The sequence below is a fragment of the Nocardia ninae NBRC 108245 genome, assembly GCF_007990755.1.
GTDB classification, from domain to species: Bacteria; Actinomycetota; Actinomycetes; order Mycobacteriales; family Mycobacteriaceae; genus Nocardia; species Nocardia ninae.
In genome coordinates, this window is the sequence record NZ_BJXA01000007.1 from 1 (window position 1) to 175,243 (window position 175,243).

General features: G+C 67.9%; 166 protein-coding genes, 1 tRNA gene, 1 pseudogene and 1 riboswitch. Of the genes and pseudogenes, 74 read left to right on the forward strand and 94 right to left on the reverse strand.

The window, feature by feature from the left end; genetic code table 11:
* The coding region (locus NN4_RS07495; protein ID WP_147129241.1) for a hypothetical protein at positions 1 to 239 on the reverse strand (239 nt) is incomplete at its 3' end.
* A 115-nt stretch (positions 240 to 354) separates the two neighbouring features.
* Here NN4_RS07495 and NN4_RS07500 point away from each other — a divergent pair.
* Both NN4_RS07500 and NN4_RS07505 read left to right on the forward strand, forming a co-directional pair.
* On the forward strand, positions 355 to 717 hold the full coding sequence (locus tag NN4_RS07500) for a hypothetical protein (protein ID WP_135235032.1): 363 nt from the start codon (positions 355 to 357) through the stop codon (positions 715 to 717).
* 80 nt (positions 718 to 797) lie between these two features.
* Complete coding sequence (locus NN4_RS07505) at positions 798 to 1,496, forward strand: HNH endonuclease family protein (protein WP_147129242.1); 699 nt, start codon at positions 798 to 800, stop codon at positions 1,494 to 1,496.
* Between the two features lie 2 nt (positions 1,497 to 1,498).
* Here NN4_RS07505 and NN4_RS07510 read toward each other — a convergent pair whose 3' ends face one another.
* The gene (locus NN4_RS07510; RefSeq protein ID WP_147129243.1) at positions 1,499 to 2,317 is read right to left on the reverse strand and encodes a sulfurtransferase; all 819 of its coding nucleotides are present in this window, start codon (positions 2,315 to 2,317) and stop codon (positions 1,499 to 1,501) included.
* A gap of 261 nt (positions 2,318 to 2,578) precedes the next feature.
* Between NN4_RS07510 and NN4_RS07515 the strand changes: the two genes are divergently transcribed.
* The gene (locus tag NN4_RS07515; RefSeq protein ID WP_147129244.1) at positions 2,579 to 3,802 is read left to right on the forward strand and encodes a benzoate/H(+) symporter BenE family transporter; all 1,224 of its coding nucleotides are present in this window, start codon (positions 2,579 to 2,581) and stop codon (positions 3,800 to 3,802) included.
* 247 nt (positions 3,803 to 4,049) lie between these two features.
* On the opposite strand, the gene NN4_RS07520 is transcribed toward NN4_RS07515, so the two are convergent.
* The 3 genes from NN4_RS07520 to NN4_RS07530 form a co-directional block, all read right to left on the reverse strand.
* Positions 4,050 to 5,489, reverse strand: coding sequence for a uracil-xanthine permease family protein (locus NN4_RS07520; RefSeq protein WP_147129245.1), 1,440 nt, complete (start codon positions 5,487 to 5,489; stop codon positions 4,050 to 4,052).
* Between the two features lie 83 nt (positions 5,490 to 5,572).
* Positions 5,573 to 6,379: an SDR family oxidoreductase gene (locus tag NN4_RS07525; protein ID WP_147129246.1), complete on the reverse strand. Its 807-nt coding sequence runs from the start codon at positions 6,377 to 6,379 to the stop codon at positions 5,573 to 5,575.
* Positions 6,380 to 6,418: 39 nt separating this feature from the next.
* Positions 6,419 to 6,910 (reverse strand): Lrp/AsnC family transcriptional regulator, encoded by a 492-nt coding sequence (locus NN4_RS07530; RefSeq protein ID WP_107660062.1) that lies wholly within the window; start codon positions 6,908 to 6,910, stop codon positions 6,419 to 6,421.
* A 134-nt stretch (positions 6,911 to 7,044) separates the two neighbouring features.
* On the opposite strand from NN4_RS07530, the gene pdhA reads away from it, so the two are divergent.
* The 4 genes from pdhA to NN4_RS07550 all read left to right on the forward strand — a co-directional run bounded on the left by pdhA (position 7,045) and on the right by NN4_RS07550 (position 11,845).
* Entirely contained in the window at positions 7,045 to 8,157 is a 1,113-nt protein-coding gene (gene pdhA, locus NN4_RS07535) for a pyruvate dehydrogenase (acetyl-transferring) E1 component subunit alpha (RefSeq protein ID WP_147129247.1), read from the forward strand.
* On the forward strand, positions 8,154 to 9,137 hold the full coding sequence (locus NN4_RS07540) for an alpha-ketoacid dehydrogenase subunit beta (protein ID WP_147129248.1): 984 nt from the start codon (positions 8,154 to 8,156) through the stop codon (positions 9,135 to 9,137). Before pdhA ends, NN4_RS07540 begins: the two co-directional genes overlap by 4 nt.
* Positions 9,138 to 9,153: 16 nt before the next feature.
* Positions 9,154 to 10,674, forward strand: a complete 1,521-nt coding sequence (locus NN4_RS07545) for a dihydrolipoamide acetyltransferase family protein (protein ID WP_186818316.1) — start codon at positions 9,154 to 9,156, stop codon at positions 10,672 to 10,674.
* 169 nt (positions 10,675 to 10,843) lie between these two features.
* A complete protein-coding gene (locus NN4_RS07550; protein ID WP_246180762.1) occupies positions 10,844 to 11,845 on the forward strand; it encodes a hypothetical protein in 1,002 nt (333 codons plus the stop codon).
* Positions 11,846 to 11,909: 64 nt separating this feature from the next.
* Here the strand turns inward: NN4_RS07550 and NN4_RS07555 are convergent, their stop codons facing one another.
* Positions 11,910 to 12,305, reverse strand: coding sequence for an acyl-CoA thioesterase (locus NN4_RS07555; RefSeq protein WP_147129371.1), 396 nt, complete (start codon positions 12,303 to 12,305; stop codon positions 11,910 to 11,912).
* A gap of 26 nt (positions 12,306 to 12,331) precedes the next feature.
* Complete coding sequence (locus tag NN4_RS07560) at positions 12,332 to 13,285, reverse strand: AraC family transcriptional regulator (RefSeq protein WP_135235023.1); 954 nt, start codon at positions 13,283 to 13,285, stop codon at positions 12,332 to 12,334.
* Between the two features lie 81 nt (positions 13,286 to 13,366).
* On the opposite strand from NN4_RS07560, the gene NN4_RS07565 reads away from it, so the two are divergent.
* Together NN4_RS07565 and NN4_RS07570 are read left to right on the forward strand one after the other, a co-directional pair.
* On the forward strand, positions 13,367 to 14,212 hold the full coding sequence (locus NN4_RS07565) for an SDR family oxidoreductase (protein WP_147129251.1): 846 nt from the start codon (positions 13,367 to 13,369) through the stop codon (positions 14,210 to 14,212).
* Between the two features lie 185 nt (positions 14,213 to 14,397).
* On the forward strand, positions 14,398 to 15,777 hold the full coding sequence (locus NN4_RS07570; RefSeq protein ID WP_246180763.1) for an MFS transporter: 1,380 nt from the start codon (positions 14,398 to 14,400) through the stop codon (positions 15,775 to 15,777).
* Here NN4_RS07570 and NN4_RS44855 read toward each other — a convergent pair.
* The 6 genes from NN4_RS44855 to NN4_RS07605 all read right to left on the reverse strand — a co-directional run bounded on the left by NN4_RS44855 (position 15,766) and on the right by NN4_RS07605 (position 21,467).
* The gene (locus NN4_RS44855) at positions 15,766 to 16,536 is read right to left on the reverse strand and encodes an LppU/SCO3897 family protein (RefSeq protein WP_186818317.1); all 771 of its coding nucleotides are present in this window, start codon (positions 16,534 to 16,536) and stop codon (positions 15,766 to 15,768) included. The genes NN4_RS07570 and NN4_RS44855 overlap by 12 nt on opposite strands.
* Positions 16,537 to 16,648: 112 nt before the next feature.
* Positions 16,649 to 17,776: a DUF5925 domain-containing protein gene (locus NN4_RS07585; protein ID WP_147129254.1), complete on the reverse strand. Its 1,128-nt coding sequence runs from the start codon at positions 17,774 to 17,776 to the stop codon at positions 16,649 to 16,651.
* Positions 17,777 to 17,866: 90 nt separating this feature from the next.
* Positions 17,867 to 18,457 carry an LppU/SCO3897 family protein gene (locus tag NN4_RS07590; RefSeq protein WP_147129255.1) on the reverse strand — a complete coding sequence of 197 codons (591 nt, stop codon included), beginning with the start codon at positions 18,455 to 18,457 and terminating at the stop codon, positions 17,867 to 17,869.
* Positions 18,458 to 18,601: 144 nt separating this feature from the next.
* Positions 18,602 to 20,017 carry an NAD(P)(+) transhydrogenase (Re/Si-specific) subunit beta gene (locus NN4_RS07595; protein ID WP_147129372.1) on the reverse strand — a complete coding sequence of 472 codons (1,416 nt, stop codon included), beginning with the start codon at positions 20,015 to 20,017 and terminating at the stop codon, positions 18,602 to 18,604.
* 17 nt (positions 20,018 to 20,034) lie between these two features.
* The gene (locus NN4_RS07600) at positions 20,035 to 20,349 is read right to left on the reverse strand and encodes an NAD(P) transhydrogenase subunit alpha part 2 (RefSeq protein WP_107654393.1); all 315 of its coding nucleotides are present in this window, start codon (positions 20,347 to 20,349) and stop codon (positions 20,035 to 20,037) included.
* Positions 20,349 to 21,467 carry a Re/Si-specific NAD(P)(+) transhydrogenase subunit alpha gene (locus NN4_RS07605; protein WP_147129256.1) on the reverse strand — a complete coding sequence of 373 codons (1,119 nt, stop codon included), beginning with the start codon at positions 21,465 to 21,467 and terminating at the stop codon, positions 20,349 to 20,351. The genes NN4_RS07600 and NN4_RS07605 overlap by 1 nt, the downstream gene beginning before the upstream one ends.
* 407 nt (positions 21,468 to 21,874) lie before the next feature.
* Between NN4_RS07605 and NN4_RS07610 the strand changes: the two genes are divergently transcribed.
* The 3 genes from NN4_RS07610 to NN4_RS07620 are packed head-to-tail and all read left to right on the forward strand — an operon-like array spanning position 21,875 to position 23,857.
* Entirely contained in the window at positions 21,875 to 22,366 is a 492-nt protein-coding gene (locus NN4_RS07610) for an HIT family protein (RefSeq protein WP_107654391.1), read from the forward strand.
* Positions 22,363 to 23,202: a maleylpyruvate isomerase family mycothiol-dependent enzyme gene (locus NN4_RS07615; protein WP_147129257.1), complete on the forward strand. Its 840-nt coding sequence runs from the start codon at positions 22,363 to 22,365 to the stop codon at positions 23,200 to 23,202. Before NN4_RS07610 ends, NN4_RS07615 begins: the two co-directional genes overlap by 4 nt.
* A 1-nt stretch (position 23,203) precedes the next feature.
* On the forward strand, positions 23,204 to 23,857 hold the full coding sequence (locus NN4_RS07620) for a Type 1 glutamine amidotransferase-like domain-containing protein (protein ID WP_147129258.1): 654 nt from the start codon (positions 23,204 to 23,206) through the stop codon (positions 23,855 to 23,857).
* Here NN4_RS07620 and NN4_RS07625 read toward each other — a convergent pair.
* The gene (locus tag NN4_RS07625; RefSeq protein ID WP_147129259.1) at positions 23,838 to 24,632 is read right to left on the reverse strand and encodes a MerR family transcriptional regulator; all 795 of its coding nucleotides are present in this window, start codon (positions 24,630 to 24,632) and stop codon (positions 23,838 to 23,840) included. The two genes, NN4_RS07620 and NN4_RS07625, sit on opposite strands and share 20 nt — an antisense overlap.
* A gap of 18 nt (positions 24,633 to 24,650) precedes the next feature.
* The gene (locus NN4_RS07630; protein WP_147129260.1) at positions 24,651 to 25,262 is read right to left on the reverse strand and encodes a GtrA family protein; all 612 of its coding nucleotides are present in this window, start codon (positions 25,260 to 25,262) and stop codon (positions 24,651 to 24,653) included.
* On the opposite strand from NN4_RS07630, the gene NN4_RS07635 reads away from it, so the two are divergent.
* Together NN4_RS07635 and NN4_RS07640 are read left to right on the forward strand one after the other, a co-directional pair.
* Complete coding sequence (locus NN4_RS07635) at positions 25,251 to 26,609, forward strand: FAD-binding oxidoreductase (RefSeq protein WP_147129261.1); 1,359 nt, start codon at positions 25,251 to 25,253, stop codon at positions 26,607 to 26,609. The genes NN4_RS07630 and NN4_RS07635 overlap by 12 nt on opposite strands.
* Before the next feature lie 41 nt (positions 26,610 to 26,650).
* A complete protein-coding gene (locus tag NN4_RS07640) occupies positions 26,651 to 26,935 on the forward strand; it encodes a GNAT family N-acetyltransferase (RefSeq protein WP_147129262.1) in 285 nt (94 codons plus the stop codon).
* 62 nt (positions 26,936 to 26,997) lie between these two features.
* Here NN4_RS07640 and NN4_RS07645 read toward each other — a convergent pair whose 3' ends face one another.
* The 4 genes from NN4_RS07645 to NN4_RS07660 all read right to left on the reverse strand — a co-directional run bounded on the left by NN4_RS07645 (position 26,998) and on the right by NN4_RS07660 (position 30,795).
* Positions 26,998 to 28,155, reverse strand: coding sequence for an acyl-CoA dehydrogenase (locus tag NN4_RS07645; protein ID WP_135235011.1), 1,158 nt, complete (start codon positions 28,153 to 28,155; stop codon positions 26,998 to 27,000).
* Between the two features lie 131 nt (positions 28,156 to 28,286).
* Positions 28,287 to 28,967 carry a TetR family transcriptional regulator gene (locus tag NN4_RS07650; RefSeq protein ID WP_135235010.1) on the reverse strand — a complete coding sequence of 227 codons (681 nt, stop codon included), beginning with the start codon at positions 28,965 to 28,967 and terminating at the stop codon, positions 28,287 to 28,289.
* 55 nt (positions 28,968 to 29,022) lie between these two features.
* Entirely contained in the window at positions 29,023 to 29,523 is a 501-nt protein-coding gene (gene purE, locus NN4_RS07655) for a 5-(carboxyamino)imidazole ribonucleotide mutase (protein WP_135235009.1), read from the reverse strand.
* 48 nt (positions 29,524 to 29,571) lie between these two features.
* Positions 29,572 to 30,795 (reverse strand): 5-(carboxyamino)imidazole ribonucleotide synthase, encoded by a 1,224-nt coding sequence (locus tag NN4_RS07660; RefSeq protein ID WP_147129263.1) that lies wholly within the window; start codon positions 30,793 to 30,795, stop codon positions 29,572 to 29,574.
* A gap of 109 nt (positions 30,796 to 30,904) precedes the next feature.
* On the opposite strand from NN4_RS07660, the pseudogene NN4_RS07665 reads away from it, so the two are divergent.
* Positions 30,905 to 31,429 (forward strand): annotated as a pseudogene (locus NN4_RS07665) (GtrA family protein); the annotation flags it as partial.
* 24 nt (positions 31,430 to 31,453) lie between these two features.
* Here NN4_RS07665 and NN4_RS07670 read toward each other — a convergent pair.
* From NN4_RS07670 to NN4_RS07680, 3 genes are read right to left on the reverse strand one after another with little or no spacing between them, the layout of a single operon-like run.
* Positions 31,454 to 32,761 (reverse strand): sensor histidine kinase, encoded by a 1,308-nt coding sequence (locus NN4_RS07670; protein ID WP_147129265.1) that lies wholly within the window; start codon positions 32,759 to 32,761, stop codon positions 31,454 to 31,456.
* A gap of 1 nt (position 32,762) precedes the next feature.
* Positions 32,763 to 33,440, reverse strand: coding sequence for a response regulator transcription factor (locus tag NN4_RS07675; protein ID WP_135235006.1), 678 nt, complete (start codon positions 33,438 to 33,440; stop codon positions 32,763 to 32,765).
* A 9-nt stretch (positions 33,441 to 33,449) separates the two neighbouring features.
* On the reverse strand, positions 33,450 to 33,995 hold the full coding sequence (locus tag NN4_RS07680; RefSeq protein WP_147129266.1) for a PH domain-containing protein: 546 nt from the start codon (positions 33,993 to 33,995) through the stop codon (positions 33,450 to 33,452).
* Between the two features lie 219 nt (positions 33,996 to 34,214).
* On the opposite strand from NN4_RS07680, the gene NN4_RS07685 reads away from it, so the two are divergent.
* Positions 34,215 to 35,168: an acyl-ACP desaturase gene (locus NN4_RS07685; protein ID WP_135235004.1), complete on the forward strand. Its 954-nt coding sequence runs from the start codon at positions 34,215 to 34,217 to the stop codon at positions 35,166 to 35,168.
* Positions 35,169 to 35,259: 91 nt separating this feature from the next.
* On the opposite strand, the gene NN4_RS07690 is transcribed toward NN4_RS07685, so the two are convergent.
* Positions 35,260 to 36,060, reverse strand: a complete 801-nt coding sequence (locus NN4_RS07690; RefSeq protein ID WP_246180764.1) for a biotin--[acetyl-CoA-carboxylase] ligase — start codon at positions 36,058 to 36,060, stop codon at positions 35,260 to 35,262.
* A 51-nt stretch (positions 36,061 to 36,111) separates the two neighbouring features.
* Entirely contained in the window at positions 36,112 to 36,297 is a 186-nt protein-coding gene (locus tag NN4_RS07695; protein WP_147129267.1) for a hypothetical protein, read from the reverse strand.
* Positions 36,298 to 36,505: 208 nt separating this feature from the next.
* Here NN4_RS07695 and NN4_RS07700 point away from each other — a divergent pair, with 208 nt between their 5' ends.
* The 3 genes from NN4_RS07700 to NN4_RS07710 all read left to right on the forward strand — a co-directional run bounded on the left by NN4_RS07700 (position 36,506) and on the right by NN4_RS07710 (position 39,275).
* Positions 36,506 to 38,146, forward strand: coding sequence for an acyl-CoA carboxylase subunit beta (locus NN4_RS07700; protein WP_147129268.1), 1,641 nt, complete (start codon positions 36,506 to 36,508; stop codon positions 38,144 to 38,146).
* Between the two features lie 161 nt (positions 38,147 to 38,307).
* Positions 38,308 to 38,646: an acyl-CoA carboxylase subunit epsilon gene (locus NN4_RS07705; RefSeq protein WP_147129269.1), complete on the forward strand. Its 339-nt coding sequence runs from the start codon at positions 38,308 to 38,310 to the stop codon at positions 38,644 to 38,646.
* Entirely contained in the window at positions 38,643 to 39,275 is a 633-nt protein-coding gene (locus NN4_RS07710; RefSeq protein ID WP_147129270.1) for a Maf family protein, read from the forward strand. The genes NN4_RS07705 and NN4_RS07710 overlap by 4 nt, the downstream gene beginning before the upstream one ends.
* Here NN4_RS07710 and NN4_RS07715 read toward each other — a convergent pair.
* Complete coding sequence (locus NN4_RS07715) at positions 39,201 to 40,061, reverse strand: helix-turn-helix transcriptional regulator (protein ID WP_107654372.1); 861 nt, start codon at positions 40,059 to 40,061, stop codon at positions 39,201 to 39,203. The genes NN4_RS07710 and NN4_RS07715 overlap by 75 nt on opposite strands.
* A gap of 166 nt (positions 40,062 to 40,227) precedes the next feature.
* On the opposite strand from NN4_RS07715, the gene NN4_RS07720 reads away from it, so the two are divergent.
* The 3 genes from NN4_RS07720 to NN4_RS07730 all read left to right on the forward strand — a co-directional run bounded on the left by NN4_RS07720 (position 40,228) and on the right by NN4_RS07730 (position 44,226).
* Complete coding sequence (locus NN4_RS07720) at positions 40,228 to 41,193, forward strand: sulfurtransferase (protein ID WP_147129271.1); 966 nt, start codon at positions 40,228 to 40,230, stop codon at positions 41,191 to 41,193.
* Positions 41,194 to 41,353: 160 nt separating this feature from the next.
* Positions 41,354 to 43,159, forward strand: a complete 1,806-nt coding sequence (locus NN4_RS07725) for an acetyl/propionyl/methylcrotonyl-CoA carboxylase subunit alpha (RefSeq protein WP_147129272.1) — start codon at positions 41,354 to 41,356, stop codon at positions 43,157 to 43,159.
* 128 nt (positions 43,160 to 43,287) lie between these two features.
* Positions 43,288 to 44,226 (forward strand): patatin-like phospholipase family protein, encoded by a 939-nt coding sequence (locus NN4_RS07730; protein WP_246180765.1) that lies wholly within the window; start codon positions 43,288 to 43,290, stop codon positions 44,224 to 44,226.
* Between the two features lie 269 nt (positions 44,227 to 44,495).
* On the opposite strand, the gene NN4_RS07735 is transcribed toward NN4_RS07730, so the two are convergent.
* Positions 44,496 to 46,517 carry a serine/threonine-protein kinase gene (locus NN4_RS07735; protein ID WP_147129274.1) on the reverse strand — a complete coding sequence of 674 codons (2,022 nt, stop codon included), beginning with the start codon at positions 46,515 to 46,517 and terminating at the stop codon, positions 44,496 to 44,498.
* A 284-nt stretch (positions 46,518 to 46,801) separates the two neighbouring features.
* Positions 46,802 to 48,445, reverse strand: a complete 1,644-nt coding sequence (locus tag NN4_RS07740; protein WP_147129275.1) for a serine/threonine-protein kinase — start codon at positions 48,443 to 48,445, stop codon at positions 46,802 to 46,804.
* Between the two features lie 30 nt (positions 48,446 to 48,475).
* Between NN4_RS07740 and NN4_RS07745 the strand changes: the two genes are divergently transcribed.
* Together NN4_RS07745 and NN4_RS07750 are read left to right on the forward strand one after the other, a co-directional pair.
* The gene (locus NN4_RS07745; RefSeq protein ID WP_147129276.1) at positions 48,476 to 48,895 is read left to right on the forward strand and encodes a DUF1707 SHOCT-like domain-containing protein; all 420 of its coding nucleotides are present in this window, start codon (positions 48,476 to 48,478) and stop codon (positions 48,893 to 48,895) included.
* Positions 48,895 to 49,239: a hypothetical protein gene (locus tag NN4_RS07750; protein WP_147129277.1), complete on the forward strand. Its 345-nt coding sequence runs from the start codon at positions 48,895 to 48,897 to the stop codon at positions 49,237 to 49,239. Before NN4_RS07745 ends, NN4_RS07750 begins: the two co-directional genes overlap by 1 nt.
* 82 nt (positions 49,240 to 49,321) lie before the next feature.
* Here NN4_RS07750 and lat read toward each other — a convergent pair whose 3' ends face one another.
* Entirely contained in the window at positions 49,322 to 50,656 is a 1,335-nt protein-coding gene (gene lat, locus NN4_RS07755) for an L-lysine 6-transaminase (protein WP_147129278.1), read from the reverse strand.
* Positions 50,657 to 50,719: 63 nt separating this feature from the next.
* Positions 50,720 to 51,172, reverse strand: a complete 453-nt coding sequence (locus tag NN4_RS07760; protein ID WP_040732134.1) for an Lrp/AsnC family transcriptional regulator — start codon at positions 51,170 to 51,172, stop codon at positions 50,720 to 50,722.
* A gap of 112 nt (positions 51,173 to 51,284) precedes the next feature.
* Here NN4_RS07760 and amaB point away from each other — a divergent pair, with 112 nt between their 5' ends.
* Positions 51,285 to 52,814 carry an L-piperidine-6-carboxylate dehydrogenase gene (gene amaB / locus NN4_RS07765; RefSeq protein WP_147129279.1) on the forward strand — a complete coding sequence of 510 codons (1,530 nt, stop codon included), beginning with the start codon at positions 51,285 to 51,287 and terminating at the stop codon, positions 52,812 to 52,814.
* Between the two features lie 51 nt (positions 52,815 to 52,865).
* Here amaB and NN4_RS07770 read toward each other — a convergent pair whose 3' ends face one another.
* From NN4_RS07770 to NN4_RS07785, 4 genes are all read right to left on the reverse strand, one after another.
* A complete protein-coding gene (locus tag NN4_RS07770) occupies positions 52,866 to 54,119 on the reverse strand; it encodes a cytochrome P450 family protein (protein ID WP_147129280.1) in 1,254 nt (417 codons plus the stop codon).
* A complete protein-coding gene (locus tag NN4_RS07775) occupies positions 54,116 to 55,504 on the reverse strand; it encodes a hypothetical protein (RefSeq protein ID WP_147129281.1) in 1,389 nt (462 codons plus the stop codon). The genes NN4_RS07770 and NN4_RS07775 overlap by 4 nt, the downstream gene beginning before the upstream one ends.
* Complete coding sequence (locus tag NN4_RS07780; protein ID WP_147129282.1) at positions 55,504 to 56,328, reverse strand: acyl-CoA thioesterase; 825 nt, start codon at positions 56,326 to 56,328, stop codon at positions 55,504 to 55,506. Before NN4_RS07780 ends, NN4_RS07775 begins: the two co-directional genes overlap by 1 nt.
* Before the next feature lie 432 nt (positions 56,329 to 56,760).
* Positions 56,761 to 58,464, reverse strand: a complete 1,704-nt coding sequence (locus NN4_RS07785; RefSeq protein WP_147129283.1) for an MDR family MFS transporter — start codon at positions 58,462 to 58,464, stop codon at positions 56,761 to 56,763.
* Between the two features lie 301 nt (positions 58,465 to 58,765).
* Here NN4_RS07785 and NN4_RS07790 point away from each other — a divergent pair.
* Positions 58,766 to 58,839 (forward strand) — tRNA-Met (locus NN4_RS07790).
* An 84-nt stretch (positions 58,840 to 58,923) separates the two neighbouring features.
* On the opposite strand, the gene NN4_RS07795 is transcribed toward NN4_RS07790, so the two are convergent.
* The 10 genes from NN4_RS07795 to NN4_RS07840 form a co-directional block, all read right to left on the reverse strand.
* Positions 58,924 to 59,310 carry a DUF2511 domain-containing protein gene (locus NN4_RS07795; protein ID WP_186818319.1) on the reverse strand — a complete coding sequence of 129 codons (387 nt, stop codon included), beginning with the start codon at positions 59,308 to 59,310 and terminating at the stop codon, positions 58,924 to 58,926.
* 81 nt (positions 59,311 to 59,391) lie between these two features.
* On the reverse strand, positions 59,392 to 60,273 hold the full coding sequence (locus tag NN4_RS07800) for an ATP-binding cassette domain-containing protein (protein ID WP_147129284.1): 882 nt from the start codon (positions 60,271 to 60,273) through the stop codon (positions 59,392 to 59,394).
* Complete coding sequence (locus NN4_RS07805; protein ID WP_147129285.1) at positions 60,270 to 61,058, reverse strand: hypothetical protein; 789 nt, start codon at positions 61,056 to 61,058, stop codon at positions 60,270 to 60,272. The genes NN4_RS07800 and NN4_RS07805 overlap by 4 nt, the downstream gene beginning before the upstream one ends.
* Positions 61,055 to 61,579, reverse strand: coding sequence for a hypothetical protein (locus NN4_RS07810; RefSeq protein WP_147129286.1), 525 nt, complete (start codon positions 61,577 to 61,579; stop codon positions 61,055 to 61,057). The genes NN4_RS07805 and NN4_RS07810 overlap by 4 nt, the downstream gene beginning before the upstream one ends.
* Positions 61,580 to 61,674: 95 nt before the next feature.
* Complete coding sequence (locus NN4_RS07815; RefSeq protein WP_147129287.1) at positions 61,675 to 62,565, reverse strand: hypothetical protein; 891 nt, start codon at positions 62,563 to 62,565, stop codon at positions 61,675 to 61,677.
* A complete protein-coding gene (locus NN4_RS07820) occupies positions 62,562 to 63,131 on the reverse strand; it encodes an RNA polymerase sigma factor (protein ID WP_147129288.1) in 570 nt (189 codons plus the stop codon). Before NN4_RS07820 ends, NN4_RS07815 begins: the two co-directional genes overlap by 4 nt.
* 50 nt (positions 63,132 to 63,181) lie before the next feature.
* Positions 63,182 to 63,892 (reverse strand): ABC transporter ATP-binding protein, encoded by a 711-nt coding sequence (locus NN4_RS07825; protein ID WP_147129289.1) that lies wholly within the window; start codon positions 63,890 to 63,892, stop codon positions 63,182 to 63,184.
* A gap of 2 nt (positions 63,893 to 63,894) precedes the next feature.
* Positions 63,895 to 64,611 (reverse strand): lantibiotic immunity ABC transporter MutE/EpiE family permease subunit, encoded by a 717-nt coding sequence (locus NN4_RS07830; RefSeq protein ID WP_246180766.1) that lies wholly within the window; start codon positions 64,609 to 64,611, stop codon positions 63,895 to 63,897.
* 180 nt (positions 64,612 to 64,791) lie between these two features.
* A complete protein-coding gene (locus tag NN4_RS07835) occupies positions 64,792 to 65,547 on the reverse strand; it encodes a helix-turn-helix transcriptional regulator (protein WP_147129291.1) in 756 nt (251 codons plus the stop codon).
* A gap of 377 nt (positions 65,548 to 65,924) precedes the next feature.
* Complete coding sequence (locus tag NN4_RS07840; protein WP_147129292.1) at positions 65,925 to 69,398, reverse strand: indolepyruvate ferredoxin oxidoreductase family protein; 3,474 nt, start codon at positions 69,396 to 69,398, stop codon at positions 65,925 to 65,927.
* A 675-nt stretch (positions 69,399 to 70,073) separates the two neighbouring features.
* On the opposite strand from NN4_RS07840, the gene NN4_RS07845 reads away from it, so the two are divergent.
* From NN4_RS07845 to NN4_RS07855, 3 genes are all read left to right on the forward strand, one after another.
* Positions 70,074 to 71,240, forward strand: a complete 1,167-nt coding sequence (locus NN4_RS07845) for a lipase family protein (protein WP_415842797.1) — start codon at positions 70,074 to 70,076, stop codon at positions 71,238 to 71,240.
* Between the two features lie 411 nt (positions 71,241 to 71,651).
* Complete coding sequence (locus tag NN4_RS07850; RefSeq protein WP_186818320.1) at positions 71,652 to 73,616, forward strand: hypothetical protein; 1,965 nt, start codon at positions 71,652 to 71,654, stop codon at positions 73,614 to 73,616.
* A gap of 72 nt (positions 73,617 to 73,688) precedes the next feature.
* Complete coding sequence (locus NN4_RS07855; RefSeq protein ID WP_147129295.1) at positions 73,689 to 74,507, forward strand: hypothetical protein; 819 nt, start codon at positions 73,689 to 73,691, stop codon at positions 74,505 to 74,507.
* A gap of 62 nt (positions 74,508 to 74,569) precedes the next feature.
* On the opposite strand, the gene NN4_RS07860 is transcribed toward NN4_RS07855, so the two are convergent.
* Positions 74,570 to 75,406, reverse strand: a complete 837-nt coding sequence (locus NN4_RS07860; RefSeq protein ID WP_147129296.1) for an SDR family oxidoreductase — start codon at positions 75,404 to 75,406, stop codon at positions 74,570 to 74,572.
* Positions 75,403 to 76,350, reverse strand: a complete 948-nt coding sequence (locus tag NN4_RS07865; RefSeq protein WP_147129297.1) for a patatin-like phospholipase family protein — start codon at positions 76,348 to 76,350, stop codon at positions 75,403 to 75,405. Before NN4_RS07865 ends, NN4_RS07860 begins: the two co-directional genes overlap by 4 nt.
* A 68-nt stretch (positions 76,351 to 76,418) precedes the next feature.
* Between NN4_RS07865 and NN4_RS07870 the strand changes: the two genes are divergently transcribed.
* Positions 76,419 to 77,045: a TetR/AcrR family transcriptional regulator gene (locus NN4_RS07870; RefSeq protein WP_147129298.1), complete on the forward strand. Its 627-nt coding sequence runs from the start codon at positions 76,419 to 76,421 to the stop codon at positions 77,043 to 77,045.
* On the opposite strand, the gene NN4_RS07875 is transcribed toward NN4_RS07870, so the two are convergent.
* On the reverse strand, positions 77,035 to 77,580 hold the full coding sequence (locus NN4_RS07875) for a histidine phosphatase family protein (RefSeq protein WP_135234975.1): 546 nt from the start codon (positions 77,578 to 77,580) through the stop codon (positions 77,035 to 77,037). The two genes, NN4_RS07870 and NN4_RS07875, sit on opposite strands and share 11 nt — an antisense overlap.
* Before the next feature lie 210 nt (positions 77,581 to 77,790).
* On the opposite strand from NN4_RS07875, the gene NN4_RS07880 reads away from it, so the two are divergent.
* The 8 genes from NN4_RS07880 to NN4_RS07915 all read left to right on the forward strand — a co-directional run bounded on the left by NN4_RS07880 (position 77,791) and on the right by NN4_RS07915 (position 88,042).
* Positions 77,791 to 82,425, forward strand: a complete 4,635-nt coding sequence (locus tag NN4_RS07880; RefSeq protein ID WP_147129299.1) for an ATP-dependent helicase — start codon at positions 77,791 to 77,793, stop codon at positions 82,423 to 82,425.
* Between the two features lie 18 nt (positions 82,426 to 82,443).
* Entirely contained in the window at positions 82,444 to 83,226 is a 783-nt protein-coding gene (locus NN4_RS07885; RefSeq protein WP_147129300.1) for a DNA-formamidopyrimidine glycosylase family protein, read from the forward strand.
* Between the two features lie 200 nt (positions 83,227 to 83,426).
* The gene (locus NN4_RS07890) at positions 83,427 to 83,609 is read left to right on the forward strand and encodes a hypothetical protein (RefSeq protein ID WP_147129301.1); all 183 of its coding nucleotides are present in this window, start codon (positions 83,427 to 83,429) and stop codon (positions 83,607 to 83,609) included.
* Between the two features lie 54 nt (positions 83,610 to 83,663).
* Complete coding sequence (gene hpnE / locus NN4_RS07895; protein WP_147129302.1) at positions 83,664 to 85,025, forward strand: hydroxysqualene dehydroxylase HpnE; 1,362 nt, start codon at positions 83,664 to 83,666, stop codon at positions 85,023 to 85,025.
* 98 nt (positions 85,026 to 85,123) lie between these two features.
* Complete coding sequence (locus NN4_RS07900; RefSeq protein ID WP_135237836.1) at positions 85,124 to 85,693, forward strand: TetR/AcrR family transcriptional regulator; 570 nt, start codon at positions 85,124 to 85,126, stop codon at positions 85,691 to 85,693.
* Between the two features lie 93 nt (positions 85,694 to 85,786).
* Positions 85,787 to 86,008, forward strand: coding sequence for a hypothetical protein (locus NN4_RS07905; RefSeq protein WP_147129303.1), 222 nt, complete (start codon positions 85,787 to 85,789; stop codon positions 86,006 to 86,008).
* Between the two features lie 64 nt (positions 86,009 to 86,072).
* Positions 86,073 to 86,747: a winged helix-turn-helix domain-containing protein gene (locus tag NN4_RS07910; protein ID WP_147129304.1), complete on the forward strand. Its 675-nt coding sequence runs from the start codon at positions 86,073 to 86,075 to the stop codon at positions 86,745 to 86,747.
* A 32-nt stretch (positions 86,748 to 86,779) separates the two neighbouring features.
* Positions 86,780 to 88,042: a sensor histidine kinase gene (locus NN4_RS07915; protein WP_147129305.1), complete on the forward strand. Its 1,263-nt coding sequence runs from the start codon at positions 86,780 to 86,782 to the stop codon at positions 88,040 to 88,042.
* A gap of 7 nt (positions 88,043 to 88,049) precedes the next feature.
* Here the strand turns inward: NN4_RS07915 and glpD are convergent, their stop codons facing one another.
* Complete coding sequence (glpD, locus tag NN4_RS07920) at positions 88,050 to 89,813, reverse strand: glycerol-3-phosphate dehydrogenase (protein ID WP_147129306.1); 1,764 nt, start codon at positions 89,811 to 89,813, stop codon at positions 88,050 to 88,052.
* Between the two features lie 336 nt (positions 89,814 to 90,149).
* Between glpD and glpK the strand changes: the two genes are divergently transcribed.
* Complete coding sequence (glpK, locus tag NN4_RS07925) at positions 90,150 to 91,649, forward strand: glycerol kinase GlpK (protein ID WP_147129307.1); 1,500 nt, start codon at positions 90,150 to 90,152, stop codon at positions 91,647 to 91,649.
* Positions 91,650 to 91,653: 4 nt separating this feature from the next.
* Here glpK and NN4_RS07930 read toward each other — a convergent pair whose 3' ends face one another.
* From NN4_RS07930 to NN4_RS07945, 4 genes are all read right to left on the reverse strand, one after another.
* Complete coding sequence (locus tag NN4_RS07930) at positions 91,654 to 92,829, reverse strand: aminotransferase-like domain-containing protein (protein WP_147129308.1); 1,176 nt, start codon at positions 92,827 to 92,829, stop codon at positions 91,654 to 91,656.
* 113 nt (positions 92,830 to 92,942) lie between these two features.
* Positions 92,943 to 93,971, reverse strand: coding sequence for a DUF8176 domain-containing protein (locus tag NN4_RS07935; protein ID WP_147129309.1), 1,029 nt, complete (start codon positions 93,969 to 93,971; stop codon positions 92,943 to 92,945).
* A gap of 78 nt (positions 93,972 to 94,049) precedes the next feature.
* On the reverse strand, positions 94,050 to 95,132 hold the full coding sequence (locus NN4_RS07940) for a hypothetical protein (RefSeq protein ID WP_246180767.1): 1,083 nt from the start codon (positions 95,130 to 95,132) through the stop codon (positions 94,050 to 94,052).
* A 250-nt stretch (positions 95,133 to 95,382) separates the two neighbouring features.
* Positions 95,383 to 96,786: an NAD(P)H-quinone dehydrogenase gene (locus NN4_RS07945; protein WP_147129310.1), complete on the reverse strand. Its 1,404-nt coding sequence runs from the start codon at positions 96,784 to 96,786 to the stop codon at positions 95,383 to 95,385.
* 160 nt (positions 96,787 to 96,946) lie between these two features.
* Between NN4_RS07945 and NN4_RS07950 the strand changes: the two genes are divergently transcribed.
* Positions 96,947 to 97,420 carry a gamma-glutamylcyclotransferase family protein gene (locus NN4_RS07950; RefSeq protein WP_014981915.1) on the forward strand — a complete coding sequence of 158 codons (474 nt, stop codon included), beginning with the start codon at positions 96,947 to 96,949 and terminating at the stop codon, positions 97,418 to 97,420.
* A 54-nt stretch (positions 97,421 to 97,474) separates the two neighbouring features.
* On the opposite strand, the gene NN4_RS07955 is transcribed toward NN4_RS07950, so the two are convergent.
* The 3 genes from NN4_RS07955 to NN4_RS07965 form a co-directional block, all read right to left on the reverse strand.
* A complete protein-coding gene (locus tag NN4_RS07955) occupies positions 97,475 to 98,626 on the reverse strand; it encodes a M20 family metallopeptidase (protein ID WP_147129376.1) in 1,152 nt (383 codons plus the stop codon).
* 107 nt (positions 98,627 to 98,733) lie between these two features.
* Entirely contained in the window at positions 98,734 to 99,906 is a 1,173-nt protein-coding gene (locus NN4_RS07960) for a M20 family metallopeptidase (RefSeq protein WP_147129377.1), read from the reverse strand.
* Positions 99,907 to 100,120: 214 nt separating this feature from the next.
* Positions 100,121 to 100,825 carry an enoyl-CoA hydratase-related protein gene (locus NN4_RS07965; RefSeq protein WP_147129311.1) on the reverse strand — a complete coding sequence of 235 codons (705 nt, stop codon included), beginning with the start codon at positions 100,823 to 100,825 and terminating at the stop codon, positions 100,121 to 100,123.
* Between the two features lie 130 nt (positions 100,826 to 100,955).
* Here NN4_RS07965 and NN4_RS07970 point away from each other — a divergent pair, with 130 nt between their 5' ends.
* The 3 genes from NN4_RS07970 to NN4_RS07980 are packed head-to-tail and all read left to right on the forward strand — an operon-like array spanning position 100,956 to position 103,478.
* A complete protein-coding gene (locus NN4_RS07970; RefSeq protein ID WP_147129312.1) occupies positions 100,956 to 101,735 on the forward strand; it encodes a purine-nucleoside phosphorylase in 780 nt (259 codons plus the stop codon).
* Positions 101,736 to 103,232: a phospho-sugar mutase gene (locus tag NN4_RS07975; protein WP_147129313.1), complete on the forward strand. Its 1,497-nt coding sequence runs from the start codon at positions 101,736 to 101,738 to the stop codon at positions 103,230 to 103,232.
* A 21-nt stretch (positions 103,233 to 103,253) separates the two neighbouring features.
* Positions 103,254 to 103,478: a hypothetical protein gene (locus NN4_RS07980; protein ID WP_107660048.1), complete on the forward strand. Its 225-nt coding sequence runs from the start codon at positions 103,254 to 103,256 to the stop codon at positions 103,476 to 103,478.
* 50 nt (positions 103,479 to 103,528) lie between these two features.
* Here the strand turns inward: NN4_RS07980 and upp are convergent, their stop codons facing one another.
* Positions 103,529 to 104,152: a uracil phosphoribosyltransferase gene (gene upp / locus NN4_RS07985; protein WP_147129314.1), complete on the reverse strand. Its 624-nt coding sequence runs from the start codon at positions 104,150 to 104,152 to the stop codon at positions 103,529 to 103,531.
* Positions 104,153 to 104,299: 147 nt separating this feature from the next.
* Between upp and NN4_RS07990 the strand changes: the two genes are divergently transcribed.
* The 5 genes from NN4_RS07990 (at position 104,300) to NN4_RS08010 (ending at position 107,788) form a co-directional block, all read left to right on the forward strand.
* Positions 104,300 to 104,623, forward strand: a complete 324-nt coding sequence (locus NN4_RS07990; protein ID WP_135234957.1) for a type VII secretion target — start codon at positions 104,300 to 104,302, stop codon at positions 104,621 to 104,623.
* A 4-nt stretch (positions 104,624 to 104,627) separates the two neighbouring features.
* Positions 104,628 to 105,749 carry an NlpC/P60 family protein gene (locus tag NN4_RS07995; protein ID WP_147129315.1) on the forward strand — a complete coding sequence of 374 codons (1,122 nt, stop codon included), beginning with the start codon at positions 104,628 to 104,630 and terminating at the stop codon, positions 105,747 to 105,749.
* Positions 105,746 to 106,087 carry a hypothetical protein gene (locus NN4_RS08000; RefSeq protein ID WP_147129316.1) on the forward strand — a complete coding sequence of 114 codons (342 nt, stop codon included), beginning with the start codon at positions 105,746 to 105,748 and terminating at the stop codon, positions 106,085 to 106,087. Before NN4_RS07995 ends, NN4_RS08000 begins: the two co-directional genes overlap by 4 nt.
* Before the next feature lie 76 nt (positions 106,088 to 106,163).
* Entirely contained in the window at positions 106,164 to 106,511 is a 348-nt protein-coding gene (locus tag NN4_RS08005; protein WP_147129317.1) for a YbaB/EbfC family nucleoid-associated protein, read from the forward strand.
* A 26-nt stretch (positions 106,512 to 106,537) separates the two neighbouring features.
* The gene (locus tag NN4_RS08010) at positions 106,538 to 107,788 is read left to right on the forward strand and encodes a SatS C-terminal domain-containing protein (protein ID WP_147129318.1); all 1,251 of its coding nucleotides are present in this window, start codon (positions 106,538 to 106,540) and stop codon (positions 107,786 to 107,788) included.
* 195 nt (positions 107,789 to 107,983) lie between these two features.
* On the opposite strand, the gene NN4_RS08015 is transcribed toward NN4_RS08010, so the two are convergent.
* From NN4_RS08015 to NN4_RS08025, 3 genes are all read right to left on the reverse strand, one after another.
* Complete coding sequence (locus tag NN4_RS08015; RefSeq protein ID WP_147129319.1) at positions 107,984 to 108,640, reverse strand: hypothetical protein; 657 nt, start codon at positions 108,638 to 108,640, stop codon at positions 107,984 to 107,986.
* A gap of 365 nt (positions 108,641 to 109,005) precedes the next feature.
* The gene (locus tag NN4_RS08020) at positions 109,006 to 110,103 is read right to left on the reverse strand and encodes an adenosine deaminase (RefSeq protein WP_147129320.1); all 1,098 of its coding nucleotides are present in this window, start codon (positions 110,101 to 110,103) and stop codon (positions 109,006 to 109,008) included.
* A gap of 392 nt (positions 110,104 to 110,495) precedes the next feature.
* Complete coding sequence (locus NN4_RS08025; protein WP_147129321.1) at positions 110,496 to 111,785, reverse strand: thymidine phosphorylase; 1,290 nt, start codon at positions 111,783 to 111,785, stop codon at positions 110,496 to 110,498.
* A gap of 99 nt (positions 111,786 to 111,884) precedes the next feature.
* Between NN4_RS08025 and NN4_RS08030 the strand changes: the two genes are divergently transcribed.
* A complete protein-coding gene (locus tag NN4_RS08030) occupies positions 111,885 to 112,118 on the forward strand; it encodes a hypothetical protein (protein ID WP_147129322.1) in 234 nt (77 codons plus the stop codon).
* A 41-nt stretch (positions 112,119 to 112,159) separates the two neighbouring features.
* Complete coding sequence (locus NN4_RS08035) at positions 112,160 to 112,396, forward strand: hypothetical protein (RefSeq protein WP_147129323.1); 237 nt, start codon at positions 112,160 to 112,162, stop codon at positions 112,394 to 112,396.
* Positions 112,397 to 112,408: 12 nt separating this feature from the next.
* Here NN4_RS08035 and NN4_RS08040 read toward each other — a convergent pair whose 3' ends face one another.
* Positions 112,409 to 112,810 (reverse strand): cytidine deaminase, encoded by a 402-nt coding sequence (locus NN4_RS08040; RefSeq protein ID WP_147129324.1) that lies wholly within the window; start codon positions 112,808 to 112,810, stop codon positions 112,409 to 112,411.
* Between the two features lie 277 nt (positions 112,811 to 113,087).
* On the opposite strand from NN4_RS08040, the gene sdhC reads away from it, so the two are divergent.
* The 5 genes from sdhC to NN4_RS08065 all read left to right on the forward strand — a co-directional run bounded on the left by sdhC (position 113,088) and on the right by NN4_RS08065 (position 118,266).
* On the forward strand, positions 113,088 to 113,486 hold the full coding sequence (sdhC, locus tag NN4_RS08045; RefSeq protein WP_147129325.1) for a succinate dehydrogenase, cytochrome b556 subunit: 399 nt from the start codon (positions 113,088 to 113,090) through the stop codon (positions 113,484 to 113,486).
* 82 nt (positions 113,487 to 113,568) lie between these two features.
* Positions 113,569 to 114,000 carry a succinate dehydrogenase hydrophobic membrane anchor subunit gene (locus tag NN4_RS08050; RefSeq protein WP_107654318.1) on the forward strand — a complete coding sequence of 144 codons (432 nt, stop codon included), beginning with the start codon at positions 113,569 to 113,571 and terminating at the stop codon, positions 113,998 to 114,000.
* Between the two features lie 30 nt (positions 114,001 to 114,030).
* Entirely contained in the window at positions 114,031 to 115,782 is a 1,752-nt protein-coding gene (gene sdhA, locus NN4_RS08055) for a succinate dehydrogenase flavoprotein subunit (RefSeq protein WP_186818323.1), read from the forward strand.
* The gene (locus tag NN4_RS08060) at positions 115,782 to 116,555 is read left to right on the forward strand and encodes a succinate dehydrogenase iron-sulfur subunit (RefSeq protein WP_135234946.1); all 774 of its coding nucleotides are present in this window, start codon (positions 115,782 to 115,784) and stop codon (positions 116,553 to 116,555) included. Before sdhA ends, NN4_RS08060 begins: the two co-directional genes overlap by 1 nt.
* Before the next feature lie 271 nt (positions 116,556 to 116,826).
* Entirely contained in the window at positions 116,827 to 118,266 is a 1,440-nt protein-coding gene (locus NN4_RS08065) for an alpha/beta hydrolase (RefSeq protein ID WP_246180768.1), read from the forward strand.
* A 17-nt stretch (positions 118,267 to 118,283) separates the two neighbouring features.
* On the opposite strand, the gene NN4_RS08070 is transcribed toward NN4_RS08065, so the two are convergent.
* Entirely contained in the window at positions 118,284 to 120,110 is a 1,827-nt protein-coding gene (locus tag NN4_RS08070) for a hypothetical protein (protein ID WP_147129327.1), read from the reverse strand.
* 99 nt (positions 120,111 to 120,209) lie between these two features.
* The gene (locus tag NN4_RS08075) at positions 120,210 to 120,605 is read right to left on the reverse strand and encodes a PPOX class F420-dependent oxidoreductase (protein ID WP_135234943.1); all 396 of its coding nucleotides are present in this window, start codon (positions 120,603 to 120,605) and stop codon (positions 120,210 to 120,212) included.
* Between the two features lie 173 nt (positions 120,606 to 120,778).
* Between NN4_RS08075 and NN4_RS08080 the strand changes: the two genes are divergently transcribed.
* On the forward strand, positions 120,779 to 121,732 hold the full coding sequence (locus NN4_RS08080) for a hypothetical protein (protein WP_147129328.1): 954 nt from the start codon (positions 120,779 to 120,781) through the stop codon (positions 121,730 to 121,732).
* A 131-nt stretch (positions 121,733 to 121,863) separates the two neighbouring features.
* Here NN4_RS08080 and NN4_RS08085 read toward each other — a convergent pair whose 3' ends face one another.
* Positions 121,864 to 122,670, reverse strand: coding sequence for an LLM class flavin-dependent oxidoreductase (locus tag NN4_RS08085; RefSeq protein ID WP_147129329.1), 807 nt, complete (start codon positions 122,668 to 122,670; stop codon positions 121,864 to 121,866).
* A gap of 155 nt (positions 122,671 to 122,825) precedes the next feature.
* On the opposite strand from NN4_RS08085, the gene NN4_RS08090 reads away from it, so the two are divergent.
* Positions 122,826 to 124,478 carry an alkaline phosphatase D family protein gene (locus tag NN4_RS08090; RefSeq protein ID WP_147129330.1) on the forward strand — a complete coding sequence of 551 codons (1,653 nt, stop codon included), beginning with the start codon at positions 122,826 to 122,828 and terminating at the stop codon, positions 124,476 to 124,478.
* A 57-nt stretch (positions 124,479 to 124,535) separates the two neighbouring features.
* Here the strand turns inward: NN4_RS08090 and NN4_RS08095 are convergent, their stop codons facing one another.
* A complete protein-coding gene (locus tag NN4_RS08095; protein WP_147129331.1) occupies positions 124,536 to 125,240 on the reverse strand; it encodes a DUF4386 domain-containing protein in 705 nt (234 codons plus the stop codon).
* A gap of 96 nt (positions 125,241 to 125,336) precedes the next feature.
* Here NN4_RS08095 and NN4_RS08100 point away from each other — a divergent pair, with 96 nt between their 5' ends.
* Complete coding sequence (locus tag NN4_RS08100) at positions 125,337 to 126,026, forward strand: TetR/AcrR family transcriptional regulator (protein ID WP_147129332.1); 690 nt, start codon at positions 125,337 to 125,339, stop codon at positions 126,024 to 126,026.
* A gap of 20 nt (positions 126,027 to 126,046) precedes the next feature.
* Here the strand turns inward: NN4_RS08100 and NN4_RS08105 are convergent, their stop codons facing one another.
* The gene (locus NN4_RS08105) at positions 126,047 to 126,745 is read right to left on the reverse strand and encodes a JAB domain-containing protein (protein WP_147129333.1); all 699 of its coding nucleotides are present in this window, start codon (positions 126,743 to 126,745) and stop codon (positions 126,047 to 126,049) included.
* A 161-nt stretch (positions 126,746 to 126,906) separates the two neighbouring features.
* On the opposite strand from NN4_RS08105, the gene NN4_RS08110 reads away from it, so the two are divergent.
* Positions 126,907 to 128,442, forward strand: a complete 1,536-nt coding sequence (locus tag NN4_RS08110) for an alpha/beta hydrolase (RefSeq protein WP_147129334.1) — start codon at positions 126,907 to 126,909, stop codon at positions 128,440 to 128,442.
* Here NN4_RS08110 and NN4_RS08115 read toward each other — a convergent pair whose 3' ends face one another.
* A complete protein-coding gene (locus NN4_RS08115) occupies positions 128,443 to 128,646 on the reverse strand; it encodes a type II toxin-antitoxin system VapB family antitoxin (RefSeq protein WP_107654306.1) in 204 nt (67 codons plus the stop codon).
* A 346-nt stretch (positions 128,647 to 128,992) separates the two neighbouring features.
* On the opposite strand from NN4_RS08115, the gene NN4_RS08120 reads away from it, so the two are divergent.
* Positions 128,993 to 129,892, forward strand: coding sequence for a phenylalanine 4-monooxygenase (locus NN4_RS08120; RefSeq protein WP_147129335.1), 900 nt, complete (start codon positions 128,993 to 128,995; stop codon positions 129,890 to 129,892).
* Positions 129,893 to 129,991: 99 nt separating this feature from the next.
* Here NN4_RS08120 and NN4_RS08125 read toward each other — a convergent pair whose 3' ends face one another.
* Together NN4_RS08125 and NN4_RS08130 are read right to left on the reverse strand one after the other, a co-directional pair.
* Positions 129,992 to 130,609, reverse strand: coding sequence for an acyl-CoA-like ligand-binding transcription factor (locus tag NN4_RS08125; protein WP_147129336.1), 618 nt, complete (start codon positions 130,607 to 130,609; stop codon positions 129,992 to 129,994).
* Positions 130,599 to 132,170: a DHA2 family efflux MFS transporter permease subunit gene (locus tag NN4_RS08130; protein ID WP_147129337.1), complete on the reverse strand. Its 1,572-nt coding sequence runs from the start codon at positions 132,168 to 132,170 to the stop codon at positions 130,599 to 130,601. The genes NN4_RS08125 and NN4_RS08130 overlap by 11 nt, the downstream gene beginning before the upstream one ends.
* Positions 132,171 to 132,293: 123 nt before the next feature.
* Between NN4_RS08130 and NN4_RS08135 the strand changes: the two genes are divergently transcribed.
* Complete coding sequence (locus tag NN4_RS08135; protein ID WP_147129338.1) at positions 132,294 to 133,580, forward strand: serine hydrolase; 1,287 nt, start codon at positions 132,294 to 132,296, stop codon at positions 133,578 to 133,580.
* Between the two features lie 18 nt (positions 133,581 to 133,598).
* On the opposite strand, the gene yhjD is transcribed toward NN4_RS08135, so the two are convergent.
* Genes yhjD through NN4_RS08150 form a run of 3 tightly spaced genes read right to left on the reverse strand, consistent with a single transcriptional unit; the run spans position 133,599 to position 136,704 of the window.
* Positions 133,599 to 134,627, reverse strand: a complete 1,029-nt coding sequence (gene yhjD / locus NN4_RS08140; protein ID WP_147129339.1) for an inner membrane protein YhjD — start codon at positions 134,625 to 134,627, stop codon at positions 133,599 to 133,601.
* A gap of 41 nt (positions 134,628 to 134,668) precedes the next feature.
* A complete protein-coding gene (gene trpS / locus NN4_RS08145) occupies positions 134,669 to 135,700 on the reverse strand; it encodes a tryptophan--tRNA ligase (RefSeq protein ID WP_147129340.1) in 1,032 nt (343 codons plus the stop codon).
* A 47-nt stretch (positions 135,701 to 135,747) separates the two neighbouring features.
* On the reverse strand, positions 135,748 to 136,704 hold the full coding sequence (locus NN4_RS08150) for an oxygenase MpaB family protein (protein WP_147129341.1): 957 nt from the start codon (positions 136,702 to 136,704) through the stop codon (positions 135,748 to 135,750).
* 456 nt (positions 136,705 to 137,160) lie between these two features.
* On the opposite strand from NN4_RS08150, the gene NN4_RS08155 reads away from it, so the two are divergent.
* Entirely contained in the window at positions 137,161 to 137,769 is a 609-nt protein-coding gene (locus NN4_RS08155) for a TetR/AcrR family transcriptional regulator (protein ID WP_246180769.1), read from the forward strand.
* Positions 137,770 to 137,782: 13 nt separating this feature from the next.
* Here NN4_RS08155 and NN4_RS08160 read toward each other — a convergent pair whose 3' ends face one another.
* Genes NN4_RS08160 through NN4_RS08170 form a run of 3 tightly spaced genes read right to left on the reverse strand, consistent with a single transcriptional unit; the run spans position 137,783 to position 139,460 of the window.
* Positions 137,783 to 138,268, reverse strand: a complete 486-nt coding sequence (locus NN4_RS08160; protein ID WP_147129343.1) for a barstar family protein — start codon at positions 138,266 to 138,268, stop codon at positions 137,783 to 137,785.
* Positions 138,268 to 138,744 carry a guanyl-specific ribonuclease gene (locus tag NN4_RS08165; RefSeq protein WP_147129344.1) on the reverse strand — a complete coding sequence of 159 codons (477 nt, stop codon included), beginning with the start codon at positions 138,742 to 138,744 and terminating at the stop codon, positions 138,268 to 138,270. Before NN4_RS08165 ends, NN4_RS08160 begins: the two co-directional genes overlap by 1 nt.
* Complete coding sequence (locus tag NN4_RS08170; protein WP_246180774.1) at positions 138,741 to 139,460, reverse strand: exodeoxyribonuclease III; 720 nt, start codon at positions 139,458 to 139,460, stop codon at positions 138,741 to 138,743. Before NN4_RS08170 ends, NN4_RS08165 begins: the two co-directional genes overlap by 4 nt.
* 127 nt (positions 139,461 to 139,587) lie before the next feature.
* On the opposite strand from NN4_RS08170, the gene ephH reads away from it, so the two are divergent.
* Together ephH and NN4_RS08180 are read left to right on the forward strand one after the other, a co-directional pair.
* Positions 139,588 to 140,502 carry an epoxide hydrolase EphH gene (gene ephH / locus NN4_RS08175; protein ID WP_147129346.1) on the forward strand — a complete coding sequence of 305 codons (915 nt, stop codon included), beginning with the start codon at positions 139,588 to 139,590 and terminating at the stop codon, positions 140,500 to 140,502.
* An 87-nt stretch (positions 140,503 to 140,589) separates the two neighbouring features.
* Positions 140,590 to 141,552 (forward strand): hypothetical protein, encoded by a 963-nt coding sequence (locus NN4_RS08180; RefSeq protein WP_147129347.1) that lies wholly within the window; start codon positions 140,590 to 140,592, stop codon positions 141,550 to 141,552.
* Positions 141,553 to 141,725: 173 nt separating this feature from the next.
* Here the strand turns inward: NN4_RS08180 and NN4_RS08185 are convergent, their stop codons facing one another.
* From NN4_RS08185 to NN4_RS08210, 6 genes are all read right to left on the reverse strand, one after another.
* Positions 141,726 to 142,583 carry an alpha/beta fold hydrolase gene (locus NN4_RS08185; RefSeq protein WP_147129348.1) on the reverse strand — a complete coding sequence of 286 codons (858 nt, stop codon included), beginning with the start codon at positions 142,581 to 142,583 and terminating at the stop codon, positions 141,726 to 141,728.
* A gap of 119 nt (positions 142,584 to 142,702) precedes the next feature.
* Positions 142,703 to 143,965 (reverse strand): acyl-CoA dehydrogenase family protein, encoded by a 1,263-nt coding sequence (locus NN4_RS08190; RefSeq protein WP_147129349.1) that lies wholly within the window; start codon positions 143,963 to 143,965, stop codon positions 142,703 to 142,705.
* Positions 143,966 to 143,992: 27 nt separating this feature from the next.
* Positions 143,993 to 144,871, reverse strand: coding sequence for an SDR family oxidoreductase (locus NN4_RS08195; protein ID WP_147129350.1), 879 nt, complete (start codon positions 144,869 to 144,871; stop codon positions 143,993 to 143,995).
* 60 nt (positions 144,872 to 144,931) lie between these two features.
* The gene (locus NN4_RS08200; protein ID WP_147129351.1) at positions 144,932 to 145,810 is read right to left on the reverse strand and encodes a MaoC/PaaZ C-terminal domain-containing protein; all 879 of its coding nucleotides are present in this window, start codon (positions 145,808 to 145,810) and stop codon (positions 144,932 to 144,934) included.
* Positions 145,807 to 146,244, reverse strand: coding sequence for a type II toxin-antitoxin system Rv0910 family toxin (locus tag NN4_RS08205; protein WP_107654289.1), 438 nt, complete (start codon positions 146,242 to 146,244; stop codon positions 145,807 to 145,809). The genes NN4_RS08200 and NN4_RS08205 overlap by 4 nt, the downstream gene beginning before the upstream one ends.
* 55 nt (positions 146,245 to 146,299) lie before the next feature.
* Positions 146,300 to 147,505: a lipid-transfer protein gene (locus NN4_RS08210; RefSeq protein WP_147129352.1), complete on the reverse strand. Its 1,206-nt coding sequence runs from the start codon at positions 147,503 to 147,505 to the stop codon at positions 146,300 to 146,302.
* A gap of 391 nt (positions 147,506 to 147,896) precedes the next feature.
* Between NN4_RS08210 and NN4_RS08215 the strand changes: the two genes are divergently transcribed.
* The gene (locus NN4_RS08215) at positions 147,897 to 149,549 is read left to right on the forward strand and encodes a purine-cytosine permease family protein (protein ID WP_147129353.1); all 1,653 of its coding nucleotides are present in this window, start codon (positions 147,897 to 147,899) and stop codon (positions 149,547 to 149,549) included.
* 139 nt (positions 149,550 to 149,688) lie between these two features.
* Positions 149,689 to 150,864 carry a serine hydrolase domain-containing protein gene (locus NN4_RS08220; protein ID WP_147129354.1) on the forward strand — a complete coding sequence of 392 codons (1,176 nt, stop codon included), beginning with the start codon at positions 149,689 to 149,691 and terminating at the stop codon, positions 150,862 to 150,864.
* A gap of 2 nt (positions 150,865 to 150,866) precedes the next feature.
* On the opposite strand, the gene NN4_RS08225 is transcribed toward NN4_RS08220, so the two are convergent.
* The 3 genes from NN4_RS08225 to NN4_RS08235 all read right to left on the reverse strand — a co-directional run bounded on the left by NN4_RS08225 (position 150,867) and on the right by NN4_RS08235 (position 154,039).
* Positions 150,867 to 151,511 carry a TetR/AcrR family transcriptional regulator gene (locus tag NN4_RS08225; protein WP_107654285.1) on the reverse strand — a complete coding sequence of 215 codons (645 nt, stop codon included), beginning with the start codon at positions 151,509 to 151,511 and terminating at the stop codon, positions 150,867 to 150,869.
* 52 nt (positions 151,512 to 151,563) lie between these two features.
* Positions 151,564 to 152,730, reverse strand: a complete 1,167-nt coding sequence (locus tag NN4_RS08230; RefSeq protein WP_107654284.1) for an MFS transporter — start codon at positions 152,728 to 152,730, stop codon at positions 151,564 to 151,566.
* Between the two features lie 310 nt (positions 152,731 to 153,040).
* Positions 153,041 to 154,039: a helix-turn-helix domain-containing protein gene (locus NN4_RS08235; protein ID WP_147129355.1), complete on the reverse strand. Its 999-nt coding sequence runs from the start codon at positions 154,037 to 154,039 to the stop codon at positions 153,041 to 153,043.
* A 129-nt stretch (positions 154,040 to 154,168) separates the two neighbouring features.
* Between NN4_RS08235 and NN4_RS08240 the strand changes: the two genes are divergently transcribed.
* Positions 154,169 to 155,056 carry an NAD(P)-dependent oxidoreductase gene (locus NN4_RS08240; RefSeq protein WP_147129356.1) on the forward strand — a complete coding sequence of 296 codons (888 nt, stop codon included), beginning with the start codon at positions 154,169 to 154,171 and terminating at the stop codon, positions 155,054 to 155,056.
* Between the two features lie 137 nt (positions 155,057 to 155,193).
* Here NN4_RS08240 and NN4_RS08245 read toward each other — a convergent pair whose 3' ends face one another.
* Complete coding sequence (locus NN4_RS08245; protein WP_107654281.1) at positions 155,194 to 156,411, reverse strand: NADP-dependent isocitrate dehydrogenase; 1,218 nt, start codon at positions 156,409 to 156,411, stop codon at positions 155,194 to 155,196.
* Between the two features lie 412 nt (positions 156,412 to 156,823).
* Positions 156,824 to 156,934: riboswitch (SAM riboswitch) on the forward strand.
* A gap of 92 nt (positions 156,935 to 157,026) precedes the next feature.
* On the opposite strand from NN4_RS08245, the gene NN4_RS08250 reads away from it, so the two are divergent.
* Positions 157,027 to 158,364 carry a bifunctional o-acetylhomoserine/o-acetylserine sulfhydrylase gene (locus NN4_RS08250; protein ID WP_147129357.1) on the forward strand — a complete coding sequence of 446 codons (1,338 nt, stop codon included), beginning with the start codon at positions 157,027 to 157,029 and terminating at the stop codon, positions 158,362 to 158,364.
* Between the two features lie 38 nt (positions 158,365 to 158,402).
* The gene (gene metX / locus NN4_RS08255) at positions 158,403 to 159,521 is read left to right on the forward strand and encodes a homoserine O-acetyltransferase MetX (RefSeq protein ID WP_147129378.1); all 1,119 of its coding nucleotides are present in this window, start codon (positions 158,403 to 158,405) and stop codon (positions 159,519 to 159,521) included.
* A 155-nt stretch (positions 159,522 to 159,676) separates the two neighbouring features.
* Here the strand turns inward: metX and NN4_RS08260 are convergent, their stop codons facing one another.
* Entirely contained in the window at positions 159,677 to 160,342 is a 666-nt protein-coding gene (locus tag NN4_RS08260) for a TetR/AcrR family transcriptional regulator (RefSeq protein WP_147129358.1), read from the reverse strand.
* Between the two features lie 164 nt (positions 160,343 to 160,506).
* Here NN4_RS08260 and NN4_RS08265 point away from each other — a divergent pair, with 164 nt between their 5' ends.
* On the forward strand, positions 160,507 to 161,454 hold the full coding sequence (locus tag NN4_RS08265) for an oxygenase MpaB family protein (RefSeq protein WP_147129359.1): 948 nt from the start codon (positions 160,507 to 160,509) through the stop codon (positions 161,452 to 161,454).
* Positions 161,455 to 161,611: 157 nt separating this feature from the next.
* Here the strand turns inward: NN4_RS08265 and NN4_RS08270 are convergent, their stop codons facing one another.
* Both NN4_RS08270 and NN4_RS08275 read right to left on the reverse strand, forming a co-directional pair.
* Positions 161,612 to 161,857: a DUF3017 domain-containing protein gene (locus NN4_RS08270; protein ID WP_228541161.1), complete on the reverse strand. Its 246-nt coding sequence runs from the start codon at positions 161,855 to 161,857 to the stop codon at positions 161,612 to 161,614.
* Between the two features lie 121 nt (positions 161,858 to 161,978).
* Positions 161,979 to 162,383, reverse strand: coding sequence for a RidA family protein (locus tag NN4_RS08275; protein WP_147129360.1), 405 nt, complete (start codon positions 162,381 to 162,383; stop codon positions 161,979 to 161,981).
* 131 nt (positions 162,384 to 162,514) lie between these two features.
* Here NN4_RS08275 and NN4_RS08280 point away from each other — a divergent pair, with 131 nt between their 5' ends.
* The gene (locus NN4_RS08280) at positions 162,515 to 163,423 is read left to right on the forward strand and encodes an SMP-30/gluconolactonase/LRE family protein (protein ID WP_147129361.1); all 909 of its coding nucleotides are present in this window, start codon (positions 162,515 to 162,517) and stop codon (positions 163,421 to 163,423) included.
* A gap of 113 nt (positions 163,424 to 163,536) precedes the next feature.
* Positions 163,537 to 164,001, forward strand: a complete 465-nt coding sequence (locus tag NN4_RS08285; protein WP_147129362.1) for a tRNA (cytidine(34)-2'-O)-methyltransferase — start codon at positions 163,537 to 163,539, stop codon at positions 163,999 to 164,001.
* A gap of 106 nt (positions 164,002 to 164,107) precedes the next feature.
* On the opposite strand, the gene NN4_RS08290 is transcribed toward NN4_RS08285, so the two are convergent.
* The 5 genes from NN4_RS08290 to NN4_RS08310 all read right to left on the reverse strand — a co-directional run bounded on the left by NN4_RS08290 (position 164,108) and on the right by NN4_RS08310 (position 170,283).
* Positions 164,108 to 164,338 (reverse strand): DUF167 domain-containing protein, encoded by a 231-nt coding sequence (locus tag NN4_RS08290; RefSeq protein WP_147129363.1) that lies wholly within the window; start codon positions 164,336 to 164,338, stop codon positions 164,108 to 164,110.
* Positions 164,295 to 165,332: a DUF4349 domain-containing protein gene (locus tag NN4_RS08295; protein ID WP_147129364.1), complete on the reverse strand. Its 1,038-nt coding sequence runs from the start codon at positions 165,330 to 165,332 to the stop codon at positions 164,295 to 164,297. Before NN4_RS08295 ends, NN4_RS08290 begins: the two co-directional genes overlap by 44 nt.
* A 95-nt stretch (positions 165,333 to 165,427) precedes the next feature.
* Complete coding sequence (locus NN4_RS08300; RefSeq protein WP_147129365.1) at positions 165,428 to 166,360, reverse strand: M48 family metalloprotease; 933 nt, start codon at positions 166,358 to 166,360, stop codon at positions 165,428 to 165,430.
* A 92-nt stretch (positions 166,361 to 166,452) separates the two neighbouring features.
* Positions 166,453 to 169,806: an error-prone DNA polymerase gene (locus tag NN4_RS08305; protein WP_147129366.1), complete on the reverse strand. Its 3,354-nt coding sequence runs from the start codon at positions 169,804 to 169,806 to the stop codon at positions 166,453 to 166,455.
* Between the two features lie 21 nt (positions 169,807 to 169,827).
* Positions 169,828 to 170,283: a hypothetical protein gene (locus NN4_RS08310; RefSeq protein WP_147129367.1), complete on the reverse strand. Its 456-nt coding sequence runs from the start codon at positions 170,281 to 170,283 to the stop codon at positions 169,828 to 169,830.
* 155 nt (positions 170,284 to 170,438) lie between these two features.
* Between NN4_RS08310 and NN4_RS08315 the strand changes: the two genes are divergently transcribed.
* Positions 170,439 to 171,419, forward strand: coding sequence for an SDR family NAD(P)-dependent oxidoreductase (locus NN4_RS08315; RefSeq protein WP_147129368.1), 981 nt, complete (start codon positions 170,439 to 170,441; stop codon positions 171,417 to 171,419).
* Between the two features lie 28 nt (positions 171,420 to 171,447).
* Here the strand turns inward: NN4_RS08315 and NN4_RS08320 are convergent, their stop codons facing one another.
* Positions 171,448 to 172,317 carry a ferredoxin family protein gene (locus NN4_RS08320; protein ID WP_147129379.1) on the reverse strand — a complete coding sequence of 290 codons (870 nt, stop codon included), beginning with the start codon at positions 172,315 to 172,317 and terminating at the stop codon, positions 171,448 to 171,450.
* 17 nt (positions 172,318 to 172,334) lie between these two features.
* Positions 172,335 to 173,117: an alpha/beta fold hydrolase gene (locus NN4_RS08325; RefSeq protein ID WP_246180771.1), complete on the reverse strand. Its 783-nt coding sequence runs from the start codon at positions 173,115 to 173,117 to the stop codon at positions 172,335 to 172,337.
* Between the two features lie 175 nt (positions 173,118 to 173,292).
* Between NN4_RS08325 and NN4_RS08330 the strand changes: the two genes are divergently transcribed.
* Complete coding sequence (locus NN4_RS08330; RefSeq protein WP_147129369.1) at positions 173,293 to 174,000, forward strand: class I SAM-dependent DNA methyltransferase; 708 nt, start codon at positions 173,293 to 173,295, stop codon at positions 173,998 to 174,000.
* On the opposite strand, the gene NN4_RS08335 is transcribed toward NN4_RS08330, so the two are convergent.
* On the reverse strand, positions 173,991 to 175,243 hold a 1,253-nt coding region (locus tag NN4_RS08335), incomplete at its 5' end, for a DNA polymerase Y family protein (RefSeq protein WP_147129370.1). The two genes, NN4_RS08330 and NN4_RS08335, sit on opposite strands and share 10 nt — an antisense overlap.

Below are 175,243 nucleotides of genomic sequence, written 5' to 3' on the forward strand. Positions count from 1 at the left end.
CCCGCCACCGCCTCGGCCGGAAGTCGCTGCCGCAACGCCGCCGCCGCGGCCGCGGGCGCCATCGCGTGCGCGCGGACCTGCTCGGTCGCCGTGCCGTCCGGCCCGATGACCAGCACGTCTGCCCGGTGCCGGAATTTCGACGCGCTCAATACGCTGCCCAACGGGTCGGGCAGCGCGGCGAGGGGGGCGTCGTGCCAGAGCAGCAACCCGGAGCCCGGCGACCACAGACCGTGCAGCATCAGCCCATCCAAGCAGGTGGGTCCGACACCGGCGCACCCACCGCGATCGCGCCGGTCTGGCTTTCTGCGGCGCGGCGGAACATACTTGGATATCCGCTGGTCAACGGAGGCAATCATGACGATTCTGCTCCAGGTTCTCGAGCAGAGCTTCACGCCGACGACGCCGTGGGAGCGGCGCAAATTCACCTTCATCAACGCCGAGAAGATGGTCGGCATGCGGCTCGACGGTCAGTCCGGCGTGTGGCTGGACCTGTCCCGCCCCGGTGAATCACAGCGCCTGGCCCGAACCCTCGACCCGCACGAGGCCATCACCTTCCTGCTCGCCACCTTCGCCAAGCTCGCCGAGTGCGAGGAGCGCGGCGGCTCGTGGCTGATCGGGCACGACGGTGCCAACGCCGAGTCGATTTCGGCCACCCGGTTCCCACCGCGGGCAAGCGAGGTCGCCGACGACGACCTGCTCGCCCGCGCCTGGTTGTGAGGGTTGTTCTGCGCCGTTCCTGACAACTGCTCTCGCTACGGGTTCTACGAATGTCGGTCCATCCGTGTACAGCTGGCGCCATGGACCTTCGGCGTTGGCTGCTCGGCGCGCTCGTCGTGCTGTTCACCGTCGGCTGCGACCAGCTCGGCGTGGCGCCGGTGGCACCCGCGCCCGGCAGTCCGCCGCGGGTGGAGTTGGAGCAGCTGCTCGCCGCCGTGCGGGTAGTGCCGGACCGGCCGCATCCCGGCGGCTACGACCGTGGCTGCAAGCCGGGACAGGGCTGCGTATTCGGGCCCGCCTGGACCGATGACAACGACGCCCCCGGCGGGCACGACGGCTGCGACACCCGCAACAACGTGCTCGCGGTGCAGCTCACCGAGGTGCGTTTCCGGCCGGGCACCCGCGACTGCGTGGTCGTCGGCGGCCTCTTGCACGACCCGTACACCGGCAAGCAGATCCGCTTCGACAAGGCCGACGCCAACGACGTGCAGATCGACCACGTGTACTCGCTGGCCGCCGCCTGGGATCTCGGTGCCGCCCACTGGCCGCTCGAGCGCCGCGTCCGCTTCGCCAACGACGTCGAGGTCAACCTGCTCGCCACCGAGGGGCGCACCAACCAGGCCAAGGGCGACAAGACGCCCGCCGAGTGGCTGCCGCCGGCGCGCGCCAATCACTGCTTCTACGCGGGCAAGTACCTCGCCGCGGCCGCGCGCTACGACCTACCGTTGACCGCGGCCGACAACATCGCGTTGCAGGGTGTCGCGCGGACCTGTCCCTGAGCTCAGCTGCCGGTCGCGACGGGCCGCTTCGGGTCGTTCGACCATTGCGACCAGGAACCCGGGTACAGCGCCGCGTCGATGCCGATCACGGCCAGCGCCGCCACCTGGTGAGCCGCGGTGACGCCGGAGCCGCAGTACACCGCGACCGGTTCGGCGGTGAATCCGGCGAAGCGGTCACGTAATTCGGCCGGGTCGCGGAAATGTCCGTTGGCATCCAGGTTTTCGGCAGTGGGGGCGCTGATGGCGCCGGGGATGTGGCCCGCGCGCGGATCGATCGGCTCGACCTCGCCGCGGTAGCGCTCGCCCGCGCGGGCGTCGAGCAGGACGCCGCGCCAGCGGGCGGCCGCGTCGGCATCGATGACCTTCAGGTGACCCGGGCTGAGCTCGACATCGCCGGGTTCGGGGTCGGGTTCGGTGCCGGTGGCGAGTTCGCCGCCGACGTTGGTCCAGCCGGGCAGTCCGCCGTCGAGGATGCGCACGTCGGCGATGCCCGCCCAGCGCAGCAGCCACCAGGCGCGGGCGGCCGCCATGCCGCCGGTCGCGTCGTAGACGACCACCGGATCGTCCTGGCAAATGCCCCAGCTGCGCGCACACTTCTGCAGCTGCCCGATATCCGGCAGCGGGTGCCTGCCGCGGGTCGGCGACGGCGGCGCGGCCAGCTCGGTTTCCATGTCGACGAACACCGCGCCGGGGATGTGGCCGTTCAGATAATGTTGCGGGCCGTCCGGGTCGCCCAGCGCCCATCGGACATCCAGCAGGCGAACCCGCTTGTCCGACAACACTTCCCGAAGCTCTTTCGGCGAGATCAGTACCGCGCTCAACCCAGCTCCTAGTCCAGTAATCGCACCCTCGCGCACCGAATACCCCTCAGACTACGCATCTGAACTGGGCAATGTGGCTGCACCCCAGCGCTACTCGCCGGTAGGACGGGACGATTACGGCGTGTCGTCGTAGGCCCTGTGCCGGAGTCCGGCCGGATGGGACTCCGACACAGGGCCCGGTGGCGACCGTTCGGCAATTCGGTCCAGTTTCGGCCGACTGGCCCGTGACGGAGCAGTCCAGTTACCGGCAGGATCGCCACAATGTCGAACCTTTCCCCGACCACCGAGGCACCCGCCGAGCTGGACAAAGAGCCTCTGGCCCCGAAGGTGGGTCTCGCCCAGCCGCTGGGTGCCGGCGCGGTCACCGCACTGGTGGGTTTCACCAGCGCGTTCGCCGTGGTGCTAAGCGGACTGACCGCGGTAGGTGCGAATGCGGCACAGGCGGCGTCGGGGCTGTTCGCGGTCTGCGTGACGCAGGCGATCGGCATGATGCTGTTGAGCTACCGGTATCGGATGCCGATCACGCTGGCCTGGTCCACGCCCGGCGCCGCGCTACTGGCGAGCACGGGTGCGGTCGTCGGCGGCTGGCCCGCCGCAGTCGGCGCGTTCGTGATCGCTGGGGTGTTGATCGTGATCACCGGCCTGTGGCAGCGACTGGGGAATCTGGTCGCCGCGATCCCGGTGGAGATCGCGCAGGCCATGCTGGCCGGAGTGCTGCTGCCGCTGTGCCTGGCACCGGTGCAAGCGATACGGACCAGTCCGTCGGTGGTGGTTCCGGTGATCCTGGTGTGGCTGGTGCTGCAACGGGTGGCCAAGCGGTGGGCGGTGATCGCGGCGTTCGCCACGGCGGCGATCGGGTCGGGCATCAGTATCGCGGCGCAGCACAAGCATCTCGACTTCGCCGCGATGGTGCCCTCAGTGGAACTGACACTGCCGCACTGGAATTGGCAGGCGATGATCGGTGTGGCGATCCCGCTGTACATCGTCACCATGGCGTCGCAGAACATTCCGGGGACCGCGGTCATGAAGTCCTTCGATTACCAGGTCCCGTGGCGGGCGGCCATGACCGTTACCGGTATCGGCACCATCGTCGGCGCGCCCGCGGGTGGTCACGCCATCAACCTGGCCGCGATCAGCGCCGCACTCTCGGCTGCGCCCTCGGCCCATCCCGATCCGAAGAAGCGGTGGACCGCCGCCTTCACCGCGGGCGCTCTCTATCTGGTGCTCGCGCTGGGCTCGGCAGCCCTGGTCACCTTCATCGCCACCGCGCCGAAAGGCGTTCTGGAAACCGTTGCGGGCCTTGCCTTGCTGGCCACACTCGCCGCCGCGTTGACCGGCGCGCTCGCCTCCGAGAAACACCGCGAAGCAGGCATCGTCACCTTCCTGATCGCCGCGTCCGGTGTCGGGTTCCTCGGGGTCGGCGCCGCTTTCTGGGCTCTAATCGCAGGCTTGGTAGTTCGTAAGGTCCTCAGTCACCGCGCCTGACAGTCCGGCACCGCGCCGCCGCGAACCCGGTCCAACCCCGGCCAACCCGCACAGGGCATGACGAATCCCGGCGCGGGTGCCGATCCCACCGGGGTGTGAACAGCCGAGTGGCGTGTGCGAAGCCGACTGCGGCCAGGGTGCGCCCGAGGCGTAGCCGCCTACCGGGCACGGACCCTCGGCGAGTGGCACGTGGTGGCGGCAAATGTCGAGAAGGTTCCCCGTGGTGTGCCACTCACGGCGGTCGTCGTCAGGCGGGAGCCGGGGAGGGCAAGTCGTGGCGTGGTTCGGCGATGGCCGGAGGTTCGGCGACGGCCGAGGGGTCGGTGCTGGCCGGGAGTTCAGTGCTGGCATGAGGGGTGGCGGCTGCGGTTTTCCCTCGGGCAAAGACGCCGAGCCGAGTGTGGTTGAAGAGCACGTTGAGAGTGAATGATGTTGCCGCGCCCAGGGTTATGCCGCTGGTGAGCAGAATCTGGGCAGCAGAAGGAAAGTGGACGAACATGTCCTTCGCCATGACCGGCAGCAAGCCGACGCCGATTGCGGTGGCGACGATGGTGGCGTTGACCCGGTCGGCGAGATCCGCTTTACGCAGCGTGTCGATGCCGACGATCGCGATGGTCGCGAACAGCACCAGTCCGACCCCGCCGACCACGGGCTCGGGGATCGCAGCAACGATCGCGCCGAAGCGCGGCATCAGCCCGAGTACCACCAGAATCGCCCCGCTGGTGGCGGTGACGTAGCGGCTGAAGACCCGGGTTGCCGCGACAGCCCCGACATTCTGGTTGAAGATCGTGTCCACGAACGAGGTGAACACCCCGCCGAGCACGCCGGACAGCCCGTCGCCGACCAGCCCGCGCGCCAAATCGCCCTTACCGATCGGCTTTCCGGTGATCTCACTGATCGCCAGCATGCTCGCCGTCGACTCCGCGAACACCACCGCCATCACCACGCTCATCGCGACCACGCCGGTGATCGGGAACTCCGGCGCGCCGAAGTGGAACGGCTTCGGCGGCCCCACCCAGTCGGCCCCCGCGATGCCGTCGGTGTCGACCAGGCCCATCGGGATGGCGATGACAATGCCGACCGCCAAGCCGATCAGCACCCCGAGCTGAGCGACCATGCCGCGCCCCAGACACAGGAACCCGACGGCGATCAGGAAGACGACAGCGGCGAGACCGATATGCGATGGCGCGGCGAACGTGGCCGCCTTCGGATCGTTGCCGATGATCAGCCCACCGGCCACCCCGATCAGCGAGACGCCGACCACGGTGAGCACGGTCCCGGTGACCAGCGGCGGAAAGAACCGCACCAGACGAGCGAACGGCACCGCCAGCGCCACGCCGACCACACCGCCGATCATCATCGACCCGTACACCGCCTGGAGCCCGTACTCCTTGGCGATCAGAATCATCGGATCGAGGCCGATGAAGGTGGCACCGCAGATGATGGGCAGCCGCGCACCCGCGAGCTTGCCGACCCCGAGGCTCTGCACCAGCGTGATCACCCCCGCGATCAGCAGATCCGCGCTGATCAGCAGGCCGATAGTCGCCCGGTCGAGCCCGGCGGCCGCCCCGAACACCAGCGGCACCGTGATGCAGCCGGTGTACATGATCAGCACGTGCTGGATGCCGAAGGTGAGCTGCCGCCCGAACGGCAACCTGCTATCGACGGGATGAGTTCCCTCTGCCATACCTATAGAACTAGCCGGTCTTCTTTACGTCGAGCGCCCCCAATGTTTCCCCCGCGTGACATCACACCTGGACGCTCGCCGACTCAACCTTGCAGGGCGGCTTGGAAGCGGCGCATGCCGTCGAGCCAGCGGTCGTAGTCGGTGCCCTTGTGGCGGTACATCTTCAGTACCTCGGGGTGCGGCAAGATCAGGAAGTGCTCGGCCGCGACGCCGGCGACGATGATTTCGGCGACCTGGTCCGGGGAGAGCACCGCCCCAGCGGTTTTCACGGCCTTAACGGCGAGTTCGGCATCGGCGGCGTGCTCCCCGGGGACGAAGCCGGTGTGCAGGAGTTGGGTGTCCACGCCCATCGGGCAGACGCAGCTCACCCGAATGCCCTTGTCGCCGTAGGTGACCGAGAGCCACTCGGCGAATCCGACGGCGGCGTGCTTGGACACCGAGTAGGGCGCGGAGCCGAGCTGGGTGAGCAATCCCGCCGCCGACGCGGTGGACACGAAGTAACCGGTCCCGCGCGCCAGCCAGCCCGGCACCAGCAGTCGCGCGGCGCGGACATGGGCGAGCACATTGACCTCTAGCGCCGCCGACCACTGTGCGTCGGTGCTGTCCAGCCCCGCACCACCGGCGATGCCCGCATTCGCGAAATAGAGGTCTACCGGGCCGAATTCGGCCTCGGCGCGATCGATCAGCCCGCGGATCACCTGGTCGTCGGCGACGTCCCCGCCGACCGCGACCGCGGCGGCACCGAGGGACTCGGCGACCTGGGTCGCCGCGTCGGCATCGAGGTCGGCGAGCACCACCCGCGCTCCGTCGGCAACCAACCTGCGCGCCAAGGCCGCACCGATTCCCGCACCGGCCCCCGTGACGATCGCAACCTTGCCCGAAATCTCCATTCCCGCACCCTAGCGGGGGTCACACCGGCCCGCGTGCGGTTAGTTACCGCGCGATAGTCGATGCAGCAGCGGCGCGGTGCGCGGGCCGACCAGCTCACGCATCACCAACGCCATATTGGTGCGCTCCACGCCGGGAATCTTCAATATCTGCCCGGCGATTCGGTACAGGTCATCGGCGTCCCTGGCGACCACCCGCACCGTCAGATCGGTGAGCCCGGTCATGCCGCACACCTCGGTCACCTCGGGCACCTCGGCGAGTTCGTCTACGACGGAGTCCAATTGGTGCTGATCGACGACCACCGCGACGAACGCGGCCAGCGGATAGCCCAGTGCGCGCGGCTGCACCCGGCGCTCGAAACTGCCGAGCACACCGCCCGCCTCCCAGCGCGACAACCGGGCCTGCACGGTGTTGCGCGACAGTCCGAGTCGCGCGGCCAGTTCGACGCCGGTGGCTCTCGGGTTGGCGACCAGTTCCAGCAAGAGTCTGGCGTCGGTGGCGTCCAAGGTCACGTCGACGTTTTCTCTGGTCATACGACGCAGTATGACATCGGCGCGCCGGTAAGAATTGAGCATTATGCGTATTCGCGTGTCGATCACTTGCGCACATCGCATTATCGTGGATGCTGTGAGGTAGAGCACACCTGCCTGATGAGGAGGCGGTCACGATGCCAGACAAGATCGAGTACCCGGTTCAATTGGTCCAGCCCGACGGTCGCCGTGTGCTCGATCGAGAGCACGCCGCATTGGTCGCCGACGTCGGGCCCGAACAGCTACGTGCGCTCTATCTGGACATGGTGGTCACCCGCCGCATCGACACCGAGGCGACCGCTTTGCAGCGGCAGGGGCAGCTCGGCCTGTGGGCCCCGCTACTGGGCCAAGAGGCCACTCAGGTCGGATCCGCGCACGCCCTGCACCCGGACGACTATGCGTTCTGTAGTTACCGCGAGGCCGCCGTCGCCTACTGCTGCGGCGTGCACCCCACCGAGATCACCCGGATGTGGCGCGGCGTCGCGCATTCGTGCTGGGATCCGAACGCGGTCAACATGACCAACCCGAACATCATCGTCGGCTCGCAGGGCCTGCACGCCACCGGCTATGCCTACGCCGCGCACCTGGACGGCGCCGAGATCGCGACCATCGCCTACTTCGGCGACGGCGCGAGCAGCCAGGGCGACATCGCCGAGGCGCTCGGTTTCGCCGCGAGCTGGAGCGCGCCGGTGGTGTTCCTGTGCCAGAACAACCACTGGGCGATCAGCGAGCCGGTCCGGGTGCAGAGTCAGACGCCGATCGTGCGGCGGTCCTACGGCTACGGCATCCCCGGCGTCCAGGTCGACGGCAATGACGTGCTCGCGGTGCTCGCCGTGACGCGGCAGGCGGTGGCGCGCGCCCGCTCCGGTGGCGGGCCGTCGTTCATCGAGGCGCTCACCTACCGCATGGGCCCGCACACCACCGCCGACGATCCCACCCGCTACCGCTCGTCCGCGGAGACCGAGGAGTGGGCCCGCCGCGATCCGATCGACCGGCTCCGCAGGCTGCTGGAGCGTGAGTCGCTGTTCGACTACCCGTTCCAGCGCGAGGTCGCCGAACGGGCCGACGAGGTCGCCCGGCAGGTGCGCACCTCCACCATCGAGATGCCGAACCCCGGTCCGATGGACCTGTTCGAGCATGTCTATGCCACCCCGCATGCGCTCATCACCGAGGAGCGACGGGAGTACGCGCAGTACTTGGCTGGCGATCCCAGCGAGGCTGCCGCGAGACCGGAAGGAGTCCCTTCGTGATCACTACTTTCGCAGGCGCGCTGAACACCGGACTGCGCCGCGCACTGGAGGACGACCCCAAGGTCGTGCTCATGGGCGAGGACATCGGCCGCCTCGGCGGCGTCTTCCGGGTGACCGACGCCTTACAGAAGGACTTCGGCCACAACCGGGTCATCGACACCCCGCTGGCCGAATCCGGCATCGTGGGAACGGCTTTCGGGATGGCGCTGCGCGGCTACCGGCCGGTGTGTGAAATCCAGTTCGACGGATTCGTCTACCCCGCCTTCGACCAGATCGTCTCGCACGTGGCCAAGATCCACTACCGGACGCAGGGAAAGGTGAACGCGCCCATCACGATTCGCATTCCGTTCGGCGGCGGCATCGGTTCGGTGGAGCATCATTCGGAATCTCCGGAAGCCTATTTCGCGCACACCGCGGGGCTGCGGGTGATGACGCCGAGCAACCCCGCCGACGCGTATCTGATGATCCGCCAAGCGATCGCGCTGGACGACCCGGTGATCTTCTTCGAACCCAAGCGGCGCTACTGGGACAAGGCCGACGTCGACTTCCTCGCGCTCGACCGCGACGGCGAGCTGCCTGCCGATCGCGCCAGGGTGTGCAGCACCGGCACCGACGCGACCGTCGTCGCCTACGGCGGCACCGTGGCCACCGCGCTGTCCGCCGCGAAAATCGCTGCCGAGGAGGGGCATTCGCTGGAGGTGATCGATCTGCGCAGTCTCTCGCCGATCGATTTCGACACCATCGAGGAGTCGGTGACCAAGACCGGCAGGCTGGTCATCACCCACGAAGCACCTGTTTTCGCCGGTCTCGGCGCGGAGATCGCCGCGCGGATCACCGAACGCTGCTTCTATCACTTGGAGGCGCCGGTGTTACGCGTCGGCGGATTCGACATCCCGTATCCCCCAGCCAAGCTCGAAAAGTTCCACCTGCCCGACCCGGACCGCATCCTCGCCGCGGTCGATCGAACCCTCGCCGCCTGACGCCGGTCCACCCTTTATGAGAGGTGTCCACGTGGAAGATCGCGCCAAGCAGCCGGGCAATGTCCTGGAATTCCGGCTACCCGACCTCGGCGAAGGACTGGCCGACGCCGAATTGGTGTCCTGGTCGGTCGCTGTCGGCGACGCGGTGGAGCTGAATCAGACCATCGCCGAGGTGGAGACGGCGAAGGCGGTGGTCGCGCTGCCGTCGCCGTTCGCCGGGCAGGTGGTGGAGTTGCTCGCGCAGCCGGGAGAGACGGTGCTCGTCGGGGCGCCGTTGATCCGCGTGCAGAACGACGAGGCGGACGCCGCGCCGGAGCAGGCAGGTGGGGCGAACGGTGCCGAGGTGTCGAGCGACGCACCCGGTGCGGGCCGGACCGCCGTGCTGGTGGGTTATGGGCCCGAGGGTGAAGCCGTGTCGCGGCGCCGTCGGCCCGTTGCCGCTGTCACAGAAGCGGATTCGCAGCAAGCCCCGAACGGTACGCCGGCGGAGAATCGACAGGACGTTGCGCCACAGGGCGAATCCGTTGACGCGCCGGCAGATTCGACCGAATCGGTTGCCGCGCGATCGCGAGACACGACCGGCGACTCCGAAGATGATGTCGCAGAGTCCGTGTCGGACGGCACCAGGCCGCAACTGACTACCACGAGGGCCGCTGCCACGCCTGCCGCCCGCAAGCTGGCGCGCGAATTGGGTATCGATCTGTGGTTCGTCGCGGGTTCGGGGCCCGGCGGTGCCGTCACCGTGGAGGACGTACGCGGGGCGGTCCCGGTATCGCAACCGCGCACATCGGCGAGTCGACCGGAGACTGCTGCCGCCGCCGATACCAGCGAGCCGGCCCGTGAGGTTCGCACACCGATCAGCGGCGTCCGCAAGCGCACGGCGGCGGCCATGGTGGCGAGTGCCCGCACCATCCCGCAGGCGAGCACCTTCGTCACCCTCGACTGCACCGCCTCGATGGAGCTGATCGACCACCTGCGCAGCACCAAAGCCTTTGCCGGGCTGGCGCTTACCCCGCTCGCGCTGGTCGCCAAGTCGGCGCTGGCGGCCTTGCGGGAGTTCCCCGGCATCAACACCTACTGGGACGAGGCGAATCAGGAGATCGTCACCAAGCACTACGTGAACCTCGGGTTGGCGGTGGCCACCGAGCGCGGCCTGCTGGTGCCCAACATCAAGGACGCGCACTCGTTGAGCCTGCGCGACCTCACCCGGGAGATCGGCTGGCTGGCCGAGACCGCGCGATCGGGCGGCGCCAGCCCGGCCGACCTGCGCGGCGGCACCTTCACCATCACCAATGTGGGAGTGTTCGGCGTCGACACCGGCGTGCCGCTGGTCAATCCCGGCGAGGCGGCCATCCTGTGCCTGGGCTCGATCCGCAAGCGGCCGTGGGTGTTCCGCGACGAACTCGCGATCCGCTCGGTCACCACCCTGGGCATCAGCTTCGATCACCGCATGATCGACGGCGAACTCGCCTCCCGCTTCCTCGCCACCGTCGCGAGCCTGCTCGAGGACCCGCTCACCCTACTGAGCCGGATCTAGCCGCACACTTTTTGATTTCCCGCACACGAAATCGCATGCGATTTCGTGTGCGGGAAATCAAAAAGTGTGCGCGAGGATTGGTGGATGCGAGTTATGCACAGGGGTGAGTTGTGCACAGGTGGGCGGTGGGGGGTAGGGCTGTGGGCGTGGGGAGGTGAGGATGTTCGCTATGGACGAGATACAGCTCCGCCGGAACGTGCTGAGCCGGGGGTATACCGACCACGACATTCGCCAGCTTTACCGCGGGCGGGAGTGGCGTCGCCTCGGTCATGGCTGTTACATCGAGGAAGCTGACTTCAGCAGTCGTGACAGTGCCGGTCAACACCGCATTCTGATCGAGTCGACGCTACCTGCGTTAGCCTCAGACACCATCGTCAGCCATCAGTCCGCCGCCGTACTGTACAAATTGCCTTTGTGGGCAACAGCTTTGGAGCTGGTCCACGTAACGCGAAACCGGCGCAACGGTGGACGGGTACGTCGTGCACTGAAAGTCCACTGCGCTCCTATCGCGGACGGGGTGGTGGAGATCGACGGTTGGTGGACCACCTCGCCCGCACGAACAATGGTCGACTTGGCCCGAACCCTGCCCTTCGAGCAAGCTGTAGTCGCGGGTGACGCAGCTTTGCGGATGCTCGGCGTTACGGGGTCGGAGTTGGCGCTCGAACTCGAATTCGCCCATCGCCGCAGTGGGATCTCACAGGCACGAAGGACGATCGATTTCCTCGATGCCCGCAGCGAGAGCGTCGGTGAATCGCGGAGCCGGGTGATGTTCTGGCGGTATGGGTTGCCGATACCGTCCCAACAAGGCGAAGTGCGTTCCGCAACAGGGGAATTCCTGGGACGCGTGGACTTCTACGACCCGGAGACAGGCGTTGTCGGCGAATTCGACGGCCAGGTCAAGTACGGCCGATTGCTGAAGCCTGGACAAGAACCCGGCGATGTGGTCTTCAAGGAAAAGCTTCGTGAGGATGCGCTCCGCGACGCCGGTCTGCGAATGGTCCGGTGGACCTGGCAAGACCTCACCGGCGAATCGGCGGTTCGCCGGCGGCAACGCGCCATAGACCAGGCCCGCCACTCCCCCCACCCACACGTCACCATCACCCCCGCGCCCCTCCCCTGTCCCCCGCGGCCGCAGCTCCAGCCGCTACCAACACAGGCGCACACTTTCTGATTTCCCGCACACGGAATCGCATGCGATTCCGTGTGCGGGAAATCAGAAAGTGTGCGGCTCGGGGTTAGGCGTCGGTGACGAGGGCGGTGGCGGCGGTGCGGATTACGGCGGGGATCTCTACGGGTTTGCGGGTTTCGGCGTCTACGTAGACGTGGACGAAGGTGCCGGTGGCGGCTAGTTCGAGGTCGTTGTCGGCCTCGCGGAAGATGGCCAGGTCGTAGGTGATGCTGGAGCGGCCGAGGCGGGAGATGCGCAGGCCGACCTGCAGCTGGTCCGGGAAGCTCAGGGAGCCGACGTATTGGCAGGAGGTCTGCGCGACCACGCCGAGCGCGGGGAGTTCGCGGATGTCGGTGCCGGTGGCGTGCATCAGCCACGCGTTGACCGCGGTGTCGAAGTACGAGTAATACGTCACGTTGTTCACGTGCCCGTAGTGGTCGTTGTCCGCCCAGCGGGTCGGCATCGGCCAGAGGACCGGATACTGCTGCGTCACCCGGCCGACGATAGCTCAGCCGGGGCGGCGCCCTGCCGGTGGTCGCGCGGGCTGACCCCGAACTGGCGTTTGAAGGCGGTACTCAGGGCAAAGGCGCTGCCGTATCCGACCTGGCGGGCAATGGCTTCGATGGTGGCGTCGGATTCGGCGAGCAGGTCGGCGGCCAGCGCCAGCCGCCATTCGGTGAGGAAGGACATCGGCGGCTCGCCGACCAGGTCGGTGAAGCGGCGGGCCAGCGCGGCCCTGGACACCCCGACCGCCTCGGCCAGGCCGGCCACGGTCCAGCCGTGCGCCGGATTGTGTTGCAGGAGGCGCAGCGCCTTGCCGACCAGCGGGTCGCTGTAGGCGTGGTACCAGGCGGGCGCGTCGTTGCGGGCGAACCAGGCGCGCAGCGCGGCGATCAGCACCATGTCCAGCAGCCGGTCGAGCACTGCGCCCTGGGCGGGCTCGTCCTTGACGGCCTCGTCGACCAGGATATCGAGCAGCCGGGTATCGAAGTCGCCGCGCTGCAGCACGATGAGCGGCGGCAGCGCGCGCAGCAGGCGCTGGCTGGCCGCGCCCGCCGACTCGTAGGTTCCGGTCACGATCATGGTCGCGCCGTCGGCGTCGGTACCCCACTGGCGCACGCCGAGACTCAATGTCTCGCAAAGGATTTCACCGTCGGGCGTTTTTGTCACATTGCCCGGATGGATGATCACCTGCGGCTCGGTCGCCGGGTCGTCGGCGACGGTGTAGTGGTCGGGCCCGCGGAAGATCGCGACATCGCCTTCGCTCAACTGCCGCGGCTTGTGCTTGCCCAGCATCACCCAGGCATCGCCGCGCACCATCGACACCACGGCGAGCGGGGCCTCGTCCTGAATGCGCAGCGACCACGGCGGTTTCAGCAACGAGCACATCAGGAACGCACCTCGGGCGCGTGGGCCTTCGAGCAGACTGGCGAGCGCATCCACGCCCCCAAGAGTAGACGATGACGCATGGTTGTGAGCCGCTGAACTATGTTTCGTCTCGGCTGTGGACGGTGTACTTCAACCATGACAAACAGCACCACAGACCAGCACCGCATCCTCGTCACCGGCGGCACCGGCAAGACCGGCAGCCGGGTCGCGACTCGACTCACCCAGGCGGGCCACCCGATCCGGATCGGCTCACGCTCGGCAGACACTCCGTTCAGCTGGGAGGACCGCGGGACCTGGCCCGCTGCGCTGGCCGGCGTGCACACCGTCTACGTCGCCTACCAGCCGGACCTCGCGGTGCCCGGCGCCCCCGACGCGATCCGCGCGTTCACCGCGGCGGCGGTGCAGAGCGGGGTGCGCCGGCTCGTGCTGCTGTCCGGCCGCGGCGAGCCGGAGGCGGTGGAGTGCGAGGAGATCGTGCAGGAATCCGGCCTCGAATGGACTATCGTGCGGTGCAGCTTCTTCGCACAGAACTTCAGCGAGGGCGCGTTCACCGACTACATCCTGGCCGGGGAAGTCGCAATGCCCAACGGCGATGTGCCGGAACCGTTCGTACACGCCGACGACATCGCCGATGTCGCGGTGCGCGCGCTCACCGAGGACGGGCATCAGGGCGAGGTCTACGACCTGACCGGTCCGCGCGCACTGACCTTCGCCGAAGCCGTCGCGGAGATCGCCGCGGCGACCGGGCGAGAGATCGCGTTCATCCCGGTCTCCCGCACGGATTTCGTTGCGGCACTGACCGAATACCAGGTGCCCGCCGATGCGGTGAGCCTGCTCGACTACCTGTTCGGCACGATCCTGGACGGCCGGAACTCGAAGACCGCGGACGGCGTGCGCCGCGCTTTGGGCCGGGAGGCCAAGGATTTCACCGAGTACGCCCGGGAGACAGCCGCGACGGGAATCTGGAACATCCAGGGCTAGTGGATGGTTGGAAGAGGTAGAGGCTGTGCAGACAACCCCGTGGAACCGGATCGCAGCGTCGCGATCCGGTTTCCGGACCGGCGGGCCGACGATGTCTCGCCCCGGATGCCGCACGGTGGGGCCGGCCTCTTGTCGACACCGAGGGGGTGGGGAAACACCGCACTGTGATCGGTACCGTCGGAACTGTGCTGACTCCGACGGCCGATCGACCGACCCGCGTGGCCCGCGTCGCCGTGTTCACGGTGTTCGGCTTGAACGGGTTCCTGCTGGCCATGTGGGTCGTGCACATTCCACTGATCACCGATCGGACCGGTGTCGCGAAATCGACGCTGGGGATGTTCATCCTCCTGATGGCCGGTGCGGGCATCGTGGGCATGCGCATCACGGGCCCGCTCGCGGACCGGTTCGGTAGCCGGACACTGGTTGCCGCCGCCGCGATCATCATGTCGGCGGCGGTGATCGGACCCGGGCTTGCCACCGGTCCGATCAGCCTGGCGATCGCGTTGGCCTGCTTCGGATTCGGCAACGGCGCGCTGGACGTGTCGATGAATACCCAAGCGGTGCACGTGGAACGGGCGTACGGGCGCCCGATCATGGGCGCGTTCCACGCGCTGTTCTCCGGTGGCGGGTTGCTCGGTTCGCTGCTCGGCGCGGCGACCCTGCGGGCAGGTTGGGACATGCGGATAACGTTGGGGTTGGCGGCGATCGGCGGCGTGGCACTGACCCTGTTCGTGCTGCCACGATTGCTTCGCGACACCGACACGGCGCGGGCAGCCGAACGTGCTGCTGATGCGCGAATCCTTACGGAGGCCGTTGACGACTACGCGCCGCGCACAGCCACGCACGGCTCATCCGTCATGAAGGACGCCGAGCCAGACGCGCCCCTCGCGAAGCACTCCGAGCCTGGCCCACCCGTCGTGAAAGACGCCGAGCCACGCCTGCCCTTTGCGGAGGACTCCCCGGCAGACACGTCGGCCGCGAAAATCACCGATCAGCGAGAGCACAACCGAAAAGTGCTGGCCCTGGCCCTAATCGCATTCTCAGTGCTGCTCGCCGAGGGCGTGGCCGGCGACTGGAGCACGCTGCAACTACGCGAACACCTCGGCGCCGACGCGGCCACCGCGGCCTTGGCCTTCGGCGCGTTCTCGGTCACGATGACCGCAGGCCGACTGGCCGCCGATCGGGTGAGCGGCGTCTTCGGCAGGGTCGCCGTGGTCCGCTACGGCATGCTGCTCTCCGCGCTCGGCCTCGCCTTGATCATGGCGTCCCCGTGGATCCCGCTGACCCTGTCCGGCTGGGCGCTGATGGGTCTCGGCCTGTCCGGCAGCGTCCCGCAGATCTTCACCGCGGCAGGCAATCTCGGCTCCGACAAGGCCGCGACCGACATGTCCCGCGTTTTCAGTCTCGGCTACCTGGGCCTGCTCGCGGGGCCCGCGGTGATCGGCTGGCTCACCGCGGTGATCCCGCTGACCACCGCGATGGCCGTGCCGCTGATCGCGGTGCTGGTGTGCTGCCGCTACGCCGGCGTCGTCGCGCCGGAGCCGACCGACCGGCTACGTCGGTGACACCAGGCACAGCGTGAGCGGGTCCGGTTTCGGATAGACGATGGCATTGTCGTCGGTGTCACACGCAGATTTGTCCGTGCTGCCGCGGATGATGCGCCCGATTTTGAAGTCGGCCGTGCTCGTGCAGGCGACCTTGGTGCTGGCGGAGAGGACGCCGCTCTCGATGCAGTCGCCTTCCTTCACATTGAGGCGAAGGCAGAGCGTGTACCCATTTCGGCCGGTCTGGTAGTAGCTGGCGTAATCCTTGGTGGGGCAGTCTTTATTGACGCCGTCGATGCGCTGTGCCACCACATAATTCGCTTCGGCGTCCGAGCAATTCTTGGTGGCGAACTCGGCCTTGTACGTCGATCCCGACAGTTTCGCGCACTCGCCTACGTCGACCTTGTCGCCATCAGCGGCAAGCACGGTACGAATTCCGAAGACGACGAGTCCGGCCACCACGAACACCGTGATGAAGGAGATCACCTTGCTGAGACCGCTACGGCCGCGCGGACGCTGCGGCGGTGGGCCGGGCGGGAAGCCGGGCTGACCGGGCGGTGGAAAACCCGGCGGTGGAAAACCATTGCCGGGCGGCGGAAAACCCTGCGGGGGCGCAAACCCATTGTTGGGCGGCGGAAACCCCTGCGGCGGCGGATAGGCCGGACCGTAGCCCGGCTGCGGCGGCGGATAACCCGGTGCGCCGCCCGGCGCTCCCGGATAACCCGGCGGGCCGCCGTAACCCTGTCCTGGATTTTGATAGTTGGGCGGTGGCGTGGTCATGGATTTCCCCTCCCCAGGGTTCAAGCAATTTCACCGTGTGACGGCGAACGAACTCCCAGAATCTAGCGGATAACGCGAGATTCGGTGCGCCCGGTAACCAGCGCCTAACGCATCACAGATACAGACCGGAATTCATGGGATCTTCCCGGACCGATTGAATCCGGGTGTCCCCGTCGCGCAACGCCACCAGTTCCGCCAAGGTCGCACCGTCCGGGCAGGCGGCATCGGCCGGGGTATCGGGATGCCTTTCCTTGGCGAGCCAGGCCGCCGATTCGGCGGGCGACAGCCGGCCGACTTCGAGCTGCGCCAGACAACGGCCCGGCCGGGTGACGGCGGGGTGCAGCCGGGACAGATCCTCGTTGGTGGTGATCGCGACCAGCACATCCCTGCCCTGGCCGAGCATCCCGTCGGTCAGGTTGAGCAGTCGCGAAAGACCCTGACCCGCCGTCTCTTTCGCCTCGCCCCGGATCAGCTCGTCGCAGTCCTCCAGCACCAGCATGCGCCAGCGCTTGGTCTCGTCGTCGCCGTCGACGCCCGCCGCCACGTCCATCAGGTAGCCCGGCTTGCCGAACATCACCTCGGGATCGAGCACGCAGTCGAACTGGCACCACGGCGCCCACGCCCGCGCGAGCGCCCGCAGCGCGGTGGTCTTTCCGGTCCCCGGCGGTCCGTGCAGCAGCACCAGGCGGCCGCGCACATCGGCTGCGGTCAGTGCCATCAGGCGATCCAGCGCCCCCGCGACGTCCCCGGGGTAGTTGCCGCGGATCGCGGACCACGCCGGTGCCGAGATGCTGTGCCCTCGACGTTGCGGCCCATGGCCACTCATGTGCCAGAACCCCATCTCGATGGTCTCGCCCACCTCGGGCTGCGCGGCGGCGCCTTTGATCGACTCGGCCAGCACCGCGGCGGCCAGTTCGTCGGTCTCGGCGGTGACCTCGACCATCGCCGACCCACCCGACCAGCGGATGGCGCGCAACGACCAGCCCGCGCCGACCACCAGGGCCGCGCTGCTGTCGTCGTCCTGCACCGAGCGCACCACCCGGCCGTGCGCGGGGCGCAGCAGCGCCTCGGGATTGATCCGCTCGAACCGCGCAATGTGCGCGAAAGGCTGGTCACCGCGCAGGAACGGACTCACCGCGAGGGCATCGATCGTATCGCGGGTGGAGTAGGCGGAGTCGACGGTGACGGCCCACGGCAGCCGCTCGGCGGGATCGACCGAGGGCTCACTCGGGTCGATCAACCGAAGAGGCTCATTACGTGCGGACACTCCGAGCATGATCGTGGTTACGGACCCGCCGTGTCCAGCAAATTAAATCGTGGACGATCACTGTCACAGCTTCCGCATGCAGATCGTCATCCGTTCCGGCGTCGGGTAGACCAGGGCCCACTCCGCGGTGGTGTCCGTTCCGCACGTCATCCGATCCGTCGTTCCCCGAACGATTTTGCCCACCCGATATTTACCGAGGTCGCAGGTCGTCTTCCGGCTGATCGAGCCGGGCAGGTCCTCGAAGCACTCGCCTTCGGCGGCGTTCAGGGTAAGGCACAGCCGGTAACCGTCCAGCCCGGCGCGCTTGTAGTACGCGTAATCGCCGCTCGGGCAGGCCTCGGTGCCGTTGTCCACCCGCACCGCCACCCGGTAATTGGCCTGCGGGTCAACGCAATCGACCTTCTCCAGGTCGGCGTCGCTGGTGGTGCCCCATACCTTCGCGCAATCGCCCGCGGCGATCGTGTCGTCGTCGGGCGCCGATGGCATGCTGACCCAGAAGCCGATGACCAGACATACCGCGACGCCGACGACGAGCGCGGCGGCGATGCCGATCCGGACCGCGCGCCCCGGCTTCTTGCTCGGCGGCGCAGGCGGGATACCGAGAGCCGTTGCGCCGTAGCCGGATTCGGTAGGCAGCCAATAGCCCTGCGACATTGTGTGGGTTCTCCTCGAATCGTCTCGGCAGAATCTATCCCAGTACCGACGAACGACCCTCCGCCGGGCTCGGCGGAGGGTCGTTCGGGTGAAACCTTGTGTGCGCGCGGTGAACCGCACGCGTATGCGGTGAAACCGCCGGTCTTACAGCGCTTTCAGCTCCTCGGTGACCGCACCGACGGACTTCTTCGCGTCGCCGAACAGCATGGAGGTGTGGTCGGCGTAGAAGAGCGGATTGTCGATGCCCGCGAAGCCGGAGTTCATCGAGCGCTTGAGCACGATGACGCTCTTGGCCTGGTCGACGTTGAGCACCGGCATGCCGTAGATGGGGCTGCTGGCGTCCTCGCGGGCGGCCGGGTTGGTGACGTCGTTGGCGCCGATGACCAGGGCGACGTCGGTGCGGGAGAACTCACCGTTGATGTCGTCCATCTCCTTGAGCGCGTCGTAGGAGACCTCGGCCTCGGCCAGGAGCACGTTCATGTGGCCGGGCATGCGACCCGCGACCGGGTGGATGGCGTATTTGACCTCGACGCCCTTGGCTTCGAGCAGCGCCGCCATTTCCTTGACCGCGTGCTGGGCCTGCGCGACGGCCATGCCGTAGCCCGGCACCACGATGACCTGGTTGGCGTAGGCCATCTGGATCGCGGCGTCCGCGGCCGAGGTGGCCTTGGCCTGCTTGGCCTCGCCGTCGCCGCCGGCACCGGGAGCTGTTCCGCCGCCACCGAATCCGCCCGCCACGATGGCCGGGATGGACCGGTTCATCGCCTTGGCCATCAGGTTGGTGAGGATGGTGCCGGACGCGCCGACGATCATGCCCGCCACGATCATCGCGGTGTTGTTCAGCGCCAAACCCGCTGCGGCGGCCGACAATCCGGTGAGCGCGTTGAGCAGCGAGATGACCACGGGCATGTCCGCTCCGCCGATCGGCAGCACGACCGCGAGGCCGAGCACACCGGCCAGCACGAGCACCGCGATCATCCACAGTTGGGAGACACCATCATTGGTGGCGCCGATGCCGATCACCACGGCGGCCGCGACGGCGCCGATGAGCAGCAGCAGGTTCAGCGGCTGCTGCAGCTTGCCGAGTCCGATCGGGCGACCGGGCAGGATCTCCTGCAGCTTGCCGAACGCGATCAGCGAGCCCCAGAACGAGATCGAGCCGATGATCGCGGCGAACAGTGAGCCGACCACGATGTGCACGGTGGGCTCTTCGTCGAAGTGCGAAAACCCTTGGCTGTTGATGAATTCCGACCACGCGATGAGCGCGACCGTGCCACCGCCGACGCCGTTGAACGCGGCGACCAGCTGCGGCATGGCGGTCATCTTGGTGAACTTGGCAGGCGGCACGCCGAGGGCGATACCGACCACCAGACCGGCGATGATCAGAATCCAGTTGCTGGTGTGCCGCACCGAGATCAGGGTCGCGACGACGGCGATGAACATGCCGACCGCGGCGATCAGGTTGCCGCGCACCGCGGTCTTCGGCCCGGTCAGGCCCATCAGGCCGTAGATGAACATGCCGAAGGCGATGATGTAGAGCCCGTTGACCAGGTAGGTCACATTGTCGAAGGTATGCATCACTTCTCCGCCTTCACCGGGGCTGCTTTTTTGCCCTTGAACATCCCGAGCATGCGGTCGGTCACCACGAAACCACCGATGACGTTCAGGGTTCCGAAGACGACGGCGACGAACAGGATGATCTGGGTCAGGATCGACGGATCCTGCACGTTACCGAGGGTGACCAGCGCGCCGAGCACGACGATGCCGTGAATGGCGTTGGTACCCGACATGAGTGGAGTGTGCAGGGTGTTCGGAACCTTGGAGATAACGGCGAAACCGACGAACCCGGAAAGCACCAGGATCGCGATGTTCGCAAGCAATTCGGTGTACATCAGGCTTCCACCTCACGTGTGACGCAGGAATCCGCGAGGACCTGATCACTGAAGTCGGGCGCGAGCTTCCCGTCGACCAGCATCAGTTCCAGCAGTGCCGAAATGTTCTTCGAGTACAGCTCGGAGGCGTGCTCGGGCATGGTGGCGGGCAGGTTCAACGGCGAGGCGATGGTGACCTCGTGCTTGACCACGACCTCGCCGGGTTCGGTGAGCTCGCAGTTGCCGCCGGTCTCCCCCGCCAGGTCGACGATCACGCTGCCGGGCTTCATGCCCTCGACCGCGGCGGCGGTGACCAGTCGCGGCGCGGGACGCCCCGGCACCAACGCGGTGGTGATCACCACGTCGAAGCCCTTGATCGCGTCTTCCAACGCCTGCTGCTGCTTGGCCTTCTCCTCGTCGGTGAGCTCGCGGGCGTACCCGCCCTCACCGGCGGCGTCGATGCCGAGGTCGAGCCACTGCGCACCGACCGAACGCACCTGATCGGCGACCTCGGGGCGCACGTCGTAACCGGTGGTGCGGCCGCCAAGACGTTTGGCGGTGGCCAGCGCCTGCAGACCGGCCACACCGACGCCCAGCACCAGCACTGTCGCCGGCTTCACGGTGCCCGCCGCGGTGGTGAGCATCGGGAAGAAGCGGGTCGACTCCGACGCCGCGAGCAGTACGGCCTTGTAGCCCGCGACGTTGGCCTGGGACGACAGCGCGTCCATCACCTGGGCGCGCGAGATGCGCGGGATCGCCTCCACCGCGAAGGCTTGCACGCCGGCGGTTTTCAGCTTGCCGATCTGGTTCTCCGCGTTGCGCGGGGCCAGGAAGCCGATCAGGGTCTGGCCGTCGGACAGCTTGGCCACCTCGGCGTCGCTGGGCGGGGCGACCTTGACGACCACCTCGGCCGACCACGGATCGCCGATCGTCGCGCCTGCCGCTTCGTAGGCGCTGTCGGGAATGAGCGCGCCGAGCCCGGCACCGGACTCGACCACCACCTGCACACCCTGCTTCAGCAGGGACGGAATGATCTTCGGCACCAATGCGACACGTCGTTCGCCCGCGTTGGACTCGCGAACGACTCCGACACGCGCGCCGCGTGGCGACTCGGCGCCTACGCTCTGCGTTGTCTCCACTATGTCAGTTCCTTCTCGTGCTGAGCTTCAGGCATCAGATGGACGGCCGGACGATGTTACTTCAGAGTAAGGTCGCCCAAATCCTCGCAACTGTACCCGGCGCTTTGTGCAACCCGCTGAGACGCCCGTCACAAGATCATGCCGGATTCTGCCGGTTTGCCGGATTGTCGAATGTGCTGCGGACAAACGTGGTCACCTCCCGCGCGTTCGGCTGATCGGATGAGCGCCGGTTCTGATGGTTGTCGCTTCAGGTGATCGCGACAAGAGCGAACCCGCAGGTCCATTACTTACCCGGGGGTTCGGCAGCAGGTCAGGGCGTGGTCGCGGGCGCGCAGAGTGACGCGCGTCATGGGCGATTCGCGCGCTGGGGTGTTCCACACCGCTCGTACGCCGTAAGGTCCAGCGTTGTGAACGACTGCGTCTTCTGCCGCATCGTGGCAGGCGAGGCTCCGGCAACGAAGGTGTACGAAGACGACACCCTCTGCGCCTTCCTCGATATCCGGCCCATTGCCCGCGGCCACATGCTGGTGGTGCCGAAGCAGCACGCCGCCGAGCTGGAGGATCTCGACGCCGAGCTGGGCGCCTACGTGTTCCGCGCCGGGCACCGGCTCGCGCTGGCCGTGCGGCGAAGCACCCTCGCCGCCGACGGCGCGAACCTGCTGCTCAACGACGGTACCGCCGCTTTTCAGACCGTCGCGCACGTGCATCTGCACGTGATCCCGCGCAAGCACGGCGACAAGTTCCGCTTCGCCGCCGGGGTGGTGCTGCGGCGCCCGCACGATGCGGAGTCCACCGCGGCCGCCATCCAGGCGGGGATCGCGGCGCTGGAGCGCGACGAAAAGCCGGGCCGCAATGGAAAACTGGGGATGGAACGCCCGGAAGAAGGAGCGCAGGAATGACCGACCCGACCCTGGACCGGACCGAGCTGACCGCCCGGCTGTCCGAACAGTGGGACGCTATCGCCGCGCTGGTCACCGACCTCGACGAAACCCAATGGCGCACACCGACATCGCTGCCGGGTTGGAGCGTGTTCGATGTGGTCGCCCATGTGGTCGGCACCGAGTCGTGGCTGCTCGGCGAGCGGCCGCCGCCGCACGACCCGACCACGGTGAAGACCGATGTGCGCACGCTGCCGCACATCCGCAACGAGACCGGCGTGCTCAACGAGATCTGGGTGGACCGGCTACGACCGCTGTCCGGCAGTCGGCTGCTGGCCGAGTTCCGCGAGGTCGCCGACCGCAGGCGCAAGGCCCTGGCCGCCATGGGCGAGCAGGAGTGGCAGGCGCAGACCCAGTCGCCGATCGGGCAGGTCAGCTACGGCCGGTTCATGCGGGTGCGGCTGTTCGACTGCTGGATGCACGAACTCGATATCGCCGACGCGCTCGGCGTGCGGGTCGACGAGGGCGGGCGACGCGGCGAGCCGGCGTTCACCGAGTTCCTCGGCAGTGTGCCGCGCGTCGTGGTGAAAAAGGGTGGCGCGCCGGAGGGTTCGCGGATCACGTTCACGCTGACCGGATCGCTGGCCCGAACGCTGCACATCCAGGTGGCGGGTCGTGCGGGCTACGTGGACGCGTTCGATGAGCCCGCCACGGTCGAGATCGCGCTGCCCTCCGAGGTTTTCGTCCGGCTCGGCGGCGGGCGCACCAGCGCGGACGAGCACCTCGACGCGATCACCGTCACCGGCGACACGGAGCTCGGACAGCGGCTGGTGCACAACCTCGCCTTCACCATCTGAGATGCGACTCTTCCTGTCCAGCTATCGGTTCGGGGCGCACTACGATCGGCTCGCCGCGCTGGTCGGCGAGCCGGGGCGAGTCGCGTTGATTCCCAACGCCTGTGACGCCTGGCCGGACGCGTGGGAGGCGGCGGTGACCAGTGATGCGGTGCCGCTGCGCAAGCTGGGCTACCAGCCCGAGACCGTCGACCTGCGTGACTTCGTCGGCCGCCCCGAGGAATTGGAGCGGACGCTGGCCGCGTTCCCGATGATCTGGGTGCGCGGCGGCAACACCTTCGTGCTGCGTGCCCAATTCGCCCGCAGCGGCGCCGATCTCGTGCTGCCCCGGCTGCTCGCAGCGGACGCGCTGGTGTATGCGGGGTACAGCGCGGGTGCCTGCGTGATGACCCCTGATCTGCACGGGCTGGAGTCCGCGGACGATCCCGCCGAGGTGATATCGACGTGCGGCATCGAACCGCTCTGGGACGGACTGGGTTTGGTCGGACGCCGGATCGTGCCGCACATCGACTCCCCTACCGACCCGGACGGCCAGTGCGACCTGCTCGCGGAGTTCTATCGCGCGGAAGGCATCCCGCACTGGGCGCTCACCGACGATGACGCGATCGTCGTCGACGGCGAGCGCACCGACGTGCTGATCAGTCGAGCGGGGTCATGAACGACCACAGCCGCTGCTCGAGGTCGCGCGCGCTGTAGTCGCGGTAGCCGTAGAACTGATCGGTGGGCTCGTAGAGGATTTCGGCGCCCGCGGCCTTGGCGTGCCGGAAATGCGCGTCCACGTCCTCGACCACGATCGACATGCCCTCGGTGCACGCGCCGACGGTGAGCGGCGACTGCAGATTGAACTGCTCGGAGACCGCGTGCAACCAGATCACGCCGTCGCCCGCGGTGACCTCCGCGTGGTGCACGGTGCCGTCCTCGCCCCGGCTGAGCCGGCCGGGTTCCATGCCGAACACGGTGGTCAGGTACTCGTGCGCGGCGGCGATATCGCGGTAGACGAGCGTCGGGATGCGGCGCTGAATCTTGGTGTCGAGCATGGCCATGTCCTCCAATGTCTCCAGCAGCTCCCGTGTTTCGAGGCTGCGGTGGTCGGTGAGCGTGGCGACCATGGTGGTGAGGCGCTGACGCAGCCGATGCCCGACGGCGAGCCTGCGGTCCAGCTCGGCGACGTGGCGCAGCATCACCCCCGCCAGATCCCAGGCGGGATCGTCGAGGGCGGCGGCCACCTCGTCCAAGCGCAGGCCGAGATTGCGCAGCAGGCCGATCCGGTACAGCCGCTGCACGTCGTCGTTCGAGTACAGCCGGTGCCCGGCACCGCTGCGCCCGGACGGCGAGAGCAGCCCGATCTCGTCGTAGTAGTGCAGGGTGCGCACGGTCAGTCCGGTGACCGTGGCCAGCTCGCCGACCTTGACGTATCCGTTGGTGTTCGCCACACCTACGACGCTAGGACCTCACGTGGCGTGAGGTGCAAGGTCGGCTTTCGGGTCGCGGCGGAACACGACCCAGCGCATCGCGCTGTACATGTAGACGGCCTCGCACCCCCCGGCCAGCAGTCTGGCCAGGTGATATTCCAGACCAAGCGCGGTGAGGCCGCTGCCGACACCGAGGATGAAGGCGACGTAGTTGATCGCGACGACCACGCCGTACACGGCGGCCTGCCTGCCGACCGGCGCGTGCGAATGGAAGTTGAAGGTGCGGTTGAGCACGAAGCTGAGCCCGAACGCGCACACGTAGGCGATAGTGACCGACAGCCACACCGGCAGGCCCCACCAGCCGTGAAAGATGGTGAGCAGCACCAGGTCGACGGCGAAGGTGAAGCTGTTGATCAGCGCGAAACCGAGGAAAGTGGCGGGGACAAGACTGTTCAGACCCCACGGCAAACGCGCGACCACCGCTTCACACCATCGGGTGAACCGGTCCGCGAGGGTGTCGGTGGTTCTCGCCAGCTCGTGCACGCGGCCAGCCTGCCAGCGGCAGATGTCCGTCAGATGATCAAACGGCAAACCCGCCAGGTGCTCGGTCCGGCCGCCCGCGCCCGCTAGCGTGGTGCTGTGGACCTGCATGACCTGATCGACGCGCTTCCCGACGGTGCCGTAGTCACCGATCCAGACCTGCTCGGCAGTTACCGGCAGGACTGGGCCCGCGATCCCGACGCGGGCACGCCGCTCGCCGTGGTGCGCGCTACCAGCACCGACGATGTCGCCGCGACGCTGCGCTGGGCGCATGCGCACAAGGTGCCGGTGGTGCCGCGTGGCGCGGGCTCCGGCCTGTCCGGCGGCGCCACGGCGGTCGACGGCGGCCTCGTGCTGAGTACCGAGCGGATGCGGACGATCACCGTCGACCCGGTTACCCGGACCGCGGTGGTGCAGCCCGGACTGTTGAACGCCGAGGTGAAGCGCGCGGTCGCCGAGCACGGGCTCTGGTATCCACCCGACCCCTCGTCGTTCGAGATCTGCTCGATCGGCGGCAACGCCGCGACCAACGCGGGCGGGCTGTGCTGCGTGAAGTACGGCGTGACAACCGATTACGTGCTCGGCATGGAGGTCGTGCTCGCCGACGGCACCGTCGTGCGGCTCGGCGGGCCGCGGCTGAAGGATTCGGCCGGGCTGTCGCTGACCAAGCTGTTCGTCGGCAGCGAAGGCACTCTCGGCGTCATCACCGAACTGACGCTGCGGCTGCTGCCCGCGCAGCCACCGCAGACCACCGTGGTCGCGACCTTCGCGACCTTGACCGCCGCCATCGACGCGATCCTCGCGATCACCGCCGAATTACGGCCCGCCATGCTGGAATTCATGGATTCGGTCTCCATCAACGCGGTCGAGGACGAGCTGCGGATGGGGTTGGATCGCAGCGCCGCGGGCCTGCTGGTCGCCCGCTCGGACGCGCCGGGCGAGTTCGCGAAGCGGGAAGCCGAGCTCATGGTCACCGCGTGCGAAAAAGCTGGTGCGGCCGAGGTCTTCCACACCGAAGATCCTGAGGAAGGCGAAGCCTTCACCGCGGCACGGCGTTTCGCCATCCCGGCGGTGGAGAAGCTGGGCACGCTGCTGCTCGAGGATGTCGGAGTGCCGCTGCCCCGGCTCGGCGACCTGGTGACCGGTGTCGCCGAGATCGCCGCGCGCAACGACGTGATGGTGTCGGTGATCGCGCATGCCGGGGACGGCAACACCCACCCGCTGATCGTGCACGATCCGGCCGACGCCGCCATGACCGAGCGCGCGCATCGCGCGTTCGGCGAGATCATGGATCTGGCGATCGCGCTCGGCGGCACCATTACCGGCGAGCACGGCGTCGGGCGGCTGAAAAAGGCGTGGCTGCCCGACCAGCTCGGCGCGGACGTGATGGCCCTGACCCACCGCATCAAGGACGCGCTCGACCCGCACGGCATTCTCAATCCAGGCGCAATTCTCTAGTCCATGGAACATTTCCGGCCGCGAAGGAGTTCGACAAGATCATGACCACCAGGCTCGAGCACAATGTCGCCGATACTCGTTTCGAGATCTATCTCGACGACACCCTGGCCGGCTACGCCGACTACGCCCAGCGTGACGACCCGAAGGTCCGCGATTTCCACCACACGATGACCTTCCCCGAATTCCGCGGTCGCGGTGTCGCCGCTCAAGTGGTCGAATACGCGCTGAAAGATTCGCGCGACAACGGCTATTCCGTCATCCCCACCTGCTGGTACGTCGAGAAATACATCGCCGACCACCGCGAATACGCGGACCTGATCGCCTGATCACGCGAAACGGGTGACCCGAGGCAAAACCTCGGACCACCCGTTCACGGAGCTTTTGTAGGTCAGCGCAGCAACGCGCGCGACATGACCAGACGCTGAATCTGGTTGGTGCCCTCGTAGATCTGCGTAATCTTCGCATCGCGCATCATCCGCTCCACCGGGAAATCGGTGGTGTAGCCCGCGCCACCGAACAGCTGCACGGCGTTGGTGGTCACCTCCATTGCGACATCGGAGGCGAAACACTTCGCGGCGGCGGAGATGAAACCGAGGTTCTTCTCGCCACGCTCGGCGCGCGCCGCCGAGGTGTAGACCATGAGGCGGGCGGCCTCGATCTTCATCGCCATGTCGGCGAGCATGAACTGGGTGTTCTGGAAGTCGGCGATCGCCTTGCCGAACTGCTTGCGGTCCTTGGTGTAGGCGATGGCCGCGTCGAGCGCGCCCTGCGCGAGGCCGACGGCCTGCGCGCCGATGGTCGGGCGGGTGTGGTCGAGGGTCTGCAGCGCGGTCTTGAAACCGGTGCCCGGCTCGCCGACGATGCGGTCACCCGGCACTCGGCAGTTCTCGAAATACAGTTCCGCCGTAGGCGATCCCTTGATGCCGAGCTTGTGCTCGAGCGGGCCGACCACGAAACCCTCGTCGTCCTTGTGCACCAGGAACGCCGAAATACCGTTGGCGCCCTTGTCCGCATCGGTCACCGCCATGACGGTGTACCAGGAAGACTTGCCGCCGTTGGTGATCCAGCACTTGGAGCCGTTGAGGATCCAGTCGTCGCCCTCTTGCTTCGCGCGGGTGCGCATGCCCGCGGCGTCGGAACCGGCCTCGCGCTCGGACAGCGCGTAGGAGGCCATCTCGCCGTTGACGATGTCCGGCAACACCTTTTGCTTGAGTTCTTCGGAGCCGTTGAGGATCAGGCCCATGGTGCCGAGCTTGTTCACCGCGGGGATGAGCGAGGAGGAGCCGCAGACGCGGGCGACCTCTTCGATCACGATGCAGGTGGCCACCGAGTCGGCGCCCTGGCCGCCGTAGGCCTCCGGCACGTGCACCGCGTTGAAGCCCGCCGCGTTGAGCGCGGTCAGTGCCTCCTCGGGGAAGCGGGAGTTACCGTCGACGTCCTTGGCGTGCGGAGCGATCTCCTTCTCCGCCAGCCCGCGGATGGCCGCACGCAGTTCGTCGTGGAAGTCCTCGAGCTTGAACAGGTCGAAATCGGGGTTTCCCGCCATGGGGCTCACTCCTGGTCGTCGGTACACGTCGGCACTCAGTGCCACACCATTCTGGAGTATACGCCCAGGAACGGCCGCAACGTGCGGATACTTCCTGGCACTCAGTGTCAGATTGGTCGCACTGACCTAGATCAGAGACTACCGAGTTTGCGGGCGACGAGATCGGCGACCTGCCGGGGTGGGGTATCGCGGGGAAACACCGCGACCACCAGCTCATCGGCGGCGGGTCGCCGTGCGCCCCGAGGAATCGCGGCCAGTTCGACGCGCAGATCTGCCGCGCCGGCGTCCGACTCGCCGCGCACCATGCGCCGCAGCAGATAGTTGTGCGTGGCGGTCACCGCGGCGGTGTACTGCACCCGCGCCAGATCAGGCTCCTCGGGCAGCCGATCGCGCAGGTAGTCGGTGAACAGCCGCTCGTAGCGGAACACGGTCACGATCTCGCGTTCGCGCAGCGCGGGCACCCGCCGCACCACCTGATACCGCCGCGCCGCGATCTCCCGCCACTGGGTGAACCGCTCGAAGACCTGCACCACCGCCTCGCACACGGTCTCCCACGGATCGCCCCCGTTCGCGGCGAGAAACTGCGCCGCCTGCGCCAGCTGCGACTCGTGATCGGCGAAGATCACGTCCTCTTTCGAGCGGAACTGCCGGAAGAACGTCCGCCGGGAAATCCCCGCCGCCTCCGCGATCTCCTCGACCGTCGTCGCCTCGTACCCCTGCTCCGCGAACAACCGCAACGCCTGATCAACCACGGTCAACCGGAACCGCGTGTTGTCGTCCCCGCTGCGCGGGCGGATGTCACCAGTAGTCACCCGCTCACCGTAGCGAGCCGAGCACGCGGAATTACGTACCCGAGGTGTTTCCGGGTCAGCCCAGGAGTTTGGTGCGCAGCGCCTGGTCTTTTTCGAGGACCATCTTTTCCAGCCCTGCTTGGAACTGCACCATGCGGGCGCGCAGGTCCGGGTCGTGGGCGGCGAGGATGCGGACCGCGAGCAGGCCTGCGTTGCGGGCGCCGCCGATGGAGACGGTGGCCACCGGGACGCCTGCGGGCATCTGGACGATGGAGAGCAGGGAGTCCATGCCGTCGAGGTACTTGAGCGGGACGGGCACACCGATGACGGGCAGCGGGGTGGCGGAGGCGACCATGCCGGGGAGGTGGGCGGCGCCACCCGCGCCCGCGATGATGACCTGCAGACCGCGGTCGGCGGCCTCGCGGGCGTAGTCGAGCATGCGCTGCGGCGTGCGGTGCGCCGAGACGACGCCGACCTCGAAGCGAATGCCGAACTCCGCCAACGCTTCCGCGGCGGCTTCCATGGTCGGCCAGTCCGAATCGCTGCCCATGATCAGGCCGACCTGCGGGTTACTCATGCGTGCGCCTCACTTCGCTTGTCTGCCAGATTGATTCGCGCGTCACGCTCACTCGTGCGGATCCCATCCGTCGGTCCATACCGCGTGCGACATCCAATGTGCCGCGCGCTCAGCCCTTTCCCGCACCGCGGCGACGTCGTCACCGAGGATGTTGATGTGCCCGATCTTGCGGTCGGGGCGTTCGCCCTTGCCGTACATGTGCACCTTGGCGTCGGGCATCCGCGCGAACAGATGGTGCAGGCGCTCGTCCATCGACATGGCAGGCGCCTCGGCCGCGCCGAGGATATTGGCCATCACCGTGACGGGGGCCAGCGGGCTGGTGTCGCCGAGCGGGTAATCCAGGACCGCGCGCAGGTGCTGCTCGAACTGACCGGTGCGGGCGCCGTCCATGCCCCAGTGCCCGGAGTTGTGCGGGCGCATCGCCAGCTCGTTCACCAGCAGCTTGCCGTCGTGGGTTTCGAACAGCTCCACCGCCATCGCGCCGACGACGCCGAGCTCCCTGGCCAGGTTCAGCGCCAGCGTCTCCGCGGCGGCGGCCAGGTCGTCGTCGAGGTCGGGCGCGGGCGCGATCACCACGGCGCACTGTCCGTTGCGCTGCACGGTCTGCACCACCGGCCAGGTCGCGGCCTGCCCGAACGGCGAACGCGCCACCATCGCCGAGAGTTCGCGCTTGAGATCCACTTTCGCCTCAGCGAGCAGTTGCACACCGTGCGCGAGCTGCTCGGCCACGATCGCCGCGGCCTCGTCGGCCGACTCCGGCATCCACACGCCGCGGCCGTCGTACCCGCCGCGCACCGCCTTGAGCACGATCCGCCAGCCCTGCTCGTCGCCGAACCGCACCGCCTCCTCGACGGTCGTCACCGGCGCGAACGCGGGCACCGGCAGACCGAGCTCGGACAGCTTGACCCGCATGGCCAGCTTGTCCTGCGCGAAGACCAGGGCCCGCGGCGGCGGCTGCACGTTCACGCCCTCGGCGACCAGCGCCTCGAGATGCTCGGTCGGCACGCCCTCGTGGTCGAAGGTCAGCGCGTGCGACCCGACGGCCGCCTTGCGCAGCGCGGCCAGATCGGTGTGACTGCCGAACACGATCTCGGGGCTGACCTGGGCGGCCGGGTCGTCCGGATGTTCGGCGAGCACCCGTAGCCGCTGGCCGAGCGCGATGGCCGCCTGATGCGTCATGCGCGCCAACTGGCCACCGCCGATCATTGTGACGGTGGGCATAGCAGAGGGATCAAAGGACCGGCCGGTACTCACGTCGGACAATATTGTCATAACCGGCGGAAATGCCCTCGCGCGGGAGCCGCGCAACGGTGTCCGGCGGTAGTCCCCAGCGGTTGGACGACCCGAAGCGGGACCACCGGCTAGCGGTACACTCGGCCCCGTGTCATTCGTCGACGACGTGGTGAGCGTCCTTCCCAGGCCTGTCGCAAGGATCGCGCTCCGGCATCGGGAACTGATCAAGTTCGCCATCGTCGGTGCGACAACCTTTGTGATCGATAGCGGCATCTTCTATGCCCTGAAATGGACCGTGCTTTCCGAGAAGCCGGTCACCGCGAAGATTATCTCCGGTGTCATCGCGGTTATCGCGTCCTACATCCTGAATCGCGAATGGTCGTTCCGGAACCGGGGCGGTCGCGAACGGCACCACGAGGCCTTGCTGTTCTTCGGAGTCAGCGGCGTCGGCGTGGTTCTCGCGTTCATTCCGCTGTGGATCTCGAGTTACGTCTTCGATCTGCGCCAGCCCGATGTCAGCTTCACCGTCGAGAACATCGCGGACTTCATCAGCGCCTTCGTCATCGGCAACCTGCTGCAGATGGCATTCCGATTCTGGGCAATGCGCCGCTGGGTATTCCCCGACGAGATGAACGAGATCGCCGCCGAATTCGAAGACCTGGTCGAAGAAGAATTCGGCCGCAACTGAGCGGTCCGCTCAGCGCGGCTCGGTAACCACGGCGTTCTGCGTGCGATACGCCGACGAACCGAGGAACACCGCGAACAACGCGGGCCTGCGCCGCTGCAACTCGAGCCGCCCGCCGTCCGCCTCTACCAGCGCCCGCGCCAGCGCCAGCCCCACACCGGTCGAGCCACCCGCCGAGAAGCCCCGGTCGAAGATGTGCGGCGCGAGTTCGTCGCGCACCCCGTCACCCTCGTCGGCGACCTCCACACACACCAGCGGATCTCGATCGACCCCGGGACGCACGGTCCGTACCGACACCGTGCAGGTTCCGCCGCCGTGCATCAACGCATTGTCCACCAGCACCGCGACCGCCTCGCGCAGTCGCGAACCGGTGATCGGCGCCAGCAACGACTCGTCCCCGGTGAGGGTCAACGCCCGGCCCTTCTCGGCGAACGGATGCGTCCACTCGGCGACGACGCCGCGCAGCTCCGCCATCACCGGCACCGGGTCGAGATCGGCGGCGTCCTCGTCGCGCGAGGCACGGACCAGATCGTCGATGGCCTCGGTGAGCCGATCGACCTGCGCCATCGCCTCCTCCGCCTCGTGCACCACCTCGGGATCGGCGTGGGTGGACAGCTCGTCCAGCCGCAACCGCACCGCGGTGAGCCGGCTGCGCAGCTGATGCGAGACGTCGGCCACCAGGGCATGCTCGCGCTGCAGCCGCCCGGCGATCTCGACGGTGGCCGAGTCGAGCACGTCGGAGACCCGGTCGAGTTCGGATATGCCGTGCCTGCGCGGGTCCGGCCGGAAATCGCCCATCGCCAGCCGGGCCGCCCTGGCCGCGACATCGCGCAGCGGATCGGCGACCCGGCGCGCGGTGATCACCGCGACCGAGACCGCCGCGCCGAGCGAGGCCAGCACCGCCAGCGCCACCACCCCGACGGCCTGGCGCTGCCGTGCGTGCATCGGCGCCGAGGGCACCTCCAGGCGCAGCGAGCCCTTGGTGCCCATCGACAGAGATTCGACCAGGGGGTCGGTCACCTGGTCCACGCCGATGTCCGCGCGCGAGGCATTGTCGTGCGGCGCCGGATAGATGATGGTGAGTTTGCCGTCCTGCGGTAGCAGCGGCTCCACGGCGCGGGTATCGAGCTCGCCGAGCACCATGCCGTCGCCGTGTTCCTGGACGATGATCGCCGCGGCGATCCGCTCCAGTTTGCCCTGCAGGTCGTCGCGGGTGATGTCCTCCACCCACAGCCAGGCCGTGTAGATCAGCGGCACCCCGAGCACCACCGTGGTGAGCGTCAGCACGGTGAGCATGGACCGCAGGATTCTGCGCCGCACGTCAGTCGGTATTCAGCCGGAACCCGACACCGCGCACCGTGACGATGCGCCGCTCGGCCATCGGCCCCTCGTCGCCGATCTTGCGGCGCAGCCAGGACATGTGCATATCCAGCGTCTTGGAGCCGCGCAGCTCGGCGTCGCCCCAGACCTCGCGCAGGATCGTCTCGCGCGGCACCACCTGGCCCGCCCGGTCGATCAGCACCTTCAGCAACTCGTATTCCTTGTTCGCCAGGCCGATCTCGATGCCGTTCACCAGCACCCGGCGCGCGGCGGGCTCCAACCGGATGCCACCGACCTCCACCGTGTCGTCGCCGATGCCGCTGCGCCGCAACAACGCCCGCACCCGGGCGAGCAGCTCGGCGAGCCGGAACGGCTTGCCGACGTAATCGTCGGCGCCCGCGTCCAACCCGACCACGAAATCGACCTCATCGGTGCGCGCGGTGAGCATGAGCACCGCCAGGTCGGCGCCGCGGGCCCGCACCTGGCGGCAGACCTCGAGCCCGTCCATGCCGGGCAGGCCGAGGTCGAGGATGAGCAGATCGTGATGGCCCTCCAGGGCCCGCTCCAGCACGGCGGGGCCGAAGCGCTCGACGGTGACCGAGTACCCCTCGCGCCCCAGTGCGCGCGACAACGGCGCGGCGATCGCCTCGTCGTCTTCTGCTAGCAGTACGGCCGTCATTTGACCAGGTTAACGGTAGTCGCCGCGCTCGTCCCAGCGCGCGCCGCGCCCGTTGTCGCTCTGTTCGACATCGAAGACCTGGTGGTACAGCAGCGCGTGCACCTTCTGCACCGCCGGGATGTCGTCGAACTCGAGCGGTTCGGAGGAGGACGACTCGATGATCAGCGTGCCGGTGCCGAGCATCCGGTCGAACAGCCCGTGCCGGAACTGCACGCTCGAGATGCGGCTCATCGGAATGTCGATGCCGGTGTGCGTGAGCACGCCCTGGCGCACCAGCACCCGCCGTTCGGTGATGATGAAATGCGTCGTCTTCCAACTGAGAACCGGTACGACACAACGCCATACGATGATGATCAGCCAGATGACGAGCACCGCGATCAGCAGCGCCGTCCGCGCGGTCCCCTCGGCTTTACGCGAGGCGATCCCCCCGGCGAAACCGGCGAGCGCGGTGGCGACGATCAAAGTCACGATCGGCCAGAACAGCATCTTCCAATGCGGATGACGATGCAGGATCAGCTGCTCTTCCGGCGCGAGTACGTCCTCCGGATACCCCATGGCCGGAACACTACCGCGTGAAGATGCCGAAATGCCTGACACCGGACCGGGTCGTGCTGCACAATCGTCTGCCTGCGTGTGTCGCACCCGCGCGGCCGCGAGCGTTCGCTCGCGTCAATGCTCTCAGCTGTGGAGTTCTCCGCTCGATCTGGCTCGTAGCTCTGTCCGTAACCAGCTCTGCTCGAACAACGTCGACGAACAACGACCTCGGAGGCATGTGTGACCAAGGACCTGACTCAGCTGGAGATCCTGACGGAACTCCAGCCGGTGGCCGAACAGAATCTGAATCGGCACCTTTCGCTGGCGCGGGAATGGCACCCGCACGACTACATCCCGTGGGACGAGGGCCGTAACTTCGCCGCGCTGGGTGGGCAGGACTGGGCACCGGAGCAGTCGAAGCTGAGCGAGGTCGCCAAGGTCGCGATGATCACCAACCTGCTCACCGAGGACAACCTGCCCTCCTATCACCGCGAGATCGCCGAGAACTTCTCCCAGGACGGCGCGTGGGGCACCTGGGTGGGCCGCTGGACCGCCGAGGAGAACCGGCACGGCATCGCCATCCGCGACTACCTGGTGGTCACCCGCGGCGTCGATCCGGTGGCCCTGGAGCAGGCCAGGATGATCCACATGACCAATGGCGTTTCGGCGCCGGACAACTGGGGCGGATTCCTGGAGAGCGTTACCTACGTGACGTTCCAGGAGCTGGCCACCCGGGTCAGTCACCGCAACACCGGCAAGGTCTGTGACGACCCGATCGCCGATCGCATGCTGCAGCGCATCGCGGCCGACGAGAACCTGCACATGATCTTCTACCGCAACATGTGCGGCGCGGGCATCGACCTGGCGCCCGATCAGGCGATGATGGCGATCACGAAGATCCTGACCCACTTCATCATGCCCGGCGCGGGGATGCCCAACTTCCGCCGCAACGGCGTGCTGATGGCCAAGCACGGCATCTACGACCTGCGCCAGCATCTCGAGGACGTGGTGGCGCCGGTGCTCAAGCACTGGAACATCTTCGAACGCAACGACTTCGGGCCGCGCGGCGAGCAGGCGCGCGAGGAACTCGGGGTGTTCATCGAGAAGCTGGAGCAGGACGTGCTGAAGTTCGAGGAGCAGCGCGACCGCATGTTCGCCAGGGAAGCGGCGAAGGCCGCGTTGCAGCCTGCCTGACCACTCGAACAGCCGCACAGCTTCCGGCTTTCCGCACCGCGATACGCATGCGGGAGGCCAGAACTTGTGCGGCTGTTCGGTTTTCGATGCGTCAGTAGCCGGCGCGCAGGTGGGTGACGTCGCCCGCGGAGACCGGCTGGTCGCCGATCAACAGTCGGCCCGCGTCGTCGATGTCGGTGGCGATGCCGGTCAATGTCTGGCCACCGGGAAGTTCGGCGCGCACCTCGGCACCCAGCGTCGCGCATCGCTCGCGGTAGGCGGCGGCGAGGTCGGCCGTCTGCCAACCGGCGTCGTGCCACGCGGTGAAGCGGCGGGCGAATTCGGTCAGCATCGACTGCACGATCAGCGTCCGGTCGGTCACCTCGGCCCCGGCAACGGTGAGCGAAATGGCATGCGGCACCGGCAGTTCGGCCTCGGTGAGGCTGACGTTCAGCCCCACGCCGACGACCACCGCCGGTACCTCGTTGCCCGACGCGACCTCAGCCAGGATGCCCGCCACTTTGCGGCCATCGATCAGCACATCGTTGGGCCACTTGAGGTTCGCGGCGACACCGGCCGTCGCGCGCAGTGCGTCCACCACGGCGACGCCGGTGAGCAACGGCAGCCAGCCGAGCACCGCGGGCTCGATGCCGGGCAGCCGCACCAGCAGCGACATCGAGATCTGGGCTCGCGGTGGGCTGACCCACGTGCGTGCGTGTCGGCCACGCCCTTGCTCCTGCGCCTCTGCAAGGAGTACCGCGCGATCGGCGTCCGGTTCGCCTGCTCGCGCGATCAGGTCCGCGTTGGTGGACCCGGTCGACTCCACCACCTCGATGTGGCGGAAGAACGACAGCTCGGGCGATTCGATGAGACTGCGTCGCAACTGCTCTGCAGCCAAAGGGGACCTGGTCACAGGGGCAGGCTACTTGGTGCGGGGTAGTCCGCCCGACGAGGTCGTATGCGACTAACCGACGAGCAGGTAGTCGATACTCGGTGCGCGGGCCGCACCGTCGACGCCCTCTGCATCGCTGGGCGCCGTCTCGGTCCGGAAATCCGGGTCGACTACCGTCGGCTCGGTCTCGAACTCGTGCCAGCTCGTCCATGACGCCGCGGCCGCGTGTTCCGCGACGGTCTTGCTCCATTCCCACATATCTGGGCTCCTCCCCCTGAGCACGAAAACTGGACTCCTCCAGGCTAACTGGACACCCATGGCGGCCGATACCGATTTTCTACCGGCGCAAACGCGCCAAAACACCTGGAATCGCGCTACCACATGGCGATCTAGCTGCGCTTTTTTACCCACCGGTAGCCCCTACTGGGTTAGTGGGAAGCACTGCTACTGGTTACACTCCGGAGCCATGACGAGTGTCCAGCAGCAGTCCGCGCAAGATCCGGCGGGCGCCCCCGACATCCACACCACCGCCGGGAAGCTGGCTGACCTGCGGAATCGGCTGGAAGAGGCGCAGCACCCGATGGGTGAGGCCGCGGTCGACAAGGTGCACGCCAAGGGCAAGATGACTGCCCGCGAGCGGATCCTGGCCCTGCTGGACGAGGGTTCCTTCGTCGAACTCGACGCACTCGCGCGGCACCGCAGCGTGAACTTCGGTCTGGACCAGAACCGGCCGCTCGGCGACGGCGTGGTGACCGGCTACGGCACCATCGACGGCCGCGATATCTGCATCTTCAGCCAGGACGTCACCGTGTTCGGCGGCAGCCTCGGCGAGGTCTACGGCGAGAAGATCGTCAAGGTGATGGATCTCGCGCTCAAGACCGGCCGTCCGCTGGTCGGCATCAACGAGGGCGCGGGCGCGCGCATCCAGGAGGGTGTCGTCTCGCTCGGCCTCTACGGCGAGATCTTCCACCGCAACATCCAGGCCTCCGGCGTGATCCCGCAGATCTCGCTGATCATGGGTCCGGCCGCGGGCGGGCACGTGTACTCCCCCGCGCTCACCGACTTCGTGGTGATGGTCGACGGGACCAGCCAGATGTTCGTCACCGGCCCCGACGTCATCAAGACGGTCACCGGCGAGGACGTCACCATGGAGGACCTCGGCGGCGCGCACACGCACATGGTGAAATCCGGTGTCGCGCACTACGTCGCGTCCGGTGAACAGGACGCGCTCGACTACGTCAAGGACCTGCTGTCCTACCTGCCGAGCAACAACCGCGCCGAGGCGCCGCGCTTCCCGGCCACCGACCCGATCGAAGGCGCGATCGAGGACTCGCTCACCGACGAGGACCGCGAGCTGGACTCGATCATCCCGGACTCGCCGAACCAGCCCTACGACATGCACGAGGTGATCCGTCGCCTGCTCGACGACGACGAGTTCCTCGAGGTGCAGGCCGAGCGCGCGATGAACATCATCGTCGGCTTCGGCCGGATCGACGGCCGCAGCGTCGGCATCGTGGCCAACCAGCCCACCCAGTTCGCCGGCTGCCTCGACATCGACGCCTCGGAGAAGGCCGCGCGGTTCGTGCGCACCTGCGACGCGTTCAACATTCCGATCCTCACCCTGGTCGACGTGCCCGGCTTCCTGCCCGGCACTGGCCAGGAGTACAACGGCATCATCCGGCGCGGCGCGAAGCTGCTCTACGCCTACGGCGAGGCGACTGTGGGAAAGATCACGGTCATCACCCGCAAGGCCTACGGCGGCGCCTACGACGTGATGGGTTCCAAGCACATGGGTGCCGATGTGAACCTGGCTTGGCCGACCGCGCAGATCGCCGTGATGGGTGCCTCGGGCGCCGTCGGTTTCGTCTACCGCAAGCAGCTGCAAGAGGCCGCGACCGGCGGCGAAGACGTCGATGCGCTGCGGCTGCAGCTGCAGAACGAGTACGAGGACACCTTGGTGAACCCGTACGTCGCGGCCGAGCGCGGTTACGTGGACGCGGTCATCCCGCCCTCGCACACCCGCGGCCAGATCGTCTCGGCGCTGCGGTTGCTGGAGCGCAAGATGGTAACTCTGCCCCCGAAGAAGCACGGCAACATTCCGCTGTGATTCAGACCGCAACACCCGGTTGGGGTACAGCGATACCCTCGGTATGCCGCGCACACTGGTTACAGAGAAGCAATGAGTGGATCCGAGGGTGATCGCATCACCCGTCCGCTGGTTTCACATCAGGGAACACGCCTGATCAGGCAAAGAGAGGATCTGGCACTGTGACGACCGTGGCAGAAGAAGATGTTTTGACCGCCGCCGAACTGGACCTGACCGTCGGCTCGCTCGACGACGAGGTCGAGGCGGCGCACAACGTCGACGGGTCAGCGGCGACCGAGTCCGCGGCCGAGGCGGCCAAGCCGTTCTTCACCGTCGTGAAGGGCAACCCGAGCGACGAGGAGATCGCGGCGCTGGTCTGCGTGCTGACCGCGGCCGCGAACGACAGCGCGGCCGGTCCGTCCGGCCCGCCGGACATGTGGGGCCGCCCCACCTTCATGCACCGGGGCACCTCCCCGTTCTCCCCCTACGCCTTCCCACAGCTGTCGCACCTGCGCGGGTGAAGTTCGTCCTCGCCTCCGCATCCCCGGCCCGCCGGGAGGTGCTGCGCTCGGCGGGCATCGACCCGATCGTCCGGGTGTCCGACGTGGACGAGGACGCGATCGCGGCCGCGCTGCCCGAGGGCACCGCACCCGACGTTGTCGTCGTCGAACTGGCCAGGGCGAAAGCCGCGGCGGTCGCCGCCACAATTCCCGAACTCGCCGCCGATTGTGTTGTCGTCGGCTGTGATTCGATGCTGCTGGTGGACGGCGAGCTACAGGGCAAGCCGCACACCGCCGAGGTGGCCAGGGCCCGCTGGGGCGAAATGGCCGGGCGCAGCGCCGATCTGGTGACCGGGCACTGCGTCCTTCGCCTCCAAGACGGCCGCATCATCGCCGAAGCGATCGACTGCAGTTCCACCACAGTGCATTTCGCCAAACCGGAGCCCGACGAGCTGGACGCCTACATCGCCACCGGCGAACCGCTGCAGGTGGCGGGCGCGTTCACCCTCGACGGGCTCGGCGGCTGGTTCGTCGACCGCATCGACGGCGATCCGTCGAGCGTGATCGGGATCGGGCTACCACTGCTGCGCCGACTGCTTGGCGACGTTGGGGTCGCCGTTACGCAGTTGTGGGGCCACCCGGCCGGCTGACGGCGGCGCGATCAGCGGCTCCGAGCCGCCGGTGTCCCCTACCGCGGGCACCGTGGCGACCTCGCGGTTGTCCGGCTCGCGCCGCAGCTCCGTTTCCCGGCGCAGTTCGGTGTCGCGACGCAGTTCCGTCTCCCGGCGCGTGTCCTGCTCGCGCCGCGCCAGCATCTCCAGCCGGACCACACACAGTTCCGGCTCGACGAACGGGTGCAGGCGCACATTCACGTCGCCGCGCGCGCCGTTGCGGTCCAAGACCTCTTTGATCAGACCCAGGTGCACACCGCACACCACCTCGGAGTGGGTGCGCGCGAGCTCCCGCAGCGGGCAGGCGGTCAACCGGATCAGCGCCTGCTCGGCGGTCTCGTTCGGATCGCGTTCCGGCGCGAAGCCCAGCTCCGAAAGCAGCGTCATGGTGACGTCTTTGGCGTCCTCCAGCGACTCGACCCGATGGTCACCGGCGTCCAGTTTCGCGCCCCAGGCCCGGCCTGCCGCGATGGCCGCCTCGGACCGCCGACGCGGATCGGGGCCGAGTTGATCGGCGAGCACCTGCGCGAGTTCCTGATAACCGACCGATCGCTGCACCGCGCTGTAACCGATGCGCGGACGTCCGCGACCGCGGGGCGGTTGCTGAAATTGCCGCACCAGGGATTCCCGGGTGAGCACGTCCAGATGAAACCGAACCGTGGTGACGTGTTGTCCGGTGATTCTGGCCAGTTCCTGGGCGTCGAGAGGCTCGCTGGCGCCACGTAGGATCGCGAGCAGTCGCCGCCGCGGCCAAGAATCGGACATAGCTCACCCCTCCTCCCGGGAGACTTTATCGGATGCAGGTGCGATTTATTCGCTCATTCAGCCGATTTGTGATCTGAAACGAGAGTCACTAACGCCTCACACATACCATCGCTGTGAGACCCGAACCGTAGAAACTACCGTCTACCACGCGTGAAGGACCCACATCGTGCCCGCTGCTCCGGACCCACATCCCTCATTCGGTTCTTACGCACATCCTCACCGACTAGTAACCACAGAGTGGCTGTCGGCAAACATCGGCACGTCGGGACTCAAGATCGTCGAGTCCAACGAGGACATATTGCTCTATGACATCGGGCATGTTCCCGGCGCGATCAAGATCGATTGGCGGGGCGATCTGAACGATCCGGTCACTCGTGACTACATCGACGGTGCCCGATTCACCGAGTTGATGCGCGCCAAGGGAATCGAGCGAGACGATACCGTGGTCATCTACGGGGACCGGGGCAACGCGCAGGCGGCGCACACATTGTGGGTTTTCACTTTGTTCGGACACCAGGATGTGCGGTTGCTGGACGGCGGTCGCGGCGCCTGGATTTCCGAGGAACGCGACACCACCTTCGACACCCCGCACCTCACCCCCAGCGACTATCCGGCCGTCACCCGCGACGACAGCACCGTGCGGGCGTTCCGCGAGGACGTCCTCGCCCACCTCGGCAAGCCGCTGATCGACGTGCGTTCGCCCGAGGAATACTCCGGCGAGCTCATCCACCCGTCGCCCGACCACCGCCCCCCATCGAATCGCTACGCAATGCTGGCCCTCGAGCCGATCAACCCCGAGGACACGGCGTTGCGCGGCGGGCACATCCCCACCGCCGCGAACATTCCGTGGACCGAGGCGTTCCACAACGACGGCCGCTTCCGCCCCCGCGCCGAGTTGGACGCGATCTACGGCACGCTGGGCGCCGCGGACGATCTGATCGTCTACAGCCGTGTCGGCGAACGTTCCAGCCACACCTGGTTCGTGCTGACCTATCTGCTCGGGTTCGACACCGTCCGTAATTACGACGGCTCGTGGACCGAGTGGGGCAACTCGGTGCGCATGCCGATCGCCAAGGGGACTGAACCCGGTGCGGCACCGGCCGGTACCGGCCGCCGTGGCCGCGGCAGGTAGCGCACGCACGCCTTTCCGCATGACAGGCCGAGTGTGATCCACGACCTACTGATCAGTAGGACTGGCCGAGTGCGCCGTCTGTTGGCAGACTGCCTACACTCGCCCGAGACGTAGTTTCGTCGACCACGGGGCGACCAAAAGATTGCACACAGGAGGCTCAGTGCCCAGCCATGCCAGCGCACGGATCACGAAGGTACTCGTAGCTAACCGAGGCGAGATCGCCGTGCGCGTTATCCGGGCTGCCAAGGACGCGGGCCTCGGCAGCGTCGCGGTATACGCGGAGCCCGATGCCGATGCCCCCTTCGTGAAGCTCGCCGACGAGGCGTTCGCCCTCGGCGGCCAGACCTCGGCCGAGTCGTACCTTGTCTTCGACAAGATCCTCGATGCCGCGTCGCGCTCCGGCGCCGACGCCATCCACCCCGGCTACGGATTCCTCTCCGAGAACGCCGACTTCGCCCAGGCCGTCATCGACGCGGGGCTGATCTGGATCGGCCCCTCGCCGCAGTCCATCCGCGACCTCGGCGACAAGGTCACCGCCCGGCACATCGCCGAGCGCGCCAAGGCCCCGATGGCCGCGGGCACCAAGGACCCGGTGAAGAACGCCGACGAGGTCGTCGCCTTCGCCAAGGAATACGGCGTGCCGGTCGCGATCAAGGCCGCCTTCGGTGGCGGTGGCCGCGGCATGAAGGTCGCGCACACCATCGAGGAGATCCCCGAGCTGTTCGACTCGGCCACCCGCGAGGCGGTCGCCGCGTTCGGTCGCGGTGAGTGCTTCGTCGAGCAGTACCTGGACAAGGCTCGCCACGTCGAGGCGCAGGTCATCGCCGACAAGCACGGCAACGTGGTGGTCGCCGGTACCCGCGACTGCTCGCTGCAGCGCCGTTTCCAGAAGCTCGTCGAGGAGGCGCCCGCGCCGTTCCTGTCCGACGAGGTGCGCGCGAAGATCCACGCCTCCGCGAAGGCGATCTGCCGGGAAGCCGGCTACTACGGCGCGGGCACGGTCGAGTACCTGGTGCAGGGCGAGACGGTGTCGTTCCTCGAGGTGAACACCCGGCTGCAGGTCGAGCACCCGGTCACCGAAGAGACCGCGGGTATCGACCTGGTGCGCCAGCAGTTCCGCATCGCCAACGGCGACGAACTGACCATCACCGAGGACCCGACCCCGCGCGGTCACTCGTTCGAATTCCGGATCAACGGTGAGGACGCCGGTCGCGGCTTCCTGCCCGCGCCCGGCCCGGTCTCGGTGTACCGCGAGCCCAGCGGCCCCGGCGTGCGCGTGGACTCCGGCGTGGTGGAAGGCAGCGTGATCGGCGGGCAGTTCGACTCGATGCTGGCCAAGCTGATCGTCACCGGCGAGAACCGCACTCAGGCGCTCGAGCGGGCCCGGCGCGCGCTGGCCGAGTTCGAGGTCGACGGGCTGGCCACGGTCATCCCGTTCCACCGGGCGATCGTCGAGGACCCCGCGTTCATCGGTGACGGCAGCAAGTTCGACGTCTACACCAAGTGGATCGAGAACGAGTGGACCAACACCGTCGAGCCGTTCACCGGCGGTGCACCGGCCGACGAGGACGACGAGGACCTGCCCCGGCAGAAGGTGGTCGTCGAGGTCGGCGGCCGTCGCGTCGAGGTCTCGCTGCCCGGCCAGTTCAGCCTCGGTGGTGGCGCTGTCGCCGCCGCGGGCAACGGCGCCGGGGTGATCCGCAAGAAGCCCAAGCCGCGCAAGCGGGGCGGCGCGGCCGGCGGTGCCGCCTCCGGTGACGCCGTCACCGCGCCCATGCAGGGCACCGTCGTGAAGGTGGCCGTCGAAGAGGGCCAGTCCGTCGAAGCGGGCGACCTGATCGTGGTGCTCGAGGCCATGAAGATGGAGAACCCGGTCAACGCGCACAAGGCGGGTGTGGTCACCGGCCTGGCCGTCGAGGCGGGCGCCGCGATCACCCAGGGCACGGTGCTCGCCGAAATCAAGTGAGGTCGAGTCGGTTCGGCGCGCGCCGGGCCGATACGACCAGGTAGTGCTCGCGTAAACGCAGGGCGAATACCGCTTCGGGCGGGCGCTGGACCATGACGTCCGCGCCCGCTCTGTCGTATCGTGGTCCGGTGACCAGTACGTCGAGCGTCTCCGCCGTCGCGGAGATTATCCGCGCCCGCCGTGCGGCGGGGAGTCGCGCCGACGGACATCGGCTGGTACTCGTCGTCGAAGGTGGCGGTAGTCGCGGGGTCTACTCGAGCGGGATGGTCTCGGCCATCGAGGAACTCGGACTCGGCACGGTTTTCGACGCCGTCTACGGCACCTCGGCCGGAGCGATCAACGGCGCCTGGCTGCTGGGTGGACGCGCCGTCGCGGGCATGCGTTCCTGGACCGATCCGGCGATCATGCGCCGCGCCATCGACCCGACCCGGCTGCTGCGCGGACGGCCCGCCTTCGACCTGCGATACCTGGTGCATCAGGTCTACGACGGGATCGAGCCGATGGATTTCCCGGCGATCCTGGCCAACCCCACCACCTTTCACCCCATCGCCACCGACATCCGCACCGGACGCGCGGTGGACCTGCACCCGTACATCGTGGACAAGCGCACCCTCATGCGCGCGCTGCGGGCCTCCGCGGGGCTGCCCATCCTCGCCGGACCGCCGGTCCCGCTCGGCGGTTCGCACTACTTCGACGGTGGCCTCACCGAAACCGTCCCCATCCGCACCGCCGTTCGCTGCGGTGCCACGCATGCACTCGTCCTGCGCACCCGTCGCATCGACGAACAACGCCCGCCCGCGTCTCTGCTGCACCGTGTCGTCGGCGGCGGATATCTGCGCGCCACCGCGCCCGGCGCCTACCGCGCCTGGATACAACGCCCGCACCAGCAGGCCATCGAGGACCGCGCCCTCGCCGAACTCGGTGACGCCGTCCTGCAGATCCATCCGCCCCTCGGCTCCCCCGACATCGACAGCGCCGCACGCGACACCACCCTGCTCGCCGAGGCGCTCGCTATCGGCCGCAACGCGGTCCACACCGCGCTGTCCGACAACGCCCGCGTTGCCTGACCTTTCGCGCGCCGCCTGCCCCTTCGCGCGGCGCCGGACCGCCGCCCGCGTCGCCTGACCGGATCCCGCGCCGCCAGACCGATCCACCGATCCCGCGCGCACCTACCGACCGCGCACACCTTGCCGCGCAGCCGTTTCCCGGCCGCATGCCCCGGTTCCTCCACCCGCCACAATGTGATCTCGCGACCATCCCGGCAACAGACAGCGACGAGCATCTGCGGCCTACGAAAGGGTGAAGCTCGTCAAGACCGTCCGGGTCGAGCGACAGGCTAATCCAGCCGGACGGCGACGCCGTTGGAGAGGACGAAGTCGTGTAGCTCGAGGTGGGTCGGGGTCGCTTCGGCGGGTACGTCGAAAACCAGTTGGGTGGTTGCCGATTGGCCCGGTGCCAGTTCGAACGAGTAGCCGTAGCCGTGCTGGGCAGATTGCCACATGGTGGCGGTGGCGTTGTGGTCGAACGGGGTGCCCTGGGTGTCGAACAGGCGCTGCCCGAAGGGCAGGAACCGCTTCGGCTCGGCGGAGATGTTGCGGATCTCGAGCGTGACGATCACGAACGAACCCGACGCCGTCTGTAGTCCCACCCGACGGATATCGGTATCGACATCACGCACCACGAACTCGAACTTGCCGTCCCGCACCGGAGTACCCGCGGCCGCCAGCCCCACCGACTCGGGCTGTTCGGGCGGTGGCGCCGGGTTCTCCTCCGCCATCGCCGTCGGCGGCGGTGCACCCGACCCGCCCGAGTCCCCGACCCGGCCGGCCGACGCCAGCAACGCGACACAGCCCGCCGCCAGCATGAACGGCGTCAGAAAGACGACGACCAACGCGCCGATCACTTTCGACAACACACCGCCACGCTTGCGCCGCGGCCGCCGCACCGGAGCAGCCGACGGCCGTCGGCGAGTACCCGAATATCGCTGCGACTTGGGTGGTTTCGCCGGAGCCGGGAAGACTCGCCGCCCATGCCCGACCGGGTACCGCTGCTGCGGGACCATCGGACGGGACTGCGCCCCGGGACGAACAAGGTCCACTGGACCTGCGGCGCGCTGCTCGGACGAACGCGGCATTACCAGGGCACGCAGACCCCGTGCCGCCGCACCGAGCTGCCGCGCGGCCGAAACCGGCGGCTGTGCCCGAGGATCCGACGCTTGGCCGACGGGTGCAGAGCCCCGCTGCGGCACTCCGGAATACACATTCTGATGGGTGGACACCGGGCCCCGAAGGACAGGGCGCGCCGAATATGGCTGTGGTGGCGCATAACTCGGAGGCAACGTCTCGAGCCGAGTCGCTACCCGAGTAGGCGCGGGGCCCGGAGTAGGGAGCACTTTGGTCGACGCAGGCGAGTTCGGCCGACGGGCAGGTGCGGGGCGCTTGGCGTCGATGGCAGCACGCTCAGCGGCGGCTGACCGAGTGGGCGCGAGGTCCGGCACCGGCAGCACTTTTGTCAACGCAGGCGACTTCGGCGGACGGGGAGCAGACAGCCGGGTGCCGACCGCGGCATGCGCGGCGGCGGCGAAATCGCCTGCGGTGGCATAGCGATCGGCGGGATTCTTGGCCATGCCGCGGCTGATGACAGCATCCAGGGTGGCGGGGACGGCGGCGTTGCGGGATGCGGCGCGGGGTGGGTCGGTCATCAGATGGGCGTGCATCTGCTGGGCGGGATCGGTGTCGCCGTAGGGGCGGCAGCCGGTGAGGCATTCGTAGAGGACGCAGGCCAGCGAGTACACATCGGAACGCGCGTCCGCCTTCCCGGTGAACCGCTCCGGCGCCATGTAGGCCAGGGTGCCGATCGCCAATCCGGTGGTGGTGACCGCGGTCTGGCCGATGCCGTGCGCGATGCCGAAGTCGATGAGATAGGCGAAACCGCTGGTGTGCACGACGATGTTGGACGGCTTGACATCACGGTGTACCAGCCCGGCCCGGTGCGCCACGTCGAGCGCGGCCGCCACCTGGCCGACGATGCCGACGGCTGCGACGGGCGCCAATGCCCCCGCGGCGATCGTGCTGGCCAGATCGCGGCCCTCGACGAACTCCATGTCGATGAACAGCCGGCCGTCGATCTCGCCGAACCGATGGATCCGTGGAATACGCGGATCCCGCAGTTCGGCCACCACCTCGGCCTCGCGCTCGAATCGCCTGCGGTACCCCGCATCCGCGGCAAGCTCGGTCGGCAAGAGCTTCAACGCCACCCAGCGTGCATTCGCATCGTCGTAGGCCAGCCAGACCTGCCCCATCCCGCCTTTGCCGAGCAGACGCTCCAGCCGATATCCCCCGAATCGCACCTCCCCCATCGCGAACCTCCAGTCACCGTCGACTTGTCCAGGCCCGGCCCGCCGGCCTCCGATCAACCCGAGGCTTCGCTGAAAACCACCAGCTCACACCGCGAACACCGCAGAACCCAACCTCCTTCGGAGCCTAACCCCACCCCGCCGACCCGGCCAGTGTGTCTTCAACAACACCCCGGCGTATGTGGCGCAACCAGCAGCCCGCCAATGGCGGCTCGACACGGCCAGCACCGAGGACACGCTCACCTAGTGTCCCGTTCGGCGAACGCGCCCGTCCTTTCGGGCGACCCCTACCGGTCGTTGCCAGGCTTGCCACGCCCGTTGCCGTTGCCGGAGTTTCCACTGGACTCGTCGCCGTGGCCGGGCTTAGCCTTGTCCTGCTTCGGCTTCGGCGTGTCCTGCTTCGGCTGCTCGGCCGCCGGTATCGCGGGCATCCAGTTCGCGGCGCGGTCGGCGGTGCCGACGCAGTGCAGGAGCGTGCCGTCCTTGGCGAGCCCACGCACATCGATGGTGGGATCGCACGGCTGCCAAGCGACCGGAATGGTGACGGACGGCGCGGGAGCCGGCGCCGGGGAATTCGATGCGACCGGGGGCAGAGTCTGCGCGGACGCGGCGTGCGGCGTCGCCGTGGACGACGGCCCGGCGGCTGCGGTCGGCACGGATGTCGGTGCGGCTGAGTCTTTTCCGGGCCCACCAGGCCGCCCCAGCCACAGCGCCATCCCCACCGCCACGAGAAGTACCACCAAGGCACCCGCCGCGACGCGCGATCTCGTCGTCTGCCGCGAATCGTCCTCCTGCGAACCGTGTCCCTGCCCGGCCGAACCGGCGCTACGCCCTGACGTGTCTCCACGCAACGATTCAGCAGCCGCCCCTCGCCGCGAAACACCCTCGCCCGAACCAACGCCCGCCCGCATATCGCCGTCGCCTGCTGTACCGCCGAACCGCTTCGGCCACGTAACCCCTTGCGCCGCAGCTCCCGCACCCACCTCCGCTCGAGCTGGGTCACGCTGACTTGAAGCTCGACTCAGCGGCAGTGTCGCAGGCACATCAGCCGCTCGGAACGACTGCGGCAGAGCAGATGTCGTAAACGCCGCAGCGGAGGTCTGCACCGTCGGCACATCGAGCCCGGTGATCGCGGCATACGCGGCCGACGCCAATTCCCCTGCGCTGGCGCACCGTTGCTCCGGCACCTTGGCCATGCCGCGAGCGATGACGGCATCCAATCCGGCGGGCACCGCGTGATTGAAGTCGGCGGCGAGCGGCGGGTCCGTCATCAGGTGCGCCATCAGCGACTGTGCGGCGTCGGCATTGCCGAAAGGCCTTCGTGCGGTGAGACATTCATAGAGCACGCAGGCCAGCGAGTACTGGTCGGAGCGGGCGTCGCCCGCACCGGAGAAGCGTTCCGGCGCCATATAGGCCAGCGTGCCGACCACATTGCTGCTCGTGGTGATCGCCGGCTGGTCGACCCGATACGCCGTACCGAAGTCGATCAGATGCGCGACCCCGGCGGAATCGAGCATGATGTTGGACGGTTTGACGTCGCGATGCACCAGCCCGACCCGGTGCGCGGCGTCCAGGGCCTCCGCGATCTGCACCACGATCCGCACCGCCCGCGCGGGTGCCATCGGCCCTTCGCGCCGGAGCACGGTGGCGAGGTCGGTGCCCTCGATGTACTCCATGTCGAGATAGAGCTGACCGTCGAGCTCGCCGAAGGAGTGAATCGCCGCGAGATGCGGCCCGCGCACCTGGGCCGCCAGCCGCGCCTCCCTGGTGAACCGCTGCCGGTACTTCGGGTCGGCCGCCACCGAGGCAGACAACACCTTCAATGCGACCACACGATCGGCGCTGCTGTCGTGCGCGAGCCACACCTGTCCGGTGCCACCGCTGCCGAGCAATCGATCGAGGCGATAGTGGCCGAACCACGTCTCACCCATGGTGTTGAACCTCCCGCTAGCCTTCTCCTCATGGAGGAGCTACCCGAAATCCGTATCGGCACCGCGGAGCGTGAAGACGCTATGCGGCGTTTGTCCGATCATTTCGCAGCCGGGCGGCTCAGCGTCGCGGAATTCGACGAGCGCAGCGCGGTGATAGCGGCCGCCGTCACCCGCGGTGACATCACACCGGTCTTCGCGGATCTGCCGGATCCGCTCGTCAAAGCCGCTGCGGTGCCTGCCGAGTCGAAGTCCGGTTTCCTCGCCGGCTGGCCGGAACGGGCGATGGCGGTCGTCCCGATCCTGGCGGTCATCCTGTTCTTCACCACCGGCAGTTGGCTGTGGTTCCTGGCGATTCCGCTGATGGGGGCCGTGCTGTTCGGCAGCGGGCACGGTGGCCACGGCTGGCACGGTGGCCACGGCCGTGGTCGCGACCGTCGGCGGGAATCCTGATGGAGCCGATCGAAATCAACGCGGGAACTTGGTATCTGCGCGCGCTACGCGCCGACGACCGGATCGACGATCGCCCGGCCCTGGCCGCGGGCGGCATCACCGACCCCGGCTATGTCGCGCTGCGCACCGCCGGATGGGCCGAGGAGTGCCACTTCTCCTGGGCGGTCTGCGAACCGACCACCGCGGAGATGGTCGCCGAGGTCGACGCCAGACCCACCGGCGACGGCACCGCGGAAGTGACCGGCTGGGCGCGCGAAGGATACGAACCGGCTCTCGAAGCCGGATTGACCACCGTCCGCCGATTCGTCGAGGGTGCCCTGGGCCTGCGACCAACCACCGACTGAGCAACTACGGGTACCGACAGCAATGCGCGGGCAGCCGGAAAACCCCAGCTGCCCGCGCATAGTCGCAGTAAGCGGCGTTGCCCTACTCGAAGCCGGCGATCACCCGATCGAGCGCGTCGACCGCGGCATCCAGCTCGGCAACGCTGACGGTCAGCGGCGGCCGGAAGCGGATTCCCCGCTCACCCGTGCCGAGGATCAGCACGTGCTCGCGCTCCCGCAACGCGGTGACCACCTCGTCGCGCAACTGCGCCGAGGCCACCGTCACCGCGCACATCAGCCCACGGCCCCGCGGTTCGGTGATGCTCGGGTGCTGCGCGGCCAAGATCTGCAGTCGATCGAGCAGATGCGCGCCGAGGGCCCGCGACCGTTCGATGAGCGAGTCCTGCTCGAGCACCTCGAGGATGCGCCGGACGCGCACCATGTCGGTGAGGTTGCCACCCCAGGTCGAGTTGATCCGGGAGTTGACCACGAACACGTTGTCGGGCACCTCGTCGACGCGCCCGCCCGCCATCACGCCGCACACCTGGGTCTTCTTGCCGAACGCGATGACGTCGGGCTGCACGCCGAGTTGCTGGTAGGCCCAGGTGGTTCCGGTCATGCCGACGCCGGTCTGCACCTCGTCCAGCACGAACAGCGCGTCGTTCTCGTGACACAGCTGCTGCATCGCCTGCAGGAACTCCGGCCGCAGGTGCCGGTCGCCGCCCTCGCCCTGGATCGGCTCGGCGATGAAACACGCGATGTCGTGCGGGTTTTCGGCGAACGCGCGCCGGGCCTGGTCCAGCGCACGGGCCTCGGCCGCGTCGATGTCGTGGTCCTCGCTCAGGAACGGCGCGTCGATGCGCGGCCAATCGAACTTGGGGAACCTGGCGGTCTTCACCGGGTCGGTGTTGGTGAGCGACATGGTGTAGCCGGTGCGGCCGTGGAAGGCGCCGGTCAGGTGCAGCACCTTGGTGCCCAGTTCCGGTGCGCGGCCGTTGCTTTCGTTGTGCCTGCTCTTCCAGTCGAACGCGATCTTCAGCGCGTTCTCCACGGCGAGCCCGCCACCGTCGATGAAGAACAGATGCGGTAGCCGCGGATCGCCGAGCACCCGCACGAACGTCTCCACGAAGCGGGCCATCTCGACGGTGTAGATGTCGGAGTTGCTCGGCTTGTTGAGCGCGGCGGTCACCAGCTGTTCGCGGAACTCGTCGTCCTCGGCCAGCGCGGGGTGGTTCATCCCCAGTGCGTTGGACGCGAAGAAACCGAACATGTCCAGATAGGAGCTGCCGTCACGTTCGTCGACGAGCTTGCAGCCGCGGGACTGTTGTAGGTCCAGCACCAAGTCGAAGCCATCGGCGAGGATGCTGGCCGACAAGATCTCGTGCACCCGGGCGGCGGGGGTGACCGCCGGGCGGGTGCGTTCCAGTTCGATGGTCACGCCACCGAGGATACGAAAATTTACGGTTTCTGTACAGGAAAGCGGATTAATTACACGTAACAGCTACCTGTCATAGAATGTCTGCAAGATGATGGTGCTTCGGGTCCTGACGTTGGCGGTCGCTCTGATCTCCTGCAGCAGCTGCTCGAGGTGCCGTGGTGAGGCCACCCGCACCAGCAGGACATAGCTCTCGTCACCGGCCACCGAATGGCACGCCTCGATCCCGGGGATGTGCTGCAATACGGCCGGGGCGTCATCGGGCTGCGACGGGTCGAGAGGAGTGATCGCGACGAATGCCGACAACAGCTGGCCGAGTGCCTCCGGGTCGACGTGCGCCGTGTAGCCGCGGATCACCCCGCGCGCTTCCAGCCTGCGCACCCGCGATTGCACGGCGGACACCGACAGGCTCGCCTTCTCGGCCAGATTCGACAGCGTGGCGCGTCCATCGGCCATCAGTTCCCGAATCAGCAGGCGATCGATGTCGTCGAGTGCAGGTCGTGCAGGTGTATCCGCCATCAGCGGAGACTAACCCAGGCGACCCCGCTCGTGGCAGGAACCTCACCCCGATCCTCCCAAGACATGGGACAGATATGCCGCAATGCGGCCGAAAGGTACGGCGGAGCAACAGATGACAGATGTACTCGGCGATCAGACCACTCGGGAACTCGCGGAGCGCGCGGCAGCGGTGCTGCGCGGACTCGGCGTAACGCCCCCGGAATCCGGCGATCTGCCCGCCCGCAGCCCGATCACCGGCGGACAGCTGATGACCCTGCAATCGAGCTCGATGGACGAGGTGGATGCCGCGATCGCGCGGGCGGCCACGGCATTCGGCGCGTGGCGGACCGTGCCCGCGCCGGTCCGCGCCGGGGTGGTGCGCAGGCTGGCCGAGCTGCTGACCACGCACAAGAGCGAACTCGCCGAACTGGTCACGCTGGAGGCGGGCAAGATCGGCGCCGAGGCCGCGGGCGAGGTGCAGGAGATGATCGACGTCTGCGAATTCGCGATCGGTCTGTCGCGCCAGCTCTACGGGCAGACGATGCCCTCGGAGCGGCCCGGCCACCGGTTGATGGAGACGTGGCATCCGCTGGGCGTCGTCGGGGTCATCTCGGCGTTCAACTTCCCGGTGGCCGTGTGGGCGTGGAACACCGCGATCGCGCTGGTCTGCGGTGACACCGTGGTGTGGAAGCCGTCGGAGACGACGCCGCTGACCGCGCTCGCCTGCCACACCCTGCTGCGCCGCGCCGCGACCGACGTCGGTGCGGATCCCGAAGTGCACCAACTGGTTCAGGGTGCGGCGGACGTCGGCGCCCGCTTGGTGGACGACGAGCGGGTGGCGCTGGTCAGCGCGACCGGCTCGGTCCGGATGGGCCGGATCGTGGCGCCGCGGGTGGCCGAGCGGTTCGGCCGCTGCCTGCTGGAACTGGGCGGCAACAACGGCGCGATCGTCACGCCCTCAGCGGATTTGGAGCTCGCGGCGCGCGGCATCGTGTTCGCTGCGGCGGGCACGGCGGGCCAGCGGTGTACCACCCTGCGCCGGCTGATCGCGCACGCCGATGTGGTCGGGCCGCTGGTGGAGCGGATCGAGAGCGCGTATCAGCAACTGCGCGTCGGCAATCCGCTGGAAGACGGGGTGCTGGTCGGTCCGCTGATCGATGGCCGGGCCTACGCGGGCATGCGGGCCGCGCTGGACAAGGCGCTCGCCGACGGCGGCGAATTGATCTGCGGCGGTGAACGAGTCGACGGCTTCGGCGACGACGCGTACTACGTGCGGCCGGCCATCGTGCGGATGCCCGCCCAGACCGCGGTGGTGCGCGAGGAGACCTTCGCGCCGATCCTGTACGTGCTGACCTACCACGACTTCGACAGTGCGATCGCCATGCACAACGAAGTGCCGCAGGGACTCTCGTCGGCCGTCTTCACCAGCGACCAGCGCGAGGCCGAGCGCTTCCTGGCCGCCGACGGCTCCGACTGCGGCATCGCCAACGTCAATATCGGTACGTCCGGGGCCGAGATCGGCGGCGCGTTCGGTGGCGAGAAGCAGACCGGCGGCGGCCGCGAATCCGGTTCGGATTCGTGGAAGGCGTACATGCGCCGGGCCACCAACACCATCAACTACTCCGCCGAACTGCCACTGGCGCAAGGCATCAAGTTCGGCTGATCCATAGCAGACACGAGGCCCGGCTCAGCAGAGCCGGGCCTTCGTCGTTGCTCAGTCGATGACGGTCGGCAGCGTTTGCAGGCCGCGCAGGAAGGTGCTCGGCCGCCACTGCACCTCGTCGGCCATCTTCATGTTCGGATAGCGGGCCAGGATCTTCTCGAACGCGACCTTCGCCTCCAACCGCGCCAGCGGGGCGCCGACGCAGTAGTGGATGCCGTGCCCGAAGGCCAGGTGGCCGCCCTTGTTCAGGCCGGTCTTACCGATCTCGATGGCGTGCGGGTCCGCGAACTGGCTCGGGTCGTGATCGGCCGCGGCGAGCGACACCGACACCAGTTCCTCGGCCGGAATGTCGATGCCCGCCAACGTGACCGGCTCGGCGGTGTACCGCAGGGTGGCCAGGTGGACGGGTCCCTCGTGGCGGAGGAACTCCTCGATGGCGGCGGGGATCCGATCCGGCGCGTGCGTGAGTTCCTCGTACAGCACGCGGTCGCGCAGCATCGCGTAGAGGCCGTTGCCGATCAGGTTGACCGTCGTTTCGTGACCGGCCACCAGGATCAGGAACAGCATGGCGATCAGTTCCCGATCACTGAGCTTGTCGCCTTCGTGGTTGGCCATGATCAGCTGGGACAACAGGTCCTCGCCCAAATCCTTCGATCGCTCGGCGACCAGCCCGATCAGGTACGTGGCCAGCTCGATACTCGCGGCCCCGCGCTCGGCCGCCGTGGCATAGAACGGCGAGTTCGCCACGGCCTGTTGGTCTTCGGCGTTCTCGGCCGAGGACGCCGTCATTGTGGTGGACAACTCCCGGAACCGCGCCCGATCCGCCTCCGGCACGCCGAACAGTTCGCAGATCACCGTCATCGGAATCGGCAGCGCGTAGCCGTCGATCAAGTCGACTTCGGACTTGCCCGCCATCTCCTCGAGCAGCTGATCGGTGAGCGCATCGATGCGCGGGTGCAGCTGCTCCACGGTGCGCGGGGTGAACCCCTTGGTCACCAGCCTGCGCAGGCGAGTGTGGTCCGGCGGGTCGGAGCTGAGCATGTGCTCCCACAGGTCCGTGCTGATCGTGGTGTACGTATCGCCAGGTCGCAGCCGCGTCGTGATCGGGGCCAGTGCGGCCGCGCCTTTCTTGATCCGATCGTCGGCGAGTACCGCACGGGCGAGCTGATAGTCGACCACCAGCCACGAGGTCAGCCCGTTCGGCAGCAGCACGTGGTGGATCGGCCCTTGCTTGCGCAGTTCGTCGTAGACCGGGTGCGGGTTGTAGACGAACTCGGTGCCCAGTTTGATCAACGGCTTGGTCATGAGAACTCCCTGGCTGTCTTGCTGGTACTGCCACCACCGCTGCTGACGTGCAGCGGATCCAATCCCCAGGACTCGGCGACCAGCCGCGCCAAGAAGCCCAATTCCTCGTCGGTGTGCGCCATTTCGGGTTTGATGCTCTCCAGCACCCACTGGATCTTCCCGTCGAACTCCGAGAGCCAGGTGGCCAGCGCAATCGGCTGCCGACCGGCCTGCTCGGTGTCGATGCCCTGGAAGACGCCGCGCATCACGAACATCGTCGGCGCCGCGCCGTGGCGCACCACCGTCGGCACGAACGGGTCCAATACGCCCATGTTCGAACACATTCCGACGGTGATCGGCGGGGTGTCGACGAGCCGCTCGACCACGCCCTCCGGGAGCACGTCGACCAGTTCGGGCGGCATGTTCCGCGGGCGCGAGATCCCGCCGGCCCCGACCCCGTGCACCGACCCGAAACCGGCCTTGCTGGCCGCACGAAGCGGCGCCAGGTCGAACTGATCCAGCCACTCCCGCTGCACCACGATCGGCACGCGGGCAAAGGAATTCGAGTCGATCTGGTCCTGCTCGCGCAGAATCCGCACCGCGGTCATCAACACCAGCGGACCTGTCTCGCCGACCAGCCCGCAGTGCCGCAGCAGATCGGCGACCAGTGCCAGATACAGCGTGTTGGAGGTGCCGCCGCGCTGGGCCGCGAGGTCCTTCCACCGCGCCGCGTCGAACGTGGCGATCACCGAGCCTTCATGCCAGCCGAGCGGCGCGGACGGCTGCGTCGAACAGCGGCCGGACAGGGCCTTGCGGATCGCCTTGCGATGGGACGGATCCCGGCGCGCTCGGCGCGCTTCCGAAACCACTTCGCGCGCAATGGTTATCCCGCGACGTGCGCCGTCCTTCAGGTCGTCACGGAAGGTGACGGCGTCGGTGAGGCCCTCCGTGGTGGCGAGCTCGGGCTGGACCAAGCCGATGGCCGCCATCAGCCCCGCGTGACCGTCGGCGATGGCGTGCGAGGCGATGCAGGACAGGACCATGCCGCCGGACCGCGTCGGCACCGCCGACAGCCGCCACCCGTAGCCCCGTTCCGGGTCGAGCGGATACTGCGCCTCGTCGCTCGCCCAGGCCAGCGCGTCGGCGTCGTCGATCGCGGCATGCTCCAGATGCAACGGCAAGGCGGTGTCCGCCAATACCCAGCGCCAGCGGGCGAAGGGCACCCGCGGCCGACGCACCCGCCGCATGAACGGGCCGGAGCGCAGCTGGGCGTACATCTCGCCCAGCTCGTCCTCGGTGAGCCGGTTGGCCAGCACCGTCACCGTCTGGCTGATGACCGGTGCGCCGTAGCCGTGGTGCAGTCGCAGGAACGCCTTGTCGGTGAGACCGACGTACACCGGGGCCATCAGGAGGCCGCCCGATCGACAAGGCTGTGACCGAAGCCGGGTTCGGCCAGCCGCAGCATCCGCTCCTGGGCGACCATGGCCACCAATTCACCGGTGCGGCTGAAGATCCGGCCCTGGGTGAACGCGCGGCCGGCGCCTGCCGACGGCGATATCTCGTCGTACAGCAACCAGTCATCGACGCGGTACGGCCGCATGAACCAGATCGAATAGTCCAGCGCCGCCGTCTGAATGGCGATGCCGGGGTGCAGCGCGACGGCCGCACCCAGCAGCGTCATGTCACTGGCGTAGGTCAGCGCGCAACTGTGCGTCACCGGGCAGTCGGGCAGCTCGCCGGTGTAGCGCAACCAAACCTGTTGGCGCGCAGCACCGATTGTGGAGTCGGGCACCGGCCGGATGTCCCAGCCCTCCCATTCGTTGCCCGCGTCGCCCACGCCGATCCGGGCCAGCTGTTCCGGGCCCGGCGTCTCGGGGCACGCATCAGCATGCCGCACACCACGGTCGCCGACATGGAACGAGGCGACCATCAAGAAGGTCTCCCGGCCGTGCTGCACCGCCCGGATGCGGCGCACCGCGAACGACCGGCCGTGCTTGACGGTGTCGACCAGATAGTCGATCGGAATCTCCGACGCGGTCGACCGCACGAAGTATCCGTGTATCGAATGAACCTTGAATCCGGCGGGCATCCCCGCCGATCCCGCCGCCAGCGCTCGTGCTGCCACTTCGCCGCCGAATGTCCGAACCAGCGCGGTGCGGTGCTGCAGCTTGCCACGAAAGAAGTTCGTGTCGATCTGCTCCACCGCCATCGCGTCGAGTAACTCAACCATGGGCAAAACCTTCGCTTCAGAGATCCCAAACAGTGCTGGCGATGCACCCGTGCAGATGGAGCTCGGATAAATCATCGTGAGACACCTCGTACCAGACACAGTGAACCTCTGGTTAACCTAATTCAAGGGGGGTGTAATCCATTTCACAGACAATGGATTCGTCTTTACGGAATACCGTCGATCGGCAATCACCCAAAACACCCATACCGGCGCCTCGATCATCCTTGAACAGGCATTATCTGGATATCGAGACCGGATTTCCAGCCACGGACACGAGTTGTCGCAGCTGCGTCGAATTGCGCGATTCGAGTATCGGGAGCGATTTACCATTCGTTTACGAATGGTCGATCAGCACACCGCTTTCTGAGAATTGCCATCATTTAATGGACAGTTAACAATCGCGGAGGGATTGTCCGATTCCTGCCCGTTTTCCTACTTCGGCGAGCCGACGTCGGCCCCGGATGACTCGACCCCACCGGATTCCCGCAGCGGGATCTCCTTCCAGAACAGCACCATCACCAACGCCACCAGCGCGAGCACGGCGGCCGCCAGGTACACCGTCGACATGGCTTCGGCGAAGCCGGTCTGCAACGGACCCGCGAGCGTCGGGTTCAGCTGCTGAATGACCGAGCTGTCATCGAGCACCTTCTGCACCGCCGCCGGGTCGTGATGAACCAGCCCTTGCGCGAAGGCCACATCGGCAGGATTGCTGCTGTGCAAGCCAGCCAACACGGCCTGCTGGTACGCCGGCCGGGTGGACGCCGCTTCGATCGCGGCGGTCACCTTGGTCGGCAGCAGGCCGAACAGCGTCGACAGCAACGCCGCGACGCCGAGCGTGCCGCCGACTTGACGGAAGAAGGTGGCGGCCGCACTCGATACGCCCATATCCTTGGGTGCGGCGGCGTTCTGGATGGCCAAGGTGATGGGCTGCAACAGATTTCCCAGTCCGAACCCGGTGATCGCCATGAAGATCATGGTTCGCCACAGCGGCGTTTCCGGCGTCAGATAGTGGAACAGGAACAGGCCGACCGCGACCGTCGCCGTACCGATGATCGGGAACGCCCGGTACCGGCCGGTCCGCGTGATGAGCCGGTTGGACACGATCGAACCCACCATCAGGCCACCGACCATCGGCAACAACTGCAGACCCGCGGCTATCGGGCTGGCCCCGCGCACGACCTGCAGATACTGCGGGACCAGGATGATGCCACCGAACAGCGACGCACCGACCACCAGCGCGATCGCGACGCCGAGCGCGAAGGTCCGATTCCGGAAGAGCCGCAACGGAATCAAGGCCGCCTCCCCCATCTTCGCCTCGATACCGATGAACGCAATCAGCCCGACCGCGCCGATCAGATAGCAGGCCACCGCGCCCACACTGGTCCATCCCCAACTGCGGCCTTGCTCCGCGACGATCAGCAATGGCGTGATCCCGGTGGCGAAGGCCGCGGTGCCGAGCCAATCGACCCGGCCATTGACTGGACTGCTCCTCGGCATCCGGACCACGCGGTACACCACCACCAGCGCGACCAGCCCGACCGGAACGTTGATCAAGAACACCCAGCGCCAGCCGGTGATCCCGAGAATCGCGTGCTGACTGGCGAAGAGACCGCCGAGTACCGGGCCGATCACACTCGCCGTCGCCCAGGTGGCCAGGAAATGCCCCTGATACTTGGCTCTTTCGCGCGGACTCACGATGTCACCGAGGATGGCCGAGGCCAGCGACATCAGCCCGCCCGCACCCACGCCCTGCACAGCCCGGAACACCGCGAGCTGATACATCGACTGCGCCACCGTGCACAGCAGCGATCCGCCGACAAATATCACGATGGCGGCGAGCAGAAATGGCCTGCGGCCGTACATATCCGACAATTTGCCGTACAACGGCGTCGTCAATGTCGCGGTGATCAGGTACGCGGTGGTGACCCACGCCTGCAACGAATAGCCGGACAGGTCATCGGCGATGGTCCGCACGGCGGTCGCGGTGATCGTCTGATCCAGCGCCGCCATGAACATGCCGAGGACCAGGCCACTGAGGATGACCAGCACCTGCCGATGGGTAAATCCTGCCGGACTGTCCGATACCGCCGCCGCGTCTACTCGCTCGGTCCGATGTCCGCGATGGGTCAGCGCCATCAGCAACTCCTGAAATCAGAAAATCACGCATCAGTTGTCGAAACTGCGGTCATTCCCATCCCCGGACCGCGGCGACCTTGCGCCCACGAACTCAGCATCACGAACCAGCAACGATAAACCTCGGTCACGATTCGGGAAACGAGGAGTGATGTCTATCTCCATGAGCAGTTAACTGTGATCCAGGCCACAGCGGCCAAGGAACCGCCGCCGCCTGTCTCCCCCTGCGCGCCACCCCAGACGACTCGCCCCACCAGGCGTTTTCGCATCCGGACCCGCAGTGTGTAAGGTTGGAGACACCCAACGCGGGGTGGAGCAGCTCGGTAGCTCGCTGGGCTCATAACCCAGAGGTCGCAGGTTCAAATCCTGTCCCCGCTACAAACGATACGGCCCGAAACCATAAGGTTTCGGGCCGTTTTCGTTGCCGGTGAACCGACATCAACTGCTGGAAAAGTGAACCCACTATCCCGCGAACTTGCACAACTGGAGCGTTCTGCTGCGCACGGCACCGAGACTTATCTTGTCGCCACCGGAACCGTCGGCGCGCAAGGGTTCGATACCGGGCACTCCTGCTTGTTCGGCATTTTCGTTGAGCGCGTAGGGCTTGCCGTCCGGAGCCACGAACACGGCCTGGTCGCCTGCGCGGCATTCGATGGTGCCGCGCTCAACTGTGAACGGCCATAGGTAGCCCAGGTTTTCGCTCGCTACGGGCTGGCTGCTGGACGTCGGTTCCGGCAGCGGCACCGGGGTCGGCTGTGCGGGTGACTTCGGCCCGGCACCGCCGCCGCACGCGCTGATCAGCAGTGCGCCGCTGCACGCGACACCGGTCAGGAGCAATCCTCGAACCATCGAAACCATCTTTCCTCCAGCAACCTCGGTATCCGGCTACCGATTACGTTGCGGACTGCCGGTTTTCGGTTCACGCCGACGTTATTTCTCGTCGGCCGGCGCTCGCGAGGCACGCAGCAGCGCCATGTAACCGTCGTCCAATGTCGGTGGCACCGGGCGGGATTCGGGGGGCGGCGTCGGCCCGACCACCCGATACTCGACGCCCTCGATGGTGCTGGTCACGTTGACGACGGTGAAATCGCCGCGTGGTTCGACATCGGCACGCACCAGATGAGTTTGCCCCTGCGCCATGGCAACCAGCCCGGACGTGGTGCCGTGGTACGCCAGCGCGCCTGCGGTGAGTACTGCCGTGTTCTGACAGCTGTGCGCGACGTCGTCGAGGATGTGGGTCGACAGCACGACGATGCGGTCGCCGCCGAGCTGGCCGAGCAGGGTTCGGAAGCGGATCCGCTCCTCGGGGTCGAGTCCTGCCGTCGGTTCGTCGACGATGATCAGCTTCGGGTCACCGAGCAGGGTTTGCGCGATGCCGAGCCTGCGCTTCATCCCGCCGGAGTACCGCTCGATCCGTTGCCTGCCAACCGAATCCAGCCCCACCCGGTCCAGCAGGCTTTCGATCTGCGAACGCCGGGCGCGCTTGTCATCGATACCTTTGAGGAGGGCGACGTAGTCGAGGAATTCGCGTCCGGTGAGATCGGGATAGAGCGCGAGTTCCTGCGGTAGGTAGCCGAGCAGCCGCTTCACCTCGGTCCGTCCGGCGGTGGTGGCCATGTCGTGCCCGCACACCGTCACCGTGCCGGAGGTCGGTTCGAGTGTTCCGGTCAGGATCCGCAGCAGCGTGGTCTTGCCCGCGCCGTTCGTCCCGAGCAGCCCGGTCATCCCCTCGGTCACGGTCAGGTCGATTTCGCGCAGCGCGGCGGTGGGCTTGCGATAGACCTTGGTCAGCTTGCGCAGCGTGATTGTCATCCGAACTCCGTTTCCGCGCATCGCCTCCGGGCCAGCAGCACGTGGCCGACCAGAAAGGCGAGCGCCGTCGTCACGAGGGTGAGGGCAAGTGCGAGAGCGGCATAGCCGGCACCGGCCGGCGGATGCAGCCAGCCGCCGTCCTTCTGGGGCAACGCGACATTCAGCCATTGCGCCGCCTGATACCCGCCCAGCGGAGACAGCACCGTCCCGGTCACGGTCGGGATCGGCACGAGCGGTGTCAGCAGCGTCGCCCAGTACCAGTACGGCACGACCAGCACCCGGACGACCACGCTGGGCAGCAGCAGACTCGCGACATTGGCGAGCACCGTGAGCAACAATGAGCCCGGCGCCACAATGGTGACCAGCCCGATCACCGCCGCTGCCAACGGCGCAGGCCCACCCGAGCTGATCGCCGACCACAGGCCCATCACCAGCAGAATCAGCGCGCCGGGAACCGACGCGACCAGCCACGGCCCGAGCACGAGACCGACCGACCTGGTGCGCCCATCGGCCGGCGTTGCGGCGAACAGCTCGCGCAACCCCGGCTTGCGTTGCACGGCAAGCCGATCCGCGAGCGCGACCGCTACACCGATCGAGCCGAGGAAATTGAGGAGCAGGGCAGTGTCCCCGATCGCGGCTATCTCGTCGGTCCGATCGCGTCCCCGGGGAAAGCCGCCGAGCAGCATGATCAAGACGCAGAGCGGAATCAGCGATAGCCACACCACCCGGTGCCGCAGGACCAGCAGCGCTTCATAGCGGATGGTCGCACCGAGCACGCCCCTCACCCGCGTACTCCGCGCAGCTGCGCCTCGCTGTCGGTAATCCGCAGTGCCGCAAGCCATGCGCACAATGCCGCGACCGTCAGCAGTACCAATGACTCAGCGACAACGGCAAACTGATCCATTACCAGTAGTTTCGCCAGCCACGCCGCCATGACGAGCACCGAAGCGCCTGCGGTGGAACGAAACTCGACGATGGCGTAGGTCGGGAGACCGATCAACGCCGACGCGAAGACGATATTGCCCGTCAGCAGCGCGCCCGCACTGTCCTGCACCACCCCCCGTCCGAGCAGGCCGAGTACCAGCACCGCACCACACGCCGCGGCCAGGACCAGCGTGACACGACGCGCGACGGTCAACCGGTACGGCGTCCGCACCGTCAACTGCACTTCGATCATCCGCTCCCTGCCCAGTGCCGCCACGGCCGCCAGCCCAGCCCCCAAGGGAACGGTATCGACCGCCGCGACCTGTGCGGCAGGGCCGCCGCCGAGCGCGACCAACGCAACGCCGAGGACAGCAGCCAGCATCGGCGGCAGCGCAAGCGCTTCCCGACCGCAACGCCGCATTTCGTACCGCCAAATCGGATTCACTGCACGGCGGTGGCGATTCCGTACGGGCCGGTTCATCCGGCCACCGCGCTGTACCGCGGCCTGCTCATCCCGACCACCGCGACGACGAGCAGCAGCGCGGCGATCAGCAAGGTCGCCAACGAAGTGGACCACAGCGGTTCGAGCAACGCACCGATCCGCTGCACCGGACCGGTCGCCGAGGACGCCGCGGCGCCGAGCAGCCACATCACGCCGCCCGCTACCGCCCCTACCTGCGCGGAACGCCAGACAGCACACACGATCCCGACCGCCGAGGCGAACATCGCCGGGCCGAGCCAGCCCGCGACCATGGTGGGAAAGTCGGCCGCCGCACCGAACTCGCTCGCCAGCATCGAGGCGAGCAGCGCCAGCGCGGTGTCGGCGATGAGGATCACCGCAAGCCGGCACGCGAACACCACCGCGGGCGGAATCGGCAACGTGCTGAACAACTCCAGCCGCGGGTCGGCCCGGGGCAGGCAGGCCGCCAACGTACCGAGCTGGAACAACAGCGTGACCCCGAGCCCGAACACCGTTGGCGCAGTGGCACTTTGCTTGGTGAATACCGCCAAGAGCAAGCAGCACACGAACCCGAGCACGCTCAGCGGAACCAGTGCTCGCGGCAACAACTGCAGCTGGGTTCGCACCAGCGCAGCGGCGACCAGGAGCGATCCCCGCCAATCTGGTCGTGCGGCTACTTCCGCTGTGGCCCAGGGCATTCCGACGGCGTCGCCGAGCAATCTGTCGAAGGAGGGTGTGCGGATGGTTCCCTCCAGTTCCGCGGAAACCTGCCGCGCCGCAGCTGCCAGGTGCTGCCAACTCTCGGCGCGGGCACGACAGTCGGCGCAAGCACCCAGGTGCAGGCGGGTGGCATCGTCTCGCCGGCCGACCAGCTGGTCGTCCGCGAGGTGGGGCCCGAGCGGATTCATTTCTCGCCTCCGTTTCCGGTGGACAGGTCGGCGGTGGTCCCGGCCAGCGCAAGCGCGAGCCGCTTGCGCGCGTGCGACATTCGGCTCTTCACCGTGCCGACCGGAATGTCGAGGATCGCCGCGACGTCCGGGTAGGCCAGGTCATCGACGAGGATGAGCAGCAGCACATCGCGCAGATGCTCGGGTAGGTCGCGAATGGCCGCGGCCAGCTCGGCCCGGGCGGCGTTGGCGAGGACGACGTCCTCGACGGTGCCGGTCTCATCGGAGATCTCCGGGGTGTCGTCGAGATCGACCGTGGCGAGCACGGACTTTCGCAGCTGATTGTGCGCTTGGCGTTTGGCGACACCGAACAGCCAGCTGCGCGCGGACGACTCGCCGCGGAAGCTGCCCGCCGACCGCCAGACAGCCAGCCAGGTCTCCTGCAGGATCTCCTCGGCGACGCCGCTCTGCGCCGTCATCCGGCGCACCACCCGCAGCATCGCGGGCGCGTGCCGCTCGTAGAGCGCACGCAGGCCCGCCTGGTCCCCCCTGGCCACCGCGGCCAGCAGCGCTTCGTCGGTCTCCACACCCTGGTGTGTAGCGGGCAGGCACCGAACGGTTCAACCCGGATCGCATTTCAGCGGATTCGCGAGCCATCGGCATCGAGGATGCGAAAAAAGCCCTCCTCGATGTCACCGTCGCCCGCGAGCCCGTGCAGGGTGCCTTCGTAGCGTGTCTTACCTGCGACCAGCACCGCGACCCGGTCGCATACCTGGGCGATCTCCGACAGCTGGTGGCTGGAGAGCAGGATCGTGGTGCCGTCGGCGGCGAGAGAACGGATGATCCCCCGCATCTCCCGGATGCCCACGGGATCGAGGCCGTTCGTCGGTTCATCGAGCAGCAGCAACTTCGGCCGGGCCAGCAGCGCGATGGCGATGCCTAGCCGCCAGCGCATACCGAGCGAGAGCGCGCACACCTTGCGGTTGCGGACCTCGGTCAATCGCAAGGCGGCCAGGGCGTCGTCGATCCACGCCGCTGGCACACCGCGCAACTTCGCGTGAATACGCAGGTGCGCCGACGCATCCAACTGTGGCCATAACCCGGGCGTCTCGATCAACGCCCCGACAGCCACGAGCTGACTACGGTCGAAGGGTTGTCCGAAGAGCTTGATACTGCCCTTGCTCGGCCGCTGCAAGCCGAGGACGGTCTTGAGCACGGTGGATTTCCCCGCACCGTTCGGGCCGAGCAGCCCGTAGACCTCCCCCGAGCGGACCGACAGGTCGACACCGTCGAGCGCCCGATGCTTGCCGTAGTGCTTGTGCAGCCGTGCCACTTCCAGTGCGTACATGCTCAGATCTCCTTGCGCCGCAGGTGCATCGAGCCAGCCGCGAGCACCAGCGCCGCGAGCCCGATCGACAGCGCGATGGCGGGCAGTATGATGCCGCGGTCTCTGATGGGACTGCCTTCGGGCAGTGGAACACCATTGGGCCCGATCCCGGCCAACGGCAGGATGACGCGCATCGGCCAGGCGAACGGCACTGCCATCCACCAACTCTTGTCCGCGATGAGCATTCCGCTCATCATGCCGAGAACACCGACCGCGATGGTGGGACCAAGGCCCCACGTCATCGAGATAACCAGAGTCACTGCGGTACAGCCCAATCCGGCCAGCCACGGCAGGAAGCAGGCGGCAGCGATCGTGGCGTAGCCACTGCCGAGCCTGCCGTGCAATGCCGCACCGCAACACAGCAGCACCCCGAGCAGGGTCGTCGACACCGCCGACAGCACGGCCAGCGCGAAATACTTACCGAGCAGGAACCTGGTGCGCGGCACCGCGTAGGAGAACAGCAGCCGCCTGGCGTCCAGATCGGCCCGCACCGAGAGCGCCGCCAACAGGGCGGTCATCATCGGAATGAGAATCCCCCACCCCTCCAGTGCGACATCGCGGAACACCGTCCAGGTATGGCCGGCTCGTCCCTCCGGCGAGGCCAACGACATCGGATACAGCGGAACGGTGATCGCGGTGGGCCCGAGGACGACGAACCAGCCGATGAAGCCCCGGCGCATCCTGGACAGTTCGGTGGCACTGACAGTCCACAGGGATGGTTTGTCTTTCGGACATGTGTCCGACCCGTAACATGCTGCGGTGGTGGCCATATCGCTCCTCGAGTCGGCTGGTCTCGTAGAGTTCGTAGCCTCCGAGCCCGGAGCGGTTCATGGCACGGTGCCGCGTACCGAAGCCGTCGTTCAGCTGCGCAGCACGGTCATCGGTGGGCGGACGGCATCGCGGCGCTCCGCCAGTTCGGCGCGGTTGCGCACGCCGAGGGTGTTGTACAGCGCGCGAATGCGCCGGTACATCGACCGCTCCGAAAGGTAGTTGTGCCTGGCGATCTCGGCGACGGTCATCGACGTGCGCAGCATTCGCAGCAGGTGGGTATCGAATTCGTCCAGCTCGGCTCGCCGGTCGGTCGCGCTCGCCCGTGGCACGCGTCCGACGGCCGGGGTGACCGCACGCGCACGGGTGGACTCCTGCCGCGGGTTGTTCGCACCCCGGTTCGGCACGGTGCCGAACACCGGCGGGCTCGGCTTGTCGGGCGAACTCTGTTGGTCGATCAGATGCGCACGGAGGATCTCGGCTTGTCGTTCCACGGCTATCGCGATGTTGATCACGAAGTTGGCGCCGGCCCGAATCGCGAAATAGGTCGCGTGACCGGTGACATCGTTGGTGACCGCGACGATGAGGCCCATGGCATGGGCCGCCCGGATCGACCGCAGACTTTCGGCCTGATGCTCGGTGTTGACCGGCAGCACGATCGGAGCGCCGTCGACGTCCCTGCGTGCGGCGAGTTGGTCATAGTCGGCGTACTCGAGCCGGAACGACGATGCGAACAGTGTCCCGCACGGCCCGTTCTTCGGGTCCATATATTCGCGCAGACTCGGATGGACGAACGCGTTGGACCTGGTCACTTCTTCGGTGTCCCGGCGCAGTTGCACAGCGTTCATGGAAACCCCCCACTACTTCGATGGGTGCACCGCCGGCGCACCTGATCCTGGATTCCGCACCCGGTGCGGTGCGGTCTCATCGAGCCATGTCGGTCAGCCGATGAAGCTGCGGATCCCCTCCGAATCCCCGCCATGGTCTGCTACGGCCCGCTGATCCCGGGACCGCCGATCACTCCTCTCTTTCCTCGTTACCTTCCTTGGACGCGGCGAACGCCCGATCGGTTCCATTCCGAGCCAATACTTTTGCAACCCCGCACTACCTGCGCAAAAAGAAGCGGCCCGCAACCAGAGGTTGCGGGCCGCTTCCCATGTGCCCGGGAGCGTGGCCTATACGCTCGACCAGGCGCGCGGTCTACTGCCCAGACCACGCCGGTGGGCTACACCTGCGGCGGCTCGATGCCGAGGTCGCGCAGGCTGTTTCGGTAGAGCTCCACGTTCGCGAGCTTGATGTCCTCGTAGCCACGCACGGTGTCGGCAAGGGCCGCGGCCTGGACCGCGCGGTCGTAGCCCGCCTCGTCGAGCGTGTCCGCGAGGGTCGTCACCATCTCGGTGTAGTGGGCGAGCAGGGTGCGCTCGACCCGGCGGACATGGGCGTAACCGAACGGATCGAACTTGGTGCCGCGCAACCGCTTTCCCTTGGCCAGCACCTTCAGCGTGAAGTGCCCGCGCGGCCCGATGCCGATCTTCTTCTTGCGGCCCATCGCCCGCAGCACCGGCGGGTGCAGCTTGTAGGTGAGGTTCGCGCCTTCGGGCAGCTGACCCGCGACCTCGTCCAGGAAGGCCGGGTCGGTGAGGCGGCGGGCCACCTCGTACTCGTCCTTGTAGGCGGTGAACTTGTACAGCCCCTTGGCCGCCTCTTCGCTGAACTCGGTACGCCCGGTGACCCGCAGCTGTGCGTCCCAAATGTGTTGCACGGTACGCACATAGTCGCGGGCGACCCGAAGGCCCTGGAAGCCGATCAGCTCCGCGGCACGCAGTTCGACGAGCCGCTTGGTCTCGCCCGTCGCGGTGAGGCCGTCGAAAAGATCTGCCGGAACCTGGATTTCGGCCTTCTTCGGCTGGGTACGGCCGACAGCCGCAGCGAAGTCGTCCGGCTGGGCGACCGCGACCCGGCCCCAGCGGAACGCAGCGATGTTGGCGTTCACCGCGACACCGTTGATCTCGATGGCCTCCTCGATCGCCGCCGCGGGCAGCCGCAGGCCGCCGAGTTGATAGGCGGCGCCGACCATGAGGAAGTTGGCGGCGGCGGTATTGCCGAACAGCACCTCGGCGGCACCGAGCGCGTCGAAGGAGCGCACCTCGCGCGAGGCCTGCTCGAGCCGGGTCAGCAGCGCGGGGGTCTCCGGGTACTGAACGGACTTGTCGTACACCATGTCCCCGGTCGGGGTCTTGCTGGTGGACGCGACCGACAGGGTGTGCGCCTTCGAGCCGTAGGCCAGATTCTTGTTGTCGGTGGCGGTGAGCAGGTCGAAGGCGACGATGCAGTCCGCCGAACCCGGGGTGAGCCGGTTCGCGGGCTCCAGTTCGCCGGTGGCGAACCGCAGGTGCGAGACGACCGGTCCGGCCTTCTGGCTCAGGCCGATCTGGTCCAGGCTCGCCACCTCGTAGCCCGCCCGCAGCGCGGCGGTGGCCAGCACCTGGTTCACCGTGACGATGCCGGTGCCGCCGATGCCCGCCAGGAAAACGTTCTGCGTAGTCGTCGGCGCGGACACCGGCAGGTCGGGCAGCACCGGCGGTGCAGGGCGCTGCATCACCTTGCGCTTCTTGGCCTTTGCCGGATCCGGCAGCTCGACCGTGACGAAGGACGGGCAGTCACCGTCCAGGCAGCTGTAGTCGGTGTTGCAGGAGGTCTGATCGATCCGGGTCTTGCGGCCGAACTCGGTGTCCACCGGCTGCACCGACAGGCAGTTGCTCTTGACGCCGCAGTCGCCGCAGCCCTCGCACACCGCCTCGTTGATGACGACCCGGGTCGTGCGGACCGGCAGGGTGCCGCGCTTGCGCTGGCGGCGCGCGTCGGCGGCGCAATGCTGGTCGTAGATGAGCACGGTGACGCCCGGGACCTCGCGCAGCGTGCGCTGGGCCTCGTCGAGCCGATCCCGGTGCCACAGCTTGGTGCCGGGGGCCAGATCGCGCTTGCGGTACTTCTTCGGCTCGTCGGCGCAGATGATGATCTGCGCGACGCCCTCGGTGGTGAGCTTGTGCGTCAGCTTCGGCACCGCGAGCGCGCCTTCGGCGTCCTGCGCACCGGTCATCGCGACGACGTCGTTGTAGAGCAGCTTGTAGGTGATGTTCACGCCGGCGGCGACGCACGCCTGCACGGCGAGCTGCCCGGAGTGGAAATACGTTCCGTCACCGATGTTCTGGAACAGGTGCGGCACATCGGTGAACGGCGCCTGGCCGATCCACTGCGCGCCCTCGCCACCCATCTGAGTGAGGCCGGTGACCTGGCTGTCCTCCCGGCCCGACATGGTCACCATGGTGTGGCAGCCGATGCCGCCACCAGCCAGCGAACCCTCCGGCACGGCGGTGGAACGGTTGTGCGGGCACCCGCTGCAGAAATAGGCGGCGCGCTTCGCGGGCAGCACCGCCAGCGACAGTGGCTGGGGCAGCGGCCGTTTCATCTCCAGAAAGCCGTTGAGGGCCCGGCTGAGCGGCTTGGTGATCCGGCCGGTGGTGAGTTCACCGTCCTGGCTGAACAACGGGCGACCGGCGGCGTCGCGCTTGCCGATGATCTCCGGCGCGTCGGCCGTGCCGTAGAGGATCTCCCGGATCTGGGTCTCGATGAAGGCCGTCTTGTCTTCGACGACCACCAGGCGGGTGAGGCCCTTCGCGAACTGCCGGACGCGTTCGGGCGCAATGGGAAACGGCATGCCGATCCGCAGCAGCCGGACACCGGCGCGCATCAGTGTGTCATCGTCCACGCCGAGGTCGATCAGGGCCTGCCGGACGGCGTCGAAAGTCGTTCCGGTGGCCGCGATTCCGATGGTGGCGTGCGGCGGGTTCAGCTCGATGACGTCGAGGTCGTTGAGCGTGCTGTACGCCTTGACCACTTCCCAGCGCGGGCCGTACAGATCCGCCTCGGCGATCACGCTGTCCGTCGGCGCCGCCATCGGGCGCTGGAGGTAGCGGAAGAGCCTGCCCTCCCAGGTGATCTCGGGCACGATGATGTCGATGTCGCCCGCGTCGCCGTCGACCGACCAGGCGCCGTCGGCGACATCGGCCACGATCTTCAGCGCGACAAGGCAACCCGAGGCCCGCGACAGCGCGACGCCGTGCAGCCCCATCGTGATGATCTCGCGGGCGTTGCGCGGGAACAGGACCGGGATGTTCATGGCGGCCAGCGAGCGCTCGCTGACGGCGGGCACGGTCGAGGACTTCGAGGCCGGGTCGTCGCCGACCAGCAGCAGCACCCCGCCGTTGGCGTTGGCCCCGTACATGTTCGCGTGCCGCAGCGCGTCCGTCGCGCGGTCCAGGCCGGGGCCCTTGCCGTACCAGACGCCGACGACGCCGTCGTGCGTGGCGGCGCCCTTGGGCAGATCGGCCTGGCTCCCCCACACCGAGGTAGCGGCGAGTTCCTCGTTCAGGCCTGGGACGAACGAAATATCGTGCTCGGCAAGCACGTCGGGCATCCCGGCCAGCATCTTGTCCACGCCGCCGAGCGGACTGCCCTGATAGCCCGACACGAACGTGCCGACCCGGCGCCCGGCGCGCAGGTCGCGCACGTGCTGCTCCACCAATTGACGCGCGATCGCTTGGACCCCGGTGAGGACAACGGTGCCTGCGCCGACCCGGTAGCGGTCGGCAAGGTCATAAGGCGCCGGAATCAGATCGTGATCGGCGAGCTCGGTCATACATCCACCCGTCCGGTCGGCGCCGATCGGGCGCCTCCCTAGTTGAGCACTTGATGCCGATAGCCTGCCTTCGAAGCGCGAAATGAACAATAGGCGTCGATAAAGTTGAGCAGACTGCGCAATTTCACTGCTTGTGAATGGGCACACACTATGCACGATGTGAGGTTTGCTGTGACCTCCACCACCGGACGCCGAATCGGAGTGTTCCGGCGAGCGGGACATAGCGGCGGCAAACATCGAGTGGCGGCCTCGTCATGTCCCGCTCTACGGACCATGCGGTACGCGCCAAGGACGCCTAGCGAGAGCGACCTGCTATTACAGGCGGTTCAGCGCTTGCGGTCGGCAGTGAGCTTGGTCAAATGCACAGGTAGCGCGTTGTGAATTGTCCAATATGCCGGACCCGGTTACGCGCGACGGCATGCTTAGCGCTACGTTCGCTGCGGATGGTGCCGCTGACCGCGGCCGCCTGTAGTCGTTGAGCCGAAAGGTGGTGTGCCGGTCCGACCTTCGGTTCGGCTGTGGGTTATTGCTATCCGTCGGCCTGGCGAACGACGACGTTCGCCGCGCTTTCCCATGCAGTGGTGGTCCGTCCGAGTTGCCGAGGCGTTGTCGGGGTCGGCGAGTCGGTCACGGCCGAGAATTCGAAGGAAAACCGTGCACAGAGTCCCGTTCAGGATCGCGATCCTGTTGTTGAGCGTCGTCTCGGTCGGCCTGCTCGGCCTACCCGCCAGCGCCCAACCGCTCTATCCCACACCGGATCCGGATGTGTTCTATGCCCCGCCTGCCGAGCTGGCGGCGCTGCGACCGGGCGACGTCGTCCGCGTCCGCAAGATCGACACCGGCCCGTACGTGGGCACCACGGGATGGCAGGTCGCGTTCCGGTCCACCAATTCGATGAACAAGCCGGTCATGGGAGTCACCACCGTCCTGCTGCCGAACGGCGTCAAGAACCCGCCGCTCGTCTCCTACCAGGCGCTGATCAATTCCCTTGGCACCCAGTGCAACCCGTCGCGGTCGCTGTTCAACGGCGAACTCCAGGACGCCGTCGGCGCCATGCTGCCGATCGGTCGCGGCTGGGCGGTGTCGCTGCCCGACTACCTCGGCCCCACCTCCGCCTACGGGGCGGCCAGGCTCAGCGGCATGATGACGCTGGACAGCGTCCGGGCCGTGCAGAAGGTGGCCGAGCTCGGTCTCGGCGATTCGCCGGTCGCGCTGGCCGGCTACTCAGGCGGCGGCATGGCCACCGCCTGGGCCGCCGCACTACAGCCGACCTACGCCCCCGATCTGAAGCTCGCGGCCGCCGTCGCAGGCGGCATCCCCGCCGACCTCGAGGAGATGGCGCTGTCGCTCGGCTTCGCCCCGCACCCCGGCTTCGGCTTGGCTTTCGCCGCCGCCATGGGCCTCGAGCGCGAATACCCGGAGAAGCTGCCGATCTCGGACCAACTCAACGAAAACGGTCTCTGGTTCCGCGAATTCACCCATGACGCGTGCCGCAGGTTCCTGCTCTTCCACGGCGCCTTCCGCAACGCCGAACAGATGGCCGCGTCGAAGAGCCTGATGGACAGCCAGGTAGCCCGAGAAGTACTGCGCGAGAACAGCTTGCGCCACTTCGACGGTATTCCCACCGTGCCCACCTTCCTGTGGCAGGGCCGCTTCGACGAACTCACCTTCTACCCACCCGTCGCCGAGGTCGCCGACCGCTACTGCAAAGCAGGCGCCCCCGTCGATTTCCACACCTACGAGATCGCCGAACACATGACCACCGCCGTAGCCGGCTTCGCCGACGCCTGGAACTACGTGGAAGCCCGCTTCCGCGGCGACCCCGCCCCCACCAGCTGCTGACCCATTCCTAGCGATTGTGGGCCCCGCCTTCCATGAGGTGGGGCCCACAGTCGTTGTGCGCACTAATTTCTCGTCACCACCTGCGTGTTCCATCTAGTTCCGAGCCAGGGGTTGACATCGCAACAGAGTTGCGTGAAGCTTTACTCAGCGCCATAGTTGCGTCCTCTCCCGGGTTCTCCGGGAATTCCTTCACCCCAATTGATTTCGAACCACGGTCCGCCAGGTAGCTCCTGTAGCGCACCTTCGCAGCCTCGATCCCGTTCCGGGTCGGGGCTTTTCGCGTTTCGGGAAGCGTCGGCCACAGCCGATAGCGGCCCGAATCTGCCGAGTTCGATGGGGTCTCTCAATCGACCAGTACATGAGGTGGTTTGGCATGGCGATGTTCGCGTCACGTTGCAGAACAGGCGGTGCATGATGGATCTGTCCTGGGTGCGTGAACACGCTAACTGGCTCACCGCGCTGATACCTGGCCTCGATAGTGGATCGAAAACCCCCGACGAGTCCGGCCGGCTCGTCGACTTCCACGACATGACACCCGACAGCGCCGCGCGCGCCGTCGCGCGAATCTTCGACGTGCAGAGCATGATGAACGCCGTCCAGCAGCAAGTCTCGCCGAATCACGGTGTGCAGCAGGCAAAGCCGATTGTCGATCCGCAGGCGTTCACGGATCTGGATGAACACGGCAACCGTATCCCCAAACCGGGCACGGTAGCCAACCCGGAGGGGCCGCCACCGCCGAGGCCGACCATTCCGGAGGTGGCGAACCTGCCTCCTGCGATCACGTCCGTCGATCCAGCACTGACGCCGACCGATCCGCCGTATTACCAAGAGGGGCCCCGGATTCTGCCCGCCGTGCCCGAGCCGCGGCAGTACAGCTACGTCGATCCGGAGACCGGCGATGTCAAGCCGATGAACCTGCCGGTTCCCGCGAAAGACCCCCGCGTGCTGCAAACGCCCGGTGGAACCACAGCCGTCGACACCGGCGACGGCACCTCGATCGAGTCCCAGCCGGTCAATCCGAATTCGCCGGACGCCAACCTGTCTCGCCATCTCATCATCAACGGTCCCGACGGCAAACAGAACACTTACACGGCCATCTATGACAAGAACGGGAATCTCACCAGCATTCTCGACCCGGCCTCAGGTGCATACGTCAACTTTCGCTATCACAAAGGCGAGTTGGTCGTGACCGACACCGGAACGCTCGATCCGGGCCGCGCTATTGCAACCACCGACGAGGTGGAGAATTTCTTCGCTCTGGTCCTCCCTCCACTCAAGGGAGTTCGCCCGGTGATCCAGGGCGGCCGAGGTCTGTACAACCTCCTCAAGGACGAGCCCTCGGTACCGGTGGTGCCGCCGCCGGCGCCCCGCAATCCCAACACCAATCCGCCACTCACCATCAGACCGCCCTATCCCGATGTCCCCGAGATCCCCAGCCTCCCGGATAACCCTGATCTCCCCGTCATCCCAGGCGGTTCCGAGATCCCCGGCCTGCCGGACCAGCCCGAATTTCCGGAGATCCCAGGCGGTTCCGAGATCCCCAACCCGGGTGGTGACACCGGAGCACCGAGTACCGGCGCTCCCGTAATCGTGCCGATACCTTCCCCGTTGCCCGACACCAAAACACCAGGAGAGGTCCCGGTTCCGGGCGAATTCTTCCCGGTCGAGCCCGGAAAGACCGACGGGCAAGGGGAATTCCCCGGACCCTCGACACCGGAGATCCAGGGCAATGAGAATGAACAGGCGGGCCCGAGCCTGCCGCGGGCTGACGGTACGCCTGAAGACGACTGGGCAGCATACGAAGAGGAACAGCGGCGGCACGAGGAGGAACAGCGCCGCCTGATCGAGCAGGAGCAGGGCGAGGCGTGGGGTGCACGGCCCGAGACCGAGACCGCACCCACGTGGCAATCACCTCCTCGTCGCACTCCGAACAGATGGGATGACATCCCCCGAACGAAGGAGAACGGCGATGCCAATCCGGATTGGGACCGTGTTCCGCAAAGCGTCGACAGGCTCACCCAGAGCGATCTGGTGCACATCCTACGAGGCGATCCCAACAGGCCCGGCCAGGGCGGGCACGGCTTCGACAGCAAGATCGCAGGCAAAACTGTCTTTCCGAAGAGCTGGGGCGATCCAGAGGGCACGAACGATCTCAGTTTCCAGATCCCCGAGGCCGTTGAAGATATTGCACGAAATCCAGACTCCGAACCGACCTGGCAAGAGGACACGGAGACCTGGCTCGTTGAGGGAGTACGTCACGGTGTCCGAATCCACGTAATTGTCAACGAGACGGGACACATAATCACTGCTATACCCATAGATGGCCAAGACGTCATGCGTAACGACGAAAATGGTGTACCCCAACCACTTCGATAGAATTTGACAGAGATGAATATCATCTGCTGTAGGTCAGCAAAGACGGAGGACTCCACGGTGGCCCGAAAAGGGATGGAATTGCATGATCGACTCGCTGACCTGTTGGATCGGCTGTCCGATCGACGGCCCGCCCACCAGCAAAAGTGGGATCGTGAGCTTCTCATGGGAGGCGAATGGGGCCTGCTCACCGAGGGGCTCGTCGCCGGACTTGTGAAGGGCCGCATACCGATCACTCCGGAAGAGTACGCCGCAATCTGCGAGGTCCTGTCGATTTTCAACCTTCCGGTTCGGCACGGCAAGTACGTCAACAATCGCGACGAAGCGATTGCAGGACTCGTCGTCCGGGAGGCTCTGCCTGTCGGTCCTCCCTTTGCAATTATCGCGGGTGGGCTTCCCGGTTTCGAGGCTTTCAGCACGGTCAGCGACGAGACCCTGCGCGAACTGGAGTCGATCGAATATGAGCGCCCCAGCTTCCCGGCACGATCGTTCGATTGGCTGCTGCTGCCGTGGGCGAGCGGCGTCCTGGACATGGAGATCAACGCAACCCGCTCGCTGGATGCCTGGAACGCCAGGAAGATCGGCGACCTCACCTACCTGCTGGGAATCCGTGACGCAATCGAAAGCCTGCTGCCGGAGTTGAGCGACGGCATTCGTCCAGCAGTGGATAGTTGGCTCGCCGAATACGACCGCCTCTACACCTCGTTCACCGTGGACAACACTGACCGCTGGGTCGCTTGGAAAGGACGGCGCGTCAAAGACGGACTGAACTGGTGGTGGTACCGCATCCCGCCCAGCGGGCCGGTGGCCGAGGAACACCGCGCCTACATCGCGGGATTCGAAGAATGGCAACGGAAGCGGGCTACTGAGACGGCGGCGAAAGAAGGCGACTGAATCAGGGAGTATGGGTGGCCCCGGAGTTGCTCTCCGGGGCCACTTTTCGTGCGTGGTCGAACTCAGCTGATGGAGCGGACCTGCTCTTCGTATGCGGCGCGGGTCTTTTCGTCGGCGGGGTGCAGGGCGCGGTCGCCGTCGAAGAGGCGGCGGACGAGGCGGACGGCGCGTTCGGGGGCGGCGGCCAGGGCCAGGTCGATGGGGGCGAGGTAGTTGGGGACGGCTACTTCGGCCTTGCGGGTGGCAACGGTGCGCGCGATGGCGGCGGCGACGTCTTCGGGGTCGACGGTGGGCATGCCGTGGCCGAGGGTGAGGCCGGAGGAGAGGCGGGTGCGCACGGCCGACGGCATGACGCAGCTGACGCTGACGCCCTGCGGGGCGAACTCCAAACGTGTTGCGGCGGAGAGGCCTACGGCGGCGAACTTGCTCGCGTTGTAGACGGCGAGGCCCGCGACGGGGATCTTGCCCGCCAGCGAGGCCACGTTGACGATGTGGCCGTGGCCGCGCTCGATCATGCCGGGGGCGACGGCGCGCATGCCGTGGATGAGACCCCAGACATTGATGTCGATGGTGGCCTGGCCGACCACGTCCGGCTCGTCGAGGAACGGGCCGGCCGGCATGACCCCGGCATTGTTGACCAGGACGTCGACACGACCGAGGTCGGCGATCACCTTGTCCCACTGGCCGCGTGAGCGCACATCGAGCTCGTACGCCTGCGCGCCGATCGCGGCCGCGGCGGTTTCGGCGGCGACGGTGTCGACGTCGGCGATCACCACCTCGGATCCCTTGGCCGCGAACAGTTCCGCGGTGGACTGACCGATGCCGCGGCCGGCGCCGGTGATGAGGACGCGGGCGCCCTTCAGGTCGAAGTCGGGGTAACCGTGACCGAGAATTCTCATGCGAAGGCTCCTTGTTCGAGCGCACGGCGGGTGCGGCGCAGGGTGTGCTGGAAGGTGTCGATGCGGCGGCGGCCGTCCATGAAGTTGGGGCCCATCACCGCGAGATCGTCGGCGGTGGCGTCCAAGCGCAGGACCTTGGTTCCGGCGGCTTGCAGCTGGGCGATCTCGGCATCGAGTTTGGCGCTCATCCGGTTTCGCAGCTGCCGTTCGAAGAAGTGCCCGGCACTGGTCGCGGGAAGTTTCCCAGTCGAGGCCATCGGGGCGAGCACGACTACCTCGTCCAGCTGCTGCGGAATCAGCAGGTCCACCGAGGCCGTCGAACCCGCCCCACCGTCGATGAAGCGGCGTCCGGCGATGGGTACCGGCGGCAACCAGCCGGGTACCGCCCACGAAGCGCGCAACGCCGCTTCGAGCGGCGCGGTCGGTGCGTCGGGCGCCCCGAACGGAACCCGTTCTCCCGTCGCGTAATCCATGCTCACCAACCAGGTCGCCGGATGCGGTACCCAGGAACGGCCAGGGTTCAGCCGCTCGGCGAGCTGCTGCAGCCAGCTCGCGTCACCTCCGCCGACCGGCATCAGTCCGCTACCCGCGGTGAGCAGTGCTTGCCCGGAGTCGGCGCGGCGCATCGGAAGTCGCACCGAACCCAGTCGCAGGCGCGGAATCGGCGGAAACCGCCCCGGACCTGACCGCATGTGCGCCAACAGAATCGGATTCGCGGAGGTGCCCTCCTGCATGGCGACCAGCTCATCCACCGAGACGCCGCTGCCGAGCATAGTCACGTACTCCGCACCCGCGGAGGTCCCGATCAGCACATCGGCCTCGCGGGGATCCCAGTCGAGCGCGTCCCGGACCGCGGCCAGCGCCGCGACGATCCAGGCCGCGCCGAGCGTGCCACCACAGCCGATGGCCAGGCCGCGGCGTTGCGACCCGTTGTTGTTACCCATGGTTCTAGACACTAGCAGAACTCAAATACCAACGGTATCCGAAATCCGACGGTACGTAGAATCACGGCATGGCACGTCTGACCCGGTCCGAGAGCCAGGCCCGCACCCGCGCTGACCTGATCGCCACGGCACGCGACCTCTTCCTGGCCGACGGCTACGCGAGCACCAGTTTGGAGCGGGTGGCCGAGGAGGCCGGCTACTCCAAGGGCGCGGTCTACTCGAACTTCCGCACCAAGAAAGAGCTCGGCCTCGAGGTGATCGAGCTCATCCACGCGACCAAGTTCGCCGAGGTGACCGAGCTGCTCGCGGCGGGTGACAGCTTCGAGGAACAGCTCGAACGGTTTCAGGAGTGGGCCGAGCGGACCGTCGGCGATGTCGGCTGGACCATGCTCGAATTCGAGTTCGCGACCGTCTCCCGCGACGATCCCGCATTACAGGCGGCACTGGTGTCGAGCCTCGGTGTGGTGCGCGGCGCGGTGGCGGCACAGGTGCAGACGCTGGCCGACACGATGGGGATCGAACTGCCGGTGCCCGCCGAGGATGCCGCCACAGGGATTCTGAGCATGGGCATCGGCCTCGGCATGCAGCGCGCCATCGATCCGTCGATTCCAGCCAGGCTGATCACCGATGCCGTCCGACTGCTCGTCACGCTCGGCACGGGACCGCTCGCCGCCAAGAGCGGGGTCACGCCGTGAAGTGCAAGGTCCATTCGCCGCGATAGTGCAGCCGGGTGACGCTGCCCGGCGGGATGTCGATCCGCCAGAACGATTTCGGTGGTGCGTCCAGGGTCACCAGCAGGGCCGCGCGAATGACCGCGGGATGAGTGACGGCGATGGTGGACTCCCCCTCCGACGCGATCTCGGCCATCCAATACCTCGTCCGCTCGATCACATCCACCACGGATTCACCGCCGTGGCCACGGAACATCGGGTCGGTGAGCCACGCGTAGAGCTCGTCCTGGGGCACCGACATCAGCGCCCCGCCACGCCACGCCCCCGCATCGAGGTCACGTAGTCGGGTGTCCTCGTCACCGGGCAGCCCTAACAGCGCCGCCGTCTCGACCGTCCGGCGCTCGGGCCCGGTCAGCACCCGCGGCGCGGCAAGCGGAGTGCACCCGGTGATGGCCCGGCGGCCGGCTTCGGTCAGCGATTCGTCGACTGGAAAACGTGCCTTCCGCATCGCCTCGGTCATGCCATGGCTGACCAGGTCGAGTCTGAGCACCTTTTGCACGCGAGAAGCGTACGGCTATGCGCATACGGCTGTTCCGCCTCTCCGGGAATTCACGCCAGATTGAAGTTTTGTTCGGCGTTCGCAGGGCTTTCGGTCAGGTGCCCGTGCTGGCCGACCTGCGGGTATTCCGGCCGATTCAGGCGCAGCCCAGGACACCTCCCTCTCCGCGACCCTGGCTTGCTTGTCGGTGCCTCGGTGCACACTGAAGCCATGGCTCAGTTCTCCCCTGCGACCCAAGAGTGGTTCGACGGCGCGTTCCCCGCGCCGACGGCGGCTCAGCTGGGCGCGTGGGCGGCGATCGCGGCGGGCGAGCACACCCTGGTGATCGCGCCTACCGGGTCCGGCAAGACGTTGTCGGCGTTCCTGTGGGCGATAGATCAGCTGGCCACCCGCGAGAAATCGACCGAGCGGGCAGGCACCTCGGTGCTGTATGTGTCGCCGCTGAAGGCGCTTGCGGTGGATGTGGAGCGCAATCTGCGGGCGCCGCTGGTGGGTGTGACGCAAACCGCGAAGCGGCTCGGACTGGATCCGCCCGCGATCACCGTGGGCGTGCGGTCCGGGGATACCAGCACGTCCGAGCGTCGCGCGATGCAGCGCACACCGCCGGACATTCTGATCACCACGCCCGAGTCGCTGTTCCTCATGCTCACCTCCGCGGCCAAGGAGACGCTGCGGAATGTGGGCACGGTGATCGTGGACGAGGTGCACGCGATCGCCGGGTCCAAGCGTGGCTCGCATCTGGCGCTGTCGCTGGCCCGGATGGATCTGCTCACGGAGCGACCGGCGCAACGGATCGGCTTGTCGGCCACGGTGCGTCCACCGGACGAGGTAGGCCGGTTCCTGGTCGGCAACGCCCCGATCACCGTCGTCTCGCCACCCGCACCGAAAACCTTCGACCTGTCCGTCCGGGTGCCGGTGGCCGACATGACCGAACCCGGCGACTCCGATCAACCCGGCTCGATCTGGCCGCACGTGGACGAGGCCATCGTGGATCTGGTGCTGGAACACCAGTCCTCGATCGTCTTCGCGAACTCGCGCAGGCTGGCCGAGCGGCTGACCGCGCGGCTCAACGAAACGTATGCGGCACGGCTCGGCGAGCCGGTGGAGACCGAGCACAAGCCGCCTGCCCAGCTCGGGGCGTCGACCGAGGTGGTCCACGGTGCGAGCCCGCTGCTCGCCAGGGCGCACCACGGCTCGGTGAGCAAGGAGCAGCGCGCGCTCATCGAGGACGATCTGAAGAGCGGACGGCTGCGCTGCGTCGTCGCGACCAGCAGCCTGGAACTCGGGATCGATATGGGTGCGGTCGATCTGGTGGTGCAGGTGGAAGCGCCGCCCTCGGTCGCGAGCGGATTGCAGCGGATCGGGCGGGCCGGGCATCAGGTCGGCGAGATCTCGCGCGGCGTGCTGTTCCCGAAGCACCGCACCGATGTCATCCACTGCGCGGTGGCCTCGCAGCGGATGACCGCCGGGCAGATCGAGTCGATCCAGATTCCCGCGCACCCCCTGGACATCCTGGCCCAGCAGACCGTGGCCGCGTGCGCGCTGGAGCCGATCGACGTCGACGCCTGGTTCGACATCGTCCGCGGCACCGGCAGTTACGCGTCACTGCCACGCTCGGCCTACGAGTCGGTGCTGGACCTGCTGGCCGGGCGGTACCCGTCGGACGAGTTCGCCGAGCTGCGGCCGCGACTGGTGTGGGATCGGGATGCGGGCACGCTCACCGGCCGCCCCGGCGCGCAGCGGCTCGCGGTGACCTCGGGCGGTGCGATCCCGGACCGTGGCCTGTTCGCGGTCTACATGGTCGGCGAAAAGGCCTCGCGGGTGGGCGAACTCGACGAGGAGATGGTCTACGAGTCGCGGGTCGGTGACGTGTTCGCGCTGGGCGCGACGAGCTGGCGGATCGAGGAGATCACCTTCGACCGGGTACTGGTGACGCCCGCGTTCGGGCAGCCGGGGCGGCTGCCGTTCTGGCACGGCGACGGCTTGGGCCGCCCCGCCGAACTCGGCGGGGCGCTCGGTGAGTTCGTGCGCAAGGTCGGCCAGCACCCGGAGAACCTGGACAAGCTCACCGCGGCAGCTGGACTGGACGCCTTCGCGACCGCGAACCTCGGTGCCCTGCTCGACGAGCAACGCACCGCGACCGGACACCTCCCCACCGATAAAACGCTGGTGGTGGAGCGGTTCCGGGACGAGCTGGGCGATTGGCGGCTGGTGCTGCACTCGCCGTACGGGCTGCCGGTGCACGCGCCGTGGGCCTTGGCGATCGGGGCGCGGCTGCGCGAACGGTTCGGCGTGGACGCCGCGCCGAACGCCTCCGACGACGGCATCGTGGTGCGGCTGCCGGACACCACCGACGACCCACCCGGCGCCGAACTGTTCGTCTTCGAGCCCGACGAGATCGATGACATCGTCACCGAACAAGTCGGCGGCTCCTCGCTTTTCGCCTCCCGCTTCCGCGAGTGCGCGGCGCGCGCGCTGCTGCTGCCACGCCGCGATCCGGGCAAGCGGGCCCCGCTGTGGCAGCAGCGGCAACGGTCGGCGCAGCTGCTCGACGTGGCGCGCAAGTTCCCCGACTTCCCGATCCTGCTGGAGACGGTGCGCGAATGTTTGCGCGACGTCTACGATTTGCCGTCGCTGCGTGACCTGCTCAGCCGGGTAGCGCGCCGCCAACTGCGGCTGGTCGAGGTGGAGACGGCAACACCCTCGCCGTTCGCGAACGCCCTGCTGTTCGACTACATCGGCCAGTTCATGTACGACGGCGACAGCCCGCTGGCCGAACGCCGCGCCGCCGCACTGTCGCTCGACTCGAGCCTGCTCGCCGAACTGCTCGGCCGGGTGGAACTGCGCGAGCTGCTGGACGCCGCGGTGCTCGAGCAGACCGAGCGGGAACTGCAGCGGCTCACCCCGGAACGGCACGCCCGCGATGCCGAAGGGCTGGCCGACCTGCTGCGCCTGCTCGGCCCGCTCACCGCAGGCGAGGCCGCCGAACGCTGCACCGACGACCCGGCGCCATGGTTCGCCGAACTGGTGAAAGCCCGTCGCGCCCTGGAGGTTTCGTTCGCGAGCCGCAGCTGGTGGGTGGCCGTCGAGGACGCGTCCCGGCTGCGCGACGCGCTGGGTGTGCCGCTGCCGATCGGCACGCCCGCCGCTTTCATCGAGCCGGTCGCCGATCCGCTCGGTGATCTGGTGGGCCGGTTCGCCCGCACGCACGGTCCGTTCAGCACCGAGGCGGTGGCCGCGCGCTTCGGCCTCGGCACCGCCGTTGTCGCCACCGCACTGCACCGGCTGATCACCGAAAAGCGCATCGTGGAGGGCGAATTCACGCCCGGCGCGGCAGGCTCGGAATGGTGCGACGCGCAGGTGCTCCGCCGGTTGCGCCGCCGCTCCCTGGCCGCCGCCAGGCACGAGGTCGAGCCGGTATCGACGGCCACCTTCGGCCGCTTCCTCCCGTCCTGGCAGCACATCGGCACCGGCGAACTGCGCGGCGTCGACGGCGTCGCCACCGTGGTGGAACAGCTTGCGGGCGTGCCGATCCCGGCCTCGGCCTGGGAGTCGCTCGTGCTGCCCGCCCGGGTCCGCGACTACTCCCCCGCCATGCTCGACGAACTGATGGCCACCGGCGAGGTGATCTGGTCCGGCCACGGGTCGATCACCGCCAAGGACGGCTGGGTCGCACTTCACCTGACCGACCAGGCCCCGTTCACGCTGGCACCACCCGACGACATCGAACTGTCCGAGGTGCAACTCCGGTTGCTCACGGCACTCGGTGCGTCCCTCGTACCGTGGACACCGCCGGCCGAGTCGCCGGAGCCGGTACCGCTCGACCCGCCGAGTTCCGGTGCGGCTGCCATGGACGACACGGCGAGCGAACGGAAACCGGCTTCGAACCCGAAACTCGCCCCCGTGCCACAGGGCGGCGGCGCCTATTTCTTCCGGCAACTCTCCGATGCCACGGGTTTGCTCGACGACACTCAGGTGGCGTCCGCACTATGGGAATTGGTCTGGGCCGGGATGGTTTCCGGCGATACGTTCGCGCCGGTGCGCGCCATGCTGTCGGGCACCACGCGGACCAGTACCGCCCATCGGACCCCACGCCGGGCACCACGCGGGCGGGCCTATCTGCCCCGCCCGAGCATGCCGACGCGGTCGGGCCCGCCCGCGGTGGCGGGGCGCTGGTCGCTGCTGCCGGAGCGGGTGTCCGACAACACGGTCCGGGCCCATGCGACGGCGGACATGCTGCTGGAGCGGTACGGCGTGCTGACCCGCGGCTCGGTGCAGAACGAGGGCGTGCCCGGCGGTTTCGCGCTGATGTATCGGGTGCTCACCGAGTTCGAGGACCGGGGGCGGTGTCGCCGTGGGTATTTCATCGATTCACTCGGCGGCGCCCAGTTCTCCACCACGGATGTGGTGGATCGGCTGCGATCGTTCGACAACGAACGCAGTCGGCCCGGTGACACCCGACCGCAGACCGGGAAAGCACTCGCGCTGGCGGCCACCGACCCGGCCAATCCCTATGGCGCCGCGCTGACCTGGCCGAAGGGTGACGGTGACGGCGGTCATCGACCCGGTCGCAAGGCCGGTGCGCTGGTCGTTCTCGTCGACGGCGAGCTGGTGCTCTACCTCGAGCGTGGCGGCAAGACCTTGCTCACCTTCACCGAGGACCCGAACGCCCGCCAATCCGCCGCCCGAGCCCTGGCCGACCTCGTGCACACCCGCCGCGTCGACTCCCTGGTCATCGACCGGGTGGACGGGGAAACCGTGCACGGCAACACCTTCGCGGGCTTCCTCAGCGAAGCGGGCTTCTCCGCCACCCCGCGCGGCCTCCGCCTCCGGAGCCGCCCATGACGCAGCCCGGGATGCGACATGCCCGAGGGTGACACCGTCTACCTGGCCGCGGCGCGACTGCGTGCGGCGCTGGAGGGGAAGACGTTGACCGGCAGCGACTTCCGCGTGCCGCGCTATGCCACCGTCGACCTGCGGGACCAGGTGGTGGAGAGCGTCGGCAGCTACGGCAAGCACCTGTTCATCCGGACGCCGGCCGTGAGCATCCACACCCATCTCAAGATGGAGGGCACCTGGCGGATCTTCCACTGCGGGCAGCGCTGGACGAAGCCGCGGGTGACGGCGCGGCTGGTGCTGCGCACAGCGGAGGTCGAGGCCGTCGGCTTCTCCCTCGGCAAAGTGGAGGTGGTGCGGGTCGGCGACGAACACCGGATCATCGACCACCTCGGCCCCGACCTGCTCGGCCCGGAGTGGGACGTGGCCGAGGCGGTGCGGCGGCTGGAGCGCTATCCGGATCAGCCGATCGGCGTCGCGCTGCTGGACCAGCGGAACCTGGCAGGCATCGGCAATGTCTTCCGCAGCGAGATCTGTTTCCTGCGCCGCGTCCACCCGGTGACCCCGGTCGCCGACGTACCCGACCTGCTCGCACTGGTGCACGAGGCACACCGCGTGCTGACCGAGGCGGTGCGGAAACCACCGCGGCGTGAACTGATCTACGGTCGCACCCACCGCCCGTGCCAACGGTGCGGCACACCCATCGCCAGGGCACTGCTCGGCGATCCCGCGCCCGCGTCGGACCGCATCGCCTACCGCGAACGCGGCATCTACTTCTGCCCCCGCTGCCAGCCGGCCCCCGGCAGTTAGGTTCCGGCGCGGAAAGTCCGCCACCGGACCAAGCCGGTTGGTTCGCCGCACCGAATCAACTGTGCAATCCGACGATGCGCTCGGCGTGCCCACCGGCTATCACCCGCCGACCACTGTAATTTGCCACTCAGTTGCTAATGATCGGCGCGCTCGGCACGACTATCTCCGTGGCAGTCACGACACAGCACAGGAGCAGGGCCATGACGACGGTATCGAGATCGAGCAGGCGACCGCTGCTCGCGATCGCCTCGCGCCTCTTCTTCGCCGCGCTGGCGACCCTGGCCACCGCGCTGTTCAGTTACCTTCTGCTCCATCCGAGTTCACCCACCGATACGCCGCGGGCGCCGCACTCGCCGATCTCGTCGGTGTCGCCGCGCCCTTGACGAAGTGAGCGTACCCACATAACTTACAAGCTGTAAGTTAATGAGGAGTGCGGCATGAACGATCCACGGCAGTACGTGGTCATCGGCGGCGGACTGGCCGGCCTCGCGGCCGCGGTCTGGCTGGCCCAGGCGGGCAAGAACGTCACCCTGCTGGAACGGCGCGGCCGACTCGGCGGTCGCACCCACGCCATGAAGGTCGACGTGGTGGACGACCCGCCGGACAACGGCCAGCACGTGATCGCCAGCGGCTACGACCACCTGTTCCGCTATCTCACCAGCATCGGCACCCGGCAGTACGTCGCCTTCCCGGAGCGGGCCACGCTGCGCTGGCCCGACGGGCGCAGCGCCACCATGAGCACCAAGGGGCTCGGCGCGCTGCGCACCCTGTCCGGCGCGCACCCCGACGCCAGTCTGCTCGAACGGGCCCGCGCCACCGTCGCCACCCTCCGGCTCGGCTGGCAATGCCTGCACCAGCCCGCCGACCTGCCCGACCTGACCACCGAGCAGTGGTTCAACCGCATCGGCATGCCAGCGAAAGCCCGTGAGGCCCTGTGGGATTGGCTGGCGCTGGGTGTCGCCGCCGAACCGGTGCAGCAGGAATCGGCGAAGGTGCTCGCCGACGTGATGGCCACCGGCATCCGCCTCGGCATCAAACACCGACGCCCGGCCACCATCGGCTACCCGACCACCGACCTGGACACGCTGTTCATCACCGGTGCACTGAAAGTCTTTGCGCGACATGGGGTCGAGGTCAAGCATCGCGCGGTGGCCCGGCGCATCAACATCGCCGACGGCCGGGTCACCGGGGTAGCGCTGGCCGACGGCACCACCGTCCCGGCGGACGCGGTGGTGTGCGCCGTGCCCAACTCAAACATCAACGGGCTGCTCGACGACCTGCCCGAGCACGCCGAACTCTATGCTGCCGCAGACAAATTGGGCTACACGCCGATCGTCAGCACCAACCTGTATCTGGATCGCCCGCTGGGCACCACGGCCGAGTTCGAGGCGTTGATCGGCGGCACCGGCGTGATCGATGAGGTCTTCGACCGCCAGCGGATGACCGGTCGCCCCACCGATCAGGCCTGGCTCTACTGCCTGACCACCAGCGGGGCCTACGAACAGATCCACAAGACCAACGAGGAGATCGTCGCCGAGCAACTGGACCTGTTGCGCCGCTACTACCCCGCCGCCAAAGAGGCGAAAGTTGTTCAGGGACACGTGGTTCGGATGCCGAAGGCGACCTTCTCCCAGGTGGTCGGCACGCACGCGCTGCGACCCGGGCAACGCACCTCGGTGCCGACGCTGGTACTCGCCGGCGACTGGACCGCCACCGACTGGTCGGCGACCATGGAAAGCGCAGTACAGAGTGCGGCAAAGGCGGTCGATCTGCTGCTTGCGCTACCGTCAGTGCGGTGAGCACGGATCGCGCCACGCCCGACCACGTCGCCAAGCCACGGACGGGTAAGTCGACGACCGCCAAACCCGCGGTCGATCGACCGGCCCCCAAACGCCGGATGTCGGCGGCCGACCGGCGGGCTCAGCTGCTGGATGTCGCCCGCGACATCGTCGCCGCCGACGGTTTCGGCGCGGTCACCATCGATCGGGTGGCGCGCGAGTCCCAGGTCGCCCGCGCGCTGGTGTATCAGCAGTTCACCGACCTGTCCGGGCTGATGACCGCGCTGCTCGACCGCGAGTCCGAGATCGCGCTGGCCGGGGTCAGCAGCGTCGATTGGTCCGAGGCCGTCGACGTGGATCAGGTCGGCCGCGGCATCCTCGCCTATCTGCACGCGGCGCCGACCAGCTGGCGGATCATCCTCAGCCCACCGGACGGCGGCCCGCCCGATCTGCGCGACCGGCTCGAACTCGGCCGGTCTTACGCCCGCGCGATCGGCGCGCGCCACCTGTCCCGCTATGCGGGCGTCACTGTCGACCCGGAGGGGCCGACCGAGCGAATCCTGTTGGCGGCCATGGAAGAACTGGCCCGGCTGCATCTCACCGATCCGGCGAACTATCCGGACGAGATGGTGCTGCGCTACCTCCGCTCGCTCGTCGGCTGGGCGGTACGCCTGGAAGCACCCCGCTGACCTGCGGCGTCGCCAACCTCACGAAAATCTCACGGACAGCTTGGTTTTCTTTCACCAAGGCGCGGATCTCGCGCCGGGGAGAGAGGAAAACAGATGAAGTTCAGCACTTTGCTTGCGGCCGTTGCACTTTCGGCGGGCCTCGTCGCCGGAGGGTCGGCGGTGGCCGCAGCGGAGACGATCTACGTAGGCACCTACGGCACCGAAGCGGCGTGCCGGGCGGATGGCTCCGACGCACCCGCGCATCCGGACTGGACCTGGTGGGAGTGCCAGCAGACCCCCACCGGTGAATGGGATCTGTACTACTCCACCAACTGATCCCGGCCGGGCCGGTCCGGTGTGCCGGATCGGCCCGATCTGAAATGACATACTCTCTGATCTCGTGCGTGTGCTGGTGGTCGAGGACGACGAAGGTCTGGGAAACGAAGTCGCCGCCGGACTGCGCTCGGCGGGGTTCGCCGTCGACCTCGCCCACCACCTGGCCGACGCCGACCTGAAGATCTCCGTCAACACCTACGACGTCCTCATCGTCGATCGCGGCCTGCCCGACGGCGATGGACTGCACCTGGTCGCCGTCCAACGTGCCGCGGGCCAGCGGGTGCCGGTGCTGATGCTCACCGCCCGCGACGGGCTCGCCGATCGCATCGCCGGTTTCGAGCACGGCGCCGACGACTACCTGGTCAAACCGTTCGCGATGCCCGAACTGGCCGCCAGGGTGCGCGCGCTGAGTCGCCGCCGCGAACATCCGGCACCCGCGCGCCTGGTGCTCGGCGATATCGACATCGACCTGCCGCGCCGCCGGGTGCAGCGCGCGGGCATCCTGCGGTCGCTGACCCCGAAGGAGTTCGCGGTGCTCGAGCTGCTCGCCACCCGCGCGGGCAGCGTGGTCTCGCGCAGCGAGCTCATCGAATGCTGCTGGGACGAGATGGCCGAGCCCGCCTCGAATGTGGTGGACGCCGTGATCGCGCAGCTGCGCCGCAAACTCGGGCCGCCGCAGGTGATCGAGACCGTGCGCGGCACCGGCTTCATGATCGGAAGTGACTCATTCGCACGTTGATTCCCTCGGCAACGGCGTTGTCCGGTCGCTCCGTGAACGTCCTACCCGCCGTGGCCAGGCTGCGCCGCACCCGCCGGCTGCTGACCGCCCTCATCACCGTGATCACCGCGACCTGTCTGATCATCCTCGGCGTGCTCGCGGCGATCATCGACGCCCGCTCACGGCACAATGCCATCGACGACAGCCTGGACCGAGTGGTCACCGGCTTGTGGCGCAGCGTCGAGTTCAACCCCGACGACCAGGCCATCGACCTCGAATTGGTGGAGAAGGACGACCTGGCCAACGGCGAGACCGCGGTCCTGATCGTCACGAACGACGACACCGGGCACTGGCGGGAGATCTACGGGCACCTGCGGTCCTGGCTGCCACCGACCACCGGCGCGGAGGCGCTGGCCGACGATGCCGTGCGGGCGGGCGAGACCGTATTCCAGGACGGATACGACAGCGCGGGCCGCCCGGTGCGGCTCGCGGCGACGCCGGTCTTCTGGGAAGACACGAAAACGGAGGCGGTCGTCGTCGCGGGCACCAATCCGGGACTGGTGGATCGGGACCGGGCGGTGCTGCTCTGGGCGCTCGTGGTCGGCGGACTGACGCTCGTCACCCTGTCCGCCCTTGCCGCACACGCGCTTTCGGGCCGCAGCATGCGCCAGGCGTTGCTGCTCGTCGAGGAGCAGGAACGCTTCCTCGGTGACGCCGCCCACGAATTGCGCACGCCCCTCACCACTTTGGGGCTGGTCACCGCGCCGCGGCGCCGCAGTCCGCACGAGGTGGAGCGCGCACTGGCCGACGCGGGCGCGCTGGGGACCCGGATGGAGCGGATCGTCACCGGCCTGCTCGCGCGGGCCCGGATGCAGGCGGGGGTGACGACGATGGAGCGGGTGCAGTTGCTGCTCGATCAGCTCACCGAGGCGGTGGTCGAGGAGTTCCAGGCGAATGTCGTGGTGCAGAGCGAGCCGACGGTCGTCGTCGGCGACCCGAGCCTGCTGAGCCTCGCGGTGCGTAACCTGATCGAGAATGCGATTACGCACGGCGCGATCAACCCGGCCGCTCCGGTGGAGGTGCACGTCGCGCAGGGGCGGGTCAGCGTGCGCGACCACGGCGCGGGGCTGCACCCGCAGCTGTCGAGCAATCCGTTCGCTCGCGGCGTCACCGCGGGGCGGGGCAGCGGCATCGGGCTGGCGTTGGTCGCGTGGATTGCCGAATTACACGGCGGCACCGCGACAATGGAGCCTGCACCGGGCGGCGGCACCATCGCGACCATCGCGCTGCCGCCGCCCGCACTCGGCCTCTCCTGAGACGTCGCTACCGATTCGGTTGCCGCACAGCCTTGTGCACGCCGTCCACCGGCACCGGCTCCAGAATCTCGGGCCGCGGTTCGGGGGCGGCGATACGCAGCGCGTCGGCGGAGTCGTCGTCGGGCTGGGTCTGCGAACGGATCTCGGCCTCGACACGCGCCCGGTAAGTCGTTATCTCCCGCTCGATTTCGGCGTCGTCCCAGCCGAGGACCGGCGCGACGAGGCGGGCCACCTGCTCGGCGCAGTCGGCGCCGCGGTCCGGGTACTCGATGGAGATGCGGGTGCGCCGGGCCAGGATGTCGTCCAGGTGCAGCGCGCCCTCGGCGGCGGCCGCGTACACGGCCTCCACCTGCAGGTACGACGGCGCCTCGGTAATGGGCTGCAGCAGTTCGGGTTTGCCGTCCGCCAGCGCCAGCACCTCGTCGATGAGTGAGCCGTACCGATCGAGCAGGTGCTTGATCCGGTACGGGTGCACGCCGTATTCCTCGGCCAGCTGCACCGTCTGATTGACCAGCGCGAAGTAGCCGTCGGCCCCGAGCAGCGGCACCTTCTCGGTGATCGACGGCGACACCCGGGCCGGAATGTCCTGTGCCGCTTCGTCGACGGCGTCGTAGGCCATCACCCGATAGGTGGTGTACTTGCCGCCCGCGATGCTGACCAGGCCGGGCGCAACCCTGGCGACGGCGTGCTCGCGGGACAGCTTGGAGGTCTCGTCGCTCTCCCCCGCCAGCAGCGGGCGCAGGCCCGCGTAGACGCCGTCGATGTCGTCGTGGGTGAGCGGGGTGACCAGCACGTCGTTGACCCGGTCCAGCAGATAGTCGATGTCGGCCTTGGTCGCCGCGGGATGGGCGAGGTCGAGATTCCAGTCGGTATCGGTGGTGCCGATGATCCAGTGAGTACCCCACGGGATGACGAACAGCACGGAAGTCGGGGTGCGCAGGATGATCGCGGCGTCGCTGACGATGCGATCGCGCGGCACCACGATGTGCACGCCCTTGGACGCCCGGACGTGGAAACGGCCGCGCTGATGGGCCAGCGCCTGCACCTCATCGGTCCACACGCCGGTCGAGTTGATCACCACGTGCGCGCGGATGTCGGCGGTGCGACCGTCCTCGCTGTCGCGCACCTGCACGCCGACCACCCGGTCGGCCTCGCGCAGGAAGCCGACGACCTGGGTGGAGGTGCGGATCACCGCCCCGTAGTGCGCGGCGGTACGGGCCACGGTCATGGTGTGCCTGGCGTCGTCGACGACGGTGTCGTAGTAGCTGACGCCGCCGATCAGCGCGCTGCGCTTGAGGCCGGGAGCCAGCCGCAGTGCGCCCATCCGAGTGAGATGGCGCTGGCCGGGAACGGATTTGGCGCCGCCCATGGTGTCGTAGAGCATCAGCCCCGCCGCGACGTACGGCCGCTCCCACGCGCGGTGGGTGAGCGGATAGAGGAAGCGCAGTGGTTTCACCAAATGCGGGGCGAGCGCGGACAGTGCGAGCTCGCGTTCCTTCAGCGCCTCGCGGACCAGGCCGAACTCCAACTGCTCCAGATAGCGCAGGCCACCGTGGAACATCTTCGACGACCGGCTCGACGTGCCGGAGGCGAGGTCACGCGCCTCGACCAGCGCGACCTTCAGCCCGCGGGTGGCCGCGTCGAGCGCGATGCCCGCGCCGACCACGCCGCCGCCGACGACGACCACGTCGAAATGGTCCTTGCCGAACCGCTCCCAGGCCGTCCTGCGCTGCTCCGGACCGAGGAACTGGGACTCCGGTTTCTTGGTCATGCTCGACTCCTCCAGCCGCGTTGTCGACGACGTAGTGGTCTTGTTCGCGCATTTCGATCGAGCTGCTCTTGCTACAGGCTATGCCAGGTGCCACGGATCTCTTCGACCACGGCGTCGCTCGTGTCGTTGAGCGCTACTCGTCGGTAACTGCTCTCGACCCTAATCGAGCGGGGCGCGGGCGGCCATGTGATCCGCAGCCCGGTCCGTCGGCGGGCAGCTCCGGTAACCACGGAGCGACGATCCGCCCGAGCATGGCGCCGGGAAGCCGCGTGACCATCGAGGACCCGCGTGGCCGCAATCGGACACAGCGCGCTCGGTGTTTAGTAACCTGCACGAATGCGTCGCTATGTGGCCGCCATCGACCAGGGCACGACTTCGAGTCGGTGCATCGTTTTCGATCGGCAGGGGCGCGTCGTCGGCGTGGCCCAGCGGGAACACGAACAGATCTTTCCACGACGGGGCTGGGTCGAGCACGACGCCGAAACCATCTGGGAGAACACCGAATTCGTGCTGGGCGAGGTGCTGAAGCAGCAAAAGCTCAGCAAAGACGACATCGCGGCGGTCGGCGTCACCAACCAGCGCGAGACCACCGTGGTCTGGGATCGGTCCACCGGCAAGCCGATTCACCACGCCATCGTCTGGCAGGACACCCGGACCGATCGGCTGACCACCGAGCTCGGCGGCGATATCGGGCCGACCCGCTATCAGGAGCGCACCGGCCTGCCGCTGTCCACCTACTTCGCCGGGCCGAAGCTGCGCTGGATTCTCGACAATGTCGACGGTGCGCGCAAGCGAGCCGAGGCGGGCGAGCTGTGCTTCGGCACCATGGACAGCTGGGTGCTGTGGAATCTGACCGGTGAGCACATCACCGACGTGACCAACGCGTCGCGCACGATGCTGATGGATCTGAATACCCGCCAATGGGATTCGGAGATCTGCGCGGAGTTCGGCGTGCCTGAGTCGATGCTGCCGGAGATCCGCAGCTCCTCGGAGGTGTACGCGGAGATCAGCTCCGGTCCGCTGCAAGGGATTCCGGTCGCGGGCATCCTCGGCGACCAGCAGGCCGCCACCTTCGGCCAGGCCTGCCTGTCCCCCGGCGAAGCCAAGAACACCTACGGCACCGGCAATTTCATGCTGCTCAACACCGGGACCACGCCCGTGGTCAGCAAGCACGGTCTGCTCACCACCGTCTGCTATCAGCTCGGCGACGAGCCCGCCGTGTACGCGCTGGAGGGGTCGATCGCGGTCACCGGCTCACTGGTGCAATGGTTCCGGGACAACCTGGGCATCATCTCCTCGGCCGACGAGATCGAGCCGCTGGCGCGCAGCGTCGAGGACAACGGCGGCGCCTACATCGTGCCCGCGTTCTCCGGGCTGTTCGCGCCACGCTGGCGGCCCGACGCCCGTGGCGTGATCGCCGGGCTCACCCGCTACGTGAACAAGGCCCACCTGGCCCGAGCCGTGTTGGAGTCCACCGCTTTTCAAACCGGCGAGGTGGTCGACGCCATGCGCGCCGACGCCGAATCCGAGCAGCTCGACCTCGAACTGACCACCCTGAAGGTGGACGGCGGCATGGTCAGCAACGACCTGCTCATGCAGTTCCAGTCCGACATCCTCGACGTGCCCGTGGTCCGCCCGGTCGTCAACGAAACCACCGCCCTCGGCGCCGCCTACGCGGCCGGCCTCGCGGTCGACTACTGGTCCGGCACCGACGACATCCGGGAGAACTGGGCGGCCGACAAGACGTGGCAGCCGACCATGTCCGCCGAGGACCGCGACGAACACTGGAAGTCCTGGAACAAGGCCGTCGAACGCACCTACAACTGGGCGGACTGACCCGCTATTGCGCGGCGCGGGCCAGTCGGTCCACTGCCTCGGTCAACGTGGCGCTGTCGGAGGTGGTGAAGCACATGCGCATCGAGTTGCGGTAGCCGCCGTCGACGGCGAAGGCGGAGCCGGGGACGTAGGCGACGCCCGCTTCGAGGGCACGCGGTAGCAGCGCCTGGGTGTCGGTGTCGTCGGTGAAGTCGGCCCAGACGAACATGCCGCCGGTGGCGTCGGTGCAGCGCACGCGGTCGCCGAAACGGGTGCGCACCGCGTGCACCAGCGACTTGGCGCGCTCGCCGTAGACCGTGCGCACGTGGTCGACGTGCGCGGACAGCCAGGTCTCGTCGGCGAGCAGGTCGGCGGCGATCTGGTGGGTCAGCGCCGAACCGCACAAATCCGCACCTTGTTTCAGCAGCTCCACTGCACGGCACACCGGGTCCGGTGCGACCATCCAGCCGACGCGCAGCGAGGGCGCGAGGATCTTCGAGGCGCTCGACAGCCGAATCACGTTGCGGGAGTGGGTGGCCACGGAGGCGGGCGGCGGGTTGTCGAACCACAGCTCGCCGTACGGATCATCCTCGATCACCCAGAAGCCGTGTGCGTCAGCGAGTTCGGCGAGTTCGGCGCGGCGCTGCGGGCTCATCGTCACCCCGCCGGGGTTGTGGAAGTTGCTCACCGTGTGCACCAGGGCCGGGCGTTCGCCGCGGGCGAGCAGGTCTGCCAGCGCGTCGGTACGCATGCCCTCGGCATCCAGCGGCACCGCGACGATCCGCGCACCGGCGGCCCGAAACACTTGCAGCGCACCGACATACGCCGGATCCTCGACGACGACCAGCGCGCCGGGGTCGAGCAGCACCTCGGCCAGCAGCGAAAGCGCCTGCTGCGAGCCGTGGGTCACGAACACCTCGTCAATGGTCACCGACCTACCGAGCCGCAAAGACTCCCGCTCCGTGAGCACCGCGCGCAACGGCCGCCAGCCGGGCGACTCGGTGTATTGCAGGCAGCCCGCGCTGCTCAGCGCCGCGTCGGCAGCCGCGGCGATCCGCTCGCGCGGCATCAGTTCCGCATCCGGCAACCCGCCGGCCAGGCCGATGATCTCGGCGCGCGCGGTGAGCTTCAGCAGGTCACGGATCGCCGAGCTCTGCAGTCCGCCGAGCTTGGCCGCGAGCGGTGGAATGGTCGGCGACATGGGAACCTCCGAACGGAACGCCGAGTTACGCGAGATCCCACTGTCGCATACGAGTGACCAAGATATGAAACTGATTTCTCATATAATGAGACCCCGCCCATCGGCCGCAAAGCTCAGGACAGTGCCCGCTCCCTGATCGCGTAGATCTGCACCTTGCCGTCTCGCAACACCGTGGTGACCGTCTGCGGATACACCCGGGTCTTACCGTCGGGATGGTGCTCGGTCAGATCGACATCGAAAGTGTCTGTCGCAACCTCGGTGATCCGCACACAGTGCGTGGTGCCTACCGGCACCTCCTCGTTGATCCCCTTTTGGATGACATCGGCCGGCGACACATTCTCGGCGTCGGGCGCCACGAAGCTCCTCGCCCGCTCGCCGCTGCGCTCCACGTAGAAGGAGTATTGGAAGCCGAGAATCGCCTCTGGTCCGCTGGTGGCATCGCCGCTGCCGTTGCCGACGGTCACTTTGCCGTCCTTGGTGGCCGGGCAGCTCAGTGCCGCAGTGGTGGTCGCGGCGGGCGGCGCGGCGGTGTCGCCGCCGGTGTTCCGGGACACCATGATCACCGTCACCGTCAATCCGACCAGGATGACGAGTGCCAGGATGCCCGCGATCACGTTGCGGCCGGTGTGCGAACCGGATTGCCGAGGCGTCGGCGGCGCCACGACCGGCGTGGTCGGCGCCAACCGCTTCGCGATCGGATCATCGGCCCAGGACAGTCCCGGCGCGCTCAGCGGCGGTGGTTTCGGCACGCTCCCCGTGTCGGTCGGGCGGTTCCACCACGAGTCCTTGTCCGGGTCCCCGGCAGGCCGCGCAGGCTGTTCACGATCGGCGGCCGGTACCCGAGGCGGCACGGGCGGCGGTCCGGGCGGCGGCTCGGCGACCGCTGCGGAATCAGGTGCACGGTACTGCGGCGGCGGTGTCGGCCCCGCGTCGGCGGCGGGCCGCCATACCAGCTCGGGGTGGTCGGCCGTCTGCTCCGGCACCTGCCAGCGCGGACCGGTATCCCCCATCGGCGGGCCGAATTCCGAGACGGGCGGTCCGAATTCTGAGACAGGCGGGCCGAATTCACCCACCGGAGGTCCGAAATCCGACGCGGACTGGTCGTCGGATTCGTTCTCCCTCGGATCACCGTCGGAGGTCACACCCAATCCTTTCCCCAAGACACACGTGTGGGGCGGTCGCGAACGACCGCCCCACCCGTCGAATCAACCCCAGTCGTCTCAGTACTGGAGTGAACCACCCCACTGGGTGGTCACGCCACCCACTTCGACCGTTTGCGGAGCCAGATCGCCCGGCTGCAGCGGAAGCTTAACTTGCGCGGCCGCTTCGAGTGCCGCGGCGCCGCCCGGCTGTTCCTTGATCCAGTTCTCGACGGCCGCCTTGGCCAGGTTGGCCTGGGTGGTGTCGAAGACGGAGACCGTCTTGTTGTCGGTCAGGCCGACACCACCGGTGTAGGTGGTGACCTTGACGGTGTTGGTGTCGACGTATTCGACCGACACACCGGCCTCACCGGCACCGGCCGGGGTGCGGTACCCGATGGTGCCGACGTAACCCGACTCGTTGTTGAAGTGGTGGGTGTTGGCCACGTGGCCCGGCAGCAGCGCACCACCGTCGATGTTCGCACCGATCTCCTGGTGCGGACCGGTCATCTCGACGACGGGCGCGGGCGGGGCCTCCTCCAGTCGCGGGGCCTGCCAGCGGGGCTGCTGCGGCTGAACCAGCGTCTCCGGCTGCGCCTGGGTGTTCTCGTCGCTGCCCGGGGTGTTCTGGGTGCGCGGCGGCGTGCTCGGTGTACCCGGCGTACCCGGCTGCTGCGGTGTGGTGCCGGGCTGGACCGGCGTCTGCTCGCCGTCCGGGGTATCCGGCGTCACCGCGGGCTGGGCCTGACCCTGCTGGCCGGACTGACCCGGCACGGGCAGCGGCGCGATCCGCGGGGTGGTGACACCCGGCTGGGTCGGCTGTGCCAGGCGCGGATCCTTGTTCGGATTCGGCATGACCGGATCCGGCGTATTGACCCCCGGCTGGCCCGGCGTGGTGACGCCCGGCTGGCTCGGCCCCTGCGGCTTGTTGGGATCCGGCTTGTTCGGATCCGGCTTGGTGGTATCGGGGCTCGGCGGGGCCTCGTTCGCCCCTGGCTGCGCCGGAGCGGGGCTCGGCGGCGCGGTGGTGGGTGGAATGGTCGGATCATTGGGAGCTGCCCCCGCCGGCGCCGCCAAGAGAGAGGCCACAGCGGCCGCGGCGGCCAGTGGCAACGAGGTGCTCGCCATCGCTCGCTGCGCCCGACTCGGCTTACGATGTTTCACTTTTCGCATTCCCTTTCCCGGGTGTGACCTGTGTTCGGTCGCACTCAGTTGTCTCTGACGAGACGCCCGGTCGTCGAACGACGCGAAGGTCGTTCGACGTTTCGATTGGGAACGATCCATCCCCCCGAACACCGAACCACGCGACCGCCCGCCGATCGCATCTCTGCGGGAAGTGAACCATATGTAGGCCTGATGGGCAATGTGAATGAAAACTTCACACTGCACGAACGCTGCTGAAGCGCAAGACCATTCAGTCCAGGTCGTCGTGGCGCATCAGCTGGCGTGCGGCTTCGGTCACCGAGCCGGTCAGCGACGGGTACACCGAGAAGGTCTGGGCCAGGTCGTTGACGGTCAGGTTGTTCTGCACCGCGAGCGCGATCGGCAGGATGAGCTCCGACGCGATCGGCGCCACCACCACACCGCCGATGACCACGCCGGTGGCGGGGCGGCAGAAGATCTTCACGAAACCCCGGCGCAGGCCCGACATCTTGGCCCTCGGGTTGGTGTTCAGCGGCAGCATCACTGTGCGGGCCGGCGTCTCACCGTTGTCGATCGCGGTCTGGCTCACGCCGACGGTGGCGATCTCCGGGCGGGTGAACACCGCGGACGCCACGGTCTTCAACCGGATCGGGCTGACGCCCTCGCCGAGCGCGTGGTACATCGCGATGCGGCCCTGCATCGCGGCCACCGAGGCCAGCGGCAGCAGGCCGGTGCAGTCACCCGCGGCGTAGATGCCGGGCACGGAGGTCCGCGAAACCCGGTCCACCCGCAGGTAGCCGCCGCGGTCGAGTTCGATGCCGACCCGTTCCAGCCCGAGGCCGTCGGTGTTGGGCGTGGAGCCGACGGTCATCAGCGCGTGCGTCCCGGCGACGGTCCGGCCGTCGGACAGCTTGACCACCACGCCCTCGGCGGTGCGCTCCACCGCGTCCGCGCGGGCGTGCTTCACCAGCTCGACACCGCGTTCGGCGAGCGCGTCCTCCAGCACGAGGGCGGCGTCGGCGTCCTCGCCGGGCAGCACCCGGTCGCGACTGGAGACCAGCCGCACCCGCACGCCCATTTCGGTGTAGGCAGAGACGAATTCGGCACCGGTGACACCGGAGCCGACCACCACCAGGGTCTCCGGCAGCTCTTCCAAGTCGTAGAGCTGACGCCAGTTCAGGATGCGCTCACCGTCCGGCTCGGCACCCGGCAACACGCGCGGGCTCGCGCCAGTGGCGATCAACACAACTTCGGCCTCGATGGTCGTCTCGCTGCCGTCGGCCAGCAGGGCCCGCACGTGATGCGCGGCAAGGCCGGTAGACGTGTCGGTCAGCTCCGCGCGACCGGCCAGCACGGTGACGCCGACGGTCTGCAGCTTGGACCTGATGTCGGAGGACTGGGCCAGCGCCAGCGCCTTGACGCGGCCGTTCACCTCGGCCAGTTGCACCTTGGCCTGGTTCGGATCGAGAGTGATCCCGAGATCGCGGGCGCGGCGCAGGTCGGTGCGCACGCCGGTGGAGGCGATGAAGGTTTTCGAAGGGACACAATCCCAGAGCACACATGCCCCGCCGATGCCATCGCTATCGATCAGCGTCACCGACGCACCGTGCTGGGCTGCCACCAGCGCCGCCTCGTAGCCGGCCGGTCCGCCACCGATGATCGCTATGCGGGTCATGGATACCTCCGCTCTTGGTTGCGCACCGGGATCTCCGGTACCTGTCAACGTTATCGGGCGAGGCACGTCACACGGTCGCCGCGCCCGGAACGCGCGACCGGAACACCGCATCTGGCCGGGATAGAGACGATCCTCGGATGTTATTGGCTACCCTTCTCTGGTGCCGATCTACGCCGCCTATGGGTCCAACATGGACTCAACCCAGATGCTCGAGCGCTGTCCGCACTCGCCCATGTCCGGAACGGGCTGGTTGGAGGGCTGGCGGCTCACCTTCGCTGGTGACGACATCGGCTGGGAAGGACCACTGGCGACGGTCGTCGAGGAGCCAGGTTCCCGCGTTTTCGTCGTGCTCTACGACGTGTCGCCCGAAGACGAGCAGCGACTCGATCGGTGGGAGGGCTCGGACTTCGGCATCCACAAGAAGATCCGGCTACGCGTCACCCGCAGTGAGAGCGGCGCCGACCCGACGCTGGCCTGGTTGTACGTGCTCGACGCCTACGAGGGCGGCCTGCCCTCGGCGCGCTACATCGGCGTGATCGCCGACGCGGCCGAAAAGGCCGGTGCGCCCGAGGATTACGTGCACTCCCTGCGCACCCGCAACAGCCGCAACGTCGGCCCGGGCAACTTCGGCTGACAAACGAACGACGTGGCCGGCCCGCAGGCCGACCACGCCGCGGTATCGCTCAGCTCAGCGTGCGTTGAGCACGATATTGGTCAGCACCCGCACGCCGACCGCGAGCGCGCGCTCGTCGATGTCGAACGTCGGCTGGTGCAGATCCAGCTGCTCGCCGTGCCCGGACCAGACGCCGAGGCGCGCCATCGCGCCGGGCACCTCTTCCAGGTACCACGAGAAGTCTTCGCCGCCACCGGATTGCATGGTGTCGGCCAGTGCGTCCGGACCGAGCTTGCGGATCGCGTCCTCGAACATCCGGGTGGACTGCTCGTCGTTGACCACCGGCGGCACGCCGCGACGGTAGTTCAGCTGGTACCGCACGCCGGTGGGGGCGAGCAGACCGTCGACGATCTCGCGCACCATCGGCTCCAACAGCGACCAGGTCGCGTGATCGCCGGTGCGCACGGTGCCGGTGAGCATGCCGGTCTGCGGAATCGCGTTGGGCGCCTTGCCCGCACTGACCGCGCCCCACACCATCACGGTGCTGGTGCGCGGGTCGATGCGCCGGCTGAGCAGGCCGGGCAGCCCGGTGATCACGGTGCCGATGGCGTAGACCAGATCGCTGGTCAGATGCGGGCGCGAGGTGTGCCCGCCCGGCGAGTCCAACACCAGTTCGACGGTGTCGGCGGCCGAGGTGATCGCACCGACCCGGATGCCGACCCGGCCCACCTCCAGGCGCGGATCGCAGTGCAGCGCGAAGATCCGCTCCACACCCTCCATCGCGCCGGTGGCGACCACGTCGATCGCGCCGCCGGGCATGACCTCCTCGGCGGGCTGGAAGACCAGGCGCACGCCGACCGGCAGCTCCGGCACCTCGGCCAGCGCGAGCGCGGTGCCGAGCAGGATCGTGGTGTGCGCGTCGTGCCCGCAGGCGTGCGAGACGCCGGGCACGGTGGAGGCGAAGCTCAGGCCGGTGAACTCCTGCAGCGGCAACGCGTCCATGTCGGCGCGCAGGCCGATGCGCGGGCCCTCCGGCCCGATGTCACAGATGAGGCCGGTGCCGCCGGGCAGCGGCTGCGGGGTCAGGCCCGCCTTGATCAGCCAGGAGGAGATGAACTCGGTGGTGGCGAACTCGGTGCGGGAAAGTTCCGGGTTGGCGTGGATGTGCCGCCGCCACTGGACGAGGTCGACCGAGTGCTCGGCCAGCCAGCCCTCGACCGATCCCAGTCCCGTCCCCACGGTGTTCGACAATGCGACGAGGTCCGGGCCCTCTACCAGTGCACATGCACCGGTGTCCGTGCCCGTAACCCGCTCGGCCGAACGGCCGGTAGTGCTCACCGAATCTCCTCCTGTCGTTGAACGAGCCGTTGCAACAACCTGTCCCTGTGTTCTTCATCGCCGGCCGCGGTGATCGCGGTACGCGCGAGAGCCAGCGCACCATCGACCACCGCACGATCCGCCGAGGCATTGACGCTCGCCGCGGCGAAGTCCGGCTGGTGCGTCACCGCACCACCGGCATCAATTCCGATAACCGGATGGATGCCAGGAATGACATTGGTGACGTTGCCCATGTCCGTGCTTCCGAGCGGCCGCTGTGCCTCGAGCTCGGGTGCGATCGGCACTCGCCCCAATCGGGTTATCTGCTCGCGGTAGGCAAACAGTAACGCCGGATCGGGCGTCAGCTCGGTATATGTCGGCGCGACAGTCCGGATTTCCTGGGTGCAGCCGGTCGCAAGGGCTCCGGCTTCGAAACACGCTGACGCTCGTTGCATCAGATTGTCGAGGGATACGGAGTCGACTGCGCGTAGGTAATACAGCAGTTCCGCACGTCCGGGCACGATGTTCGGGGCTACGCCACCATCGCCGACTATACCGTGGAGTTGCTGGCCAGGCTGGAGATGCTGCCTCAGCAATCCAAGAGCTACCTGCGTGACGGTGACCGCGTCGCCCGCGTTGCGCCCGAGTTCCGGCGCGGCGCTGGCGTGCGCCTCCCTGCCGTGGAAGGTGATGGCCAGATCGGCCATCGCCAGCGAGCGCGCGCCGGCGATGTCGAGCGGGCCGGGATGCACCATCATCGCCATCGCCACGTCGTCGAAGACACCGCGCTCCAGCATCAGCACCTTGCCACCGCCGCTCTCCTCGGCGGGTGTGCCGAGCACGAGCACGGTCAGCCCGAGCGCGTCGGCCACCTCGGCGAGGCCGAGCGCGGCACCGACCGACGAGGCGGCAATGATGTTGTGCCCGCAGGCATGTCCCATTCCGGGCAGGGCGTCGTACTCAGCGCAGATGCCGACCGTCAGCGGTCCGCTGCCGAAGCTCGCGCGAAACGCGGTCGGCAGGTCGGCCACGCCGGTCTCGACCTCGAAACCGCGCTCGACGAGCGGCGCGATGGTCTTGGCGACGCTGCGCGTCTCCTCGAACGCGAGCTCCGGCTCGGCGTGGATCGAGTGCGAAAGATCGATCAGCTGGTCGACCGCGGCCTTGATCGCCGCGTCCGACAGCTGCATGGCATCGGCACGCGCGACGTCGTAGTCGCTGCGCGATTCCTGGTGCCCGCTGCGCGGTGGTGGCATGGAACACAGTGTTGCACTGCGCCGCAAACCGAGCGAAGTCATGCCGGTCCGGTCGCTGCCCGGCGCAGCGGGTCGCCGGGGCGTTACCGCAGTTCAGTACGCCGCATTCCGCCGAGGGACACAGTCGTGTCCGCCGGCCGCCGCGGGATTACCCGGTGGCGAAGGCCAGGTTCTCCGGCGTGGTCGGCACGGCCAGACCCGCCAGCGCTTCGGCGTGCAGCGCGCGCTTGATCACCGGCAGGTTGGGCTTGCGATTGCTCGCCAATGCCGCGGCCTTGGCCACCGCGGTCGCCAGCAACGACTCCGCGTCGGCCTTGCCGTCCACGATGCCCGCGGCGATCGCCTCGTCGGCCGGGTAGCGGTAGCCGGTGGTCATCGCCTGCACGCAGACCTGATTGGACAGCCGCTGGGTGAGCAGGGCGTTCATGCCCACGGTGAACGGCATGCCCAGGTGCACCTCGGGCAGGCAGTAGAAGCCGCGATCGGCGCGCATCACCCGGAAGTCGTGCGAGGTGGCCAGCATGGCGCCCGCGCCGAAGGCGTGGCCGTTGATCGCGGCAACCGTCGGCATCGGGAACGTCAGCAACCGGGTGTAGAGCGAGTGCACGCGGTCCAGGTAGCCGTGCGAGTCCTGCAGGTTGGCGAACAGCCAGTCGGTGTCCAGGCCGTTGGTGTAGAACTTGCCGGTCGCCACGGTGACCAGCGCGGCGGGGCCCTCGGAGCTCTCGACCTTGTCCAGCACAGCGTGGAACTCGTCGATCCAGTCCGGGTGAAAGCGGTTCTCGCTGTCGGTCTGCCCCTCGTTTCCGAGGTACAGGACGAACACTTCCCCTTCACGTTCCAGATACGGCATGGGTGCAGAATATCCGGCACCCGGCGCCACCCCTACTCGCGGGTAGCTATCCCGGAGCGTCGGCCGAATGCAGCTGTGGGTTGTCCGAGCGCACCCGCAAGCCCGTGCCGGGCCGACTATCGTGACGATCATGCTTGCCGAACAGGCCGCCGAGGCGATCGCCGAACGTACTGGAGTGCCGCGTCACCGGGTTGCGGTGGTGCTCGGCTCGGGCTGGCAGGAGGCGGCCGCGGAGATCGGCACCCCCGTCGCGTCCGTGCCGATGCCGGAGCTGCCCGGCTTCGGGACGCCGAGTGCGCAGGGGCACGTCGGGATGATCCATTCGGTCGCCGTGGGTGCCACGCCCACGCTGCTGCTGATGGGCCGCCAGCACCTGTACGAGGGCTACCAGCCCGCCGAGGTGGTGCACCCGGTCGCCGCGGCCGTCGCGGCGGGCGCGGAGATCGTGCTGCTCACCAATGCCGCAGGCGGTATCCGCGAGGGGCTGCGGGTCGGCGAGCCGGTGCTGATCAACGATCATTTGAACCTCACCGCCCGGACCCCGCTGACCGGTGCCACCTTCGTCGATCTCGTCGACGCGTGGGACCCCGAATTGCGCACCCTGGCACAAGAAATCGACCCCACCCTGACCGAGGGCGTGTACGCGGGCCTGACCGGGCCGCAGTACGAGACCCCGGCCGAGATCCGGATGCTGCGCACCATGGGCGCCGACCTGGTCGGCATGTCGACGGTGCTGGAGGCGATCGCCTGTCGCGCGCTCGGCGCCCGGGTGCTGGGCATCTCGCTGGTCACCAACCTGGCCGCCGGCGTCACCGGCGGGCATCTGTCGCACGCCGAGGTGCTGGCCGAAGGTCACGCGGCCGCACCGCGATTGGGCAAGCTGCTGCGCGGCGTGCTGGAACGGGTGTAGATGCTGCGCTTCGGCACCGCCGGCCTGCGTGGCCCGCTGCAGGACGGCCCGGACGGCATGAACGTGACGACGGTGACCAGGGCCACCGCCGGACTCGTCGAGTGGCTGCGCGGGCGGTGCCTCGGCGGTGGCGCGGTGGTCGTCGGGCGCGACGCGCGGCACGGGTCCGCCGAATTCGCCACCGCGACGGCGGAAATCTTTGCCGCGGCAGGTTTTCCGGTGACCTTGCTGCCCGGTCCGCTGCCGACCCCGGTGGTCGCGTACGCGGTGCGCGAGCTCGGTGCGGTCGCGGGCGTGCAGATCACCGCCTCGCACAATCCGGCCACCGACAACGGCTACAAGGTCTACCTCGACGGCGGCTCGCAACTGCTGGCTCCCGCGGACACCGAGATCGAGCAGTGCATCGACGCGGTCACCGAACCCGTCGCCCGCACCCCGGTGACCCCGGCGGACGACGACATCGTGCAGCGCTACCTGAACCGGGTGTCCTCGCTGCCTTCGGTGATCGGCGGCGCGGGTGCGCGGGCCGCGATCCGGATCGCGCTGACGCCGCTGCACGGCGTCGGCGGCCAGATGGTGGTGCAGGCACTGGCCGCAGCGGGATTCACCGACGTGCACGTGGTCGAGGAGCAGTTCGAGCCCGATCCCGACTTCCCGACGGTCGCGTTCCCGAACCCCGAGGAGCCCGGCGCCACCGATCTGCTGCTCGCCCTCGCCGCCCGGGTCGGCGCGGACGTCGCGATCGCGGTCGACCCCGACGCGGACCGCTGTGCCGTCGGAATTCCGCTGCCGGACAACACCTGGCGAATGTTGCGCGGTGACGAGACCGGCGTGCTGCTCGGCGACTGCGTGCTGCGCACCGCACCGCCGGACGCGCTGGTGGCCACCACGATCGTGTCGTCGCGGCTGCTGTCCGAGCTCGCCGCGGCCCGCGGCGCCCGCTACGCCGAAACCCTCACCGGCTTCAAATGGCTGGCCCGCGCGGGCGACGGCCTGGTCTACGCCTACGAGGAGGCGATCGGCCACTGCGTCGACCCGGCGACGGTGCGCGACAAGGACGGCATCTCGGCCGCCGTGCTGACCGCGGACCTGGTCGCCCGGCTGAAGGCGGCGGGCCGCACCCTGAGCGACCAACTCGACGACTACGCCGTGGAATTCGGCCTGCACAGCACCGATCAGGTGTCGCTGCGGCTGGATTCGGCGGCGGCCGCCGCGGATGTGGTCGCCCGGTTGCGCGCGAACCCGCCGGACCAGATCGCGGGCGAACCGGTCGAGTACACCGACCAGCTCCAGGTGCGCGGCCGCATGCGCACGGACGCCCTGGTTTTCGAGGGCGGCGGCGCACGCATCGTGATCCGGCCGTCGGGCACCGAGCCGAAACTCAAGTGCTATCTCGAGGTGGTCACCCCGGTCTCGGCGCCTGCCGAACTGCCCGCTGCCAGGACAACTGCGGGACAACACCTTTCCGCATTGCGCGATTACTGCCGGGGGCTCTGACCCAGCCGTCATCATCAGATGATGACGGCGATGCACTGTACCCACTGCGGCAGCGAGGGCATGATGCCCGGCTTCATCGAGGACTCCGGCGACAGTTCACGCGGCCATGCCCGCTGGGTCGAAGGACCGTTGGAGATCGGCTTCTGGGGCGCGAAGCGGACCGGCCGCGCGCACTGGCTGGTCGATGCCTATCGATGCAAGGACTGCTTCCACCTCGAGCTGTTCACCCGAGCCCAGGACGGATGAACTCCCGCGCGACGGCGACCGGGCGCCGTCGCGCGGGTGACACCGGCGGTCTAACGCGGGCCGAACTGGCGATCGCCCGCGTCGCCGAGGCCGGGGACGATGTAGGCGTGCTCGTTCAGGCCCGCGTCCACGGCGGCGGTGACCAGGCGCACCGGGTGGCCCGAATCGGTCAGTGCGGCAACCCCTTCCGGTGCCGCGACGACGCAGACCGCGGTGATGTCGGTGGCGCCGCGGGCGACCAGGAGTTCGAGGGTGTGCCGCATCGAGCCGCCAGTGGCCAGCATCGGGTCGAGCACGTAGACCGGGAGTCCGGCCAGATCGGCAGGCAGCGACTCCATGTACGGGACGGGCTCGTGGGTGTCCTCGTCGCGGGCGATGCCGACGAATCCGATTCTGGCGTCCGGGATCAGCTCGGCGGCCACGTCGACCATGCCGAGGCCCGCCCGCAGCACCGGCACCAGCAGCGGCGGCTGCGCCAGTCGCGCGCCCTCGGTCACCGCCACCGGCGTGCTGATCTCGAAGCGCCGCACCGGCGCGTCCCGCAGCGCCTCGTAGATGAGGATCCTGGTGAGATCGCGCAGCGCGGCGCGGAAGGCGGAATTGTCGGTGCGCTCGTCTCGCATCGTGGTCAACAGGGCAGCGGCGAGCGGATGGTCCACGGTGTGAGTGCGCATGAGGGAACGATAAAGTGACCGGTGGGTCCGCCGCCGACGCTCTACCCGAAAGTTTTTTCGGATCGGTGGGAACCGAACGGGAAGAGGGCGCGTCGAACCAAGTGAATGACGTACTCTGCCTGGGAACAACAGATGGGGGAAGCTCTGATGCGGAAGATGTCGGCGGACACCGAGGGCATCGCAGCCTACGGCGCGACCGCCCATGTGATGGCCGGGGAGATGGCCACGGCCGGTGCCAGTGCCGCGGCGGCCGAGCCCGCGCTGCTCGGCCCGATCATGGGGTTGATCGGTGGTGATTTCATGGCCGCCTACGCCGCCGCGCACGCGGGACATGTCGCCTCGATCGGCCAGCTGTCGGCGGTACTCGCCAGCATGGGCGGCGCGGCCACCGGCGCGGCGACGGTGCTCACCGAGACCGACCTGAACAACGCGGGAGCGCTGCGGACCGTGGCCACCGAATTGGACGGCTGAGCCTGTGATCGATATCAACGCACTGGCCAAGCCGATATTCGACCTGCTTTCCAGCTTCGGCTCCGGCGTGCTACCCACCGGCGGCCCCTCCGACGCGCTGCGCAGCACGTCGAGCGTGGTGGACCAGATCCACCAGATGGGCCGCGACAGCATCAACGGCATGAACACCGCGTGGGACGGCCAGGCCGCCGACGCCGCCACCTCGAAGGCGCTGCGGGTACAGACCTCCGCCGCCACCATTTCCGACCGTGGCAACGAGATGGCAACCGTGGTGAATCAGGCTGCGGCCGAGGTCGAGACGGGTCAGAAGGACCTCGCGGGGATTGCCCAGTCGTTCGTGAACACCGCGGCGAGCGCGGGCCCTGCCCTGGCCACCCCCGCGGGCTTGACGATGATCGTCGGCTCCGCGATCGACCATCTGGGCCAGGCGCTCAACGTGGTCGGCCGGGTGCAGAACGAACTCGGCACGCACACCGCGTCGATGTCCGAACTCACCCCGCCGCCGCCCACTCCATCACTCGCGGGCACGGCCACCTCCGCAGCGGGCGCGCAGCAGCTGGCCTCGACCGCGACCAGCGCGCTGAGCGGTGTCGGTTCGATGGCGAGCAGCCTGATGAGCACCGCGATGCCCTCGACCACCAACTCGACGACAGTCGGCACCAAGTCCACCACCCCGAGCCCGGCGGGCACACCCAAACCCGACACCGGCTCCTCGGGCATGGCCGACGGCACCGGCGTGAAGATCACGCTGCCCGACGGCAGCACCGTGGAGGCGCCGAACGAGAAGGCCGCGACCGCGGTGCGCTCGGCGATCAGCGCGGTCGGCACGCCGTACGTGTGGGGCGGCAACACCCCCGGCGCCGGCCTGGATTGCAGCGGGCTGACCAAATTCGCCTACGGCGAGGCGGGCGTGGAGCTGCCACGCCTGGCCGCCGAGCAGGCCACCGGCACCTCGGTCTCCCCCGGCGACCTGATGCCCGGCGATCTGGCCATCTGGGATGGCCACGTCGCGATGGTGATCGGCAACGGCCAATTCGTCGAGGCAGGCGACCCGGTCCAGATCAGCTCGATTCGAACGGAGAACTCAGGGATGGGCTTCTACGGCTTCTACAGGCCGACGTCATGACTCAACCGCAGGTTCCCAACGTCACGGTCGCGGCCAGCACGAATCGGTCGGGCACCATCTCGGTGCGGGCCACCGATCAGGGCATGCCGGTGGAGATCAAGTTCGAGCGCAGCGAATACCGTTACGGCGCACAATCTCTCGCGAACGAGATCCTGCGGCTCACCAAACGCTCCACCGTCGCCGCGAAGGCGCGCCGCCGCGAGCTGCTCGCCGAGGCAGGCATGCCCGCCGACATCCTGGACCGGCTCGGCCTGCCCACCCGCCAGGCAGCGGTGGACGAGCTGGACCGGATCGATGACGCGGACACCGGACCTACGACGTGGATGAGGCCTGTATGAGTGAGCGGAGCGAGCGAACAATGAGCACAGCTGCCCCGGCGCTCATGGCGGAGCCGAGCGCCAGCGAGGTGGAGGCATGAGTGCGGAAATGGACGCTCTGGTCGCCAATGCGACGCAGAAGCTGGAAGCACTCGAGGCCGCGCTGTACGGCCTCAAGCAGGTGCGCGGGCGGCACACCACCGAGGACGGCACGGTCACCGTCGAGGTCGACAGCGACGGCGCGCTCGTCGGTTTGAGCCTCGCCGAGACGGTCACCTCGCTGCCGCCCGCCGAGGTCGGACAGCTGATCGTCTGGGCTTGCAGGCAGGCCGCCGAGGACGCGGGCAACCAGCGCTCGAAGGTCGTTGCGACACTGAACGAGTCATTCGTTCCCGGGGCGAACGACGCCCAAGGAACCGTTGGGGGCGGGCCGGATAGTGCCTGACGCGGAAGGTCGATAGGCTTCCGCTCATGGCTTCTGGAGACATCGTCCCGATCGAGCTCGGCCTGACCGACGGCGATCTCGTCACCCTGTGGGCACCGCGCTGGCGAGACGGTGACGACGAGTGGGAGGCGTTCCTCGGACACGAGGACGCCCTCTACGGTTTCGAGACCGTTGCGGAGCTGGCCGCGTTCATCCGGACCAACTCCGACAACGACCTCGTCGAGCATCCGGCATGGAAGGTCGTCGTCGCGCTGTCGGCGGTCGAGCTGGAGCCGGAGGAGAACTTCTCCTTCGATCTGGTCGCGGTGCCCGAACTGGCCGCGGGCGAGCCCGACGTGGACACCATCGCCGAGCTCGAAGACACCCTCAGCATGGTCCGCAACATCGGCGAGGTGTGCGAGCTGGAGACGGTGACCAAGTTCTTCGGGTCGCACCCGGTGCTCGGCGCGCTGCCCGGCGGCGTGAACGCCTTCGTCGGGCGCGACGGCGAAGAACTCTGGGACCAGATCGGCGCCGCCATCGCCAAGGGCTGGGACAGCGTCCTCGACGCCATCGACTCCGTCGTGAAAACCCCCGAGGTCGACGCGGAAGCCGTCGCCGTCGCGGAGGCCGAGCTGCTGGCCGCCGAGGAGAACGTGGTCGACGCCGACGACGCCGCGGACAACGAGGAAGACGAGTTCGAACCCGTCGACCTCGACGCGGACGACGAGGACGAAGAAGACGAGGACGAGACGTTCTGGCACGAGGTCGGCATCGACCCGGTCAAGATCATCACCTCCGACGGCACCTACTTCACGCTGCGCTGTTACCTCGACGACGAGCCGATCTTCCTCGGCTCCGACAACGCCATCACGGTGTTCAACTCCGAGCGGGCACTGGCCAGGTACCTGGCCGACGACCACGAACACGACCTCGCCAGGGTCAGCACCTTCGCCGACGTGCAGACCGCCGCGGTGGACGGTTCGCTCGAGGTCGAGGTCAGCGACGAAAATGTCTACGTGCTGCCCGGCCTCGCCGACGACCTCGCCGAAGGACCGGAAGCCGTCGACATCGAGCAGCTCGACCTCGCGGTCGAACTGTTCACCGACGCCTCCGACTACGCGGGCGACGACGTCGTGGAACAGGCGCTGGCCCAGTCCAATCCGCTCGGCTGGTACGTCTCGTACCTGCTCAACCCGGACCCCAACCGGATGGCACCCAACCCGCCGTTCGCGGCGGAAGCGCAGTCCTGGCGGGAACTGGAGCGCAACTTCGAGTCCCGGCTCAACCCGCAGTAGGGGCTGCTGTTCCGCCTCTCCGTGTATTCGGCCAGACCCAGGTGCCACGGGAAGTGGGCGGGCGACCGGCGGGTCGAGGAGTCGGCTAGGTCAGCTGGTCCCCGCGGAGTTATCCATGTGCTCACGAAATCAGTTGGTGCGTCGAGTAGCTGGACACAGCGCAGCAGGCCTCGAACTGGCCAGTTGCGCTGGGTCTTACTTCAGTCGGATCCAGATCTGCTCGGCTCGGCCAAGTAGGCGGTTGTCGGCGCCGTAGACGGCGGTGGAGGAGAAGGCTTTACGGCCCTGTTCGCCGTGGCTCTCGCCGACGACGACGCACTGTTCGCCGACCTCGGGGAGGTCGTGCACGGCGGCGGTCATGGAGCCGAGGAGGGCGGGGCGGTCGAACATATCGGGCAGCGACCAGCCGCCGGGGCAGTCCATCGCGGCCCACAGCACGGCGTGGCCGAGCGGGAGCGAGTCGTCGGGGATCCACGGTGCGGCCACCAGGCCGTCACCGACCGCGCCCGCCTCGATGCGCAGCCCGTCCGGGCGACCGCTGCCGCAGACGAAGCAGGACGCGAACATCTCGTTGCTCCGGTAGGAGCTCGCCGCCTCGGCCGCGGTCGCGAAGGGCACGGATGGCGGTGCGTCCCGGTCGAATTCGCCTATTCGGGATTCCGCTAGCAAGGTGTCGCCGTCGTACAACTCCCCCGCACGCACTTCGAGCGGCTTGTCCAGCGGCGGCGGGCTGCGCAGGATCACCGTGACCGCGGCATCCGCGTGCTGCTCGGCCAGCAGTCCACCCACGTAGCCGCCGTTGCCGGAATCGGGCGGGCCGTTGAATCGACTGGGGATCCGCAATGTCGCCATAGTTCGCCACGCTAGCGAACCGGCGAACCGGCACCCGCGCACCCCCACCACGACCGAGGTCGGAACGGCCGCACCGCCAGTCCCCGAGAACACCGACACCGGCGTGCCGACCGCGGCGTCGAACTACAACGCACCGGCGGCCCGTGTTCGTCGCTGCGCACGATGACCCGGTCACCTGACACCGCCGACCACCCGAGAAGCGGCCGCACCACCGACGTTCTCACCCCAAACCCTCGCCGAACGCACGTCGTCGACCCGCCGAGCGGTCGCACGCCCGGCCGAGGGGGAACTGGTGACGGCATCGCCCGAGAGAGCACACCACCAGTTCCCTTCCGCAAAGGATCGGAATTTGTTGCGTCCCTTTGTTATCCGAGGAGCACCGCGTAGCCGGGCTTGATGATGTCGTCGATGATGCGCAGCCGCTCCGGGAACGGGATGAACGCCGACTTCATCGCGTTGATGGTGAAGCGCTCCAGATCGGTCCAGCCGTAGCCGAAGGTGTCGGAGAGCTTGAGCATTTCCTGGCTCATGGTGGTGTCGCTCATCAAACGGTTGTCGGTGTTCACCGTGACGCGGAAGCGCAACCGGGCCAGCAGGTCGAACGGGTGCTTGTCCAGCGAGGGCACCGCACCGGTCTGCACGTTCGACGACGGACACAACTCGAGCGGAATACGCATGTCGCGCACGTAATTCGCGACGAGGCCCAGGCGCGCGTCCTCGATCGCACCGGGCACGCTGATGTCGTCGGTGATCCGCACGCCGTGGCCGAGCCGGTCACAGCCGCAGAACGCCAGCGCCTCGTGGATCGACGGCAAGCCGAACGCCTCACCCGCGTGAATGGTGAAGTGCGCGCTGTTGGCTCGCATGTATTCGAAGGCGTCGAGGTGCCTGCTGGGCGGGTACCCGGCCTCCGCGCCCGCGATGTCGAAGCCGCCGACGCCCTGGTCGCGGAAGCGCACGGTGAGTTCGGCGATCTCGCGCGAGCGTGCCGCGTGCCGCATGGCGGTGAGCAGGCAGGTGACCACGATCGGCCGTCCGGCCGCGGCGGCCGCCGCCTCGCCCTCGCGGAACCCCGCCAGGGTGTGTTCCACCACTTCGTCGAGCGTCAATCCCCGTTCCAGGTGTTGTTCGGGAGCGAAGCGCACCTCGGCGTACACCACGCCGTCGGCGGACAGGTCCTCCGCGCATTCCCGGGCGACCCGGCGCAGGCCCTCCGGCGTCTGCATGACGGCGACGGTGTGCGCGAAGGTCTCCAGATACAGCTCCAGCGAGCCACTGTCGGCCGCGTCCCGGAACCAGTTGGCAAGTGCTACCTCATCGTTGGCGGGTAGGTCCTCGTAACCACACTCGGCGGCCAGCTCCAGCACCGTGGCAGGCCGTAGACCACCGTCGAGGTGGTCGTGCAGCAGCGCTTTTGGCGCCTGGCGGATCGAGGCAAGGGTCAATGCGGTCGGTCCAGTCATGTAACGACGGTAGCCGCACCGCGCCGGAACGGCACCAGACTGCTGAAGTGGCAACCATCTCGTTGCCCGACCACCCCGCGCCGTCCCACACCCGGACACCAACCGCCCGCACCGCGCACCCCGCTGACCTCCGATAACAACCGATATGTGCGGTCCAGAACACACGTCTATACCGGCGCGTGAGATCACTGACGATCTGCGGCGCACACCAATTCACGTGCCCCGTCCCCGACTCCGTGCGGATTTGCCCTCAGCTATCGCCGAGCTTGCCTGGAGTTCCATGCTCGAGGCACCTGGCTTCGCGATTTACCGAGTGGTCATTATCTTGCGCCGTCGACCATCAGCTGCCAGAAACGCCGCGCCGCAGGCAGATTCGCGGACTGCGAGCGAGGTCAGGCGTCGATGCGGCCGAGTATCAGTGGGGTCGAAGGCTTTTCGGCCGACTCACCCACGGCGAAGGCATCCTGCAGCGCGGCTCGGGCACCGGCGAAAGCCTCCGGTGTATCGGTGTGCAATGTCAGCAAGGGCTGGCCAGCGGTCACCGAATCGCCTGGCTTGGCATGCATTTCGATGCCCGCCCCGGCCTGAACCGGATCACCCTGCCGGGCCCGGCCCGCGCCGAGACGCCATGCGGCGATGCCAACGCCCATGGCATCGAGGCGGGTCAGCACGCCGTCGTGCTCGGCGCGCACGACCTCGGTGTGCCGCGCCGTCGGCAGCGGCGCGTCGGGGTCGCCGCCCTGGGCGCGAACCATCGCGCGCCACTGGTCCATTGCCCGACCGTCGGCGAGCACGTCGGCCGGGTCGGTGTCCAGGCCCGCCAGAGCGACCATCTCCCGTGCCAGCGTGATGGTGAGTTCGACGATGTCGGCGGGCCCTCCGCCTGCCAGCACCTCGACCGACTCGGCGACTTCGAGAGCGTTGCCCGCGGTGCGGCCGAGCGGGGTGTCCATCGCGGTCAGCAACGCCACCGTTCGCACCCCGGCATCAGTGCCCAATTCGACCATAGCCGTAGCCAATTCGCGGGCACCGTCGAGCGTTTTCAGGAAGGCGCCCGCGCCGACCTTTACGTCCAGCACCAATGCGGCGGTGCCCTCGGCGATCTTCTTGCTCATGATCGAGCTGGCGATCAGCGGAATGGATTCGACCGTGCCGGTGACGTCGCGCAGCGCGTAGAGCCGCTTGTCGGCTGGTGCGAGATCGGCACCCGCCGCGCACACCACCGCGCCGATCGCGGGGTCGGCGAGGATCTCGCGCATGCGCGGCACCGAGACGTCGGCCTGCCAACCTGGAATGGCTTCCAGCTTGTCGAGCGTGCCACCGGTGTGCCCGAGCCCGCGCCCGGACAGCTGCGGCACCGCGGCGCCGCAGGCCGCGACCAGCGGTGCCAGCGGCAGCGTGATCTTGTCCCCCACCCCGCCGGTCGAATGCTTGTCGACGGTCGGGCGCGGCAGATCGGTGAAGTCCAGCCGACTGCCCGACGCGATCATCGCGCCGGTCCAGCGCGCCGTCTCCCGCCGCGTCATCCCGCGCCACACGATCGCCATCGCCAGCGCCGACATCTGTTCGTCGGCCACCGCTCCCCGGGTGAAGCCATCGACCACCCAGTCGATCTGCGCGTCCGACAGCTCGCCGCCGTCCCGCTTGGTCGTAATGATCGAAACCGCGTCCAGTGCCGTCACATTCGCCAGTCTGGCATGAGAACCGAGCCAAGTCTGGTTCTTGTCGGACAGGTTCGATAGCCTCACCGCATCAATCTTTCGAGGGGCTAGGGGGCATCAATGACATCCGCACACATCGACCGCCGCGTGGGGAAGCTCGAAGCGCCGGTGGCCGACATCGAGGACACGCACGGCGACGCGCTGTACGACCTGAAGCGGGAGGTCTGCGAAGTCAGGATCGTGCAGAAACGCAGCTTCGCGCTGCTCTTGGAGTACATCGGCATCCCGCCGAACCGCGTAGCAGAGATCACCACCGCGGCCGAAGTCGACGCGGCACTCGACGCGGACTGCTGACGCCGACGATGACATCCATACACATCGAACACCGTGTGGCGATGCTGGAGACACGGGTCACTGACATCGAAGACACGCACAGCGAGTCGCTCTACCAACTCACCAGAAGTAGTGCTGGCTGCCGGATCGAGACCGGCAGGCTGATCGACCACGCCAACAGCGTGAGTCGAGCTTTCACGCTGATCATGGAACGGCTGGGGATTCCACCGATCCAGTTCCCGCCGGTGGCTCGTGCCACCGAAGCCGAGATCGACGCGGCGCTCGACGCGGACTGCTGAAGCCTGCGCCGGTCACACCTGGCCGGCGTCCAGGTCGTCGGGGCCGAAGGCATGGGGTAGCAAGTCGCGGAGCGGAACGGGTCCGTCCTTGTGGTCGACCAGAAGGTCGGGTCCACCGTGTTCGTAGAGGAGTTGGCGGCAGCGCCCGCAGGGCATCAGAATTTCGCCGCGGGAATCGGTGACCGAGATGGCCAGCAACCGGCCGCCCCCGCCCGAATGCAAGTTACCGACGAGTACACATTCGGCACACAGGCCCAATCCATATGAGACATTTTCCACATTGCAACCGCTCACAATTCGGCCGTCGGCGCTGAGAGCCGCCGCACCGACCGGAAACCGCGAGTACGGCGCATAGGCGTTGTGCATAACTTGAATCGCGTTGTCGTGCAGGGATTTCCAGTCGATTTGCGACATCGGGAACCTCTTCTGGAGCAAGCCGAACCAGGCCGTGCGGGGCCCTCGCAGGAACCCTTCACACATCAAGAAAGGTAAACCTAACCCGCCAGACTGTAGCGCAACGCACGGCACGCCGAATTAGTTCCGGCAAACCTAGAGGATTAGAGTCCAGAACAGATCGGTTCAGGTTCCCGGCAGCGGGCCGCAGCGCAGCCACCTGGGCATTTGCGCCCAACGCAGCCGGCCTCGGATCAATGAACCGGGTCCATCAACGACGTTGGAGGCACCGCACTCTATGACCACGATAGAAGCTCCGGCACAGCCGAAGCGGAAGACGCTGTACCGAGGCGACCCTGGCATGTGGTCCTGGGCGCTGCACCGGATCACCGGTGTCACCATCTTCTTCTTCCTCTTCGTGCACGTCTTGGATACCGCGCTGGTCCGGGTCAGCCCGGACACCTACAACCGGGCCATCGAGACCTACAAGAGCCCCATCGTCGCGCTGATGGAAATGGGACTGGTCGTCTGCGTCCTGTTCCACGGATTCAACGGCGTCCGCGTGATCCTGATCGACTTCTGGGCCAAGGGCCCGAAGTACCAGCGCGTGATGCTCTGGGTCGTTCTCGCGGTGGTGTTCGTGCTGGCCGCGCCCGCGATCGGGCGCATGTTCTTCTACTTGTTCACGGAGCACTGACAATGAGCGCGCGAAGCGAGCGAACAATTAACACAGCCGCCTGTGCGGTCATGCCGGCACCGAGCGTCAGCGAGGTAGAGGCATGAGCGCACCTGTTCTCGGTAAGTCTTACGACAGGCCGGCCAGCTTGGACTCGCCGCGCTCGCCACGTGCCCGCGCGAACAACAATTTCGAGAAGTACGCGTGGCTGTTCATGCGCTTCTCCGGCCTGCTGCTGATCATTCTGGTGCTCGGCCACATGTCGATCATGCTGCTGCTCGACGGCGGCGTGAAGCGGCTCAACTTCGGCTTCGTCGCCGGCCGCTGGGCCAGCCCGTTCTGGCAGCTGTGGGATCTGTCCATGCTCTGGCTGGCCCAGCTGCACGGCGGCAACGGCCTGCGCACGGTGATCGCGGACTACTCCCGCAAGGACTCGACTCGATTCTGGCTGAACACGCTGCTGGCCATCTCGATGATCCTGATCCTGGCCGTCGGCACCTACGTCATCTTCACCTTCGACCCCAACATCAGTTAGGAACAGGCCACTCCGATGAGTGAATCGCGGATTCAGGAGCATCGCTACGACGTCGTGATCGTCGGTGCCGGTGGCGCCGGCATGCGCGCGGCGATCGAGGCAGGGCCCCGGGCGCGCACCGCCGTCCTGACCAAGCTCTACCCGACCCGCAGCCACACCGGCGCGGCGCAGGGTGGCATGTGCGCCGCACTGGCGAATGTCGAAGAAGACAACTGGGAATGGCACACCTTCGACACCGTCAAGGGTGGCGACTACCTGGTGGACCAGGATGCCGCGGAGATCATGGCCAAGGAGGCCATCGACGCGGTGATGGACCTGGAGAAGATGGGCCTGCCGTTCAACCGGACCCCCGAGGGCAAGATCGACCAGCGCCGCTTCGGTGGGCACACCCGCGACCACGGCAAGGCGCCGGTGCGCCGCGCGTGTTACGCCGCCGACCGCACCGGCCACATGATCCTGCAGACGCTGTACCAGAACTGCGTCAAGCACGACGTGGAGTTCTACAACGAGTTCTACGTGCTCGACCTGGTGATGAGCGAGACCGACCGCGGTCAGGTCGCGACCGGCGTGGTGGCCTACGAGCTGGCCACCGGCGACATCCACGTCTTCCACGCGAAGTCGATCGTGTTCGCCACCGGCGGCTCGGGCCGGATGTACAAGACCACCTCGAACGCGCACACGCTGACCGGCGACGGCATGGCGATCGTGTTCCGCAAGGGTCTGCCGCTGGAGGACATGGAGTTCCACCAGTTCCATCCGACAGGCCTGGCCGGGCTCGGCATCCTCATCTCCGAGGCCGTCCGCGGCGAGGGCGGCATCCTGCGCAACGCCAGCGGCGAGCGGTTCATGGAGCGCTACGCCCCCACCATCAAGGACCTCGCGCCGCGTGACATCGTCGCCCGCTCGATGGTGCTCGAGGTGCTCGAGGGCCGCGGCGCCGGACCGAACAAGGACTACGTCTACATCGACGTGACCCACCTCGGCGCGGACGTGCTCGAGGAGAAGCTGCCCGACATCACCGAGTTCGCCCGCACCTACCTCGGTGTCGACCCGGTGACCGAGCTGGTTCCGGTCATGCCGACCTGCCACTACGTGATGGGCGGCATCCCCACCAAGATCCGCGGTGAGGTGCTGCGCAACAACACCGACGTGGTGCCGGGCCTCTACGCGGCCGGTGAGTGCGCGTGCGTCTCGGTGCACGGCTCCAACCGCCTCGGCACCAACTCGCTGCTCGACATCAACGTGTTCGGCCGCCGCGCGGGTATCGCCGCTGCGGAGTACGCGCACCGCACCGAGTTCGTGGAGATGCCGGAGCAGCCGGCGCGGATGGTGCAGGACTGGCTGGCGCTGATCCTGTCCGACCACGGCAACGAGCGGGTGGCCGACATCCGCACCGAGCTGCAGTACACGATGGACATGAACGCCGCCGTGTTCCGCACCGAGGACACCCTCAAGCAAGCCCTCACCGATATCCACGTGCTCAAGGAGCGCTACAGCCGGATCACGGTGCAGGACAAGGGCAAGCGCTACAACAGCGACCTGCTCGAGGCCGTCGAGCTCGGCTTCCTGCTCGAGCTGGCCGAGGTCACCGTCGTCGGTGCGCTCAACCGGAAGGAATCGCGCGGCGGCCACGCCCGCGAGGACTACCCGGACCGCGACGACGTGAACTTCATGCGGCACACGATGGCCTACAAGGAGAGCCCGGATCTCATCTCGGATATCCGCCTCGACTTCAAGCCGGTGGTGCAGACCCGTTACGAGCCGATGGAGCGTAAGTACTGATGACTGCCGTACTCGAGAAGACACCCCCGGCCAAGCCCGCCCCGGTCCCCGAGGGCTCGGTGATGATCACCGTCAAGGTCGCCCGGTTCAATCCGGAGGACGACAAGGGCGCGCACTGGGAGTCGTTCCAGGTGCCGGTCCTGCCGACCGACCGTTTCCTCAACGTGCTCATCTACATCAAGTCCTACCTCGATGGCACGCTCACCTTCCGGCGCTCCTGCGCGCACGGTGTGTGTGGCTCCGACGCGATGCGGATCAACGGCGTGAACCGGTTGGCCTGCAAGGTCCTGATGAAGGACATGCTGCCCAAGGGCGGTAAGTCCATCACCATCTCCGTCGAGCCGATCCGCGGACTGCCCGTGGAGAAGGACCTCGTGGTGAACATGGAGCCGTTCTTCGACGCGTTCCGTGCCGTGAAGCCGTACCTGATGACCTCGGGTAACGAGCCGACCCGCGAGCGCATCCAGAGCCAAGCCGACCGCGCCCGCTTCGACGACACCACCAAGTGCATCCTGTGCGCCTGCTGCACCACCTCCTGCCCCGTGTACTGGAGCGACGGCAGCTACTTCGGCCCGGCCGCGATCGTGAACGCCCACCGCTTCATCTTCGACAGCCGCGACGAAGGCGCCCGCGAACGCCTCGACATCCTCAACGACGTCGAAGGTGTCTGGCGCTGCCGCACCACCTTCAACTGCACCGACGCCTGCCCCCGCGGCATCGAGGTCACCAAGGCCATCCAAGAAGTCAAGCGCGCACTCCTGTTCGCCCGCTGACCTTCCCCGGCACCCGAAGGCCGTCCGCATCGAAAGATGCAGGCGGCCTTCGCCGTTCGCACCCACCCGACTGACGCCTGCCAACTAATGGCACCGACGTTTCATCGATCGCGAGTCCACACTCATCCAGCGGTCGCTGCGCGACGAATAGTTTCTGGCGTGATTGATTCGGTACGCCGCGATTGAGTCGACAGGGGTATGAATGTTCAGCTGGCCCAGCGGAAGCAGCCCATCGGCACGAGCCTCGATTCGGCTTGGGGTGGTCGCCGCGATGCTCTTCGTTGCCGGAGGCGGTGCGGTCCACGCCGAGTCGAATCCGGGGTTGGACCGGTTCTACAAGCAGTCGCTGGACTGGGGTTCGTGTGACGAGTACGCGGGCGGTGCGGGGTTGAGTGCCGCGGGGATCGAGTGCGCGCGGGTAACCGTGCCCATCGATTACGACAGGCCCGACGGACCTACCGCTCGGATCGCGATCTCGCGGCTGCGGGCCGATGGTGCGCGCGTCGCCTCGGTGCTGACCAATCCGGGCGGACCGGGCGCCCCAGGACTGGATTTTCCGCGCCGATTGGCCGAAAAGTCCGCGTTGGCGCAACGGTTCGATGTCATCGGGGTCGACGTGCGCGGACTCGGCGCATCGACACCTAAGGTCGAGTGCCTGACTTCCGACGAATTTCGGGCACAGCGACAAGACCTCGATATCGACACGTCGCCGATGGGTATCGCGCAGACCGAGTGGGAGCACGCCGACTATGCCGCGAAGTGTGTGCAGCGCACCGGTCTCGACATGCTCGGCCACGTCGGAACCACAGAGGTCGCCCGCGATTTCGATGTCATCCGCGCCGTACTCGGTGACGAGAAGCTGACCTACTTCGGTGGCTCCTATGGCAGCAAGCTCGGCGCAGCCATCGCGGAGATGTTCCCGAACCAGGTGCGCGCGATGGTCCTGGACGCGGCTATGGATCCTGCGGCGGACTTCCTCGATCCTCGGTACGCAGTGGCGGGCTTTCAGCGAGCATTCGATGCCTACGCGGCCGACTGCGCCGAGCACCCGGGCTGCCCACTCGGCGCTGACGCGACAACCGGACTGCGAAACCTGCTCAACCCCTTGATCAAGCGACCCGCCGACACCGCCGATCCGCGCGGGCTCGCCTATCCTGACGCGCTCGAAGCGGTGACCGGTTTGTTGTACAGCGAACAGACCTGGCCGGTGCTTACCAAGGGCCTGGCCGAGCTGGCGCAGGGACGCGGCGACACCTTGCTGACTGTCGCGGACAAGTGGGCAGACATTGCCGACACCGACCTGCACAACGCGGTGAAGTGCCTCGATGGGTTTCGGCATACCGATCGCGCCGCCGCCGCTGCCGCCGACCGCCGGGCCCGCGAAGCCGCGCCGGCCTTCTTCGACGGCCCCGGCACCGGCCAGGCACCGTTGGGCCTTTGCGCCTTCTGGCCGGTACCACCGACCTCTCTGCCCCATGTGCCTGCGGTACCCGGCTTGCCGAAGACCGTGGTCGTAGCCACGACCGGCGATCCGGCCACTTCCTATGCGGGCGGGCGCAAGCTGGCCGAATATCTCGGCGCCGCACTGATCACCAACACCGGTTTCGTGCACGGCGCCGCGTTGCACGGCGATTCGTGCATCGATGGCCCGGTACTGACGTATCTGATCGACTTGGTCCCGCCCGCGGACATCACCTGCGGAGGTAACTGAGGCAGGACCATCTCCAGTTAGTTGTCGTAGGAGGCGACACCCACCGGTCCGGAACCCAGGCAGACGACGAGGTGCTCTGTGCGGGAGGAGATTTGGAGGGCAGAGCCGCTGCCTACCAGTCGGACGAAGACGGTGTTGAGTCCTTGGTGGACCGGGACGGAGACGGTTTTGCCGTGTTCGAAAGCTACGGCCAGTTGACCGTCTCGGCTGGCGAGGTAGTTGAGTTGGGCGGTCCATTCGTGCTCGAGCATGGGGCCGTTGAGTGGAATCGGGACTTTCGCGCCACCCTCGATTCGGTAGCCGCAGTGGGGGTCCGGGCCGGGGATGATCTGGCGATTCCACCAGACCTGCGCCTCGACGACGGTGCCGCTGTCGGTGATCATGCGCAGGTGCGGGGTCGAGTCGGCGAAGGTGCCCGGTGCGGCGAGGGGTGCGAGGACCTGGCTGGTCAGGTTCTGCGGGTAGGCCAGCGGGTTCAGGACGTCCCAGGGGACTTCCTGCTCCAGCAGTGGCACGCCGTCCCAGTGTTCGAGGGCCGACTTCACGTTCGTGACATAGGTTTTGGCCGGACTGGGGCGCCAGGATCGGACGAAGGTGTAGGTGGAGCACAGGCTGCTCACGACGAACAGCACCACCAGCGGTATCGCGATGCGCGGGCCGAGGCGTGCGCTGCCGCGGGGACTCGCCCGCAGTATCAACGCACCCAGGACTGCCAGTGTCACGCCGAGGTCGGCGAAGTAGCGCAGCGACTGCATGAGTTCGGCCGCAGTGTTCGGACCGCCGCGAACAAGCGCCACGGGCAACTGCATCAGCAGCACATACGCTGCGGCGAGCAACCAGACCGGCCACACCCGGCGGCGTGCCCGAATGGACAGTGCCACCACCGAAATCAGCACCACCCACGCCGCGATCACTGCTACACTCGGCGGATCGGCCCACGGCGCGGCGGGCAACCAACGCTCCCAGCGCCACGGTCCGCCGACCAGCGCGGGCACCACGCCGAGCGAGGTCGTGTTGGGCAGCCAGTCGCGCAGGCCTTGCGGGTTGTTGTGCACCCCGGAAACACCGACCACCGCCAGATACCCCGCCAGCCAGCAGAGCAACACCAGGCCCGATCCCACCCACAATCGCAGGCCGCGCCGCAGCACCACACGAACGGCGGATTCCCGCCCGTCGACATAGTGGGCAAGCACCGCGACGGCGAACGCGACGAACGGGACGATCACCGACTTCTCGAAGAACAACAGCGCGACCGCGAGCACCACGATCCCGGACCAGGCGTATCGGCGCCGCCCGCTGCGCATCAGGAGCAGCGCGTCCCCGATGACCCAGGCGAGCGCGAATTGCAGTGGCAGCGCATTCAACGCCGCCGCCCACCAGGCGAACGCCGGCAACGTCACGGGTGAGAACAGAAAGAACGTGAGCGGTACGAGCAGCACCCATCGGGCCCCGAGCAGGATCCACAACACGCGGAGCACCGCCGACGACACCGCGAGCTGCCAGACCAGCAGCGAAATCACCGGCGCGGTCCAGACGAAGGGTGCCGCCTTGGTCACCACCCAAGCGGTGGCGAAGGCGAGCGGCATGAAATGCCCGTCGTGGTCGTGCAACAGCAGGTCTGCGGAGAGCAGCGGATAGCGGCCCGCCCGGCCGACCAGGATGAGGTCGTCCCAATAGAAGTAGCCGCTACCCGCCACCCAACCGCGTAGCGCGAGTTGCAGCAGGATCAGACATCCCGCCGCGACCACAACGGGTGGCACGCGCCCGGACCGACGCCGAACCGGCGGCACCGCCGAACGCTCGATGGGCACAACCCTCGTCGGCGCGATCGCGGCGGTGTCCATGCCGACTCACCCTAGGCGCTGGATCGAAGTCCGGCCGGAGGCGCCGGACAGGACTTCGACACCGGGCCTAATGGCGTGTCGACCATGCCTGAGCCGTTGTCAGGCCGCGTATCCGGTCGCCTTGTCGATCTCGACGCGGACCGCGACCCGGACCTGACCCGGTGCGGGCTCGTCGTGGTCCTTTCCGTCGTACTTCCACGACAGCCGGTGGCCGACCCGGAGGTCGTCGTCGTGGGTGATGGTGGCCCGGCCGCGCAGCTCGACGTAGTTCTCGCCGTCGGCGAAGTCGAGCACGGTCACGCTGACGCGCGGGTCGCGCAGCATGTTGCGGTGCTTGAGCCTGCCTTCCAGGGTGGAGAACAGCAGGTCGTCACCGTCGCGCAGCACCCACATCGCGGAGGTCTGCGGGCTGCCGTCGGCGTTGAGGGTGGCCAGTACCGCGTAGTTCTTGCCGTCGAGCAGGGCGATGGTGGCGTCGCTGAGCGTGATTCCCATGCCGTGGACAGTAATGGCGCGCCGAACAACCGGCTCACCGCTGCTTGCGATAGCAATATGCCATCAATCCCGGAAGGTTGCCGGTAGGTTGATCTTGAACGTGCTCGCCGGACACATCGTCGGCCACGCCACGACGCCGTCGTGCGCAGGCCCGGGAGGAAGGCGCTCAACCCATGTACGTGCTCCGAACGGCGATCGCCACCACCATGCTGACCTGCCCCGCGCTCGTCGCGGCGGCGGCGACGGCGTCGGCCCCGACCAGCGCCGTACCGCACCAGCATTCGGTCCCGGCATACGCGACCTCGGCGGTCGCGACGACACACGCCCCGGGCTCCCGCCGCACAGTTCTCAACTCCGTACTGATCCCGGGACTCGTCGACACCGCGGGCCCCCGCCGCACAGTCCTCAACTCCGTGCTGTTTCCTGGGCTCGTCGACACCGCGGGCCCACTCGGCACCAGTGGCGCGGCATTCGGACTCGGGCTTGCCGCCCTGATCGGCACCGGCAGCGCGGCCTTGGGGACCGGCAGCGTCGCCGCCGCACCATGGGCGGCCTTCCTAGGCACCGGTAGCGCGGCGGCCGGAACCGGTAGCGCCGCACTCGCACCCCTCGGGGTGGTCCTCGGCGCGGGCGCCGCATTGCTCGGCACCGGCAGCGCTGCCGCAGGCGCCTCCGGCAGCGTCGCCACCGGCGGACTCGGCACCCCGCTGGCCGTCCTCGGCGCGGGCAGCGCGGCCGCGGGTACCGGTAGCGCGAGCCTGGCGGGCGCGGGTGCGGCTGCCGCACCCTTCGCCGCGATGGCGGGCACCGGTAGTGCGATGGCGGGCACCGGTAGCGTCGCGGCCGTCCCGTTCGGCGTCGCACTCGGCGCGGGTGTCGCCGCTGGAATCGCCACCGGCAGTGCGGGAATGGCATCGCTCAGTGCAGCGTCTCCGGTCGCGGGCGAAGACGCCACCCAGGACGGCAAAGCCAGTGCCGCCGCTGATAAAGCGAGCGCCGCGAGTCCAGCTGACAAGGCCGGTGTCAGTCCCGCCGAGAAGGCGAGCACCTCCCGCCCCGGCGACGCGGACGGCACCGAATCAGCGGAGCCCGGATACCGCCCGCTGAAGCTGGGGCCATCGACCTGACCCGTCGGGGAAACGATTTCCGACGGCACGGCCGCCGAGCGCCCCGCTCACTCCGTCCCGGCTCTCACGAGACGTCGGCCGCACCATCGAAAGATGGCTGCGGCCTTCACGTCTCAGAAGTAGTCGCGGATCTACAGCGCCGCACGGACTTTCGCGGCGAACTCATAGTCCCGCTGCCATTCGGGCCCGGTCGGCACCAGGATCGCTCGCCCTACGCCCCGCGCCGCGAATGCGGACAGCCGGGCGGCCGCCTCGTCGACATCCGAGGGCAACCCCGGAACCACGGCGGCGACCGAAAGCGGCGCACGGTCGCGCTGCGCGGCGAACTCCTGCAGCTCGGCAATGTCTTTGGTCAACTGCTCCAGATCCGATTGGATGGTGATCCATCCGTCGGCGTACGTAGCTGCCCTGCGCCGCGCCCGAACACTGTTGCCCGCCACCAGAACCGGCGGCAGCACCGAACCCGGCGCGAGGGTAACCTCCAGCCCCTCGTCCAACACGGTCGGCTGTCCGGTGACGAGCCCGGGCAGCACCCGCAACGCCTCGTCGGTGCGCCGACCACGGTCGGCGTAGGAGGCGCCCGCCGCGCGCCAACCGATGTCGCCGTGCGCCGGATTCCCGGTGCCGACACCGACCACGAGCCGGTTGCCGGACAGCTGTTGCAGGGTGCTGATCTGCTTGGCGGCCCAGGCGACCGGGCGCAGCGCCAGCAGCATGACGTTGAAACCGATACTGACGCGCTCGGTGACCGCCGCGGCGGTGGCCAGCGTGACGGTGCTGTCCAGCATCGGCGCGCTCGCCACCAGGTGGTCGGTGGACCAGATCGAATCGAGACCGAGCTCTTCGGCGAAACGGGCACTCGCCCGCACATCACCCAGGATCGGCTGCGTGGGATCAGGGGTCGAAGTGGGCAGGATTACCCCGATTTCGATGGTCATCTTTCGTCCAATCACTCGCTATCGGCTGGTATATCGCAACGCTACGGACCGACAGTGAGCGTCTCAATGGTCTGTTGGCTCACGGTCATGTCGCAAACGCTCATCGAATCGAACGATGGCGATCGGCCACCCGGCCCGCCGATATACCCTGACGTATGGGTCTGTCGCGACGGCAACTGTTGAGATTCGGGGGTGCCGGGTCGGCTGCGGTGCTGGTGGGCGCCGCGGCGGCCAGCAGCGGGCCGTTCCGGGTGCCGCGCTGGTCCGATGATCCGTTCGGTCTCGGTGTCGCGTCGGGGGAACCGACGGCCGACGGGGTGGTGTTGTGGACGCGGCTCGCACCGGATCCGTTCGCGCCGGATGGGCTGGGCGGCATGCCGTTACGGCCGGTGACCGTGGAATACGAAGTCGCGCACGACGAGAACTTCCGGCAGGTGGTGACGCGAGGGACCGCGGTCGCGACGCGCGAGTTGGCGCACAGCGTGCACCCGGAGGTCACCGGGCTGGCACCGGATCGCTGGTACTTCTATCGGTTCCGGGCCGGGTCGGTGCTCTCGCCGGTCGGGCGAACACGCACGGCGCCGCCGCCGGGGCAACCCACCGCGCGGATGCGGTTCGCGTTCGCCTCGTGCCAATCCTGGAGTTCCGGCTACTACACCGCGTACCAGCACATGAGCGACGAAGACCTCGATCTGGTGGTGCATCTCGGCGATTACATCTACGAACGTGGCTGGAATCGCGGCCGTACGGGAATGTCGATGGAACCCCATCTTCAGGCCGAAGCCGTTGATCTGGCCGGCTATCGGCTGCGGTACGCCCAGGCCAAAGCCGACGAACCGCTGCGGGCCGCGCACGCAGCCTTTCCCTGGCTGGTCACCATGGACGACCACGAGATCGACAACAACTGGGCGGGCGAGGCGCCGGGCCTCGGCTTCGACATCTATCGGATCCCGGCGGTGTTCCGTAGGCGCAAAGCCGCTGCCTTCCAAGCCATGTACGAACACCAACCGCTGCGCATCGCCCAGTTGCCCGCCGGGCCGAGCATGCACCTGCACCGCCGCTACGGCTTCGGTGACCTGGCCCAGATCACCATGCTCGACACCCGGCAGTACCGCGACAAGCAGGCCTGCGGCGACGGCAACACGGTCATCGACTGCACGGACCGGTTCGCCGCCGACCGCACCATATTGGGTGCACGACAACGTGATTGGCTGATCGACGGCTTCACCGACTCGCCGGCCCGCTGGCAGATCCTCGGCAATCAGGTATCGATGGGCCAGTCCGACCAGGATGCCGGCCCGGTCACCGCCGTCGGCACCGACTCGTGGGACGGATACGTCGCCGACCGCAACGCCGTACTCGGCGCCGCCGCCGACCGCAACGTGGCCAACCTCGTCGTGATCACCGGCGACCGCCACCAGAACCACGCGGCCGATCTACGCCGTGACTTCGCCGACCCCCAATCCCCGGTCGTGGCATCGGAATTCATCGGAACGTCGATCTCCAGCGGCGGCGACGGCGCCGACATGACCGAATCGGGCCGCAACCTGCTCGCCGCCAACCCCGACCTCAAATTCTTCAACTCCCAACGCGGCTACGTCCGCGTCGAACTGGACCACAGTGTGTGGCGCAACGACTTCCGAGTCGTCCCCTACATTCGCCGCCCAGGCGCCCCCATCCACACGCGCGCCAGTTTTGTGGTGCAGGACGGAGTTCCGGGCGTCACACAAGCCTCGGAATCGGACAGCTCGTCTCGGCTACCCGACCCCGGTGTCACGGCGAGCCCGCCGGACAACGGCCCGCGATAATTCAGCTGCGGCAGCCAATGGCAACTCGTACCGAAGCTGCCACTGAGCCAAGGAGTTTCACGCGGTCGCCAGGTGACGTGCTGCCGGTAGCGCGTCGCTCGCAGACTGCCCGAGCCCCTTGCAGATCAGGTACACCGCCAGACTCACCTCCCACGCGAAGACCGGCAGCGCGGCGACGGATCCCCATGCGGAGAGCTGATCGTAGCGCCCGAACAGCACGGCGGTCGCCGACGCGCAGATGAGCGGGCCACCGATCAAGCCGAGGACGGCGATGGGCCGCGGCACCAACTGGGAGCGGTACATCAGGGTGGCCAGCAACAGACTGTTCGCACCGAGGATGAAGTTCGGCCCGAGCAAGAAGGTCCAATCATGGACGGCGACAAGGGCTTTGCTCACGGCGATCAGCGTCGGATCGTCGATTCCCGCACTACCTCTGCGCAATGTCACGACCGACAGCACACTCACGGTGCCCATTGCGATGACAGCGCCCTCGAGCAGCCGAGCGCAGAGATACCCGAGCGCCAGGCTCTTGCCGTGCCGCTCCAGCACCGGATACAGCGTGGTCGCGGTGCCGATGACAGCTGCGACGAGCACGAGTTCGAGCAGACCGCCCAGCAGCACTCGACCGTCGGAGCCCGCGCCGACAACGTAATTCACATCGGTGAGCACCGGCTGATACAGCAGCAGGCCTGCCACCGCGGCGACCTCGGTGATCAGGAAGAGCACACCCGCGACCACCGCCGTCGTTCTCATCGATTTCATGGGGACTCCTCCACTGCACCGAGGTGTACGACGTACACCTCTTCTGTCGAGCACCCTAAGGTGTACGCTGTACACCCGTCAAGAGGAGAGCGCTGAATGGCCAACCGGGACACCGCCGCACCCCGCACCCCGCTGAACAGAGAGCGCGTGCTGCGCGCCGCCGTCGCGCTCGCCGACGCGGCAGGCATCGACACCCTGAGCATGCGCAACCTCGCGCAGGAACTCGGCGTCGTGCCGATGGCGCTGTACAAGCACGTCGCGAACAAAGACGAGTTGCTCGACGGCATGGTCGATCTACTCGTCGCGGAGATCGGTCCACCCGAGACCGGGCTCGACTGGAAACCCGCGGTACGGCAGCGAATCCTGGTGGCGCGGCGCACCCTTCAGCGGCACCCGTGGGCGTCCCGGGTGATCGAGTCTCGCCCGGCACCGACCCCGGCAGTACTGGCGTACCTGGACTCGATGATCGGGATGTTCCGGGCGGGTGGCCTCTCCGTCGACCTGACCCATCACGTGATGCACGCGCTGGGCAGCCGCGCGTTCGGCTTCACGCAGGAGCTGTTCGACACCGCACCGAGCCCGGACCCGCAGACGCAAGCCGCCGCCCTGCCCGACATGTCGTCCAGGTATCCGCACATCGCCGAGATCGCGGCGCGGGCCGCACACGACGACCAGTCCGTGGTCGGTCCGGGCTGCGACGATCAGTTCGAGTTCGAATTCGCCCTCGACCTGCTCTTGGACGGTTTCGAGCGGCTGTGGCGGCAGGGCTGGAGTTCTACCGCGTGAGACCGCCTCGCCCGCGGCGATCAGCCCGTGTTTTCAGGGCGGTGCCCGAGGGTGAGGGTCGGCGCGCTGGCCCAGGCCTCCCCCGCGATCACCACGTGATCGAGAAAGCGCAGGCCGACGGTGCGGGCGGCTTCGGCGAGCAGGGTGCTGGCGCGGCGGTCGTCGAGGCTGGGGGTCGGATCGCCGGAGGGATGGTTGTGCACGACGGCGAAGGCGCGGCCGTCGTGGCGCAGCACGGTGTTCAGGATTTCGCGGACCGGGACCGCGACCTGATCGACGGCGCCCTCGGCGACGAATACCTTCTGCCGCAACTGATTCTGGGCGTCACAGACCAGCACGAGGAGTCGCTCGACGCGGGCGCCGGTGAACAGGGGGCGGGCCGCCGCGGCGACATCGGCCGTGTCGCCGAGCCGAGGCAGGGTGTCGGTGCCGCCGCGGGCGCGGGCGCCGAGGTGGAACGCGGCGATGACGGCCGCGGCCTTCGCCACCCCGACGCCGGCCCGGCGGGACAACTCTTCGGGCCGGGCCGTCGCCAATCCGGCCAGCCCGCCGTGTTCGACGAGTAGTTCCACCGCGAGGTCCAGCGCGCTGGCGCCGCGCCTGCCGTGCCGTAACAGCAAGGCCAGCAATTCGACATCGCTGAGCGACTGCGGGCCGAGGGCGAGCAGGCGCTCGCGTGGCCGTTGCTCGACGGGTACATCGAGGAGAGAGACCGGCATCGTTCCACCCCTTGGTCACGGCGACAGTGTCACGGAGTGTGCCAGGCCCTACCGACATGTCGGCCACGGACGCGGGGTCGCCCGAGTTGTCCGATCCTGCCGATTGCACATCGGCGTCCGTCGGGCAGACTGAGTGCGTCGAACGAGTACAGGGGCAATGAATGTTCAAACCGCGCAAAGGAACCGCGACATCGACGCGCGTCACGCCGCTGCCCGTGCTGATCGCCGCGCTCGCGCTGCTGGCGACGGCCTGCACCGCCGACCAGGATCCCGTCGCGCCGCCCGCCCCCACCCTCGATCGGTACTACCAGCAGACCCTGGTGTGGGGCCCGTGCGAGGGCTATCAAGGCGGCGCCGAGCTCGGCGCGGCAGGCATCGAATGCGCGCGGGTGACGGTGCCGATCGACTACGGCAGACCGGACGGCGAGACCGCGCGGATCGCGATCTCCCGGCTGCGCGCCACCGGCACCAAGGTCGCGTCGCTGGTGACCAACCCCGGCGGTCCCGGCGCGCCTGGACTGAGTCTGCCGCTGGCCCTGTCGAAGTCGCCGCTGGCCGAGCGTTTCGACGTGATCGGGATGGACGTGCGCGGACTCGGTGCTTCCACACCGCGCGTCACCTGCCGTTCGGACGCCGAATTCCGGACGGCGCAGCGGGTGCTGGGCCGGACCGACCCGCTCGCGGAGATCGACCAGATCGAAGAGGAGAACGAGGAATACGCCAACTCGTGCGCGCGACGAACCGGGCTGACGCTGCTCGGGCATGTCGGCACCGGTGACGTCGCCCGCGATCTGGACGTCGTGCGGGCCGCGCTCGGCGAGCACAAGCTGACCTACTTCGGCGGGTCCTACGGCACCCGCCTCGGCTCGACCTACGCCGAACTGTTTCCGGATCGGGTGCGCGCGATGGTCCTGGACGCACCGGTCGATCCCACCACCAACATCGGCGACCCGGTGATCACCGCCGCCGGTTTCCAGCAGGCGTTCGACGCCTACGCCGCCGACTGCGCCAAGGCGCCGGACTGCCCGCTCGGCACCGACCCGCAGAAGGCGAACGAGGTCTACCGCAGTCTCGTCAATCCGCTGATCCAGCGCCCGATCGTCACCGCCGATCGCCGTGGGCTCGACTACGGCGCCGTCGTCACCGCGACGATCGCCTCGCTCTACCACCCCACGTCCTGGCCGAGCCTCACCCAGGGTCTGGCCGAGCTCGCCAGGGGCCGGGGCGACGCGCTGCTCGGCGACGCGGGCGCCTACGAACAAGCCTCCTCCGACGACGTGCACCGGGCGGTGCTCTGCCTGGAGGAGGTCCGGGTGACCGACCGGGCCGTCGCGGCCGACATCGATCGCCGATCCCGTGCCGCCGCTCCGGCTTTCGACGACGGCCTGCCCGCCCACACGGCTCCCTTGGACGCCTGCGCGTTCTGGCCGGTCCCGCCGACCACCCAACCGCACGTGCCCAACGCTTCGGGCCTGCCGAAGCTGGTGGTCGTCGCGGCGACCGGCGATCCGGCGACCCCGTACGCGGGCGGTGTCACGCTGGCCAAAACCCTTGGCGCGGCGCTGATCACCTACGAGGGCACCCAGCACGGCGCCGCGTTCGAGGGCATCGCCTGCGTCGACGAGCCGGTACTGAAGTATCTGATCGACCTGACACCGCCGGCCGATGACCTGCGCTGCCCGGCCGTGAGTCGCTGACTACCCGTCCACGACCACGACCTCCGGGCGCGGCAGGGCGAACAATGCGGTGGCGGCCAGCTTTTCGAGGTGGCGCAGCTGACGCTCGTGCACGACGATCCGGCGCAGTGCCTCGTTGATCGTGGCGTTGCTCGTCGAGGTGCCCATCACGGCGGCCGCGGCGGCGAGCAACTTCTGGTCGAGATCGATCCGCACGGATTTCATGCGTCCTCCTTCGTACATTCGCCATTTTGCGCTATTCCGCTCGCTCATGTCTGGCAAATCGTGCAGAGTTCGCCGGATCGACCGCCCCCACCACGAGAATTTCACGGCCACAGCATGTTCGGCGGCTATCACCGGACCGCCACAGCACGCTCCGCACACACTTGGCATCGTCGCAGGCGCGGGCAGAATGCGGCGTGTACGCCCGCCGACGGGCACTGGTCAGCTCGTCGCCCGAATCCGCCGCCCGATGCCGGTAAGTGCGCAGCACAGCGGGGCCAGCTAGACACTTTGCCAAGCTGCGCGGGCTTTTGTTGTCGCCGGGCCCGAGCGGTGCTTGCATCGAGGTATGTTCACCGAAGCTCAGCTGTACTCACCGGTGACCCGGTCCGGCGACGGCGATGTGACCGTCCACCTGAGCGACGAGCACCCCGGCGTGCACGACTCGGACTACCGGGCCCGTCGCAATGACATTGCCGCGCTCGCGCTCGATTACGCACCGGGTAAACCCGTTCCGCAGATCGCCTATACCGACGAGGAACAGCAGGTCTGGCGGATCGCCTCGGCCGAACTGGCCCGCAAGCACCAGACCTACGCCTGCACCGAGGTGCTGGCGGCCTCGGCGCGCCTCGCGCTGCCCAAGGACCACATCCCCCAGTTGGACGAGGTCTCGGCGGCACTGGTGCCGCTGAGCGGATTCCGCTACGCCCCGGCGGCCGGGTTGGTGCCGCTGCGCCAGTTCTTCGGCTCGTTCGCGGATCGGACCTTCCACTCCACCCAGTACATCCGGCATCATTCGGCGCCGCTGTACACCCCGGAGCCCGATGCCATCCACGAGATCATCGGGCACGCCAATCAGATCGCCAGTCCGCGCTTCGCCGCCATCTACGAGGCGGTCGGCGCGGCGGTCGGGCGGCTGGAGACCGAGCCCGCGCTGAAGTTCCTCGCGAATGTCTTCTGGTTCTCGATGGAGTTCGGCGTGGTCCGGGAGGAAGACGAGGTCCGCTGCTACGGGGCGGGATTGCTGTCGTCCTACGGCGAGATCGAGGAGTTCCGCCAGGCCGACCTGCGCCCGCTCGACGTCGCCGCGATGGGCACCGCGGTCTACGACATCACCCACTACCAGCCGATTCTGTACTGTGCCGAGTCGATCGCCGAGATCGAGGACGTGATCGGCGGCTTCTTCGCATCGATGGACGACGAGACGCCGGACCGGCTGCGGCATTCGAGTGCCGCTGGGGCGCAGTAGGTTCGGCGGGCCCGAGCCGGGCGGGCGGCTCGGGCCCAGGCCCTGTGTCGAAGTCCGGCCGGTTGCCTCCGGGGGCCGGATGGGACTTCGACACAGGACCTAGGTGCCCGCTCCGTCCTTGCCGAGCGGCAGCCCGGCCTCGAGCAGATCCAGCATCCGGCCGACATTGTCGAGATTCAACGGCGTGATGCGCGCGATGGCGAGCCCCGCGCCGGTCAGCGCGCCTGCCAGGACCCGGATATCGAAATCGTCGGGTGTACCGCCGACCCGTTCGGCCATGATGGCGGACACCATGTCGATGTTGCGTTCCATCTCCAGTCCGATGGCCGACCGCAACTCGGGCACGTGGTAGATCAGCGCCTGACGTTCCTGTTCGAAAGCCTGCTGCTCGGCGGGCAACTCCGCGAAAACCGCCGCCATCGCATGACGGAACGCGGTCAGCGGCGGGAGTTCGGGCGGCTGCGCCCGGATGGCTTCGATCAATACCGGATCGAGGTCGTCGGCGAGCACCAGCTGTTCCTTGGTCGGGAAGTAGCGAAAGAAGGTGCTCGGCGAGACCTCCGCCGCCGCCGCGATCTGCTCGACGGTGGTCTCGCCGTACCCTTGCTCGCGGAACAGCCGGAACGCTTCCAGTCGAATCGTCCGGCGGGTCCGCTCCTTCTTCCGCTCACGCAGGCCGCGCACGGCTGGTTCTTCTCCGGACAGGTCAACCGACATGCGTCGATTCTGACGTATCGGTTCTCTCGACGCCGCCACGTCCGCCGTCGAGCCGCTCAACGGCCGGCACCGGACCTGCCCCGGCGACCTCGACAGGTTGCTTCGCGCGCAGGAAAACGACGGCGGCCGCGGCCGATACCGCGCACAGCGCGGCGCAGACCCAGAGCATCGCGGCCATGCCACCGACGAACGCGCTCTGCACCTGATGCAAGACCGCCGAGTCACCGAGCTGGTGCGCCACCGCGACACCGGCATTCACGCCGTCGGAGATCGGATCACGGTTCAGTGCGCCGAGCTCCGAGCGGTACCGCGTGGACAGCACGGTGCCGAGGATCGCGACGCCGATGGTGCCGCCCGCCTGGCGCAGCGCTTGGATCAACGCGGAACCGGAGCCGGAACGTTCCCCGGTGAGCTCGCCCATCGCCATTCCCATGGCTGTGGGCATCGCCAGGCCCATGCCGACACCGAGCAGAGTCGTCCAGAGCGCGGTGAAACCGTAGCCGCTGTCCACCGAGGTCAGCGCACCCAGTGCGAGCGCGCCCGCCAGCAGGGTGAAGCCGAGTCCGAGCATCACCCTGGCCCCCAGCTTCGGCAGCGCCCGGTCGACCACCCTGCTGCCGACGAGGACCCCGCCGATCAGCGGCAGCAGGCGCAGGCCGCTGCCTAGCGCGTCCGTGCCCAGCACCGCTTGGAAATACTGCGGCGCGGTGAAGAACATGCCGAACATCGCGAAGTTGACGATGATGGAAAGTGCGGTGCCCCAGCGGAATCCGGCGGACTGGAACCGGCTGAGATCGACCAGCGGATGCGCCGTCCTGCGCTGCCAGGCCACGAAGGCGCCGAGCAGCAGCAGGCCGGCCACGACGATGGTCCAGCCGAGCCCGTTGCCCCAGCCGTACTCACCGATCCGGATGAACCCGTAGGTGAGCCCGAGCATGCCGGCCGCCGACAGCATCACGCCGGGCACGTCGACGGGGAATCTGTTCTCGCTGCGCGATTCCGGGACCAGTGCGAGGACGGCGAGCGCACCGACGATCACCATCGGGACATTAATCAGGAACACCGAACCCCACCAGAAGTTCCGCAGCAGCCAGCCGCCGACAATCGGACCCAGCGGCAGGCCGATCGTGGTCGCGGTGATCCAGATGGTGAGTGCGCGCTGCCGGGCCGCCTGCTCCGGAAACAGTGACGGCAGTACCGACATGGACAGCGGAATCATCGCCGCGGCCGCGATGCCGAGCACCACCCGTGCGGCGATCAGCTGACCGGCCGAGGCGGCGAACGCGCAGGCCAGCGACGCGGCACCGAAGACGAGCAGCGCGCCGAGCAGGAACTTCTTGCGCCCGTACCGATCGCCGAGCGCGCCGGCGGGCAGCATCACACCGGCCAGTGCCAACGTGTACGCGCTGCTGAACCATTGCAGCGCAGCGGTATTCGCATTCAGGTCGACGGCAAGTGTCGGCAGCGCCACGGTGAGCACCGTGACGTCGAGCCCGATGGTCAGCATCGCCACGGACAGCGCGCCGAGCGCGAGCCAGCGGCGGGTCGAGTCGGTATTCATAGCCCCTCCAGAAATTGACAGTAACTCCTTTTTGATAGTAGCTCTCATTTAGTAGTCTCTGTCAATACCTCGCTCCGGCGCGTGCACGGCCGACTCGCCGCGAAATCGCTAGGCTCGCGAACGATGAAGATCCGGGACTCGCGCCGCCGCGCCACACTTCGCCTCGGTTCCGCACTGGCCGCAGTGGCCGTGATCGCGGGCTCGGCCGCCACACCGTCGTTCGCCGCGCCGTCGTCGAGCCCGACGACGACACCCTTCAGCACCCCGAACACCGACGGCTGCCCGCAGAAGACGCGCCCGCCCGCGCCGGTCGACGAGTCCGAGGTCCCGGCGCCCGGGGAGCCGACGCCCACCGCGTTACCCATCCCGACGCCACCGGTCGGCGGTGGCCGGCTGGGCGAATGCGGCCTGGTGCTACCCAAGGGCGCACCCGCTGTGCCGCAGGACATTTCGGCGACCGCCTGGCAGGTGGCGGACCTGGACTCCGGCGAGGTGCTCGTGGCCAAGGACCCGCACGGCCGCTACCGGCCCGCCAGCACCATCAAGGTGCTGCTCGCCACGATCGCCCTGCGCACACTGGATTTGAACAAGGTGATCATCGGCACCCAGGACGATGCGAACGCGGACGGCACCCGGGTCGGCATCGGGCCCGGCGGCCGCTACACCAACCGCCAGCTCATGCAGGGCCTGATCATGGCCTCCGGCAATGACGCGGCCCATGCCATCGCGACTCAGCTGGGCGGCGAGGCGGCCACCGTGGCGAAGATGAACGAGCTCGCTAAGTCCTTGGGCGCCTTGGACACTCGCACGGCCACCCCCTCCGGCCTCGACGGTCCCGGCATGAGCACCTCGGCCTACGACCTGTCGGTGCTGTTCCGCGAGGCGATGACCATTCCGCTGTTCGCCGAGTTCATCCACACCGAACAGGTCGACTTCCCCGGCTACCCCGCCAACCCGAAGATCGAGGGCGACAAGGACCACCCCGGCTTCCCCATCGGCAACGACAACCACCTGCTCTACGACTACGACGGCGCCATCGGCGGCAAGACCGGGTTCACCGACGACGCCAGGCAGACCTTCGTCGCCGCCGCCGAACGCGACGACCGCCGGCTCGTGGTCACCCTGCTCAAAGCGGACGTTCGCCCGCTGCGCCCCTCGGATCAGGCGGCCCGCCTGCTCGACTACGGCTTCGCACTACCCCGAGGGACGTCGGTCGGCAAACTTCCCGACCCGAACCGCAAGCAACCGAAAGTTGGTGCGACCCTTGCCTCCCCGCCACCCAAGGAGCAGGAGACGCAGCCGCTGGCCGACGAGGACCACGGCGACGACCGCACCGTGTGGGTCGTCGGCGGCGTCATCCTGGTGCTCGCCCTGCTGCTCGGTGCGCGCCGGATGAACCGGCGGCGCTGACCCCTACAGCCGCCGGGTTCAGTGCCCCCGCGGTCGGCGCAGCAGCGAGAGGGCAAGGGCGGCAAGGGCTCCCGCCCCGAAGAAGGTCGCGCCCGCGCCGACGGAGAGTTCGCGGACCGACGTGCGCGGGCTGATGACGGCGGCGGGCGGTGCGGGGATTTCCGCTTCGGGTTCGTTGTCGGAGGCGGTGGCGGCCCAGGCCGTGGCGAACAGGATGATGCGGTAGGTGACGTAACTGAAGACCATCAGGCCGATGATCGAGCCGAAGGCGGCGCCCGCCGGGCTGCTCAGCACCGTCTGCAGATAGATCGACGCGACGAACTTGAAGATCTCGAACACGACGGCGGCGAGCGCGGCGGCCTTGGCGGCGCTGGCCAGGGTGACCGGTTCGCGCGGCAGGCGGGCGATGATCCAGGCGAACACCGCCCAGGAGGCGAGGAAGCCGAGAAAGATCGACGCGATGGCCAGTAGGAAACGCGCGCCGGGCAGATGCGAGAGGCCGAGGCTGACCAGCAACCGGGCGCCGAGCGTGCTGGAGCCGAGCGCGGAAAGGCCAAGGGAGACAACGAAGGCCAAGCCGAGGCCGAGCAGCGCGCCGAGGTCGGACAGCTTCGCCAGGAACCAGTTCTGCTCCTCGCTCTTCTGCTCCCACTGCTCGGTCAGCGCCGCGCGCAGGTTCGCCATCCAGCCGAGGCCGGTATAGAACCCCGCGAGCAGGCCGAGGATGCCGACGGTGCCGCGCGAGTCGACGGCCTGGTCGACCAGATCGTTCAGCTGGGTGCCGAGCGAACCCGGAATGTTGTCCACGATCTTGGTCTGTAGCTCACCGAGCAACTCCGGGTGGCTCGACAGCACGAAGCCCGCGACCGCGAAAGCGACCATCAGCAGCGGAAACAGCGACAGCACGGTGAAATACGTGATGCCCGCCGCGTAGTAGTCGCCACGCTGCCGCTGATACCGCCCGCCCGCGCGCACCAGATGGTCCAGCCATGGCCGGGCCTGGATTCGTCGTTCGAGCCACGCCTTGATGTTGTCGATCACCTGCACCTGTTCGCCCCTTCAGGAGAGATCTCGCAGGCGCCCGACCACTACCGGGCCAGCAGGCCCATGCGGTCGTATACCTGTGCGAGGGTGTTGCCGGCGATCTCTCGCGCGCGCTCGGCACCGGCGGCGAGGATACGGTCGAGTTCGCCCTGATCCGACAAATACTCTTGCACCTTCGCCTGCAATGGCGTGACAAATTCGACCAGCGCGTCGGCGACGTCGGCTTTCAGATCACCGTAACCCTTGCCCGCGTAATCCTGTTCGAGCGTCACGATCGGGTTGCCGGTCAGCGAACTCAGGATCACCAGCAGGTTGCTCACGCCTGGCTTCCGCTCCGGGTCGTAGCGGATCTCGCGCTCGGTGTCGGTGACGGCCGAGCGGATCCGCTTGGCGCTGATCTTCGGATCGTCGAGCAGATTGATCAGGCCCGCGTCGGAGGCGGCGGACTTGCTCATCTTCGAGGTCGGGTCTTGCAGGTCGTAGATCTTGGCGGTGCCTTTGACGATGTGCGCCTCCGGGACCACGAACGTCTTCTTGAACCGGGTGTTGAAGCGTTGCGCCAGGTTTCGGGTCAGCTCCAGATGCTGGCGCTGGTCCTCGCCGACCGGCACCTGATGCGGTCGATAGAGCAGGATGTCCGACGCCATCAGCACCGGATAGGTGAACAACCCGACCGACGCGTTCTCCGAACCCTGCTTGACCGACTTGTCCTTGAACTGGGTCATCCGGCTCGCCTCACCGAAACCGGTGATGCAGCTGAGCACCCAGGCCAGCTCGGCGTGCTCGGGCACCTGGCTCTGCACGAACAGCGTCGACTTCTTCGGGTCGATGCCGATGGCGAGCAGCTGCGCCACGGCGGCCCTGGTCTGGGCCCGCAGCGCCTTCGGGTCCTGCGGCACGGTGATCGCGTGCAGGTTCGGGATGAAGTACAGCGCGTCGTAGTCGTCCTGCATGGTCACCCAGTACTGCAGCGCCCCAAGGTAGTTGCCGAGGTGGAACGAGGTGCCGGTGGGCTGGATCCCGGACAGGACCCGCTGCTTGCGTTCAGCGGCCGGGGTTTCTGCAGGAACGGACATGCCCCGATCTTTTCATGCCCGCCCACCCGTCACCCGGCCCCCACCCCTCACTGAGTCGCTACGCGACGCTCGTCATTGGAATTTCGCTCCACCCAGTTACGGGGATCCACACCAGGCATGCTGGGCCGTCCGGCATCGACGAGCTGGTGTTCGCGTCGCGAGACGAGCTTGTAAACCGGGGCACTGGGCCCGGCCAGGGTGCCGCGCAGCACCGGAGGCACCAGCGGGGGCGCCAGATGCGCGGTGCGCACGGCCTGCGCAAGCGCTCGATAGGCGATCTGGTCGGTCCGCCCCCAGCGCATCCCGTACATCTGCCGGATCCGCGGCGGCAGGCTACCCTGCACCAGCAGGAAGAACGCGGACGTGACCTGATGCAGCGGCATCCGCTGCGGATACGGCACCCGCTGCCCGGCCAGGTAGGAGCCGACCAGCCGCGCCTCGTCGGTGAGGAACAGTTCGTCGGAGGCGAGGTAGGCGTCGAAGGACGCCCGGAACTCGGGGTAGCTGGCCGGCGCCGCCTCGGTGGGCATGCCGAACAGCTCGGCCCAGCGCACGTAGTCCTGGTACAGGCCCTCGCGCTCGCCGTCGGTCATCGGGCGGACCAGCAGGTCGTACATCACCTCGGCGGAGTCGAAGGTGAACGCCATCGTCATGTACATCAGGTGTGGATCCAACGCGGAATAGCCGGTGCCCGCGGGGTGGTGCGCCCCCGCGTCCTCGGGCAGCGTGCCGCGCACCCTGGCGTGCTTCTTCGTGGTGAACGCCAGCGCCCGGTCCGCCTCGGCCTTGCTGCCGAGGAACACGGCCTCGAACAGGTGACCGGTGAGCGAGAGCCGGGTGTACGGGGTCATCCGGTGCTCGGTGTTCTCCGCGGTGCCGACGTAGAGCAGCGGATGAACAGCGCCGATGACCAGGGCGCGCTGGCCGTAGGTCAGACCGACCGCGCGCTTGCTCATCACCCGCCGGGCCATCGAGTGGTCGTTGAAGTAACCGGGCTCGGACATCACTGACTCCTCGTCGAGAGCATCTGGCAATAGCATCCGCCAGATTCGCGATTCTGGCAATACTCTCTGCCAGAATCGTGCCGTGCCAGAATCGGACTTGTGACTACATCGCGAAGCGATTCCGTGGGGGGTGGCGGCCGGGCGACGGGTGGGCCTACATCGCAAAGCGATTCCGTGGGGGGTGGCGGCCGGGCGACGGGTGGGCCTACATCGCAAAGCGATTCCGTGGGGGGTGGCGGTCGGGTGGCGGGTGGGCCTACATCGCGAAGCGATTCCGTGAGGGGCGGTGGCCGGGCGACGGGTGGGCCTACATCGCAAAGCGATTCCGTGACGGGCGGCGGCCGGGCGACGGGTGGGCCTACATCGCGAAGCGATTCCGTGAGGGGCGGTGACCGGGTGGCGGGTGAGCCTGCATTGCGAAGCGATTCCGTTCCGGCGCAGCGGACATACGGCGGGGTGTCCGCGGAAGAACGCCGGGCACAGCGGCGGGTGGCGCTGCTGGAGGCCGCGCTGGAGATCATCGGCACCCAGGGGCTCGCCAAACTGACCGTGTCGGGGCTGTGCGCCCAGGCCGGGCTCAACGAGCGGTACTACTACGAGAGCTTCGACAGTCGCGATGCGGTGCTGACCGCGCTCATCGACACGATCGCCGAGGAACTCGCGCTGGCGATCGTCGCGGCGGTCGGCACCGCGCCGAAGGACTCCAGGAGTACCGCGCGTGCCGCAATCGCCGCGGGCATCCATCTACTCACCGACGACCCGCGCAAGGCCAAGGTCGCCCTGGTCGCCGGCATGGCGACACCGGAGTTGCGCGCCCGCACCACCGAAACCGTCCGGGTGTTCGCGCGGATGGTCGCGGCCGAAGGCATCGATTTCTACGGGATCGACGACCCGGACTCGGATCCGGCGATCGACTTCCGGGCCAACTACCTCGTCGGCGGCCTGGTGCAGACCCTCACCGCCTGGCTACAGGGCGAGTTGTCACTGACCCGCGACGAGCTGATCGAGCACACCACCGACGTGTTCGTCTTGCTCGGTGAGGATTTGGCGCGCCGATTGGCGTGACGCCGCACCCGGGTCAGAGTTCCAGCGAAACGTCCTGCAATCCTGTCGCTTCGCCTTGCAGGACAACGCGAAACGCGATGCCCTTGCGCGCCCAGTGGTCGGCACAGTCGCGCATCGCCTCGGCGAACCAGGCCCGCTCGGCCGGTTCCTCGGCCAGCAGGTGGGCCGAATCGCGGAGCACGACAACGTATCCCGCGCCCTCACCGACGAAATCATCCAGGTCACGCAGGCATTCGTCGAAGGCGTCCTTGTTCTCGCCGAAGTAGTACGGGAACTGGAGGGCGGCGGCGATCTCGTCGAACACCCGCGCGACCGTCTGCATCTTCGCCCCGCGCAGTTCGCGGACCAGGTAACCGGACGGCGCGCGGTAGCGCAGGCCGCTCAGTTCGGCGGCATCGACGGTGACCGCGCCGAGGGCGGGCGCGGCGACCTGCTGTGCCCGCGCGGCGACCTCGATCGGTCGAGACAAGAACTGCGACAACGGCATTACCTTGGACATCAGCGCATCCTCGTGAAGGTCTCGTAATGGTCTCCGGTGTACCAGGCCGATCCGTCGCTGCCGGTGACGATGCGTTCGGCATCCCTGGACCGGCCGCGCTGCTTGGGATTGACGTCCCACTCCTGGTAGGTGATCGGTTTGCCCGCAGCGTCTTTGGCGGCCAATGTGCCCGCGCGGTTCATCCAGCGGTCACCGCCCTTGGTACCCTGCGCGTTCGCCGAATCAGGCCAGCGGCCCGCGTCGATTTCGCGCAGGGTGGTGTAGGCGCGGTCGGGTACGCCCGGTGCGCGACTGGCCGGCGCCTCCGCAGGCCGTGGTGTGCCCGCAGCGGGCGCACTGCTGGTGGGACGGGCCGTTGTCGATGTGGCGGTGTCGCTGCCACCGTCGCGCAGGCCGAGCACCGCGACGACGATCAGCGCGAGCACCACCGCGCCCAGACCCGCCAGCGCGCGAACGGCCTTCGGCGACAAGTTCATCGGTACTGCACCGTGACCGGCGCATGATCGGACCAGCGCTGGTCGTAGGCGGCGGCGCGGTCCACCACGGCCTGTTTGGCGCGCGCCGCGAGGTCGCCGCGGGCGAGTTGATAGTCGATGCGCCAACCGGTGTCGTTGTCGAAGGCGCGGCCGCGATAGGACCACCAGCTGTACGGGCCGTCGACGTCTGGATGCAGCTTGCGCACCACGTCGACGTAGCCCGCGGCGAGCAGCTCGTCGATCCAGGCGCGCTCCTCCGGCAGGAAACCGGCGGACTTCAAGTTGCCTTTCCAGTTCTTCAGGTCCCGCTCGGTGTGCGCGATGTTCCAGTCGCCGCTCACCACGAAGTCACCGGTGCGTGCGGTGAGGTAGGCGCCGAGTTCGGCCAGGTACCGGTACTTTTCGTCCTGGCGCGGCGTACCCGCGTCACCGGAGTGCACGTACACGCTCGCGACGGTGACGTCACCGAAGTCCGCCTCCAGGTAGCGGCCGGACGCGCCGAACTCGCTGCTGCCGAAGCCGATTCGGACCGCGTCCGGTGCCCGTCGGGACAGGATCGCGACGCCTGCTCTGCCCTTGGACTCCGGCTCCGCATGCGCCAGGCACCAGCCCTCGGCCAGCGCGGGCGCCAGCGCCGCGCTGGTCTGCTCGTCGGTGGCCCTCGTCTCCTGGACGCAGACGATGTCGGCCTCCGTGGCGGCGAGCCAGGCCAGCATGCCTTTGCCCGCGGCCGCGCGGACGCCATTTACGTTCACAGTCGAAATGATGTAGGCCACCGGACGACCGTACAATGCTGGTCAGATGAACTCCCTCGGACACCGCCGTCCAGGAAAGAGTGATGACATGTCGTCCGACACCCCCAAGTCCCCCGCCGCCGCGCAGCGCGCCACCAACGCCGCCCGCAAGCCGGTCACCACCAAGCCCGAACCGGAGCTGCCCAAGGCCGTCAAGGCCCTGCATCTCGGCTCCGGTGACCCGCTGCTCCTGTTGCACGGCTTCATGATGTCGCCGCACTGCTGGGAACAGACCGCGGCGCGGCTCGCGAGCCAGTGCGAGGTGTACGCCCCCGCCTTCGCGGGGCACTGGGGCGGCGAGCGCGTGGACGGCTGGTCGGTCGACGTGCACCTGCTGGCCGACCGCATCGAGGATCAGCTCGACGACCTCGGCTGGCGCACCTGCCACATCGCGGGCAACTCGCTCGGTGGCTGGGTCGGTGTCGAACTCGCCAGGCGCGGCCGGGCCCGCACGCTCACCCTCGTCGCACCGGCGGGTGGCTGGCACACGCCGTCGCTCACCTCGCTGCGCACCAATCTGAAGTTCCTGTCGCTGGTCCCGATCGTCGAAATCGGCAAGCGCCTGGGCGGTTTCGCGGTCAACAACCCGATCGCCCAGCGCTTCGCCCTGCTGTGGTTGAGCAAGAACGCCGCCGCGGTCTCCCGGCGCGACACCGCGGCCGCCATCATGGCCGCGCTGCACTGCCCGTCCATGCTGCCGTTCGTCGTCAGCAGCATGCGCGGTCCCGGGCAGGCCGACCTGTCCACCCTGGAGACGCCGGTCCGGTTACTGCTCTCCGAGTACGACCGCGTCATTCCCAACCGCGTCTATGCTCGCCGCTACCTGAAGGAGCTTCCCGAGTCGGCCGACCGCATCGTCGTCCACGGCGTCGGCCACGTGCCCATGCTCGAGGCGCCGGACCGCATCGCGACGCTCATCGCCGAGCACGTCTACGCCAGCCGCAACCGCCTTCGCGCGGTCTGAGGCACGGGATATCCACAGGTCAGGAAGTTATCCACAGATCGGCAATAGATCTCGATCCGGTCTGATCGGCGGCCTACTGTTCGAGGCATGGGGAGCACACCAGTAGATCGCGTGGTGCATCAACTTCGCGGCGACGTCGACGGGCTGTACGAGCTGGCCAACAACACCAACCGAGAGGTCAAGAGTACGAACGGCCTAGCCCGCGGCGTCGACCAACGGCTGCGCCGATTGGAGAAGACCAGCGGACGCCAGTTCGGCCTACTACTGGTCACCCAACGACAGCACGGACACCGCCTGGAAGGCGTGGAGTCCCGCTTCGGAGACGTTGCGGCCCAGCTGAACCAGGTCGGAACGGAGATGAGCCGGCACTCGGAGAGCCTCGACGAGACGGTGAGTCGGCTGGCGACGCTCGAAGTCGTGGTGGGCGGTGTGGCCGGGCGGACAAACGTCCTGACCGACCGCGTGGACCGCCTCTCAGGTGAAATCGACAGCCTGACAGGGCAAATGGACGGCCTCACGAAACGCGTCGATGGCCTGACCGGGCAGGTGGATGGGCTCACGGAACGCGTAGGCGGTCTGACGGGGCGAGTGGATGGCCTCACGGAACGGGTCGATGGCCTGGCGGAGCAGATGGACGCTTTCACAGGCCGCGTAGACGGTCTGACTGGACGAATGGACACCTTCACAGAACGGGTCGACGGCCTCACCGGGCGAATGGACACCTTCACCGGACAGGTCGACGGCCTCACCGGGCGAATGGACACCTTCACAGAACGAGTGGACGGCCTCACCGGCCAAATGGACGGCTTCACAGAACGAGTCGACGGCCTCACCGGCCAAATCGACTTCCTCACAGTCCGAATGGACGGCCTGACGGGACGATTCGACACTGTCGCAGAAGGCGTCGATGGTGTGACCGTGCGAGTGAGCCGACTCGAAGATCAGATGGTTCAGCTGACGGCGGCGGTGCACCAGAACTCGGTGACTCTCGACCTGGTGGTCGAGTTACTGCGGAAGCAGCAGTTGGTGCCGCATGAGGTCGAGGGGTAGCTGGTGGACAGGACACGACGTCGGTCTGCCGATGGGCGCTCGGCTGGTTGCCGACACAGTGGGAAGGCCTCCGCGCTGACCCACCTGGAATGGAAGGGCTGCGTTGGGCATCGGGTGCGGCCGATCCGCAACGGCGACAACTCGACTCGGTTGGCGCCGCCGGGCGCGTGAGCTCATGATGCGACGTCGGTCTGCTTGCTGTTGCTGCGGGGAAATCCCAGCAGCAGTCGGCAGACCTCGTCCGGCACATCGAGTTGTGGGCAGTGGCCGATGCCGGGGAGTGCGACGAACTCGCTGCCGGGCAGCAACGCGTGCAGGGCGCGGCCGGCGGATACCGGGATGATGCGGTCCTCGGTGCCGTGGACGATGAGGACGGGGCAGGTGAGGACGAGATCGGGGTGGCCGGACAGATGTTCGCGGGCATAGCGGACGGCGTCACGACCACGGGTGGCGACGGCGGCCATGTCGGGAACCGAACGTACTGCGGAGGTGAGGAATTCGGGGTCGGCGACAATTTTTGGACCATAGACGAACAGCGCTACCGCACGCCGTACCGCCCAGCGCACCAGGGTGGTCGGGATCGGCAGCGATCCGACCAGACGAAAGAACCGCCGGTATTCGCGCAGCCGCCCAACCCGGGCCAACCAGTGGCGGGCCAGCAGCGGCTCGTCGAGGGTGACCACCGCGGTGACCGCACCACCCGGATGACGTGCGGCAGCATGCAAAGCCGTTGCCGCACCAAGAGAGTTGCCCACAAGTATCAATGGAGCGTGCTCCGCGATGATCGCGTCCACGAACGCATCGAACTGCGGGGTCAACGGACCCGGTGCCCGCTGGTCCGCCAGCCCGAAGCCGGGCAGGTCGACGGCGAAGGCCGCACGGCCCGCCGCTGCCAGGCCGGCGAGAACGCCGCGCCAGGTGTCCGCGCTGTCGGCGTAACCGTGCAACAGCAGGATCGGCGGGCCGGTCCCCGATACGGAAAGCACTCGGGTGCCGACATCGTTGTAGCGGGCGGTGGTTTCAGTGATCATCGGCCGGATTGCCCCTTACCAGCACGCAAGGCGCGAAGGACTAACGGCGTTTCGAAGGCAGGACAAGAAATCCCGGGCGCGCACGCCGTGGTAGCGCACCCAGGATTCGATGAAAACCGTTACGCCAGCAGACCCTTGGCGATGTGCGTCACCTGGATCTCGTTGCTGCCCGCGTAGATCATCAGCGACTTGGCATCGCGGGCAAGCTGTTCCACGCGGTACTCGGTCATGTACCCGTTGCCGCCGAACAGCTGCACCGCTTCCATCGCGACCTCGGTGGCCGCCTCGGACGCGTAGAGCTTCATGGCCGACGCCTCGGCGAGCGTCGGCGGTTTACCGGCGCGACCCCGCTCCAGCGTGTTGAACACCATGTTCTGCACGTTGATCCGGGCGATCTCCATCTTGGCCAGCTTGAGCTGGACGAGCTGGAAGCGACCGATCTCCTGACCCCAGAGCTTGCGATTCTTGGCGTAATCCAGGCAGAGCCGGTGACATTCGTTGATGATGCCCAGCGCCATGAAGGCCACGCCGACGCGTTCGGCGGTGAAGCTGGACCGGGCGCTCTCTCGGCCGTCGCCGCCCTTGTGCTCCTCGGTCTCGCCGAGCAGCCGGTCCTTGCCGAGCCGGACATTGTCGAAGAACAGCTCGCCGGTGGGCGAGGCGTGCAGGCCCATCTTCTTGAACGGCTTGCCCTGGGTGAGCCCCTCCATGCCCTTGTCCAGGACGAAGGTGAGCACCTTACGCTCGCGCTTGTCGCCGCCGTCGCCCTCGTCGAGCTTGGCGTAGACGATCATCACGTCGGCGAACGGACCGTTGGTGATGAAGGTCTTCTGCCCGTTCAACAGGTAGTCGTCACCGTCGCGCCGGACATAGGTCTTCATGCCACCGAACGCATCGGATCCCGAGTCCGGCTCGGTGATCGCCCACGCCGCAACCTTTTTCATGGTCACGATGTCGGCGAGCCAACGCTCCTTCTGGGCCAGCGTGCCGCGCGACATGATGGTGGTGGCGCCGAGACCGAGGCTGACACCCATCGCGGTGACCAACCCCATGCAGACACCGGACAGTTCGCCGACCAGCACCGCCATCAGCGATTCCTGCCCCGCGAACGGGCTGCCACCGGAGGACTTTTCGCGCTTCTTCTCCGGCAACGGCTCGCCCGCGGCAATCGCCTCCTCCTTGGCGCGCTGCTTGGCGAGCAACTTCTGCACAGCTTCGCCGCCCATGGCATCGATCCCGAACTCGCTGAACAGCTTCCGGATGATCGGATACGGCGACAGTTCACCGCTGTCGAGCGCGTCCAGGTTGGGCCGGATTTCCTTGTCGATGAACGTCCGCACGGCATCGCGGATCATTACATCGGTCTCGGACCATTCGAACATCGTTGTTCTCCTACTCTCGCCCGTACGTCACGGTAGCCGTGCGGAGATGTCGTCGATCAGCCACGGTCCGTCGGTCTCGATCGTCTTCACATCGTGCCAACCGGCCAGCTCGGAGATGGCCCCGCCCTGCACCGCGAACACCTTGCCGGTGATCGGGCATTTGTCCGAGGCCAGGTAGGCCACCAGCGGCGAGATATTGGCCGGACTGAACGCGTCGAACTCGCCCTCTTCGATCTCGTCCGCCTCGGCCGCCATCATGGCGCCCATGCCGGGCGTGGCCAGCGTGAGACGGGTGCGTGCGATCGGCGCGATGGCGTTGACCCGCACTCCGTAGCGGGCCAGTTCGTCGGCCGCGACCAGGGTGAGCGCGGCAATCCCCGCCTTGGCCGCACCATAGTTGGCCTGGCCCGCGTTCGGCACCGTGGTTCCGGAGGCGGACGCGGTGTTGATCACCGCGGCGTTCGGCTGATTGCCCGCCTTGCTCTGGTCTTTCCAGTAGGCGGCGGCGTGGTGCAGCACGGCGGCGTGCCCCTTGAGGTGCACCGCGATCACCGCGTCCCACTGCGCCTCGTCCATGCCCGCGATGAACGCGTCGCGCAGGATGCCCGCGTTGTTGACCACGACGTCGAGGCCACCGAGCTCGGCAATCGCCTGATCGACAACGTTCTTCGCGCCGTCCCAGGTGGCGATGTTGGCGGTGTTGGCGATCGCCTTGCCGCCTGCGGCGATGATCTCGTCGGCGACTTCTTGCGCGGGGGTGATGTCGGTGCCTTCACCCTCGTTGCTGCCGCCGAGGTCGTTCACGACCACGGCCGCGCCCTCCCTGGCGAACAGCAAGGCGTGCTCGCGGCCGATGCCACGACCCGCGCCGGTGATGACGGCTACTCGACCTTCGAGTGCACCCATCGATGTCTCCTCTTCCTGAAGTCTGTGCTGAATGTTGCGGCGGGATATCGGCTTTCGCCGTCAGTCGGCAATCTCGGCGAGTCCGTCGCTGAGCACCACGTCTTCGCCGCGCACGGTCTCGAAGGCGTAGGTCGTGACGCCGTCCGCCGAACCGACCTTCCAGATGCGGGTCTCCAGATCGTCACCCGGGAAAACCATCTTGGCGAAGCGCACCGCAAACCGCTCGAGCCGGTTGACATCCGACCCACCGACCTCGGTGAGCACCGCCCAGGACGCGAACGCCATGGTGCACAGCCCGTGCGCGATGATGCCGGGTAGCCCGGCATCCTTGGCGACCTGATCGTCCAGGTGCAGCGGCACCGGATCGCCGGAAGCCGGTGAGTAACGGAAGGTTTGGTCGTCGTCGACGTGCTGCGGGACCACGGCCACCGGCGGCTGCGCGCGCAGGTTCTCGTCGAACTTGTGCGCCGGGGCCGCCTCGCCCACCGTCTTGCCCGCGTCGATATTGCGGAAGAACGCGGTCAGATACTGCTCGTTGACCAGTTCCCCGTCCTCGGTGCGGCATTCGATGAGGATGGTGATGGCCGTGCCGTTGGACCGGCTGGTGTAACCGGTCGCCTTGGCGCGCGAGACCAGCTTGTCGCTCGGCTGGATGGCCCGGTGGAAGTGGAAGTCCTGCTCCCCGTGCACGACCCGGCCGAAGATGTCCATCGGCGCGACCTCGATCACCGGCATCATCATCGCCTCGAAGACGGGGACGATCGCGAAGACCGGTGAGGCGACCTTGCCCGCGAGGTGGGCCTCGATCGGATCGTTGGTGGCGGCGGCGTATTCGCCGATCCGCGCACCGGTCACCTCGAACGTCTCGTCGTCACACCAGGTTTCGAGACCGGCGTCGTCGAACTCGACCAACCGCGCCGCAGTGGTCTCCGAAGTCATGCCGAGGCCAGCGCGTCGAGTTGCTCGAGCGACTTGTCCAGCTGCTTGAGCCCGTCCTTCTCCACCGCCTTGCCGAGCGCACCCTTGATCAGCGCGCCCTCGAAGTCGCCGGAGACCAGGATGGTGCTGCCGCCGTCGCCCTTGGGCTGGATGTCGAAGGTGAATTCGGTTTTGACCCCGGCCATTCCGGTGCCGCCGAGGGTCAGCTTGGTCGGCTGCTGCACGGACACGACGGTCCACTCCAGCTTGTTCGCCATGCCGAGCATGACGATCTTGGCGACCAGCTTCGAGCCCTCGGTCAGCACGGCGGGCGGCTCCTCCATGAAGCGCTCGTGGATGGTGAACCACTTGTCCCAGGTGTTCGGGTCGGAGACGACCGTCCAGAGCGCCTCGGGGGTGGCGTTGACGTCCTTGGTGGCTTCGATGTGTCCCATGAGATGACTCCTCGTCGAGTGTCGTTGTGCGAGTTCGGTGCGGTTGACGCGGGGCTCAGCGGTCGGCGCGCTGATAGGCGGTCACGACCGCCGCGCCGCCGAGGCCGATGTTGTGCTGCAGGCAGGCGGTGACGTTGTCGACCTGACGCTTGTCCGCGGTGCCGCGCAGCTGCCAGGTGAGCTCGGAGCATTGCGCCAGACCCGTCGCACCTAGCGGATGTCCCTTGGAGATGAGGCCGCCGGAGGGGTTCACCACCCACTTGCCGCCGTAGGTGGTCAGGTTGTCGTCGACCAGCTTTCCGGCTTCGCCTTCGCCGCACAGGCCGAGCGCCTCATAGGTCAGCAGCTCGTTCGCCGAGAAGCAGTCGTGCAGCTCGATCGCCTGAAAGTCCTCCGGGCCGAGGCCGGACTGCTGGTACACCTTTTGCGCGGCATGGACGGTCATGTCGTAGCCGACCAGGTTCTTGGCGGTCTCGTCGAAGGTCGACTTGAAGTCGGTGGTCATCGCCTGCCCGACGATCTCGACCGCCTGGGCGGCCAGGTTGTGCTTGTCCACAAAGGCCTCGCTGGCGAGGATCACCGCGCCGGAGCCGTCGGAGGTGGGCGAGCACTGCAGCTTGGTGAGCGGGTCGTAGATCATTCGCGAGCCGAGGATGTCGTCCATCGAGTACTCGTCCTGGAACTGCGAATACGGATTGTTCACCGAGTGCTTGTGATTCTTGTAGCCGATCTTGGCGAAGTGCTCGGCGGTGGTGCCGTACCGCTTCATGTGCTCACGACCGGCCGCACCGAACATCCACGGCGCCACCGGGAAGAGCACCTCGGAGATCTCGGCGAGCGCCATGATGTGCCTGGCCATCGGCTGCTCGCGGTCGTCCCAGGTGGAGCCGAGCGAGCCGGGCTGCATCTTCTCGAAGCCGAGCGCCAGCGTGCAGTCGGCGAGCCCGCCCCGAATCGACTGTGCCGCAAGGTAGAGCGCGGTCGAGCCGGTGGAACAGTTGTTGTTGACGTTGACCACCGGGATGCCGGTCATGCCCAGCTCGTAGACCGCGCGCTGGCCGGAGGTGGATTCGCCGTAGACGTAACCGACGTAGGCCTGCTCGACGAGGTCGTAGGCGATGCCCGCGTCGGCGAGCGCCTTGGTCCCCGACTCCCGCGCCATGTCCGGGTAGTCCCAATCGGTGCCGTCTTCGTTCTTGCGGCGGCCCGGCTTCTCGAACTTCGTCATGCCGACGCCGACGACGTAGACCTTGTTCGCCATCGAACTCCTCACGTTGGTGCCTGCCCGGCGTGCTCCGCCGGGAACCGCCAGCGGGCAGCGGTGACCGATCCGTCCGGATCCAGCTGAAACAAACATACAGAGATGTATGTAAGTACGCAAGGCAGTCAGCGTTACCGGAAGTTGCGGATATCTAATAGCCAGGTGGTAGCACCCGGCCACCGACATACAGCTGAACGTGTATGTCTTGCCAGTTCAGGCTGGTACGCATGCCTTTTCGGCGGCCCGCGCGCGACGTTCATCGCATTGCTGTGACGTGACTCACTGCCTCCGATGACGTAACAGCCGCGTAATCGTTCGGAAATTCCCCGTCCACAACGGTGTACGACCGTCGAACAGTTGCTGTTGTTCGATGCGGGGATGAGGAGTAAACGTGGTCGAGCTCGACACCCGATCGCCTAATGCGGACGGGATCGCCGCGGCGAAGGAAACACTCGAGGACTACACCCTGCGGTTCGCGCCACGGAGTTACCGCAAATGGAGCCCGGCCGTCGTCGGGATCTCCGCCCTCGGCGGCATCGCCTATCTGGCCGACTTCGCCATCGGCGCGAACATCGGTATCGCGCACGGCACCGGAAACGCGTTGCTCGGAATCGGTTTCTTCGCGATCGTCGTGATGCTGACCGGATTTCCGCTCGCCTACTACGCGGCGCGCTACAACCTCGATCTCGACTTGATCACGCGCGGTAGCGGATTCGGTTACTACGGCTCGGTGCTCACCAATGTCGTGTTCGCCTCGTTCACCTTCATCTTCTTCGCGCTGGAGGGGTCGATCATGGCCCAGGGGCTGGAACTCGGCCTCGGCGTGCCACTCTGGCTCGGCTATCTCGTGTCGACGGTGCTGATCTTCCCGCTGGTCATCTACGGCATGAATACCCTCGCCACCCTGCAGGTCTGGACGACCCCGCTGTGGCTGCTGCTGATGGTGCTGCCGTTCGGGTTCCTGCTGGTGCGCCACCCCGACTCGGTGTCGTCGTTCTTCGCCTACGGCGGCGAGAACGGCTCCGGGGTAAGCATTTCCGGCACGCTGCTGGCCGCGGGCGTGTGCCTGTCGCTGATCGCGCAGATCGCCGAGCAGATCGACTACCTGCGTTTCATGCCGCCGCGCACGCCGGAGAACGCCCGCAAGTGGTGGGGCTGGATGCTGCTCGCCGGACCGGGCTGGGTGGTGTTCGGTGCGCTCAAGCAGGTGGTCGGGCTGTTCCTCGCGGTGTATCTGATCGCGAATCTGCCTGCCGCGCAGGGCATCGCGAACCAGCCGGTGCACCAGTTCCTGGAGATCTACCGGGACATGGTGCCGGGTTGGCTGGCCATGACGCTGGCCGTGGTGCTCGTCGTGATCAGCCAGATCAAGATCAATGTCACCAATGCGTACTCGGGGTCGCTGGCCTGGACCAACTCCTACACGCGGGTCACCAAGTCCTACCCCGGCCGGCTGATCTTCCTCGCGGTGAACCTGGTGATCGCGTTGATCCTGATGGAAGCCAACATGTTCGACTTCCTCAACAACATCCTGGGCTTCTACGCCAACTGCGGCATCGCCTGGATCGTCACCGTCGCAACGGATATCGCGGTCAACAAGTACCTGCTGAAGATCTCGCCGAAGCAGCCGGAGTTCCGCCGCGGCATGCTCTACGACTTCAACCCGGTCGGCCTGGTCGGCTTCGGGCTCTCGGCGGTGCTGTCGATCATGACGTTCTTCGGCCTCTTCGGCGACCTGCTCAAGCCGTACTCACCGATCGTCGCGCTGGTGGTCGCGTTCGTCGCGACCCCGCTCACCGCGATCGCCACCAAGGGCAAGTACTACCTGCGCCGCAGCGACGACGGCATCGACCTGCCGATGTACGACGAGCACGGCAACCCCTCCGGTGAAACCCTCACCTGCCACGTCACCGGCCTGGAATTCGAACGCCCGGACATGATCGCCTCGGCGCTCCCCGGGCCGGAGGGTGAAATCCAGTACATCAGCTCGCTGGCGCTGTCGACCGACAAACACGGGCACCACCTGCTCCCCCACCAGCACTGACCGCCGAGCGGGGACATGGCCGCGCAGGCCGCCGCCATGTCCCTGCGCCGTAGCAACACCGTCCCGATGGCGTCGCAAGCCGCGCTGCCGCTGCGATTTCGGCTAGAGTCGAAGGCACATTGCCCACCCAGGGGGTCGGATGTTGTTGCGGCGGTTCGGGATTGCACTGGTATCCGCGATCGTGCTGGTCGGCTCGGCGGCGACCGGCGCGGTAGCCACTCCGGCGGTCACTGATCGTGCGCCGCTCCAACAGGCGATGGACGAGCTGATCGCCGCCGGTGCGGCCGGTATCCAAGTGCGGGTGCACGATCGGCACGGCGGGTGGACCGGTGCCGCCGGCGTAGCGCAGGTGGACCGCCCGGAGCCGGTACCGGTGGACGGCCGGTTTCGAATCGGCAGCATCACCAAGATGTTCGTGGCCACCGTGCTGCTGCAGTTGGCGGGCGAGGGCAGGCTCGGGCTGGACGATCCGGTGCAGCGACACCTGCCGCAGTTCGGCCTCGACCCGCGCATCACCGTCCGAATGTTGTTGCAACACACCAGCGGCCTGTTCAACTACACCGGCGAACTGCAGCCCGACGGCACCTTCGAAGAGGGCATTCTGCCGATGTCGGGCAAGGCGGCCGTGGATGCCGTCCGCCGGGATTATCGGCCCGACGAACTGATCCGGATGGCACTGACCAAACCGGCACGGTTCGAGCCCGGTGCCGACTGGTCCTACTCCAACACGAACTATCAGCTGGCCGGACTGCTGATCGAGAAACTCACCGGCCTGCCGTACAGCGTGCAGATCTATGGCCGCATCGTGGCGCCACTGGGGCTTTGGGAGACCTTGGTGCCGGGCAGCTGGCCGGAGATCATCGGACCGCACGCACACGGCTATCTCTCCTACGGCGAGGGTGACGCGGAGATCACCGCCGATATGACCAGCCAGAATCCGACCTGGGTCGGGGCCGCCGGTGAAATGATCTCCTCTACCCGAGATCTCGACACCTTCCTGACCGCGCTGTTGGGCGGTCGGCTACTCGCGCCACCGCTGCTCGCGGAGATGCGGGCGACCTATGCGATCGCGCCGGGCCTGGCCTATGGTCTCGGGTTGATGGAACAGAAGTTGGGCCCGGACTGTGTCGGCCTCGGCCACAACGGCGGCGTTCCCGGCTACTACTCGGACGCGTACAGCACGGCCGATGGCAACTCGCGCATCGAGGTATCGATCACTACCGGCCCAGGCCTACGGATGGACGACCTCGAGCAGGTCGCCGAGCTTTCCACGAAAGCGCAGTCGGTGCTCGCCGAGGGGTTGTGCGGCCGATAGCGTCAGTCGGCCGCGCGGACGTCGGCGAGGGCGGCTTCGGCGATGTTGCGCAGGTGCGCGGTGGCGCGGCGCCAACGGCGTTGCGCGCGTTCGTTGTCCGGGTCGACGAAGTTGGAGATCAGGATGCCGCGCAGGGCGTCCATCGCGGTGTAGATGAAATCGCGGGCCTCTTTGCGGCGGATCTCGTCCGGCACGAACCGGGCGACCGCCATCAGCACGGCGTTGTTGACGAACGGTTCGACCTTCTCCATCGCGGCGGCCAGCACCGGATCGGTGCGGCCTGCCACCCACAGTTCGACGGTCGCGATGAACAGCGGGCCTTGGTGCAGCTCCCACAGGAACTCCAGCGCCGCGGCGACCGGATCGTCGCCGCGCTCGACCTTGGCCATCTCCCGCATCGCGGTCTCGGCGCGCAGTTGCGCCAGGTGGCTGATCGCGGCCACCACCAGATCGGTCTTGGAGCCGAAGTGGTGCACCTGCGCGCCGCGGGTGACCCCGGCGCGCTCGGCCACCCGTGGCGTGGTCGTGCCCGCATAGCCGTACTCGACCAAGCAGTCGATGGTCGCGTCGAGCAGCCGGGTGCGCATCTCGGTGCTGCGCTGCTCCTGGGTGCGGCGCTGCGGTTTCGCGACTTCGATCCTGGCCATCCGGCGATTCTACACTTACACACAGTTCTGTATGTTCAGATGACGCCGAGCGTCAGGCGACCAGCGCGGCGGCCGCGACCAGGCGAGCGTCCCGACGGGCCACCGCGACGGTGATCGCGAACAGCAGCACGCCGACCACGGCGAGGCCGGCCCCGACCATGGCGGGCGCGGTGTAGCCGAGTCCGGCGGCGATCACGGCCCCGCCGAGCCATGCCCCCGCGGCATTGGCGATGTTCAGCGCGGCGTGGTTCAGCGCGGCGGCCAGGGTCTGCGCCTCGTGCGCCACGTCCATCAGCCGGGTCTGCAGCCCGGGCGCCAGGGACGCGCCGGTCGCGCCGACCAGGAAGGCGCCGATCGCGGCGGTGTACGGGTTGTGCGCCGCCGCAACGAATACGGCGAGGATGACGGCCATGCCGATCATCGAGGCGTAGATGGCCCGGTCGACGCCGCGGTCGGCGAGCACGCCGCCGACGATATTGCCGACCACCATGCCGACACCGAACAGCATCAGTACCACCGGCACCAGGGCGGCGGACATCCCGGCGACGCCGGTGAGGGTGGTGGTGATGTAGGTGTAGACGGCGAACATGCCGCCGAAGCCGATCGCACCGACCAGCAGGGTGAGCAACACCTGCGGACGGCGCAGGGCGCCGAGCTCGGTGACCGGGTTGGTCATGGTGATGCCGGTGAGCTCCGGGACGTACCGGATCAGGGCGGCTACCGTCGCCAGCCCGATGACCGCGACCACCACGTAGGCGTCGCGCCAGCCGAGGTGCTGGCCGAGCCAGGTCGCGGCGGGAACGCCGACGACATTGGCGGCGCTCAACCCGAGCATAACCGCGGCAACCGCTTTGGCGCGCTGTCCGACCGGGGCGAGCGTGGCGGCGGCCAGCGAGGCCACCCCGAAATAGGCGCCGTGCGGCAGCCCGGACACGAACCGGGCGAGCACCAGGGTGTGGAAGGTCGGCGCGAGCACGGTTGCCACGTTGCCCAGCGTGAACGCCACCATCAGGGCGATGAGCAACTTCTTACGGGACACCCGCGCGCACAGGGCGGCGAGCACCGGCGCGCCGATCACCACGCCGAGAGCGTAGGCCGACACCGCGTGGCCCGCGGTCGGCTCGGAGACATTCATGGCGCGCGCGATGTCCGGCAGCAAACCCATGGTGACGAATTCCGTTGTGCCGATACCGAACCCGCCGAGTGCCAGCGCGAGCATGGCAGGCAGATGCCAAGTCGTCCGCGCGGCTTCGGGGCGTGCGGGGGCCTGGGCGGCGAGGGGAGTGGTCACGTATCCATGAAACGCCTCCGCAGGCGGTTTCGCTTCCCGAGTAAACGTGAGGTGAGACACGCCGCCGTAAAGAAAACGTGCAGGTCAGAATGTAAAACCGCGCAATAGGGACACTCATCTGCATGCGAGCTGGCAAATTCCATTCGGAAACAATGACGTACCCAGCACGGCTCCGGCAGCCGACGGGCCGGATGTGGGCAGCGTCATCGGATTCGCTTACGCCGTCGAGCCATTCGGCTCAGGCGGCAGGCGACTCGCGCTGTTCGAAAGTGCGCCGATACTCGGCGGGCGTGACACCGACGACGGTCGCGAAGTGGCGGCGCAGATTCGCGGCGGTGCCGAGACCGCTCAGCCTGCCGATTCGCTCGATACCGAAGTCGGTGGACTCCAGCAGCGCCTGCGCGCGGGCCAGCCGTTGGGTCAGCAACCACTGCTTCGGCGTGACCCCGATGGACTGCCGCATGCGCCGGTGAAAGGTGCGCGGACTCATGGTGGCGCGGGCCGCGAGCGCTTCGACGGTGAGCGGCTGATCGAGATGGGCGATGGCCCATTCGAGCGCCGGTCCGAGGTCGGCCTCGGCGCGGGCCTGCACGGACAGATCCACGAACTGCGCCTGGTCGCCCGACCGTCGCGGCGGGGTCACCAGGCGGCGGGCCAGCCGGTTGGCGACGGCGGCGCCGAAGTCGCGGCGCACCAGGTGCAGCGAAAGGTCCACGGCGGCGGTCATTCCGCCGCTGGTGAGGATGTCGCCGTCATCGACGTAGAGCGCAGTGCCGTCGACCTGCACGGCCGGATGACGACGGGCCAGGATCGGCGCGTGCTCCCAGTGCGCGGTGACCCGACGCCCGTCCAGCAGGCCCGCCGCGGCCAGCGCGAACATGCCGTTGCACAGGGCGACCATCCGTGCGCCCCCGCGATGCGCCGCGCGGAGCCCGTCGAGCAGTTCCGGCGGCACCGGGCGGTCTCCGGTGACGCAGTCGTAGGCGATCGAGGGCACGAACACGGTGTCGGCGCGCAGCAGTTCGTCCGGGCCGTACTCGGCCCGCAGATAGGCGCCGCCGCCGATCGCCGACTCGGCCGCGGCGGGCAGCACCGAGCACACCCGCAGTTCGTACCAGGGCTCGGCGAGGTCGGGGTGCGGGGTGCCGAAGATCGCGGCGATCACGCCGAGCTCGTAGAGGTCCCAGGGATGCAGCGCCCCCGGCGTGACGGCGATCGCGACGACATGACCGGTCATGGTCGCCAGCTTATGGCAGGAAACGTTCGGTTGCGGTCGGTCCTGCCACTCACACCCTGGTGGCCCGAGCTTGAAAACTGTTCTGCGGGCGCCCACTTCATCAGCACGCACGACATCGACGGAGGAATCATGACCAGCGACCACACACCGGTGACCGTGCTCGGTCTCGGCCGCATGGGCGCGGCGACCGCCCAGGTCTTTCTGCGCAACGGCCATCCCGTCACGGTGTGGAATCGCAGCCCCGATCGGGCACCGCACCTGGATGGGCTCGGTGCGGTCCGGGCGGATTCGCTCACCGACGCGCTGAAGACCGGGGAACTCATCGTCATCTCGGTGCCCGAGACCGCGATCGCGGTCAAGCTCCTGCACACCGCACCGGAAGCAATAGCAGGCCGCACCGTAGTGAACCTGTCGACGGGACGCCCGTCCGAGGCGCGCGACCTCGAAGCCTGGATCGCCGAACAAGGCGGACGCTTCCTGGACGGTTCGATCCTCGGCATGGCGGAGACGATGGGCACAGCGGATTCGACGATCATCTACAGCGGCTCCGCCGAAGCCTCGGCCGACCACCACGCGGTGATCGCCGAACTGGGCACGGCGAAGCACCTCGGGACGGAGGTCGGGCTGGCCGCCGTGCACGACCTCGCGATACTGGCAGGCATGTACGGGCTGTTCGGAGGCTTCTTCCAAGCCGCGGCCATGCTGAGCCGCGCGAACCGGAACGCGGCGGACCCCACCGGTGCACTACTGGTGCCGTGGCTGCACTCGGTCATCGACACGCTGCCCGCGCTCGCCGCCCAGATCGATGACGGTGTGTTCCCGCCGACCATGGCCAGCGTCGAGGAGCATCAATTCATTCTGCGCATGCTGCTGGCGACGAACCGCGAACAGGACCTACCGACCGACCTGCTGGATCCGCTGCTGCGCTGGTTCGACGCGGGCGTCGAGCACGGCCTCGGTGCGGACAGCCTGACGCGGGTCGTTCCACTGCTGCTCGGCAGTCCGGCCCGCCCCTAGAAACAATCCGGGCACCCGTACCACCGAGTGGTGCGGGTGCCCGTCATTCAGAACAGCTTGCCCAACCGACTCGGCTCGGGCGGAGGAGCTCATCCCCCGGCGCCGGATCAGTTCCAGCGCCGGGTGTGTTCACCGACTCAACGCAGTGCGCGAGCCAGGTTCGCGTCGAGCGCGCCGAGGAACTCCTCGGTGCTCAGGTAGCCCTGGTCACCGCCGACGAGCGAGGCCAGGTCCTTGGTCATCTGGCCGCCTTCGACGGTCTTGATGACGACATCCTCGAGGGTCTGCGCGAAGCCGATCACCTCGGGGGTGTTGTCCAGCTTGCCGCGGTGCTCGAGCCCGCGCGTCCAGGCGAAGATCGACGCGATCGGGTTGGTCGAGGTCGGCTTGCCCTGCTGGTGCTGACGGTAGTGCCGGGTGACGGTGCCGTGCGCGGCCTCCGCCTCACAGGTCTTGCCGTCCGGGGTCAGCAGCACCGAGGTCATCAGGCCGAGCGAGCCGAAGCCCTGCGCCACGGTGTCGGACTGCACGTCACCGTCGTAGTTCTTACAGGCCCAGACGTAACCGCCCTCCCACTTCATGGAGGAGGCGACCATGTCGTCGATCAGGCGGTGCTCGTAGGTCAGGCCCGCCGCGTCGAACTGGGTCTTGAACTCGGCATCGAACACGTCCTGGAACGTGTCCTTGAACATGCCGTCGTAGGCCTTGAGGATGGTGTTCTTCGTCGAGAGATACACCGGGTAGTTCTGCTGCAGGCCGTAGTTGAACGAGGCCCGCGCGAAATCGATGATCGAGTTCTTGAAGTTGTACATGCCCATGACGACGCCGCCGTCCTCGGGCATCTTCACGACCTCGTGCTGGATCGGCTCGCTGCCGTCCTCCGGCGTGAAGGTCAGGGTGACCGTGCCCGCTTGGTACACCTTGAAGTCGGTGGCGCGGTACTGGTCGCCGAACGCGTGCCTGCCGATGATGATCGGCTTGGTCCAGCCGGGCACCAGACGGGGCACGTTGGAGATGATGATCGGCGCGCGGAAAATGGTGCCGCCGAGGATGTTGCGGATGGTGCCGTTGGGCGACCGCCACATCTTCTTCAGGCCGAATTCCTTGACGCGGGCCTCGTCCGGGGTGATGGTCGCGCACTTGACGCCGACCCCGTGGCGCTTGATCGCCTCGGCCGCGTCGACAGTGACCTGGTCGTCTGTCTTGTCCCGGTACTCGATGCCCAAGTCGTAGTACTCGAGATTCACATCGAGATACGGATGGATCAGCTTGTCCTTGATGAACTGCCAGATGATCCGGGTCATCTCGTCGCCGTCGAGTTCGACGACGGTACCTTCAACCTTGATTTTGGACATGGATCTTCGTGTCCTCCTAGGATGGTGCCCTCATTGCACGGCCAGGTGAACACGCTTGTGAGCGGACCCCAGCTGTTCCAACAGACAACGTATATGCCCCGCGTTGTCCGCGAGACGTGTGGTGCAAACAAGACAAGCGTACTGCTGCCGATGATCGTGGTGTGCGGGCAGCCCCCCGAGTGAGAAACCCCACGAACTTACTGACTGGTAGGTCATTGCGCAATTCGCAGGTCGGCGCGCCGGACGCACTCGGTCCGCGCACCGCCGGGCATGCGACACGCGGGCCGCGTGGTGGTCGGGTCGATCAGACTCCGACGTGCACCGGGTGTGCGGCGGCGCGCGGCCCGGTGCGACCCGCTGAGTTCGGCTCCGGATTTCGGTCGCCGATCGGGCGCCGGTTATGATGCCGTCAGGTCATGAGTGCCAGCGCGAAGCCCCGGCTTGCTGGACGGCAACCCTCCAGCAGCGGTGGGGTGCTCCGGGTGATGACCGGGCTCTCGAAGGTCGAGAGCAAGCGCGCTTTCCAGGAGGTTCCCGAAATGTGTTGTTGTACTTCGCCGTTGACCCGATAACCCGTTAGTTCTGGCGAACAACCTTTTCTTTGGAGCAAAGCTCATGAGTGATTCCACCGTGCCCGCGGCCGACGTCGACCCGACCGCGCAGTGGTCTTTCGAGACCAAACAGGTGCACGCGGGACAGGCCCCCGACAGCACCACCGGTGCCAGGGCCCTGCCCATCTACCAGACCACCTCCTACGCCTTCCGCGACACCGAGCACGCCGCCGCGCTGTTCGGGCTCGCCGAGCCGGGCAACATCTACACCCGGATCATGAACCCCACCCAGGACGTGGTGGAGCAGCGCGTCGCCGCGCTCGAAGGCGGTGTCGCCGCACTGCTGCTGGCCTCCGGACAGGCCGCGGAGACGTTCGCCATCCTGAACCTGGCCTCGGCCGGCGACCACATCGTGTCCAGCCCGCACCTCTACGGCGGCACCTACAACCTCTTCCACTACTCGCTGCCCAAGCTCGGCATCGAGGTGTCCTTCGTCGAGGACCCCGACGACCTGGACCAGTGGCGCGCGGCGATCCGGCCGAACACCAAGGCGTTCTACGGCGAGACCATCGCCAACCCGAGTAGCGCCATCTTCGACATCCCCGGCATCGCCGCCGTCGCGCACCAGGCCGGGCTGCCGGTGATCGTCGACAACACGGTGGCCACGCCGTACCTGATCCAGCCGCTGGCACACGGGGCCGATATCGTCGTGCACTCGGCGACCAAATACCTCGGCGGGCACGGCGCCGCGGTGGCCGGCGTGATCGTCGACGGCGGCACCTTCGACTGGACGGTGACCGACGCGCAGGGTCAGCCGCGCTTCCCCGGCTTCACCATCCCCGACCCCAGCTACCACGGTGCGGTGTTCGCCGATCTCGGCGCGCCCGCGTTCGCGCTCAAGGCCCGCGTGCAACTGCTGCGCGACCTCGGCTCGGCGATCTCGCCGTTCAACGCGTTCCTGATCAGCCAGGGCATCGAGACGCTGAGTCTGCGCATCGAACGGCACGTCGCCAATGCCAAAGCGGTGGCCGAATTCCTGAGCACCCACCCGGACGTCGAGAAGGTCATCTACGCCGGTCTGCCCTCCTCGCCCTGGTACGAACGCGGCAAGCAGCTTGCACCCAAGGGCCCCGGCGCGATCGTCGCCTTCGAACTGCGCGGCGGTGTCGATGCGGGCAAGAAGTTCGTGGACGGATTAGTGCTGCACAGCCATGTGGCTAACATCGGAGATGTGCGCTCCCTCGTGATTCACCCCGCGTCGACCACACATTCGCAGCTGACGCCCGAAGAGCAACTGCTCGCCGGGGTCACTCCGGGCCTGGTCCGCTTGGCGGTGGGGATCGAAGGGATCGACGACATCCTGACCGATCTGCACGCCGGTTTCGCGGCGGCGGCGACGTGAAGGTGAGTACCGAACCGAGTGTGTCCCGTTCGTCCGGGGTGGCCCTGCCGCCCCCGGACGGGCGGCTCGGCATCATCCCCATCGGCGACGTCCGGCTGGAGAGCGGCGCGGTCATTCCGCAGGTGCATCTGGCCGTGCAGCGCTGGGGTGAGCTGTCCTCCACGCTGGACAACGTGGTGCTGGTCGAGCACGCGCTGACCGGCGACTCGCACGTGGTCGGGCACCCGGACGACATCCATCCGCTGCCCGGCTGGTGGGACGGGATGGTCGGCCCCGGCTGTCCGCTCGACACCGACGAGTGGTGTGTCGTCGCGACGAACGTGCTCGGCGGCTGCAAGGGCAGCACCGGGCCCTCGACGCTGGCGCCCGACGGAAAGCCTTGGGGTTCCCGGTTTCCGGAGATCTCCATCCGGGACCAGGTGGCCGCCGAGGCGGCACTGCTGGATCGGCTCGGCATCGCGCGGCTGGCCGCCGTGGTCGGCGGGTCGATGGGCGGCATGCGGGTGCTGGAGTGGATGGTCGGCGCGCCGGATCGGGTCGGCTCCGCACTGGTACTGGCCGTCGGCGCCCGCGCCACCGCGGACCAGATCGGCACGCAGACCACCCAGATCGCCGCGATCAAGGCCGATCCGGACTGGCAGGGCGGCGATTACCACGACACCGACCGCGCGCCGATGACCGGCATGGGCATTGCCCGGCGCATCGCGCATCTGACCTACCGCACCGAGGACGAGCTGGACCACCGGTTCGAGAACAGCGCACAGGGCGCCGAGGATCCATGGCGCGGCGGCCGCTACGCGGTGCAGAGCTACCTGGATCACCAGGCAGACAAGCTGTGTAGCCGTTTCGATCCCGCCACCTACGTGCTGCTGACCGAGGCGATGAACCGGCACGACATCGGCCGCGGCCGCGGCGGGGTGGCGGCGGCGCTGGCCGCGACGCCGGTGCCGTGCGTCGTCGGCGGCGTCGACTCCGACCGGCTGTATCCGCTGCGCACGCAGCAGGAACTCGCCGAGGGGCTGCCCGGCTGCGATGGGCTGGAGGTCGTGCACTCGCGCGACGGGCACGACGGGTTCCTCACCGAGGCTGCGGCGGTGTCGAAGTTGCTGACCGAGACGATGCGGTTGGCGCAGCAGAGTCGTCAGCCTGCCAGCTGAATTCGACTCGCGCACAGCGGTTTCGCCGCGCGGCCTGGGATCGGCCGCGTGCGCCGCGCTCGGCTTCGGGCCAACGCGCCGCGCTCGGGTTCGCTTGATCGCTGACAATTTCGGGCGCGCCACGACAACAGGCGCGCGTACTCGTGCTGGAAGCTCTATGCGCCCGCGTCTTTGGACGATGGCGCGCCCATCAGTAGGCCGACGATGGCGTGCACGAATCCTTGCAGGCGTTCGCGGGGATACTCGTCGGGTTCGCTGACCGCCAGCCTGCCGAGCATCTCGGCGACCTGTAGCAGCGAGTTGGTGAGCAGCGCGGAATCGACTCCGGCCCAGCGTGGTTCGAGTGCGGTGCCGACTCGCACCAGCGCCTCGGCCTGATCGAAGATGCCCGCGCGGGAATGCCGCAGTGCCTCACGGTATTCGTCGGGGGCATTGCCCGGCCCGGCGAGGATCAGTCGCCAGCGGGTCGGATTCTCCAGTGCCACACCGACGAACGCCTCGACGGTGGCCGAGGCCGCGACCACCGGGTCGGCGCCCATCAGGTCGGTCGGCAAGGTCGCGGCGACCTGTTCGAGGCCGCGCTCGCGCTCCCGTTCCAGCAGCGCCGCAACGAGTTCTGCGCGAGTCTTGAACACGGTGTAGAGCACCGGCTTGCCGACGCCGGCCTCCTGGGCGACCGCCTCCATGCTCAGCTCGTGCAGCTCTACCCGGCTCAGCACCGCGAAGGCGGCGTCGAGCAACTGGGCCCTGCGCTGTTCCGGCGGCAGGCGTGGCGCGTAACGCCGGCGCGGCCGGTCCGCCGCGGTGCGCGATGTGGTCACTGCCGCTTCACCTCCATGCGCTCCATCCTGACAGCATCGCGGCCGCGATTCCGCATCCCGTCGGTCACAAATGCTACGCAAACGTTGTATTCATTGCACGCAATTGCTACGGTTGCGTTGTATTCACCCCCGGTGCCGGGGCGATCACCGCAAAGGAGCACGTGATGCAGTTCGATCCGACCACCCTGCGCCGGGACGACTACGGGTTCTTCGGCCCCGATTCACCCAGCTGGAAGGTCTGGACCGCACCCACCGCGGTCATCGGCTTCCAGCGGGCCGTCGTGCTCGAACACTTCGACCCATTCCTCACCGCGGCCGTCGCCGACTCCCGCGGCATCTACAGCGACCCGCGCAAACGCCTCGACCACACCTTCTCCTACTTCCTCATCGCCGCGATCGCCGACGGCCGCACCGCCATCCAGGCGGCCGAGCACCTCATGCGGATCCACGCGCCGATGACCGGGATCGAGCCGATCAGCGGAAACCGCTACAGCGCGAACAGCCCCGAGACGCAGCTCTGGATCCACATCACCGGCTGGCACTCCGTACTCAAGGCGTACGAGGTGTTCGGCCCCGGGCTGACACCGGAAGAGGAGACGCGGTTCTGGCAGGAGTGCGCGATCGCGGCCGAGTTGCAGACCTGCAAGCCCGAGGACGTGCCGCGCTCACGCGCCGAGGTGCGCGCGTACTTCGAGCGAGTCCGCCCGCGGCTGTGCACCTCCGAGCGGGCCGAAGAAGGCATGCACCACCTGCTGTGGACCTCGCCGCGCAACGGGGCCGGACTCTCGTATGCCATTGGCAGCAGGCTGCTTTCACTGGCCTCGGTAGCGACGCTGCCCAAGTGGATGCGCAAGCTCGGACGCTTCGATCGGCTCGGCATCGTCGATCTCGCGGTCCGGCTGCCCACCAAGGTGCTGGTGTGGGGTTTCAGCCGATTCAATTCGTTCGGCCTGCTGGTCGCGGCGCCGTTCGTCGCGCCGATGGCGGGACAGATCCTGAAGGAGCACATCAACGCGGCGCCGCCCGCCAAGCTCGAGACGGTGACCCCGGCCGAGGCTCGGGCCTTGTACGGGCGATCCGGACGGGCCGAGCTGGTGGCCGAACCGGCCTGATTTTCCAGGACAACCCGCCGCGTCGAGGGGTGCGGCGGGTTTGTCGGATCAGCTTCTACCACAACAGAATTCGGGTAGCCGGAGCACAGTCCACGATCAGGACGGTCGACACGAGGTAGCACGGCGCTGAACCGTTGGCCGCCAACGCTTTCGGGTACTAGCCGACGCCCAGGGTATTGATGGTCGCGGCAATGAAGACGATGGCGGAGCCGAGCACCGTCAGCGCGCCGACGTCGAACGGCTTGCTGCGCACGGCGAGCAAGCCGACCTGCGCGGTCGGCAGGCAGAGCCGGAACGCGGCGGCCAGCAGCGTTGCCCCGCCGAAGAACAGCGCGCCGCGGCGCCACCGGTCCTGCGCCACGAACACGATCGCCACCGCGATGACCAGCGCCACGACCACCATCGGCAGATGGCAGCGCAGGAACGGGGAGCTACTGGCTGCCCGGTGGTCCGCGGTGGACGTGTCGGCATCGGTCACTCCCCGATTCTGACAGACTCCCCCCGGCCCTCCGCCGCCGACGGGCTCAGTCGGCGACCGCGACCCCCTCGATCTCGATGAGGTGCTCCGGCGTGAAGAGGGCGGCCACGCCGACCAGGGTCACCGCGGTTTCGGGGAACTCGTAGTGCACGCGGGCCGCGGCACCGGCCGCACCGAGCGCCTCGAACTTCGACGGATCCCAATCGACCACGTAGAACCGGACGCTGACGAGGTCGGCGGCCTTACCGCCCGCCGCTTCGAGCGCGCGGCCCAGGTTGAGCAAGGCCTGCGTGGTCTGGGCGGCCAGGCCACCCTCCACGACCCGGCCCGACGCGTCGGTGCCGACCTGCCCGGAAATGTGGATAATCCTGCTACCGGTGGCCGACGTCGCGTGTGCGAAGCCCGGTGCGGGTGGTTGGGTGTCTACCGGATTGTGCGAGGTGCTCACCATTCGCGCATCCTAACCGCCGGATGAGGCCGATTGCCGCACAAGGGGTTTCACTCAAAGGCAGTGACCGTTGCGCTGGCGCCCACGGTTCTACGGTGTCGACCTCCCGGGTGCCGCGGCATAGGCTGCGCGGAATGGGGATGTTAGGCAGACGCATTCGCGCCTTGTGCGTCACGGTGGCGATCGCGGTGGGGGCTGGGGCCGCGGCGGGGTCCGCGCAGGGTGTGAGCACCGCGGGTTGCGGTGGCTGGCAGGTCGACACCCTTGTCCAGGGTTTGGAGCAGCTGGAGAACCTCGAACCGGATGGTCGTGGCGGGTTCTATATGTCCGCGGATTCGAAGATCTATCACCTCGATGCCGCAGGTCAGGTGCGGACGGTGCTGGAGAACCTGCGGGTTCCTCGCGGCCTGCAACTAGTCGGCTCGAATCTGTATTTCCTTGCCGGGGGCCAGTTGTGGCAGCTGGACACCGGGACCGAACGACTGACCTCGGTGGCGCCGCTCGACGGCAACGGTCTGCTGCGGCTGCCGGGCGGCGATCTGCTGACCACCTGGGTCGGCACCGAGGGCGGGCCGTCGAAGGGCTTGACCCGCTATCGACCCGATACCGGCGCCACCGTCCTCAACTGGTCACCGGTGCCGCGCTCCGAAGGCTTGGCCCTCGACCCCGAGCACCGCGCCGTCTACACCGACGACCTGTTCACCGGCCGAGTCATCCGCGTCCCGCTGGACGCCCCCGACCGATGGACCGTCATCGCCACCATCCCCGGCCTGTTCCCCGGCCTCGACGACCTGGCCACATCCCGCTCCGGCACCCTCTACGTCGCCGCACACACCGCAGGCGAGATCCACCGCGTCGACCCGAACACCGGCGCGACCTGCGTCATTGCAGGCGGCCTCTCGATCGGCCAGGCCGGTCCCAGCTCGGTCCGCATCGCCCCCGACGGCAACACCTGGGCCCTCTACACCACCCTCTTCGACGGCACCCTCCGCCGCCTCCGCCCCCCACCCGATACAGACCTCACACCGATCCAGCTCCCCTGACCCCGACCCGTCGCGTGCCGCAGCGGCTGGTCGGCAGCGCAATATCGGCTTCGAGTACCGGCGGGCGGTAGGTCGGCGAAGCGCAGCGGCGAACGCCTGATTGACTGTCTGCCGTGTTCCGACTGATGTTTCATGAGCCCGCGATACCCGGAAATACCGGAAATGCGATTCGACTGGTGGCGGGGACCGGGTGTGAGCTGCATCTGGTCGAGCCGTTGGGGTTCGATCTTTCGGAGGCCAAGTTGCGGCGGGCCGGGTTGGATTACCACGATCTGGCGTCGGTGACGGTGCACAAGGATCTGGCGGCGGCGTGGGCTGCGGTGCGGCCGGAGCGGGTATTCGCGTTCACCACGCAAGCCACGACCCGGTACACCGAGGTGGCGTACCGGGAAGGTGATGTGTTGCTGTTCGGGACCGAGCCGACGGGGTTGCCCGCGGCGGTGCTCGCGGATCCGCATGTCACCGATCAGCTCCGGATTCCGATGCTGCCGGGGCGCCGATCGATGAATCTGTCCAACGCCGCCGCTGTCGCGGTGTACGAGGCGTGGCGGCAGGTCGGGTTCGACAGCGGAGTATGACCGCCGCGCACGAATTCGCTTGCGGTGCACGGAGATTGCCGACACGATCGGGCCCGGCGCGACGGCAGTTGCGCGACAAGGCCTGGCACGCAAGCAATCCGGCGGGTCAGCGATCGATCTCGAAGCGCTTGAAGCGGGAGGTGGCGCCGGCCGACAGGCGGACGGCGCTCTTGGGCACTCCGTAATGCTCGGCGAGCAGTTCGATGGCAGCCTTGTTCGCTTTGCCTTCCACGGCCGGGGCGCGCACGTACAACTGGAGGGTGCCGTCGTCGAGGGTTTCGACGAGCGGGCCCTTACGGCTGTTCGGTTTTATGGTCGCCCGGACCGTTGTCGGCACTCTTGTCTCCCGTCGCCCCGCTACCCGCGGCCCCTGCACTTTCGGGGCCGCCGGAACCGGACCGCGTAGCGCCGGCACCCACCGGTGTCGATTCTGCCGGAGTGCCGCGCTTGCCCCGCCGCAGCACCAGCCGCACGATGCCCCAGACCACGGCGGCGAGCACCACCAGGAAGCCGAGCCACGGCAGCGCCTTACCGGTGAACACGACCGCATCCTTCAGCCAGTCCACCAGCGCGTTCCAGCCGCTGACGATCCCTTCCCAGAAGTTGTCGGCGCGGTCCTCCTCGGCCTTGGTGATCGCGGTGGTGACGTCGATGGTGAGCGTGGACAGCGCGACGTCGTCGTCGAGGTGGCGCTTCTGCGCGGTCAGGCTGTCGAGTTCACCCTGCCGGCTCGACAGCGCCTGCTCGGCGTTGAGCAGGTCGGCGGTGTTGGTCGCGCCCGCGATGAGCCCGCGCAGCCGGTCGACGGAGGCCTGCAGCGCCCGGATCCTGGCGTCCAGGTCTTCCCACTGCATCGTCACGTCGTCGCGGTTGGTGTGCACCCTGGTGACGCGGCCGAGGCCGCCGAGCCCGTCGATGAACGCGTCAGTCTTGTCGGCGGGCACCCGGACGGTGAGGGTGGCGCTGGGGTCGGCGTCCTCGGTGCCGGGCTGTTCGGTCCGGCTGTCGATCCGGCCGCCCGCCTCGCGCACCCGGTCGGCGATCTTGCCCGCCGCCTCGATCGGTTTGGCCGCGGTCATCTCGACGCTGCCGGTGACGACTTCCTTACGCGCCGTGACGGTTTCATTGCCGGGGTTGTCTTTACGCGGCGCGGCCCCCTGGTCGCGCAGCCCCGGCGGCACGGAGGCAGGCGCCGGCGCGGACTCCACCGTGGCGTAGGTGGACGGCCGGTCCGGCGGCGCTGCTCTTTTGGCGTCGTTGTCGCCGGAGCCGCAGCCGACGAGAAACGTCAGACCGAGCAGACCGATGCACAGCACAGCAAGCTTCCGCATGATTCGCACAGTAGCCCCTGTTACTGCGCGAACAGCCCGACATAACTGTTCTCTAGAGCCCTTCTAACACTTCTCTAAAAGTGTGGGCGGCCTGGTCATTCGCCGAGCCGGGCGGTGATCTTCCTGATCCGCGACGCAAGGGGTGGATGCGTGCTGTAGAGCCGATCGCCCAGCGCGACGAGGCGAGGGAGCGTCTCGGACTCCCAGCTACGCAGACCGGACGCCAGTTCACGACCGTAGCCGAGGTCGACGGCCGCACGGTCGGCGGCGTATTCGTCGCGGTGACACTGTGCGCTCCTGGTCAACGGTTCCACGATCAGCAGGACAACGAACAGGAGCGCGGCACCGAATCCCACCACCGGTGTCAGCACGACGGCCACGACAGGCAGCAGACCCACCGCCGCAACGAATCGGACGAACGGTGCGAGCGGGCCGAGGATCCTCGTGATCCGCCCGAGGCGCCTGCACACCGCCCACAGCACGCGTCCCGGCAGGGCGATCCACATGTCGACCAGTCGCACCCGGGGATCGACGTTCAGGTGGTGCCCGAGTTCGTGTGCGAGCACCGCTTCGAGCTCCCCCGAATCGAGTTCGGCGAGCGCCGAACTCGTCACCGCGACAATGCGACTGGGCGCGGCGAAGGCGTTCGGATCATCGGATTGCTCCACCCACAGCGAGTACGGCCACCCATCCACGCCGGGCGCGCTGGTGACGTGCCCCCATGCCGCGGCGAGGAGTTCGTCCTCCGGCGGGATCGGCCGCCGAAACCCGAACATCTTGGCGAATTTCGCGCGATTGGGCGTGAACCACGCCGCATCGAAGAGGCTGACGCCGAACAACACCCACACCACAACGGCCGTCACCATCAACCAGATCCCCACCCACGCGCCGAGGATCAGAATGATTGCGACGCTGAGCAATACGGTCGGCAACGCGAGCAACAGCGTCACGATGATCGCCAGGTAGCGCGGACGCGCGGCTGGTGCGGTGGCGCGCCGTGGCGAGTCGGCATCCGAATGCGCTGGCATGGTATCTCCGGATTTCCGACGGGGCCGCGCTGGGCAGAACGCCTCATCCTATGGCGGTGATATCCGGGGAGGAAGACGAGTTTTTCATGGGCTCAGCGGAAGTCGCGCGACTTGGAGTCGACGCGCAGATCCAACCGCCGCAGGTGTTCAGCGACGATGCTGACCGCCCCCTCGGCGTTCTGCACCCGACCGCGGATGAGCAGGGCGGGCGCACTCTGCGCCAGGCGGCGATAGCGAGCCCACAGCCCGACCGAGCAGACGACGTTCACCATGCCGGTCTCGTCTTCCAGATTGAGGAAGGTGACACCCGCGGCGGTGGCGGGACGTTGCCGGTGCGTCACCGCGCCGCCCACCAGCACGCGCGACCCGTCCCGCACGGCGAGCAGCCCGGCGGCGGGAATCACGCCGAGCGCGTCGAGTTGCGGGCGCAGGAACTCGGTGGGATAGCTGCCCGGCGAGACGCCGGTGGCCCAGACGTCGGCGGCGGCCAGTTCGAGGTCGCTCATGCCGGGCAGCACGGGGGCGGTGGTGGCGGCGCCGGTACCGGGCAGCCGATCCGCGCGTTCCCCCGCGGCGGCGCCCGCCGCCCAGAGGGCTTCGCGCCGGGTGCTGCCGAGACCGCCGAGGGCACCCGCGGTGGCGAGTGATTCCGCTTGCACGACAGTGAGTTCCACGCGCCCGGTCAGGTCGAGGAAGGAGGTGTACGGACCCTGATCCCGTGCGGCGACGATCTTTTCGGCGAGGTCGTCACCGATGTGCCGGACCGCCGCCAGGCCGAGGCGCACCTGGGTGCCCTCCTGCTCCAGCGTCGGTTCGGCGCGGCTGGCGTTGATGTCGGGGCCGTGCACCACGACGCCGTGCCTGCGAGCGTCGGCGACCAGGGATTGCGGGGAGTAGAAGCCCATCGGCTGCGCCCGCAGCAGACCGGCGCAGAAGGCCGCGGGGTGGTGCAGCTTGAACCACGACGAATAGAACACGATCGAGGCGAAGCTCTGCGAATGACTCTCCGGGAAACCGAAATTCGCGAAGGCGTACAGCTTCTCGTAGATCCGGTCGGCGACTTCGCCGGTGATCCCGTGCAGCTCGCGCATGCCACGGTAGAGGCGTTCCTTGAGACCTTCCATGCGCTCCGGTGAGCGTTTGGAGCCCATCGCGCGGCGCAGCTGGTCGGCCTCGGCGGCGGTGAAGCCCGCGACGTCGACGGCCATCTGCATGAGCTGTTCCTGGAACAGCGGCACACCGAGCGTGCGGGCCAGCGAATTCTCCAGCGCCGGATGGTCGTAGGTCACCGGCTCGGCGCCGTTGCGGCGCCGGATATAGGGGTGCACCGAACCGCCCTGGATGGGGCCGGGCCGGATCAGCGCCACCTCCACCACCAGGTCGTAGAACTCGCGCGGCTTCAGCCGGGGCAGCGTCGCCATCTGGGCCCGCGACTCCACCTGGAACACACCCACCGAGTCGGCGCGCGAGAGCATCTCGTAGACGGCGGCTTCCTTCAGATCGAGCTTGTGCAGCTCGACGATCTCGCCGGTGTGCTCGCGTACCAGGTCGATCATGTAGTGCAGCGCGGAGAGCATGCCGAGACCGAGCAGGTCGAACTTCACCAAATCGATGGCGGCGCAATCGTCCTTGTCCCACTGCAACACGCTGCGGCCGGGCATCCGCGCCCACTCCACCGGGCAGACGTCGGCGATGGGGCGGTCACAGATCACCATGCCGCCGGAGTGGATACCGAGATGCCTTGGCAGTCCTTCGATTTCGGCGGCCAGTCCGAGTACCTCGGCCGGGATGTCGGTGCCGGTCTCGCTGCCGACGCCGGTCCACCGGCTCACCTGCTTGCTCCACGCGTCCTGCTGCCCCGGCGAAAAGCCCAGTGCGCGTGCGGCATCGCGGACCGCGGACTTGCCGCGGTAGGTGATCACATTGGCCACCTGCGCGGCGTACTCGCGGCCGTACTTGGTGTAGACGTGCTGGATGGCCTCCTCGCGGCGGTCGGATTCGATGTCGACATCGATATCGGGTGGTCCGTCGCGCTCCGGCGAGAGGAAGCGTTCGAACAGCAGGTTGTTGCTGACCGGGTCGACATTGGTGATGCCGATCGCGTAGCAGACGGCCGAGTTGGCCGCCGAGCCACGACCCTGGCACAGGATGTCGTTGTCCTTGCAGAAGGTGACGATGTCGTGCACGACCAGGAAGTAGCCCGGGAACTCCAGCTCGTCGATCACCGCGAGCTCGTGCTCGATCTGCCGGTACGCCTGCGGGTTTCGCTCCGGCGGGCCGTAGCGCGCCGCGGCGCCCGCGAGGGTGAGTGCCCGCAGCCAGGACTTCTCGTCGTGGTCCGCGGGCACGTCGAACGGCGGCAGCTTCGGCGCGATCAGCTTCAGGTCGAAGGCGCATTCGCGGGCCAGCGCGACCGCGTTGCGCACCGCCTGCGGGCAGTCGGCGAACAGCCGCGCCATCTCCGCGCCGGAGCGCAGGTGCGCGCCGCCGGCGGGGGCCAGCCAGCCGGCGATCTCGTCCAAGCTCTGCCTGGCCCTGATCGCCGCGAGCGCCATGGCCCGGCGGCGCTGGCCCGGCCCGGCGAAATGCGCTCCGGTGGTGGCCAATACGGGCAGCCCGAGGCGGTCGGCCAAGGCGATGAGGTGGGCGTTGCGCTCGTCGTCCTCCGGGATGCCGTGGTGGGTGAGTTCCACGCTCACCCGGTCGGCGCCGAACCGCTCCGTCAGGTCGCGCAGCGCGGCCTCGGAGCGCACGAGACGCGTACTGCCCGAACGTAAGTCATGTTCGAGCGCTTGACGCAGATGGCCCTTCCGGCAACCGGTCAGGATCTGCCAGTGTCCCTCGGCGGCCGCGGAGAGCGCGTCGAAGTCGTAGCGGAGGATGCCCTTCTCCCCTGCCGCCATGTGGGCGGCCGCGATCTCCCGCGACAACCGGCGATAGCCCTCTTGGCCGCGAGCCAGCACCAGCAGATGTGGTCCGGCGGGATCGGGAGATCCGGTGCGAGGCATGGAATCCGGAGTGGTCGCAGGTCCGCGGCGCGCGGTCGACTCCGCCTGCGTGCCCAGCGACAGCTCGGCCCCGAAGACCGTCGGCATACCGCATTCCCTGGCCGCCTCCGCGAACCGCACGGTGCCGTAGAAGCCGTCGTGATCGGTGAGCGCGATCGCCTCCAGGCCGAGCCGCACGGCCTCCTCCACCAGCTCCTCCGGCTGGCTCGCGCCGTCGAGGAAGCTGTAGGCCGAGTGCGTGTGCAGCTCCGCGTACGGCACCGTCGGCCCGGCGGCGGGCAGCGCAGGCTCGGCCAGGTACTCCCCGCGCTTGCGGGACCAGGCCGGGCTGTCGCCGCCGTCGCCGGGGTACATCGCGTCCGGGTTCGTCCGGCCGGGCCGCCCCGACAGCACCCGCTCCAGCTCGGACCAGGTAGGGGGACCGTTGCTCCACCCCACCGCGGCTCACCTCCTCATACGTCAGCTGGTCGGCAGGGGCGCCGTCGAGCCCTCGGCGAGCGCCGCTTCGACATCGTCGAGGCCCGCGCGGATCAGGGCGCCGTAGGCGTCGTGGGCGAGCACATCGAGGTGCCCGCGGGCGATGGCCAGCTGCATGCGGGCGGCTTCGAAGTCGCCGACTCGCCGGTGGCTGTCGGCCAGGTTGAGGTACAGCGACGGCAGGAAACTGCGGAGCCCTTCGTCCAGCGGGATGCCGGGGCCGAACACCGCGGCGAGCGCCCGCCGGTCCCAGAGGAGCGCGTCGGCGGCGGTGTCCTGTAGATCGGCTAGGTGATGCGCGATCACGCAGCGGTGCAAGGGATCACCGCCCTCACCGATCTCGTCCCACAACTTCTCCAGCGCCTGTCGCGCCGCCGCTCGGTCCCCACCACCGAGCCGCACCGCGGCAAAGATGTCCGCCATCCGATCGTCCGCCATGCGCCGAGTATCGCACATATGTTCGATAGATTTCGAGAGGCTGTTCGACCCGTGTTCACCACCTCGACCCCGGCCCCGAAAAGTGAGCAGTGCCACTTGGCGGGTAAACTTACTTCGGAGTAAGTTCATGCCAACCGAACTGCAAAGGAGCAGCGATGACTGACGCATCAGCTGACGCCGGCCTGCCCGAGACCCGGCGCGGCCGTCGCAGCCGCGACATCACGGGTCGGCATGTTCTCATCACCGGCGCCTCCTCCGGGATCGGCAAGGCGGCGGCGATCGCCGTCGCGGGCAAGGGCGCCACCGTGTTCCTGCTCGCCCGCCGCGCCGACGAACTCGCCTCGGTGGTCGACGAGATCAAGGCCGCGGGCGGCAGCGCCTACGGATACCAGTGCGACGTCACCGATTCCGACTCGGTGGACCACGTCGTGAAGACCATTCTCGACGAGCACGGCCACGTCGACATGCTGGTGAACAACGCGGGCCGGTCCATCCGCCGCGCCATCCACCGCTCCACCGACCGGCTGCACGACTTCGAACGCACCATGGCGGTCAACTACTTCGGCGCGCTGCGGATGACGCTGGCCCTGCTGCCGCAGATGCGCGAGCGCAAGTTCGGCCACATCGTCAACATCAGCAGCGCGGGCGTGCAGGTGGCGACGCCGCGCTTCGCGGCCTACCTGGCCAGCAAGGCGGCGCTGGACAAGTTCGCCGAGGTGGCCTCGGTCGAGACCATGGCCGACGGCGTCACCTTCACCACCATCCACATGCCGCTGGTGCGCACCCCGATGATCACCCCGAGCGGCGACCAGGGTCCAAGCGAATCCCCCGAGTGGGCGGCCGCGACCATCGTGCGCGCGCTGACCGAACGCCCCAAGCGCATCGACGTGCCGCTGGGCACCTTCGCCGAATACGGCGCCCTGCTCACCCCCAAGTTCCGCGACCGCATTTTGCACCGCTACTACCGTGCCCTGCCGGACTCCCCCGCCGCCAAGGGCGAGCAGGTGGAAGACACCGAAGAAGCCGCGGAACCCGCTGTCCCCCAACCTGTCCCGCGCCCGCGCTCGGCGGCCCGCCGGGTCACCGGCACCGCCCTGCGCCGCGCCGCCCGCTGGGTCCCCGGCACCCACTGGTAATCCCGCGGCACGCTCCGTGGCGTCGCGGTCAGGCGACAGGTAAAGCTTGGATCGTGTCGACCGCCAGGGCGGTCACCGGCTTGGGAGCGGCATTGCAGCTGGGTTGACGCGCCGGAAAAGCAATGGTGCGCACGGTAACCCGCCAACGACGGCCGTCGCGGTGGGTGACCAGCGCGGCGGTGTCGTTGTCGAGGGCGACCGTGAGATCGTCGACGGCGGCGGAAACCTGTTCGCGCACCGCGACTTCCGCGACCTGTTCGGCCGGCGAGTAGCAGCTGCGGCCGCGCAGGCCGGTGTTCGAGACCGCGCCGCGCCGGGCGGCTTCGACCATCTCCGCGGCGGAGGCGGTGTCGAGCCGCCCGTAGGTGAGCCCGGACGGCAGCAGCACCAAGGCGGGCGCGAAGCGGTGACCGCCGGTGTGCGAGCACTCCCACACCTGCCCAGGGTATTTCGTCGCGAGTTCCGCGGCGATCGGGCGGCCGAGCAGCGCGCAGCACTGGTCGCGTTTGCCGTGCGCGCAGACCAGCACCAGCGGATCATCAACGAGCACACCGATTCCGGGTGGCGGACCGGCCAGCAGATTCAGGTCGACATCGAGCAGTTGCTTCAGATCGGTGATCTCGAAACGCTCGCACCAGGAACCCGTCGGTCGCGAACTGGCGATCAAAACCGTTCGGGTGCCGGTGAATTCATTACGGCCAGGGCGCCGGATCAAGGTCGGGCGCACGCGCGCGGCGGCGGTCCGCGCCGCCAGCTCCGGCGTGATCTCCGGGCCGAGCACCTCGTCGCCGATCACATCGCGACCCCAGGCACCGGGGTGCTCGATGCACAACCAGCCGGTCACCTCGGTGGCGCTGCCGGCCAGCGGGGTTTGTGTCGCGGCGGCGGAGCAGAGCATCCCCTCGAAGCCGGTGTTCACGCTGCGAGAAAAGGATGAACGGCGGCCGCGAAGTCGCGGTAGCGGTCGCGATGGATGCTGTGCCCGCAGGCGAAGGCGGTGACCGTGCAGTCGGCGATGGCGGCGCGCATGAGCGCCAGCTTCGCCGGATCGACCATGCCACCGGGGCCGCCGCGCAGCACCAGCGTCCGCGCGGTGATGTCGGAGAGCCGGTCCCACCACTCCGGATTCGGTTTGCGGAACTGTTCCAGCGCAGTCCTGGTCATGGACCGGTCGAAGGCCAGTACCGCGCGCGGATGCCTGGCCAGGCTGCTCGTGGCGTGCCACAGTTCGGGCACGGTCGGGAAACGGCGGGTCAGCCGCAGTTCTTCGGCGCCGGACTGCAGCGGCAGCGGGCACTCCTCGATGACCAGGCGGCGCACCAGCTCCGGGCGCTCCTGCGCGACGCAGGAGACGGCGTAGCCGCCCAGCGAGTGTCCGACCAGATCGACCGTGGACAGTTCCAGTCGGTCGCACAGTTTCAGTACGTCGGCGCCGAATTCGTCGAATCGGTACGAGTCGGTGTGTGAGCTGCGGCCGTGGCCACGCAGGTCGGGAATGATGACCCGGCGGCCCGCCTGCACCAGCGCGCGGGCGAAGCGGTCCCAGGTGTGCCCGTCCCCGCCCATGCCGTGCACCAGGACCACGGGCACGTCGGCACCTGCGGTCGCCCCGGAATCCCGGTAGGCGATCCGCACGTCACCGAAGGCAAGTCTGGTTACCGCGAGATCCACGATCTTCGAGAGTACTGGGGTTGTCATCTTCCGACCTGCGACTTGTCGCACGGATCACGTGAGCCGGGCACCACATCGTAGGTCGCACACCTTTCGCCGCCCGCGTGTCGAGCGCACGACTCGGGCGCAATCGCGATGGTCTCGTGGAGCAGGCAGCCGAAATTGTCTGGCGAATCCCGGTGGGCCGCGAAATACTCCGCGCATGCCGTCATTCGCGGATTACGACCGCCGAAACTACCGCACCGTCGATGTGGCCACCGGATACGACGGATGGGCGCCGACCTACGAGCAGACCGTCATGGACGAGATGGATCTCGCGCTGCTGGCCCGGCTGCGGCGTCCGGAGTGGTCGCGGGTGCGCCGCGCCGCCGACCTGGGGTGCGGGACGGGGCGGACCGGCGCCTGGCTGCGCACGCAGGGGGTTTCCCATATCGACGGTGTCGATGTGAGCGCGGGGATGCTGGAGCGGGCCGCGGCGCGCGGGGCACACACCACACTCACCCAGGCGGACGTGCGCGCCACCGGGCTGGCCGACGGCAGCTACGACCTGGTGATCGCCTCACTGATCGATGAGCACCTGCCCGAGCTGGCGCCGTTCTACGCCGAGGCGTGGCGGCTGGCCGCGCCCGGCGCGCTGTGCGTCCTGGTCAGCTTCCATCCGCAATTCATGATGACGACCGGGATGCCGACGCACTACACGCCCCAGGGTGGCGAGCCGGTGTCGATCAGCACGAACCTGCACCTGCTCAGCGAGCATGTGACGGCGGCGCTGGACGCGGGCTGGGTGCTCGCCGAGCTCACCGAGACGCTGATCGACGACACCTGGCTCGCGGCCAAGCCGAAGTGGCGGGATCTGCGCGGACAGCCCTTCACCATGGCGACGGTGTGGTCGCGGCCCGCTCAGTCGTAAAGTCCTTCGGCGCGCCAGATCTCGTCGTGGTAGACGAGCAGTAGCACCCGGACGTCGGGCGGCGCACCGTCCAGCTGGACCTGCGCGCGTGCGGTGAAAGTGGTTGGGGCGTCGGTGTTCTCGGTCGGCTCCGGCACCCACCAGCGCTCGTCCACCGGCCACGGCCCCGCCCACCCGGTCAGCCGCCACTGCCTGCTGCCCCAGTGCAGGCGGGCCGGGTCGGCGCTGAACAGGGCGCGCTCGGTGACCTGGATCGGCGTGCCGTCCACCGCTTCCAGACGGACCTGCGGCCGATTGAGCAGAAGCAGCGCGGGGGCGGGCTCGGGTAACCGGCCCGGCCACGGCTGGGCCGGGTCGGCGGCGGGCACGGGTTCGTCACCGAGCGCGACCAGCGTGATGCGCTCGACGGGCCCGCGGCCGCCGCTGAGCACGCCGACCCGCACCGCTTCGCCACCGAGCAGACCCTGCACCCGGACCAGCGCGCGGCGGGCCCGCTCCTCCTCCTCGCCGACACCACCCCACAGTCCGAGCTGCAGCGCACCCGCCGCCACCACCTCGACCGGTTCCAGGCGCAGCAGGGTGATCGGCGCGGTGGGCCGGTCGCGCCGGGTGAGCCAGCCGTCCAGCTGCCAGCGCACCCGGTCGGCGGTACCGTCCGGTGTCAGCGGTTCGGCACACCGCCAGATCCGCGAAAGCTCCTCCCCTGCATCGGTTTCCGCGTATATCGACAATCGGGTGCAGGCCAGGCCCGCGTTCGACAGTTCGGCGTGCAGTTGGGCGGCGAGCATGCGGCCCGCGAAGGCGGCGGCATCGACCCGTTCGATCGGCGGGTCGCAGGGATACTGCACCGTCAGATCCTTGGGTGGTTGCCGCGCGGAGGGTGGGCGCTCCGGCTGGGCCTGCGCGCACCGGTGCGCCAGCACGGCATCGGCGCCGAACCGCGAGGCGACCTCGGCGGGCGACAGCGCGGCGAAATCACCGATGCGGCGTAAACCCAAGCGGTGCAACAGATCCACCAGATCTTCGCGCTCCGGCGCGGCCAGGCTCGGCTCGACCGCGAGCTCGCGCACCGGCATCGGCGCGAGAAACCGCGCACCCGCCCCGGCGGGCACGATGGCGCCGCGCCGGGCGGCGATCACCGCCGTGGACAACTCGTCGGCGATGCCGATCTGCGCCTCCACCCCGGTGGCGGCCGCCGCGTCGACGAGCCGCTCGGCCGCCGCCTCCTCGGAACCGAAGAACC

What these genes read in the sequence shown, in the direction of transcription:
- NN4_RS08060 (WP_135234946.1), top strand. Translation starts at nt 115,782, where the DNA reads ATGACTGCCGTACTCGAGAAGACACCCCCGGCCAAGCCCGCCCCGGTC.
- NN4_RS08110 (WP_147129334.1), top strand. Translation starts at nt 126,907, where the DNA reads ATGTTCAAACCGCGCAAAGGAACCGCGACATCGACGCGCGTCACGCCG.
- NN4_RS07775 (WP_147129281.1), bottom strand. Translation starts at nt 55,504, where the DNA reads ATGGCCCCGGTGTACGTCGGTCTCACCGACAAGGCGTTCCTGCGACTG.
- NN4_RS08065 (WP_246180768.1), top strand. Translation starts at nt 116,827, where the DNA reads ATGCTCTTCGTTGCCGGAGGCGGTGCGGTCCACGCCGAGTCGAATCCG.
- NN4_RS07735 (WP_147129274.1), bottom strand. Translation starts at nt 46,517, where the DNA reads ATGGGGGAGGTGCGATTCGGGGGATATCGGCTGGAGCGTCTGCTCGGC.
- NN4_RS08205 (WP_107654289.1), bottom strand. Translation starts at nt 146,244, where the DNA reads ATGGGACACATCGAAGCCACCAAGGACGTCAACGCCACCCCCGAGGCG.
- NN4_RS08005 (WP_147129317.1), top strand. Translation starts at nt 106,164, where the DNA reads ATGAGTGCGGAAATGGACGCTCTGGTCGCCAATGCGACGCAGAAGCTG.
- NN4_RS07855 (WP_147129295.1), top strand. Translation starts at nt 73,689, where the DNA reads ATGGAATTGCATGATCGACTCGCTGACCTGTTGGATCGGCTGTCCGAT.
- NN4_RS08000 (WP_147129316.1), top strand. Translation starts at nt 105,746, where the DNA reads ATGACTCAACCGCAGGTTCCCAACGTCACGGTCGCGGCCAGCACGAAT.
- NN4_RS08295 (WP_147129364.1), bottom strand. Translation starts at nt 165,332, where the DNA reads ATGCGGAAGCTTGCTGTGCTGTGCATCGGTCTGCTCGGTCTGACGTTT.
- NN4_RS07975 (WP_147129313.1), top strand. Translation starts at nt 101,736, where the DNA reads ATGCTGCGCTTCGGCACCGCCGGCCTGCGTGGCCCGCTGCAGGACGGC.
- NN4_RS07890 (WP_147129301.1), top strand. Translation starts at nt 83,427, where the DNA reads ATGACGACGGTATCGAGATCGAGCAGGCGACCGCTGCTCGCGATCGCC.
- NN4_RS08035 (WP_147129323.1), top strand. Translation starts at nt 112,160, where the DNA reads ATGCTGGAGACACGGGTCACTGACATCGAAGACACGCACAGCGAGTCG.
- NN4_RS08030 (WP_147129322.1), top strand. Translation starts at nt 111,885, where the DNA reads ATGACATCCGCACACATCGACCGCCGCGTGGGGAAGCTCGAAGCGCCG.
- NN4_RS08020 (WP_147129320.1), bottom strand. Translation starts at nt 110,103, where the DNA reads ATGACTGGACCGACCGCATTGACCCTTGCCTCGATCCGCCAGGCGCCA.
- NN4_RS07515 (WP_147129244.1), top strand. Translation starts at nt 2,579, where the DNA reads ATGTCGAACCTTTCCCCGACCACCGAGGCACCCGCCGAGCTGGACAAA.
- NN4_RS07980 (WP_107660048.1), top strand. Translation starts at nt 103,254, where the DNA reads ATGACGGCGATGCACTGTACCCACTGCGGCAGCGAGGGCATGATGCCC.
- NN4_RS08210 (WP_147129352.1), bottom strand. Translation starts at nt 147,505, where the DNA reads ATGGCGAACAAGGTCTACGTCGTCGGCGTCGGCATGACGAAGTTCGAG.
- NN4_RS08325 (WP_246180771.1), bottom strand. Translation starts at nt 173,117, where the DNA reads ATGACAACCCCAGTACTCTCGAAGATCGTGGATCTCGCGGTAACCAGA.
- NN4_RS07865 (WP_147129297.1), bottom strand. Translation starts at nt 76,350, where the DNA reads ATGGGTAACAACAACGGGTCGCAACGCCGCGGCCTGGCCATCGGCTGT.
- NN4_RS07520 (WP_147129245.1), bottom strand. Translation starts at nt 5,489, where the DNA reads ATGGCAGAGGGAACTCATCCCGTCGATAGCAGGTTGCCGTTCGGGCGG.
- NN4_RS07835 (WP_147129291.1), bottom strand. Translation starts at nt 65,547, where the DNA reads ATGAACGCTGTGCAACTGCGCCGGGACACCGAAGAAGTGACCAGGTCC.
- upp (WP_147129314.1), bottom strand. Translation starts at nt 104,152, where the DNA reads ATGCGCACTCACACCGTGGACCATCCGCTCGCCGCTGCCCTGTTGACC.
- purE (WP_135235009.1), bottom strand. Translation starts at nt 29,523, where the DNA reads ATGAGTAACCCGCAGGTCGGCCTGATCATGGGCAGCGATTCGGACTGG.
- NN4_RS08160 (WP_147129343.1), bottom strand. Translation starts at nt 138,268, where the DNA reads ATGTCCAAGGTAATGCCGTTGTCGCAGTTCTTGTCTCGACCGATCGAG.
- NN4_RS07700 (WP_147129268.1), top strand. Translation starts at nt 36,506, where the DNA reads ATGACGAGTGTCCAGCAGCAGTCCGCGCAAGATCCGGCGGGCGCCCCC.
- NN4_RS07905 (WP_147129303.1), top strand. Translation starts at nt 85,787, where the DNA reads ATGAAGTTCAGCACTTTGCTTGCGGCCGTTGCACTTTCGGCGGGCCTC.
- NN4_RS08050 (WP_107654318.1), top strand. Translation starts at nt 113,569, where the DNA reads ATGAGCGCACCTGTTCTCGGTAAGTCTTACGACAGGCCGGCCAGCTTG.
- NN4_RS07675 (WP_135235006.1), bottom strand. Translation starts at nt 33,440, where the DNA reads ATGACGGCCGTACTGCTAGCAGAAGACGACGAGGCGATCGCCGCGCCG.
- NN4_RS07880 (WP_147129299.1), top strand. Translation starts at nt 77,791, where the DNA reads ATGGCTCAGTTCTCCCCTGCGACCCAAGAGTGGTTCGACGGCGCGTTC.
- NN4_RS07795 (WP_186818319.1), bottom strand. Translation starts at nt 59,310, where the DNA reads ATGGTTCGAGGATTGCTCCTGACCGGTGTCGCGTGCAGCGGCGCACTG.
- NN4_RS07660 (WP_147129263.1), bottom strand. Translation starts at nt 30,795, where the DNA reads ATGACAATATTGTCCGACGTGAGTACCGGCCGGTCCTTTGATCCCTCT.
- NN4_RS08150 (WP_147129341.1), bottom strand. Translation starts at nt 136,704, where the DNA reads ATGTCCGAGCCCGGTTACTTCAACGACCACTCGATGGCCCGGCGGGTG.
- NN4_RS08330 (WP_147129369.1), top strand. Translation starts at nt 173,293, where the DNA reads ATGCCGTCATTCGCGGATTACGACCGCCGAAACTACCGCACCGTCGAT.
- NN4_RS07825 (WP_147129289.1), bottom strand. Translation starts at nt 63,892, where the DNA reads ATGTACGCACTGGAAGTGGCACGGCTGCACAAGCACTACGGCAAGCAT.
- NN4_RS07740 (WP_147129275.1), bottom strand. Translation starts at nt 48,445, where the DNA reads ATGGGTGAGACGTGGTTCGGCCACTATCGCCTCGATCGATTGCTCGGC.
- NN4_RS08245 (WP_107654281.1), bottom strand. Translation starts at nt 156,411, where the DNA reads ATGTCCAAAATCAAGGTTGAAGGTACCGTCGTCGAACTCGACGGCGAC.
- NN4_RS08100 (WP_147129332.1), top strand. Translation starts at nt 125,337, where the DNA reads ATGGCCAACCGGGACACCGCCGCACCCCGCACCCCGCTGAACAGAGAG.
- NN4_RS07695 (WP_147129267.1), bottom strand. Translation starts at nt 36,297, where the DNA reads ATGTGGGAATGGAGCAAGACCGTCGCGGAACACGCGGCCGCGGCGTCA.
- NN4_RS07965 (WP_147129311.1), bottom strand. Translation starts at nt 100,825, where the DNA reads ATGCCGTATCTGGAACGTGAAGGGGAAGTGTTCGTCCTGTACCTCGGA.
- NN4_RS07800 (WP_147129284.1), bottom strand. Translation starts at nt 60,273, where the DNA reads ATGACAATCACGCTGCGCAAGCTGACCAAGGTCTATCGCAAGCCCACC.
- NN4_RS07900 (WP_135237836.1), top strand. Translation starts at nt 85,124, where the DNA reads ATGTCGGCGGCCGACCGGCGGGCTCAGCTGCTGGATGTCGCCCGCGAC.
- NN4_RS07600 (WP_107654393.1), bottom strand. Translation starts at nt 20,349, where the DNA reads ATGTACACCGAATTGCTTGCGAACATCGCGATCCTGGTGCTTTCCGGG.
- NN4_RS07870 (WP_147129298.1), top strand. Translation starts at nt 76,419, where the DNA reads ATGGCACGTCTGACCCGGTCCGAGAGCCAGGCCCGCACCCGCGCTGAC.
- NN4_RS07715 (WP_107654372.1), bottom strand. Translation starts at nt 40,061, where the DNA reads ATGTCCGATTCTTGGCCGCGGCGGCGACTGCTCGCGATCCTACGTGGC.
- NN4_RS08315 (WP_147129368.1), top strand. Translation starts at nt 170,439, where the DNA reads ATGACTGACGCATCAGCTGACGCCGGCCTGCCCGAGACCCGGCGCGGC.
- NN4_RS07750 (WP_147129277.1), top strand. Translation starts at nt 48,895, where the DNA reads ATGGAGCCGATCGAAATCAACGCGGGAACTTGGTATCTGCGCGCGCTA.
- hpnE (WP_147129302.1), top strand. Translation starts at nt 83,664, where the DNA reads ATGAACGATCCACGGCAGTACGTGGTCATCGGCGGCGGACTGGCCGGC.
- NN4_RS08015 (WP_147129319.1), bottom strand. Translation starts at nt 108,640, where the DNA reads ATGGCGACATTGCGGATCCCCAGTCGATTCAACGGCCCGCCCGATTCC.
- NN4_RS08280 (WP_147129361.1), top strand. Translation starts at nt 162,515, where the DNA reads ATGGGGATGTTAGGCAGACGCATTCGCGCCTTGTGCGTCACGGTGGCG.
- NN4_RS08010 (WP_147129318.1), top strand. Translation starts at nt 106,538, where the DNA reads ATGGCTTCTGGAGACATCGTCCCGATCGAGCTCGGCCTGACCGACGGC.
- NN4_RS08235 (WP_147129355.1), bottom strand. Translation starts at nt 154,039, where the DNA reads ATGACCGGTCATGTCGTCGCGATCGCCGTCACGCCGGGGGCGCTGCAT.
- NN4_RS07840 (WP_147129292.1), bottom strand. Translation starts at nt 69,398, where the DNA reads ATGACCGAGCTCGCCGATCACGATCTGATTCCGGCGCCTTATGACCTT.
- NN4_RS08185 (WP_147129348.1), bottom strand. Translation starts at nt 142,583, where the DNA reads ATGATCACTGAAACCACCGCCCGCTACAACGATGTCGGCACCCGAGTG.
- NN4_RS08310 (WP_147129367.1), bottom strand. Translation starts at nt 170,283, where the DNA reads ATGGCGGACGATCGGATGGCGGACATCTTTGCCGCGGTGCGGCTCGGT.
- NN4_RS08170 (WP_246180774.1), bottom strand. Translation starts at nt 139,460, where the DNA reads ATGCTGGCCTGGCTCGCCGCCACGGAGGCCGACATCGTCTGCGTCCAG.
- NN4_RS07860 (WP_147129296.1), bottom strand. Translation starts at nt 75,406, where the DNA reads ATGAGAATTCTCGGTCACGGTTACCCCGACTTCGACCTGAAGGGCGCC.
- NN4_RS07850 (WP_186818320.1), top strand. Translation starts at nt 71,652, where the DNA reads ATGATGGATCTGTCCTGGGTGCGTGAACACGCTAACTGGCTCACCGCG.
- NN4_RS07590 (WP_147129255.1), bottom strand. Translation starts at nt 18,457, where the DNA reads ATGTCGCAGGGCTATTGGCTGCCTACCGAATCCGGCTACGGCGCAACG.
- NN4_RS07960 (WP_147129377.1), bottom strand. Translation starts at nt 99,906, where the DNA reads ATGCAGCTGTCGGACGCGGCGATCAAGGCCGCGGTCGACCAGCTGATC.
- NN4_RS07990 (WP_135234957.1), top strand. Translation starts at nt 104,300, where the DNA reads ATGCGGAAGATGTCGGCGGACACCGAGGGCATCGCAGCCTACGGCGCG.
- NN4_RS08190 (WP_147129349.1), bottom strand. Translation starts at nt 143,965, where the DNA reads ATGTTCGAATGGTCCGAGACCGATGTAATGATCCGCGATGCCGTGCGG.
- NN4_RS07745 (WP_147129276.1), top strand. Translation starts at nt 48,476, where the DNA reads ATGGAGGAGCTACCCGAAATCCGTATCGGCACCGCGGAGCGTGAAGAC.
- NN4_RS08240 (WP_147129356.1), top strand. Translation starts at nt 154,169, where the DNA reads ATGACCAGCGACCACACACCGGTGACCGTGCTCGGTCTCGGCCGCATG.
- glpK (WP_147129307.1), top strand. Translation starts at nt 90,150, where the DNA reads ATGCGTCGCTATGTGGCCGCCATCGACCAGGGCACGACTTCGAGTCGG.
- NN4_RS07945 (WP_147129310.1), bottom strand. Translation starts at nt 96,786, where the DNA reads ATGACCCGCATAGCGATCATCGGTGGCGGACCGGCCGGCTACGAGGCG.
- ephH (WP_147129346.1), top strand. Translation starts at nt 139,588, where the DNA reads ATGTCGTCCGACACCCCCAAGTCCCCCGCCGCCGCGCAGCGCGCCACC.
- NN4_RS07815 (WP_147129287.1), bottom strand. Translation starts at nt 62,565, where the DNA reads ATGAATCCGCTCGGGCCCCACCTCGCGGACGACCAGCTGGTCGGCCGG.
- NN4_RS08265 (WP_147129359.1), top strand. Translation starts at nt 160,507, where the DNA reads ATGCAGTTCGATCCGACCACCCTGCGCCGGGACGACTACGGGTTCTTC.
- NN4_RS08195 (WP_147129350.1), bottom strand. Translation starts at nt 144,871, where the DNA reads ATGGGTGCACTCGAAGGTCGAGTAGCCGTCATCACCGGCGCGGGTCGT.
- NN4_RS08320 (WP_147129379.1), bottom strand. Translation starts at nt 172,317, where the DNA reads ATGCTCTGCTCCGCCGCCGCGACACAAACCCCGCTGGCCGGCAGCGCC.
- NN4_RS08220 (WP_147129354.1), top strand. Translation starts at nt 149,689, where the DNA reads ATGTTGTTGCGGCGGTTCGGGATTGCACTGGTATCCGCGATCGTGCTG.
- glpD (WP_147129306.1), bottom strand. Translation starts at nt 89,813, where the DNA reads ATGACCAAGAAACCGGAGTCCCAGTTCCTCGGTCCGGAGCAGCGCAGG.
- NN4_RS07555 (WP_147129371.1), bottom strand. Translation starts at nt 12,305, where the DNA reads ATGCCGACCCGCTGGGCGGACAACGACCACTACGGGCACGTGAACAAC.
- NN4_RS08300 (WP_147129365.1), bottom strand. Translation starts at nt 166,360, where the DNA reads ATGCCAGCGCATTCGGATGCCGACTCGCCACGGCGCGCCACCGCACCA.
- NN4_RS07780 (WP_147129282.1), bottom strand. Translation starts at nt 56,328, where the DNA reads ATGGTTGAGTTACTCGACGCGATGGCGGTGGAGCAGATCGACACGAAC.
- NN4_RS44855 (WP_186818317.1), bottom strand. Translation starts at nt 16,536, where the DNA reads ATGACCACGCCACCGCCCAACTATCAAAATCCAGGACAGGGTTACGGC.
- sdhC (WP_147129325.1), top strand. Translation starts at nt 113,088, where the DNA reads ATGACCACGATAGAAGCTCCGGCACAGCCGAAGCGGAAGACGCTGTAC.
- NN4_RS07620 (WP_147129258.1), top strand. Translation starts at nt 23,204, where the DNA reads ATGCGACTCTTCCTGTCCAGCTATCGGTTCGGGGCGCACTACGATCGG.
- NN4_RS08230 (WP_107654284.1), bottom strand. Translation starts at nt 152,730, where the DNA reads ATGCTCGCGCTGGCACTCGGCGGGTTCGGTATCGGCACAACGGAATTC.
- NN4_RS07810 (WP_147129286.1), bottom strand. Translation starts at nt 61,579, where the DNA reads ATGCTGGCTGCTGTCCTCGGCGTTGCGTTGGTCGCGCTCGGCGGCGGC.
- NN4_RS08130 (WP_147129337.1), bottom strand. Translation starts at nt 132,170, where the DNA reads ATGAATACCGACTCGACCCGCCGCTGGCTCGCGCTCGGCGCGCTGTCC.
- NN4_RS08135 (WP_147129338.1), top strand. Translation starts at nt 132,294, where the DNA reads ATGAAGATCCGGGACTCGCGCCGCCGCGCCACACTTCGCCTCGGTTCC.
- NN4_RS08105 (WP_147129333.1), bottom strand. Translation starts at nt 126,745, where the DNA reads ATGCCGGTCTCTCTCCTCGATGTACCCGTCGAGCAACGGCCACGCGAG.
- NN4_RS08275 (WP_147129360.1), bottom strand. Translation starts at nt 162,383, where the DNA reads ATGGTGAGCACCTCGCACAATCCGGTAGACACCCAACCACCCGCACCG.
- NN4_RS07615 (WP_147129257.1), top strand. Translation starts at nt 22,363, where the DNA reads ATGACCGACCCGACCCTGGACCGGACCGAGCTGACCGCCCGGCTGTCC.
- NN4_RS07530 (WP_107660062.1), bottom strand. Translation starts at nt 6,910, where the DNA reads ATGACCAGAGAAAACGTCGACGTGACCTTGGACGCCACCGACGCCAGA.
- NN4_RS08090 (WP_147129330.1), top strand. Translation starts at nt 122,826, where the DNA reads ATGGGTCTGTCGCGACGGCAACTGTTGAGATTCGGGGGTGCCGGGTCG.
- amaB (WP_147129279.1), top strand. Translation starts at nt 51,285, where the DNA reads ATGACAGATGTACTCGGCGATCAGACCACTCGGGAACTCGCGGAGCGC.
- NN4_RS07645 (WP_135235011.1), bottom strand. Translation starts at nt 28,155, where the DNA reads ATGGCGGGAAACCCCGATTTCGACCTGTTCAAGCTCGAGGACTTCCAC.
- NN4_RS08120 (WP_147129335.1), top strand. Translation starts at nt 128,993, where the DNA reads ATGTTCACCGAAGCTCAGCTGTACTCACCGGTGACCCGGTCCGGCGAC.
- NN4_RS08250 (WP_147129357.1), top strand. Translation starts at nt 157,027, where the DNA reads ATGAGTGATTCCACCGTGCCCGCGGCCGACGTCGACCCGACCGCGCAG.
- NN4_RS08075 (WP_135234943.1), bottom strand. Translation starts at nt 120,605, where the DNA reads ATGGGAATCACGCTCAGCGACGCCACCATCGCCCTGCTCGACGGCAAG.
- NN4_RS07970 (WP_147129312.1), top strand. Translation starts at nt 100,956, where the DNA reads ATGCTTGCCGAACAGGCCGCCGAGGCGATCGCCGAACGTACTGGAGTG.
- NN4_RS07630 (WP_147129260.1), bottom strand. Translation starts at nt 25,262, where the DNA reads ATGCAGGTCCACAGCACCACGCTAGCGGGCGCGGGCGGCCGGACCGAG.
- NN4_RS07830 (WP_246180766.1), bottom strand. Translation starts at nt 64,611, where the DNA reads ATGCGCCGGGGCTTCATCGGCTGGTTCGTCGTCCTCGGGCCCACCGCG.
- NN4_RS07545 (WP_186818316.1), top strand. Translation starts at nt 9,154, where the DNA reads ATGAGAGGTGTCCACGTGGAAGATCGCGCCAAGCAGCCGGGCAATGTC.
- NN4_RS07770 (WP_147129280.1), bottom strand. Translation starts at nt 54,119, where the DNA reads ATGACCAAGCCGTTGATCAAACTGGGCACCGAGTTCGTCTACAACCCG.
- pdhA (WP_147129247.1), top strand. Translation starts at nt 7,045, where the DNA reads ATGCCAGACAAGATCGAGTACCCGGTTCAATTGGTCCAGCCCGACGGT.
- NN4_RS08180 (WP_147129347.1), top strand. Translation starts at nt 140,590, where the DNA reads ATGGGGAGCACACCAGTAGATCGCGTGGTGCATCAACTTCGCGGCGAC.
- NN4_RS08040 (WP_147129324.1), bottom strand. Translation starts at nt 112,810, where the DNA reads ATGTCGCAAATCGACTGGAAATCCCTGCACGACAACGCGATTCAAGTT.
- NN4_RS07680 (WP_147129266.1), bottom strand. Translation starts at nt 33,995, where the DNA reads ATGGGGTATCCGGAGGACGTACTCGCGCCGGAAGAGCAGCTGATCCTG.
- NN4_RS08070 (WP_147129327.1), bottom strand. Translation starts at nt 120,110, where the DNA reads ATGGACACCGCCGCGATCGCGCCGACGAGGGTTGTGCCCATCGAGCGT.
- NN4_RS07785 (WP_147129283.1), bottom strand. Translation starts at nt 58,464, where the DNA reads ATGGCGCTGACCCATCGCGGACATCGGACCGAGCGAGTAGACGCGGCG.
- NN4_RS08095 (WP_147129331.1), bottom strand. Translation starts at nt 125,240, where the DNA reads ATGAAATCGATGAGAACGACGGCGGTGGTCGCGGGTGTGCTCTTCCTG.
- NN4_RS08165 (WP_147129344.1), bottom strand. Translation starts at nt 138,744, where the DNA reads ATGAACTTGTCGCCGAAGGCCGTTCGCGCGCTGGCGGGTCTGGGCGCG.
- NN4_RS08225 (WP_107654285.1), bottom strand. Translation starts at nt 151,511, where the DNA reads ATGGCCAGGATCGAAGTCGCGAAACCGCAGCGCCGCACCCAGGAGCAG.
- NN4_RS08115 (WP_107654306.1), bottom strand. Translation starts at nt 128,646, where the DNA reads ATGAAATCCGTGCGGATCGATCTCGACCAGAAGTTGCTCGCCGCCGCG.
- NN4_RS07885 (WP_147129300.1), top strand. Translation starts at nt 82,444, where the DNA reads ATGCCCGAGGGTGACACCGTCTACCTGGCCGCGGCGCGACTGCGTGCG.
- NN4_RS08125 (WP_147129336.1), bottom strand. Translation starts at nt 130,609, where the DNA reads ATGTCGGTTGACCTGTCCGGAGAAGAACCAGCCGTGCGCGGCCTGCGT.
- NN4_RS08200 (WP_147129351.1), bottom strand. Translation starts at nt 145,810, where the DNA reads ATGACTTCGGAGACCACTGCGGCGCGGTTGGTCGAGTTCGACGACGCC.
- NN4_RS07930 (WP_147129308.1), bottom strand. Translation starts at nt 92,829, where the DNA reads ATGTCGCCGACCATTCCACCGCTCGCGGCCAAGCTCGGCGGACTGCAG.
- NN4_RS07760 (WP_040732134.1), bottom strand. Translation starts at nt 51,172, where the DNA reads ATGGCGGATACACCTGCACGACCTGCACTCGACGACATCGATCGCCTG.
- NN4_RS07500 (WP_135235032.1), top strand. Translation starts at nt 355, where the DNA reads ATGACGATTCTGCTCCAGGTTCTCGAGCAGAGCTTCACGCCGACGACG.
- NN4_RS08080 (WP_147129328.1), top strand. Translation starts at nt 120,779, where the DNA reads ATGTACGTGCTCCGAACGGCGATCGCCACCACCATGCTGACCTGCCCC.
- NN4_RS07550 (WP_246180762.1), top strand. Translation starts at nt 10,844, where the DNA reads ATGGACGAGATACAGCTCCGCCGGAACGTGCTGAGCCGGGGGTATACC.
- NN4_RS07640 (WP_147129262.1), top strand. Translation starts at nt 26,651, where the DNA reads ATGACCACCAGGCTCGAGCACAATGTCGCCGATACTCGTTTCGAGATC.
- NN4_RS07505 (WP_147129242.1), top strand. Translation starts at nt 798, where the DNA reads ATGGACCTTCGGCGTTGGCTGCTCGGCGCGCTCGTCGTGCTGTTCACC.
- NN4_RS08270 (WP_228541161.1), bottom strand. Translation starts at nt 161,857, where the DNA reads ATGGTGGTCGTGGCGCTGGTCATCGCGGTGGCGATCGTGTTCGTGGCG.
- trpS (WP_147129340.1), bottom strand. Translation starts at nt 135,700, where the DNA reads ATGTCCGTTCCTGCAGAAACCCCGGCCGCTGAACGCAAGCAGCGGGTC.
- NN4_RS07565 (WP_147129251.1), top strand. Translation starts at nt 13,367, where the DNA reads ATGACAAACAGCACCACAGACCAGCACCGCATCCTCGTCACCGGCGGC.
- NN4_RS07525 (WP_147129246.1), bottom strand. Translation starts at nt 6,379, where the DNA reads ATGGAGATTTCGGGCAAGGTTGCGATCGTCACGGGGGCCGGTGCGGGA.
- NN4_RS08085 (WP_147129329.1), bottom strand. Translation starts at nt 122,670, where the DNA reads ATGACCATCGAAATCGGGGTAATCCTGCCCACTTCGACCCCTGATCCC.